Below are 176,367 nucleotides of genomic sequence, written 5' to 3'. Positions count from 1 at the left end.
CGACCGGTCCGAGCGGGTCTGCCCAGGTGGTCATCGATCTTGACGTAGAGTGCGGTCAGAAGGGTGTTCAGGTCGGTCCTCACAAACTGATCTTGAACACCCTTCGTCTGTCTCCAGACACCGCCCATGCTTAGGACTTACTCATCTAGGGCCTGTGTCGAAGGCCGGTTCGATGAGAGTCGCGCCTGAGGTGGTTCCTGGTGGTGCGGCCGGGCGGCCCGCGTACCGGTGTTGTACGTGGGCCGTCCGGCCGTGCCGCCAGGGGCCGCCTCAGGCCCGACTATCGCGGATCGGACTTCGACACAGGCCCTAGACTCAATCGGGTGAGCGACGAGCTGGTACCGGCCGACCCGAATCAGATGCGCGCCTCGGACGCGGACCGAGAACAGGTCGCCCAGGTGCTGCACAAGGCGACCGCGGAAGGTCGCCTCGACATCCACGAGCTGGACGAGCGCCTCGCCGCCGTCTACTCGGCCAAGACCTACGGCGAACTCGTTCCCATCACGGCCGACCTGGTGCTGAGCGGCCTGCCGCAGACCCCGGCCGTGCCGCAGTACCAGCCCGCGACGAACGACCGCATCGGCGGCACGCCCGGCAGCGCGGTGTCGGTGGCGTTCTGGTCCGGCGTGAACCGCAAGGGCGGCTGGGTCGTGCCGCGGATGCACAACGCCGTGGCGATCATGGGCGGCATCGAGATCGACCTGACGCACGCGAACTTCGCCGAGGCCGAGGTGACGATCAGCTGCTTCGCGTTCTGGGGCGGCATCGAGATCCGGGTGCCCGACGACATCAACGTCAAGGTCGACGGGTTCGGGTTCATGGGGGCGTTCGAGCAGAACCTGCCGAACCGCCGGCACGTCCCGGGCGCGCCCACGGTGCGGATCACCGGGCTCGCGCTCATGGGCGCGGTCGAGGTCAAGGGGCCGAAGAAGCCCAAGAAGAACGTCCTGCGCGAACTGCTCGACTGATGTTGCTGGCGGAGTTCGTCGAACGAGCCGCGGACACCGGTCTCGTGTTCATGATCAAGATGGACGGGCCGCGGCCGCGCAAGAAGTGGACCCTGCGCATCAACAAGACGCCGTTCGTCGTCGATGACTACTGGATGGGCGGCGGTGACCACGAGACCCTCGACGACCTGCTCGACCGGGCACGCAGGTCGGTGGCCGAACTGCCCGGCGACTGGTCGTGGATCGGCGAGCCGATCAGTGACGCCGACGCGTACGCCGAACTCTTCGAGGCGATCGGCGCGAAGGGCGAGTTGTTCATCGTCCAGTACAGCCTCGACACCAAGTGGGTGCTGTTCGCCGCCAAGGACAAGATCGAGGGCTTTCCCACCCTCGACGCGTGCGTTCTGGAAGGGCTCGCGAAGTTGGGCTGGTAGCCGCCTGACCTGGGCGAACCTCGTCACTTAGGACGGGCGTCCCATTCCGCTTAGACTCCCAGGCATGGCTGCTCCAACGACACTGCCGTCGGCCCTGGCTGACGCCGTGCGCGACGAATCGTCGCTGCGGCGTTTCCTGCACGGGCTCCCCGGCGTCGACCAGGTCGGCGTCGAGCAACGAGCCGCGGGCCTCGGCACGCGCAGCATCAAGAAGGCCGCCAAGCTGCACGCCATCGACCTGGCGATCAGCATGGTGGACCTGACCACCCTCGAAGGTGCCGACACCCACGGCAAGGTGCGCTCACTCGCCGCCAAGGCCAAGCGTCCCGACCCCGAACGGCCCGACGTGCCGAAGGTCGCGGCGGTCTGCGTCTACCCGGACATGGTGAAGACGGCCGCGGACGACCTCGTGGGCACCGGCATCAACGTCGCGTCCGTCGCGACCGCTTTCCCGAGCGGCCGCAGCACGATGGACATCAAGCTGGCCGACACCCGGTTCGCCGTCGAGCAGGGCGCGTCCGAGGTCGACATGGTGATCGACCGCGGTGCGTTCCTCTCCGGCCGGTACGGGCAGGTGTTCGAGGAGATCGTGAAGATCAAGGAGGCGTGCGGGGACGCGCACCTCAAGGTGATCCTCGAGACCGGCGAGCTGGTGACGTACGACAACGTGCGCCGCGCGTCGTGGCTCGCGCTGCTCGCGGGTGGTGACTTCATCAAGACGTCGACCGGCAAGGTGCAGCCCGCCGCGACGTTGCCGGTGACGCACGTGATGCTGCAGGCGGTGCGGGACTGGAAGCAGCAGACGGGTGAGCTGCGCGGGGTGAAGCCCGCCGGTGGCATCCGCACGACCAAGGACGCGATCAAGTACCTGGTGGCCGTGCACGAGGTGGCCGGGCGTGAGTGGCTCGATCCGAACCTGTTCCGGTTCGGCGCGTCGACGTTGCTCAACGACCTGCTGATGCAGCGTCGGACCCAGTTGGACGGCCACTACAGCGGCCCGGACTACGTGACGGTGGACTGAAGACATGTGGGAATACGCCCCCGCGCCCGAGTCGCGGGACATCGCGAACCTCAAGCCCAGCTACAAGATGTTCGTCGACGGCAAGTTCGTCGAGGGCACCGGCGAGCCGCTCAAGACCATCAACCCCGGCACCGAGGAGGTGCTGGCGGAGGTGTCGACGGCGAGCGAGTCCGATGTGGACACCGCGGTCAAGGCCGCGCGCAAGGCCTACGACCGCGTGTGGTCGAAGATGCCCGGCTCCGAGCGGGCCAAGTACATCTACCGGATCGCGCGGCAGATCCAGGAACGCGGCCGTGAGCTCGCGGTGCTGGAGTCGCTCGACAACGGCAAGCCGATCAAGGAGTCGCGCGACGTCGACGTCCCGACGGCCGCCTCGCACTTCTTCTACCACGCGGGCTGGGCGGACAAGCTCGGCTACGCGGGGTACGGGCCGGACCCGAAGCCGCTGGGTGTGGCGGGCCAGGTGATCCCGTGGAACTTCCCGCTGCTGATGGCCGCGTGGAAGATCGCGCCGGCGCTGGCGTGCGGCAACACGGTCGTGCTCAAGCCCGCCGAGACCACGCCGCTGACCGCGCTGGTGCTGGCCGAGATCATCCAGCAGTGCGACCTGCCGCCGGGCGTCGTCAACATCATCCCGGGCGCCGGTGACGTCGGTGCCGCGCTGGTCGGGCACGCGGACGTCGACAAGGTCGCCTTCACCGGCTCGACCGACGTCGGCAAGATCATCCAGGGGCAGCTGGCGGGCACGTCCAAGAAGCTGACGCTGGAACTGGGCGGCAAGGCCGCGAACATCGTGTTCGACGACGCCCCGCTCGACCAGGCCGTCGAGGGCATCGTCAACGGCATCTTCTTCAACCAGGGCCACGTGTGCTGCGCCGGATCGCGGTTGCTGGTGCAGGAGTCGATCGCCGAGGAGCTGATCGAGAAGCTGCACGCGCGCGTGTCCACGTTGCGCGTCGGCGACCCGCTGGACAAGAACACCGACGTCGGCGCGATCAACTCGCGCGAGCAGCTCACCAAGATCCAGGAGCTGACCGCGGCGGGCGAGGCCGAGGGCGCCACCCGCTGGACGTCGTCGTGCCCGTTGCCGGACAAGGGTTTCTACTTCGCCCCGACGGTGTTCTCCGGGGTGTCGCAGGCGATGCGCATCGCCCGTGAGGAGATCTTCGGCCCGGTGCTGTCCGTGCTGACGTTCCGCACGCCGGAGGAGGCCGTGGCCAAGGCGAACAACACGCCGTACGGCCTGTCGGCGGGTGTGTGGACCGAGAAGGGCTCGCGCATCCTCTGGATGGCACAACGGATGCGCGCCGGTGTGGTGTGGTCCAACACGTTCAACCGCTTCGACCCGACCGCGCCGTTCGGCGGGTACCAGGAGTCGGGCTTCGGCCGTGAGGGCGGCCGCACCGGTCTGGAGGCCTACCTCGATGTCTGATCGCATCACGGTCGCGAAGACCTACAAGCTCTACATCGGCGGCAAGTTCCCGCGTTCGGAGTCGGGCCGCAGCTACCCGGTCTCGGACTCGAAGGGCACCTTCCTCGCGAACGCCGCGCAGGGCTCGCGCAAGGACGCCCGCGACGCTGTTTCCGCTGCCCGCAAGGCTTTCGGCGGCTGGTCCGGCGCCACGGCCTACAACCGCGGCCAGGTCCTGTACCGGGTGGCCGAGGTGCTGGAGGGCCGCCGCGAGCAGTTCGTCACCGAGGTCGCGGCCTCCGAGGGCGTCGCGCTGAAGAAGGCGCAGACCCTCGTGGACACCGCCATCGACCGCTGGGTCTGGTACGCGGGCTGGACGGACAAGATCGCGGCCGTGCTGGGTTCCTCGAACCCGGTGGCGGGCCCGTACTTCTCGTTCTCCACGCCGGAACCGACGGGTGTGGTCGCCGTGCTGGCGCCGCAGCAGTCGTCGTTGCTGGGCCTGATCTCGGTGATCGCGCCGGTGATCGCGTCCGGCAACACCTGCGTGGTCATCACCTCGCAGGACCGGCCGCTGCCCGCGATCACGCTGTCCGAGGTGCTCGCGACGTCGGACGTGCCGGGCGGCGTCGTCAACATCGTCACCGGCCGCACGGCGGAGATCGCGCCGTGGCTCGCGTCGCACGGTGACGTGAACGCGCTCGACCTGACCGGTGCGCCGGCGGACATCCGCGCCGACCTCGAACGGTCGGCCGCAGGCACCGTGAAGCGCGTGCTGCGCAACAAGCAGAACGAGGACTTCACGGCGACGCCGGACATGTCGCGGTTGCGCGCGTACCTGGAGACGAAGACGGTCTGGCACCCGATGGGTGTTTAGGGCAGCTGATCGGCGGCGTAGGCCTTGCCCTGCGCCGCCAGCTCCTCCCCCAGGATCCGGACGGCCTTCGGGCCCACGCCGTGGATCTTCAGCAGCTCCTTCGCCGACACCTTCGTCAGCGACTCGAACGTCGGGTAGCCGTGCGCCGCGAGCTCGCGGGCCGCGACCTTGCCGATCGTGCGCGGGAACTCGGTGTCGGTCACGAGTTGACCAGCCCCGCGCGCCACGCCCACGAGGCGATCCCCACGCGGTTCTTCACGTTCAGCTTGGTCTGCACCGACGCCAGGTGCGTCTTCACCGTCGACAGCGACAGGAACAGCGACGACGCGATCTCCTGGTTCGACAGCCCGCGCGCCACCTCCCGCACGACGTCCTGCTCGCGCGCGGTGAGCAACGACAGGTCGGGCCGCTCGGCCGGGCGCGCGAAGTGCTCCAGCATCCGCACGGTCACCTGGGGCGAGATCAACGCGTTGCCGGCAGCGGCGGCCCGCACGGCCTCGACCAGCAACGCCGGACCGGCGTCCTTGGTGAGGAAGCCGGACGCGCCGTTCTCCAGCGCGGTGTGCACGTACTCGTCGAGGTCGAAGGTGGTCACCACCACGACCTTGGTGGTGGGCGACAGCTTCTTCGTCACCTCCAGGCCGTCGAGCCCCGGCATGCGGATGTCGAGCAACGCCACGTCGGGGTTGAGCTCGCGGGCCGCGGTGACGGCCGCGATGCCGTCCGCCACGTCGGCGACGACGGTGATGTCCGGCTGCTTCTCCAGGATCATCCGAAACCCGACGCGGACCATCTCCTGGTCGTCGGCGATGAGAACCGAGATCACTTGGACCCTTCCAGGGGTAGCTCGGCCAGCACCTGCCAGCCGTTCTCTCGCGGACCCGCGGAGAACAGGCCGCCCAGCAGGTCGACCCTCTCACGCATGCCGACGAGACCGTAGCCGCCCTGGTTCAACTCGCCGGGCCGTCCGTCGTCCGCGACGACCACGCGCAACGCGCCGCCGTCGGTGCGGGAGATGTCCACGTCGATCATCGTCGGGGACTTGGCGTGTTTGTGCACGTTGGTCAGCGACTCCTGGACCAGGCGCAACACCGAGCGGCCCAGTTCGGGCGCCACCTCGGCGGGCAGGTCGATGCGCAGGCGGGTCTCGATGCCGAGCTCGCGGGTGCGTTCGACGGCCGCGATGACGTCGGCGGCGAGGTCGGTGGTGGCCGCCTCGGTCTCGCCCTGGCGCAGGGTGCCGACCAGGCGCCGCATCGCCTGCAACGCCTCGGTGCCCGAGCGGACCATGCCCGGCAGCAGGCGGTGCGCGGCCTGCGGGTCGTCCTCGGAGACCTCCAGGGCGGCCTGGGCCTGCACGAGCATGCCCGTGACGTGGTGGGCGACGACGTCGTGCAGTTCGCGGGCCAGCGCGATGCGCTCTTCCTTCTGCGCGTCGGTGACGGCGGCGGCGATCAGGCGGCCGCTCTCGGTGTCGCGGGCCCGGAAGTACAGGCCGACGCCGACCGCGCCGAAGCCCAGCACGAGCGAGCCGAGCAGCTCGTTGTAGTTGCCCGACGAGAACCAGTTGCCGCGGACGATGGCGGCGAAGAAGCTCACGGCCACCAGCGCGCCGACCGACCAGGTGGCCGACCGGCGCGGTTCCTCGCGCACGACCACGGCCGTGATGACCAGGAACGCCCCGGTCTCCGCGATCGTCAGCGGGCTGAGGATCGTCGGCACGTTCACCTGGAACGTCGTGATCACGAACGACACGAGGACGGCCGACACGACCGCGACCGGGACCGTGAACGCCCGCGACTTGAACGACGTGACGGCCACGATGCAGACCGGCACCGTCAGCAGCCACACCAGCGCCCCCGCCTGGCCCGGTTCGCCCATGACGAGGAGCTCGCCCACCATCAGCAAGGCGAGGAAGGCGGCGATCGGCCATTGGCCCCGATGACTGTCCACGGAAGACAACGGTAGGACCACCCGACCCCTCCGGCCTCGGTCATCCGGCTGATCCGGTGTGTCGTCAAGGCTGAGGTTTTGTCACCCCTCACCCGGCACCTTGAGGAACATGAATTCGGTTCTGGCCGCTCGTGGCCTCGTCAAGACCTACGGCGACGTGCACGCGCTCGCCGGGGTGGACATCGACATCTCGGCCGGGGACGTGCTGGCGGTCGTCGGTCCGTCCGGCTCCGGCAAGACGACGCTCCTGCACGTGCTGTCCGGCATCCTGCGCGCCGACGGCGGCGAGGTGTTCCTCGACGGGCGCGCGATCGGCGAGCTGAACGAGGCGGGGCGCAGCGCGCTGCGGCGCACGGCGTTCGGGTTCGTGTTCCAGTCGGGCATGCTCGTCGCCGAGCTCACGGCCGAGGAGAACGCGGCGCTGCCGATGCTGCTCGCGGGCGGGTCGCGGGAGTCCTCGCTCGGGGCGGCCAGGCTGTGGCTCGCGCGGCTCGGGTTGCAGGGCCTCGAGAAGCGGCTGCCGGGCGAACTCTCCGGCGGGCAGGCACAGCGCGTCGCGATCGCCAGGGCCCTCGCGCACCAGCCGCGGGTGATCTTCGCGGACGAACCGACCGGCGCCCTGGACACCCGCACCGGCCAGGAGATGATGACCGCCCTGCTGCAGGCGGCCGAGGAGACCGGTGCCGCCGTCGTGATCGTCACGCACGACAAGGCGATCGCCGACCGGGCGTTGCGCGTCGTGGAGATCCAGGACGGCCGGATCGCCCAGAAGATCGACACGGGGGTGTCGGCGTGAGGATCGCCCTCGCGGTGCTGCGCAGGGACCGCCGCAGCCAGGTCGCGACGGTGCTGGTCGCACTCGGCGTGATGATCGCGGTGTCGCTGGTCCTCTGGCTGCTCGCCGCACCGAACGGCCTGCAGGCGCGCGCCGACCGCACGGCGTGGCGGGACTTCTGGACGAACGAGGGCGGCCGGTCCACCATCTCCGTCGCCACGACCAGGGACGTCTACCGCGGCCAGCTGATCGAACGGTTCGACGTCGCCCGCAACGAACCGGGTGACGTCCCGGTGGCCGAGGGCATCGCGCGCTACCCCGAGTCCGGCGAGGTGCTGCTCTCGCCCGCGCTCGCGAACCTGGTGCGCGAGGCCCCCGCGGAGAACCTCGGCAACCGCTTCCCCGGCCGGGTGATCGCCGAACTCGGCCCGGAAGCCCTGAAGTACGAGGGCGAACTGGTCGCGATCGTCGGCAACGACGCCGTGTCGAACGGTGACAAGACGACCGGGCTCGCGCAGGGCGGCGCCTCCTACACCGACGACTACCACGGTCTGCTGTTCCTGCTCACCCGCGTCGGACTCGTCGTGCTGGTGGTGCCGTGCCTCGTGCTGGTCGCGTCGGCGGCCAGGCTGACGGCGGCGAAGCGGGAACGACGGCTGGCGGCGTTGCGGCTCGCGGGCGCGTCGCCCCGGCAGGTCGTCGGGATGACCGCGCTGGAGACCGCGGTCGGCGCCGTCGTCGGCAGCGCGCTCGGGGTGCTGCTGGCCCAGCCGTTCAGCCACCTCACCGCGAAGATCTCCTGGGAGGGCGGCACGTGGTACCCCGGCGACTTCGTGTCCGACCCGGTGACGACCGGGGTGGTGGCCGTGCTCGCACCGGTGCTCGTCGTCCTCGCGGCGGTCATGGGGCTGCGCCGGGTGGTGAAGGAGCCCCTTGCGGCGGAACAGAAGCGCAAGGTGCGGTCGTGGCGGTTGCTCGCGATCGCGGGTGCCATCGCGGTGTTCTTCTTCGGCATCACGGTCGCGCAGACCGGCTCGGGCGGCTCCCGGTTCACCGTCGTGCTGCTCGGCCTCGGCGCGGTGGCGCTCGCGCTGGTGCTGGCGGGGCCCGTCGTCACCGCGTGGGTCGGCAGGTTCTTCGTCGGCCGGTGGCAGAAGCCCTCGACGTTGCTGGCCGGGCGCAGGCTCTCCGGTGATCCGGTGGCGGCGTTCCGCGGCTCGGCCGGGGTGGTGATCGCGGTCTTCACCGGGTCGATGGCGCTGACCATGCTGCCCGGCCTGGAGACGACGATCCCGACCAGCGACAGGACGTGGCGGGACAACGCCATCGTGGCCGAGGAGGTGGGCGTCGACGTGACGCCGTTGCGGCTCGCGACCTCGGCACCGATCGTGACGATGACCTCCGGCACCGTCGGGGACGGCTCCCGCGACCACTACGGCCCGTCCGTCCTCGTCGGCAAGTGCACGGAGGTGGCGCTTCTGATGACCGGCCTGAACTGCGGTGAGGGCCCAGCCGTCTACGCGCCGTCGACGCTGCGGTGGAGCCACTTCCGCAGCAGTTCGCGCGACGGCGAGGTCAAGGCGGAGCTGCCCGACCGGTACGAGACGCGGCCGTTCACGCCGGCCGGGTACCGCTACGAGGCGGTGATCGACCCGGAACTGCTGCCGGCGGTGCAGGGCAGGGTGTCACTGGTCGGCGTGCCGACGACGGCGGAGAACCGCGAGGCCGTGCACACCGCGTTCATGCGCGCGTTGCCGGGCGCACCGCTGACCGAACTGGCCCGCGGCGTGCGCGGTGACACCCTGACCGAGGACCTGGAACGGGCCACGATCATCGGCTTGTCCATCGCCGGCGTGCTCGGCGGCATCGGCGCGGCGGTCGCCGCGGCGGGGTCGGTGATCGACCGCAGGCGCACTTTCGGCGCGTTGATCGCGGCGGGAACGCCAATTCGTGTCCTGGCTCACGCATTGCGCCGTGAAGTGGTGCTTCCTGTGCTCGCCGCCACGATAGCGGCGTGTGCGGCGGGAATTGTGATGGGCCTCGGATTGCTCACCCTCGCGCGCGGGATGATGGGCGGCGAGGATTTGCCGCTCACTCCGTGGGTGGTGACACCCGTGGCCGTCGGGATGCTGGTCGCGCTGGTAGCGGCACTGGCGTGCGGTCCGGTACTACGCGGCATCAGCCCTCGGGATTACGCGGCGGAGTAGAACTCGGCCGGAAGTACGAGGATGGAACTGGCCCTCAGCGCGATGTGCGCGGAGGGCCTTTTTCCTACCTTTGATTCATGACGAATGCACAGCTCGCGAGCATCCAGTGGGGCGTTTTCCTGTCGGTCGTTTTCATGCTCCCGCAGCTGTTCTTCCGTCAGCTGACCCTCAAGTCCGCGGCCATCACCGGCTACGCCAGCATGCTGTTCGCGGCGACTTTCCTGCCGATGCAGACCGTGCCGCCGCGCCAGGCCGTGCAGCTGGTCCCGTTCCAGTGGGTCGCCGACACGTTCCGCGACGGCCGGATCGCGTTCGACCAGATGACGTTGAACGTGCTGCTGTTCGTGCCGCTCGGCGCGATGCTGCTGTGGTGGGGCAAGCGCACCGTCGGCCAGGCCGCGCTGATCGGCTACGGCGTCTCGCTGACGATCGAGGGCTCGCAGCTGCTGTGGGCCAACCGGATCTTCGACGTCGACGACCTGATCACCAACACCACCGGCACCGCGCTCGGCTGGCTCGGCGCACTGGCCGCCGTGAAGGTGTACGCCCGCGTGAAGGCCGCCTCGGTGCCGCGGACGCAGCGTTCACTCGCCAGCGTGAGGTAACGCGCAGGGTCGTTCCACCAGCTCGATCATGGCCTCCATGAAGTTCGTGGAGGCCTTCTCCATCCTCGTCGCCGTGGTCGGACCGCCGAAGATCCTGCTGGCGTTCCTGATGGACACCGAGGGCGCCGACGCCCGCAAGCGCTGGCGGGTGGCGCTCTCCTCGACCGCGATCGCACTTGGCGTCGGCCTGTTCGTCATCGTCGCCGGGCGGGTGCTGCTCTCGCTCTTCCACATCAGCGAGGGCGCGCTGTACCTCGCGAGCGGCGTCATCCTGTTCGTGCACGCGCTGGACCTCGTGCTGGGACGCAAGCAGGACCCGTTGCACGACGAGACCCGCGGCACCCACGAACTCGCCACCGCCTACTACGCGAACCCGGTGGCGCTGGCGTACCTGTTCCTGCTGTCGGACACGAAGTCGGTCGAGACGACGTTCGTGCTGGCGGGCGGGTTCGCGGCGGTGATCGCGCTCGACCTGGCGGCGATCGCGGTGCTGGGCATCGCGATGCGCTGGGTGAAGATGACCTACGCCTGGGTGCTCTCCCGGGTCCTCGGCGTGCTGCTCGCGGCGCTCGGCGTGGACCAGATCATCGAGGGCCTGATCACGCTCGGGATCCTCGAACGGGTCTGAGCACCGGGCCAGAAGGCCTGTCCGTGGTCGCGCCGCGTCGCGAGCGCGTTTCACGTTGCCGGAGTGCACGCGGGGAGCTTTCGTTCGCGCTGAGCGCACGCGAGGGCCCCGCGTGCGGCAGGGAAACGTGGAGGTGGGTGCGGACAAGGCCTCTGGGCAGTTGCTCAGCTGGTGCGCCAGCCGAGTTCGCCCGCGGTGTTGACCTCCGGGTGGCAGTGCCCGACCACGCTGCGCGTCTCCAGGGCCGTCGCCACCTGGTCGAACATCTCCACGATCGACGTCCACTCCGGCTTGACCATCTCGTTGCGCTCCTGGTCCCACTCGACCACGCAGCCGCGCAGCACGCCGGGCCGCAGGTCGACCGCGAGCACGTCGCCGGTGCCGTCGAACGCGATCGGCAGCCAGCCGGGGTGGAACCCGCTGGTCGGCGCGCCCGCCTCGGAGGAGTCCACCGGCTTGCTCGCGTGGGTGTCCCTGAGCACGAACGCGCGGTCGGCGTCGAGCGGTGTGTAGAAGGGCGGCAGGATCTCGGCGAACAGGCCCTCCTCGGTGCCGCCGTAGACGCTCCACCACAGCTGGAGATCGATCGGAACCCGAAGATCCGGCAGCGCGTCATACCTCGGACGCAAGACGGCTCGGGTGGCGGGAGCGTTCTCCGCCAGCCATGCCAGGATCCGGTTCCAGTGCTCGATCACACCCACCGTTCCATGATCTTGGCGGAACGTCGGGCGAGGTACCGCTCATCGGGGCAGGATCAAGGCGAACACGTCACGACCGGGGGAAGTGCTTTCAGATGGCGGAACAAGGCCTCAAGGTCGACTTCGACGCCTTGACCGGATACGCGTCCGCGGTGAGCGGTCTGGCGAGCGAGGTCGGGAACGTCGGCACCGGCACGTTGAACGGCACCACGGCGTTGCCGGGCGACTGCTTCGGCAAGCTGGGCAACGAGGTGGGGCTGAACGCCGCGTTCCAGGCCGCCGCGCAGGCCCAGCTCGACGCGCTGAAGGCCGCCTCGACCGGTCTCGCGGGTCTCGGCACCGCCGTCGGGAAGGCGCGCGACTCCTACATCGCCCAGGAGGACGCGCACAAGGCGGCGATCACCAAGGCGGCCCGGGTATGAGCGTCGAGGGACTGCTGAGCCAGTTCATCGCGCCCATGAAGGAGGACCTGGCGAAGCTCGACGGCGACACCGGCGGCGCCACGCGCGCGGGTGACGCGTTCGGGCGCGCCCAGACCGCGGTGACCGACCTCGGCACGCGGCACTCCTCGGCCTCGACGGCCGTGCTCAACACGTGGACCGGCGACAAGGCCAACGCCTTCACCGCCCGCGTCTCGACCTTCGCCTCGGCGACGACCCTGCTGGCGAACAACGCTTCGGTGCTCAAGACCGCCGCCTCGACCGGCGTCAGCGCGGTCACCGGCGGGCGCACCGCGATCCAGGGCCTCATCGACGAGTTCACCGCCAAGGCGACCCCGAAGCTCGCCGCCGCGCTGGCCGCGTCGTTGCTGGCGGGGCCCGGCGTGGTGCTCGCCGCACTGGCCGACCTCGCCGGCATGGCAGCCGGTTACCAGGGCAGGACCTCGGCCGAACTGCAGAAGGTGCGCGACCAGCTCACCCAGCTCGTCGGCCAGCTGAACGGCCTGCAGAAGCCCGACGCGGGCGCGCTCGCGAAGCTCGGCGAGCCGCTCGGCGGTGACGAGGGCACCACCTCGACGTCCGGTGCCACCGACACCCCCGCCAAGCAGGAGTCCGGTCCCGGATCGCAGTCCGGCAGCGGTTCCGGCGGCGGCAGTGGTGGCGGTGGCGGAGGCGGATCCGGTGGCGGCGGTGGCGGCGGATCGGGCGGCGGTGGAGGTGGCGGCGGCTCAGGCCCCCGGCTGCCCGTCGCGATCCCGCCGCAGCCCGGTGAGGGCGTCGGCGTGAACCTGCCCGACGGCAGCAGCGCCGAGGCCCCGAACGAGACGGCGGCCAAGGCCGTGCGCAACGCGTTGTCGGCGCTCGGCACCCCGTACGTCTGGGGTGGCGCGAACCCGCCGCAGGGCACCGACTGCTCCGGCCTCACGCAGTGGGCGTACGCGGGCGCGGGCTTCGACATCCCGCGGCCGGCGTCGTCGCAGGCGATGGGCGCCTCGGTGCCCGCCGACCAGCTGCTGCCGGGCGACCTCGTGGTGTGGGACGGCCACGTCGCGATGGTGATCGGCAACGGGCAGATGGTCGAGGCCGGTGACCCGGTGCAGGTGCAGCCGATCCGCACGACGAACAGCGGGATGTCGTTCTACGGCTTCTACCGCCCGACCGGCTGATCGGTCGTGCGGCACACTGGTCTGCGGGGTGATGCAGGTGGATGACGTCGAACGCGCCGCGCGGAAGGTGCGCGAGGTCGAGCAGGCCGTGTCCGAGCACGTCACGCGCAGTGGTCCCGTCACCGGGCGGGCGTCCTCTCCGGACGGCGCGGTGACCGTGGTCGCGACGCCCGGCGGCCCGCCGCAGCAGATCTCGGTGAGCCCCGCGGCGTTGCGGATGGGCCCGCAGGGGCTCGCCGCCGAGATCGTGCGGATCGCCGAGAAGGCCCGGCGCGACGCGAACACCCGCCTGCACCAGACGCTGGAACGCGTGGTCGACCCGCGCGAACTGACCGCGATGGGCATCGAACGCGGACCGGACGAGGACGACTTCGGGTGGCAGCGGTGAACGAGGAACGCATGCAGGCCACCGAACGCCTGCGGCGCGAGCTCGCGGCGCTGACCGCCACGGCCGAGCACCCGACCGGCGTCTGCATGGCCACGGTGACGCCGAAGGGCGAGATCAAGGCGCTGCACCTGCACCCCGCGCTGCTCACCCAGGGTGCGCAGGCCGTCGGGCAGGTGGTGACCGAGACCGTGCGGCTGGCGACCGGCGCGGCCGTGCAGGTGAGCTTCAACAAGATGGCCCTGGCGCTCGGCGACGGCATGGCGATCGACGTCGAATCGATCGCCGGCGACTCGCCGTTCCGCTCGACCTGGAACCCCGTCGTGCCGCCCAAAGCCCCAGCTGAAGAGGCGGTACCGGAACGCCGGCCGCGGGGTCCGCAGACCGAGAACCTCGACGACGACGCTTTCTTCGACAACCCCTCGTGGCTTCGGTGATCAGCACCGTTAGGCTCGACGACGGCATCGGGCAGGCGTGACCGGGAGGTCAGGATGGCGCAGGACATCGTCCCCATCGAGCTGGGGCTGACGCAGGGTGACGTCGTCACGCTGTGGGCACCTCGCTGGCGCGAGAAGGGCGAGGAGTGGGAGGCGTTCCTCGGTGACGAGGAGGACCTGTTCGTCTTCCCCGACGCCGCGCACCTCGCCGCGTTCGTGCGCACCGCCGAGGAACACGACCTGACCGACCACCCGGCGTGGCCGGTCGTGCCCTCGCTGGGCGTCGCCGACCTCTCGCCGGACGACAACCACCAGTTCGACCTGGTCGGCGTCCCCGAGCTCGTCGCGGAGGACCCGGACACCTGGACGATCGGTGAGCTCGCCGACGTCGTCGCGATCGTGCGCGCCCTCGCGGACGTCTGCGACCTGGAGAAGGTCCACGAGGTGCTGGACAGCGCCGAGGGCTTCTCCCTGCTGCCGCAGGGCACGCTGCCGTTCAGCGGCCGCGACGGCGCGAAGCTGTGGGGTGAGCTGTCCGAGGTCGTCTCCGAGAAGTGGGACGAGGTCCTCGACGCGATCGACGGCGTCGTGAACACGCCCGAGGTCCCGGAGAAGGAACTGTCGGTCGCGCAGGAGGAACTCGCCGCGCTGGAGGCCGCCACGGCCGCCGCCGCCGTCGAGGACCCGGCGGACGAGGACTCCGAGACCGAGGAGGAGGAGCCGACCGGCTTTTGGGCCGAGGTCGGCATCGACCCGATCAAGATCATCACGTCGGCCGGCGAGTTCTACACGCTGCGCACCTACCTCGGCGACGACCCGGTGTTCCTGGGCCGCCGCGGCAAGATCGAGGTCTTCACCTCGCAGCGCGCGCTCAGCCGGTTCGTCGCGGAGAACGACGAGCACGACCTGGCCGACGTCGAGACCTGGAACGACGTCAAGGTCAAGGCCACCGCGGGCGAGCTCGACGTCGACGTGGACGACGCCAACGTCTACGTGCTGACGGGCATCGCCGAGGACATGGAGGAGGGCCCCGACTCCCTCGACCCGCAGCAGCTCGACCTCGCCGTCGAGCTGTTCGAGGACGCGGGCGAGTGGGCCGAGGACGGGTCCGTGAAGGACGCGCTCGCCTCGTCCGAGTCGCTGGGCTGGCTGGTGTCGTTCGTCGTGTCGCCGGACCCGACGCGCCTCGCGCCGTCCGCGCCGTACGACGCGGAGGTGGCGGCGTTCCGCACGCTGCAGGCCGCGTTCGAGGACCGGCTGCACACCAACTGACGTCATTTCTGTGAAAGGGCCGCTCGCTTCCTGCGAGCGGCCCTTTCACGTTCCGGCGGGTTGACTCGGCTGTATGATACAGGTTTATGACAGGTTCTCGGTCGCAGCGCCTCGCTGCTGAGCTGCGGGAACGCATCACGCTCGGCGACTACGGTCCGGCCGGGGCGATCGAGAGCGAGGCCGAACTGGGCCGTCGCCACGAGGTCAGCCGCGTGACCGTGCGCCGTGCGCTGGAGCAACTGCGGGACGAAGGCCTGCTGGCGTCGCGGAAGGGCGCCGGCTGGTACGTCGTCTCGTTCGCCCAGCCGCTCGCGCTCGGCACGTTCCAGCACGCCCGGTCGGCCGTGGCCGAGGCCGGTGTGGCGTTGGTGCGCACCGTCCTCGAGTACGGCTACCGCGAGGCCCCTCCCGCGGTCGCCCCGACCTTGGGTGCGGGCGAGATGCTGCGCGTGCGCTCGGTGCGCCGCACCGGGGAGACGCCGCTGGACGTCGTGACGGAGTGGGTGCCGCTGGCGTTGGCCGCGCCCGTCAGCCGGGCCGACGCCGAGTCGCCCGGCACCTGGGAGACGTTGCGGCGCAACGGAACCCAGATCGCGGTCGTGCGGCAGAGCATCGCGGCCGTCGCGGCAGGCGAGCTCGGCGCGTTGCTCGGCGTCACGGCCGCGACGCCCGTGTTGCTGGTGCGCCGCACCGCGTTCGACGCCGAGGAACACCCGATCGCCCTGTCCGAGCACCACTACCTGGGCCACCGGTTCCAGCTGGAGGTCGAGTTCCGCGGCTGGCCCGGCGCGGAACCTCCCGGCGTCGCCGAAATCCCCGCGGAGGACTGATCATGCGCGTGCTCGTCACCGGTGCGGCCGGGTTCATCGGCTCGCACTTCACCCGCTACTGGCTGCGCGAACACCCGGCGGACGAGGTGGTCGCCCTGGACGCGCTGACCTACCGCGGCGTCCGCGCGAACCTGCCGTCCGACGTGCCGTTCGTGCACGGGGACATCGCTTCCGCCGACGTGTCCGGCGTGGACGTGGTGGTCAACTTCGCCGCCGAGTCCCACAACAGCCTCGCCGTGCTGGATCCCGCACGCTTCTTCCGCACCAACGTCCTGGGCACGCAGGCGTTGCTGGAGTCCTGCCGTCGCGCGGGCGTGCGGCGGTTCCACCACGTGTCGACGTGCGAGGTGTACGGGGATCTCGCGCTGGACGCGACCGAGGCGTTCCACGAGGAGACGCCCTACCGGCCGCGCACGCCCTACAACGCGTCGAAGGCGGGCGCTGACCACGCCGTGCGGTCGTACTTCGAGACGTTCGAGCTGCCGGTGACGATCTCCAACTGCGCCAACAACTACGGCCCCAACCAGTTCCCCGAGAACGTCCTGCCGCTGTTCACCACGCGGGCCCTGAACGGGCAGCAGCTCCCCGTCTACGCGTCGAGTTCGCACCGCCGCGAGTGGATCCACGTCCTCGACCACTGCCGGGCCATCGACGCGGTGTTGCGGGACGGCGCCGTCGGCGAGACCTACCACGTGGGCACCGGCGTCGAGGCGGACGTCGACCAGATCGCGGGGCTGGTGCTGGACGAACTGCGCCTGCCGGCGTCCCGGAAGGCGGTCGTGGCGGACCGTCCCGGCCACGACCGCCGCTACCTGCTGGACTCGTCCAGGATCGAGCGGGAGCTCGGGTGGCGCCCGGAGATCGGCTTCGAGGCCGGGGTCCGGGACACCATCCGCTGGTACGCCGCCAACCGCGCCTGGTGGGAGCCGCTGCTGGGGCGCAGCACGATCGACGAGACCGCCTGGGCGGCTACTGCGCGTTGAGCGCCGCGTAGCCCGGCTTGATCAGCTCGTTGATGATCGCGAGCCGCTCGTCGAACCCGATGAACGCCGACTTCATGGCGTTGATCGTGAACCACTGCAGGTCGGCCCAGCCGTACCCGAACGTCTCGGCCAGCGCGGCGAACTCGCTCGACAGGCTGCAGTCGCTCATCAGACGGTTGTCGGTGTTGACCGTGACGCGGAACCGGAGCTTGGCGAGCAGTCCGATGGGGTGCTCGGCGAGCGTGGGCGCGGCGCCGGTCTGCAGGTTCGACGTCGGGCACATCTCCAGCGGGATGCGCCGGTCGCGGACGTAGCCCGCCAACCGTCCCAGCTGGACGGTGCCGTCACCGGAAACCTTGATGTCGTCGACGATCCGCACGCCGTGGCCGAGCCGTTCGGCACCGCAGTGCTGGATGGCCTCCCAGATGGACGGAAGGCCGAACGCCTCACCGGCGTGGATCGTGAAGTGCGCGTTCTGCTGGCGCAGGTACTCGAACGTGTCGAGGCCCCTGGTGGGAGGGAACCCGGCCTCGGGCCCGGCGATGTCGAACCCGACGACCCCGAGGTCGCGGTAGCGGACGGCCAGCTCGGCGATGCGCAGCCAGCCCTCGTTCTGCCGCATCGCGCACAGCAGGGTTCCGACGCGGATCTTGCGCCCGGTGGCGGCGACGTTCGCGGCGCCGATCCGGAAGCCCTCCTGGACGGCCTCGACGACCTGCTCCAGGGAGAGCCCCTTCTCCGTGTTCAACTCCGGGGCGTAGCGGATCTCCGCGTACACGACCCCGTCGGCGGCGAGGTCCTCGACGGCCTCGGCTGCGACGCGGACCAGCGAGGCCTCGTCCTGCATGACACCGCAGGTGTGGGCGAAGCCTTCGAGGTAGCGCACGAGCGAGCCGGAGTTGGCGTTGTCGCGGAACCAGCCGCCGAGGACGCCCGCGTCGGTGGTGGGCAGGCCCTGGTAGCCGGTGGCATCGGCGAGTTCGATCACCGTCTGCGGGCGGAGGCCACCGTCGAGGTGGTCGTGCAGCAGCACCTTCGGCGCGCTGCGGATGGTCTCCAAGGTAAGCGGCGTGGACATTGCTACACGTTACTCCAGGCCGAACCCGCCCCCGACCTGGTGAACTGCGCCGACACGCCGTTCCCAATCAGGCCTAGATGATCTTGGAGCCGATATGATCATTTGTCGGTTGCCCGTCGTTGCAGATCCGTGATCAGCAACTTTCTGCAACCAACGCGCGGCTTGAGTCACCCCAAGGTAGGAACATCAACGGCCGCTACCACCCGCTGCCGACCCGTCACCGAGCGTTCAGAGTAGTCCGGTAGCCTGATCGGGTCAGTTGCCCGTCCGCACCCGGCCGTTCTGTGACGGGGGTGGTACAGCGACGTCCCGCGACGCGGATAGGCTCCCGTGGTCTCCCCCTCCCCTGGACGAAGGCACTCAGCCGTGACAGAGAACAACAACTCCACGATGTCCTTCGATCGGATGCGCAACATGCTCACGCGCGCCGCGGAGATCCGTGAGAGCGAGCAGCAGCAGATCTTCGACGCGCTGGACGAGATCCACGCCCGGATGTCGCCTCTGGAGTCGCTGGGTTCGGTTCGCAAGCGCCTGTCGGAGCTGCCGGACCGCACCGAGGTCAGCGTTCTCGCTGAGCGCCTGGACGAGGCCCTCGCCAAGCTGGAGGCCCAGGACAACGCCGTCGCCGACATCGGTCGCGCGGTCGACGCCCTGGTGGACAAGCTCGCCAAGCCGTTCGCGCAGCTGGACGGACGCCTCGACGGCGTCGCCGGCCGCTTCGAGGGGGTCGCGGGCCGCATGGACGGCCTGGAGGACAAGCTCGCCTCCATCCACAAGCGCATCGACGACCTCGACGGTCACATGGACAAGCAGGACGGCAAGGTCGACGCGATCCCGGGCGCCGTCACCAACCCGCTGCGCGAGCGCATCGAGGCCCTCGAAGCCGCGCTGCGCGGCCGTCTCGACGAGGTCGACGAGGGCGTGCACGAGCACCTCGACGGCACCCGCGAGGCGCTGCAGAAGATCCTCGCCGAGTCGTTCTCGAGCGTCCACGGCCGTGCCGACGAGCAGCGTGACGCCCTCGCCGCTGCCCGTGCCGAGCTGGTCACCGCCATCGCCGAGAGCCGCGGCGAGCTCGCGGGCGCCATCACCGACAGCCGCGAGAAGCTGACGGGCGCGCTCACCGACCGCCACAACCAGCTGGCCGCGTCGCTGACGGAGACCCGCTCCGAGCTGTCGGGCTCGCTGGCCGAGACCCGCACCGAGCTGTCCGGCGTCGTGGCGGAGACCCGCGACTCCCTGGCCGGTTCGCTCAACGAGACCCGCGACTCGCTCACGGGTTCGCTCAACGAGACCCGCGAGTCGCTCACGGGTTCGCTCAACGAGACCCGCGAGTCGCTCGCCGGTTCGCTGGCCGAGACCCGCGACTCGCTCGCGACCTCGCTCGCCGAGACCCGCACCGAGCTCGCGACGGCCGTCACCGACACGCAGAACGTCGTCAACGGCAAGCTCGACGAGGCCCGCACCGCCCTGTACGCCGCGATCGAGCAGTCGCGCGACCAGGTCGACGCGGCCGACCGACTCGAGTCCCTGGCCCGCCGCCTCGAGCTCGTCACCTCGCAGCTCGACAACATGACGAACCGCCTCGACAAGGTGGAGGACGGCTTCGCCGCCCGCATCTCCGAGCTCGGCGGCACCGTCGACGCGAGCCTCACCAAGGTCGCCGAGACCGTCGGCGCCCGCCCGGACACCGACTCGCTGCAGTCCCTGGTCCGCAAGTCGAACCAGGAGTCCGAACTGCGCATCGGCGGCCAGCTGGACGAGGCCATGGCCACCTTCGCCGAGCTCATCCTCGGCGGCGGCTCGCCCACGCCTCCCCCGCCGCCCACCGCCCTGCCGCGCCCGCAGCGCCGCACCCGCAAGAACGGCGGCCCGAAGCCGGCGAACGGCGGCAAGGACGTGGACGACGACGACCTGGCAGCCGAAGGCGCCTGATCGCCTGACGTTTCCTCGCGGAACGGCCCCTGGAGCAACGTCGCTCCAGGGGCCGTTCGTCGTCTGCGGCCGTGCGCTCGGTGCGGGTGGGAGACGTGCTGGTCGCGGACCCGGTTCCCGAGCTGGGCCTTCCCACGAAGTCCGCCGGCCGTTGAACCCGCCGGCCGGGTGAGACGTGACCATGAGGAGAGCGCTCACACGCCCGTGGGTAGGCTCGCCGGAATCTGGGGGCGTCCAGAAGGGATAGTCCGTGCAGCAACAGCGACTCATCGCCGACCGCTACGCACTGCTGGCCGAACTCGGCCGAGGTGCGATGGGTGTCGTGTGGCGTGCCCAGGACCAGCTGCTCGGCCGGTCGGTCGCGCTCAAGGAGCTGCACCCGCCGCAGGGCATCGCCGCCGCGGAGTTCGCCGTTCTCGAAGAGCGCATGCTCCGGGAAGCGCGGACCGCGGGCAGGCTGAACCACCCGGCGGTCGTCACCGTCTACGACGTGGTGCGGGAGAACGGGCGCACGTACCTCGCGATGGAGTTGGTGGACGCGCTCGACCTGGCGACCATCGTGGAGCGGCACGGGCCGCGGGACTCGACGTGGATGGCCGGGGTGGCGTTGCAGGTGCTGGGGGCGCTGGAGACCGCTCACCAGGCCGGCATCGTGCACCGGGACGTCAAGCCCAGCAACATCATGGTGCGGCCGGACGGGGCGGTGAAGCTCACGGACTTCGGCATCGCGCAGGCCATGGACGACCCCCGGCTCACGCACAACGGCGGCATCATCGGCTCGCCCGCGTACATGTCGCCGGACCGGCTCAGCGGGTGGGAGGCCTCGCCGGCGTCCGACCTGTGGGCGCTCGGCGTGACGATCGCGAACGCGGTGGAGGGGATCAGTCCGTTCGAGCGGACGTCCACGGCGTCCACGTTGCACGCCATCATGAACGAGCCGCCGGTGTTGAGGAACGCCTCGCCGGCGCTCGCGGAAGTCATCCGCGGTCTGCTGGTGGTCGACCCCGCCCGCCGCCTCACCGCTCCGCAGGCGCGGCAGATGCTCACGGCGATCGTGCAGGGAACGGCGGTTCCCCAGCTCCACAGCACCAGGCGGCTCGAACCGGGCGCCAAGAAGAAGCGGCTGGTCACCGTCGGCGCGATCGTGCTGGGAGTGGTGGTGCTGGCCGGTGCGGCGTTCGCCGGGTACCAGGCCTTCAAGCCCGACAACACCACCAGCGACAACGCCAACCCCAGCACCGGGCAGACGCAGGAGAACTCCAGCGAGTGGAGTGATCCGCAGGAGTTGCCGGTGGGGGCCGCGTTGCCTTCGCGGCGCATCGCCACGTTCGGGCGGGGCGGGGACGTGCCCGAGTGGAACCTGTCGGGAACGCAGTGCGCCAAGGACTTCCTGACGCAGGGGTCTCCGGTGCGGCAGGACGTGCCGTGCAGCGGGCCGCACGGGATCCAGCTGTTCTCGGCCGCGACCCCCATGTGGGACAAGCCGAAGGACATCGCGTACCCCGGCGAGAAGTGGCTGGCGGACTTCGCCAAGAACTACTGCACCGAGCAGTTCAAGGTCATCGAGCCGAAGATCAAGGAGCCGCTCGGCTTCACCGGGCTCGTGCCCACGCAGAAGGAGTGGGAGGCCTACAACGACGCCGCCGCGCCGGGCCGCCAGGAGGTCCTGTGCGTGCTGTGGAAGCAGGACAGGTCGCCCCTGGCGGGCTCGCTCGTGAACTAGCCGCGGATGGTGTCGATCACCAGCGGTGAACGCTCCGGCGCGGAATCCGTTACCTCGTAGGCACCTGCCAGGGCCTGCAAGGCACCGGTGACCGCGTCCGGGGTGTCGGTGTGGAGTTCCAGCAACGGTTGCCCGGCCTCCACGACGTCGCCCGGCTTGGCCAGGCAGAGGACGCCCGCACCGGACTGCACGGGGTCCTCCTTGCGGGCACGACCGGCACCGAGACGCCACGCCGCCACCCCGACGCCGTAAGCGTCCAAAGTGGACAGCACGCCCGAGGCGGGCGCCTCCACCACGTGCTTGTGCGACGCGACCGGCAAAGCGGCGTCCGGGTCGCCGCCCTGGGCACGGATCATCCGCGCCCACACCTCGTACGCCTCACCGGACGCCAGCACGGCGGCCGGATCGGCGGAAATCCCCGCCAGGGACAGCATTTCGGCGGCCAGGGCCACCGTCAGCTCCACCACGTCGGCGGGGCCGCCGCCGCGCAGCACGTCGACGGACTCGGCCACCTCGACCGCGTTGCCGACGGCCCGGCCCAGGGGCACGGACATGTCGGTCAGCAACGCCGAGATGCGCACGCCGTGCTCGACGCCGATGGCCACCAGCGCCTCGGCCAGGGCGCGAGCAGAGCCGAGGTCCTTCATGAACGCGCCGGAGCCGACCTTCACGTCCAGCACCAACGACTCGGCGCCCTCGGCGATCTTCTTCGACATGATCGAGGAGGCGATCAGCGGGATCGCCTCGACGGTCCCGGTGACGTCCCGCAACGCGTAGAGCTTGCGGTCAGCCGGAGCAAGTCCTTCGGTGGCAGCACAAACGACCGCACCGACCGAGGACAGCTGGTCGAGGATCTCCGAAGTGGACAGTGCGGCCCGCCACCCGGGGATCGACTCCAGCTTGTCCAGCGTCCCGCCGGTGTGGCCGAGACCGCGACCGGACAGCTGGGGAACGGCCGCACCACAGGCCGCGACGAGGGGCGCGAGCGGCAACGTGATCTTGTCGCCGACGCCGCCCGTCGAGTGCTTGTCCACGGTCGGGCGATCGACGTGCAACGACAACCGCTCGCCGGACGAGATCATCGCCTGCGTCCAGCGCGCGGTCTCCGCGGCGGTCATGCCGTTGAAGAAGATCGCCATCGCCAGCGCGGACATCTGCTCGTCCGCCACGGCACCACGCGTGTAGGCGTCGATGACCCAGTCGATCTGGTCACCGGAGAGCACAGCGCCGTCGCGCTTGGCGCGGATGACGTCCACGGCCGAGAAACTCATGGCAGGTCCTCCGGTCCGAACGCGTCCGGCAGCACCGAGGACATCGGCAGGATCCCGGACGGCGTGTCCACCAGGCAGTCGCGGCCGCCCAGCTCGTACAACACCTGACGGCACCGGCCGCACGGCATCAGCAGCTCACCGGCACCCGACCGGCAGGCGACGGCCACGAACCGGCCGCCACCCGTGAGCTGCAACTGCCCGGCCATCGCGCACTCGGCGCACAGGCCGACGCCGTACGAGGCGTTCTCGACGTTGCACCCGGTCACGATGCGGCCGTCGTCGCACAGCGCGGCGGAGCCGACCTGCAACCCCGAGTACGGGCAGTGGGCGAACGACGCCGCTTCCACCGCCCGTGCCCGCAGCAGGTCCCAGTCGACCTCAGCCACGGCGGTAGACCAGACCGTCGGCCGCCGGCATTCGCAATCGTTGCGACGCGACGGCGAGCACGGCCAACGTCACCATGTGCGGCGCGTAGGACACGAACTCGCTCGGGATCTCGTCGAGGCTGATGTACAGCAGGTACATCAACACGGCGACAACGACGGCAGCAGCCGCAGAGAACCACTTCTGCCTGATGAGCTGCCACACCACGATGACACCCAGCAGCAGCACGACGCCGTAGACCAGCGCCAGCACCGTCTCGCCACCGGACCGCAGCTGCAGGCCGTCGGCGTAGCCGAACAGCGCCGCACCACCGAGCAGACCACCGGGCCGCCAGTTGCCGAAGATCATCGCGGCGAGGCCGATGTAGCCGCGGCCGCCGGTCTGCCCCTCCAGGTAGGACAGCTGACCGGGGTTGAGCACCAGCGAGGCGCCACCCAGGCCGGCGAGGCCACCGGAGACGATCACCGCGACGTACTTGTGGAAGTACACCTTCACGCCCAGCGAGTCCGCCGCGTGCGGGTTCTCGCCGACCGAGCGCAGGCGCAGGCCGAAGCGGGTGCGCCAGAGCAGCCAGTACGACAGCGGCAGCAGCAGGATCGCCAGCATCGTCAACGGCGAGACGCCGGTGACGAGACCGCGCAGGATGCCCGCGACGTCCGAGATGAACAGGCGCTGCCCGGCTTCCAGCTCACCGAGCCAGTCACCGAGGCCCGCCACCGAGAACGTGTCGAACGGCGCCACCGGCGGCGACTGCCGCGGGTTGTTCGACAGCGGGAAGAACACCAGGGTCGACAGGTACTTCGTCAGACCGGCCCCGAGCAGGTTGATCGCCACACCGGAGACGATGTGGTTGACGCCGAACGTGACCGTCGCGATCGCGTGCAGCAGGCCGCCCAGCGAACCGAACACCACGGCGGCCACGACAGCGGCCCACGGACCCCACTGGTACCCGGCCCACGCCGCGCCCCAGGTGCCCATGATCATCATGCCTTCGAGGCCGATGTTGACCACGCCGGCGCGTTCCGCCCACAGGCCGCCGAGACCGGCCAGCAGGATCGGCAGCGCGAGCCGCACCGCCGTCTGGGTCGTGCCGGACGAGGTGAGCTGCGGGAACCCGGTCTGCATCGACGTGATCGACAGCAACGCGATCGCACCCGCGACACCGAGCATGGCGACGGCCCAGCCGGGCACCTTGCGCTTGCGAGGCGCCGCCGGGATGTGCGGCTTCTCCTCCATCGTCGAGATCACGCGGCACCTCCGACAGTTCCGAGCTCACGGCCGACGCGACGCTGTTCCGAGGCCAGCTCGAAGCGACGCACCACCTCGTAGGCGACGACGACCGACAGGACGATCGAGCCTTGCATGATGGTGACGATCTCCCTGGGCACGCCGACGTTGTCGAGCGCGAGGCCCGCCTTGTCGAGGAACGCCCAGAGCAGCGCGCCGAACGCGATGCCACCGGGGTGGTTGCGGCCGAGCAGCGCGATCGCGATGCCCGAGAAGCCGATGCCCGCGGTGAAGTTCAGGCTGAACGTGTGGTCGCGGCCGAGCAGTTCCGGCAGCGAGATCAGGCCCGCGATGGCGCCCGAGATCAGCATCGAGACCAGGACCATCTTCTTGGCGTTGACGCCACCCGCGGACGCGGCGGTCGAGGACTCGCCGGACGCGCGCAGCTCGAAGCCGAAGCGGGTCTTGTTCATCATGATCCAGTAGCCGACGCCGAGGGCGATGGCCACGAAGATGAAGCCGAACATCGTGCCGCCGCCACCGAACGAGATGCCGGGCATCCAGCCGCTCTCCGGGATCTCGGCGGTGCGGATGTTGTTGCCCCGCAGCTCACCGAAGACGTCCCGGCGGATCAGGTAGGCGGACAGGCCGATCGCCAGGCCGTTCATCATGATCGTCGAGATGACCTCGTTGACGCCCCGGGTCACCTTGAGGATCGCGGGGATCGCGGCCCAGGCGGCACCGGCGATCGCGGCCACGATGATGATCACCAGCGTGTGGATGCCGGTGGGCAGCGCGATCGAACCGCCGACCACAGCCGCCACGACGGCGGCGACGCGGTACTGGCCCTCGACACCGATGTTGAACAGGTTCATCTGGAACCCGATGGCCACCGCGAGCGCCGCGATGTAGTAGATGCCGGTCGAGTTGATGATGTCGACGAACGTCGTGCCCTTGCCGACCTGCGTCACCATCGCGCCGAACGCGCTGAACGGGTTGGCGCCCGAGATGACGAGCGCGACACCGCACAACAGCATCGAGAAGACGATCGCCAACGCGGGCGGCAGGAGTTTGCCGCGCAGGTGTCCCATCACTTCTCGCCTTCCTCGACCGCGGCGGTCTGCTGAACCGCTGCGCTGGTGCTTCCCGCACCGGTCATCGCACTGCCGAGGTCCTCGGGCGTGACGGTGTTCGGGTCGGCGTCGGCCACCAGACGGCCGCGCAGCATGACCTTGATCGTGTCCGACAGGCCGATCAGCTCGTCCAGGTCGGCGGAGATCAGCAGCACGGCGAGGCCGGCGGCACGGGCGCGCTTGATCTCGTCCCAGATCAACGCCTGTGCGCCGACGTCCACACCGCGGGTCGGGTGCGATGCGATCAGCAGCACCGGGTCGCCGGACAGCTCGCGGCCGACGACCAGCTTCTGCTGGTTGCCACCGGACAGCGCGGCCGCCGGAACGTCGATGCCGGGCGTGCGGACGTCGAAGTCCGCGACGATCCGCTCGGTGTCCTTCTTGGCGCCGTCGGTGTCGAGCCAGATGCCCTTGGCCGTGGGCTTGCGGGTCTGGTAGCCGAGGATCCGGTTGTACCAGAGGGGTTGCGTGAGCAGCAGGCCGTGGCGGTGGCGGTCCTCGGGCACGTAACCGATGCCCGCCTCGCGCCGGGACAGCGTGCCGAGCTTGGTGATGTCCTTGTCCTGCAGCGTGATCGTGCCGCTGCCGGCCTTGCGCATGCCCATGATCGTCTCGACCAGCTCGGTCTGGCCGTTGCCCTCGACGCCCGCGATGCCGACGACCTCGCCGGACCGCACGACCATGTCGACGTCGTCGAGGATCGGCCGCGAGCCGTCCGGGGTCATCAGCTTGAGGCCCTTGACGTCCAGCACGACCGTGTCGGTGACGGTGGACTCGCGGGTCTCCGGGCTGGGCAGCTCGCTGCCGACCATCATCTCGGCGAGCTGCCGGGAGCTGACGGTCTTCGGGTCGGCGCTGCCCACGGTCGTGCCGCGGCGGATCACCGTGACGGAGTCGGCGATCGCGCGGACCTCGTCGAGCTTGTGCGAGATGAACAGGAACGTGTAGCCCTGCTCCTGCATGCCGCGCACGGTGTCGAAGAGCTCGTTGACCTCCTGCGGCACCAGCACGGCGGTGGGCTCGTCGAGGATGATCACCTTGGCGCCGCGGTAGAGCACCTTGAGGATCTCGACGCGCTGGCGGTCGGCCACGCCGAGCTGCTCGACCAGGACGCCGGGGTCGACGTTCAGCCCCGTCTTGCCGGAGAGCTCGATGATGCGCGCGCGGGCCTTCTTGCCGATGCCGTGCATCGCCTCGGCGCCCAGGACGACGTTCTCCTGGACGGTGAGGTTGTCGGCGAGCATGAAGTGCTGGTGCACCATGCCGATGCCGGCCTTGATGGCGTCGGAAGGCGTGCGGAACCGCACCTGCTCGCCGTTGACCTCGATGGTGCCCTCGTCCGGCGGCTGCATGCCGTAGAGGATCTTCATGAGGGTCGACTTGCCCGCGCCGTTCTCGCCGCACAGGGCGTGGACCTCGCCGCGGCGCACGGTCAGGTGGACGTCGCTGTTGGCGACGACACCTGGGAATCGCTTGGTGATGCCTGTGAGCACCACCGCGGGGTGTACGTCCGTCCCTGCGGACGTGGAACTGCTCATCGTCGAGTGCTCCTCCTACCACGCACCAGGCCCTGCGAGGTCATTCCTCACAGGGCCCGGATGCTGCGGTTACGCGGGACTACGGCTTGTCCGCGACCTTGATCTTGCCTTCGATGATCTGCGCCTTGTAGCCCTCAAGGATGCCCTGGAGCTTCGCGTCGATCTTGCCACCCGACGTGGCGTAACCGACACCGTCCACCTTCAGGTCGAAGACCTTCGGCAGACCCGCGAGGTCGTTCTTCGCGACGGCCTGGATGTAGTCGTAGACCGCGACGTCGACGCGCTTGAGCATCGACGAGACGATGACGTCCTTGGTGTCGGCGACGGTCGCCTGGTTGTACTGGTCGGAGTCGACGCCGATGGCGAGCACGCCACCCTGCTTCGCGGCCGAGAAGATGCCCTTACCGGACGCACCCGCGGCCTGGTAGATGACGTCGGCACCCTTGTCGATCTGGCCCTTCGCGGCTTCCTGGCCCTTCGGGGCGTCCTGGAAACCGGTGAAGTCGCCGGCCGGGGTGATGTACTTCTTCTCGATCTGGATCTTCGGCGCGGCGGCCTTGGCACCCTGGAAGTAACCCGCCTCGAACTTCTGGATCAGCGGGATCTCGACGCCGCCGACGAAGCCGACGTGGCACTTCTTGCTCTGGTACGCGGCGATGACGCCGGCCAGGAAGGAGCCCTCCTGCTCGGCGAACAGCAGCGGGGTGACGTTCGCGGCACCCTCGACGGCCGAGTCGACCAGGCCGAACTTGACGTTCGGGAACTCCGCGGCGACGAGCTTCATCGACTCGGCGTAGGCGAAGCCGACACCGATGATCGGGCTGAAGCCCTCGGACGCGAGCTGGCGCAGACGGGTCTGCTTGGCGGACTCGTCCTCGTTCGGGGCGGCGGAGAGCTCGCGGGTGTTCTCCTTCTTCACGCCCATGTCCGCGATGGCCTTGTCCAGACCGGCGGCGGCGGAGTCGTTGAACGACGCGTCGCCACGGCCACCGATGTCGTAGGCCAGACCGATCTTCAGCGCGCTCGCGTCCACCTTGGCACCGTTGGCGGCGCTGGTGTTCGACGTCGCGGGCGCCGTCGGGGCCTCAGCGAACTCGCAGGCGGCACCGGTACCGGAACCCGTGTTGTTGCTGCCGCCACCCGAGTCCTTCGCGCAGGCGGCCATAGTCATCACGCTGGTCAACGCGATCGCGGCAACCGCGACACCACGCATACGACGACGCACGGCTCGTCTCCTCCCTGAGGTTCATCCCCAACGACGTTGTTGGGTCCTAGACGCGGCACCGTACCTCTTAGTAACCAACCCCGTTGCCGCCAGCACCTACAAAGACCCCTATCGGTTACGCATTCGACGCTTTGGCCGTACGAGTGGTGATCACTCGTGTTCGGCGCGTGGCGATTCGTCCTCTTGAGGCTCTTCTTCGCCCTGATCTTCGTCCGGATGGAGCAGTTCCGCTCGCCGAGGCCACCGCGACCTGCGGTTCGAGTTCGGACGAAATTTCTTGCGAACCCCGTTGAACCGTTCGCGCACCGTCACGCGTGTTGGTGGTGGCAAGTGCCCTTGCCGACGACGGCGGCCAGGACCAAGGCGGAGGTCCTGGTCGCCGTCCTCACTTTTGTCCCGGTACAAATGCCCGAAATGTGGCGTGGACCGCATCTCCGAATCGATCAAGACCGCTTGGCCGATCGACAGCGTGTCTCATCGGTCACAGAGCGGGTGCGCCTGCTGGGACGCGTCCAACGTGCGGGACTAGCATTTCCCGGTCATGGTCGGACAGAACGTGTTCACCGACCACCCACCACTGACGTTGGAGGCCTCGGCGCATGACCAGCGCAGGCGCACCCGAGCGGTCGGGCACCACCCGAGGGGGTGGGACGCTCTACCGCGGTGATCTGGGCATGTGGTCCTGGGTCGCCCACCGGATCACCGGTGTCCTCACGTTCTTCTTCCTCTTCACCCACGTGCTCGACACCGCCCTCGTGCGGGTGTCCCCGAACGCGTACGACGCGGTGATCGAGACCTACAAGAACCCGATCGTCAACCTCTTCGAGGTCGGCCTCGTCGGCGCGGTGCTCTACCACGCGCTGAACGGCATCCGGGTCATGCTGGTCGACTTCTGGGAGAAGGGCGCCAAGTACCAGCGGGTCATGCTGTGGTCCGTGCTGGTCGTGTGGGTCCTCGTGATGATCCCGGGCTTCTACTTCATGATGGAGCGCACGATCTCCGACCTGGTTGGGGGTCACTGAGCCATGTCACTCGCACTCGACAAGCCCCGCCAGCCGCGCCGCCCCGCGGCTCGTCGCGGCAACGGCGAGCTCTACAGCTGGCTGTTCATGCGCCTCTCCGGCCTGCTGCTCGTCGTCCTGGTGCTCGGCCACCTGTTCATCATGAACATCCTCGACGGCGGCGTACACAAGATCAACTTCGGTTTCGTCGCAGGCCGCTGGGCCTCGCCGTTCTGGCAGTTCTGGGACCTCGCGATGCTCTGGCTCGCGCAGATCCACGGCGGCAACGGCGTGCGGACGGTCATCAACGACTACGCCCGCAAGGACTCCACCCGGTTCTGGTTGAAGATGCTGCTCTACGTGTCGATGGTCCTGATCATCTCGCTCGGCACGTTCGTGATCTTCACCTTCGACCCGAACATCTCGAACTGACCCGCGCGGGGAGCCCACCACAATGCAGTTCCACAAGTACGACGTAGTCATCATCGGCGCTGGTGGTGCCGGAATGCGCGCGGCGATCGAGTCCGGCCAGCGTGCCCGCACCGCGGTGCTCACCAAGCTCTACCCCACGCGTTCGCACACCGGCGCGGCCCAGGGCGGCATGTGCGCCGCCCTCGCCAACGTCGAGGAGGACAACTGGGAGTGGCACACCTTCGACACGATCAAGGGCGGCGACTACCTGGTCGACCAGGACGCCGCCGAGATCATGGCGAAGGAAGCGATCGACGCCGTTCTCGACCTCGAGAAGATGGGCCTGCCGTTCAACCGGACGCCCGAGGGCAAGATCGACCAGCGCCGGTTCGGCGGCCACACGCGCAACCACGGTGAAGCCGCCGTGCGCCGCGCCTGCTACGCCGCGGACCGCACCGGTCACATGATTCTCCAGACGCTGTACCAGAACTGCGTCAAGCACGGCATCGAGTTCTTCAACGAGTTCTACGTGCTCGACATCTGCCTGACCGAGACGGAGAACGGCCCGGTCTGCACCGGCGCCGTCGCCTACGAGCTCGCGACCGGCGAGATCCACGTCTTCCAGGCCAAGTCCGTCGTGTTCGCGACCGGTGGTTTCGGCAAGGTCTTCAAGACCACGTCGAACGCCCACACGCTGACCGGCGACGGCATGGGCATCGTCTTCCGCAAGGGCCTGCCCCTGGAGGACATGGAGTTCTACCAGTTCCACCCGACCGGTCTGGCCGGTCTCGGCATCCTGCTGACCGAGGGTGCCCGCGGTGAGGGCGCGATCCTGCGCAACGCCTCGGGTGAGCGGTTCATGGAGCGCTACGCCCCGACCATCAAGGACCTGGCGCCGCGCGACATCGTGGCCCGGTCGATGGCCCTCGAAGTGCTGGAAGGCCGTGGCGCCGGTCCGAACAAGGACTACGTGCTGCTGGACTGCACGCACCTCGGTGCCGAGGTCCTCGAGACGAAGCTGCCGGACATCACCGAGTTCGCCCGCACGTACCTCGCGGTCGACCCGGTCGTCGAGCCCGTCCCGGTGTACCCGACCGCGCACTACGCGATGGGTGGCATCCCGACGAACATCCACGGCGAAGTGCTGCGGGACAACGACAACATCGTTCCCGGCCTCTACGCCGCCGGCGAGTGCGCCTGCGTGTCCGTGCACGGCGCGAACCGCCTCGGCACGAACTCGTTGCTGGACATCAACGTCTTCGGCCGCCGCGCCGGCATCGCCGCCGCGGAGTACGCCAACTCCCGCGAGACCCACGTCGACCTGCCGGAGAACCCGGCGGCCCAGGTCGAGGCGCAGGTCGCCCTGGCGTTGTCGGAGCACGGCCAGGAGCGCGTCGCGGACATCCGCACCGAGCTGCAGGCCACCATGGACGCCAACGCGTCCGTGTACCGCACCGAGGACACGCTGAAGACGGCCCTGCACGACGTCCAGGCCCTGAAGGAGCGCTACGCGCACATCCAGGTGCAGGACAAGGGCAAGCGCTTCAACACCGACCTGCTGGAGGCCGTCGAGCTCGGCTTCCTGCTGGAGCTCGCCGAGGTGCTCGTGCACGGTGCGCTGGCGCGCAAGGAGTCCCGCGGCGGTCACGCCCGCGAGGACTACCCGAACCGCGACGACACGAACTTCATGCGCCACAGCATGTTCTACAAGCAGGGTGACGGTCTCACCGCGGACATCCGCATGGACTTCAAGCCCGTGACCTTTACCCGGTACAAGCCGATGGAGCGCAAGTACTGATGACCGCCACCGCTGAAACCACTGCTGGCTCGCGCGGCTCCCAGCCGCCGGTTCCGGACGGCGCTGTCACGGTCACCGTCAAGATCCGGCGCTTCAACCCGGAGTTCGACGACGAGCCCCGCTGGGACTCGTTCGACATCCCGGCCCTGCCGTCGGACCGCGTGCTGAACCTCCTCCACTACATCAAGTGGTACGTGGACGGCACGCTGACGTTCCGCCGCTCGTGCGCGCACGGCATCTGCGGCTCGGACGCCATGCGCATCAACGGCGTCAACCGCCTCGCCTGCAAGGTCCTGCTGAAGGACCTGCTGCAGAAGGGCGACAAGCAGACCACGATCACCATCGAGCCCATCAAGGGCCTGCCGGTGCACAAGGACCTGCTCGTCGACATGGAGCCGTTCTTCGAGGCGTTCCGCGCCGTCAAGCCGTACCTCGTAACGTACGGCAACGAGCCGACGCGTGAGCGCATCCAGTCCGTCGCCGACCGTGAGCGGTTCGACGACACCACGAAGTGCATCCTGTGCGCCTGCTGCACCACGTCCTGCCCGGTCTACTGGACCGAGGGCTCGTACTTCGGCCCGGCGGCGATCGTGAACGCGCACCGGTTCATCTTCGACTCGCGCGACGAGGGCGCTGAGGAGCGGCTCGACATCCTCAACGACATCGACGGCGTGTGGCGGTGCCGCACCACCTTCAACTGCACCGACGCGTGCCCGCGCGGCATCCAGGTGACGAAGGCGATCCAGGAAGTGAAGCGCGCGCTGCTGTTCAAGCGCGTCTGAGTTCCTGCTCGTCGAAGCGCCGTGCTCCCGTCGGGGGCGCGGCGCTTCTGCGTTCGCGGGGTCAGCTCACCTCCACGACGTGCACCGGTGGGCGTGGGCGGGCCTTTGCGGCCGCGTGGGCGGCCCTCAGCTCGCGCGCCACGGCCTCCGGGTGGTCGCGCAGGCGGGTCGGCAGGGTCTGGAGCACGAGGATGCCTGCCGCGGCGTAGCGGGCGTTGCGGGCAAGGGTGCGTTCGTGGTCGCGTGGGCCCAGGTGGAACGCTCGCGAGTCGATCTCCCAGGCCAGGCCCACGTCGTCGTACCAGGCGTCCGGTCTGGCGATGACCAGGCCGTCCCGGCCCGCGATGGCGGTGTTCCAGTGCGGGGTGGTCAGGCGGATCCTGCGGCTCAGGCGGCGGGCGTCGCGTTCGGCCACGGACTCGGCTCTGCCCAGGTCCTTCAGCACGCTTCGGACGAGTTTGGTGCCGTAGCGGTTGGTGCGGGCTTCCGCGGCCAGGTCGGCGACCGTGCAGTGGTTGCGTTGGACGGCCGCGGCCATCAGGGCGGTGGCTTCGTCGGCGGTGCGGAGGAAGCGGCAGGCGTCGACGACGGCCCTCGCGGGTGAGACGACCGGAAGCCGCCCACGTCGGTGGACGGCGGGACCGGGGTGGCCCGTTCGAGGACCAGGGTGCCGCTGCCGCGCCGGGAGCCCGGGACCAGGAGGTGGATCTCGGTGCCGCGCGCCGGGAGGCCGTGGCGGCGGCAGGCTTCGGCGCCCGTGACGACGGCTCCCGGGCCTGCGCGCAGGAGGGCGGCCGTCAGGTGTTGGTCCGGGGTGGGCGGACCGTTGTGCAGCAGCACCACGCCGGGGTGCATGCGCTGCCACGGTCCGCCCGGGACGCACCTCCGCCACGGGTTGGAGACACCCAGGGACTTCAGGGTGCCGGCACTGATGACGCCGAGATCGCTGCGTTCGCGCAGGTGTTCGATTCGCACGTCACCAGTGTGGCGAGGAGCACCGACAGTTTCGGCGGTCAGCGCCGCGGCTGGCGCCTGGCGCGGTCGAGGAGCATCAGGATCGAGCCGCCGACGAGCATCAGCACGCCGAGCAGCAGCGTCCACACGGGCGACGTGCCGGTGTTGGCCAGCCGGTTGTCCTGGTGGACCGGGGGCTTGGTCGTGGCCGGCGGCGTCGTGAGCCACGGCTTGGTGGTGGTCGTGGTCACCGGGGGCGTGGTGGTGGTCGTCGAGGTCGACGGCCTGGTGGTGGTCGTGGTCGACGACGGCGGAGTGGTCGTCGTCGAGTCCGTGGTGGTGGTCGTGGAATCCGTCGTCGTGGTCGTCGACGGCGTGGTCGTCGTCGTCGAATCCGTCGTCGTGGTCGTGGAATCCGTGGTGGTGGTCGTCGACGGCGGAGTGGTCGTCGTCGAGTCCGTCGTGGTGGTCGTGTACGACGTCGTGGTGGTGGTCACCGGCGGCGTCGTCGTGGTCGTGCACGGGGTGGTGGTCGTGGTCGGCGGAGTGGTCGTCGACGACGTCGGAGGCTCTTCACCTCTCGGCGACGGCGCGCGCCATCCGGGACGTTCTTGCGGGCACCACGCAGCGGAGCACACCTGGCCATCCCCGGAGGCCTCGGCCTCCGGGGCGGCACCGTGCAGTGAGACGAGCGTCAACACTGCCCCGGCGGTGAGCACACCGATATAGGCGATACGTGACATGACACGGATGGTGGCGCGCCCGTACAACACGCCGGGGCAAAAGCACGCCCACGTCACCCACGCGTGAGCGCGACATCCCCCGATCAGGGTTCGATCAGGTCCAGAAGACGGCGATGCCCACGTTCAACACGACCAGCGACGCGGCGGTCGGCATCAACCACGACGGCGCCTTGGGCTTGTTGACGTTGATCGCCACGACCGCCGCGATGGCCACGACGACCAGCAGCTTCACGCCGATCTTGATGTGGTTGTACTGGACCGAGTCGACCAGCGGGTCGATCGCGACCAGCGCGACACCGGTCAGCAGCTGCAACGCCGCGCCGTGCAGCCAGCCCTTGTTGACCGGCGCGTCCTTGCCGGCCCGGGCCTGCAACATGATCATCGCGACGAGCATGCCCATGCCGAGCAGGTGCAGGAACACCAGCAGCAGGCGTACGAACTCCACAGCTTTTCCCTATCGACGTCGAGTGGCCAGGAAACCCCGCACGCCCAGCACCCCGATGACGGTGCCGAACACGAGCGAGGCGATCACCAGCACCAGGTGCACGGTGAAGAAGGCGGTAGGTCCGTCGCTAAACGAACGTGGGTCCTTCCAGATGTTCTTCAGGAACGTGGGCCAGATCACCCACGACCACACTCCGAAAGCCACCAGGAAGAGTGACATCGGGCGCGAGAGCTTCACAGCACCCAGTATCAGACGTGCTGCGTGCAAGCCGCTGAACGGGGGTGGATAGCCTGGGGGCGTGCCCTTCCCCAAACGGCTCATCGTCGCCCTGGTCCTAGCAACGGCCACCGCCGCGTTCGCCGCACCGACGAGCACCGCACAGCAGGCCGCCGGCTCGGCGCAGTGTGCGAACCGCGAGACCCCTCCGCCCCCGGTGGACACGTCCGAGCAGCCGGCCCCCGGCCAGAAGGCCCCGGTCCCGCTGGAAGTGCCGGAGAAGCCCATCGGCGGTGACCGGCTGGGTGAGTGCGGCCTCATCCTGCCGCCGAACTCCGCGCAGCCCCCCAGCGGCATCACCGCCGCCTCGTGGCTGCTCGCGGACATCGACAGCGGCGCGGTCCTCGCCGCGTACGACCCGCACGGCCGTCAGCGCCCCGCGAGCATCATGAAGGTGCTCCTCGCGATGGTCGTCGCCAAGGAACTGCGGGGCGACCTCGTCGTCACCGCCAGCGCGGAAGACACCCAGCAGGAGTGCACCTGCGTGGGTCTGAAGGACGGCGGCCAGTACACGGTCCGCCAGCTGCTCCACGGCCTGCTGCTGACCTCGGGCAACGACGTGGCGCACACCCTCGCCCGCCAGCTCGGCGGCGTCCCGAACGCCCTGCGCAAGATGAACGCCATGGCCAAGGAGCTCGGCGCCCTCGACACCCGCGCCGTCACCCCGTCCGGCCTCGACGGCCCCGGCACCAGCACCTCGGCCTACGACGTGGGCCTGATCTTCCGCGGCGCGATGAAGTACGACGAGTTCGCGCAGGCCATCAAGCTGCCGCAGTCGACGTTCCCGGGCCGCAACGGCGGCACGATCCCGCTGCTCAACGACAACCGCATGCTCCAGAACTACGAGGGCGCGCTGGGCGGCAAGACCGGCTTCACCGACGACTCCCAGCACACCTTCGTAGGCGCCGCGGAACGCAACGGCCGCCGCCTCGTCGTCGTCCTGCTGCGCGGCCAGCAGACCCCGACGCGCATCGACAACCAGGCGGGCAAGCTGCTCGACTACGGCTTCGCCATGGGCCCCGGCGGCGTGGGCAAGCTGGTGGACGGCGCTCCGCAGCCCAAGCAGAACGTGGTCCCGACCCAGAGCACCAACGACAGCACGGACGTGGCGGCCGGCACCGACCCCGAAACGGGACGCCCGACCCCCACCGCGTTCGGCACGGTGGGCCTGCCGATCACCGCGGCGGCCGGACTGGGCCTGGTGGCGGCCCTGCTGCTCTTCGTGCGCAACAAACGCGCCAAGGCAGCCCGAGCCCGCCGACAGGCCGCCCAGGCGGCACAAGGCTTCTGAGGGGCCCTACAGGCACCAAAGAAACGGCCCCGGCAGTGAGACCACCACTGCCGGGGCCGTTTCGCGTGCGGAGCAAACCAGCCGCAGTCGCCAACGCAAGCCGACCACCGTCTCGGCCAGGCGCGCGGTGCCAACCGGACAGCCACCAACGCACCCCAACCACCTACGAAACCTGGCCTGGCGAAGCCGAAGGCGAGCCCGAACGGGCCGATCCCCACCGCCTAGCCGGTTCCACCGCTCTGGGCGATTGGGGCTTGACCTCGAGGGGCGGGATGACAGACCGGCCGGGGCGCTTTACACCCCGGCTTTCGAGGCCGATACGCATCCCGCCAGAGGCTCGAGGTCAAGCCCCAATCGCACCCCACATCTTCGTCCCGACCCGCGCGAGCACCCTCGCAAGGCGACCGAACCCCAGGGACGCGACCAACCCCGCTGGAACAGGAACACGAAGCAGCAAAAGCCGACCCGCAGACGACCTACCGGCGCCGCCACCGCATCCCGAGCACAGCGCCCACCACAGCCCCCGCCCCGACCAACAACGACGGCGAAGGCCCGGACCGCACCGACACCACGGGAGCGATCACCGCGGGCGGCGGAGCCTTGACCACCTCGGGCTCGCGGTTCTCCCGGGCGGTAGCCGTCCAGGCCGTGATGAACAGGATGAACTGCGCCACCAGGTTCGCGAACACGAGCACACCGATCACGGACCCGAACGCGGCCGAGGTGGGCGACTTGGTCGTGAACGACAGGAAGATCGTGGCGGCCTGCTTCAGCACCTCGAACCCGATGGCCGCAGCCAACGCCCCGCGCAACGCCGAACGCCACCCCACGGGCTTGCGCGGCAGCCGAGCCAGCACCCACAGGAACACCATCCAGTTCGCCAGCAGCGACAGGATGATCGTGCCGATCCGCAGCAACACGTGCGCCCACCCGGCTTCGGCGAGCCCCATCCACTCCAGGACCTGCTCGGCGAACCCGGACCCCAAAGCGGTGATGCCGAACGACAGCACGATCGCGAGCCCCAGGCCCACCAACGCCAGCAGGTCGCGCCAGAGCGTGCCGAGGAACGGCAGTTCGCCCTTCGCCTGGCCCCACTGGGCCGTCAGGGCGTCGCGGAGGTTGCTCATCCAGCCGAGGCCGGAGTAGGCGGCGCCGAGCAGGCCGATGATGCCGACGGTGCCCTTGGACTCCAGGGCGGTGTCCACGGCCTCGTTGATCTGCGTGCGCAACTGCTGGTCCGGCACGGCCTCGGCGATGCTGCCGCGCAACGACGTCAGCAGGTCGGGCTGCGACTGGAGCACGAAACCGGCGACCGCGAAGCCGATCATCAGGATCGGTACGAGCGACAGCACGCTGAAGTACGTCACCGCAGCGGCGTGCTGAGTGCCGTATCTCTGGTCGAAGCGCTCATACGCGCGCATGATGTGGTCGAGCCATGCGTACTTCTGCCGCCACTTGTCCACGCATAAGACGCTAATGCACCTGGACTACTCGGGCAGAACAAAGCCGATCTTGTCGTACGTCCGGCGCAACGTGCCGGCCGCGACCTCGCGGGCCCGTTCGGCACCGCGCGCCAGGATCTTGTCCAGCGAGGCCACGTCGTCGAGGTACGTGCGGACGCGCTCCTGCACCGGCGTGACCCAGTCGGTGAAGACCTCGCCGAGGTCCTTCTTCAGGTCGCCGTAGCCCTTGCCGTCGTAGTCCGCGACGAGCGACTCGACCGAACGACCGGTCAGCGCCGAGTAGATCGTCAGCAGGTTCGAGACACCGGGCTTGTTCTCGACGTCGAACAGCACCTCGCGGCCCGTGTCGGTGACGGCCGAGCGGATCTTCTTGGCCGAGCGCTTCGGGTCTTCCAGCAGCTCGACGACGCCGCCGGGCACCGACTTGCTCATCTTCGACGTCGGGTCCTGCAGGTCGAAGATCTTGGCCGTGTCCTTGACGATGTACGCCTCGGGCAGCCGGAACGTCTTGCCGTAGCGCGAGTTGAAGCGCGTCGCGAGGTCGCGGGTCAGCTCCAGGTGCTGGCGCTGGTCCTCGCCGACCGGCACGTAGTGCGCCTGGTACAGCAGGATGTCCGCGGCCTGCAGGATCGGGTACGTGAACAGGCCGACGCCGACGGACTGCTCCTGGCGCGCGGACTTGTCCTTGAACTGCGTCATCCGCGCCGCCTCGCCGAAGCCGGTCATGCACTGCATGACCCAGCCGAGCTGGGCGTGCTCCGGGACGTGTGACTGCACGAACAGGGTCGCCCGGTCCGGGTCGATGCCCAGCGCGAGCAGCTGTGCCGCCGAGACGCGGGTGTTCTGCCTCAGGGTCTTCGGGTCCTGCTCCACGGTGATCGCGTGCAGGTCGACGACGCAGTAGAACGCGTCGTGCGCTTCCTGCAGGGCCACCCACTGCCGCACCGCACCCAGGTAGTTGCCGAGGTGGAACGACCCGGCCGTCGGCTGGATGCCGGACAGGACGCGAGGGCGCTTGACGGGCTCTGCGGGGGCGTTCTCCGTGGACACGGGAGAAATCTTCTCAGACCAGGGTCGATCAGTTCTGCGTGGTGTCTTGCTGACCCAGGTCGATGCGCTGGTTGGCCGCGATGACCGGGGCCGGCTTGCGCCGCTTGACCAGGCCGTACACCAGACCACCGACGCCGGCCGCGACGGCGACCAGGCCCACGGGACCGGCAGCCGTGCCGGTCATGCTGCTCTCGACCGCAGCGCTCACTACAAGACTCATGCCCTGCACTTGCCGAGCCTCCCCATGGCACAGATCCCCCCGGAACGGGTGAACCTCGCTGACTGAATGGCCGCCAAGCTACCGAACACCGGTAGCGTCTCTGCGCGCCGATTCAGACTATCGGTCACTGATGATCGGTTCGCACTCGCCCATATGTCGTAGTCCGCTGACGCGCGTTACGCCCTGCTAGTGATGCCAGGGTCTCAAGCTCACTCACAGTGCGCGCCGACCCGTGTTCGGACCCGGCCATGCGACTGATGGTCTCCTCCATCAACGTGCCGCCGATGTCGTTCGCACCGCCGTTGAGGATCTCCGCGGTGCCCTCGTCGCCGAGCTTCACCCACGAGCACTGGATGTTGTCGACGCGGCCGTGCAACGCCAGGCGTGCGAACGCGTGGACCGCCCGGTTGTCTCGACGACTCGGGCCGGGACGGGCGACGCCCGCCAGGTAGATCGGGGCGTTGCGGTGCACGAACGGCAGCGCGACGAACTCGGTGAGCCCGCCGGTGCGGTCCTGCAGCCGCGCGAGCACGCGGAAGTGCGTGAGCCAGTGGCCGGGGTGGTCGACGTGGCCGTACATCATCGTGCTGGACGAACGAATGCCCAGCTCGTGGGCGGTGCCGACGACGTCGAGCCAGGTCGCGGTCGGCAGTTTGCCCTTGGTGAGCACCCACCGGACGTCGTCGTCGAGGATCTCGGCCGCCGTGCCGGGGATCGTGTCGAGCCCGGCCTCCTTCAGCTCGGTGAGCCACTCGCGGACGCTCACGCCCGCCTTCGCGGCGGCGGAGACGATCTCCATCGGGCTGAACGCGTGCACGTGCATCCCCGGGATGCGCTTCTTGATCGCGCGCACGACGTCGGCGTAGTAGGTCACCGGCAGCTTGGGGTCGATGCCGCCCTGCATGCAGACCTCGGTGGCGCCGTCGTCCCACGCCTCCTGCGCGCGGTCGGCGACCTCCTCCGCGCTCAACCTGAAAGCGTCCGCGTCCCGTTCACGTTGGGCGAACGCGCAGAAGCGGCAGCCGACGTAGCAGACGTTGGAGAAGTTGATGTTGCGGTTGACGACGTACGTGACGTCGTCGCCCACCACCTCGCGGCGCAGGTCGTCGGCGAGCTTCACCATGGTCTCGAGCGCGTCGCCGTCGGCCGTCAGCAGCGCCATCGCGGCGTCGGTGTCGTCGAGCAACGACGCGGGGTCGTTCGCCGCGATCTTCAGTCCACGTTGGACGTCCTCGGAAAGACGTTGGGGCGCAACGGGGATCTTCAGCTCGTCCCAGTCGCCGTAGACCTCGTCGAAGTCACCGCGGCGGTCGCTCGTGCGGCCCTCGGTGTCGATCGCGGTGTTGAGATCCGCGCGCCCGTACGTGTCGAGGCCGCCGTCCGGTTCCTGCCACTCGCGCCCCTCGACGGCAGCGTCCGGGTTCGCGAGGCCGCTTTCCAGTGCCAGCGCGGAAACGTGAGCCGTGAGCCTCGTGTCGATCCACTGCCCGGCCGCCGCGCGGACGTAGCGCGGGTAGACGTTCAGCCTCTCCTGCAAGGAGAAACCGGCCTGCTCGGTGATGTCGGCGAGCTGGTCGACCTGGGGCCACGGCTTCTCGGGGTTCACGTGGTCCGGCGTGATCGGCGAGACGCCGCCCCAGTCGTCGACGCCCGCGCGCAGCATGAGGCCGAACTCGCCGCCCACGAGGTTCGGCGGCGCCTGCACGCTCACCGTCGACGGCATCACCAGGCGGGCGACGGCGATGGTCGCCGCGAGTTCGGTCAGGTCGGCGTCGGGCATGCCGCGCATCGCCGTGTCCGGCTTGGCGCGGAAGTTCTGGATGATGACTTCCTGGATGTGGCCGTACTGCTTCGCGACTTGACGCATCGCGAGCAGCGACTCGGCGCGCTCCGCGATGGTCTCCCCGATGCCGATGAGGATCCCGGTGGTGAACGGGACGTTCACGCGCCCGGCGTCGGTCAGGACGCGCAACCGGACCGCGGGGTCCTTGTCGGGGCTGCCGTAGTGCGGGCCGCCCTTCTCGCTCCACAGCCGCTCGGCCGTGGTCTCCAGCATCATGCCCATGCTGGACGCGACGGGCCGCAGCCGCGTCAGCTCCTCCCAGCTCAGCACGCCGGGGTTGAGGTGCGGCAGCAGGCCGGTCTCCTCGAGCACGGCGATGGCGCTCGCCCGCACGTAGTCCAAAGTGGACTCGTAGCCGCGCGCCTCCAGCCACTCCTTGGCGGCGGGCCAGCGGTCCTCCGGCCGGTCGCCGAGGGTGAACAGCGCTTCCTTGCAGCCCTGCGCGGCACCGGCGCGCGCGATCGCCAGCACCTCGTCGCGTTCCAGGAACGCGGCGGGCACCTTGTGCGGCACGGTCGCGAACGTGCAGTAGTGGCACCGGTCGCGGCACAGCCTGGTCAGCGGGATGAACACCGACCGGCTGTACGTGACCACCCCCGGCCGTCCCTCCGCGAGCAGGTGCGCGTCCCGCACCTTGCCCGCGGCTGTCAGCAGCGCGTCCAGGTCGTCCTCGCGAGCGTGCAACAACACGGCGGCTTCCGTCGCGTCGAGCACGGCACCGTCGGAGGCCCGGCGCAGCGCACGCCTCATGGCCGCCGCGCTCGGACGGGACTGCGGTGGGGTTAGCGAGATGTCCACTGCCACGTCAACGACCTTAGGCCGCTGAAATTCCTGATCACCGCGACCCGGGTGTGGGACATCCCACTGTCAGCGCACGGAGACCAGCAGTTCCGTGTTCCGGTCCAGCGGTGTGCCCAGGGGGTTCGTGCGCGAGTGGATGTCGTTGTAGGTGAACTCGCGGCATAGGCTGGCCAGGGCCGTGTCACTGCGGTCGTCGTAGTCGACCTGGTAAGGCGCGTCGGCTTCGAGCAAGGTCGTGAACAGCGACAACGTGCCGTCACCGTTGTCCGCGATCTCGATGACGCGGGCGTGCTGCGGGTAGTCGACGTGCGCGGCCGTGTTGATCTCCCAGAAGCCGCGGGACGGCGTGTTGTGCCGGTGCGGCGTGATGACGTTGCGGTGCGTGTGGCCGTTGACCCACGCCAGGACGTTCGGGAAGCGGTGCAGCAGGTTCACGAGCGCGTCGCCGGTCATGCGCGGGTCCAGCGGCCGCCGGCGGTCCGGCAGGACGTTGCCCATCGTGCTGCTCGTGTGGTGGCTGAACAGCACGAACAGCTCGTCCGTGACGTTCTGCCGCTGCGGCAGCCCGAGCCAGTCGTAGTAGAGCGAACTGTTGCGCTTGAGGGTCCGCTCGATCCAGTTGAGCTGGTGCAACCCGATGGAGCCCGTGGAGAAGCCTGCGAGGTTCGTGGTGTCCATGCTGATGCCCGTGACACCGGGCGCCATCCGGAACGTGTAGAAGACGTCCACGCCATCGGCGTTGGCGTCCGTGTAACCGTGACCGCCCGTCGGCAAATGCTTGCGCACGAACTCACCGGTGTTGAACAGCCGTCGCCTGCTGTCCGGCGTCACGGTGCGGACGACGCCGCCTCCGGCCAGGATGGCCATCGCTTCCGGGATGGCCGCGGGGTCGTTGAACGCCTTGGCGACCTTGGCGTTCTGCACGGGGTCGCCGAAACCGACGATCTTCTTGCCGCCGGTGTACCAGCTGTCCAGCAGCCCGTCCGGCAGCGCGCCGACGACGCTGTCGTCGTGGTTGCCGATCGTCGAGTACCACGGGATGGTCAGGCCGGGGCTCGTGAAGCTGCGGGCCGCCGCGTCCAACAGGCCGTCGAGCTGTGGGAATCCTGCGGCTTTGTAGTCGTCGGCGCCGCTCAGGCCGGGCTGCCAGAACGTGCTGATGCCCGCGTTCTGCACGCCTTCGTAGCGGCTGTCGCCGGTGTTGGGCGTGATGGTGCCGCCGTTGAGGACCGTGAGGTACCAGTCGAGCTCGACGTTCTCGTGGTTGTCGGTGTTGTCGCCGGTCGTCATGAGGAAGTCGAACGGCCTGCCGGTGAGCGGACCGTTGCGGACCGCGTTGACCCTCCGCACGAGGCTCGTCGAGCCCTGCGTCGTGAGCGCTTCCTGCGGCCGGTGCGCGCTGGACCCCATGATCGGGTGCAGGTACTCGAACCGGAGCGGGCTCTGGGCGTCGCAGATGTGCATGTCGCTGAACTGCACGAAGCTGGTCAACGCACTGCGCCGGGCCTCGCGGTTCACCTTGGCCGTGACGAGATCGTTCCGGACGACCGCCGGCCAGCCAGGCCCTGCCTGCAGTCGGCGATAACCGCTGGTGCCGATGGGTGTGGCCGTCGTGTCGAGCGTGGTGCCCGTCGTGTCCGCAAACGCTTGGCCCGGGAGCAACGGCACGCCCGCCGCGCCCACACCCATCGCCATCAGGAAAGACCGTCGCCGCAGCCCTGCCATGCCGCCCCCTCGATTCGAGTACTGAATCGTCTTCATATTCGGGGAACGGGCAGGGTGAATCGAGCCGTCAGGTGGGCGACGGGAGCGATAAAGGCTGGTCGGGCTGGATCACACGGAGTAGGTGCAACGGGCACCTCGCGGTTGACGTTGAAGCGTGGTTGCCCAACACAGGGGGTGTGTCTTGGACGATGGTTTTCTGCCCGAGCCGAACGACAGGCGCGAGTACAGGAGCCCTGAGGAGGAGTCGGACCGCAACGACCTGATCGCGATCATCGCGATCGTGGTCGGCGCGCTCGTCCTGATCCTCTGCATCCCCTTCGCCCCGAAAGCGCTCAAGGTCGCCTTCGCCGCCGGCCCGGCCGGCACATACGTGGTCGGCGACCTGCCGGAATGCTCCTCGACCCGCTGCTACACCCGCACCGGAACGTTCACCAGCGACGACGGCACGGTGAAGCGCACCGGCGTGCACGTGCGCAGCGGCATGCCGCTGGGCCTGAAGAAGGGCGACACGATCCGCGCGTTCGACATCGGCGCGCCCGGTGAGGTGTTCACGGACCAGGGACAGAACGGGTACCCGGCCGGGGTGCCGCTCATCGGCGGACTGCTGGCGCTCGGCGCGGCCGGGTTCGGGATTCAGCACCTGTGGGCGACGCGCCGCCGCCCTCAGTCGGAGTAGGTGACCGTCACGGGAGCGTGGTCCGACCAGCGTTCGGCGTAGGTCGCGGCCCGCTCCACCACCGCGGTCTGCGCACGAGCCAAGAGCCCGTCCGTCGCCACCTGGTAGTCGATGCGCCATCCGGAGTCGTTGTCGAACGCCTTGCCGCGGTACGACCACCACGAGTACGGACCGGTGACGTCGGGGTGCAGCGCGCGCATCACGTCGTGGTAGCCCGACGCGAAGACGGAGGTCATCCACTCCCGCTCGTACGGCAGGAAGCCGGACTCCTTCTGGTTCGTCTTCCAGTTCTTCAGGTCTGCCTGCTGGTGCGCGATGTTCCAGTCACCACACACGAGCACCTCACGGCCCGATACGGCCGCCTTCTCTCGCAGCGAGACGAGGTACGGGAGGAAGGCCGCCATGAAGCGGTCCTTCTCGTCCTGCTTCGCGGTGCCCACGTCGCCGGACGGCAGGTACAGGGACGCGACGACGACGCCGGGGAGTTCGATCTCCACGTAGCGGCCGCTCGACTCGAACTCGGCGGTGCCGAAGCCCACCCGCACCGAGGTCGGTTCTACGCGCGAGAGGATGCCCACGCCCGCACGGCCCTTCAGGACCGAGGGGGCGTACACGCCGTGCCAGCCGTCGGGTGAGTGGACTTCAGGAGTCAGTTCGGCCGGTTCCGCGCGGACCTCTTGGAGGCACACGACGTCCGCGGAGGAAGTCGCGAGCCACTCGAGGTAGCCCTTCTTCGCGGCGGCGCGCAGGCCGTTGACGTTGACCGTGGAGACCGTGAGCACGACGGAGGAGCCTACTTGGAGGCCAGGCCCCAGGGCTTCGGGTACTCGGCGTTGCAGCCGGCGCAGTGCGCGGTGAGGTCGAGGTAGCCGACGATGGTGGCCATCTCGTCACGCGGCAGGGCGAGTTGGCGCTGGCCGTCGATCTCCGTGTAGAGGCCCTGCCACTCCGGGTCGCACGAGCACTGGGTGACGCCCCTGCCTCTGCCCCACCGAAACACGTTCCTCAGCATGCCCGCAAGTTTGCCACACGCCACCGAAGTCGTTCACCGTTGCAAAGGCGGACTTCGGCGAGAACGAAACATCAAAGACACACCATTGATCGTGCGGGTATTGATCGGGCATGTTTTCGACGGGCCCAGAAAAACCCCGAAGCACAAAGCACCAAGGAGAAGACAATGAACGCGATCAAGGGTGTTCTCGCCGGTCTCGCCGCCACCGCCGTGCTGTTCGGTGGTGCCGCGCAGGCGTTCGCGGCTCCGGCCACCGAGGTCTCGGCCCAGGCCACCGCGGACGTGACCGGCAAGGTCGTCGCGGTCGTCCACGGCAAGTCCATCAAGGTGAAGGTCAACGCCTCCACCACGCTGGACGTGGACTACGACCTCGCCACGGCCATCTCCGGCGAGCTGAAGGTCGGCGCGAACGTCGACGTCAAGGGGATCAAGCTGGGCGGCAAGGTCATCGCGCTGGGCATCATCGTCCTCAAGTGAGTGCGCGGGAAAAGGCCGGCGCCGCCCTCACGCGCCGGCCTTTTCCAAAGCCGCGGCCAGATCTCGGCGGCCGGAGATTCCCAATTTGCGGTAGGCGCGGGTCAAATGCAGTTCGACGGCTCGCGGTGTCACGAACAGTTCGGCCGCGATCTGCCGGTTCGTCAGGCCGTACACGGCGCGGCGCACGATGTGTTCTTCCTGCGCGGTGAGCGTCGAACCCGACGGCACGCGCGCCGGACGGCCACCCGCCGCGCGCAGTTCGCGGGAGGCGAGCCCCATCAACGAGATCGCGCCGCACCGCTTCGCCACGTCGTGGCCCTGCCGCAACGCCGCCAGCGCCTCCGGCCGGCGCCCGGCGCCCCGCAGGCCCACGCCCCAGTCGACCAGCGCCCGCGCCAGTTCCAGCCGCGCCGGGGTGTCGCGCAGCACGACCACGGCCTCCTCCAGCAACTCCAGGTCGTCGGCCACCACACCGGCGACCCGCGCCGCGACGCCGACGGGTACGGCAAGCCCCCATTCGCGCGCCACTTCGAGTTCCTGGAACGCCAGGAACGAGGCTTGTTCCTTCTCCCCCAACGCCATGTGGGCCAGCGCCGCGTGCGAACGCCACGGCTGCAACGACGGATTGCGCGCGCCGCGCCGTTCCATCCGTTGCCCGCACACGAGGTGGTCGCGCAGAGCGGAAACCGGGTCGCCCAACGCCATGTGCAGGCGGCCACGTTGGTGCAGAAGCGTGTTGTAGTGCGAGTACTCGGGCAGGTCGCCGTCCAGCGACCGTTCGCGCAGCAGCGATGACGCCGACGCCGTGTCGCCCGTGTCGACCCACGCGCCGACTAGCCCCGCCACGCCGACCACCACGTTGTCGTCCTGGTGCGCCCCAAGGGAATCCAGCCGCGCCAACGACGCGAGCCCGAGCCGCTCCGCGGTCCCCAAGGACCCCAGCCGGCGCGCCACGTGACACCGCAGCCCCTGCACCAGCGCGGAACACACGCCCAGATCGCGTTCGGACGTCACCCGCAACGCCTCGTCGCACTGCCGGTCCGCCAGCTCGTACTCGTCGATCCCGACCAGCGCCACGATCATGTGCGCGAACGAGAACTGGTCGATCAGGTCGCGCCCGAGCCGCACCGGCAACGCGGCGTGCACCCGGCGGCGCGTCTCCCCTGGGTTCGCCCCGATCGTCGCGCCGCGGTAGGCGAGCACCGTGTTGAGGAACCGCGCGTTGCGCGCCGAGGTCATCCGCGACCCCACCAGCCGGGCGATCCGCGTCTCCACCTCGCCGGAGAAGAACGACTCCTCCATCCCCAGCGACAACGCGTACAGGTCCAGCCGCTGGGCCAGGTCCGGGTCCACACCGGACACCCTGGCGATCACCGACTCGACCTTCGCGACCGCGTCCCGGTACAGCCGCCGCCCGGCCAGGTCGTAGGCGAGCAGCAACGCCATCCGCCCCTCGGCCGGCACGTCCATCGACGCCCCGGCGGCCTTCGTCAGCGACGCGCGGGCGGCACCGGGATCGACCAGCGACTGCGCCTCCGACAGCTCGACCAGCACCTCGCCGCGCAGGTCGTCCGGCAACGGCTCGCGCAACAACCGGCGCAGGCAGGCGATCGCTCTGTCCGAAGTGGACCGGCGGGCCACCGACAGCAGCACGTCCCGCACCCACTCCTCGCCCAGGGGCGCAGCGCACAGCAGGTGCACAGCGATCTCTTCGGCAGAAGCCTGGTCGTGGTGCTGAAACCGCGCTGCGCGCGCGTGGATCGCCGCACGGTCCAACGCGGTCGTGCTCTGCGCAAGGGTCGACATCACCATCGGCACGCCCGCGAACCCGATGCCTCCCAGCACCCGCGACGCCTCGGCGGCCTCTTCCGGCACCAACCGCGCGGCCGCGCCCGCCAACGCCAGGTCGGCCTCGCCGAGCACCGCGAACGACCGCGCCAGCGCCACCACGTCAGGTCCGGCCGCTCCCAACCGAGCGACCAGCTCTCCGGCCCGTTCACCGAGGTCACGAGGTCTCAGTCCGAGCAGGAAGGGGTTGCCCGCGGTCGCCACCCGCCAGTCCGTGACGACGTCGTCCGGCACCTGGGCCGAGAACAACGTCCGCAGGAACCGGCCACACGAGAGCTGGTCGAGCCCGCGCAACCGAACGCGCACGGCGTCCCCGACCACCTCACGGAGCAATGGCGGCTCATCGACGAGACCGCGCGTCACCACCATCACGACCGGCAGTTCGCCAAGACGGCGCCGCAGGTAGGAGAGGAACTGCAACGACGACTCGTCGGCGAACTCGGCGTCGTCCACCGCCAGCAGCACCGGCGAGTCGGCGGAGAGCTCGCGGACCAGCCGATGCACGCGGTGCAACGCGGCCTGGTCGGCGCCCCCGGCGAGGATCTCGTCGGCCTCGCTCTCGAAGAGCTGCGCGAGCACGCCGAACCGGAACCCGGACTCGGAGCCGGAGCACTGCGCGCGGAACACCGAGAAGCCCAGCTCACGGGCCATCCGCACGGTCTCGGTCAGCACCGCGGTCTTGCCGAGGCCCACCCGGCCCTCGACGCACACGACCGCCGGGGCGTTCCCCAGCGCCTCGCGCACCACCGCGAGTTCACGTCTGCGGTCAGACACCACCGCCACGGGATACGTCCCTTCGCCGCACGCACTGCGAACACGTGGCGGCGTGTTCCGGCTGCCCGCGCTAGGCCAGCCGGATCAATCCTAAAGAGGGCCGCCCCGGACAGGAAAGGCCTTTCCGGACCGGGAAATCCCTGGAATTTTCGCTACTTGCAGGTGGAATCGCTGGTCAGCGCCGTGAAGGACTGGCTCACCCAGCGCCGGTCGCTCAGCATCCGGTAGCCGTTCTCGACGCGCCCCTGGGCGTCGGCCACGGCGTCGCGCGGCATCGTCGACACGATCGGCTGCATGTCACCGGGGCCGGAGCGGACGTTGAGGATGTCCGCGGTCACCGTGATCTTGCAGATCCCCGGCGACGTGTCGCTGCCCATCGGCTTGCCGCCGTTCACCGCGTACATCACGCCGGCGACGCCGAGCACCCCGATGACGATCATTCCCCGAACCGGCACACCGAACATCGCGAACGCCTCCACCTGACACAAGCCCTGGATCAGCAGATATAGCGGCTGCGAGACCTGTGTGGACGGCTCGGCGCGGCAACCACCCGCAAGAGGAACCGACCGGGTGATGCGCCACGAAAAAGGCCACCCCGGCGTAACCGGGGTGGCCTTCTCGCGAGAATCAGGCGATCAGAAGGACGCCATCTTCTTCTTGAGGTTCTCGTCCAGCGCGGCGAGGAAGTCCTCGGTGGTCAGCCAGGCCTGGTCCTTGCTGATCAGCAGGGCCAGGTCCTTGGTCATCTGACCGGCCTCGACGGTCTCGATGACGACCTCTTCGAGGGCCTCGGCGAAGCGGACCACCTCGGGGGTGTTGTCCAGCTTGCCGCGGTGCATGAGGCCACGGGTCCACGCGTAGATCGACGCGATGGGGTTCGTGGAGGTCGGCTTGCCGGCCTGGTGCTGGCGGAAGTGACGCGTCACGGTGCCGTGCGCGGCCTCGGCCTCGACCGTCTTGCCGTCCGGCGTCATCAGGACCGACGTCATGAGGCCGAGCGAGCCGAAGCCCTGCGCGACCGTGTCGGACTGGACGTCACCGTCGTAGTTCTTGCACGCCCAGACGTAGCCGCCCTCCCACTTCATGGCCGCGGCGACCATGTCGTCGATGAGGCGGTGCTCGTAGGTGAGGCCCTTGGCGTCGAACTCCGCCTTGAACTCCTCGTCGAACACGCGCTGGAAGATGTCCTTGAAGGCGCCGTCGTAGGCCTTCAGGATCGTGTTCTTCGTCGACATGTAGACGGGGTAGCCCCGCTGCAGGCCGTAGGAGAACGAGGCGCGGGCGAAGTCCTCGATGGACTTGTTGTAGTTGTACATGCCCATCGCCACACCGCCCTCCGCCGGGAACTCGGTGACGACGTGCTCGATCGGGTCCGAGCCGTCCTCCGGCTGGAACGTGATCGTGAGCTTGCCGGCGCCGGGCACCTTGAAGTTGGTGGCCTTGTACTGGTCACCGTGGGCGTGACGGCCGATGATGATCGGCTTCGTCCAGCCCGGGACCAGCCGCGGGACGTTGGAGATGATGATCGGCTCGCGGAAGACGACACCGCCGAGGATGTTGCGGATCGTGCCGTTCGGCGAGACCCACATCTTCTTGAGGCCGAACTCCTCGACGCGCGCCTCGTCCGGCGTGATCGTGGCGCACTTGACGCCGACGCCGTGCTTCTTGATGGCGTTCGCGGCGTCGATCGTGACCTGGTCGTCCGTGGCGTCCCGGTGCTCGATGCCCAGGTCGTAGTACTCCAGAGTGACGTCCAGGTACGGGTGGATCAGCTTGTCCTTGATGAACTGCCAGATGATCCGGGTCATCTCGTCGCCGTCGAGTTCGACGACGGTGCCCTGAACCTTGATCTTGCCCATAACCCTGGGCGCTCCTCTCGCGACGATGCAAGCAAGACAAGCGTACTGGTAAACCGTCCTCCCGCGCCTGCGACCCTGGTTACACCGATTCAGGGTTGCGGTCGGTCGACCGGCTCACGTGCTCCCACTTGTCGATTTCCGCATTCCGTGCCTGGTCTGCCAGGCGCACCATATCCACCGCGTCGCTGCCCAGCAGCAGACACAGGGGCGGCTCGTCCATGGCTACCACGTCGAGCATGACCTTCGCCGCCTTGGCTGGATCGCCGGGCATGTTGCCGTCCGCGCCGCGGACCATGCCCAGCAGTACCCCGACAGTCGGAACGTAGTCCGGTCCGTGCTCGGTCACCACCAGAGAGCTGCCGGTCCAGTCCGTCTGCATGCCGCCGAGCTCGATCAGCGTCGAGCGGACCCCGAACGGCGCGCACTCCGCGGCCAGCGTCTCGTTGAACCCGCGCAGCGCGAACTTCGACATCACGTACGGCCCGAGCCCGCCGCCGAGCGCGGTGTGGCCCGCGGTCGAACCGGCGTGCAGGAAGTGCCCGGAGCGTTGCGCGCGCAGCACCGGCAACGCGGCGCGGGTGACGTTGACCGCGCCCCACAGGTTGACCTCGAACTGGTCGCGGAAGTCCTCCTCGGAGCACTCCTCGATCGACGTCACGCGGCCCGCTCCGGCGTTGTTGAACACCACGTCGAGCCGGCCGAACTCGCGCACCGCGGTCGCCACGGCCTCCCTCGCCTGATCCGCGTTTCTCACGTCGAGTGCAACAGATCTGACCCGGTCGCCGTGTTGAGAGACGAGGTCGTCGAGATCGCGCGGGTTGCGGGCGGTGGCGACGACCTGGTGCCCGGCGGCGAGAACGGCCTCCGCGGTCTTGCGGCCGACGCCACGCGAACTGCCGGTGATGAGCCAAACCTGTGCCATGTCCGTGCTCCTTTGGAACGAGATGGTTGTCCGGACATATGGAGTTCCGGCACGGGCACCTGATACCGGCGACTACTGTTTTCACCGACGGGTGATCACTAGAAGGGGCGTAAGTGTCAACTGGGCCAACACATGCGATGAGTGGACTGCTCGCCTGGAGCGCCGTCACCGCACTCGCGTCGAGTCACCCGATCGGCCAGCTCTCGCCGCAGAGCTGGGCAGTCGGAGCAGTTCTCGCCACTGGAGCAGCACTTCTGCCCGACCTCGACCACCCCGGTTCGACCATCTCGCGCACGTTCGGAGCACTCAGCGGCGGGCTGTCCGCGGGCATCAACGCGTTGAGCAGCTTCGTTTACCGGACGACACGGCTGAAACGAGATTCCAAGCGAGACGGCGGACATCGCGGTCTCACACACACGCTCGTCTTCGCGTTGTTCGCCGCCGTCTTCACCGCCGCGGTCGTGCAGAACAGCCAGAAGTGGGCGCTGCCGGTGCTCATGTTCGTGTTCGCCGGTCTCGCGGTGCGCGGCATCATGAACGACTGGTGCCCCAAGCAGGACGCGTTGTGGATCACCGTGGTCTCGGGCGGCATCACCTGGGCGATGATCGCGTGGACCTCGCAGACCGACGCCTCCGCGGCGGCGTGCGGGATCGCGGTCGGCATCGGCTGCTTCGCGCACTACGTCGGGGACGCGATCACCGAGCAGGGCTGCCCGATCCTGTGGCCGATCCCGATCATGGGCAAGACCTGGTACCCGGTCGCGCCGCCGAAGATCATGCGGATGAAGACCGGTGGGGTCGTCGAGATGGCGGTCGTCGGTCCGATCGTGACGGTCCTCTCGATCTGGCTGGGGCTCGCGGCGTTGCAGGCGACGGGCGCGCTGCCGTTCCTGAGCTGGGTCGACCTGCTTCCGATCTAGTTCATCCGCCGTCCACCTCCGGCTCACCCGATCGCTCTAGCCTCCACGGACCCAGATCCGGTGCGTGGAGGTCAGCCGTGTCCGAAGTAGCCCGCAGGCGGTTCCTGCAGGGAGCCGGCGTGCTCGGTGTGGCGGGTGCGCTCGGCACCGGGACCGCGTCGGCTTCGAATGGGCGCTACCACTGGCTTTCCGGCGACCACCACACGCACACGCAGTACTCGTACGACGGCATGTACACCGTCGAGCAGCAGATCCGCGGCGCGTTGCGGCACGGCACGGACTGGCTCGTGGTGACCGACCACGGGCACGCGTCGCACGAGGCGCACTCCGTCGAGGCGACCGCCGCCGACCTGCGGCGCGCACGCGGGAAGTTCCCGCAACTGCTGCTGTGGCACGGCATGGAGTGGAACGTCCCCGGCGCCGAGCACGCCACGGTGTTCTTCGAGGACTGCCGGGACGAGGCCGGCGTGCTGCGCGACTTCGAGCGGCAGTTCGACTGGCGGCTCAACGGGCAGGAGGCGTCGAGCCCGGCCAACGAGCGCAAGGCGCTGGACGCGATCCGGTTCCTCCAGACCAAGATCCGCAACGGCACGATGAAGTCCGCGCTGGTGTTCGTGAACCACCCGATGCGCAACGGCCGGGTGGCGCCGCACGAGTTGCGGAGCATGCGCGACCTGGCACCCGACATCGTTGTCGGCATGGAGGGCGCGCCCGGTGCACAGGGCGACGGGGACCCGTTGCGCGGGCCCGGCGGTCATCGCGGCGGGTACGCGAACAGCCCCGGCGCGAACTCCTACGCGCCCTACCCGCCCGAGGCCTACCGGACCTACGGCGGCTTCGACTGGATGACGGCGAAGGTCGGCGGTGTGTGGGACGCGCTGCTGGCCGAGGGGCTCGGCTGGTGGATCACGTCGAACTCCGACTCGCACTTCAACTCGCGCGACACGATCGTCCGCGTGCCGGAGCCCGGCGACCAGTTCGACCTGACCGGCAAGCACCTCGATCCCGTTGCCGGTGCCGTGCCCCAGGTGTTGCCGCCGTACGTCGACTTCTTCCCGTGCGAGTTCTCGCGAACCGTCGTCGGCGCGACCCGGCGCACGCGCGGTGCCGTGATGGAGGGCCTGCGCGCCGGACGGGCGTGGGTGTCGCACGGCGGACTCGTCGATGATCTCCGGTTCGACGTTTACGCATCCGGCGGAACCGAGACTATGGGCGGCCGTCTGCGCGTGCGCCGCGGTGCGGACGTGACCGTGCTGGTCAAGGCACGTCTCGCGACCCGGCCCAACAGCGCCGGATTCATCCCCAGGTTGCGCCGTTTGGACCTCATCAAGGGCGCTGTTACCGGACGATCATCATCTGAAACGTTGGCCACGCCACATGTGAAGGTCGAGCGATCCTACGAGCCGCGCTGGCACTATGCGGTCTTCACGCACACGTTCCGCAACGTCCGGGAGCCCTTTTTCGTCCGGTTGCGCGGAACCGACGGCAACCGCGGCGCGTTCGAACCGCAGGCGGACACACCCGGAGCCGCGAACCCGTGGGAGGACCTGTGGTGCTACACCAACCCGATCTTCGTGGAGGTCAGGTGACCAGCACCTTCGTCGGCATCGACGCCGGCTACGAGAACCGCTGGGAAGCGGAGAAGATCGCGATCGAGCTGCACGACACCGTGCTGACCACGGCCCGAACGGTCGTGGTGCACGAGGTCGAGGGCCACTACGCGATGTCCTTCCTGCTGCCGGTCCCCCCGTCCGACGCAGTGGTGAACTCACTGGTCGCACAGGGTTTCGGCGTCGCCGTGCGCGGTGCGTCCTCAGCCCGTCAGGTAGGCCCGGAGACGCTGCGAGTAGGTGCCTCCACTGCTGCTGAGGCACACCAGTACCGCCGCGAGGGGCGCGCTCTTCGCTATCAGGGCCAACGGTCGTTGCGCGGCCGTCACGGCGTGTCGGACATCCTCGCGTTCACGGCCATAGAAGCCGTTCTGCCGCGCGGAACCCACACCGTCGACACGCGCGGGAACCTCACGCCGTTCTTCCGGGACGGCAAGTTGGTGCTGGTCATCGACTAAGTTCGCGGGCGTGCGTGACATCGCTGTCTTCAGTGGTTCTGCCCATCCCTCACTCGCCGCCGAGATCTGTGGTCACCTCGGCGTCGAGCTCTCCCCCAGCCGGCTGACGCGCTTCGCCAACGACTGCCTCGAGGTGCAGTTGCAGGCGAACTGCCGTGAGCGGGACGTGTTCCTGATCCAGCCGCTCGTGCCGCCGGTGCAGGAACACCTCGTCGAACTCCTGCTGATGCTCGACGCCGCCCGCGGCGCCTCCGCCGCGCGCACGACCGTCGTCCTGCCGCACTACGCGTACGCGCGGTCGGACAAGAAGGACGCGCCCCGGATCTCGATCGGCGGCCGCCTGGTCGCCGACCTGATGGTGGCCGCGGGCGCCTCGCGGGTGCTCGCGATGACGTTGCACTCGCCGCAGGTGCACGGGTTCTTCTCGGTGCCCGTCGACCACCTGCACGCGTTGCGCGAACTGGCCGCGCACTTCTCGCGGCACGACCTGTCGAACACCGTCGTGGTGTCGCCGGACCTCGGCAACGCCAAGGAGGCCGCGCACTTCGCGCGCATCCTCGGGCTGCCGGTCGCGGCCGGCGCCAAGCAGCGGTTCGCCGACGACAAGGTGCAGATCTCGACGGTCATCGGTGACGTGGCGGGACGCGACGTGATCGTGCTGGACGACGAGATCGCCAAGGGCTCGACGGTGATCGAACTGCTGGACAAGCTGCGGGAACGCGGCGCCGGGTCGATCCGGGTCGCGTGCACGCACGGGCTGTTCTCGTCCGGGGCGCTCGACCGGTTGCAGGCGTTCGACGACGTGCTGGAGATCGTCGCGACCAACACCGTGCCGATCCCCGACGAGAAGGCCGTGCCGAAGCTGAAGGTGCTGTCGATCGCGCCGGCGATGGCCGAGGCGATGCGGCGGATCAACGTCGGCGAGTCGGTGTCGACCCTGTTCGAGGCCCCGTAACTACTTGAGGTGCGCGAGTGCCCTGATCAGCCGGTCACCGACGTCGGCAGGTCCGGGCATCTTGCGCACCACGGCCCGTTGGTGCGCGAGGCCGTGCAGGCCCAGCCACAACGCCACGGCGTCGCCGTAGAGGTCGTCACTGCCGTGCGCGATGCCTTCTTCTACGCACGCGCCCAACACTTCCACCAGCAGCGTGAACGCCTCCACGCCCAACGCGTCGAGGTCGGCGTCGGTGATCGAGGTGTCCTCGGTCGACGGCGTCCACAGGCCGCCGAACATGATCCGGTAGCGCTGCGGGTGCACGCGCGCGAAGTCCAGATAGGCGTTGCAGACCGCGAACAGCCGAGCGCGCGCGCCTTGCGGTGCGTTGTCGCCGGCTTCCTTCAGTGCCGCGGTGAGCGCGTCCATCTCCTGCTGCACGACGGCCAGCATGATCGACGGCTGGTCGGCGAAGTGCGGGTAGATCGACGGGGCCGCGATGCCCGCCTTGCGCGCGACCGAGCGGAGGGTGACCGCGCGTTCGTCGCCGCCCTCGTCCAGCAGCGCGACGGCCGCCGCGATGATCTCGTCCCGCAGTTTCCCGCCCTCGCCCCGGCGGTTGCGCCTGCGTGGTTCCGTGTTCGTCACGGCCGTAACCATACACCTGAAAGTTTATGGCTGTTAGGTCTTGCGGTCGTGAACTTACGGGCGTTAGCTTATGTCCGTAAGCACAACCGGAGCCCCACCGAGGAGCCACGAGATGAACGCCACGACCGCCGCCACCCGCGCCACCGAGATCGTCCTGCCGGGCGTGGTCGGCACCGACGGCCTGCACGTCCGGACCCGCGACCTGCCGGCGCCGGGCGAGGGCCAGGTCGTCCTGCGCATGGAGGCCACCGGCGTCTCGTTCGCCGAGCAGCAGATGCGCCTGGGCAAGTACTACGACCAGCCGCCGTTCCCGTTCGTGCCCGGTTACGACCTGGTCGGCACGGTCGTCGCCGCGGGACCGGGCGTGGACCGCGACCTGCGGGGGCACCGGTTCGCCGTGGTCACCAAGATCGGCGCGTGGGCGAGCCACCTGATCGTCGAGGCCGCCGACCTGGTCCCCGTGCCGGACGGCGTGGACTCCGCCGCCGCCGAGACCGTGGCGGTCAACGGCGTCACGGCCTGGCAGATGCTGTACCGCACCGCGAAGGTCAAGCGCGGCGACACGATCGTCGTGCTCGGCGCGAACGGCGGCGTCGGCTCGACGCTGGTGCAACTCGCTCGCCACGCGGGGATCAAGGTCATCGGCACGGCGGCGGAGCGCCACCACGACGCGGTGCGCGCGCTCGGCGCCGTTCCGGTCGACTACCGCGACCCGAACATGTACGCCCGCATCCGCGAGCTGGCGCCCGAGGGCGTGGACGCCGTGTTCGACCACGTCGGCGGCCCCGGCCTGCACGAGTCGTGGCGGTTGGTGCGCCAGGGCGGCGCGCTGGTCAACTACGGCTCGGCGGCGACCAAGGACGAGGCCGGCAGCGGCACGCTGGCGGTGCTCAAGCTGTTCGGTCAGCTGATGGTCTGGAACCTGCTGCCCAACGGCAAGCGCGCGGGCTTCTACAACTTCTGGGCCGGCAAGCGTTTCCGCCGCGCCGCGTTCCGGGCTCGCCTCGCCGAGGACCTCACGCAGGTGTTGCAGCTGGTCAAGGCCGGTGTGCTGACCGCGCAGATCGCCGCGCGCATCCCGTTGTCCGAGGCGGGTTCGGCGCTCGCGCTGGCCGAGTCGCGCACGGTACTGGGCAAGGTCGTCATCGTCCCGGAGCCGTGACCGGGCCCGCCTGCCGCCAGGCGATCGTGGCGGCGGCGACCGCCCTGATCGACGCGGAGCACGCCGTGACGCTGCGGGCCGTGTCCCGCGCGGCCCGGGTGCCGACTTCCTCGATCTACCAGCAGTTCCCCGACGTTCCGGCGATCCTGCTCGCCGTCTGCGAAGAGGCCTTCCGCGACCTCGAAGCCGCCGTTCTCGGCGCACCCGACGTCTACGCCGCCGGCCTCGCCTATCTCGACTTCGCCGTCCTGCACCCCCGCCGCTACCGCGTGATGTTCGGGGCGGCCGACCTCTCCGCCGCGGCGTTGCGGCTGTTCACCAGGGTCCTCCCCGACCCGGACCGCGCCCTCACGTTCTGGCTGGGCCTGCACGGCCTCGCCGACCAGCGCGCCTCGATCCGCCGCTCGCCGCAGTTCACGGTCATCGCACCACGCCTGATCCACTCCCTCGTCTGCCAGGAGTCACCATGAACGCCACCGCTGTCCGCGCCACCACCGTCGCGTCCGCCGAGGTCGACAACCGCGTCGCCTACCTGGGTTTCGCGTTCGCCTACGTCTTCGGCCACGGCGCCGCGCTGCTGTCGAAGTCCGGCGCGGTCCTGATGCCGTCGTGGCTGCCGATCGCGTTGCTGGCCACCGGCCTGATCGCCGGCACCGCCTTCGCCATGTCGTCGTCGTTGCGAGCGCAGAAAGCCGCCACGGAGGCACGCCGACGAGCCGAGAAGCTCGTGGGCACGGCCTGGATCACCGGCTTCGCCGCGCTGGCGTTAGCGGTGACGGGCCTGAGCACGGTGTTCGACCAGCCCGAACTCCAGACCGTGCTGTGGCCCGCCGGCTCGACCATCGTCGTCGGCCTGATCTACATCGCCGAGGGCGCGATCCGCGGCAACGCCCTGCACCACAACCTGGGCACCTGGCTGATGCTGGTCGCCGCCGCGACGCTGTTCGTGCCCGGTGCCGGGTTCTTCGGGGTGCTGGCCGTGCTGGGCGGCGGCGCGTACCTCGTGGCGGCGCTGCTTGAGCGTCGACGCCTTGCCGCTTAAAGCTTCTAAAGCTGCACTCGCACCGTGACACGGCCCTTGTCGTCACGGTGCGATGTCGCGTGTCCGGTCCGTTGCGTGCCATCGAGTTCGAGCGTGAGCGGACCACCCTCGCCGTTGAAGTTGCGCCACCACGACTTCGCGTCCGGCATCATCACCTTGATGTCGACGGTGTCACCCTTGCGTTGGTAGCCAACGGGTGTGCTGAACGTGCGACCCGACTTGCGGCCCGTGTAGGACACGACGGTGATCCCCTTGCGCACGAGCCTTCCGACGAGCGGCGCGTCGCGCAGGCCGACGACCAGCTTGTTGACGCGGTTCACGATCGGGCTTCCGAAGTTCATGGCTCCGACCGTAGCCTCGTAAGTGGAGAACCCCCTCCACTTGGCCCGAAGTGAGAAGAAGTGACCGCCGAACCGTCTCAGATGCGGGCAGACGCCCGCGAGAACCGGGCACGCGTGCTGGCCGTCGCCCGCGACCTGTTCGCCGAACGCGGGCTGGAGGTGCCGATGGCCGCGATCGCCCGGCGCGCCCAGGTCGGCGTCGCGACGTTGTACCGGCGCTTTCCCACCAAGGAATCGCTGGTCATGGAGGCCTTCGCGGAGCAGTTCGCGGTGTGCCAGGCCGTCATCGACGAGGCGTTGCAGGACCCCGACCCGTGGCGGGGTTTTTCCACCGTGATCGAGAAGGTTTGTTTGTTGCAGGCGTCTGACCGTGGGTTCACCGCGGCGTTCACGGCGTCGTTCCCCGAACTGCACTCCGAGGTGCGTGACCGCACGTGGGCGGACTTCAGCGCGTTGGTGCAACGCGCGAAGGACAGCGGCTCGTTGCGCGCGGACTTCTCGCCGCACGACCTGACGCTGGTGCTGCTGGCCAACGCCGGGTTGTCCGGCGTGCCGGTGGAAACAGCGATGGCCGCGTCCCGCCGGCTGGTCGCGTACCTGCTGGAGTCGTTCCGCAGTGGCACGGACGCTCTGCCGCCGCCCGTGCCACTGAGTTTGGACCTGGTGCTCTCCTAGCCCGGATGCGCGCCGACGGTGTCGCGAATCATCGCGCCGAGGTCCGCCGAGCCCGAGCGCGCGCAGTGGGCGCAGCAGAAGAACTTGCCCTCCACCTCCACGCCGTGCCCGATCACCCGGCAGTCGCAGTGCTCGCAGCGCGGCGCGAGCCGTTGGATCGCGCACTCGAAGCTGTCGAACGTGTGCACGCCGCCGCCGACGGTGCGCACCTCGAAGGCCATCCAGTACTCGTTGCCACAGACGTCACAGGTCGCCATGCGCGGAAGACTGCGGCAGGTCAGGCGGGTCGGCAACTCGAACGTCGAGCCGCGCGACGAGCGTCTTCGGGGCGATCACCCGATAGGCGTCCTCGACGAGGTCCGCGATGACGTCCCAGTCGGTGGGCACGTCCAGGTACACGCCGAGCCAGCCGCGGTGGCCGACGTAGGGCGGGCGGAAGTAGCGGGCCGGCGCCTGGGCGACGAGGGTTTCCTGGACGCCGGGGTGTGCGGCGCACCAGAACGCGCTGCGGTCGTCGTGGTGGTGGTCGGCCAGCGTCACGAAGGTCTTCTTGCCGCGGACGAACCACGTGGGCTCGCCGTGGCTCAGGCGTTCGGTCACCTCGGGGAGGGCGAGGCAGAGGCGCCGCAGGTTCTCGAGTGCGTCCACTCCGCCATCCTGCGCCACTTCACGCGTCCACACCCCGTCCACAAAGGACGGATCGAGGGAATGCGGAAGCCCGTTTCCGAGCGGGACCGGCCGGATTCGAACCGGCGTTCTCCCTCCGTCCCGGAGGGCGCGTCGACCACTGCGCTACAGGCCCCATCGCCACCGCACCCTTCACACTAGTCGGGGAAGTCCGGGCCGTATGCCCTGCGAAAGTGTTGGACCCAATAAGGTTCACGGACCAACCTCGAACTGGACGGTGTCGTGCCAGGGATCGACTACTACGAGTTGCTCGGTGTCAACCGGGGCGCCAGCGCCTCGGAGATCAAGTCGGCCTACCGCTCTCTCGCCAAGGTCATGCACCCCGACGCGGGTGGGACGTCTGGCGGCTTCCGCCTGCTCCAGGAGGCCTACGAGACGCTGAAGGACCCGGTCCGCCGCGCCGACTACGACCGCCCGGCCAGGTCCGCGACGACGGTCGTCCGCCCCGCGACACGCCCGCGACCTCGCCGAACAGGCCACACGGGCAGGCTGCGCGACTTCGGCGACGACCCGAACTACATGGCACCGCGCCCCCGAGTCGACCTGGGCTCGATGGAGTGGTGGAACCGCATCGACCTGGGCGCACGAGTCCGCTACGTCCCCGCCACCGGCCTCGGCCACGCCCCCGCGGCGGCCGCGATCGGTGGGTGGTTCGTCCTGCTCATCCCGTTGACGCTCCCTCTGTCACCACTCCTGCTGGCCGTCTGGCTACCCCTCGTCGCGGGCGCCGGTTACGGCGCGTTCCGACTGGTGCGCCGCTACCTGGCCGTCGCGCGGGCCGAACGGGCGTTCGCCGGCGAGTACGACGGGAACACCATCTTCGGCCGTCCGGGTGAAAACAGACGCGAACGGCTGACCGCCGGATTGCTCACGGAGTACATGACGCAACTACCGGGCGTGCGCATCTTCCACGGCCTCGCCTGGCCCGGATCCGTCTTCACCGACGTCGACCACGCCCTGCTCTGCGGCCGCCGCCTGGTCCTCATCGAGTCGAAGTCGTGGCTCCCCGGCCACTACTACTGCGACGAGGACGGCGAACTGTGGCGCAACGGCCACCCGTTCCGCGGCGGCTCCTCGTCATTGCTCGACAGCGTCGAGCGCTTCGCAGAACTCCTGCCGTGGCTCGAGATCCGCGGCGCCGTGATCGTCTACCCGAGCCGCGCCGGCGAGGTCACCTGCGACGACGACCTCGACTACGAGGTGCCGCCGATGACGCCGGAGCAGTTCGTCGACGAGATGGGCGACTGGCTGGCCGACGACCCGGCGACGGTGGACCGCGAGGCGTTGCGGGTGCTGGTGCGCCAGGTGGTGTCCGAGGTGCGGGTGGCCGGGGCCTGACGTGGAACCGAGCCACCACGTGAACATTTACATCGACCCGTCCTTCACCACGTTCAGCCGAACGACAAGACCTTCCTCGCAAGAACAGTCGACTGCGGTTCGACGAATCGGTTACAGCATTGATGGAAGCGCCGCCGAAAGACTGGAGCGACACTTCCACTTCGCCAGGACCTCGGCACAGGCGCATTCCTCGCGTTGGACCTGTTAGCCATGCTGCGCCAGCACATCGCCTGACGCATAGTGGCTCATGGAGCCGTCTGACCAGCTGCGTCGAGCGCATCGGGTGACTTCCAGGATCTGAACCTCGCGGGTCTCGTTCGTTCATCGTCCACACCGAAGCGGCATGGTCATTCTACCGACTTCCCTTGAACGGCAAGGACTTCAAGTCCCACGAGAAGCAGAAGTGGGACTTCTGCGCATACCCGGGGTCCTGCCGCAGAACGAACGCCTACACCTACGTGTAGCAAGTCATCCCACCCAGAAACGAGTGCAAACCCGGACAGCTCCAACGCCCGCTGCGTCGCGCACCCGATCTTCGAAAATTTCCTGAAAGACCTGAAGCGCAGCACGATTCCGAACGGCAACCACCTTGACGGGCCGGTCATCCGCAACATCAACCCAGGCCGACCACATGTAGCGTCCGGACCGCGCGGCTACACCGGCCGAGGCTTGATTCCGAGCAGACCGCGGAGCTTCTCCAGGGCGCGATGCTGGGCGACGCGGACGGCGCCCGGCGTCGTCGACAGCAGGTCCGCCGTCTCTTTTGCGGACAGGCCGACCACCAGCCGGCACACCAAGATGTCGCGCTGACTCTCGCTCAGCGTTCCCAGCATCCCCTGAACCTTCCGCACCAACTCCGCCCGCAACGCACTCTGCTCAGGGCCGCCGCACTCGTCCTGAACATCGGGAAGTTCGGCCGCAGGCGTCGTCCGATCCCGGCCCTTCCTGCGGTAGAAGTCGGCAACCTTGCGTCCGGCGATGCCGAAGACGAAGGCGCCGAACCCGTGCCCTTCGTTCCGGTACGACGGCAGCGCGGTCAGCACCGCGAACAGGGTTTCCTGCGCTACGTCGTCGGCGGACGCATCAGTGCCGCTGCCGATGATCCGGGCCCGGCAGTAGCGGACGACGCGAGGCTGCAGACGGGCAAGCAGCTCGCTGGTCGCTTGCCGATCTCCCCGCACCGCGGCCTCGACGAAGACGCCGTAGGCCGCGTCGGAGTCGATGAGGGACGTCATCAGGAGTCCTCCAACAGGAACCCATGGTTTTGATGTTGACGCAGTCATGCAAACACATACCGATGTACACAGTCAACAACACATATGGTGTGCGCTAGGCTCACAGACATTCCTCAGGGAGGTGTGCATGCCGGAAGACACGCTGGTGACGGCTGCGGAGATCGCCCGGTTGGCGAACGTGGGCAGAGCCGCAGTGGGAAACTGGCGAAAGCGGTACTCGGACTTTCCCGAGCCGGTGACCGGCCCCGGAAGTTCTCCAGCGTTCCGCCTTGTCGAGGTCGAACGCTGGCTGCGCAGACAGCGGAAGCTGAGCGACAGCGAACCTGCGGACGCCCTGTGGCTCGCGCTGAACGCCGGTCGACACGACACGGACGCCCTGGAACTGGTCGCCGACGTGGCGACCCATCTGCGCAACCCGCTCGCGGCCGAACTGCCCAACGAGATCCGGCACCTGCTCGACGACCTGACCGAGCTGCCGCTTGACGACCTCGTGGAGTCGCTCACCGGGCGGGTCCTCGACCGGCAGCAGCGCCAGCACCTGGTAACTCCGACTGACCTGGCTCGGCTGATGGTCGAACTCACCGCCCCGGTGATCGGCACAGTGTTCGATCCGGCATGCGGCGCGGGGAACATCCTGCGAGCCGCAGGACTCTCTGGAGCAGACCGTCTGGTCGGCCAGGAGATTCACTCCACGTTGGCGAGGTTGGCCAGGGCACGGCTGGCGGAGCCGGTGCCGGCGGACATCGCGACGGGTGACGCACTGCGCGCCGACGCGTTCACGGACCTGCAGGCCGACGCCGTCGTATGCGATCCACCCTTCGGTTACAGGGACTGGGGGCACGACGAGCTGGGTATGGACCCGCGCTGGGAGTACGGGTACCCGTTGAAAGGTGAACCCGAGCTGGCGTGGGTGCAGCACTGCCTCGCCCACGTGAAGCCGGGAGGCTCGGTGGTGCTGGCACTCCCGGCTGGTGTGGCCTTCCGCCGGTCGGGACGAGTGATTCGACAAGCGCTGCTGCGCCGGGGCGTGGTCCGTGCGGTGATCGCGTTGCCTGCCGGGGTGCTGATGTCCACCGGCATTCCGATTCATCTGTGGGTGCTGCGCAAACCGGACTCCGGTGGCGTCGGCCCGGTCCTGCTCATGGACATGAGCCACCACCAGCCGTCACGGCGCGGGCAGGTGGACTGGCCCGCCCTCCGCGACGAGGTGGTGGACGCATGGCGCGAGTTCGGGAACACCGGAACGGTGAAGGAGGTCTCGGGCACGCAGCAGGTTTTCGAGCCGATTCACCTGCTCGACCAAGACGTCGACCTCACCCCCGCCCGGCACCTGCCGCAGCCGCAATCGACACTGGACCCCCGCACGCTCGAACGCACCAGACAGGACCTGGCTCGACTGCTGGAGGAGCTCGGCGGCCTGCTGCCGGAGTTCTCTGGCAGCAGACGAGGACCGCAGGCGACCACAACGATCAACGATCTCGCGCGCGCGGGCGCACTGGTGGTACGCCAGCACGTCGGGCCGCTGCCCGTGGACGAGGCCGGTTCGGGTCCGCCGGTGCTGACCGGACGTGACGTGGTGATCGGGAGCGAACCGGAGGGTCGCTTCGGTGGAACGGACGAACACGACCCCATCCACCTGATTCCCGGTGACCTGGTGGTGCCGCTGGTCGTCGTTGAACAACAACACCCGAACCGGGTGATCGACACCGACGGACTCGTCCTCGGGCCAGGCCTGACCCTCATCCGGGTAGACCCGAAGCAGTTGGACGTGCACTTCCTCGCAGCCCAGATCCGCGTCAACAGCGACGCCAGGTCGAGCAGCACGACGTCCTCGGGTTCCCGCAGGATCGACCTGCGCCGCATCGAGGTACCGGTGCTGGATCTGGACCGGCAGCGACAGCTCGGCGCAGCATTCCAGCGGCTCGACGCGTTCCAGTCGAAACTGCGCGTCGCCGCCTCGCTGGGCGCCGACCTGGCCCACCAGTTGACTGAAGGACTCGCTCGCGGAGCCGTGGAGCCACCCGAGTAGAAACGTCCTCTGTTGCCCTGACGACATGCCGGAAGTCCCCCGAACCCCAAGGGAGAATTTGTGAGCAGTACGCACACGAGGTTGGCAAGCCTCATCTGGTCGGTGGCCGACCTGTTGCGCGGCGACTACAAGCAGTCCGAGTACGGCAAGGTCATCCTGCCGTTCACGGTGTTGCGCCGACTCGACTGCGTGCTCGCGCCGACCAAGGAAGCCGTGCTGGCGCGCAAGGCCAAGCTCGCAGCTCAGGGCGTGCAGAACCTCGCGATGCTCAAACGCGCGACTGGCGGACTCAGCTTCTACAACACCTCGAAGCTCGACTTCCAGTCCGCGGTACGCGACCAGGACAACGTCGCGAACAATCTCAAGTCCTACATCGGCGCGTTCTCAGAGAACGCCCGGGAGATCTTCGAAGCGTACGAGTTCACCGCTCAGCTGAGCCGCCTCGACGGAGCCGGCCTGACCTACCAGGTCGCCTCGAAGTTCGCGGAGATCGATCTCAGGCCGATAGCGGTGGACAACCACCAGATGGGCTACGCGTTCGAGGAGCTGATTCGGCGGTTCTCGGAAATCTCGAACGAGACCGCCGGCGAGCACTTCACGCCGCGTGAGGTCATCGAACTGATGGTGAACCTCCTCCTCGCCCCGGACGAGCAGGACTTGACGACGCCCGGCGTGGTGAAGACCGTGCTGGACCCGGCGTGCGGAACAGGCGGGATGCTCACCGCTGCCGAGGAGTTCATCCTCAAACACAACCCGCAAGCCACGGTCGTACCGCATGGCCAGGAGCTCAACGCCGAGTCCTACGCCATCTGCAAGTCAGACATGATGATCAGGGGCGAGAACTCGTCGAACATCCAGCTCGGCAACTCGTTCAGCCACGACAAGCATTACGGCAAGACGTTCGACTACCTACTCGCCAACCCGCCGTTCGGGGTGGAATGGAAGAAGGTCAAGGACGACGTCGAGGCCGAAGCGAAGATCGGATACGCAGGTCGGTTCGGCGCGGGGCTACCGCGAATCAACGACGGCTCGCTGATGTTCCTCCAGCACATGATCCACCACATGAAGAAGCCGGAGCAGGGCGGCTCACGCCTCGCGATCGTCTTCAACGGCTCGCCGCTGTTCAGCGGCGCCGCCGAGTCAGGCGAGTCGAAGATCCGCCAATGGATTCTGGAGAACGACTGGCTGGAAGCAGTTGTCGCACTACCGGACCAGCTCTTCTACAACACCGGCATCTCCACGTACTTCTGGATTCTCACCAACCGCAAGGACGAGGCGCACCGAGGCAAGGTGATCCTGCTCGACGCGCGCGAGCACTGGTCGAAGATGCGCAAGTCGTTGGGCGACAAGCGCAAGTACGTCCCGGAGCAGGGCATTGCGGAGCTCACCGAGCTGTATGCGAGGGCTTTGACCGCCGCAGAGGACACCGAGCACCCGATGCACGAGAAGGTGAAGGTCTTCGCTCCCAGGGATTTCGGCTACCAGCGCATCACCGTGGAACGACCACTGAAGCTCCGCTTCGAGATCACCGAGGAAGCCCTCACCGAGCTGGAAGACGCAAAGCCACTGGCCAAGTACGAGAGCCGGGACAAGCTGGTCGAGGCCCTGCGTGGCCTGGTCGACCGACCAGCCGCGAAGCGTAAGATCGACTTCGCGAAGACGTTGAAGGAGACGCTGGCGCCGCTTGGCAAACTGCCCGTGGCCGTCGACAAGGCCATCTGGGCCGCGGTGTCGATCAGCGACCCCGACGGCGAGTTGCAGACCGACGCCAAAGGCAACCCTCTGCCCGACCCGGACCTGCGCGACAACGAGAACGTCCCAATGGATGAGGACATCGACGCGTACATGGCCCGCGAGGTCCTGCCACATGTGGCGGACGCATGGGTGGATCACACGAAGACCAAAGTGGGCTACGAGATCCCGTTCACGCGCCATTTCTACAAGTACACGCCGCCGCGGCCGCTCGACGAGATCGATACCGAATTGAAGGATCTGGAAGCGCAGATCCAGCTCCTGCTGAGCGAGGTGACGCAATGAGCCTCCGCATCCGGCACCTCGCCGAGGTCAACCCGTCCACTCCCAGATTCGACCGTCTTTCGCCGGACGAGCACGTCACCTTCATGCCGCTAGAAGCAGTCTGGGCCGACCACAGGCTGGACATGAGCCGAACGCGCCCCAAGAGTGAAGTCTCAACCGGGTACACCCGGTTCCAAGAAAATGACATAATAGTCCCGAAAGTGACTCCGACATTTCAAGCGGGTCGATCCGCGATCATGAGCGTTCTTACGAACAACGCAGGAGCCGGAAGCACTGAACTTCACATATTGAGACCAAAGCAAGGGACAGAGTCCCGCTTTCTTCGATATGTGGTGACGTCGACACCATTCCTGTCGATGGGCGTCGCCTCCTTTCAAGGAGTTGCCGGACTCCAACGAGTTCCCGAAGACTTCATACGCGACTTCCCAGTGGCCAGAATGTCAATGCAAGAACAGCGACGGATCGCCGACTTCCTCGACGCCGAAACTTCCAAAATAGATAAGGTCAAGCGCCTGCGAAGCGTTCAGCTCAGCCTGCTCGCCGAGCGTGAACGTGCAGTTATTGATCGATACATGGTGACAGAAACAGACCAGCGGGTAGCGCTGTCGCGCCTGTGCAGGATCCAAACAGGAGTCACGGTCGACAGCAGTCGCAAAACCGACAACAGCGAGCTTCGCCCCTACCTTCGAGTCGCAAACGTAAAGGCGGATGGACTCGATCTGACGGACGTCACCTCCATCCTGGTCGACCGGCCACAGGCCAAGCGCGCAGAATTGCGATTCGGCGACGTCCTCATGACGGAAGGAGGGGATATCGACAAGCTCGGACGGGGCACCTTGTGGTCAGGCGAAATTGACGGATGCCTGCATCAGAACCATGTATTCGCAGTCCGTCCCGGACCACGAATTTCCGGCCACTACCTCGCACTTCTGACCAGGACCACACTGGCTCGATCCTACTTCGAAATGACGGGGGCTAAAACGACCAATCTAGCATCAACCAGCGCCTCGAAAATCCTGGCGTTCCGCGTTCCACTTCCAAGCTTGAGTGAACAAAAAAGACGAGCTCATGCAACCACTCAGGAAATTACAAAAATTTCAGAGCTGGCGACCACCCTCAACCAGCAGATAAAGCTGCTGACTGAACGACGACAGGCGTTGATCACTGCTGCTGTCACAGGCCAACTCGACGTGACGACGGCGCGGTCCGGAGTGCATTGATTTGTAGGCAGAGGCCGCGCACGACGAGCAGAGGCGCGGCCTCTGATCGAGAGGCGGTCGAACCGGCCGATGTCTCGAGCTGCGGCAGGCCGGGCGGTTTCAACGCAGGGGTTGTTCGGGTCGAGCGCGCCGGCGTTCACCGGACAGACTTCGCCAGCACAGGTTCCATCGTCTACCACGTGCCCGCGGCGCACCAGATCCACATCATCAGACCCGGTCATTCCGTGGGGCTTCCGGACGACCGACGGTACAAGTGCATTCGCCCGCTGACACCGGGGCGAATGGTCGGTCATCACCGAGAAACACAATCACAGCGAGTTCCCTGTGTCGGTGCGACCGTTGCGGCAGGGCGCGTGAGACCAGCATCTACAGCGGATCGGTCGGTGCAGACCACCACGGATTTAGGCATCGAGCTGCTGACAGCGCAACAAGTCTCGAATGGCGTCGACCTGACGCCCACAACCAGTAACACTCGTTCGGCGGCTGACGACGTTCCGCAACATGCGGGTCACCGCCCGCCACGCCAAGGTGGCGTTGAATGATCGACGGGCCGGCAGTGTCGCCCAGTGAGAGGACGATCCGATGGCCGTGCACACGGAGCTGAAGTTCGAGGACGCCATCGAGGCGACCATGATCAAGGCTGGGTGGCAGCAGGGGCGGCGCCGCGACTACGACCCGGAACTCGGCTTGGACACCGAGCAACTGGCTGCCTTCGTCAACGCGACTCAAGCGGACGTGTGGACACAGCTGAGAGTGCACTACGGCGACAGCATCGGTGAGGCACGTCGGGCGTTCGCCCGCCACGTCGCCAAGGAGATCGACAAGCGCGGCGCGGTCGACGTGCTGCGGCACGGTGTGCGAGACCGAGGACACCTGATCCGGCTCGCATACTTCCGTCCCGCGCACACGCTCGCCGACGACGCGTTGTTCCTTTACGAGCAGAACCGGCTGTCGGTGACCCGTCAGCTCGCTTACTCCGGGCGAGACCGCGGCAAGGAGCTCGACCTGGCGCTGTTCGTCAACGGCATCCCGGTCGCCACAGCCGAGCTGAAGAATCCGCTCACCGGGCAGACCGTCGAAGATGCGAAGGAGCAATACCGGCACTGCAGGGACCCGCGAGAGCTGCTGTTCGCCAAGCGGACGCTCGTGCACTTCGCCGTCGATCCCGACCTGGTCTTCCTTACGACGCGACTCGCTCGCGAGCAGACGCGATTCCTGCCTTTCAACACCGGCTCCGCGGGTCCAGGAAGCCACGGCGGAGCGGGCAACCCGCCCGCGGAACCCGGCCGATACCGGACCTCCTACCTGTGGGAGGAGGTCTGGCAGCCCGAGGCATGGCTCGACATTCTCCGCCGCTTCGTACACATGGAGGAGGGCACGCAGCTGCGCGGTGGCCGCAAGCCAGGCCCGCACTCGAGAAACCTGATCTTCCCCCGCTACCACCAGTGGCACACGGTGCGGTCCCTGGTCGACCACGCCGCCCAACACGGCGCCGGCCAGAACTACCTGGTGGAGCACTCAGCCGGTTCCGGCAAGTCCAACACCATCGCGTGGTTGGCGCACCGCCTGTCGAACCTGCACGGGGCAGACGACCAGCAGGTCTTCGACAAGGTCGTCGTGATCACCGACCGATCGGTGCTGGACCGGCAGTTGCAGGACACCATCTACCAGTTCGAGCACCGCGCGGGTGTGGTCTCCAAGATCAGCAACAAGGCGGAGGGTTCCAAGTCGGAGCAGGTCGCCGAGAAGCTGGCAGGCGAGACGACGAAGATCCTGATCGTGACCCTCCAGACTTTCCCGTACGTGCTGGAGAAAGTGGACGGCCTGCGCGGGAAGCGGTTCGCGATCATCATCGACGAGGCCCACTCGTCGCAATCGGGCGAGTCGGCGGCCGCGCTCAAGCGGGTACTGACGAAGCTCGGCAGCGATGACATCGACGAGGACAACGACCCGCTCACCGCCGCGGCGCTGGCGCGTGGGCAACACGACAGCTTGTCCTACTTCGCGTTCACCGCCACGCCGAAACCGAAGACGCTGGAACTCTTCGGGACCCGTAGGGGCGAGACGTGGCGGCCGTTCCACGTCTACTCGATGCGCCAGGCCATCGAGGAGGGGTTCATCCTCGACGTGCTGCGCAACTACGTCACCTACAAGACGTACTGGCGGCTTGTAGGTGACGATGACCACGAGGTGGACCAGCGCAAGGCCAGCGCTGCACTGGCCAGGTTCGCCGTGCTGAGCCCGAACAGCCTGGAGCAGCGCGCCGAACTCATCGTGGAGCACTTCGTCAAGCACACCCGCGGACGGCTGGGCGGCCGGGCCAAGGCGATGGTGGTGACCCGCTCCCGCGAACACGCGGTGAAGCTCTACCGCAAGATCAAGGCCTATGCCGACATGCGCGGGTACGAGGGTTGCGGGGTGCTCGTCGCGTTCTCGGGCGAGGTGAAAGTGGACAACCTCGACTCCGACAAAGTCACCGAGCCTTCGTTGAACAGCTTCAGCGAGGCGGCGCTGCCGAAAGCGTTCGCCTACACCCGCGCCGACGACCCGAACGCGGCGACCACCCCAAGGCCGGAATACCGCATCCTCGTCGTGGCCGAGAAGTACCAGACCGGGTTCGACCAGCCGTTGCTGACAACGATGTACGTGGACAAGGCGCTCAAGGGCGTTGCCGCGGTGCAGACGCTGTCCCGACTCAACCGCACCCATCCGCGCAAAGGACAGGATGACCTGTTCGTTCTGGACCTCGCCAACGAGGCCGAGGACGTCCAGCAGGCGTTCAAGCCGTTCTTCGAAACGACGATCACCAATTCGACCGACCCGAACCTGATCTACGACGCGGAACGGGCGGTGATGGACCACCAACTGCTCGTCGAGTCGGAGATGGAGGCGTTCGCCGACGAGTACCTGCGCGCACAGCAGTTCACTGGTGAGGGGACCGAGTGGAACCACGCGCACGCCGCGCTGTACCGGCTCACCGACCCGGCGCGCGACCGGTTCGCCCAACTCCTGGAAGACGAATCGGAACAGGCCGAAGCGTTCCGCTCCGACCTACGCGATTACGTCCGCAAGTACGGGTTCCTCGCCCAGGTCGTCGGCTACCCCGACCGCACGCTGGAACGGCTCTACGTCTACGGCAAGATGCTCCTCCCGAGGCTGCCCCGTCGGCAGGACCCCGGCGTCGACCTCGGCCAGGTCGATCTCACCCACCTTCGGATCGGCAAGACCGGTGAGCACAACATGGCACTCGCTGCCGAGGGAGAGCAAGTGCTTCCGGGATTCACCGGAGAAGGCGGTGGGGCGCAGCAGGAACGCCCCGTCTCGTCTCTCGCCGAGCTGATAGCGGAGCTGAACGAACGATTCGGCAGCAACCTCGGCGAGAGCGATCTCGTGCGTGGACCGGCGGAAGCGGCGATGTCCGAACCGCAGGTGCGGGCCGCGGCGTTCGCCAACGACGAAGAGAACTTCGGGCACGTCTTCGACGAGGTGTTCGAGGACAAGCTGTACGAACGCATCGAGAACGACACCAAGGCGGTGCAGATGTTCGCCGATGACGCGCAGTTCAACTCTGAGCTGAAGAGCATCGCCCGTCGCTACGCCTACGAGTCGCTACGCCGGGACGTGACCTGATCCATGACCCCACGACGGACCCTGGCCGAGCGGTACGAGCTCACATCGCCAATCGGCCGCGGAGGAATGGGCGAGGTGTGGTCCGGCTACGACAAGCGGCTGGACCGGTCAGTCGCCGTCAAGCTGCTGCGTCCCGACGTGCTGCCGCTCGGCTCTGACCACACGACCCTGGTCAAGCGGTTCCTGCGTGAGGCACGGCTCACCGCACGCGTGGAGCACCCTGGCGTGCCAGCGGTGTTCGACGCGGGTACGGAGGGGAACGAGCTGTACCTGGTGATGCAGTTCGTCCCCGGGATCGACCTGGGTGACTTCCTCGTCCAGCACCAGCCGGTGCCCGTGGACTGGGCAACAGCCGTAGCTGCACAGGTCGCGTCGGTACTGGCCGCGGCACACGCGCAGTCCCTCGTGCACCGCGACCTCAAGCCTGGCAACGTGATGGTCAAGCCTGATGGCACGGTCACCGTGTTGGACTTCGGCGTCGCGACATTGCTGGAAGCGGATCTGACCCGGCTCACGACCACCGGCGAAGCCGTTGGCAGCCCCGCCTACATGTCTCCCGAGCAGGTTCTCGGCGGTGTCCCCAACCCGCGCAGCGACCTTTACGCACTGGGCTGCATCTTGCACGAGCTCCTCGCGGGCACGCGGCCCTTCACCGCTGAGGGAACCTATCCGGCGATGCGCCAGCACGTGGAGGAGCCACCGCCACCCTTGCGGACACAACGTGCCGACACGCCGGTCGAGATCGAGGAACTGGTCCTGCACCTGCTCGCCAAGGCACCGGAAGACCGCCCGACCGACGCACAGGAGGTCTACGAGCGACTGCTGCCCTTCCTGCCCACGCCGCAGTCGGGTGTCCGTTCCGACGCACCATCGAGCCCTTCCGATCCCACCCGCCCGTATCGGCAACCGTTCGCTCCTCATAGCCGGGGCCACTCGCATCGATCGGTGCCCGCGCCCATTCGAACGCCGAACTTCACCGGCACGCGCGACGAGGCGGCCGAACTGGTTCTGGCAGGTCGGTTCACCCAGGCAGCGGAGCTGCTGGAGAACCTCCTCGGAAATGTCAGTGCGGTCGAACTACCGCGCGCCCAACACCGAGGTATCCGGCTCCAACTGGCGAACACCCTGCTGCTCGGCGGCGACTATGCGCGCGCTCTCGCGCAGTACGAACTCCTCGTTGCTGAGATCCAGCCCGAACGGGGCGCCGAGGACGGGGACGTCCTGCACTGGCGGGTGCAGATCGCAACTTGCCACGCCGCACTCGGTGACGCATCCGAAGCCCTAGCGCACCTGGGACCAGTGCTGGAAGTGCGGCAACGACAACTTGGCCCCATCGACGACGAGATCATCGAACTGCGCCGGGAAGCGGCTAGATTGCGGGCATCGGCCGGAGACGCGCAAGAAGCCGAAGCACAGGTTCGCGCGCTGCTCGCCGACCTCGGTCCTGCACATCCGCGGAGAAGCGAACTCCGCGCAATGCTGGGCCGGCTCATGGGTTGACGCGCAGAATTGCCACGCGTGGGCAGGCGCGCGTCTCTTGATCAACATTGGCAGGGGAAGTCCGAACGGCCACGACACCCCTCTGGCACCTGAGGCCGTTCGGAGAGCGTCATACCGCGTTCTCGCTCAACCAGGCGGCTGCGCCTGTCGGGGCGGCACCGGTCCGTCCCGCATGCGATGCTCTCCCCATGACCCGCACGGTGTGCCTCGCGCAGAACCCCGACGCGGACGCACTCCTCGCGTCGGACATGTTCGCCCTGCTGACTGGAATGTTGCTGGACCAGCAGATCCCGATGGAGAAGGCCTTCTCCGGCCCCAAGGTCCTCGCCGACCGCATGGGCGGGCTGGACGTCCACCGCATCGCCGAGGCCGACCCCGAGGCCTTCGCCGCCATCATGGCCACGCCTCCCGCCGTGCACCGGTTCCCCGGCTCGATGGCCAAGCGGGTGCAGGCGATGGCGCAGTTCGTGGTCGAGACGTACGACGGGGACGTCACGAGGATCTGGGCCGACGGGGACGGGGCCGCGGTGTTCAAGCGGCTCAAGGCGCTGCCCGGGTTCGGGGACCAGAAGGCCAAGATCTTCCTCGCCCTTTTGGGCAAGCAGTTCGGGGTCACGCCGGAGGGGTGGCGGAAGGCCGCGGGGAGCTACGGGGACGAAGGAAGCCGACGTAGCGTGGCTGATGTGCGCGATTCGAAGTCGTTGCTGGAGGTGCGCGACTTCAAGAAGGCCGCGAAGGCCGCCGCGAAGAAGTAGCCGGGGAGTTCATCGTCTGGTCCACTGGTCGAACGCCGCCTGCCAGACCGGAGTGCGATCTTGAGCGCTTCGGGAGAGAAGGGGCGTTTCCGTTGCGCATCAAGACGATCGGTGTCCTCACGGTCCTCACGCTGGGGCTGACCATCAGCACCGCTGACGCCGCTACGGCGTGGCCCGGTGCTGCTGCCACGCAGACGGCTGACGGGTCGAACGTGTTCGGCAAGAACCTCAGCGGGGTGTCGTTCGAGAGCCAGGGTGTCGTGTGGGCGGTGAAGAACGGGCCCTCGACGCTGTACCGGCTGGTGCCGAGCGGGAGCACGTGGAAGGTCGAGTCCAAGCGGTCGCTGAAGTTCCGCAACGGCGGGGGTGACCCGGACGCCGAGGGTGTCGTGAGCACGCCGGACGGGTTGTTCGTGGTCAGCGAGCGGGACAACGACAACGGTGACGTCAGTTCGCCGATGGTGCTCAAGGTCGGCACCGGCAGCAACGCGACGAACGAGTGGAAGCTGCCCGGGATGCCCTCGGTGGAACCCAATGAGGGGCCCGAGGGGATCTCGTGGATTCCCGACTCGTTCCTGACGGCGCAGGGGTTCAGGGACGACGCCGGCAAGGTCTACAACCCCGCCGACTACCCGAACCACGGAACGGGGCTGGTCGCGGTCGGGCTGGAGGCGACCGGCGGGATCTTCCTCTACGCGCTGCAGGACAGCGGGGCGAAGCTGGTCGCGAAGTTCGCCAGCGGGCAGAAGGAGGTCATGGACCTCGAGTGGGAAGGTTCGAGGCTCTGGGCCACCTGCGACAACAACTGCAGCGGGCGGGCCACGACCCTGGCCATCACGAACGGCAAGTTCACGCTCAAGGCCACGTACGACCGACCCGCCAAGCTGCCGAACGTGAACCTCGAAGGCTTTGCCCTGGCGCCGACGTGCGTCAACGGCAAGAAGACGGCCCTCTGGACGGACGACGACAACACCAAGGGTCACGCCTTGCACACGGGGTCGCTGAACTGCACGGCCTAGGCGGAAAAGTGTCGGGGTGCGGAACTAAGCTGCGCCGCGTGACCGCACCCCACATTCCCGGCCTGACCGCACTGAGACCGCTGGGGGCGGGCGGGTTCGCCACGGTGTACACCGCCCACCAGGCGCAACTCGGGCGCGACGTGGCCGTGAAGATCGACAACCGGGTCCTCGTCGACGAACGGGACCGGCGGCGGTTCCTCCGCGAGGCGCAGGCCGCGGCCAAGCTCTCCGGACATCCGCACGTCGTCGGGGTGCACGACGCGAACATCACCGCGCAGGGCACGCCGTACATCGTCATGGAGCTGTGCACGGGCGGGTCGCTCGCCGACCAGCTCGACAACACCGGGCCGTTGCACCCCGATCAGGTGCGGGACCTCGGGATCAAGCTCGCGGACGCGCTGGCGGCCGCGCACCAGGCCGGGGTGCTGCACCGGGACATCAAGCCCGGCAACATCCTCGTCGACCGGTACGGGACGCCGAAGCTCGCGGACTTCGGGCTCGCGGCGTTGCTCGACGCGCAGGGCGGCAGCACGGTCACGCGGGACGCCCTGAGCCCCAGCTACGCGCCGCCCGAGGCGTTCGCGATGGCCGAGCCGACGCCGCAGGCGGACGTCTACAGCCTCGCCGCCACGCTCTACACGTTGCTCGCGGGCAAGCCGCCGCGGCCGGTGCCGTGGCCGATCACGTCGTTCGACCAGCTCGGTGAGATCCTGCGCCGGCCCGTGCCCGCGGTGCCCGGGGTGCCCGCCGCGTTGCACGAGGCACTGGCGCGGGCGCTGCACCCGGACGCCAACCTGCGCACGCCCAGCGCGGCGCAGCTGCGGGACGAACTGGTCGACCCGATGCGGATGCCGACCGTGCCGGTCCCGCAACCGCCCAAGCGCAAGATCTGGCCACTGGTCGCAGCGGCGGGAGCGGTCGTCGCGATCGTCGCGGGCGTGCTCATCTGGAACCCGTTCGGCGGGGAGCAGAAGACGAACGCGCAGGGTGCCGGGCCGTCGACCACGCAGCAGGGCGGCGCGGAGGACATCCCGCCGTACCTGAAGAAGTGCGACTCCGGGTTCTGCATCGAGACGTCGACCTGCTTCCGCGGCATCACGAACATCGGCGGCATGCCGGCGGTGGCCAGGAAGGTCAGCAGCTGCTCGGACCTGCACTACTGGGAGGCGTTCGCCGGCGGCTGGCTCTCCGGCGAGATCCCGGCGGTCGACTCGGACGAGCTGATGGCGTCGCCGGAGCTGAAGGACGTCTGCACGGCCGCGGTGATGAAGGCGAACTCGCGCCCGACCGTGGACACGACGGGCTGGGAGATGAGCGCCGTCGGGTTCAAGGACGGCACCCGCAACTACTTCCTCTGCCTCGCGTCGCAGCCGGAGGCGGGAGAGGTCGTCACCAGCGCGTTCGGCGGCTGAGGCACAGCGGCGGAAATCCACTTGCGACGGTCGCTAACGTAGACCGACGTGCGTGTTCACGCCGATTTGATCATTGCCGGCTTCCGAAGGTATTCGACCTACCGACAAGCGATGCTGGCCGGGATGACCACGAACGTGGTCTTCGGCCTGCTGCGGGTCGCCGTTCTCGTCGCCGCTCTCAAGGCTGCCGACGGCGAGATCGCCGACTACGACGTCGCTGCCGCCAACACGTACGTCTGGATCGGGCAGGGGCTGCTCGGGTTCGTCCTGTTGTGGGGAACCAACGAGCTCGCCGAGCGAGTGCGATCCGGTGACGTGGTAGTAGATCTGTACAGGCCGTGGAACCTGCAGGGCGCCCTTCTCGCGGAGGACGTCGGGCGGAGCGGGTACGCGTTCCTCACGCGCCTCGCCCCGCCGATGGTGTTCGGCATGGTGCTGTTCCCGTTCCAGTTCCCGCAGAACGCCTTCCAGTGGCCGTTGTTCGCCCTCAGCGCGCTGATCGCGCTGGTGATCAGCTTCGGCTTCCGGTTCCTCATCGACCTCAGCTCGTTCTGGTTGCTCGACAACCGGGGGCTCTACGGGTTCTGGAACATCTCGTCCGGTCTGCTGTGCGGCCTGACGGTGCCCATCTCGTTCTTCCCGGAGTGGGCGCGCGAGGTGCTCTGGCTGACGCCGTTCCCGGCGATCCTGCAGGCACCGATCGACGTGTTCCTCGGGCACGGTGACCCGGCCAAGATCCTTGCGCTGCAGGCGTTCTGGGCCGTGGTGATCATCGCGATCGGCCACTTCACGCTGAACCGCGCCGTGCGGAAGGTGGTGCTGCAGGGTGGCTGAGACCATCTACCCCAGGCTGATCGGCGCGCGTCTGAAGAGCCAGATGTCGTACCGCGTGTCGTTCGCGATGGACTTCTTGACGCAGGTGCTGGCCCAGGGCTATGAGCTGATCGTCATCCTCATCCTCTTCACCCGGATCGACGCGCTGGGCGGCTTCTCGCAGAACGAGGTGCTGCTGATGTACGCGTTCGCGGGCGCGGCGTTCGGTGTCGCGGACCTCTTCGCGGGGCAGCTCGACCACCTGCCGACCTACATCCGCACCGGCAGCTTCGACGTGCTGCTGATGCGACCGCTCCGGTTGTTGCCGCAGATCATGTGCTCCGACATCCGGCTCAGGAGGATCGGGCGCATCACCGGTGCGCTCGCGGTGATGGGCTACGCGCTCGCGCACGTCGACGTCGCGTGGTCGCCGGCCAAGGTGCTGCTCACCGTGCTCACGCCGATCGCGGGCGCGGTCATCTACAGCGCGGTGTGGGTGGTGGCCTGCTCGATCTGCTTCTGGATCGTGGAGGGCCGCGAGTTCGCCAACGCGGTCACCTACGGCAGCAACGCCTTCACGTCGTACCCGATCAACGTCTACTCCCGGCCGCTGCGCTGGGTGATGGCGTTCATCGTGCCGGGGGCGTTCGTCGCGTACTACCCGAGCCTCGCGCTGCTCGAAAAGCAAGATCCGATCGGCCTGCCGGGCTGGGTCGGCTGGACATCACCGCTCGTCGCGGCACTGGCCGCGGGCGTCGCCGCGCTGGTGTGGCGGTTCGCGGTCAGGCACTACCGGGGGACGGGATCATGATCGAGGTCAGGGAGCTCCGCAGGGAGTTCAAGGTCGCCACGTCGAAAGGCCTGCGGCGCAACTACAAGACGGTCACCGCGGTCGACGGGGTCACGTTCGACGTGCAGGCGGGCGAGGCCGTCGGGTACGTCGGGCCGAACGGCGCCGGCAAGTCCACGACGATCAAGATGCTGACCGGGATCCTGGTGCCGAGCAGCGGGCACATCAGGGTGCACGGCGTCGATCCGTCACGGCAGCGGCGCGATCTCGCCAAGCGCATCGGCGTCGTGTTCGGCCAGCGCAGCCAGCTCTGGTGGGACCTGCCGCTGAAGGACAGCTTCGACCTGCTCAGGTCCATCTACCGGGTGTCCGCGCAGGACTACCGGACGCGGCTCGACGAATGCGTCGAACTCCTCGGCCTGCAAGAGCTCCTGGTCACGCCGGTGCGACAGCTCTCGCTGGGGCAGCGGATGCGCGGCGAGATCACCGCCGCCCTGCTGCACGCCCCGGAACTGCTGGTGCTGGACGAGCCGACGATCGGCCTGGACCTCGAGTCGAAGGAACGCCTGCGGGAGTTCCTCGCGGACCTCAACGCCCGCCGCGGCACGACGTTGCTGCTCACCACGCACGACCTGGACGACATCGAACGCCTCTGCCCGCGGCTGATGGTGATCGACCGCGGCCGGGTGCTCGCCGACGGACCGCTCGACGACCTGCGCGCCGAGGTCACCCCGGAACGGGAGCTGGTCATCGACCTCAGGGAACCCGGACCTGCGCCGGACGTCCCTGGAGTAACGGCGGTGCGCAGCGAGGCGAACGGGTTGCGCCACCACCTCACGTTCAGGAGAGCGGAGACGACGGCGGCGCAGTTGATCACCCAGGTGGTGCGGCAGGTGGAGGTCCACGACCTCGCCGTCGTGGAGCCCGAAATCGACGACGTCATCCGCAAGCTCTACCAACGCCAACTCGATCAACCAGTTACTCGGTAGAGTTGTATACAACAGAACCGGACACTTCGGGCATAGGAGAGCGAATGCGCCTTGTTGGAACGCTGGCAGCGGTTGCCCTCGCGCTGGGCAGCCTCACGGCCTGCGACACGATCCAGGGCGTCAGCGACACCGCGGACAAGGTGAAGCTGTGCGCCGACGCGATCCAGCTCGTGGGGTTCTCGCCGGACATGTCCGACCCCCAGAAGGCTCTGGAGGAGACGCAGGCCAAGGCGAAGGAGCTGGAGACCCTCGCGGGCTCCGCGCCGGACGAGCAGGTGAAGAAGGCTCTCGAAGAGGCCGCGAACGGCATGCAGAACGTCAGCTCCGCGGCGGACTGGGTGCAGCAGAAGGCGGACCTCGTCGCGAAGGTGTCCTCGGCCTGCGGCGGATGAGCACTTGAGCCCTGTTGCGCACCTCCGGCGGCGGCCTAGGCTTTAGGCCTACCTCAAGCCGCACACCGGAGGTGTCGCAACCCATGCAAGCAACAGTGGGTGACAGGCTCCACGTCCACAGCCGTTCCATCGGACTCGAGGAGCGCCTCGGCGAGATCCTCGAAGTCCGCGGGAACGACGGACACCCGCCCTACCTCGTCAGGTTCAACGACGGGCACGAAGGGCTGGTGTTCCCGGGGCCCGACTGCGTTGTCGAGCCGCGGGGAACGGTCTAACCCAGCACGGTCGCGATGAGCTCCTCGGCCAGCTGAGGAGTCGCTGCCGCCACCCCTGACCACCGGTGGGTCAGGTCGGGTTCGAACGTGAACGGCCGCCCGTGCAGGTCGAGCAGCACTCCTCCCGCCGCGGGCACGGTGACCAGGGCCGTCGCGAGGTCCATGATCCGGTGTGTGTCGCTGCCGGGGTCGATGAACGCGTCGACCGTGCCCTCCGCGACGAGCATGGTCTCCAGGCAGGTCGTGCACAGCACGCGGATCCGGTCGGCCCGGTTCGCGATGCGCAGCCACGCGTCCTGAGTGCCTGTCTTGGGGCGCATCAAGCACACCGACGCGCCGTCCAACGTGGTGCGTCCGGTGGTGCGGAACGACGTCGGCACCCCTGCGCGCGCATGCCACGCACGGCCCGTGTCGAACCACGTCGTGAGGGCTTCTTTCGCGGTGCCGTCTTCGACGAGCGCACCGGCGAAGCAAGAGAGGGGAACGCCGAACGCGGCGTTCGCGGACCCGTCGACCGGGTCGATGACCAGGGTGATCGACGAGCCGTTGTCGACGAACCCCGCCTCTTCGGAGAGCAGGTTCACGCGATTGCGGTGGATGGACTCCAGGATCGCGTCCTCGACGATGCGGTCGACGCGCATCGTCGGTGTTCCGTCGGCGCCGTCCGCGACTTCCTCGCGGAGTTCGGCGCGGGTGTGCAGGGATCGGGCGCGTCCGTACGCCGCCGACGCCGCGCGGGCGGCGTCGGCGAGCGCAGGATGCACGTCATCGGTGAGCTGTGGCTGGGGCACGTCCCATTGAATGCGCACGTGCCCCACACTGCCACGAACTCAGATGAGGCCGAGGCCCTTCACGGCGTCGCGCTCCTCGACGAGCTCGGCGACCGAGGCGTCGATGCGGGCGCGGGAGAACTCGTCGATCTCCAGGCCCTGGATGATCTCGTACTCGCCGTTCGCGCACTTGACCGGGAACGACGAGATGATGCCCTCGGGCACGCCGTACGAACCGTCCGACGGGATGGCCATCGAGGTCCACTCGGTGCCGTTGACCCAGTCGTAGATGTGGTCGATGGCGGCGTTGGCGGCCGAAGCGGCCGACGAGGCGCCACGGGCCTCGATGATCGCCGCACCGCGCTTCGCGACGGTCGGGATGAAGTCGTTCTCCAGCCAGGCCTGGTCGTTCACGGCCTCGGCGGCGGTCTTGCCACCGACCTTGGCGTGGAACAGGTCCGGGTACTGGGTGGCCGAGTGGTTGCCCCAGATCGTCATGTTCTCGATGTCGGTGACCGCGACGCCGAGCTTCTTCGCGAGCTGCGAGAGGGCGCGGTTGTGGTCCAGGCGCGTCATCGCGGTGAAGCGCTCGCGCGGGACGTCCGGCGCGTGCTGCTGGGCGATGAGGGCGTTGGTGTTGGCCGGGTTGCCGACCACGAGGACCTTCACGTCGTCAGCGGCGCCGGCGTTGATCGCCTCGCCCTGCGGCTTGAAGATGCCACCGTTGGCCTCGAGCAGGTCGCCGCGCTCCATGCCCTTGGTGCGGGGGCGGGCGCCGACGAGCAGGGCCACGTTCACGCCGTCGAACGCGGTCTTCGCGTCGTCGGTGATCGTGATTCCCTTGAGCAGCGGGAAGGCGCAGTCGTCGAGCTCCATCGCGGTGCCCTCGGCGGCCTTCAGCGCCGGGGTGATCTCCAGCAGCCGCAGGTTGACCGGGGTGTCCGGGCCGAGCAGGTGGCCGGAAGCGATGCGGAAGAGCAGTGCGTAGCCGATCTGGCCGGCCGCACCGGTGACAGTGACGTTCACGGGCGTGCGGGTCATGAGCCTTCCCGAATGACGGTCCTCGTTGACGTCGGGCAGGTCGCCCGGCGTCCCGCACGTTACCAACACGCGGGTTCTGCGAGAGTGTGAGAGTGGACAACCTGGTCGAAGAGGTCGGGGAGGACTACTCCGACGCCAACCTGCCTGATCAGCAGTGGGAGAAGCGGTCCTTCACCGACTGCGACTTCACCGAAGCCGATCTCCGCTCACTGGTCACGAGCGGGTGCACGTTCACCCGCTGCGACTTCACCCGGACGGATCTCGGCGAGTCGAAGCACCACGCGACGGCGTTCCGGCAGTGCACCTTCGACCGCACCGTGCTGACGCGGTCGTCGTTCCACTCCTGCAGCCTCATGGGATCGAACTTCGTGGACTGCGTGCTGCGGCCCGTCACGTTCGTCGAGGTGGACTTCACGCTGGCGTCGTTCGTGAAGGCGCCGCTGCACGACCTGAAGCTCGGCGGTCAGCGGTTCCGGGAGACGAACCTCAGCGAGGCCGACCTGCGCAACACCGACCTGAGCGCCGCGGACCTGATGGGCGCCCGGTTGCTGGACGCCAAGCTGGACGGCGCGGACCTGCGCGGAGCGAAGATCGACGCGAACGGGCTCCGGCAAGCGAAGCTCGCCGGAGCCCTGATCGACATCGACACCGCCATCGCGTTCGCGGCGGCCTATGGACTAGTTGTCAGCTGAGATCTCCACCAGCACGCCGTCGGCGACCATCTCCTCGATCGCCTTCGGCAGCAGGTAGGCCGTGCCGCCACCGGGCTGCTCGAACCACGGCACGGCCACGCCCGTCAGCACCTCGAGCGGCCGCCGCAACCGGTACACGCGGTACGGCCGGTTGATCCACGACGGCACGAGGCTGCGTTCCGGGAACGGCGTGCCCGCCACGTAGACGAGGTTGCCGGACTGGTCGCCGTAGCGGTCGATCTCGGTGCCCGCCGGCAGTTCGAACATCTGCTTGTGGCGGAACAACGTCAGCGGCGGCTCACCGGCGAGCGGCGAGATCGGGAACTTCCGCTTCGACGGTTCCTCCTGCGCCACCGCGGCGGCGACCGGCGACGGGGCCGGGGCCTGCTGCGGTGCGGGCGGCGGCACCGGCTGCACCTGGGTCGGTGCCGCCTGCGGGGGCATCGGCGGGGCCTGCTGGACCTGCGTCGGTGCCTGGGCCTGCGGCATCGGCGGGCGCTGCGGCGGAACCGGGCGGCGCGGCTCCTCCCGGAAGCCGTTGGCCATCGGCCGCGGCGGCTGGGGTGCCCGCGGGACGGTGCGGAAGTTGCCCAGCACCAGCTTGCCGACCAGGTACGCCGAGGCGTCCTCGACCTTGTCGAACCGCACCGGGTTCTTCGGGCCGTGGTCGAACCAGCACACCTCCCAGCTGTCGCCGTCGAGGTGCAGGGTCCAGGTGCGGTCGGCGGGCTCGCCGATGCGGAACACGCCGTGCGGCACGTTCAGGTCGTCGAGCGCACGGCGGGTGCCCGCGAGTTCGCGGTCCTCCTCCGGCGTGACCTGGCGGGGCGGCCTGACCGGTTCCGGCTCGGGTTCGGGCTCCGGTTCGGGCTCGGGTTCCGGTTCGGGCTCGTGCGCGGCGACCAGGGCCGAGTCGAAGACCGTGGTCTCCTCGGACTTGGTCGGGGCCGGAACGGGCGGCAGCGGCTCGGGTTCGGGCTCCGGCTCGAAGTGCGAGTCGAGCTGCGCGTCGAAGCGCTGCTCGAACGGCTCGGGTTCCTGCTCGAACTTGGCCGCCTCGAAGGAGGTCGTGGACTCGATCTCCTCCTCGGCGAGGTCCGGTTCGTCCGCCGTCACCTCGACGGCGGGCACGACCGGGTGCTCCTCGGTGACCTCGGCCGGGCTCTCGGCCGGCTCGTCGAGGACCGGGCTCCACGCCATCGTGTCCTGCATGGCGTCGCGCGGGCGTTCCTCGGTCTCCGCGTCCAGGTGGTCGGTGAGCTCGGCCTCGCGGTGGTGCGTGAGGAGCTCGGGCTCGTCCGGGCCTGCTGTCGGGATCTCGGGTTCGGGGTCCACGTGGGGAAGTTCGTCGGCGGGGGCCGGTTCGGTTTCCTCCGGCTCCGGCTCGGCCTCGAACTTCGGCGCCTCGAAGGTGCGGTCCTCGAACTTCGCGGGCTCGGGCTTGCGCTCCTCGAACTTCGGGGCCGCGGCCTGCTTGACCTCGAACGTCCGGTCCTCGAGCGCGCGGTCCTCGAACTCGCGGGCCTCCGGCTCGGGCGCCTTCTCCTGCACGGGCTCGGCGACCGCGACCGGTTCCGGCTCGTCCGCGTGCGGCGCGAAGAGGTCCATGCCCGCGCCGTACGTGTCGCGCAACGTCCGGTCGTCGACCGTGTCCGGAACGCCGTCGGAGTCGAAGACCACCCGGTACGGCGGACCGTCGCCGGCCATCGGCGGGGAGACCGGCGCGGGCGGCACGACCGGCTTGACCGGTTCCTCGGCGGCCAGCGGCTCCGGGTAGAGGGGCTCGAAGTCGTACTCCTCCTCCGGCTCCTCCTGCTGAACCTTCGGCGGCTGCTGAGCCTTCGGCGGCTGCTCGGCCTCGAACTTCGGGGCGACGACGAACTGCGTCGCGTCCGCGGCGGCGGGCTCGGGTTCCGGCTGGGACTTCGGCTGCGGCTGCGGCTTCGGTTCCGGCTCGGCGGGCACCGGCACGACGGTGCCGGGAGGTGCGGCGGGAGCACCCAGGTTCGCCGCGGCGGCGAGCCTCGACTCCTCGCTCACCTCGGGCAGGGTGAAGCCCGCTGCCCGCGCGCGTTCGACCAGCTCGGGTTCGGGCGGCACGCCGTACTTGCGCAGGTAGTACGAGACCCCGGCGGGCCAGATCCACGCACCGTCCGTCTGGAACCCGGACGGCACGACCGGCGGCGCGTCGGGGTGCAGCACGTCGTTGTCGAAGCCACGACCGGCCACGGCGACCGGCGCGTTCGACAGGTACGCGAGCAGCGGCGCGACCTCGGGCTCCGGCACCGGCGGGCGGTTGACCGACGGACGACCGTTCGGTCCGGCGCCGTCGAACACGCGGACGGTGCGGAACACCGGCGTCGGCGGGTTCAACCGACGGCGCAACCAGTCCGGGACGTTCTCCTCGGCGCGCGGGAAGAACCGCATCTCGTCGACGTAGGCCTGCTGCGGCGGAGGCGTCTGCCAGCTCGGCTCAGCGCGGTCGAAGTCGAGGTTGTAGCTCGACGGGTGGTCGAGCTGGTACCTGGCGTTGGTCCAGCTGCCGCGACCCTCGCGGTGCATGCCGGCCCGCAGGCGCGCGAACAGCGAGGCGGCCTCCTGGGGCGCCTGCCACGAGCGCTTCGAGCCGTCCTGCAGCTTGAGCTCGGCCTCCAGTTCGAAGTACCGGCCGGTGGCGCGGTACTGCGCGATGACGCTTCGCCAGTCCTCTGGTGCGGCCCGCATCAGAGTCAGGCCGATCTGCTTCACCAGAGCGTCCTGCTCGGTAGGGTTCAACGGCTTCGGCTCGGACACGCCAACATCTTCCCCCGCAACTCGCCGGATCGCACACGTCCCCCGCCACTGCGCCGAACGGTGGAGGCCCGACCATAACGCGGCGGACGTGCATGCTTAAAGCCGATCAAGAACACGTTCGTCCGTTCTGGAGGGCTAGTGACGCGGTCCGCGCAGGTGACCGGTGGTCTGCTGGCCGCGGCCGGTGGAGTGGCCATCGCGGTCCAGGCCCGCGTCAACGGAACGCTCGCCACCGAACTCGGCAACGGACTGCTGGCGGCGTTGATCTCCTTCGGCGGCGGGTGGTTCGTGCTGCTCGCGGTGGTCCTGTCGCGACAGTCCGGGCGGAACGGCCTTCTGCGACTGCGCGACGCGCTGGCCCACCGGCGCATCCGGTGGTGGGAGTGCGTCGGCGGCATCAGCGGTGCCGTGCTGGTGGGGTCGCAGGGGCTCGCCGTCGCGACCATCGGTGTGGCGGTGTTCACGGTCGCGGTGGTGATCGGGCAGGTCGTGAGCAGCATGGTCATCGACAACCTCGGGGTCGGCCCCGGCGAACCGAAGGCGATTACGAAGACTCGTGTCGTCGGAGCGGCCGTCGGTGTTATCGCCGTCACGATCGCGGTGTCCGACCGGTTCACCTCGCCGGGTGGGCTGTGGCTCGCCGTGCTGCCGCTGGTCGCCGGCCTGCTGATGGGCTGGCAGCAGGCGGTGAACGGGCTGGTGCGCGAGGCCGCGGACAACTCGATGGCGACGATCCTGGTCAACTTCAGCGTGGGCACGGCGGCGTTGCTGCTGGTCAACGCCGTGACCTGGAGCGGCGTGCCCGGAGCGTTCCCGGACGGCTGGTGGCTCTACCTGGGCGGACTGCTCGGCATCGTCGGCGTGGGTGGCGCGATCGCGTCGGTGCGGTTCATCGGCGTGCTGATGGTCGGGTTGTGCGGGGTGAGCGGGCAGCTCGTCGGGGCCGTGCTGCTGGACGCGGTGAGCGGGCACCTGGCGCCGCCGACGGCGATCGGCGTGGTGCTGACGCTGGTGTCGGTGGGCGTGGCCGCGCTGCCCAGTGGGAGGATGAGGACGTGACTGCGACGCTGCTCAACGGCAACGAAACCCGGAACGCGCTGTTCGAGGACCTGAAGGCGCGGGTCGCCGCGCTGCCCGGCTCCGTCGGTCTCGCCACCGTGCTGGTCGGCGACGACCCCGGTTCGCACTCCTACGTCAAGGGCAAGCACCGCGCGTGCGAGAAGGTCGGGATCGCCTCGATCCGGCGCGACCTGCCCGAGGAGACCACGCAGGAGGAGCTCGAGGCCGTCATCGACGAGCTGAACGCGAACCCCGAGGTCACCGCGTACATCGTCCAGCTGCCGCTGCCGAAGCACCTCAACGCCAACGCGATCCTGGAGCGGATCGACCCGGCCAAGGACGGCGACGGCCTGCACCCGGTCAACCTCGGCAAGCTCGTGCTCGGCGAGGACGCCGCGCTGCCCGCGACCCCGCGCGGCATCGTGGAACTGCTGCGCCGCTACGACGTGCCGATCGCGGGCGCGAACGTCACGGTCGTCGGCCGCGGCGTCACCGTGGGCCGCCCGATCGGCCTGCTGCTGACCCGCCGTTCCGAGAACGCCACCGTGACGCTGTGCCACACCGGCACCAAGGACCTGGCGGCGGAGGTGCGCCGCGCGGACATCGTCATCGCGGGTGCCGGCAGCCCCGGCCTGATCACCGCGGACATGGTCAAGCCCGGCGCGGCCGTGGTCGACGTCGGCATCACCCGCACCGAGGCCGGACTCGTCGGCGACGTGGCACCCGAGGTGCGCGAGGTGGCCGGCTGGCTCGCCCCGATCCCCGGTGGCGCCGGCCCGATGACCGTCGCGATGCTGCTCACCAACACCGTCGAAGCCGCCGAGCGCGCTCATGCAGCGGTCTGACGCGCAGGCGCTCATGGGCGAGACCAGCTGGCGTTCCGGTCCTGGCAAGCACCTGCCGTTCGCGCTGGTGCTCGGGGTCGGCGCGCTCGGGCTGGTCCGGATCTTCCAGTACCACTGGCGGCAGGGCGCCGTGCTGCTCGGCGTCTCGTTGCTGGTCGCGGCCGTGCTGCGGATCCTCGTGACCGACGAGCAGGCCGGTCTGATCAAGATCCGCGGCCGCGGCATGGACGCGTTCCTGTACTCGACGCTGGGCATCGTGGTGATCGCCGTCGCGTTGACGATCACCGGCGGTCCGCTCAGCCGATAGCGCGGTCGACCAGGACCTCGACGAACTCGTCGAGGTCCACGGCCGCCGCGGCCGCGCCGGGCAGCGTCAGCCGTTCGTAGATCAACCCCGTCATCGCGAAGTACATGAGCATGACGGTCATCCGGTCGCCCGGCAGCTTCGACTGCTCGTTGAACTCGACGTTGAACTCGATGCCCTCGGCGATCGTCTTCGTGAGCGCGGCCTGCAGGTCCGGCCGGCGCGTGGCCTCCAGCCGCAGCTCCATCATCGCGAGGTAGCAGGCCTTGTCGGCGTCCGCCCGCTTGACGATGTCGTGCATGAACTTCACGCTCAGCGCCTGGTCGCGCGGCGCCCTGAGCGACTCCTCGACCGACTCGTCGGACGGCATCAGCCTGACGTGCACCTGCGTCATCACCGCCGACATCAGCTCGTCGCGGTTCGCGAAGTAGTTCGACGCCGTGCCCGGCGGGGTGCCGGCCTTCGCGTCGATCGCGCGGTAGGTCAGCCCTCGCGCGCCCTCCTCCGCCAGCACGTCGATCGCCGCGTTCAGCAGCGCCGTCCGCCTCGCCTCGTTCTTGACCACGACACCTCCTTGACAACCACTACATCCATAGTACTACGGTTGTAGTGGTTGTTTCGAACTCAGGGGGTTTCTCCATGCGAAAGCTCGTGTACTACGTCGCCGTCACGCTCGACGGTTTCATCGCGGCCGAGGACGGCACCTACGACGGCTTCATCTTCGAAGGCGACCACATGGCCGGCATCAACGCGCACTACCCGGAGACGCTGCCGACCCAGCTCCGCGAACCGTTCGGCCTCGCGGACGCGCCGAACCAGCACTTCGACACGGTGCTGATGGGCCGCCACACCTACCAGGTCCCCGGCGGCCTGGCCTCGCCGTACGCGCACCTGCGCCAGTTCGTCGTGACCTCCGCGGACCTCGACACCCCGGCGGACGTCGAGGTGGTCAAGTCGGACGTGACGGGTCGCGTACAGGCCCTGAAGGCCGAGGACGGCCTCGACGTCTGGCTGTGCGGCGGCGGCAAGCTGGCCGCGTCCCTGCTGCCGGAGATCGACCGGCTGCTGCTCAAGATCCACCCCGTGGTGTTCGGCCGCGGCATCCCGTTGTTCGACGGAAAGGCCGACATCCGCGAGTTCGCGAGGACCGGTGCGACGTTGTTCGAGAGCGGAGTTTCGTTCATGACTTACGACCGCGTTTGAGAAAATGATTGACGGGCGCCTCGTGCGCCCGCAATACTTGTGCCACACACCGAACGGGAAGGGGATAGCCATGACGGGCTTGCAGCACCGACGCCTTTCGGGCGACTGCCCCGCGCGACCGTTCGTGCGACCGTTTGCGCAGGTGAGCTCCTTGTAGTGGCGTGCAGTTCGGCCACCACCAGGAGCCGCCCGTCGGGAAACCGACAGGCGGCTCTTTTGTTGTGCATTTAATTCTCACCCTTGTAGCTCAATGGAGAGAGTGCGGCACTACGAACGCCGAGATTCAGGTTCGACTCCTGGCAGGGGTACTCGCGGATGCGAGGGAGACGGCAACCCGCCTCATTTGGGATGAGGAAACACCGCGTTCGACTCGCGGGCATCCGACTGGTTTCACCGTTAGAGCACCGTGTCCTCTGAAGTGCTGGTGGCAGCACGCCCGACTGTTACGCGGGAGGACCAGGTTCGAATCCTGGCAGGGGAACGACGAAGGGGGCGTGTCCCGCGGAACTAACCGCGGGACACGCCCCCTTCACCGTTCGCTAGCCGGAGTAGTAGTCGAACGAGTAGTAGGTGTAGGCGGACAGCGAGCCGTCAGCCTTGCGCGCGGCCACCTTGACCTGGTGGGTCCCGTAGGAGGCCGGCGCGTACGTCGTGGTCCCGACGCCTCCGGTCGCCGCGACGGTCGTGTCTCCCACCACCGCGGTCCCCCAACGACTCACCGAGTACACGTACTCCGTGACGCCGGGCACCGCCGAGGTGAAGGTGAACGTGCCGGGCCGGTTCAGCGGGCCGGTGTTGGACTGACCCGACCTGTACTCGGCCGAGGAGACCACCGGGGCGTCGCTGATCGTGAACGAGTACTGGTTGTTCCCCGAGCCCACGCCGGCGGCGGTGCGGGTCGTGGCGACCAGGTAGATCTGCCCCGCCCTGGTCGGCGTCCACTCGATCGTCGCGGTGCCGTCGGCACCGACCGGGGTCACGTGCGTCACGCCGTCGAGCGTGTAGACGAACTCGGTGGCGCGCGGCTGGTTCGCCTTGAGCTTGAACGTGCCGCTGCGCCACGCGACGGCGGGCCACGTCGGGAAGTCCGCCGAGGTGACGTCCGGGTGGTTCGTGATGCCGAACATCGCACTGCCCTCGATCGACCAGATGCCCGCCGCGTTGCGCACGCGGCCGATCACCCACTGGCCACCGAGCGCGTCCGCCGCGGTGAACGTGGCGGTCGCCCTGCCGTCCGGGCCCGCCGCGACCTTGTACCTGGTGGCGCGGTCGTAGCTCAGCCAGTACTCGTACTCGACCGGGTTCTCCATGGACGTGCTGAACGTGACGGTGCCCTGCTCCTCCGGGTGCGCGCCGCCGGTCACCGTCATGTACGGCGCCGCTCCGTCGACCGAGATCGACGTGTAGGACTCCGTCGACGTGGTCCCCGCCGCGTCCGAGCTGACCGCGTGCAACGACTTGAGCTGGTGCACGGTCGTGGTCAGGGTGGCGGTCGCGGTGCCGCCGGCACCCGCCTGCACCACCACCGGCTCGGTCTTCGTGTCGTCCCAGCGGGTGAACCAGTAGCGGTGCTCGACCGCGCCGGGCAGGCGCGACTGGAACGTCAGCGTCGTGACCGAGCCGATCCGGAAGCGGTCGAAGGTCACCCGCGGCGCGCTGTCGACCTTGAACCTGTGCTCGCGCAGGACCGACCGCTCGCCCGTCGAACTGACGCTCTGCACCTTGAGGACGTTGAAGTCGCCCTTGGCAGGCGTGAAGTTGATGCGCGCCTTGCGTTCGGCGTTCGCGGCGACGGTCTGCTCCGGGTCGTCGTTGAAGCGGTAGGCGTAGCTCACGACGTCCGGCAGGTTCGAGCTGAGGTCGAAGTCGCCGGGAACGCCGATGCCGCCCTCCCAGTTCGTGCCGTCCGCGGGGTAGCGGGCGGAGAAGACCATCGGCCTGTTCTCGAGGACGTTGAACGAGTACGAAGGCGAGTACGACGGGTGGTTCCCGGCCCGGTCGATCGCGTCGACCTGCAGGGAGTGGTAGCCGTAGTTCTGCGGCGTGAAGCTGACCGTCACCGGGCCGCCCAGCTGCGCGGGAGTCACGTACGTGTAGTCGGACGCCCCGCTGAAGCGGTACCGGTACTGCGCGACGTCCGGCGACGTCGACGCGATCGTGAAGTCACCGGGCACGCCGACGCCACCGCCCGGGGTCCAGCCCGGCGGGTAGACGGCGGACGTCACGGTCGCGGCGACCGGACGCGTGCGGTCGACGGTCAGGTGACAGGGAGCCGTCTCGGCGGAGGACGAGGTGCCGTCGTGTGCCTTCGTGGTCCACGCGTACGTGCCGTCGACCTTGTACCAGTCCGGCACCTGCGCGTAGGCGATGCCGTCCAGCAGCACCGGCACGCGCACGGACTGACGTGCGGCGGGGTCGCCCACCGGCCAGGTCGAGTACTCGACCTCGACCCCCTCGGGGTCGGCCACCTTCGCGCTGAACACGACGGCGCGGGCGTCGTTGAGCCCGTCCGGGTTCACGTAGGTGCCGGGAGAAGCCGGGTCGCAGGGCAGGGCGGGCTTGTCCCTCCGTTCGATCTTCAGGTCGGTCGGCACCGCCGGTGCGGCGGCCAGGGCGGGCGTCGTCACGACTCCGGCTGCCAGGGTGGCAGCGGTCAGGGACAGCAGCGTTCTACGCCACCAGGTCATGAAATCCCCCAGATCAGATCAGGTGTCACCGCATGATGGCACGGCTCCGGGCGTGCCTGACCGGGTTTTCCCGCGGACCGGTCAGCGGAAGTCGCGCGACTTCGACGGGATGCGCAGGTCGAGGTGCTGCAACCGGTCCGCCAGCAGGCTGATCACGCCCTCCGCCGACTCCACCACTCCCCTCACCAGCATCGCGCCGCTGCCCCGCGCCACCCGCCGGTACCGCGCCCACAACCCCGGCGAGCACACGACGTTCACCATCCCGGTCTCGTCCTCGATGTTGAGGAACGTGACGCCGCCCGCCGTCGCCGGCCGTTGGCGGTGCGTCACGGCGCCGCCGATCAGCACCCGCGTGCCGGGTTCGACGTCCGCCAGCGCGGTCACCGGCAGCGCGCCCATTCCGTCCAAAGTGGACCGCACGAACTGGGTCGGGAAGCTGTCCGGGGACAGGCCGGTGGCCCAGACGTCCGCCACCGCCAGTTCGACGTCGTCCATGCCGGGCAACGCGGGCGCGTCGACGCCGACGACGGTGCCGGGCAGGCGGTCCGGGCGGATCGCGGCCACGGCACCGGCCGCCCAGAGCGCCTCGCGGCGTTCGAGGCCGAAGCAGGAGAACGCGCCGGCGGTGGCCAGCGCCTCGACCTGGGCCGCGGTGAGCTGCACGCGGGTGCCGAAGTCCTCCATGTCGCGGAACGGTTGTGCCGCAACGATCCGCTCGGCGTCGGCGTCCCCGATGCCGCGCACGGCCGTCAACCCGATGCGCACGGCGTTGGCGCCCTCGAACGGTTCCAGGCCCGCCCACGGCAGCGAGCGGTTCACGCACGGGCCGTGCACCGTCACACCGTGGCGGCGGGCGTCGACCACCAGCGACTGCGGCGAGTAGAAGCCCATCGGCTGCGCCCGCAGCAGGGCCGCGCAGAACGCCGCCGGGTAGTAGAGCTTGAACCACGCGCTCACGAACACCAGGTGCGCGAACGACAGGGCGTGCGACTCCGGGAAGCCGAAGTTGGCGAACGCCAGCAGCTTCGCGTAGATCCGCCCGGCCAGCTCCTCGCCGATGCCCTGCGCCGCGCAGCCCTCGTAGAAGCGGTCGCGCAGGCGTTCCATCCGGGCGGTCGAGCGCTTCGCGCCCATCGCGCGGCGCAGTTCGTCGGCCTCGGCGGCGGTGAAGCCCGCGACGTCGACCGCGATCTGCATGAGCTGTTCCTGGAACAACGGCACGCCGTAGGTCTTCTTGAGGGCGTTCTCCAGCAACGGGTGGTCGTAGTCCCACTCCTCGACCTTGTTGCGGCGCCTGATGTACGGGTGCACCGAGCCGCCCTGGATCGGGCCGGGCCGGATCAGCGCGACCTCGACGACCAGGTCGTAGAACTCGCGCGGCTTGAGGCGCGGCAGCGTCGCCATCTGCGCGCGGCTCTCCACCTGGAAGACTCCCACGGAGTCGGCTTTCTGCAGCATCTCGTAGACGGCGGGGTCGGCGAGGTCGATCTCGCCCATGTCGACGTGCACGCCTTCGTGGTCGCGGACGAGGTCGATGGCGTAGTGCAGCGCCGAGAGCATGCCGAGGCCGAGCAGGTCGAACTTCACCAGGCCGATGGACGCGCAGTCGTCCTTGTCCCACTGCAGCACCGTGCGCTTGTCCATGCGCGCCTTCTCGACCGGGCACACCTCGCTGACGGCGCGGTCGCAGATCACCATGCCGCCGGAGTGGATGCCGAGGTGGCGCGGGAAGTTCTCCAGCTGCGCGGACAGCTCCAGCACGTCCCGCGGGATGTCGCAGTCGTCGGTGGTGGTGCCGAGCGGCCCCCACCGGTCTATCTGCTTGCTCCACGCGTCCTGCTGGCCCGGCGAGTGGCCGAGCGCGCGGGCCATGTCGCGCACCGCCGACCGCGCGCGGTAGGTGATGACGTTCGCGACCTGCGCCGTGTGCCTGCGGCCGTACTTGGCGTAGACGTGCTGGATGACCTCCTCGCGCCGGTCCGACTCGATGTCGACGTCGATGTCGGGAGGGCCGTCGCGGGCGGGCGCGAGGAACCGTTCGAAGAGCAGGTCGAACCGGACCGCGTCGACGTTGGTGATGCCGAGCGCGAAGCACACCGCGGAGTTCGCCGCGCTGCCCCTGCCCTGGCAGAGGATGTCGTTGCGCCGGCAGAAGTCCACGATGTCGTGCACGACGAGGAAGTAGCCGGGGAAGCCGAGCTGTTCGATGATCCGCAGCTCGTGCTCGATCTGCCGGAACGCCTTCTCGTCGCGGTCGGGATACCTGCGGTGCGCGCCCCGGTAGGTGAGTTCGCGCAGCCAGCTGATCTCCGTGTGGCCTTCTGGCACGTCGAACGGTGGCAGTTTCGGCGCGACCAGCCGCAGGTCGAACGCCAGCTGCATGCCGAGCAACGCGGCGTTGTGCACGGCACCCGGGAAACGGCGGAACCGGTGGAACATCTCCTCACCGCTGCGCAGGAACGCCGCGGGGGACGGCGGCAACCAGCCCGCCATGTCGTCGAGGCTGCTCCGCGCGCGCACGGCGGCCATCGCGGCGGCGAGCCTGCCACGACTCGGGGTGGCGTAGTGGACCGCGTTCGTCGCCACGACCGGGAGTTGCAGGTGCTGGGCCATGGCGTTGAGGAGGTCGTTGCGCCTGCTGTCCTCCGGCAGGCCGTGGTCGGTCAGCTCGACGTGCACGCGGCCCCGGCCGAACATGTCGGTGAGCCGCACGATCTCCTCGAACGCCGCTTCCGGCCCCTCTCTCGCGAGCGCTCTTCTGACGGTTCCCTTGCGGCAGCCCGTGAGCACCACGACGTCGCCCTTGGTGTCGGCGATGATCTGGTCGACGTCGTAGACCGGCTTGCCCTTCTCGGCGTTGTCGTCGAGGTGGCCGGTGGTGAGCGTGCGGCACAGCGCGTGGTAGCCCTCCTGCTTGCGCGCCAACAGGAGCAGGTGGTCACCCTCGGGGTCCGGTGCGCCGTTGGCGGGCTTGGACAGGCCGATGCTCAGTTCGGCACCGAACACCGTGTGCATGCCGAGTTCCTTGGCGGCCTCGGCGAAGCGGACCACGCCGTACATGCCGTCGTGGTCCGTGATCGCGATGGCGTCGAGCTTGAGCCGTTGCGCCTCCTCCACCAGCTCCTCCGGGTGGCTCGCGCCGTCGAGCCAGCTGAAGTTGCTGTGGCAGTGCAACTCCGCGTACGGCACGCGCTTGCGGGACGCCGCCATCTCGTCGGCGTGCAGCGCGAACCCCGGCGGTGCGGTGTAGCGGTCGCGGTGTCTTCCCCACCCCGGACCGTCACCTCCGTCGGGTTTCTGCTCGTAGGGTTTGCCCGAGAGCGCGCGTTCCAGCTCCCGCCAGCGGACCGGTGGGTTATTCCAGCCCATCGGCTTCCTTGCGCGGCAACGGGATCAGGGCCTCCAGCAGATCCCAGTACTCGTCCTTCATCAGTCGTACACCCCTTCCAGAAACCACCTCTGGTCCCTGCGGATCAGCAGGAACGCCTGGTCGTCCGTCTGCACCTGCACGCGCGCGGCCCGGTGCGGGTCCGGCGCCCACCACCGTTCGTCGACCGGCCACGGCCCCGCCCACGCGGTGATCTCCCGCGTTCTCCCTTTGACGGTCAGCGTTTTCGGTCTTGCGGTGAGTTCGAGCCGCCCGGTCACGCCGACCTCCTGGCCGGTGCCGTCCCTCAGCTGCGCGGGGTCGTCCGCGAGCGTCGCCGGGGCCCTGGTGAGCCGGCCGGGCCACGGGTGGTCCGGGTTTCTCGCGGGCGTCTTCTCGTCACCCCACGGCACCAGCCTGACCTGCTCCTCCGGCCCCCTGCCGCCGTCGATCACCGGGGTCAGCACGGCATCCGGGCCGAGCAGGCCCTGGACGTGCAGGAGCGCGCGCACCGCCCGTTCGTCGTCGTGGCCCCACAACCCGAGCTGCAACGCCGTGCCGTCGACGACCTCGACCGGTTCGAGGGTGAGCGTGCGGATGCCGGACGTGAGGCGTTCGCGGGTGAGCCAGCCGTCGAGCTGCCACCGCACCCGGTCGGCGATTCCCCTGGGCGTCAACGGTTCCGCGGCCCGCCACACCCGGTGCAGCTCCTCGTCGTTCTCGGTGCGCGCGAGGATGCCGAGCTTGGTGCACGCGAGGCTGCGGGCGGCGAGGTTCTCGTGCAGCCGCGCGGCCAGGTGCCGTGCCGCGAACGCCGCCGCGTCGATCCGCGCGATGGGTTCGTCGAAGGTCTCCTGCGCGGCGAGTTCCGGCGCGGGCCTGCGCTTGTCGAGCGGCCGCTCCGGCAACCCGCGCGCCAGCCGGTGTTGCCGGACCGCGGGCCCGCCGAACCGCGACGCCACCGCGCTCTCCGGCACCGCGGCGAACGCGCCGAGCGTCTTCAGCCCGAGCCTTCTGAGCAGGTCGACCAGCTCGGGCGCGTCGAGTTCGTGCACCCCCAACGGTTTCAGGAACTCCGCGGTGCCCTCCGGTGGCACGATCACGTTGCGGTGGGCGGCCTTCGTGGCCGCGAAGAGGCTCTCCGCCACCCCGATCTGCGCCTCGGTGCCGGTCCTGGCGGCGACGTGGTCGACGATGCGTTCGGCCGCCAGCTCCGCCGTCCCGAAGTACCCGACCGGCCCCTGCGCCGGCACCGCCACCAGCCCTGGCCGCACGACCTCGATGCCGGGCGCGAGTTCCTCCACCGCCTCCGCCACCGGCTCGAAGAACCGGGCGTCGCGCTGCGAGTCGTGCTCGAACGTCACCAGCTCAGGGCACATCGCCTCGGCCGCGCGCTTGCGCATCGCCTTGCGAATGCCTTCCTTGCGCGCCACGGCCGAGGCGGAGACGATCTCGTTGCCGTCGAGCACGGCCACCGGGACGTCGAGGGCGGTGGCCGTGGCGGTGCAGGCGGCGATGACGGGCCAGTCGGGGCACCAGACGGCGAGCAGACGGGAGTCCTTCACGCGGACGGGCTCTCGGGTGCGGACTGCTGGGCGAGCTGGACGAGGCGCTCGATGGCGGCGGCCCGGCGCGCGGTGAGTTCGTCGCTCACCGGGCCGGACGCGGTGGCCGGCGACGCGAACCGGCCCTCGGCGGCGCGACTTCCGGCCACACCGAGGTTCCCGGCCGTGCCGCGCTTCCCCGCCACGCCGCGACTTCCCGCGGTATCCGCCCGCCTAGCGGCCGGTTCGTCGGCCCGGTCCGGACCGGCATCAGCCGGCTCGTCGGAGCGGGCCGGTCCACCGGCCGCCAGCGGGAGCTCGATCTCTTCGTCGCCGAACGTCAGCAGCACGTGCCTGCCCCGGCCCGCTGCTCCCCGGCCGGCACTGCGCACGCTGATCTGTTGGTGGCGCAGGGTTTCGGCGCCGTCGTCGAGGGTGTTCCAGGTGACGGACTCCGCCGTCAGCTCCACGTCCGCCGCGGGCCAGGTGCCCCAGGCGATGAGCACGGCTCTGCGCTGGCGGGCTCGTGCGGTCAGGCGGCGGGCCAGGGAAGGAGGGAGCGGACAGGCGACGGCGACCACGTCCATGCCGTCGAGGAGGGCGGCGATGACCGGGCCAGGGTCCGTGCCCGGGCTGGGGATCAGGGCCAGGCGCTGTACCGCCACGCCCAGTTCGGCCGCGGCCAGGACGCCCAGCTGCGGCAGGCCGACCACGGCGGCCCAGCAGCCGTCCGCCGTCGCACCCGCCAGCAGGGCGAGCAGCAACGATGTCGATCCGCCCACCGACACCGTGCTGCCACGCCGCAAGCCGCCCCACGGCAGCAGGCCCGCCAGTTCCCCGCGAACCGGCAGGACCCGCCCCGTGGCGTGGTCGGTGGTGGTGCTGGTCAGCTCGCTGGCCGGGTTCACCCCGAGCGCGGCCAACGACGCCGTTGCCGACCTGGACACTCCACCCACCTCCCGTCTCGGACCGTGCGCACCCCTGTGCACGGCCGCCGCGGGAAGTTCGGCGACTTGCTTATTCGAACTCTTGTTCGAACGAACGAGATGATCGTAGCGCGTGAACGCACCCTTGTGTCAATGCCAAGACGTCACCCTTTTGGTGGACACGGCCACACGGGTCCGAAGGGTCCTCTACGGTTGCCCGATCACCGTGTGGACAAGGGGGAACCCCAGGTGAGCACACCAGAACCTGCGATCAGAACGGGCAGAACGCTGCTGTTCCTGATCCTCGGTGGCGCAGTCGTCCTGACCGCCGCCGTGCTGATCGCGGCCCAGTACCGAACGGCCCATCGCGACGGCGGTGTGGCGCAGCGCAACGACACCCTGCCCGACCTCTGCGAGATCGTCTCGCCGGAGACGCTCGTCAAGGCCCGCACCACCAACGGCGACGCCAGGTACTCCACGGCGGCAGGGGGCGGGACCTCGTGCGTGTGGGACCAGACCGCCGGGCGGGACGGGCCCGGCATGCGCACGCTGGTCGTCAACATCGACGAGCCGTACACCCCCGAGCTCGCCTTCGAGAGCCGCGTGGAGCAGCAGACCCAGGGCCAGGCGTCTCAGGTCAGCGACCTCGCCGGCGTGGGCGACGAGGCGAAGTCCGTGCTGACCGTCAAGTTCTCTGACCCGCGCGCGGTGTCCGGGCACGTCGTCCGCAAGGGCGAGCGCGTGATCGTGGTCCGGTACGTGGGCGCCGACCCCGGCCTGTTCACCGCCGAGACCACACCGGACGTGACGCAGCTCCAGGCGATGAGCCGCGCCGTCCTCGACGAGATCCTGGGGAAGTTGTGAACCAACCGCCTCCGCACGGCTGGCACCAGCACCAGGGCCACCCGCCACCGAACTGGGGTCCACCGCCCAGGAAGAGCAAGACCCCGCTGGCCATCGCCATCACCGTCGGACTGCTGGTGCTCGGCGTCGCCGTCACCGGGCTCGTGGTCCACCTCGACGTCAACAAGGACGGCGGCGACGACAAGCGCGCCGACAGGCTGCCCGCGTTGTGCGGCAACGTCTCCGAGCAGGCACTGGCCGAGGCCCGCACCACGAACCCGAACGGCCTGATGTCCCGCGAGACCAAGCTGTCCAAGGGCGTCCGCACGACCTGCTCGTGGAACCAGACCCGCGGCACCGACGGCAGCGGCCACCGCAGCACCGACGTCTCCGTCACCAACGAGCGGGAAGAGGCCGAGTCCGCCTTCAGCCGCGCCATCTCGATGTACATGGGCACCACCCAGGGCAGGCCCCTGCAGAAGCCGTTGAAAGACCTCGGCGACGAGGCGGTGGTGATCCTGGTGGAGACGAAGTCGGCCTTCACCGAGTTGACGGCGCTCGTGCGCAAGGGCGAGCTGATCGTCAGGGTCGAACACTCCGGCTGGGACGCGGGACTGTTCGCCAACACGAAGCCGGACCTGGCGGAGTTCGAGGCAGCGGCGACCCAGATCGCCCGGGAGATGGTCCAGAAGCTGTGAAAAGGGGCCGCTCCCCCGACGGAAGCGGCCCCTTCGAGCAACGAGGCTCAGTGGGCGAAGTGACGCGTGCCCGTCAGGTACAGCGTGACGCCCGCCTTCTCGGCCGCGGCGATGACCTCGGGGTCGCGCACCGAACCACCGGGCTGCACGATCGCGCGCACACCGGCCTCCAGCAGCACCTCCATGCCGTCCGGGAACGGGAAGAACGCGTCGGACGCGCCGACCGCGCCCCGGGCCCGCTCACCGGCGCGCTTCACCGCGAGGTGCGACGAGTCGACCCGGTTGACCTGGCCCATGCCGACGCCGACGGTCGCGCCGTCGTTGGCCAGCAGGATCGCGTTCGACTTCACGGCGCGGATGGCGCGCCACGCGAACTCCAGGTCCGCCAGCGTCTTCTCGTCCGCGGGCTCGCCGCAGGCGAGCGTCCAGTTGGCCGGCGAGTCGCCGGACGCGTCGATGGCGTCGCGCTGCTGCAGCAGCAGACCGCCGGACACCGGACGCATCTCGGCACCACCGCGGGCGGGCGGCTCGGCCACGAGGATGCGCACGTTCTTCTTGCGCTGCAACACCTCCACCGCACCGTCCTCATAGGACGGAGCGATGACGACCTCGGTGAAGATCTCCGAGACGAACTCGGCCATCTCCACGGTGACCTCGCGGTTCGAGGCGATGATGCCGCCGAACGCGCTGACCGGGTCGCACTCGTGCGCCTTGCGGTGCGCGTCCGCGATGCTCAGCTCGGACACCGCGATGCCGCACGGGTTGGCGTGCTTGATGATCGCGACGCACGGCAGTTCGTGGTCCCAGGCGGCCCGCCACGCGGCGTCGCCGTCGAGGAAGTTGTTGTACGACATCTCCTTGCCGTGCAACTGCTGCGCCGACGCGAGGCCCACCCCGCCGTCGCCCTGGACGTACAGAGCGGCGTTCTGGTGCGGGTTCTCGCCGTAGCGCAGCACGTTCGACCGGTTCCAGGTCGCGCCGACCCAGCCCGGGAAGCCGCTGCCCTCGTCGTCCGGCGCGAGCACGTTGCCCATCCAGGACGCGACGGCGACGTCGTAGGAAGCCGTGTGGCGGAAGGCGTCCGCGGCGAGGTGCTGCCGGTCGGCCATCGTGAAGCCGCCCTCGCGGACGTTCTCCAGCACCCAGTCGTAACGGGCCGGGTCGACGACCACGGCGACGTTCGCGTGGTTCTTCGCCGACGCGCGGACCATCGCGGGGCCGCCGATGTCGATCTGCTCGACGCAGTCGTCCGGGGACGCGCCCGACGCGACGGTCTGCGTGAACGGGTACAGGTTCACGACCAGCAGGTCGAACGGCGCGATGTCCATCTCGCGCAGCTGCTCGACGTGCGAGTCCTTGCGCAGGTCGGCCAGCAGACCGGCGTGCACGCGCGGGTGCAGCGTCTTCACGCGGCCGTCGAGGCACTCGGGGAACCCGGTGACCTGCTCGACCGGCGTCACCGGGACGCCCGCGTCGGCCAGCACCTTGGCGGTGCCGCCGGTGGACACGATCTCGACTCCGGCCGCGTGCAGGCCGGTGGCCAGTTCCAGCAGGCCGGCCTTGTCGGAGACCCCGATCAGGGCCCGGCGTACCGGTCGCCTCTCGGCAGGAGTGCTCACGGAATGCTCACCTTTCGTCCGTTCACGGTGCAGCCCTCACGGGCCAGCCTGCCGACCGTCTCGACGAGCAGCCGGCGTTCGACGACCTTGATGCGTTCGTGCAGGGTTTCCTCGGTGTCGCCGGGTTCGACGGCCACGGCCTCCTGCGCGAGGATCGGGCCCGTGTCGACGCCCGCGTCGACCAGGTGCACCGTCGCTCCGGTGACGTGCACGCCGTAGGCCATCGCGTCCCGCACGGGGTGCGCGCCGGGAAAGGCCGGCAGCAGCGCGGGGTGGGTGTTGATCATCCGGCCGCCGAAGCGGGCGAGGAAGCGCTCGCCGATGATCTTCATGAACCCGGCCGACACGACGAGGTCCGGTTCGTGCGACGCGACGGCCTCGGTGAGGGCGGCGTCCCAGGCGTCGCGGTCGGCGTGGTCGCGCAGCTTCACCGCGAAGTGGGGCACGCCCGCGCGTTCGGCGCGCTTGAGGCCCTCGATGTTCTCGCGGTCGGCGCCGACGGCGACCACCTCGGCGGGCAGGTCGGCGTCCAGCAACGCCTGCATGAGGGTTCCGGAACCGGAGACGAGGACGACGACGCGCGCCGGTGTCGGAAGCCGAAGTTCGGTGCTCAGCGTCTACTCCTGGGCGTTGCGTGGTGTTGTAGCAGCTCAGGGGCAGTTTAGGCCGTCACCGTTCGGGCTTGGCGTCCAGGTCCTCCTCGGGCTCCATGCCCAGCATCTCGTCGAACTCCGCGTCGAGGTCTTCCTCCTCCGCCTCAGCGGGTTCGTCGTCCTCGCCGAGCGGTTCTTCCTCATCCTCGGGCTCTTCTTCTTCGAACTCCTCGTCGAGTTCGTCCTCGGGCTCTTCCTCGTACTCGTCTTCGTCGTAGTAGTCGTCGTCTTCGAGGTCTTCCTCGACCTCGAACTCGTCCTCGTCCACGACCTCGAGCTGTTCGAACTGGTCGGTGAGCTCGTCGTCCTCGAACACGACGTCCTGGTCGACGGCCTCGGCGTCCTCGTCGAAGTCCGGCTCCACGAACTCGGCGGCACCGGCGGCGGCGACCGCCTTCGTGCGGTTGCCCGCGAGCCACGCCACCAGCGCACCCGGCACCAGCACCCACAGCAGCACGGCCATCGCGAGCAGCCCCGCCGGCACCGTCACCGGGTCGAACGCGCCGCCAGCGAGCTTCCCGCCGGCCGTCGCGGCGAGCACCAGGCTGCCGACCCCCGCCGTGATCGCGGCCACCAGCACGGCGCGCACCCGCGAGGTCGACCGGTCCGACACGTTGCGGCAGGTCCAGCCGACGATCAGGCCGATCAGCAGGCCGCCGACGAGCACGCCGGGGCTCCACACGACCTCGCCCTCCGGCATGGCCGCGAGCAACGGCACCGGCGGCACGTCACCGCCGACGAACTTCAGCGGCGACACCTCGACACCGCCCATCGAGAAGCCCGCGCCCACGACGTAGGAGAAGCCCGCGATGATCGCGTTCGGCAGGTAGGCCAGGCACAGCAGGAACACGCCGAGCCCGACGCCGAACGACGGCCCGGCGCCCGCGAACAGCCCGCTGGTCGTCGGCCAGGACACCGCGAGCCCGGCGGCCACCGCCAACGCACCCACGCTGACCAGCGCGAACAACGCCATGAAGCCCGCCCGCAGCCCGTGCAGCGCCACCGGGTCGAGCTTGTCGAACACCACCTCGTACAGGCCGCAGCGGCGCGCGACGCCGAGGGTGGCCGCGATCCCGGACACCGCCGCGCAGCCGAAGAACGCGACGGCCGGCGTGGCGCGCACGACCCCGTCGCCCATGATCAACGCGATCGCGCCACCGGTGACGGCGTGCGCCCCGGCGATGCTGAGCACGACGCCGCGCGCCTGCAGCGGTTCGTAGAGCCCGAGGCGGTCGGCGGTGCCCGCGGCGGTGCGGCCGACCAGCAACATCAGCAACGCGGTCGCGAGCAGCGGCAGCACCCCGAGCTGGCCCGACTCGAAGCGCAACGGCACGTGGTGCGCGGCGAGCCAGGCGGGCGCGGCGGCGCTGAGCACGCCGGACGTGGAGAACTGGGCGTAGGTGGCCGTCGCGGACACCAGCGCGAGAACGGCGGCGACCGCGGCGTACCCGACCACCACCGATCCGACCGCGGCGGCGACGAGGACGCGCATGCGTTCGGATCGAGAGAACTCCGGTGGGCGCACGGTGTTGACCTCGCGGGTCACCTCGCGTTGCAGCACGGGCACTTCTCCACTGTGTCAGGCCGCCTGAGCCATTCGGGTCAGGCACGCCGCGTCATGCGAACAGGGGTGGCGCCGGAGAACCGGCACCACCCCTGAAAGGTCGAACGGTGTGCGGACCTTACTGCTGCGGTCCGCCGAAGCCACCGGGCGGCGTGCCCGGCGAGCCGAACTGGCCCGGCTGCGGCATGAAGCTCGTCTGCTGCGGCGGCTGACCCGGCTGTGCGGGCTGCTGCGGCTGCTGGCCGAACTGCTGCTGGCCGAACGACGGCTGCTGGCCCTGCTGCTGGGGCGCCTGCTGCTGCGGGGCGGCCTGCTGCTGGCCGAACTGCTGCTGGCCCTGCTGCGGGAACGCGCCGGACTGCGGGTTCCAGCCACCGGGCTGCCCCTGCTGACCCGCGTACGGGTTCGCGGGCTTCGGCTCGAACTTCACGATGCCCTCGGCCATCAGGAACGCGAGCACGATCGCGGCCGTCTCCACCAGCGCCACGATCAGCAGCACGATGTCGAGGCCCTGGATCGACGGCGACTTGATGATGAGCTGCAGCTGCAGCAGGGTCTGCACGCCCGCGAGCACCGCGGCGACCGGCACGAAGCCCTTCGGGGTGCTCGGCAGCACGGACAGGCCGGCGAGCGCGCCCGCCGCGAGCAGGTAGACCACGTTGCCGCTGCTGACGTCGTCGGCGAACGCGACGAGGTACGCGACGAGACCGAGCCCCGCCGCCACCAGCGGGAGGATCTGGGCCAGGTTGATGTTGTTGGCGCCTGGAGCCCCGTGGCCCGCCGGCGGTGCCTGGTGCTGTGCCGGACCCGGCGGCTGCTGCTGGGGTGCGCCGTAAGGCACGGACATGTCGAGGTCTCCTCCTCAAACCAGGGTGCGTCGAGTGACGCTAGCAGTGCGACCCGCTACTAGGACGATGGACCGATCATGCCGGTTCCGCCATACGAGCGAAGGCCGGACTCCGAAGTTACTCGGAATCCGGCCTTCGCGTGGCCGTGCGTGTCTGAGATCAGGAACTCAGCAACCTCGACGAGGCTGCGTCGTCCCGGAGAGACCTCAGAGGCTCTGCATGATCTCCCGCATCAGGGCGGCGGTCTCGGACGGCGTCTTGCCGACCTTGACGCCGGCGGCCTCGAGGGCCTCCTTCTTCGCCTGCGCGGTGCCCGCCGAGCCGGAGACGATGGCGCCGGCGTGGCCCATGGTCTTGCCCTCGGGAGCGGTGAAGCCCGCGACGTAGCCGACGACCGGCTTGGTCACGTTGTCCTTGATGTACGCGGCCGCGCGCTCCTCGGCGTCGCCACCGATCTCACCGATCATCACGATCGCGACGGTCTCGTCGTCGGCCTGGAAGGCCTCGAGGGCGTCGATGTGCGTGGTGCCGATGATCGGGTCGCCACCGATGCCGATCGCGGTGGAGAAACCGAAGTCCTTGAGCTCGTGCATCATCTGGTAGGTCAGGGTGCCGGACTTCGACACCAGACCGATCTTGCCGCTGCCCGCGATGTTCGCGGGGATGATGCCGGCGTTGGACTTCCCGGGGCTGATGATGCCGGGGCAGTTCGGGCCGATGATGCGGGTCTTGTTGCCCGTCGCGACGGCGTGCGCCCAGAAGTACGCGGTGTCGTGCACCGGGATGCCCTCGGTGATGACGACCGCGAGCTCGATCTCGGCGTCGATGGCCTCGACCACGGCGGCCTTCGAGAAGGCCGGCGGGACGAAGATCACGGTCACGTTCGCGCCGGTGGCCTCCATGGCCTCCTTGACGGTGCCGAAGACCGGGAGCACGGTGCCGTCGAAGTCGACCTTCTCGCCCGCCTTGCGCGGGTTCACGCCACCGACGATGTTCGTGCCGGACGCGAGCATGCGCTTGGTGTGCTTGGTGCCTTCGGCACCGGTCATGCCCTGGACGATGACCTTGCTGTTCTCGTTGAGGAAGATAGCCATCTGACTCAGACCCCCGCAGCCGCGAGCTCGGCGGCCTTGGCGGCCGCGTTGTCCATCGTGTCGACAACGGTCACCAGCGGGTGGTTGGCCTCGGCGAGGATCGCGCGGCCCTCCTCCACGTTGTTGCCGTCCAGGCGGACGACGAGCGGCTTGGTGGCCGAGTCGCCGAGGATCTCCAGCGCCTTCACGATGCCGTTGGCCACGGCGTCGCACGCGGTGATGCCACCGAAGACGTTGACGAACACCGAGCGGACGGCCTCGTCGCCGAGGATGACGTCCAGGCCGTTGGCCATGACCTCGGCGGACGCGCCGCCACCGATGTCGAGGAAGTTCGCGGGCTTCACGCCGTACTGCTCACCGGCGTACGCGACGACGTCCAGCGTCGACATGACCAGACCGGCACCGTTTCCGATGATGCCGACCTCGCCGTCGAGCTTGACGTAGTTGAGGCCCTTCTCCTTGGCCTTCGCCTCGAGGGGGTTCTCCGCCTGCTTGTCGACCAGCTCGGCGTGGGCCGGGTGGCGGAAGTCGGCGTTCTCGTCCAGCGTGACCTTGCCGTCGAGGGCGACGATCTTGTCCTGCGGGTCGCGGACCAGCGGGTTGACCTCGACCAGCGTGGCGTCCTCGGAGACGAAGGTCTCCCAGAGCTTCACGATGGTGTCGACGACCTGGTCCTTGACCTCGGCCGGGAAGTTCGCGGCGTCCGCGATCTCACGGGCCTTGGCCTCGTCGACGCCCTTGATGGCGTCGATGGCGATCTTCGCGAGGGCCTCGGGCTTGGTGGCCGCGACCTCCTCGATGTCCATGCCGCCCTCGACGCTCGCCATGGCGAGGAAGGTGCGGTTGGCGCGGTCGAGGAGGAACGAGAAGTAGTACTCCTCCGCGATGTCGGAGGCGGGCGTCACCAGCACGCGGTGAACGATGTGCCCCTTGATGTCGAGGCCGAGGATGGCGGTCGCCTTCTCCTCGGTCTCCTCGGGGGTGGAAGCGAGCTTCACACCACCGGCCTTGCCGCGGCCGCCGGTCTTCACCTGGGCCTTGACGACGACGGCCTGGCCGAACTTCGCGGCGATGGCCTTGGCGTCGGCGGGGTTGGTAGCCACATCGCCCGGCAGTACCGGGACGCCGTGGGCGGCGAAGAGGTCCTTCGCCTGGTACTCGTACAGGTCCACTCGGGTCTCCTGCGACGTCGGTGTCGGAACACCGCGCCTGGGTGGTCCTCAAGGGGCCGTGCGAACCCACTTGACGCGGCTGGGCCCAGACACTATCGACCTGCGGGTACCGCTCGCACGTCACCACCGGTGAGGTCGGTCTCAACGGCGGTGAGGTCGATCACGCGCACGCGCGCGATATAAGGAAACGCGAGTTCTGCGACACGTTTCACCGGTTCGCGCGACTGCCCATCAAGCCGGCCGCGGCCAGGAGAGCCGCGATCGACGCGAGCGCCAGCCACGTGCCGGGGGCCACCACGGCGCCCTCGACCTGGTCGCCGGTGAGCGGCAGTTCGAGCGCCCGGACGCCCATCAGCAGCGCGAGACCCGCGAGCGACGCGGCGCCGCGAGCGGGCCTCGACCGGAACGCGGTCACGAGCGTGATGATCAGCAGCGTGAGGCAGAGCAGCATGGTCCAGGACGCGGCGGGGTCGTTGTCCGGGAGCAGCGTGGGCGACGTGTACTTGTCGCCGCGCAGGGTCGGCAGGACGAACGCGCCGGCCGCGAAGAGACCCGCGAGCAGGATCGCGCCCAGTTCGGCGACCGGCACCTGTTCCTTCTTCACCTCTCCCGCGTTCTCGCGTTCGACCGCGGCGGCGAGGCCGGTGCAGGTGAGCGCGAGCAGGCCGAGCGGGACCTCGACCACCATCAGCCAGAACCCGGCGCCGGGCTGCGCGACGCCGAGCTGACTGGCCGCCGTCACGACCTTGGTGATGCCCGCCGCGGCGAGCTGCATGGCGAGGAACGCCCCGAACAGCGCCGGGCGGACGGTCGCGGCCACCGCGGGCACGAACAGGAGCAGGCCGAGCACGCCGAACGCGAGCCCGGCCACCCACAGCAGGCTCACCGACGCGAGGTCGGGCGCGGGGCCGCCGGTGGACAGGGTGAGCTGGGGCAGGAACGCGCCGACGAGCATCGCGGTCGCGGCGAGCACGGCGAACACACCGGCCGTGACGTGCATGCGCTTCGGGGTGGGGAGTTCGGGGTCGCGCGTGGCGTCGCGCTTGCCCTGCTTCAACCGTGCGGTGCGGCCGAGCAGGGGGACGGCGGGGAGCAGGAGGGCGGCGGTGAACGCGGACACGGACCCCGCGGTGATGCCGAGGCCCTGGGCGAACGTTCCGGCTGCCAGCGGCGGGACCACGACGGCGAGCAGGGAGAGGGAGACGCCGAGCGTGCCGCCCTCGCGGGTGTCCGGGTCGGGGGAACTGGCGGCGAGCGCCGTCGCGAGGGGCACGGCGACGGCGATCAGCAGGCCGCCGACCAGTCCGACGGCGGGCAGGTCCCACGGACTGCGGTCGAGCTGGAACGGGTCGTTCGAGACGAACGGCTTGCCCAGCAGGCCCACCGCGGCGACCAGCGCGAAGAACACGGGGACGGCGACCAGGGTCGGGGGCTCCGACTCGTCGGCGGGCATGCCGGCGCGACCGGCCGAGAGCGCACCCGCCGCGATGGTGAGCAGGTGCCCGGCGATCAGCAGCCACACGCCCAGCGCCGGGGTGACGGCGACGAGCGTGACCGGGCGGAAGAGCTCGGGACGGGCGACGTCCATGGCGTCGAGGAAGACCTGCGCGTCGCTCAGCAGCCGGCCGACCGCGAAGACACCGGTGGCGGCGATCAGTCCGGCGGCCACGAACGGACGGCCGCGCATCAGCAGCACGCCGGCGACCACGGGCGGTGCGAGCGCCAGCAGGGCGAGCAGCGGCCACGACGTGAAGGCCGGTTCGGCGCCGTCGACCACGCCGAGCAGCGGGCCGAGGGCGAGCAGGAGGGCGCCTGCCGCGGCGAGGGCCCAGGACGTGCGCAGCCGGGCGGCCGCCGGGGTCTGGTTGTCGAGCTCGGTGCGAGTCATCGCGGGCGAACCTAGCAAGACCTGAGTAGCACTGCGTGTGACCTCTGCTGACGTATTAAGACGAAATTCGTTCGCGTGTGGAAAACATCCGCTGGGTACTCCTGGGTCGTGACTTCATCACTTACCGTCGCTCGTATGAGCGACACCGGCCGGTCGTGGATCACGCGTCTGACTGACGCGGCCCTGGACCGTGCCGGGTGGGGCGTGCACACGGCCCGTGATGTCGCGGAAGAGGTCAAGGTGGCGCTGCGGGCGATGGCCACGCCCGGCGGTGTGCGTGGCGTCGCGATGGAAGCGGCCTGGTTGACGGCCCACGCGGTGCTCTACCCGTGGGGTGCGATCACCGAGCAGCTCCGTCCGGAAGGGCAGTACCGGCACTACCGCACCGACGGTCTCCCGCCCCGCCAGCGCGGGCTGATGGTTTCGGCGATGGACGCGGCGGGCACCCCGATCGTGCTGGTGCACGGCATCGGGGACAACCGTTCCGCCTTCGCGGTGCTGTCGGGGGCTCTGCGAAGGCGGGGCTTCGGGGTCGTGCACGCCATCAACTACAGCGTGCTGACGGCGTTGACCGGGGACGTCCGTCGCTCCGCCGCCCTGCTGGGCGCGCACATCGAGCGGATCTGCGAGCAGACCGGATCCGATCAGGTGCACGTCGTCGGCCATTCGCTCGGCGGGCTCATCGCCAGGTACTACGTACAACGGCTGCACGGCGACTCACGCGTTCGCACACTCGTGACCTTGGGGACGCCCCACAGCGGCACGCTCGCCGCCTATCTGGTGCCGACGCCCCTGACCCGGCAGCTGCGTCCGGGTTCGGAGCTGTTGTCCGAGTTGGCCGAACCGTGCCGGCCGTGCCGGACGAAGTTCGTCGTGGTCTGGTCCGAGATGGATCAGATCATCGTGCCTCAGCGCAACGCCCGGCTGGAGCACTCGTCATTACTCGTCGAAGAGCACCAGATACGTGATTCAGGTCACCTTTCTTTGCCGGTTGACACGAGGACCCTTCACGTAGTTGTGACGGCCATCACCCGATCGGATGACTTGTCAACTCACCCCATCGCCGCTGGCGGCGAGGCGTGTCGCCCCTCCGGTTTGACCGACAGTCACAGTTGACAGTTGAAACCCGCTGGTTGCCGCCCATTCGTAGGACATAACGAACTGGGGTTTGCCCTCCGAGCCTGCCCGCCGTTACTGTCCCCGGGTCCGTTGTCACGGTCTGATCACAGAAGGACACCGAGTCAGAACCCCGAATCCTGACTCGCCGGGAATCCCCCGCCCGGTTGTCCACCCGATCAGGCTCCCCGAAGGCGGAAGGGCAAGCTTTGAGTCACCACCGCTCCCCCGGCGGCCATGAACGCAGTGCTGCGCTTGAAGAGGCAGTCGACCGCGCATCCGTGCGTCCGGTCAGCTCTCACCGGCTCCCCCCGCCACCGTCGGCGCTTCGCGGACGCATCGTCGTCGCCGCCGTCGCAGTAGGCGCGTTCGCCGCGGCAGGCGCCGGCCAACTCGGCCAGGCAGCCGCCGACGAAGGCACCGACGTCCAGCTCGCGAACCACTCCGGTGGCGCCGCGACCTTCGACGGCGTCGGCGGCGACACCGCCTCCGCCCCCCAGATCCTCGCGGTCTCCAAGACCACGTCCGAGGGCTCCGCCGAAGCCGCCAAGCTCCTGCGCAGCCAGCAGCTCACCACCGAGCGCGAGGCCGTCGAGGCCGAGAAGAAGCGCCCGAAGTTCGTCCGCCCCGCAGCCGGTGACTTCACCTCGGGCTACGGCGGCCGCTGGGGCACCATGCACCTCGGCATCGACATCGCGGGCCCCATCGGCACTCCGATCCTCTCCGCCGCCGACGGCGTCGTGATCGAGGCGGGCCCGGCCTCCGGCTTCGGCCTCTGGGTGCGCGTGCAGCACGAGGACGGCACCATCACCGTCTACGGCCACGTCGACACCTACAGCGTCAAGGAAGGCCAGCAGGTCAAGGCGGGCCAGCAGATCGCCCGCATGGGCAACCGCGGCTTCTCGACCGGGCCCCACCTGCACTTCGAGGTGTGGAACCCGGGCGGCCAGAAGATCAACCCGCTGACCTGGCTGAACGCTCGCGGCGTCACCGTCTGACGACCGGCCGACAACCGCCCGACGTTCGTTCCGGGCACTGCTTCGAGCACCGTCTGAGTCTGTTCGGGAACCTGGTTCCGGCCTGTCCGATCGTTCGACCGGTTCTGAACTACGGCTCAGTAGCTTTCTGGCGGCCGTTCTCGGCCTGGCCACCTCCTGGGGTGGGTCGGGTGGTTCTGGTCGACTCAGGGGCCTCTTGTGGCTCAGCAACCTCCGGTGGCGCTCTATTCCCGCTCTAGCGGCGGGCTGGGTCGAGCGGTCACGGATCTTGGGGCCTTTCGGGCATCGGGAGGGCTCGGGAGCCCCTTCGGGCCTTGTAGGCGGTGCGGGCCTTGTAGGCGGCGCGGACCTGGGGGGCGGTGCGGACCTGGGGGGGGCGGTGCGGACCGACGCTCCTGCGGGCTTCAAGGTCGTTGCGGAAGTCCTGGAGCCTCGTGGGATGCCAGGGCTTCGCGGACGAAGTAGGTCGCCGCTACCCGCCAGACCGAGCACATGTGCCTGCGCCAGCGTGGGCCGCAGGCCTTGCAGGCCCCGCTCTCCGTCGGTTCGTGATGGCTGAGCAGAGTGCGCCAGGCTTCGACCAGGCTGCGGGTGGCCGGGGATTCCAGCTGGTTGAGGATTGCGAACACACGTTCGTGCAGGGCGCCGGCCAGTACGTGATCCATCGTGAGCACTTCCGCTGGGGGTTCTGCCTCATGCGGAGGATTCTGCTCCGGGGGTCTGACAATTTTTGGACGCAGTGGCGGTGACCTGCGGTGATCGCTCTGCCGGCTGCCGGTGGTGGGCTCTGCGGCTGCCAGGGTTGGTCGGCTGGGCGCTTGGCGTTTTCTTGGTGCTGCGACTGGGGAACGTGCGGTGGTGTCTACAGGCGACAGCGCTGTTCGGAAGGGCAGTGCTGTTCCGAAGGCCGGGCTGCTTGCCAAGACAATGCGGCCGGACCGCTCTCCCGTTCGGTCCGGCCGCACTTCGCCGCGAAGTTAGGCCCCCGCCGTCCCTTCGCTCCCCTTCGTCTGCAGGCTGCTCGTTGTGCCTTGGACCGCCCCGAACGTTCCCCGGCTGTGCTGCTTGCGACACCCACATAGACGCACTCGGTGGGCTGTCGTTGCGCGGATTTTCCGGATTTCTGCGGATTTTCTTGGTTGGGGATGAAGTCGCTGGTCAGGCTGGTGTTGAGCGAGCTCGGGTCGCGGCTTCGCCCGGATCCCGCCGATCTGGCCAAAGGCCGGGGCCGGCGCCGTCGGCGGGTGGATGGCACGCCTGTTCGTGTTGGGCGGCTTGCTGTTGCGTGGGTGGTTGCATCGGCGGGGCGGCTTCGGCATCGCATTGCGACCAGGCGTGCCTCGATGTGCGCGCTCTGTCGGGCTTGCCTCAGGTGTGCGCAAGGCCCGCTGCCGTGCCCCTCGGGGGACTGGGCGCGGGCCTTGGCTTGTGGCTCTGCGTGGGTTTTTTAGAGCTTCGTCATCGGGACGCTGCCTATGAGCATCAGGCGGACTGTGCCTGAGCCTCCGAAGTCGATCGTGGCCGTGGCCCGCAGGCCCGCGCCGTCCACCGCCACCACTCGGCCCAGGCCGTACTTGTCGTGGGTCACTCGGTCGCCCACCTCCAGCTTCATGGCCGGGGCGTCCTTCCAGCCCGCCTTGCCAGGGGCCGGGCGGGTCAGGCCTCGGGAGGCGATGCCTCCTGAGGCTGAGCGGCCCCAGGTGGTGGCCGCTGTCGGGGCCGCGCGGGAAGGCTCTACCCGGCGCCAGTCCAGCAGGTCCTGGGGGATTTCGCCCAGGAAGCGGGACGCCGGGTTGGCTGACGGTTGGCCCCACGCCGAGCGGACCAAGGCCCTCGAGAGGTAGAGGCGGCGTTGGGCCCTGGTGATGCCCACGTAGGCGAGGCGGCGTTCTTCTGCCAGTTCCGCTGGGTCGCCCAGGGCTCGCATGTGCGGGAAGACGCCGTCTTCCCAACCCGTGCTGAAGACGACCGGGTATTCGAGGCCCTTGGCCGTGTGGATGGTCATCAGGGTGACCACGCCGTCCGAGTCCGCGTCCGGGATGGAGTCGGCGTCCGCGACCAGGGAGACACGTTCCAGGAACGCCGGCAGGGACGGGACCGGGTCCGCGCCTTCCGGGAGTTCCAGTTCGGTGAACTCGCGGGCCACGGTGACCAGTTCGTTGAGGTTCTCGATCCTCGTGTGGTCCTGCGGGTCCTCGCTGGCTTCCAACTCGGTGCGGTAGCCGGTTTTCTCGAGGACCGCTTCGAGGATGTCGGCCACGTCGTCTTCGCGCGCGACCATTTCGCCCAGCTGGTCCATCATTTCCACGAAGCCCGCGATTGCGTTGCGGGAGCGCGGGTTCAGGAGTGGGACTCGGTCCTCGACGGCGTCGCGGAGGGCTGTGGCGAAGCTGATTCGTTCGCGTTCCGCGTAGGTGGCCACGCAGGCTTCCGCTCGGTCGCCGATTCCCCGCTTCGGGACGTTGAGGATCCTGCGGAGGGAGACCGTGTCGTCCGGGTTGGCGAGGGTGCGCAGGTAGGCGAGGGCGTCGCGGACCTCGCGGCGCTCGTAGAAGCGGACGCCGCCGACCACCCGGTACGGGAGGCCCAGGCGGATGAAGATCTCCTCGAACACCCGCGACTGGTTGTTGGTGCGGTAGAAGACGGCGATTTCGGAGTTGTTGACCTCGCCGCTGTCCACGAGGTGGTCGATTTCGTTCGCGACGAACGCGGCCTCGTCGTGTTCGTTGTCGGCCACGTAGCCGACGATCTTCTCGCCCTCGCCGAGGTCCGACCACAGCGATTTGTCGCGGCGGTTCGGGTTGCGGGAGATGACGGCGTTCGCCGCCGTGAGGATGTTCTGGGTGGAGCGGTAGTTCTGCTCCAGCAGGATCGTGGTGGCGTCCGGGTAGTCGCGCTCGAACTCCACGATGTTGCGGATCGTCGCGCCGCGGAACGCGTAGATCGACTGGTCCGCGTCGCCCACCACGCAGAGCTCCGCCGGCGGGATCTCGCCGCCCGCCTTGCCCACGAGCTCGCGCACCAGGGTGTACTGCGCGTGGTTGGTGTCCTGGTACTCGTCCACCAGGACGTGGCGGAAGCGGCGGCGGTAGTGCTCGGCCACGTCCGGGAACGTCTGCAGGAGTTCGACGGTCTTCATGATCAGGTCGTCGAAGTCGAGGGAGTTCGACTCGCCCAGGCGGCGCTGGTAGACCGTGTAGACCTCGGCCACGCGGCGTTCCAGGTCGTTCGTGGCCTGGGCGGTGGCGGTCTCCGGGTCGACGAGCTCGTTCTTGAGGTTCGAGATGTGCACGGCGAGGGTGCGGGCCGCGTACTTCTTCGGGTCCAGGTCGAGGTCGCGCGCCACGAGCGTGATGAGGCGGCGGGTGTCGTCGCTGTCGTAGATCGAGAAGTTCGACGACATGCCGAGGACCTTGGCGTCGCGGCGCATCACGCGGACGCACATCGAGTGGAACGTCGACACCCACATCGAACGGGCGCGCGCGCCCACCATGTCGGCGACGCGCTCCTTCATCTCGGCGGCGGCCTTGTTCGTGAACGTGATGGCCATGATCTCGCCGGGGTGCACGCCACGTTCCGCGAGCAGGTACGCGATCCGCCGGGTGAGGACACGCGTCTTGCCGGAGCCGGCGCCCGCCACCACGAGCAGGGGCGAACCGGCGTGCTCGACGGCACGGCGCTGCGCGGGGTTCAGGTCGTCGAGCAGGTGGCCCGCGCGGGAAACGGGGGGACTTGAGGGCAAGTCGAACAAGGCGCTCATCGTCCATCCACGGTACCGGGCGGCACCGACGAATCCGGTACCGCCCGACCATGTGTTCGATGAACGGACCGGTCAGGTGCTGGTGTCGATCTTGAAGTTCTGCCCCGCGTGCACCGCGTCGTGGCCGCCTGCCTCGGCGTACACGTCGATGCTGTCCTGCGTCCAGATCGCGGCGGCCCTGGTCTCGACGGTCAGCGTCGGCCACGCCTCCTCGTGCACGATCAGGTGGTCCTGCTCGCACCGGAGGCCTTCGGCGCCGGGGCCCTCGGCCACCGAAGACGGAGAGGCCCTGCTCGTCGTGGCCCACCACGTTGGTGACGACCAGGTCGAACTTCTGCCGGGCGGTGGAGCTGCCCCCGTCGTCCAGTCGGTGACCGGGCCGAACCAGCCGGACACCCTCGTGAACTCGACGGTGGCGAAGCCGGGTTCCGCCGCAGCGGACCGAGCGACGACGACGGACAGCGCCAGGGCGGCCGCCGTCCCGAGTGCGTGCTTCCTGTGCCCCCAGGCCTTGGAACAGCTACGTCGCGGACTCCAAGCGTTGACGTCCCACCAGGTGAGCCCTTTCACCGCGCGGGCTTGGCGGCCCGGGCCCGTTCTGTGCAACACTGAATCCATGCGCGCGACGTACTTCGAGTTTTTCTACGGGAACCGGACTCCGGCTCCCGTGGTCGTCCAGCGCTGACAAAGCCACCACGAAGCCCCGGAGTCCATCGGACCCCGGGGCTTCGCTGCTTCCGGGCCAAGGACTCGAAGTTCCCCGAGAGGTCACCAATGATGGACACCACCACCGAACCCGACATCAACGAGCTGCGCGAGGAAATCGACCACCTCGACGCGGAAATCCTTCGCCTCGTGCAACGGCGCGTCGAGGTGTCGAAGATCATCGGCGCGGCCCGCATGGCCGCCGGCGGCACGAAGATCGTGCACAACCGCGAGATCGACGTCCTCGCCCGCTACAAGCCGCTCGGCCCCGAGGGCAAGGACCTCGCGATGATCCTGCTCAAGATGGGCCGCGGCCCGCTCGGCAGGTAGTTCCACCAGCGGTGGCCCGGCGTCACAGCACGCCGGGCCAAAAAGGCTGCAGGGCCGCGCGCACGCGGTCGAGGTCCGCGTCGACGAGCTGGGTGTCGTCCGGCACGTAGGCCAGCGGGTCCCCGAGCAACGGCTCCGGCAGCCCCAGCAAGCCCTCGACCAGCGCGTGCAGGCACAACGCCGAGTAGCCGCGCAGGTAGCCGCCTTCTTGCGTGAGCACGACCCGCGTCCCGAACGACGCCACCCTCCTGCCGATCTCGCGGTACCCGTCCGCCGTGAGGTTGTGGCGGCCGTTGGGGTCGAACGCTGACCCGTCGAACCCGGACGCGCACACCAGCAGGTCCGGTGCGAAGTCGCGCAGCAGTGGGAAAGCGATCTCGTCGAGCGCGCGCATGTACGCCGTGTCGCCCGCACCGAGCGACAGTTCGATGTTCACGTTCCTGCCGTTAGCGCCCACTTCTGATGGCGCACCTGTCTGCGGGTGGTTCGTGCCCCACGCGCCGTGCCGCATGTGCACCGAGATGGTCAGCACGTCCGGGCGGTCGTAGAACGTCTCCTGCGTGCCGTTGCCGTGGTGCACGTCCCAGTCCAGGACGGCGACCCGCACCCCTTGGCGCCGCGCGGTCTCCGCCACCAGTGCCGCGTTGTTCACGAAGCAGTAGCCGTCCGCCATGTCCGGCTGCGCGTGGTGTCCCGGCGGCCGCACGAGCGCGTACGCGATGGGCGCGCCGGACTCCAACGCCGCCAACGCCGTACCCGCCGCCGCAGAGGCCGCACGCCACGTTTCCGGCCCGACGACCGTGTTCACCTCCAGGGCCACACGCTCAGACACGCGCAACGAGTCCAGGTACCCAGCGGTGTGCACGCGCAGAAGCTCGTCAACGGACGCATGCCGCCCCTCGTGCCACGTCAGGTGCGGCGCCACCGGGCCGTGCGTCAGCGCGTGCCGGAACGTGCGCAGCCGCGCGGCGTTCTCCGGGTGCGGCTCGGCCACGTCCAGCCACGGCCAGGAGCCCGGCAGCTCCCAGAGACCCTCGCCGGCGTCGTGCTCGAGGCAGTCGTCGTGCCAGAACATGTCCACCCGAATCGGATATCAGGGCGATCACGGATGGTCCATCGAAAAAATCTGGGGGCACACTGGAGTCATGGGCCTCATCGCCGCACTGATCGCCATCGCCGGCCTGCTCGCCGCCTTGGCGCACGACGCTTACCTGGGCTTGCTCGGATCGGCCGCGAACAAGAAGGGCCTCTCCGGGGCTCCTGTCTCGCAGTTCGTCCGCAGCCGCTGGAAGACCGCGATCATCACGACCGCGGGCGCGGTGATCGGCCTGCTGATCACCGGCGGCGACTCGCTCGGCGCCGACGTGATCGGCGCCCTGATCGCCGGCGGCAGCGGTCTGGCCGCGCTCAACGGCGTGCAGAACACCCGCAAGCAGCTGAACAGCGGTCAAGCGCAACTCCCGCCCCGCTGAGAACTTCACACAAAAGAGTGTCACTCGTCCTGAACACCCCCTTTTGGTTGGTTGGGTACCTCCAGACGGCCCTACTCTGGTTGCGTCGCAGAGGGGTGTCGGGATGGACGAACTGCCGGGCAAACATCGACTCGACGACGGGATCGCGCCGCCGCAGCGGCCCGTCGTCGGGGGCGATCGCATCCCGCTGCCCCGCCGCCGCCAGACAGACCCGCTGCAGGACACCGACGGCCTGCGCAAGTTCAACATCGGCCTGGTGCCCGCGTCGGTCACGCCGCCACGCACCTGGAAACGCGCCGCCTGGTTCGCCGTCGTCTCCTCGGTGCTCGTGCTGGTCGGGCTGAGCGTCGCCGCGGCCAAGCTGGTCGGCGGGGGCGGCGAGGTCGAGACGGTCGGGCTGCCCGGCTACCCCTCGGACGTGCCGATCATCTCCGCGCTGCCCACCGGCGGCACCACGCCCTCGGTCGCGGGCACGAAGCCGTCGGCCGCGAACACCGGCCGGGGCGCCCCGGTGCCGGGCACGGGCACCCGCACTTCCGCCGCGAACGGCACCGGCACGGGCCCGGGTTCGGCGACCGCCCCCCAGCCCACCGGGTCGGCGCCTCCGGTCATCACGACCGTGCCGGTCACCCAGGCCCCGGTGGTGGACGGCGGCAAGATCGCCGAGCAGACCGAGCACTTCTACCGCGCGATGGCCACGAACGCCGACACCGCGCTCGCCATGACCACGGACACCGTGCGTTCGAACGCCGACGCGCTGCTCGAGGGCAGGCTCGCCGACATCTCGCTGATCGAGGTGAAGGAGATCGCCGTAGACCCCGGCAAGGGCCTCACTGTGAGCCTGCTCCAGGTGACGAAGAAGGACGGTTCGGTCAGCACCGAGAAGCGCGAGCTCAGCTTCACGCTCGGGGACCTCCCGCTCATCAACGGTGAACGGTTGAAGGTCGGAGGCTGAAGTGGCTAAAGGTCGCGGCCGGACCTACCGAACGTAGTAAGTAGCCACCGAGCGATCCCTGGGCACCGCTGGCCGCCACGATCGGATGAAGTTCGTCCGGACACTGGCGTGTTCACGCGGAGCCACGGTACGCATTCAGGCGGACACGGACAGTACGGAGGACCAGAGCAGTGCAGCGTCCCGCGGCGACGACCGGACGGCGGCACAACCGCGCCGGCTCGATCAGCGTGGCCGAGCTGATCAAGCAGCAGCCGACCTCCATCCGCATCCTCTCCAACGAGGATGCCGCCACAGACGCACTGGTCACGTCCCTGCTGGGCCCCACGGAGAACATGACGGCGACGACCGCCGTGATCCCCGTCGTCCCCGGTCGCCGCAGGCGCACCGCGACGCCGAGCAGAGCCGGCCGGGTCGCCGGACTGGTCACGGGCGCGGTCCTGCTCGTCTCGTCCATCGCGGGTGCGGCGATCCTCGCGGGCAAGCGGCCGGAGAACGTCGGCGTGCCCGTCTCGGAACGGCCCGTGGCGCTGTCCGGCTCGAGCGCGCTGCGCCCGGACGTCCTCTCGGCCCAGCTGCCGAACGACCGCCCGCCGCCGCAGACCACCGACGCCGCCGTGCCCATGCCGCAGCCGTCCGCGTTGCTGCTGGAGGACAACGCCCAGCAGGAGTCCGCGGCGCAGGCGACGTCCGAACCGGCCACGCCCGAGGTCTCGGTCGGCCCGTTGCCGCAGGTGGACGTGGTGAAGAAGTTCTACGAGCTGCTCACGACCAAGCCCGGCGCCGCGGCCAAGCTGCTCTCGCCCGAGCTGGTCGGCGGGAACCCCGCCGAGTTCGTGCAGTCCTGGGGAAAGATCAAGACGGTCAACGTCGACCAGACGTCGGTGCGGCCGGACGGATCGGTGCTCGCGGTCGTCTCCATGCAGGAGGCGGACGGCAGCTGGCTGCGGATCGAGCAGCTCTTCTGGCTCACGTCAACGACCCAGCCGCGGATCGTCGGCACCGAGGTCCTTTCGGCGCAGCGGAGTTAGGTCGCGCCCAACTGAGTTCGCCGTTCGCAGTCGAACGGTGACCGTTCGTCTCTGAAACTCTGTTTCGGACGTGAAAATTCCCCCGAAGGGGTTACATCTCGGGTCACGATTCGGTATCCATGTTCCCGCCAGTGCGCGAACGCGAACTTGGAAGGGTGAACGAGCGGTGTCGATTGAGGACCATCGTCGGCGGTTGACCGGATCTGCCGAGTCGACCGGACAGCTGTCGGTCGCCGAGCTGATCGCCCGTCGCGAGGCGGAGACCGCGGAGATCCCGGTGATCACCGACGACATCACCCCGGAGGCGTTCGAGCCGACGGTCAAGTTCAAGCCGGTCAAGGTGCCCGGCAAGCTCAAGAAGCAGCCCATGAAGGAGCTGCACATCACCGAGCTGCTGCGCCGCGAAGGCCGTGCCGACGACACCCAGCGCGGCGGGTTCACCGTCGGCAAGCTGGCCGCCGCGGCCAGCGGTGGCGTCATCATCTGCGGTTCCGTGGCGTTCGCCGCCTCCTCGTGGCTGTCCTCGCCGGACGAGCGCCCGCTCGCCGAGGTGCGGTTCGACGAGCGCGCCCAGGCCCGCGGCGCGAGCGCCGGCACCGAAGGCGTCGTGAAGCTGCCGTCGAACAAGACGCAGCAGGCCGACGCGACCGAGACGCCGCAGGCCGAGACGACGACCTCGGACCCGACGACGCGCGTCGCGCCGTACGTGCAGACGCAGCAGCAGCGTCCGACGCAGCAGCAGACCCAGCAGACGCAGGCGCCGTCCACGGAGACCCCGACCTCCACCGCGCCGTCGACGTCCACCGAGACGAGCACCCCGAGCACGCCGCCGTCCAGTGAGACGCCCGCGCCCCCGAGCTCGTCCACCACGCCGCCGAGCAACAGCACCAGCACCCCGCCCAAGTCCGAAACGCCGCTGCCGCCGACCTCCAACCCGGTCGACGTGAGCGTGGACCTCGGCCTCCTCGACCCGGTGCTCAACACCGTGGGCGACACCGTCGGCGGATTCGACTTCTTCGCCCCGGCGAACTGAGGCACGACAGGTAGCTCAGCGGCGGCCCCCGGCAGGTACCCTGTGCGGGCAATTCCGGACGACCCGTTGACTACCGCACGAGGAGCACGAGCGTGGGATCTGCTGCCGCAGCCGCAGTCACGCCTTCGAGCACCCGCGAGGTGAGCTTGTGACGACGTCCGGAACATCGGACGGCCGTCTGATCGCCGACCGCTACCGCTTCCTCGACCGCATCGGCTCCGGCGCGATGGGCATCGTCTGGCGAGCCCACGACGAACGCCTCGGCCGCGAGGTCGCCATCAAGCAGTTGCTGCTGGCGCCCGGCCTGGACGAGAAGGAACAGGACGAGGCCATCCAGCGCGCCATGCGCGAGGGTCGCATCGCCGCGAAGCTGCACCACCCGAACGCCATCGCCGTGTACGACGTCGTCGAGGAAGACGGCGTCCCGTGCCTGGTCATGGAGTACCTGCCGTCCTACAGCCTCGCCGACGCGCTGGCCGAGGGCGGGCCGATGGACCCGGTCGAGGTCGCGAGCATCGGCGCCCAGTGCGCGGCGGCCCTGGCGGCGGCGCACGCGGCGGGGATCGTGCACCGCGACGTGAAGCCCGGCAACGTGCTGATCGCCGAGAACGGCGTCGTCAAGATCACCGACTTCGGCATCTCGCGCGCGTCCGACGACATCACGGTCACCAAGACCGGCCTGATCGCCGGCACGCCCGCGTACCTCGCGCCGGAGATCGCGCGCGGCCAGGATCCGACGCCGGCCTCGGACGTCTACTCGCTCGGTTCGACGCTGTTCGCCGCGATGGAGGGCGAACCGCCCTATGGAGTGAGCGAGAACACTCTCGGTGTTCTGCACGCCGTCGCGGCGGGGCGGATCAACCCGCCGACCGTCGACCACCCGCTCGCCGACACGCTGCTGTACCTGCTCAACTTCGAGCCGGCGGACAGGCCGACCATGGCGCAGGCGCGCGACGTGCTGAACGCCGTGGGGCACGGCCGGTCGCCGTCGTTCACCGGACTGTCGGTGGTGGCCGGACCCGACCCGACGACGATCGTGGAGCCCGAACGGACCCGCGTGGTCCGCCCGGCACCCCGCACGTCGCCGCCGCGGACCGCTCCGCCGATGGCACCGACCAGGCCTCAGGAGAACAACAGGCCGCTGGTGATCGCGGCGGTGGTTCTCGCGTTGTTGCTGGTAATCGGCGGTTTGATGGTCGCGCTCGGGGTCTTCAACAAGGAACAGAACACGCCGTCGGCACCGCCCGCGAGCAGCTCGCAGACGGTGGAACCGACGTCTTCGTTGCCCGAGGTGACCACAACCACCCCCGAGGCAACGACAACGCCGCAAACGACGTCTAGCACTACGACGACCACAACCACCACAACGACGACGCCTCCACCACCGTCGTCCTCGTCGACCACTACGACGACAACAACCACCACCACTACGACGACCACTGCGGCCACGACCACAACGCCACCGCCTCCTGCGGGCTAAGCGTCGCTACGCCGTACAAATCTCGTAAGGTGGGTACCCGCACCTAATGGGGTGAGCTGAACCCGAAGGTGTGATCATCCGTTGAACAGAGAGCAAGTGACCGCACAGCGGGGAGCAACTGTGACCGATGATGGCCGATTGGTCGCTGGTCGCTACCGATTGAGCCAGCGGATCGGCAGTGGCGCCATGGGCGTCGTCTGGACGGCACACGACGAACGTCTGCACCGCACCGTCGCGGTCAAGCAGCTCCTCCTGCAGCCCGGGCTCGCCGAATCCGACACGGACGAGGCGAAGAGACGGGCCATGCGCGAGGGCCGCATCGCGGCGCGCCTGCAGCACCCGCACGCGGTTGCCGTCTACGACGTGGCCGAGGACGACAGCCAGCCGTGGCTGATCATGGAGTACCTGCCCTCGAAGAGCCTCTCCGCGGTGCTCTCGGAGCGCGGCACGCTCCCGCCGCGTGACGTGGCGTCGATCGGCATGCAGGTCGCCTCCGCGCTGGCCGCCGCGCACAACGCCGGCATCGTGCACCGCGACATCAAGCCGGGCAACGTGCTGCTCGGCGACGACGGCACCGTCAAGATCACCGACTTCGGCATCTCGCGCGCGACCGGTGACGTCACCGTCACCGCGACGGGCATGCTCGCGGGCACCCCCGCCTACCTCGCACCCGAGGTGGCGAAGGGCTACGACCCGGGCTCGCCGTCGGACGTCTTCTCGCTCGGGTCGACGCTGTACGCGGCGATCGAGGGCGAACCGCCGTTCGGGCTGAGCGAGAACACGATCGCGCTGCTGCACAAGGTCGCGTCCGGCAAGGTGAACCCGCCGCGCAACGCGGGTCCGCTGACCGCGCTGCTGATGCGCCTGCTGCGGGCGGAGCCCGAGGACCGGCCGACGATGGCCGAGGCACGGGACGCGCTCGCCGCCGTCGCGAACGGTCAGGCCGCCCCCGCGTTCACGCCCGCCGTGGTCGCCCCGACGCACCCGCCGTCGTGGCGCGGTGCGCCCGTGCAGCAGCCGCAGCAGCAGGCCGCCACGCGCGCCCTCCCGCCGCAGCAGCACGTCCAGCAGCAGTCCCCGCCGCCGAACGCGACGAGGGTGGACCTGGGCACGCCGCCGCGTCCCATGCCCACGCAGCAGGCGCCGTCGAACCACCGCCCGGCCGCCGCACCGCAGTACTCGCAGCGCCCGAAGCAGTCGCGGCCCTCCGGGCTCGCGTCGGTCTCGAAGAACAAGAAGTCGACGGTCATCACCGCGCTCGCCATCGTGGCGGCCGCGGTCATCGGAATCATGTTCGCGAGCATGATCTCCGACAAGACCGGTGGCGGCACGGACAACAACGCCGGCGCCAACACGTCGACGCAGCAGACGAACGGCAACAACCCGACCAACCCGTCGACGGAGGACAAGTCGTCTCCGCAGGCAGGCAACTGGACGGAAACGCCGACCGACGCGAACAAGAAAGACCTGCTGACGGACTACTTCAAGCTCGCGGCCACCAAGCCCGACCAGGCGTGGGCGATGGGCAACGCCAACTTCCAGGGGCAGTTCCAGGGCGGCCTCGAGGGCTTCAAGACGTTCTGGGGCGGCTACAAGTCGGCCAAGGTCACGAGCGTCGAGGAACGGCAGCCGTACTACTTCGTGGTGACCCTCGAGGTCGAGAAGAAGGACGGGTCGAAGTCGTCGATGCAGCGGCAGTGCTCGCTGGAGTGGCGTTCGCCGAACTTCATGCTGAGCTACGACAAGCCGTTCGGCAACGCCTGACGCGCTTTCAGGAGGCCCGCGCCGCCTTCTCCAGGGCTTCGGCCAGGGTGAGGACGGCCGGGTTCCAGGCGGCGTCCTCGCGGTAGACCACGTGGATGTGCCGGACGGGCTCGGGATTGCGCACCTTGCGGAGCACGACTCCGGGGTGCGCGTAGCCGAGCCCGAGCCGCGGGATGATCGTGACGCCCAGCCCGGCCGCCACGAACCCCTGCGCGGTCGCGTAGTCGTCGCTCTCCACCGCCACCTGCGGCGAGAAGCCCGCACCCGCGCACGCGTTGCGCACGAGGCTCGCGCACGGTCCCGGAGTGCCGCAGTCGGCGTCGATCCACGGTTCGTCGGCCAGTTCGGCCAGGTCCAGCACGCGCTTGCGGGCGAGGGCGTGGCCGCGCGGCAGGACGGCGTAGAACGGGTCGGCGAGCAGGTGCCGCGCCACCATCCCCTCCGGTGCCGGGGCGTCGGGTTCGAGGACGGTGATGGCGACGTCCGCGCGGCCCGCCGCCAGCTCCTCGAACGGGTCGTTCGGCTCGGTGAGCTTGAGGTCGAGTTCGACGCCCGCGCGTTCGGCGCGGAAGGTGGCCACCGCGGGCGGCACGAGCGCCGCTCCGGCCGTGGCGAAGTAGCGGACGCGCAGGGTGCCCGCGCAGCCGTTGCGCAACGCCGTCAGGGCGCTCTCGGCCTCGGCCAGCTGCTCGGCGAGGCGGGTGGCGTGCTCGGTGAGCAGACGGCCCGCGGCGGTGGGCCTGACGCCCCTGCCGACGCGTTCCAGCAACGGCAGCCCCGCCTGCTTCTCCAGGCCCGCCACCTGCTGCGACACCGCCGACGGGGTGTAGCCGAGGTTCGTGGCGGCCGCGGTGATGGAGCCCGAGCTCACGACGGCCCTGAGCACCTGCATTCGTCGCACGTCCAGCATGGTCAGACCTTACAGCGGTGCTTAAAGGTTTCCCAGAACAATTAAATTGTTTTCAGGTGTCGCAGGGCGCATGGTTGATGTGTGAACCAACGCGGAACGTTGATCAGGATGGGCGTGCTCGCCCTGCTGTGGGGATCCAGCTTCCTGTGGATGAAGCTCGCGCTCGGCTCGCTCGCGCCGTTGCAGATCTCGCTCGTGCGGACGTTCTTCGGGGCGCTCGTGCTGTTCGTCGTGCTCGCCCTGGCGAAGATGACGCTGCCGCGCGACCGGGAGATCTGGGGTCACATGCTCTTCGTGGCGCTCTTCGGCAGCGCCGTCCCGTTCACGCTGTTCGCGTTCGGCGGCCAGACCGTCGACTCGGGCGTCTCCGGCGTGCTGAACTCCACGACCCCGCTGTTCGCGCTGGCCATCGGCCTCGTGCTGGGGTCGGAGAAGATCAGCAACCTGGTCCGGATGCTCGGCCTCGGACTCGGCTTCGCCGGCGTGCTGCTGATCTTCGCGCCGTGGCAGTCGGCCAACAGCATCGCGAGCTGGGGCGCCGTGCTGTGCCTCATCGGCGCCGCGAGCTACGCGATCGGCTACTCCTACGCCGGGAAGTACCTGGTCAACACGGGTGCGACCTCGACGCAGCTGGCCGCGATGCAGCTGACCACCGCGATGGGGATGCTGATCCTCGCGCTGCCGTTCGGGGGCCTGCAGCCGCTGCACCTGCACTGGATCGGCGTGGTCGCCGTGACGGTCCTCGGCGTCTTCGGCACCGGCGTCGCGTTCATCCTCAACTACCGCGTCATCGCCGACGAGGGTGCCACCACGGCGACTACCGTCGGTTACCTTCTGCCCGTGGTTTCGGTACTCCTTGGAGCGATCTTCCTCGGAGAGCAACTCAACGCAAGGGTCGTCGTCGGCATGCTGGTGGTCCTGCTGGGCGTCGCGCTGACCCGTCGCAAGCCCGTCTCGGCTGGTCAGACCGTCTCACCAAACGAGACGCGTGACCTGGTCAAACGCTGAAGGGTGAGACGCACGTCTCCCCCAATAGGATGGTTCCGAGACGAATCGCGTCCTTATCGAGCTGGTTGGCCGTCTCCTCTTTGTGAGCGGACATGGAGACCAGTCTGGGAAGGACATCGACATGAACAACGAAAACCTGAAGGTCACCAGCCGGACGACTTTTCAGCTCCTCGCTCCCGGAGCGGCCCCGGCCCCCGTCGAGGCCGAACTCGTCTACGACCCGGAAGACCCCTACGCGGTCGCCGTCGTCTTCTTCACCGGCTCCGGCCGCGTCGAGTGGATGTTCGCCCGCGACCTGCTCGCCGACGGCCTGCTGACGCCGTCCGGTGAGGGCGACATCCTGGTCCGCCCGGCGTCCGACGACCCCGAGCGCGTCCTGGTCGAGCTGAACGCGCCCACCGGGTTCGCGATCCTCAGCGCCGTCGCCGAGGACGTGGCGGAGTTCCTGGACAACTCGTACGACGTCGTCCAGCCGGGCGAGGAGGACCTGTGGATCGACTTCGACCGCGAGCTGCAGAAGCTGGTGTCGACGATCGACTAGTGGTTCCCCGGTGGTCCTGCGAGGGCGCGGGACGAGGTGCCGGCACGCGGGGCAGCGTGGCCGACCAGCTCGTCACCTTCAGACCACCACGATGCGGTGCCGGACGCTGTGGGCAGCGGCGGAGGGCACGTCTCACCAGGTCCGGGCGAGTCAACGCAGCGAGTCCCCACCGGCGAACTCGGCTCGGAGCGATCTGCACCACCCCTTGCGCGGGGAACCAGGGATGCTCGTCTCCGCGATTGATTAGTCTCAGGGTGTGACAACCATCGGGGGCCGCTACACGCTGATCGAGCGCATCGGCAGCGGAGCGATGGGCGTCGTGTGGCGTGCACGGGACGAGGTCCTGGCTCGCGAGGTCGCCGTCAAGCAGCTCGTGACCGGCGATCACCAGCGGGCGATGCGGGAGGCGCGCAACGCCGCCCGGCTGCACCACCAGCACGCGATCGCGGTGTTCGACGTCGTGGGCAGCGACGACGAAGAGCCGTTCATCGTCATGGAGTACCTGGCCTCGCACAGCCTGTCGGCGCTGATCGCCGAACGCGGGCCGCTCAAGCCGGCGCAGGCGGCGAGCATCGGCGCCAAGGTCGCCTCTGCTCTCGCGGCGGCGCACGCGGCGGGGCTCGTTCATCGCGACATCAAGCCCGGCAACGTCCTGATCGGCCACGACGGCACGGTCAAGATCACCGACTTCGGCATCTCCAAGGCCACCGGCGACGGCACGATGACCGACACCGGCATGATCTCCGGCACTCCCGCCTACCTGGCGCCCGAGGTGGCGCGCGGTGAGCAGCCGGACGAGGCGTCCGACGTGTTCTCGCTCGGCGCCACCATCTACACCGCCATCGAGGGCGAGTCGGTGTTCGGGCCGAGCGACAACAGCTTCGGCCTCATCTACCGGGCGGCGAGCGGGCAGCTGCGCGACCCGAAGAACGCCGGTGAGCTCACGCCGTTGCTGATGCGGCTGCTCTCGCAGGAACCGAAGGACCGGCCCACGGCGCAGGAGGCGGCAGATCTGCTGGGCGCCGAGCCGCAGCCTTCGCAGCCGTTGCTGATCCCGCCGCAGCAACGCAGGCTCAAGCCTCCGAACCGGCGGATCCTGATGATCCTCGCGATCATCGGTGTGCTGGCGGTGGGCGGTGGCGCGGCCGCCGCGTACTGGAACGGCACGAATGGCGGCACGCCGACGCACCAGTCGGAGTTCCCGCCGGTGTACGACTCGCCCGTCTACTTCACGGCGGACCAGGCGAACTACTTCGTGCAGGAGCACTACCGCCTGCTGCCGGAGAACGCCGAGAAGGCCTACGAGAACCTCAGGGGCGCCGCGGCCGAGCCGAGGGGCGACTACCTCAAGCGGTGGAGCACCTACTCGGACGTCGTGGTGTCCGGCCCGGGAACGGTCCGGTCGGAGGGCGCGAACTGGATGGTCAGCATCCAGTTGAGCACCACCAAGAACGGCACGACCGAGCTCGGTACCTACGACATCGAGGTCGGCAACGTCGACAAGCAGATGAAGATCGTCAGCACCAAGCGCGTCAGCTGAGCAGCCAGAACACCCCGCCGCCGACGACCACGCCCATCACGGACCCGGCGAGCACCTGACCCGTCGTGTGGTCACCGAGCTCGACGCGCGACCACGAGACCAGCGCCGCGGGCACCGCCAGCAGCAGCCACCACGGGCCGAAGACGATCGTCAGCGTCACGACGGCGGCCCAGGCCACGGCCGCGTGCAGCGAGATCTTCCACTTCAGCCCGAACGTGATCGCCATGCTGACGATCAACGACGCGAACATGCTGCCCGCGAGCGCGAGCATGTTCCGCGGGGCGTCGCCCAGGACCATGATCACCGTGCCGGCCGCCAGCGACGCTCCGGCCGTGACCAGTGGAACCAGCCGGCCCTCGCGGTTGGTGACGTGGTGCCCGTCCCACTTGCCTTTTCGGGCTCCGCGCACGATGACGGCCATCGGGATGACGGACGCCGTCAAGGCGACGACGAACCCCCACAACAACGTCTTCCAGATGCCTTCGGTCGCATGCGCGACGGCGAACGGCAACAGGACCACCCAGACCCACGGCGCCAGCACCTCGGTGGCACCGCGGGCGACCTTTTTGATCAAAGCCCCTCAGACCAGTCTGCGATCCGTCGCCCAGCGGGAGAGCTCGTACCGGTTGGAGAGCTGGGTCTTCCGCAGGACGCTCGACACGTGCGTCTCCACCGTCTTCACGCTGATGAACAGCTCGGACGCGATCTCCTTGTAAGCGTAACCACGGGCCAGCAGCCGCAGGACGTCGCGTTCGCGCGGCGTCAGCAGGTCGAGCTCGGGGTCGCTGATCGGCGCGGCACCCGGCCGGTCGGCGAACGCGTCCAGCACGAACCCGGCGAGCCGCGGCGAGAACACCGCGTCGCCCTCCGAGACCCGCACGACGGCCTTGACCAGCTCCTGGCTGGAGATCGTCTTGGTCACGTAGCCGCGCGCACCGGCGCGGATGACGTTGATGACGTCCTCGGCGGCGTCGGAGACCGACAGCGCGAGGAACGTGACCTCGGGGATCTTGGTGCGGATCTGCCGCAGCACCTCGGCGCCGCCGCCGTCGGGCATGTGCACGTCCAGCAGCACGACGTCCGGCCTGTGGTGCGCGATGCCCGCGACCGCCTCGCCGACGCTGCCGGCCTCGCCGACGACCTCGACCTCCTCGGTGATGCTGTCGAGCTCCGCCCGCACCCCCGCGCGGAACAGGGCGTGGTCGTCCACCAGGAACACCCTCACGCTCACGTCCTGGCCTCCTGCTTCCTCGGCATCTCGAGCTGCACCTCGGTCCCCTCTCCCGGAGCCGTGCGCAGTCGCACCTCCCCGCCGTGCCTCGTCATTCTCCCCCGGATGCTCCCCGCGAGGCCATGCCGGTCCTCCGGAACGGCGTCGGGGTCGAAGCCCTTGCCGCGGTCGCGCACGAAGACCGTCACCTTGTCCGGCTCGACCTCGGCGTAGACGCTGACCTCACCCACCCCCGCGTGCTTGGCGGCGTTGACCATCGCCTCCTTCGACGCCTGGACCAGTGCGAACATCCCGTCCTCCAGCTCGCAGTCCCCGACCACGACCTGCGAGACGGCGATGGCGAAGTCGTCCTCGACCTCCGCGCACACCTGGGCGATCGCGACGCTCATCGAGTGCGGCTGCTCGCCCACCTCACGGCCGTAGAGCCAGCTGCGCAGCTCGCGTTCCTGGCTGCGGGCCAGGCGCTTCACCTCGCGTGACGACTCGGACTGCTTCTGGATCAGGGCCAGCGTCTGCAGCACCGAGTCGTGCAGGTGGGCGGCGATCTCGGCGCGTTCCTCGGTGCGGATGCGCGCCCGCCGTTCCGAATCAAGGTCGCGCACCAGGCGCATCCACAGCGGCACGGTCAGCACGGCCACGCCGACCAGCGTCGCGATCACCGAGAGGAACACGGTCGACAGGTTCTGGACGGTGTCGTTGACGACGAGGAACGCGGCGACCCCCGCCACGACCAGCGCGCCACCCGCCACCGTCCGCACGATCCCCGCCTTGCCCTGCGCGAACGCCCCGTCCTTCCAACGGCGGCGCTGCGCCTCGTCGGCCTCGCGCCACACGACCGCGGCGCCGATGAGCGCGACCGCGATCGGCCCGGTGATCCACCCGCTCCACGCTCCCCCGAGCAGGCCGGTGAACACCGCGACGCCGACACCGAGAGCGGCCAGGCCGACGGCCTGCTGCCACTCCTTGCGGTCCTTGTCGGTCTCCGGTTCCGCCACCGCCGACTGCGGGACGAACATCCACAGCAACGCGTAGGCGATGATCCCGACCCCGCTGAACGCCGCGAACACGGCGAACACCGCGCGCACCCAGAAGACGGGTGCGCCCAGGTGGTCCGCCAGTCCGCTCGCGACGCCCGCGACCACCCGGCCGGTGCGCCGGCGGCGCATCGGCTCAATCCGTGCACTCACCGACCGATCGTCACACGTCCCGGCGAGTTGTTCATCAGGGATGACCCCGGTTCCCTGAATCAGGGCTGGTCCCTGATGTGGTTTCGCGGGCCGTCGCGCAAGGTTGTCATCGTGAGCGGGACTGAGAAGGCAGTGCAGGGCGTGGCGGACACGCTCAGAGAGTTCTGGGCCCACCGTCCGGTGCGGCCCCGTGCAGGGCGCAAGCTCGGAGGCGTCGCCACCGGGATCGCCCTGCGCTTCCAGATCGACCCGGTGATCGTCCGGATCGCGTTCGTCGCGCTCGCCCTGTCGGGCGGCGTCGGCCTGCCGCTGTACCTCGCGGGCTGGCTGCTGCTGCCGGAGGAGGGCGACCAGGTGTCGCCGCTGGAGTCGTTGCTGCACAAGGGACACAGCTCCGCCTCGTCGTCGACGACGGTGTTCGTGGGCATCCTGATGTTCCCGGCGCTCGCCTACATGTTCGGGGAGAACGGCGGGTTCCAGGTCTTCGTGACGCTGGCCGCGGCGGTCGCGTGCATCTACCTGCTGCAGAAGAACCGCGGGCACCTGCAGCCGGCCGCGACCCTGCCCGACCCGGCGACCGCGCCGACGCCACCGGTGCCGGGCGCGCCGGCCTGGGACCCGCTGGGCGCCGCCCCGTTCGCCTGGGACCTGCCCGAACCGGCCCCCCGGCCGCAACCCCCGGCCCCACGTCCGCGCAAGTCGCGCATCGGCGCCACGACCCTGGGCGTGGCCGTCCTGACCGTGGCCGCGTCCGCGATCCTCGGCGCCTGGGTGCCGTGGTTCACCGTGGCGCACACCATCGGCCTCGTGCTGGCCGTGCTCGCGGCGGGCCTGCTGATCGGCTCGTTCACCGGCGGTGGCCGCAGCCTGATCTGGCTGATGATCCCGCTGTCCGTCGCCGGCTTCGCCCTGACCGCGGTCGACTTCGACGGCGAGACCCGCATCAGCAGCTTCGACGACAAGCCGCAGAGCATCACCGACGTGCGGGACCGCTACGAGACGAGCGTGGGCAGCGTCCACCTCGACCTGCGCGACCTGCCGGACACCGGTGAGGTGAAGACCGCGATCGACGTCGAACTGGGCGAGGCCGTGGTCCGGGTGCCACGCGACGCCGACGTGACGTTCAGGTGCGAGGCGTCGTCCATCGGTGAGCTCGACTGCCTCGGCAAGCGGGCGGAAGGCAGCAGCGTGGCCGTGGACGGCCGCGACCTCGGCGACAACGGCGAGGGTGGACTGAAGATCGATCTCGACGTGCGGTCGAGCGTCGGAGAGGTGCGGGTGCTCCGTGACTGAGCAGGGAATGCGGCGGCGGATCGACCCGCTGACGCTGGTCTTCGGGATCGGCGGCGGGCTGATGGCGGCCTACGTGCTGACCGGCGGGTCCTTCTGGTTCGACTTCCGGTGGGCGCTGGGAGGGACGGCCATCGTGGTCGGGCTGGTGCTGCTGACGAACTCGCTCAGGCGAAAGACCCACGAATGAGAAAAGGGCCCCGGTCACCGACCGGGGCCCTTCCTCTTACGTCTCTACTCCCACTCGATGGTGCCCGGCGGCTTCGACGTCACGTCGAGCACCACGCGGTTGACCTCGGCCACCTCGTTGGTGATCCGGGTCGAGATCCGCTCCAGCACCTCGTACGGCAGGCGCGTCCAGTCCGCGGTCATCGCGTCCTCCGACGACACCGGCCGCAGCACGATCGGGTGCCCGTAGGTGCGGCCGTCGCCCTGCACGCCCACGCTGCGCACGTCCGCGAGCAGCACGACCGGGCACTGCCAGATGGTGCGGTCGAGGCCGGCCGCGGTGAGCTCCTCGCGCGCGATGGCGTCGGCCTGGCGCAGCGTGTCGAGGCGGTCCTGGGTGACCTCGCCGATGATGCGGATGCCGAGGCCAGGGCCGGGGAACGGCTGGCGCTGCACGATGGTCTCGGGCAGGCCCAGTTCGGTGCCGACGCGGCGGACCTCGTCCTTGAACAGGGCGCGCAGCGGCTCGACCAGTTCGAACTGCAGGTCGTCCGGCAGGCCGCCGACGTTGTGGTGCGACTTGATGTTCGCGGTGCCGGTGCCGCCGCCGGACTCGACGACGTCCGGGTAGAGCGTGCCCTGGACGAGGAAGTTGTAGTCGCCCTCGGCCTTGAGGTCGCGCTCGGCCTGCTCGAAGACGCGGATGAACTCGCGGCCGATGATCTTGCGCTTCTCCTCCGGGTCCGTGACGCCGGCGAGGGCGTTGAGGAAGCGCTCGCGGGCGTCGACGGTCACCAGGCGGATGCCGGTGGCGGCCACGTAGTCGCGCTCGACCTGGGCACGCTCGCCGGACCTCAGCAGGCCGTGGTCGACGAACACGCACGTGAGGCGGTCGCCGATGGCGCGCTGGACCAGGGCCGCGGCGACGGCCGAGTCGACGCCGCCGGAGAGGCCGCAGATCGCCTTGCCGTCCCCGATCTGCTCGCGGATGCGGGTGACCTGTTCGTCCACGATGGACGACGTGGTCCACTGCGGACGGATGCCCGCGATGTCGTGCAGGAACCGCCGCAGCACCTCCTGGCCGTGCGGCGAGTGGTGCACCTCGGGGTGGTACTGGACGCCGGCGAAGCGGCGTTCGGTGTCCTCGAACGCGGCGACCGGCGCGCCCTCGCTCGTCGCGGTGACGGTGAAGCCCTCGGGTGCCTTGGTGACGGCGTCGCCGTGGCTCATCCACACCGGGTGGCTCGCCGGGAGCTCCTGGTGCAGCGCGCCGCCCTCGGTCGGGACGCTCAGGTCCGTGCGGCCGTACTCGCGGGTGCCGGTCTGCTCCACCGCACCGCCGAGTGCGCTCGCCATCGCCTGGAAGCCGTAGCAGATGCCGAAGACCGGGACGCCGGCCTCGAACAGCTTCGGGTCGACCTGCGGGGCGTTCTCCGCGTACACGCTCGACGGGCCACCGGACAGAACGATGGCCAGCGGGTTCTTGTCGAGCATCTCGCTCACGCTCGCGGTGTGCGGGACGACCTCGGAGTAGACCTGGGCCTCGCGGACGCGGCGGGCGATCAGCTGCGCGTACTGGGCGCCGAAGTCGACGACGAGAACAGGGCGGTTGCTGGTGTCGGACACGCCGCCAAGGATCTCATGCGTGAACGAGGAACTGCTGACCGGTGGCGGGCTGAACCAGGTGATCAGGGTGGGTGAGGCGGTGCGCAGGCCGGCCGGGCCGTGGGCACCGCGGGTGCACGAGTTGTTGCGGCACTTGGCACCGCTGGGGATCGCGCCGGTTCCGCTCGGGCTGGACGCTGAGCACGAACTGCTGAGCTATCTGCCGGGTGAGGTTGGCCACGTGCCCCCTCCGGATGACGCCGCGCTGGTCGCGTCGGCGCTGCTGCTGCGACGGCTGCACGACGAGACGAGCCACTTCGTCTCGGTGCGCGACGGCTGGCAGCACCCACCGCGTGAGCCCGTCGAGGTGCTGCTGCACGGTGATTTCGCGCCGTACAACATCGTGTTCGACCGGGGACTGCCCGTGGGAGTCTTCGACTGGGACTCGGCGCATCCGGGGCCGCGCTGGTGGGACGTGAGCTGGGCGCTGATCCAGTTCGTGCTGGCTCTCCCGGACGACCGTCCTCGCCGCACGCGGCTGTTCTGCGAGACCTACGGCGTCGAGTACGACCCCGAACACGTGCTGATCAGGCTCGACGACATGATCCGGACGATTCGGGAGCACCCGGCGTTCACACTTCAGCGCGCTGAAAAGCACGATGACTACTACTTGGCACTTGTCAGGTGCATAGAGGTGAAAGGGCCTAACGTGAGCCATATGGACGCGTTCACGCCGCAACCCAGGCCGTGCTGGGTCGCCGGCCGCCCCGAGCAGGGCGAGCAGGCGTTAGAGGTTCTCCACCCGTTCGACGGCACCGAGGTCGCCTCGGTCGCCGTGCCGGGCAGAGATCAGGTGGAACGTGCGATCGCCGCGGCGGCGTCCGTGGCGAAGGAGTTCCGGCGCACGCCGGCGCACGTGCGGGCCGAGGCGTTGCTCCAGGTCTCGCGGACACTCGCCGAACGCGAGGAGGAGATCGCCGAGACGATCACCGCCGAGAACGGCAAGCCCCTCAAGTGGGCCGAGATCGAGGTGCGGCGGGCGGTCAACACGTTCCGGTTCGCCGCCGAGGAGGCGCGGCGGTTCAGCGGTGGGGTGCAGCGGCTCGACACCGACGCCGGTGGCGAGGGGCGGATGGCGATCGTCCGGCACGTGCCGCGCGGGCCGGTGCTGGCGGTGGCGCCGTTCAACTTCCCGCTGAACCTGGTGGCGCACAAGGTCGCGCCGGCGCTCGCGGTGGGTGCGCCGGTGATCGTGAAGCCCGCTTCGGCGACGCCGCTGTCCGCGTTGCTGCTGGGCGAGGTCCTGGCCGAGACCGGTCTGCCGGAGGGCGCGTTCTCGATCCTTCCCGTGCGCGGCAAGGACATGGAGGTGCTGGTCACCGACGAACGGCTGCCGGTCATCTCGTTCACCGGGTCGACGAAGGTCGGCTGGTCGCTGATGGAGGCCGCGCCGCGCAAGCACGTCGTGATGGAGCTGGGGTCGAACGCGGCGGCGGTCATCTGTCCTGATTGGACGGACCTGGAGCACGCGGCGCGGCGGATCGCGACGTTCGGCAACTACCAGGCCGGGCAGTCGTGCATCGCCGTGCAGCGGGTGATCGTCGACCGGTCCGTCGCGGACGAGTTCGTGCCGAAGCTCGTGGAGGCCGTGTCGGCGCTCAAGACCGGCGACCCGCACGACCCCGAGGTCGAGGTCGGGCCGTTGATCGACGAGGACAACGCGCGCCGCGTCGAGGAGTGGGTGCACATGGCGACCGACGTCGGTGCCCGCGTCCTGGTCGGCGGCAAGCGGACCGGGGCGACCGTCGAACCGACCGTGCTCGCGGACGTGCCGAGGACCGCCAAGGTGTGGACCGAGGAGATCTTCGGACCGGTGCTCGTGGTGTCCGTCGCGGACGGCGTGCAGGACGCGTTCGCGCAGGTCAACGACTCCAAGTACGGGTTGCAGGCCGGGGTGTTCACGCGGGACGTGCAGGTGGCGTTCGAGGCGGCGGCCGAGCTCGAGGTCGGTGGCGTGATCATCGGCGACGTGCCGTCGTACCGGGCCGACCAGATGCCGTACGGCGGGGTGAAGGGGTCGGGCACCGGACGTGAGGGCGTGCGGTCGGCGATGGAGGACTTCACCGAGGAACGGGTGACGGTCCTGACGGACGTTCAGCTGTAGCCCAGGGCTTTCCTGAGCACGCGGTCGTCGCCGGCGGGTCCGGCGACGTGACCGTCGGGCCGGATCAGGCGCCCGTCCGCGACCGTGAAACCCGGTCCGGCGGCGCGTGATCCGGCCACCAGTTCACCGCCGTTCGTGGTGAGCGGCGAGTCGGCGTAGGCGAACGGCGTGAAGAGCTTGCCGGAGTCGATGCCCTCGCCGGACTCCAGAGCCTCCTCCCGGTGCGCACGCTCTTCCGGCGTGCCCGGGACGAGGAAACGCATGGTGTCGCCGGTGATGCGGAGGTTCTCGTCGGCGGCGGCCCCGCGTTCGGCGTCGTAGGACGCCAGCAGCCCCGGACCGGCCTCTCCCCTGCGATCGGCGGCGATCTTCCAGGCTGCGTTGTCGGCGTCGCAGATGCCCGAGTTCAGGCCGCGCGCGCCGAACGGGCTCATCACGTGCGCGGCGTCTCCCGCCAGCAGCACCCTGCCGTCGCGGAACCTCGACGCCCGGCGCTGCTGGAAGCGGTAGGTGGACTGCCAGACGACCTCGTACGGCCGGTCGCCGACGATCGCGCGGACGTGGGCGTCGGTGAGCTGGACGTCCTCGGGCACCTGCCAGTCGATCCGCCACACGCCGCCGGGTTGCGGGTGCAGGAGCACCTGGCGGCCGGGGTTCCAGGGCGGGTCGAAGTAGAAGCGGCGTTCGGGGGAAGCGAAGTCCAGGTCGACGCGGACGTCGGCGATGATGAACCGGTCGTCGAACGAGAAGCCCTCGAACCCGATGTCCAGGAGTTGACGCACCCGCGAGTGCACGCCGTCGGCCGCGATGCAGTGCGTGGCGCGGATTCCGTCCGGCGTGGACACTCCGGTCTCGTCCTGGGTCAGGGTTTCGAGCGGGTGGCCGTAGCGGAGTTCGATCAACGGTTCGGCGCGGACCCGCTCCTCCAGCAGCCGTTCCACGACGGTCTGCGGGGTGTTCACGAACGGCGGGAAGCCCGGCGCCTCCGGGAACGTCAGCGTCACCACCTCGCGGTCGCGGTGGTAGGTGCGGCCGGTGTACCAGGTGATCCCGGCGTCGGCGACGGCCTGGCCGACGCCGATCCGCTCGAGCACCTCCAGGACGTCGCGCTGCACGCAGATCGACCGGCTGCCGGCCCGATCGCGCTGGTCAGCGGCTTCCAGCACGATGCTGGGCACCCCCGCCCGAGCGAGGAACAACGCGGCGGTGAGGCCGACCGGTCCGGCGCCGACGACCAGGACCGTCATTGCAGGGCGTCCCAGACGGCGCGGTCGCGTTCGGCGGTCCAGATCTCCGGCCAGTCCCTGCCGTCGCACTCGTCCCAGTAGCGCTTCACGTCGAACGGCAGGCAGTGCTCGAAGATCGGCCAGCGCCCGTAGCGGCCGACGAGGGCCTCGTGGGCCTGCCGGAAGGCCTCCTTGAGCGAGCCGCCCTCGGCGTGCACGCCCCCGACCGTGCGGCGCAGTTCGTTGAGGAAGTGCCTGCTCTGCGCGATGGCGGCCTCGACCTCCATGCGGTCGCGGGCGACCTTGCCGCGCCCGCCGACCAGGACCTCGGCCCCCAGGTCCTCGATCTCGTCCAAAGTGGACGTCGCCCACTCGTCGTGGAACGCGTCCCCGGTGTAGAGCGCGGCCTGCGACTCGACCAGGTCGCCCGCGAACAGGATGCGTTGCTGCGGCAGCCACGCCACGATGTCGCCCGCCGTGTGGCCGCGGCCGAGGAACTGGAGCACGAGGTCACCGCGTTCGTCGCCGAGCGGGATCGTCATGCGGTCGGAGAACGTGAGCGTCGGCCAGGTCAGGCCGGGGATCTCCTCCGGCTGTTCGAAGAGCCGCGGCATCCGGCCGAACTCGCTCTCCCAGTCCTGCTGCCCGCGTTCGGCGATCAGCACGCGCGTCATCTCGTGCGCGACGATCTCCTGCGCCTCGAACGCGCTGGCCCCGAGCGTGCGCACGGCGTGGTAGTGGCTCAGCACGAGGTACCGCACCGGCTTCTTGGTGTGTTTGCGCAGCTGAGCGAGCCACCTTCTGGCCGCCGCGGGTGTCGCGCGTGCCTCGAAGCAGATCAGGAAGTCCTCGGCCTCGATGGCCGCGACGTTGGGATCACCTTCGGCGGTCAGGGTGTAGACGCCGTCGGCGAGTTCGACGAAGACCTCGTCCTTGGGAGCGAGGTCCGCGCTGGAGGCGAAAGGCTTTTTGGCCATGCCTCCAACTTGTCAGGAGGCCTTCACGATCGGCAACCGCAATGCGGCTGGAGCTTGATCGGGCACCGCCGGGTTCTTCGGCTTCGTCGGGTTGATCCTCTTGTACGCCTGGCCCTGGGCGGGCCGCTGGTCCTGCTCGCCCTTGTTCGGCCACAGCGAGAACGCCCGTTCGGCCTGCGCGGTGATGGTGAGGCTCGGGTTCACGCCGAGGTTGGCACTGATCGCCGAACCATCCACAACGGACAGTCCGGGGTAGTTGAAGACCCGGTGGTACGGGTCGATGACGCCGTGCTCCTCGTCCGACGCGATCGCGCAGCCGCCGATGAAGTGCGCGGTCAGCGGGATGTTGAACAGCTCGCCCCAGGTGCCACCCGCCATGCCGTCGATGTGCTTGGCGGCCAGCAGGTTCGCCTCGTGCCCGGCCGGGATGAACGCCGGGTTCGGCTCGCCGTGCCCCTGCTTGCTGGTGAGCTTGCCGCGCTTGAGGAACGTGGTGATGGAGTTGTCGAGGCTCTGCATGACCAGCAGGATCACGGTCCGCTCGCTCCACCGGTGCACGCTGAGCAGACGCAGCAGGCGCAGCGGGTGCCGGACCGCCTGCTTGACGAACTGCACCCATCGCGGCGTGCTGAGCGCACCGTCCGTCGCCAGGGTCTGCAGCATGCCCATGGCGTTGCTGCCCTTGCCGTACCGCACCGGCTCGATGTGCGTGATCTCGTCGGGGTGGATGGAACTCGTGATCGCGACGCCCTGCGTGTAGTCGGTCTTCGGGTCGACCGTGTACCGCGCGGCCCCGATGATCGACTCGGAGTTGGTGCGGGTCAGCTCACCGAGCTTGCCGGAGATCTTGGGCAACGTACCGGCCCTGGCCTTGTGCAACAACTGCTGCGTGCCCCACGTGCCGGCGGCGATGACGACCTGGTCCGCGGTGAACTGCCTGGTCGCCTTGCCACCGGTCCTCTTCGTGTCGATGGTCCAGGTGCCGTCGCGCTCCTGCAGTCGCGTCACCGTGGTCAGCGGGAAGACCTGCGCGCCGAGCTTCTCGGCCAGGTACAGGTAGTTCTTGACCAGCGTGTTCTTGGCGCCCACCCGGCACCCCGACATGCAGCTGCCGCACTCGGTGCAGCCCGTCCGCTCCGGCCCGGCACCCCCGAAGTACGGGTCCGCCGCCTTCTTCCCCGGCTCGCCGAAGAACACGCCGACGGGCGTCGGGTGGTAGCTGTCCTCGACACCCATGTCCTTCGCGACCTTCTGCATGACGACGTCGCTCGGGGTCGTCGTGGGGTTCGTGACGACCCCCAGCATCCGGCTCGCCTGGTCGTAGAACGGCTCCAGCTCGTCCTGCCAGTCGGTGATGTGCGCCCACTGCCGGTCCTCGTAGAACGGCTTGAGCGGCCGGTACAGCGTGTTCGCGTAGACGAGGCTGCCCCCGCCCACGCCCGCGCCCGCCAGCACCATCACGTTGCGCAGGGTGTGGATGCGCTGGATGCCGAAGCACCTGAGCTGGGGCGCCCACAGGTACTTGCGGAGGTCCCAGCTGGTCTTGGCGAACTCGTCGTCGGCGAACCGGCGCCCCGCCTCCAGCACGGCGACGCGGTAGCCCTTCTCGGTCAGGCGGAGCGCGGCCACGCTGCCACCGAACCCGGAGCCGACGATGACGACATCGAAGTTACCGACGAGTTCACCCATGAACCGGAGAGTAGGCGTTACTTCGGGTAACGCCTAGTCCCCTATCGGTTCAGAACGGGGAGGGGCGGTCATGAACGCGGTCCAGAGGTCGACGGCCTGCTCCAGGCTGAGCGCGGCCACCTGCTCTCGCGGCACACCTGCGGTGTGCACGAGGCGCTCCGCCAACCAGTCCGGAACCGGCTCGCGTGGCGGAGCCTGCTCCACGGTCACGTCGCCGGCGAGGCGACCCAACCGTCCGATCACGTCAGCCAGCTTGGCCAGCGTGGAATCCGCGACCGCCATCGAAGCGATCCTGGCCGAGGCCTCGGCGTAGACCTCCGCGTCCGAACGCGCGCCCGCGCACCAGATCTCGCACACCTCGACCACGCCGTCATCGGTGATCCGATAGACGATTCGCCAGTGGTTGCGCCCGACCACCAACTTGCGGAAGCCAGTCAGTTCACCACCGAGCGGGTGTCCGGCCTCCGGGCTGTCGAACAGGATCTGGATCTTCTTGAGGACCTTGGGCACGACGTCCGGCCCCAGTCGACGCAGGTCATCAATGGCAGCGTCGATGAACAGAACTTCAGCCATCGAGCGAGTCGTCGTCCTCCACCGCGGCCAGCGACTCGCGGGTATGACCGAACGCTGTCAGCACGTCGTCGAAGGAGGTGCGCCTACCGGTGTCGGCAGCCGACCGTGCGAGCACGAGCGCCAGATCACGCAGATCCGCCGCTGCTTCGTCGATCTCCGCCAGCCGGCTCACCGGGACGACTGCCGCCACCGGACGGCTGTGTCGCGTGACAACCACCGGATCGCCGTTCTCGGCGTCGGCGACCAGACCGGCGACACCACGCTTGGTCGCCTCGGTCACGGTCAGCTCGCGAGCGTCGTGAACAGCGGTCATGCGCCGAACTATACAGAAAACTACACAACAGTAGCGAGGGGTGCGTCCGGGGACGCACCCCGCCGGCTCAGAGAACCAGACCTTCGATGACCCACACCATGAACGCCACGGCCAGCGCCGTGATGACCAGCCCGCCGCAGACGAACAGGGTCAGCAGCTTCCAGCCGATGCCCCCGACGCGCTCCTCGGTCTCCTCGACCGAGTCGTCCTCGTCCTCGAACTCTTGGACCTCGGCGTCCGGGTCGATCGTGTCCACATCACTGTTCTTGCCGTCGCCGAACAAGGCATCCAATTCCACGCTCAAGTGGACGCACGGGGTAGCCGTTCGGTTGCAGGATCAGGTTTGGGCCCATGCGGCGATCGGCAGGCTGAGGTAAACGCCCACGTCAGCGAGGCCCGTGGCGTCGGAAATGGCCGAACACAGGTCGTCGACGCGGTCCTGGCGGTTCTTCGCGCGGCTCTCGAAGTACTTCGAGCGGACCTCGACAACGATGTCCATGCCCGTCGAGTCGAACGGGCCGCGCGGGCGGAAGCGCAGGTCCACGTCGCCCGGCTGGAGGTCGCCGTCGTAGGGCTCCTCCGGGCACTCGACGGCCAGGGAGACCGCGTGCGGGAGCATCGCCGCCAGGTCCTTCAGCACTGCGTGGGGGACGTGGGGTGCGTAGTTGATCTCGACGAGCGGCACGGACGCCAGCAAAGCAGAAGGGCGCGTCCCGGCCGGAACGCGCCCTTCTGCAGCAGAACTCAGCCCCGGATGGTCAGGCCGACCTTCTGGAACTCCTTGAGGTCCGAGTAGCCGGTCTTGGCCATCGCGCGCTTGAGGGCGCCGAACAGGTTCGTCACGCCGCGCGGGTCGGCGGACGGGCCGAACAGCAGCTTGCGCAGGTCCAGTTCCTGGTCGACGGCCTCGGCGACGAGGCTGCGCGGAACGGACGGGTGCGCGGAGGCCGCGGTCCAGTACAGGCCCTGGCCCGGTGCCTCGGTGGCGGCGGCGAGGGGTTCGCCGAGCATCACGGCGTCGGCGCCGCACGCGATCGACTTGGCCACGTCGCCCGAGGTGGTGACACCGCCGTCGGCGATGACGTGCACGTAGCGGCCGCCGGTCTCGTCGAGGTAGTCGCGGCGGGCCGCCGCGGCGTCGGCGATCGCGGTGGCCATCGGCACGCCGATGCCGAGGACCTGGTCGGTGGTGGTGACGCCGGGCGTGTAGCCGTAGCCGACGATCACGCCCGCCGCGCCGGTGCGCATGAGGTGCATGGCGGTGCGGTAGTCACCGACGCCGCCCGCGATCACCGGGATGTCGAGGTCCGCGATGAACGACTTCAGGTTCAGCGGCTCGCCACCGCGCGTGACGTGCTCGGCCGAGATGATCGTGCCCTGCACGACCAGGATCTCGACGCCCGCGGCCAGCAGGTCCGGGGTGAGCTCGGCGGCGCGCTGCGGGCTCACGCGGACCGCGACCGTGACGCCCGACTCGCGGACCTGCTTGACCGCCTCGGCGATCAGGTCCATCCGCAGCGGGGCGGCGTGCAGCTCCTGCAGCACCTTCACCGCGGCGGCCGGGTCCTCGTTGTCCTCGGTCGCCTGGACCAGGCGGAACAACGCCTCGTCCACGTCGCCGTGCCGCGCCCAGAGGCCCTCGGCGTTCAGCACACCGAGGCCGCCGAGCTCGCCGACCGCGACCGCCGTGCCCGGCGACACGATGGCATCGGTCGGGTGGGTGATCAGCGGGATGTCGAAGCGGTAGGCATCGATCTGCCACGTCGTGGAGACGTCCTTCGACGACCTCGTCCGACGCGACGGGATGATCTCGATGTCGTCCAGCTCGTAGGCCCGCCTCGCGGTCCGGCCCATGCCGATCTCGACCAGATCGCGCACCTGTGGTTCCTCTCCAGAGCTTTAGAGCGAGCTTGCCAGCAGCCAGAACAGCCGAGTGACTCTAACGGGTGGTGTAGTTCGGGGCCTCGACGGTCATCGTGATGTCGTGCGGGTGGGACTCCTTGAGGCCCGCCGCCGTGATCCGCACGAGCTGCGCGTCCTGCAGGTCGGCGATCGTGTGGGAACCCGTGTAGCCCATCGCCGCGCGCAGACCACCGTTGAGCTGGTGCACGACCTGCGACAGCGGACCGCGGAACGGCGTGCGCCCCTCGATGCCCTCCGGCACGAGCTTGTCCTCGTTGAGGACGTCGTCCTGGAAGTAGCGGTCCTTCGAGAACGACTTGTTCTCGCCACGCGACTGCATGGCCGCCAGGGACCCCATGCCGCGGTAGGTCTTGAACTGCTTGCCGTTGACCAGGATCAGGTCGCCGGGCGCCTCCTGGGTGCCCGCGAGCAGCGACCCGAGCATCACGGCGGACGCGCCGGCCGCGATGGCCTTCGCGATGTCGCCGGAGTACTGGATGCCGCCGTCACCGATCACCGGCACACCGGCCGGGCGGCAGGCGAGCGACGCCTCGTAGATCGCGGAGATCTGCGGCACGCCGACACCCGCGACGACGCGCGTGGTGCAGATCGAGCCGGGGCCGACGCCGACCTTCACGCCGTCCGCGCCCGCGTCGATCAACGCCTGGGCGCCCGTGCGCGTCGCGACGTTGCCGCCGACGACGTCGGTCGAGTCGCCGAGCTCCTTCTTGATGCGGGCCACCATCTCCAGCACGCCGCGCGAGTGACCGTGCGCCGTGTCGACCATCAGCACGTCGACACCGGCCTCGGCGAGCGTCATCGCGCGCACGAACGAGTCCTCGCCCACACCGACGGCGGCGGCGCACAGCAGGCGGCCGTCCGGGTCCTTGGTGGCGTTCGGGTACTGCTCGGTCTTGACGAAGTCCTTGACCGTGATCAGGCCCTTGAGCTTGCCGTCACCGTCGACGATCGGGAGCTTCTCGACCTTGTGGCGGCGCAGCAGGCCGAGCGCGGCCTCCGCGGACACGCCCACCTGGGCCGTGACGAGCGGGCCCTTGGTCATGACCTCGACGACGCGCTTGGAGTGGTCGAGCTCGAAGCGCATGTCGCGGTTCGTGATGATGCCCACGAGCTTGTTGTTCTCGTCCGTGACCGGGACGCCGGAGATGCGGTAGCGGGCGCACAGCGCGTCCACCTCGGCCAGCGTGGCCTCGGGCGAGCAGGTGACCGGGTCGGTGACCATGCCGGCCTCGGACCGCTTGACGGTCTCGGCCTGGCGGGCCTGGTCCTCGATGCTCAGGTTGCGGTGCAGCACGCCGATGCCGCCCTGCCGGGCCATCGAGATCGCCATCCGGCCCTCGGTCACCGTGTCCATCGCGGCGCTGGCCAGCGGAATCTTGAGGGTGATGTTGCGCGAGATCCTGGTGCTCGTGTCGACGCCGCTGGGGACGACGTCGGACTCGGCCGGCAGCAGGAGCACGTCGTCGAAGGTCAGCCCCAGCATCGCGAACTTGGCCGGGACTCCGTCAGCGTTGAGCTCGCTGGTCATAGCGGGTGACATGCCTTCCGTCGTGCGGTCTGCTCCCCCTCCTGCGAGCGTGGTTTCCGCAGGCGGAGGCGGTGCGACCCATGGTATCTGGACGACCGAGGGGGTACGGCGGGTACCGTGCGGGGTCGTGCCGCACGACGCGTTGCCACCAGACCCCTTCGAGGGCGACCCGGAAGATCCCGCACTCTCCCTGGGCGAGCCCCACCACGACCACCCCCCGATGGACGACGACGAACGGACGGAGCTGGTCAGCGACCTGAGCGACCTCGCCGTCTACCAGGCGTTGCTCGAACATCGCGGCGTCAGAGGCATCGTCGTCGACTGCGGCGAGTGCCAGGAACCGCACTACCACGACTGGGCGTTGTTACGAGCCTCACTGGAGCAGCTGCTCGCCGACGGCCGGATGCGGCCGCACGAGCCGGCGTTCGACCCGGACCCCGGCTCGTACGTCAGCTGGGAGTACTGCCGCGGCTACGCGGACGGCGTGACGGCGACGGAGTCCGCCCGCTGAGCCCGCCCTGCCGTTGAGAGAGATCTCACGAGCCACTCCGGTCACATTCCACCTGACGTGTGAACACCCGAGCATGTGAACGGCCCCTGACCTGGGACAGGTCAGGGGCCGTTCACACTGCGTCTCAGTTGGAGCCGGTGACCGACTGGCTGGTGGCCTCACCGTTCGTGCCGGTGCCGATGCCGGTCGAACCCGGGTTCTCGTTGGGGTCCGGCGGCGGAGGCGGCGGCGGGTTCTCCTCGCCACCGACCGAGGTCGGCGGCGGAGGCGTCTCCGACGACGGCGGCGTGGACGGCGTCGTGGTCGAAGGCTGCGTCGACGGCGTGGTCGTGGACGTCGCCGGCTGCGAGGACTCGCTCGGCTGCGTCACCGAGGGCGTCGTCGTGGTGGGCGGCGCCGTCGAGGTGTTCGTGTCGAGCTCCTTCTCGAGCTCCTTGTGCTTCTCCTCGAGCTGCGCCTTGCCGTCGGCGGTCGAGACGGAGCCGAGGCTCGCCTGCACCTTGTCCAGCTTCTCGCGGGCCTCGTTGACCTTGCCCTCGCGCAGGGCGAGGCGGGCCGCGTCGAGGTCGCCGTTGATGATGGCCGCCGCTTCGATCGACTTCGCGTGCTCGGAGTAGAGCACGCGGGTCAGGCCCCAGAGCGTGTCGCCGGGTTGCGCGTCGCGGGCCACGAGGCTCACGCCGGTGAAGGCGATGGCCAGGACCGCCGCGGCGCTCGCCAGCGGGATCAGGAAGCGGTGCCTGCTGACCGGCTGCGGACGGGCAGCCTGGATCGTCGCGATGGCGGTGTCGGTGTCGACCAGTTCGCCGAAGGGCTCGGTCTCCACCTCGTTGCGCCATGCGAGCAGCAACGCGTTGAGCTCGTCGTCGACGAGCGAGCCGGCCGCACCCGGTGTCGCGGACCCCAGTGCGTCCAGCAGCTTGTCATCGGCCTGTACCGCCGAAAGATCGTCGGCGACGGGTTCGTGCGGGGCTCTATCGTCCTGTCCGCGCACTTCCTCGTCGTCCTTCCCGTGTTCGTCGGCCACTCAGACCACCTCCTCCGCTGCCAGCGACTTGCGCAGCCGAGCCAGCGCACGGTGTTGCGCCACCCGGACCGCACCCGGAGTCGAACCGACCGCCTCGGCAGTTTCCTCGGCGGAGAGTCCGACCACCACCCTCAACAGCAGGATCTCCCGCTGCTTCTCCGGCAGGACGCGCAGCAGAACGGCCATCCGCTCGGAGAGTTCGCCCTGCATCGCCCGTTGCTCCGGACCAGCTTCGGTTTCCGGTGCGTCGGGGACTTCGGGAACCGGCTCAGAGCGGTTCCTGGCTGCGGACCGATGTGCGTCGGCGACCTTGTGCGCCGCGATCCCGTAGACGAACGCGAGGAAGGGCCGACCCTGGTCGCGGTAGCTGGGCAATGCCGTGAGCACCGCGAGACACACCTCCTGGGCCACATCGTCCGCCGAAGCGAAGCTCCGCTCCTGCCTGCCAACTCTGGCGCGGCAGTACCGCACCACAAGAGGACGAATGGATGCCAACAGGCGTTCGATCGCGGCACGGTCGCCGTCGACGGCCGCGCCCACTTCGGCGTCCAGTCCGTCCCCCAAGTTGGTCATCGCAGACAACAGCCCTGGTGTTACTTGTTGGCGTACCGACAGAGAACAGCACGAGTCACTCACAGCGACCCGTTGCAGCAGCCTCACCGTACCGGTCTTCAGGCCCCTTGTTCATCAGGGGGCTATGGACACCCCTAGTGACCAGCAGACACGCCGAACGGCTGACAGCCCGGCGACATTGTCACCGGGCTGGGCTAACTTCGCGACCCGAAGGATCACCAGTTGAACGAGTGGTCCGTCTCACGCCACCGGCCCCGCTTCCCCACATGCGGCATATGGAGACGCGGGGCCGGTGCGGCAAGAGCGACCTACTGGACGAGGCCTCGCCGGAAGCCGTGCGCGACCGCCTGAGCGCGGTCACGAACACCGAGCTTGCGGAAGAGACGACGAGCGTGCGTCTTCACCGTGTCCTCCGACAGGTAGAGCTCGCGGCCGATCTGGCCGTTGCTCTTGCCCTGGCTCATGCCTCGCAGCACCTGGAGCTCACGCTCCGTGAGCTGCACGCCGGGGTCGGAGGGCTGGCGCGGTGCCGGCACCGAAGTGCTGGCGAGCGTGTGCGCGAGGGCTGCCACAAGCTCGGGACGCGACGCGTCCCACCTCAGGTAGCCACGGGCACCGCCGGCGATCGCCGCGGCGATGCTCCCGGCGTCGTCGGGTGCGCCGAAGACGATGACGTTTGCCTGCGGGTTCGCGGAGACGAGCCGACGGGTTGCTTCCACCCCGGTCGGGACAGCGCGCTGGGTTCCCACCAGCACGACGTCGACCGGCTGCCTTGAAAAGCGAGCCAACAACTCGTCACCGTGCGCTACGCAGTCGATGCGGCTAACCCCGGGGACAGCCGACATCACGCGGGTGAGACCCTCCCGCACACTGCGCCGGTCGTCGCAAATAAGGACCGTGGTCACGGGGACTCCTTTCCTGCAGCCGAGTGACGTTCCATCTCCCCTATCGGACGCTGGCGGCCCAACCTTGACACGATCCGGTGCTTAATCCGTCAAGAAGTTCGTCTGAGGGTCTGCGTTCGGGGGTTCCCCGGAACGGAGCAGCCCACTCGGCACCCACGGGGAATCAAGGGCGACCTGTCGGCTGACGGCATCAGCTCTGCGTAACACGCAGCTCAGAGCCTCAGTCGCCCGGTCGATGGCGACTGCGCCCACCGTGGGGGCATGGCCCGCCAGGACGAGAGCGCTCGGCCAGATCAACGGTTTCAAACGTTCTGAGGCGCTGTGATTTAGCTCACACTCGACTAGTTCAAGCCCGCGGTTCAGGCCGTCGGGTGTCCCCCACACGACCAACGAGGTGCCCAGGACGAGTGCCGACTTGAGCTCGTGCCGCAGCGCCTTTCGCCCGGTCGACGTCGCGTGGGCCCGCTCGGCAGGCGCGACGGCGTGCTCCGCGCGGCCCGACGCGAGCTCGATCTCCGCGGTCACCCACCCCTGGCGGACCTCACCGCGCCACGACCGCGTCTCCACTCGCGCGAGCAACCTGCGGGCCTCGCCCAGGCGTTGGGCACCGAGCGAATCGGCGGCGAGTCCGAGCAGCGCGTCGGTCCTGGCGCCCTCGGCGTCGATCCCGTCCTCGTCCGGCGGGCCGGTGCGCGGGGCCTTGGCGAGGGCGGCGCCGTCGAGGGGGCGGGCGAGCCGGTGGGCGCCTACCTGACGGAGGTGGGACGCGCGAGTCGAGAACGCCAGCGACGCGATCACCGGGTCGGGGTCGTGACGGAGCGCGTCCAACGCGGTGGCGGCCGCGGCGTAGTGGCCCTGCCCACCCAGCACCACCGCGGCGAGCCAGCGGACGCGGGAACTGGGGGCGCCGAGGGCCCGCCAGACGTCGAGACCGGGTGAGTCACCGAAGGCGGCGCGGCGCAGGTCCTCTTCCATCACGGGAGGAGTGTGCCCGCCTGCCCGCGGACGGAGGGCGAGGTGGCCGGGCAACAGGCAGCCGAGCAACAGGCAGCCGAGCAACAGGCGGCCGGGCAACAGGCGGCCGGGCAGCGGGTGGCCGACCGGCCTGAGGAAGGCGGTGTTCGGTCAGGTGACGGCTGCCTCGACGGCGTCCACGGCGGCGGCGAGGTCCTCCACCCGTTCGGCCGGAGCGGTCACCACCCCGCGCCGCCAGCCGGGCCCGCCCACGAACACCCGCACCTGCTGCCGCGTCCTGGGCAGCGCGGCGATCACCCCGGCGTCGGCGTACCGGGGCAACTGCGCCCACAGCACCACCGCCGCCGGCGCGGTCCGGCGCACCGCCGAGGCCAGCGCGTCCACCGGCAGCGCCGCCCCCAGCTGCCGCACCACCACTCCTCTGTGGGCGAGCTCCGCGGCCAACGGATAGAGAGGAAGGTTGTGCCTCTCCTCCGGCATGCACGCGAGCAACACGGGCCGATGGTTGCGCCCGTTCGTCACGAGCGGTGTGGCACGCACGAACGCAGCGAGCACGCACTCGTTCAACAGGTGCTTGACCTCCACGCCCGCCCCGGAGAGCTGCCAGCGCGCGGCGACGGCCGTCAGCACGGGCCGGACGACCTCGTTCCAGGTGGCGATCACGCCCTCGGACGCGAGCGAGTCGGCCAGCATCTCCTGGACGGAGATCGAGTCCATCGCGACGGCGGCGCGGCCCAGTCCACGCGCCAATCGAGACGCTCCGGGCATTTTGAGACCACGTCCACCCGATGGGGCGACGGGAACCTCTCCGTGGGTCATCGACGATTTCGAGTCGAGCGCGAAACGGGCCGCCTCCGCGGAGGACGCGCCACGAAGAAGAGCGCGTTGCATCAATTCGAGTCTGGCCACATCGGGCGGGCCGTATTTCCGGTGCCGCCCAACGGTGTGGCCCGTCGGACCGAGTCCGTAGCGGCGGTCCCAGGTGCGCAGGGTGGCGGGAGCCACGCCGAGTCGCCTGGCCACCGCGGCCACTGAGAGAAGGGGCTCAGTCGTGTGACTCCCGGCAGACCTGTGCTCCGGCGGTGTCATCACGAGAGCCATGTTCCGTTCACCTCATCCGGGCGGCAACTCCGGGCGGTGAGTGATCGAACACGCGTGCCGTCACCCATCAGTTGATAAGGGTCTTCAGCCTCTTGAACAAGTTTTGACGCGGTTCTACGGTGGATCATCGTTAAGCCGAATGGAGCAGTCGTCACGGAGGCGGTCTCGATGGCGGACACCCGAAGGCTCCCCGGTCCCAACGCAGATCTGTGGGACTGGCAGATGCGCGGTTCGTGCCGGGGCATGGACAGTGCGTTCTTCTTCCACCCCGACGGCGAACGGGGTCCGGCGAGAGCACGGCGGGAAGCTCGCGCCAAGGCTGTCTGCCTCGCCTGCCCGGTGCTGGAGATGTGCCGCAAACACGCGCTGGCGGTGCAGGAACCCTACGGAATCTGGGGCGGGCTCTCGGAATCGGAGCGCGACCACATCATCAAGGCACGAAAGCGACAATTGGCAATAGTCTGAACAACAAAACCGGCTCGGCACCAAACGAATGGTGCCGAGCCGGTTTTATTTGAGCTCGAACTTCAGCGCGCCAGCGAGTTCGCTGCGCCCATTCCGTCAAGCGAGCACGCCGGCTTCCCGGCGAACTCGCCGTCCCGCCGGAGGCGGGACGGACAACTCAGTGGCCGTGACCGTGGCCGTGGCCCGCGGCAGCGGACGACAGCGGCTCCTCGGCCTTCTTCTCCACGACGGCGCTCTCGGTCGTGAGGACCATGCGCGCGATCGAGGCGGCGTTGGCGACGGCGGAACGCGTCACCTTGACCGGGTCGATGATGCCCTGCTCCAGCAGGTCGCCGAACTCGAGCTTGGCGGCGTTGATGCCGAAGCCCCACTCGCCCTCGCGGACCTTGTTCACCACGACGGCGCCTTCGAGGCCCGCGTTGGTGGCGATCCAGAACAGCGGCGCGGACAGGGCCTTCGCGACGAGCGCGACACCCGTGGCCTCGTCACCGGACAGGCCGAGGCCGCCGTCGAGCACCTTGGAGCCGTGCACGAGAGCGGAGCCACCGCCGGGGACGATGCCCTCCTCGACCGCGGCCTTGGTAGCGGCGACCGCGTCCTCGATGCGGTGCTTGCGCTCCTTGAGCTCGGTCTCGGTGGCGGCGCCGACCTTGATCACGGCGATGCCGCCGGAGAGCTTCGCGAGGCGCTCCTGCAGCTTCTCGCGGTCCCAGTCGGAGTCCGTGGCCTCGATCTCGCGGCGGAGCTGCTCCGCGCGGCCGGCGATGTCGGCCTTGGTGCCGCCACCGTCGACGATCGTGGTGTCGTCCTTGGTCACGACGACGCGGCGGGCGGAGCCCAGCTGGTCGAGCGTGGTCTCGGACAGCTTGAGGCCGATCTCCGTGGAGATCACCTCGCCGCCGGTGACGACCGCGAGGTCGTCCAGGAACGCCTTGCGGCGGTCGCCGAAGAACGGCGCCTTCACGGCGACGACCTTCAGGGTCTTGCGGACGGCGTTGACCACCAGCGTGGACAGGGCCTCGCCCTCGACGTCCTCGGCGATGATCAGCAGCGGCTTGCCGGACTCCGCGACCTTCTCGAGGATCGGGAGGACGTCGGCCAGGGCCGAGATCTTCTCGCGGTGCAGCAGGATGCGGACGTCTTCGTAGACGGCCTCCTGCGCCTCGAGGTCGGTCGAGAAGTGCGTCGACACGTAGCCCTTGTCGAACTGCACGCCCTCGGTGATCGCGAGCTCGGTCGCGAGCGTGGACGACTCCTCGACGGTGATGACACCGTCCTCGCCGACGCGCTCGATGGCCTCGCCGAGCAGGGCGCCGATGGACTCGTCACGCGACGAGACGGTGCCGACCTGCGCGATGTTCTCGCGGCCCTTGACCGGGGTGGCCTTGCCCTTGAGCGCGTCCACGACGGCGTCGGCGGCGGCCTGGATGCCACGGCCGAGCGCGGTCGGGTTGGCGCCCGCGGCGATGTTGCGCAGGCCTTCCTTGACCAGGGCCTGCGCCAGCACGGTGGCGGTGGTGGTGCCGTCGCCCGCGACGTCGTTGGTCTTGGTGGCGACCGACTTGGCGAGCTGAGCGCCGAGGTTCTCGAACGGGTCGTCCAGCTCGATCTCGCGCGCGATCGTCACACCGTCGTTGGTGACCGTCGGGCCACCGAACTTCTTGTCGAGAACGACGTGGCGCCCACGCGGGCCAAGGGTGACCTTGACCGTGTCGGCGAGCTTGTTCACGCCGCGCTCGAGCGCCCGACGAGCGTCCTCGTCGAAGCTGATCTGCTTTGCCATTACCAATCCTCAATTGAGCCGCGGGTGAGCCGCGGGAAAGCGAAACGCCCCGGAGTCCCCGGATGGGGCGCCGGGGCGTCAGGCATGACAGCCGCTGCGTCTAGTTGACGACGGCCAGCACGTCGCGCGCGGAGAGGATGAGGTACTCCTCGCCGTTGTACTTGACCTCGGTGCCGCCGTACTTCGAGTAGATGACGACGTCGCCGACAGCCACGTCCAGCGGGACGCGGTTGCCCTTGTCGTCGATGCGGCCGGGACCCACCGCGAGGACCTTGCCCTCCTGGGGCTTCTCCTTCGCGGTGTCCGGGATCACGAGGCCGGAGGCAGTGGTCGTCTCGGCCTCCGAGGCCTGGACAACGATCTTGTCCTCAAGCGGCTTGATGTTCACGCTCACCGGGATGACCTCCACGGGTCTTTGGCAGGTTCGTGTTCAACGGCTCCTGCCACCCCGCCGTCGCGGGGGTCGGGGCGGTGCTGGTGCCGTGCAGTTGGCACTCTACCCACGAGAGTGCCAAGCCTTCAACGAGACCCCCGAACCGATCACCCTCTGGGAGCCGTATTCAGGGCATGTCCCCGTTGACTCGCCGAACGCTGCTGCTCGCAGGCGTGGCCGGACTCACAGCGTTCTCGGTCACCGCGTCGGCGCGTCCCGGCGACCCGTTCACGCTCGGTGTGGCCTCGGGAGACCCGACACCCGACGGGGTGGTCCTGTGGACGCGGCTGGCCCTCGACCCGCTCGCCGACGACGGTCTGGGCGGCCTGCCGGCCCGTCCGTTCGAGGTCGAGTGGCAGGTCGCCGACGACGAACGATTCACCCGGATCGTGCAACGCGGCTCCACCACGGCTCGACCGGAGGAGGCGCACAGCGTCCACGTCGAACTGGTCGGCCTGGCACCCGGCCGCGAGTACTACTACCGGTTCAAGGCCCTCAACCACCTCTCTCGTACGGGCCGCACGCGCACAGCGCCCCCTCCGAACGTGCTGCAGGTACCGCTGACGATGGCCTTCGCATCGTGCGCGCAGTACGAGCACGGCTACTTCACGGCCTACCAGCGCATGGCCGAGGACGAGCCGGACCTGGTCCTGCACCTCGGCGACTACACCTACGAGTACGAGGCCGGCATCCACGTGGCCCCGAGCGGCAACGTCCGGCACGTCGAGGGCCCGACCACCACGACGCTCGCGGGCTACCGCCGCCGTCAGGCCCAGTACAAGACCGACCCCGACCTGCAGGCGGCGCACGCCGTGGCGCCCTGGTCGGTGATCTGGGACGACCACGAGATCGACAACAACTGGGCGGGCCTGCTGCCGGACAAGCCGCAGCCGAACTTCCCGGCGCGCAGGGCCGCCGCCATCCAGGCCTACTACGAGAACATGCCTTTGCGCAGGTCATCAAGGCTGTACCGGCGGATCCGGTGGGGTGGGCTCGCGACGTTCCACATGCTCGACACCCGCCAGTACCGCACCGACCAGGCCTGCGGGGACGGCCTCCAGCTCTGCCCGGAACGCCTCGAGCCGGACCGCACGATGCTCGGCGCGGCGCAGGAGGACTGGCTGTTCACCGGCTTGCGGGACGCGCAGGCGCGCTGGGACGTGCTCGGCCAGCAGGTGTTCTTCTCGCAGTACGACTACATCCCCGGCGAGGTCGACAAGTTCCTGCTGGACGCGTGGGACGGCTACGTCGCCGACCGCGACCGGGTGGTGGCCGGGTTCGCGGACGTGCGGAACCCGATCGTGCTGACCGGGGACGTGCACGCGGCGTGGGGCGCGGACGTCAAGGAGCGCTGGGACGACCCGTCGTCCCGGACGTTGGCGACCGAGTTGGTCACCACGTCGATCACGGCCGGTGGGGACGGGTCGGAGGAGTACGCCGAGACACCGCTGTGGCTGCGCGAGAACCCGCACGTGAAGTACTTCAACAACCGGCGCGGTTACACACTCACCCGCTTCACGCCCGATGAGCTGCGCACGGACTTCCGAGGCCTCGACTACGTGACGAGGCCCGGCTCTCCGATCTCCACGAAGGCGACGTTCGTGGTCGAGGATGGAAAACCGGGCCTCAACAAGCTGTGATCAGAAGATCTGGACCGTGTTGACCGGTAGGCCCGGGTTGGTCGAGATGTCCATCGAGGACGGCTTGGCGCCCGCCGCGACCAGGTGCGCCCCGAGTGCCGCGATCATCGCGCCGTTGTCGGTGCAGAAGCGGGGCCTCGGCACGCGCAGTTCGATGCCCGCCTCGGCACAGCGCTCGGCGGCGAGCCCGCTCAGCCGTGAGTTCGCCGCGACCCCGCCGGAGATGACCAGCGTGCCGACGTCCAGGTCCTTCGCTGCGCGGATCGCCTTGGCGGTCAGCACGTCCGCGACGGCCTCCTGGAACGACGCGGCGACGTCGGCCAGCGGGACCTCCTCGCCGGCGCGTTCGGCGCGTTCGACCCAGCGGGCGACCGAGGTCTTCAGGCCGGAGAACGAGAAGTCGTACTTCGCGTCGCGCGGGCCGGTGAGACCGCGCGGGAACGCGATCGCGCAGCCGTTGCCCTGCTTGGCGAGCTTGTCGATGGGCGGGCCGCCGGGGTACGGCAGGTCGAGCAGCCGCGCGACCTTGTCGTAGGCCTCGCCCGCCGCGTCGTCCACGGTGGAGCCGATCTCGGTGATCGAGTTGGCGAGACCGCCCTCGATCAGCAGCAGCTGCGAGTGGCCGCCGGACACCAGCAGCGCGAGGCAGCGGTCCGGCAACGCGCCGTGCTGCAACGTGTCCGCGGCGACGTGGCCCGCGAGGTGGTTCACGCCGTAGAGCGGCTTGCCGAGCGCGGCCGCGTACGCCTTCGCGGCGGACACGCCGACCAGCAACGCGCCGGCGAGGCCGGGGCCCGCGGTGACGGCGATGGAGTGGATCTGGGAGAGCTCGACCTCGGCGGTGTCGAGCGCGCGGCGCATGGTCGGGACCAGCGCTTCGAGGTGGGCGCGCGAGGCGACCTCGGGCACGACGCCACCGAAGCGGGCGTGCTCCTCGACGCTGGAGGCGACCTCGTCGGCGAGCAGTTCGAGCGAGCCGTCGTCGCCCAGGCGGACGATGCCGAAGCCCGTCTCGTCGCACGAGCTCTCGATGCCCAGGATCAGGCGATCAGACATTTTGGGCAGGCCTTCCCATCGTGTACGCGTCGGCACCCGACGGCTGGTAGTAGCGGCGGCGCAGGCCGAGGTGCTCGAAGCCGTGCGCCAGGTACATCGCGATCGCGGGCTCGTTGTCCGTGCGGACCTCGAGGAACACCGGGACGCCGAGTTCGTCGACCCGCGCGAGCAGGTCCTGCAGGAGCTTCCTGCCGACGCCCTTGCCCTGCCAGTACGTCACGACCGCGATCGTGTGAACGCTGGCCTCGTACGGGCTGGCGGCGAGCCCGGCGTACCCGATCAGCTCACCGTCGGCGTGCGCGCCGACGTAGTAGTTGCCGTTGTCGAGCTCGCTGTGGAACGACTTCTCGCTCCACGGGTCGTCACCGGGGAACAACGCCAGCTCGATCTCGTGGCACCTGGGCACGTCGGCGTGCCGCAGGGGCGCGAGCGTGACGGTGCCGGTGGTCATGCCCTGGTCACCCGCTTGCGCCCGGTGGGCTCGACGGCGTCAGGACGGCGCAGGTAGAGCGGGGTGAGCGCGGCGGGACGGGCCTGCGCGAGCACCTCGGCGGCCGCGGCGGCGACGAGGCCCTCGGGGCTCGGGTGCTTCGCGTCGAGGGTTTCGAGGCCCAGGACCTCGGCGTAGATCTCGGCCCCCTCGCCGGTCGCCTGGTGCACGCCCAGCGCGGGCAGCTTCTCGGCGAGGTCCTGCGGGCGTTCGACGTGCGGCCCGTCCGTGCGGCGGCCGGCGGCGTCGTAGGCGGCCCAGTAGACCTCCTTGCGCCGCGCGTCGGTCGCGACCAGCAGCGGGTGGCCGCTGGCGGCGTCCTTGGCGAGCGCGTCGGTGGTCGCGACCGGGTAGACCGGGCGGTTGAGGGCCTGGCCGAGCGCGGCGGCGGTGGCGAGGCCGACCCGCAGGCCGGTGAACGGACCGGGGCCCGCGCCGACGACGATCGCGTCGAGGTCGGCGTAGGTCTTGCCGGCTTCCGCCAGGGCGTCGCTGATGTGCGGGGTGAGCAGCTCGCCGTGCGCCTTGGCGTTGAGCGTCACCCGCTTCGCGAGCAGGCGCGGCGGGGAGTCTGGCGCGAGTTCGACCACACCGGCGGTGACTGCGGGGGTGGCCGTGTCGACGGCGAGCACTAGCACGATTGTCCAGGGTAGTACGTGTCCGAACCCACACTTCCGATGCGTCCTCCAGGACCTCGTACGACCCTGGGGAGATGTTCGCTGAACCGAGTGACCGCGAGGCTCTGCGCTTCGGAGACCGGTCTCTGACGTACGCCGAGCTCCACCACGCCGCGGGGACCCTGGCGGAACGGCTGCGCGACCACACGAGGGTCGCGGTGTGGGCGACCTCGACGCTGGAGACCTGCGTGGCGGTCGTCGCCGGGGTGCTGGCAGGGGTGGCGATCGTGCCGCTCAACCCCAAGCTCGGCGAACGCGAACTGGAGCACATCCTCGGCGACAGCCGGCCTGATCTGGTGCTGCGCGACGAACCGATCGTGTTCGGCGAGCCTGGAACGTTCGCGGAACCAGGTCCCGAGACGCCCGCCCTGGTCATCTACACCTCGGGCACGACCGGGCCACCCAAAGGTGTCGTGCTGCCCCGCCGCGCACTGACGTCCAACATCGACGCGCTCTCCAAGGCCTGGCAGTGGACCGCCGACGACGTGCTGGTGCACGGCCTGCCGTTGTTCCACGTGCACGGCCTGGGCATCGGGATCCTCGGACCGCTGCGGCTCGGCGGCTCGGTCCGGCACGTGAAGTTCTCGCCCGAAGCGATCGGCCACGAACTGCAGAACGGCGCCACGATGATGTTCGGCGTCCCGACGATGTACCACCGCATCGCCGAGGCCGTGGAGAACGACCATGCCCTCGCCGAGCAGTTCGGGAAGGCCCGCCTGCTGGTGTCCGGGAGCGCGGCGCTGCCCGCGAGCGACCACGCGCGGATCGCCGGGGCCACCGGGCAGGGCATCGTCGAGCGGTACGGCATGAGCGAGACGCTGATGAACGTCAGCGTGCGGTTCGACGGCGACCGCAGGCCCGGCGCGGTCGGCCTGCCGGTGGACGGCGTCGACGTGCGGGTCGTGGACGAGCAGGGCCACGAGGTCGAGCAGGGGGCGATCGGCGAGATCGAGGTGCGCGGGCCGAACCTGTTCCTGGAGTACCTCAACCGTCCTGACGCGACCGGGGCGGCGTTCCGGGACGGCTGGTTCCGGACGGGCGACATGGCGGTGCGCGATCCCGACGGGTACGTCCGCATCGTCGGGCGGAGGGCCACGGACCTGATCAAGAGCGGTGGCTACAAGATCGGTGCGGGCGAGATCGAGAACGTGCTGCTCGAGCATCCGTCGGTGGCCGAGGTGGCGGTGACGGGCGAGCCGGACGACGACCTGGGCGAGCGGATCGTGGCCTGGGTGGTTCCAGCGGGCGAAGCGCCGGAACCATCGGCACTGAGCGACCACGTCGCGAAACTGCTCTCGCCGCACAAGAGGCCGCGAGTCGTGCGTTTCCTGAAGGCGTTGCCGCGCAACGAGATGGGCAAGGTCCTCAAGAAGGAGTTGTCCTGAGAGGACTGTCAGCGGATGGCCGACGGGCTCGTTCGGCCATCCGCTGACGTCCGTCGGTCAGCCAGCCGAGTTGCCGTTGCAGGCGACGTAGGACGGCGAGTGGTCGACCGTGAAGATCTCGAGCGGGCCGTTCCACTGCCACGGCGCGACGCAGGCGTTGTTCAGCACGCTGATGCCGTGGCCGCCGGCGGCGTGGTTGTCGTTGCACGCGGCGTAGCCGGGCGCGTGACCCTCGTGCAGCAGCGAGAACGGGCCGTTCCACTGCCACGGCGCGGCGCAGAGGTTGTCGGCAACGCTGATGCCGCCGTGGCGGTCGTGCTCGCCGGCGGAAGCGGGAGCAGCGGCCGCGAGCAGCGCGCCACCGATGACTGCGGTTGCGAAGAGCGTCTTCTTGATCATGCGACTCTCATCGGCCCGTCACGCTCTGTCCTTAATGGACGTCACCCCATGCGGCAGAGAAGGTCACACAGGCAGGGGACGATCGACCCACTCGCCCTGCGGGATCAGCTGAGCTGTGCGAACGTCGTCGGTTCCGCGTTCGAGACGGATCAGCAGATGATCATCGTTCAGGCGCTCCGCGACGCCCTCGCCCCACTCCACGGCGACGACGGCGTCGACCAGGTCGGTGTCCAGGTCGAGGTCGTCGAGCTCGTCCAGGTGACCCCCGAGCCGGTACGCGTCGACGTGCACGAGCCGCACGCTCCGCCCCTCGGCCGGTTCGTGCACGCGCGCGACGACGAACGTCGGCGACGACACCCTGCCCTGCACGCCCATGCCCCGCGCGAGCCCGCGCACGAACGCCGTCTTGCCGGCGCCCAACGGCCCGGCGAGCAGCAGCAGGTCGCCCGCACGCACGAGTTCACCCAGCTTGCGGCCGAACTCCTCGGTGTCCTCCACCAACGGCAGTTCGACGGTCTTCACGCTCGGCGCCACCACTTCTTCCGACTCTCTCCGCGATCGGTCGCGCACCGTTCGACGAGCGCGACCAGGTGGTCGTTGACGAGATCAGCCTGCTCCATCATCACCATGTGCCCGGCACCGGGGGCCCGGACGAGGGTGGCGTGCGGCATCTCCTCGGCCATCCGCTCGGCGTGCGAGAACGGCGTGAGCCTGTCCGCGTCGCCGCTCAGGATCAGCACCTCGCAGTGCCGCAACCCGGCCAGCGCCTTGTAGCGGTCGTGCGTGCCGAGGGTCTCCAGGAACTCGGTGAGCACCTTCACCGTGGTCCCGTTGATCATCTGCTCCATCAGGTCCACAAGGGACGGAGCCACCCTGCGGTCGCCGAACGCCCCCATGCGGATACCGCTCCACGTGAGGCTCTTGGCGCTCTTGCGCACCCACTCGACCAGCCCCGGCTGCACACCCGCGAGCCGTCCCACGCCGAGCGTCACCGGGTTGTACCGCGACAGCACGGACTTGGGCAGCCCCGCGCCACCGACGGCACCGGCGGCCGTGCCGATCAGCGCGACGCCGCGCACCCGTTCCTCGAACAGCTCGGGGTGCTTCTCGGCCAGCGCCATGATCGTCATGCCGCCCATGGAGTGCCCGACGAGCACCAGCGGCCCGTCCGGCACCACGCTGCGGATCACCGAGTCGAGGTCCAGCGCGAGCTGCTCGATCGTGCTGTTCTCCGGCGTCGAGCGCCCGGACCGCCCGTGGCTGCGCTGGTCGTACAGCACCTGGTGCACGCGCGGGTCGATCAGCTCGGCGAGGTCGCGCCGCTGGAAGTGCCAGCACCGCCGGTCCAGCGCGAACCCGTGCACCAGCACGACCGTGATGTCCGGCTCGCCCCCGTCGTTCGGGTCGACCTCCTCGACGGAGATCGGCACCCCGTCCTCCGCGGCGACCGTCGACTCGCGATCGGGCCTGAGCTGCCCCAGCGGCTCGTCGGCGAGGCTGTCCGACGCGGTCTTGCGCTCGTGCGAGACCTTCGCGGTCTGCGCCACGGCGGCACCGGCCACGACGGCACCGACGGCGCCGCCGACCCACCCGACGACCTTCCACACCGGCTTCACGTGTAGATCCTCCGCACTCGCGGCCGGTACATCCCGCAGACGATCTCGTAGTCGATCGTCCCGGTCAGCTCCGCCCACTCCGTCGCCGTCGGCTCTCCCCGGCTCCCGTCGCCGAACAGGACGACCTCGGCACCCTCCGGCACCTCGTCGTCCTCGCAGTTCACGACGATCTGGTCCATGCAGACACGCCCGACCACCGGCCGGCGCTTCCCGTGCAGCAGCACCTCCATCCGTCCGGAGAGCGCGCGCGGGACACCGTCCGCATAGCCCGCCGGCACCAGCGCCAGCGTCGTGTCCTGCTGCGCGGTCCATGTCATCCCGTAGGAGACCGACTCGCCGGCGGGGATGCGTTTCGTGAGCGCCACGTGCGACCGGTAGCTCATCACGGGCCTGAGGTCGTGCTTGGTCGGCACCGGGTTCAGCCCGTACATCGCGATGCCGGGCCGGACCAGGTCGAAGTGCAGGTCGGGCCTCGTCAGCAGGGCCGCCGAGTTGGCGATGTGCCTCTTCGGGTCGAGCCCCGCGGCCCTCGCGACCTCGTACGCGTCGTCGAACCGCTTGGCCTGCAGGTCGATCGACGGGTCGCCGATCTCGTCGGCGGAGGCGAGGTGCGACCAGATGGCCACCACCTCGTGCTTCTTCGCCCGCTCGACCAACTCGGGCCAGTCCTGCGGCTGGCACCCGTTGCGGCTGAGGCCGGTGTCGATCTTCAGGTGCAATCGCGGCCGGGCGTCGGCCTCCGCCGCGGCCGCCTCGACCCGGCGCAGGTCGGCCAGCGAGGCCACGGACATGTCGACGTCCGCCGCGAGCCCGGCGGCCAGGTCCTCGTCGGGCGCGTCGAGCCAGGCGAGGATCGGCGCCCGGATGCCCGCGGCGCGGAGGGCGAGGGCTTCCTGCGTGCTGCACGAACCGAGCCAGGTGGCACCGGCTTCCAGTGCCGCGCGGGCGACCTGGACCGCGCCGTGGCCGTACCCGTCCGCCTTGACGACGGCCATCGTGTCCGAGGACGGCGCGAGACCGGCGAGCAGGGCGACGTTGTGCCGCAGCGCGCCTAGGTCGACGACAACTTCTGAACGAGCCATAACCTGTTCATCGTGCCATGAGGACGCAGCTCAGGAGTGTGAGCGAGCGCTCACGCAGGGGTCCCCTCCAGGGGGTCCCCTGGTTCAATTCTCCCAGACGGCACCGACAAGATCGTCCGGATCGCGTCCGGGATCGCCTCCATCAGCCCCGACGCGGGCACCGGTGCGCCGTTCGCCCCGAGTTCCGCCGCCAGCACGTGCGCGTACGCCGCGTACCCCGCCGCCAGGAACGGGTCCAGGCCGCTCGCCAGCAGCGCGCCGATGAGTCCCGACAGCACGTCGCCCGACCCGGCCGTCGCGGGCCAGGACGAGGTCGCCGAGTTCACCAGCGCCCGTCCGTCCGGGGCCGCCACCACCGTCCGGTGCCCCTTCAGCAGCACCACGGCGTTGAACCGGCGTGCGGCTTTCCGGGCGGCCGCAACGCGATCCGCGCCCACCGGGCCGGCCAGGCGTTCGAACTCGCGGTCGTGCGGGGTGAGCACCAGCGCGGCGTCGGGGTCGCGGGCGTCCCACAGGGACGGGTTCGAGGCCAGCAGCGTGATGGCGTCCGCGTCGGCGATCGTCGGCACCCCGGCGTCCAGCACGAACCTCAGCACCTCGGCCGACGACGGCCCGGTGCCCATGCCCGGCCCGACGACCCAGGCCTGGACGCGCCCGGCGTCGGTGATCGACCCCGTGCAGATCGTCTCGGGCCAGCGCGCGCGGATGGCGTCGGCGGCCGGACCCGCGTAGCGGACCATGCCCGAGGTCGCGAGGACGGCCGCGCCGGTCGACAGCACCGCGGCGCCCGGATAGGTCGAACTGCCGGCGGCCACGCCCGTGACGCCCTGGGTGTACTTGTCGTCGGACGGACCGGGCACCGGCCACGCGACGTCCGCGCGGTCCAGCAGCACGAAGTCCGGGTCGGAAGGCCGCAGCCCGATGTCGACCAGGTGCACCTCGCCGCAGTCGGCCAGGGCGTGCACGGGCTTGAGGCAGCCGAACGTGACGGTGGTGTGCGCCCGCACGTGCGGCCCGGAGATCTCACCGGTGTCCGGGTCGATGCCGGACGGCAGGTCCACGGCCAGGATCGGGGCGCGGACCGAAGCCACCAGTTCCGCCGCCGCCGGACGCAACGGGCCGCGCGCGGAGAGACCGACGATGCCGTCGATCACCAGGTCCGGGGTGCCGACCTCGGTGACGATCCGGCCGCCTGCACGCCGAAAAGCCGACAGCCCCTCGGCGTGGGCCTTCTCAGGAGACAGCAACACCGCAGACACGGAAACCCCGCGGCGGCGCAGGAAGTAGCCGGCCCACAACGCGTCGCCACCGTTGTTGCCGGCGCCGACCAGCAACGTGACGCGACGACGTCCGGAAAGCAGTCGCAGGGCGTGGGTGGCCACACCGAACGCGGCCTTGCGCATCAGCGAGCCCGGCGGAACCACCGCCATGAGCTCGGCTTCAGCGGACTTGACGCGTTCGGTGTGCCAGACGCTCCGCATCTTTCCCCTTTGCCCTGCGGGGTCAACTCACTCGACGGTAACGGACTTCGCGAGGTTGCGAGGCTTGTCGACGTCGTAGCCGCGAGCGGACGCGATCTCGGCAGCGAGGATCTGCAACGGCACCGTGGAGATGAGCGGCTGCAGCAGCGTCGGGACGGCCGGGATCTCGATCAGGTGGTCGGCGAACGGGCGGACCGTCTCGTCGCCCTCCTCGGCGATCACGATCGTGCGGGCGCCGCGGGCCTGGATCTCGCTGATGTTGGACACCAGCTTCGAGTGCAGGACGGCGCGGCCCTTCGGCGACGGCATGACCACGACGACCGGCAGGTCCTGCTCGATCAGCGCGATCGGGCCGTGCTTGAGCTCGCCCGCCGCGAAGCCCTCGGCGTGCATGTAGGCGAGTTCCTTGAGCTTCAGCGCGCCTTCCAGCGCCACCGGGTAGCCGACGTGGCGGCCGAGGAACAGCACCGCCTTCGAGTCGGCGAGCTCACGGCCGAGCGCGCGGACCTGCTCGCTCGTGGCGAGGACCCGCTGCACCGCCTCGGGCATGGCCTCCAGCTCGTGGAACTCGCGGGCGACCTCGTCCGGGTACTTGGTGCCGCGCGCCTGCGCCAGCGCCAGGCCGACGAGGTAGTTCGCGGCGATCTGGGCGAGGAACGCCTTCGTCGACGCGACACCGATCTCCGGGCCGGCGTGCGTGTAGAGCACGGCGTCGGACTCGCGCGGGATCTGCGCGCCGTTGGTGTTGCAGACGGCCAGCACGCGCGCCTTCTGGGCACGGGCGTGGCGGACGGCCTCCAGCGTGTCCGCGGTCTCGCCGGACTGCGACACGGCGACGACGAGCGTGTCGCGGTCGAGCACCGGGTCGCGGTAGCGGAACTCCGAGGCGAGCTCGACCTCGACGGGCAGGCGCGTCCAGTGCTCGATCGCGTACTTCGCGACGAGACCCGAGTGGTACGCCGAGCCGCATGCGATGACGAAGACCTTGTCGACGTCGCGCAGGTCCTGATCGGACAGCCGCTGCTCGTCGAGGACGATCCGGCCGTTCGCGAAGTGGCCGCGCAGCGTGTTCGCCAGCGCCTCCGGCTGCTCCTCGATCTCCTTGAGCATGAAGTACTCGTGGCCGCCCTTCTCGGCGGCGCTGAGGTCCCAGTTGACCGTGAACGGCTTGGCCTGCGCGGGCTCGCCCGCGAAGTCGGTGACCTCGTAGCCGGAGCGGGTGAGCACGACCATCTGGTCCTGGCCCAGCTCGACGGCTTCCTTGGTGTGCGCGATGAACGCGGCCACGTCGCTCGCGACGAAGTACTCGTTCTCGCCGACGCCGACGACCAGCGGCGAGTTGCGGCGCGCGGCGACGACCGTGTCGGGCTCGTCGGCGTGCGTGAAGACGAGCGTGAACGCACCCTCCAGGCGGTTCACGACCTTGCGCACGCTGGCGACGAAGTCACCCTTCGTGTCGCCCTCGGTGTAGGCGAACGACACGAGGTGCGCGACCGTCTCGGTGTCGGTGTCGGACGCCATCTCGACGCCGAGCCCTTCGAGTTCGGAGCGCAGCGCGAGGAAGTTCTCGATGATGCCGTTGTGCACCACGGCGACACGGTTCGTCGTGTCGCGGTGCGGGTGCGAGTTCCTGTCGATCGGCGCGCCGTGCGTCGCCCACCGGGTGTGACCCATGCCGACGGTGCCCGCGAAGTTCTCGCGACCCACCTCGTCGAGCAGCGTCTCCAGGTTCTGCAACCGCCCGGCCTTGCGTTCGACGGCGAGGTCGTCGCCCGTCACGACCGCGACGCCCGCCGAGTCGTAACCCCGGTACTCGAGGCGCCTCAGCCCGTCCAGCACGACGTCGAGCGCCGACTGGTGACCCACGTATCCCACGATTCCGCACACGGAAAACAGACTAGCTAGACCACGCCGCTAACCCTAATGAGTGAGCGGCCACTGTTTGCACTGGTCAGGGCCACATATGGTGTAGACCAATCTCGGATGTGGTGCGCGCGACAGGATCGACTACGGTTCAGCACATGGCTCGCCGCGTGATCACGCTGACCGCGAAACAGGCACTCGAGCAGCTCAGCAGGCCTGGCCCGCACCCCGTGCTGCGCGGTGACCTCGCCCTGGTGGGCCTGCCGGGCGTGATCTTCACCCCGCGCGCCGGCCTGGGCCTGCCCGCCGTCGCGTTCGGCCACGGCTGGATGCAGCCCGTACGGCGCTACCACGGCCTTTTGCGGCACCTGGCGTCCTGGGGCGTCGTCGCCGCGGCCCCCGCCGTGGAACGCGGCCCGCTGCTGTCCGCGCGCGTCCTCGCGGCCAACCTGCTGACCACTTTGGACGTCTGCACCGGCGTGCGCCTCGGCACCGGGGAGATCAGCGTCGACCCCGCCAAGCTCGCCCTGGCGGGCCACTCGATGGGCGGCGGCGCGGCGGTCCTCGCGGCCTCCGAGGCAGAGCGCGTCCGGGCCGTTGTGACTTTGGCCGCAACGGAGACGCACCCCTCGGCGCTCGACGCGGCCAGGACCGTGCGCGCGCCCGGCCTGCACCTCGCGGCGGGCGAGGACCGCATCGCACCGCCGGTCGGCCACGCCGAGGCGATCGCGTCCGCGTGGGGTGGCCCGGTGCAACTCCGGTTGCTGCCCAAGGCCTCGCACCTCGGCTTCACCGAGGGGCGGCACTGGAGCGAGCTCATGCTCGACGGGCACGGCGAGCGCGGCGCGCAGAAGCTCGGGCGGGCGTACGTGACGGCGTTCCTGCTGCGCGTGCTGACCGGTGAGCGAACCTACGACGAGCTGCTGGACAGCGATGTGAAGAACGCCGAGCTGGCCTTCCAGCGGGAGGCCCTGCCACCCGCCAGGTCGCTCGGGCAGGGCCGCGTCTGAAGGTCCGGCCGACGAGACCACGAGAAACGCCCCCGACGCCGACCGGCTTCGGGGGCGTTCCGCGTTCAGGAGAGCCAGGTCTGGCCGCTCAGGTCGTCATCGTCGTCCACTGGCGCCGGGCGACGCGGGCGGGCAGGCGGTGCCGGTGGCGGAGGCGGCGGTGCGACCGGCGGCGCCACGGGGTGCGGTGCGGGCGGAGTGGACGTCTGCGGTGCGTAGCCGCCGTCGTCGTCCTCCGGGCCGAACGCCATCTCGCCCGTGCCGCGGTCGGGGCGGTCCCACTGCGGTCGGCGCGGCTGCTGCCGTTCGCCCTGCTTTCCGAGGTTCTCCGCGCTCTCGCGAGCGGCGGCCAGGTCGCTCTTGTGCTTCTCCTCGCGCGCGGCGATGTCGGCGGCGACCTTGTCCTGGCTGGCCTTGAGGTCCGCCGACACCTCCGCGGTGGCGCGGCGGGTCCTGGCGAGGTTGTCGTCCAGCGCCGCCTGGACCTGCGGGCTGACTTCCCCGATCATCGCCACGGGTTGGCCGCCTCTCCTCGGTCTTCGCCCAGCGTGGTCTGCATGGCGCTCAACGGGTTGTTGTTGTCGTCGTCGAACAACGTGCCCGTGGTGCGCCACTGGCTGGCACCGCGCTCGGAGTCGCCGCCCTGCTGGCCGCCCGCTCCGGCACCGGCCATGCCGCCGCCCATCATCCCGCCGCCGCCCATCATCCCGCCGGACGCGGCACCGCTCGGGGCCTGGCCGTGGGCGTCCTGCAGGGTCGGCAGGCTGGCCGACCCCGGCTGCCCCGCCTCGGACGGGTTCGTGCTGAACGAACCGCCACTGCTGTCACCCGAGTTCGGGCTGGTCCACGCGCTGTCCGCGGCCGAACCGCCGAGCACGGACTCGCCGCTGCCACCCGCACCGCCGGTGAACGAGACACCGGACGTCGTGGTGCTGTCCGAGGCCTGCGCGAACTGCGGGCTCGGGGCGTCCGCCGCGATCCTGGGCTCGCCGACGCTCGGCATGATGCCGTTGTCCTCGATGAAGCTCCTGGCCATCGAGTCCTGGAAGCGCTCCGCCACGTTCGGCGCCGCCGGGGCGGTCTCGCCGGGCGCGCTCCAGACCTGGTCGCCCGCGGCGGGCGCGGGCATGGTCTGGAAGTCGCCCGCGGGGGCGGGCATCGGCTGGAAGCCCGCCTCGGCGGGCAGCGTCCTGACGTCGTCGGGGAAGTCGCCGTCCGGGGTGCGCAGGCCGTCCTCGAGCCTGCCGCCCTCGGCACCGCCACCACCGCTGCCGCGGTCCTGGGCGGCGGGGTTCTCGTCCTCGCCGAACGACACCCCGATCTCGTCGGGCGTGCCGTCGCCGTCGTCCGCGCTGATGTTGATCTCGCCGGTGTCCGCGTTCACCTCGGCGGTGAAGTTGACGCCGTCCTGCTCGATGTGGATCTTGCCGTCCTCGCCGACCTCGACGGGGATCGGGTTCGACTCCGAACCGAGCGGGCCCGCCGCCGGGGCCGCGCCGCCACCGGGCGCCGGCGTGCTGCCCGCCGCCGGGGTCTGCCCGCCCGCGGTGGGCGTCGTGGCGGTGAGCTGGTTGGCCATGTTGGTGATGGCCTGCGTGCCGTTCTGCCCCATCAGGGCCTTCGCGGCCTCGGGGTTCTTGCTGAAGTCGAGGTCGTAGGTCTTCGGCTCGCCCTTCGGCGTGTCGATCGTCATCTTCACGTGCCCGTTCGAGTCGGGCTCCGTGACCTTGATCGTGTTGTCGCCGGCCTTGACCGTGACGGTCTCCAGCTCCTCTTCCGGCTTCGGCTGGTCGGGCTTGCCGTCACCGTCGAGGTCGTCCGGCTTGCCGTCGCCGTCGGTGTCGCCGGGGACGTCGGGCTTGCCGTCGCCGTCCTTGTCGAGCGGGTTCTCCGGCTTCGGCATCTCCGGCGCGCCGCCGCCGGACGGACTTCCACCACCGGACGGACTTCCTCCGCCACCGGGCGGGGTTCCGCCGCCACCGCCGTTGTCGACGGGCTTGCGGGCCTTGCCGGCGTCGGTGAACGAGGGCGGGTCACCGACCTGCTGGAACGGGTCGCCGCCGAACGCGTCGCCCAGGCCCTGGAACATGACCCTGTAGTCACCGTCCACACCGGTCTGCACGGCCTGGCAGTAACCGTCGAACGCCTTCTTCTTCCCGTCGAACTCCTCGCAGAGCGCCTTCAGCTTCTGCTTGGCCTCGTTGATGATGTTGTCGCGGGTGTTGCCGACGAACGTGCCCCAGCCGAGCCCGATGAGCGCGCCGGGCAGACCACCGCCGCAGATCGCCCCCATGATCGCGCCCGAGATCGGACCGGGCACTCCGGCGATCCAGTCGAGGATGCCGCCGTCGTTCTCGAAGAGGTCGCCGTTGGCGTGGCGGATCGCGGTCTCGGCCTCCTCGACCGTCAGCCCGCCGCACTTCTCCGAGTACTGGTCGTGGATCTGCTGCGCGAAGTCCTTGACGTGCTTCTGCATGTTGGTCACGCCACCGGTGATCGCACCGGGACCCGTGCCCGCCTTCTGCACGAACGTCTTCGACGTCGTCGCGAACTTGTCGTGGTAGCCGCGCGCCGCTTCGGCGGCGGGGCCCTCCCACGAGCCGACGCCGTTCCAGGCGGTGCCCAGCGCGTTGTCGTGGGCCTCCGCCTTCTTCACGTTCTCGGTCATCTTGTGCGCGTCCTCGCGGAACTTCGCGAAGTCGATGTCGCGCACCTCGTCGTACACGCGGTAGATGTCGCCCTGGAGGTTCGGGGCGGCACCCTGGTGCCCGCAGGCCGGGGCGGCCTTCTGGTAGACGGGGATGAACTTCTCGAAGAACCGCAGGCCCGGCGCGCCCGCGTCGAGCAGCGTGTTGCTGTTCGGGACGTCACCCTGCTCGTTCAGGACCTTCTGGGTGGAGCCGAGCTCGCGCTCCTCCTTGGCCTTGCTGACGAGCTTGTCCGCGTCGGAGCCCTCCATGGTGAAGGCGCCGTGCTGGATCTCCTTGCGGATGTTGTTGGACTCGCTGAAGCCCAGCGTCAACGGCGAGAGGAGCGTTCCGACGACGTGGTCGCCGACACTCGGGTCGTCGGGGACGTCGACACCGTTCGCCTTGCCGTAGCGCTCGACCTCTTCCTGGGGAGCACCGGCGCCGGCGAGGGCGCGGACGAGTTCCTTCTTGGTCTCCGGCGTGACGTTCGGGTCGTCGAGGAGCTTCCTGATCTCGTTCTGGTCCGCCACGACTCGTTACCCCTTGAACTGGCTCGAGGTCTGCGCCTCGTTCGACTCGTACGTCTTGGCGACGTCCTTCAGGCGAGTGGCGATACCGGTCGCCTCCTTGCCGAACTTCTCCAGGCTCACACCGAACTGGTCGAAGAAGGTCTTGTAGGTGGCGGCGACGCCCTGGAACTTCCGGCCGACCTGCCCGGCACCCACACCCGGTGTCACCGAGGCCTTCATCTGGATCAGACCTGATCCTTCTGCCTCGTAGGCCCCCGCCACCTTGGTCAAATCGCCGGACTGCACGCCGAACCCAGACATCTCCCGCCTCCCCTTCGTCCCCGATCTGACGCAATTCGGCCTCATCGGGTTCCGCCATACAGTGCCAGTTCAGGTCGCGCGGCGACCGGAGCTCCACGATGTCGGTTGCCTTAGTAAACAGCCATTCGGAGGCTGTCGCCGATGTTCACCGCTGATCGGGTGGCGGACAGGTCACCGGCTGTTCGGCGGCGGCCGGCCACCGGGAGGCGGGTAGGCCTGGCCGGGGTGGGGCTGCGGGTGGCCGGCAGGCGGGTGCGGCGGCGGGGGCGCGCTCTGCGGCTGCCATCCCTGCGGCGCGTGACCCTGCGGCGCGTGACCCTGCGGCGGATAACCCCGGGGCGCGTGACCCTGTGGCGAATAGCCCTGCGGGACGTGGCCCTGTGGTGGGTGTGGCTGAGTCTGCAGCGGGTGCGGGGGCTCGGTGCCGTAGCCGGTCGGAGGCAGGTGCTTGCGGTTCTGCTTCTTGGCGACGACCACGACCACCACGACGATGGCCGCCACGACGAGCATGAACAGGAAGACCATCAACTGCACGGGCCCGATCCTCATCGCGGGTCACCACCGTTCCAGGGGGACGGCTGACCGGGCGGAGGCGGCGGCTGCTGCCCGTACCCCTGCGGGTAGGGCTGCTGCTGCGGATGTCCGTGCTGGTGCTGGGGGTGCTGCTGGGGATGGCCCTGCGGAACGTACCCCCGCTGGGGGAAACCCGGTGGTGGGTGAGGGGGCTGGGCCTTGCGCTTGTTCGCGAGCACCACGGCGATGACGACCGCTACCGCACCTCCCAGCAGAACCAGGAGTACGAGCAACATCAGCACGGTCATCTCCAGCCCCCGTCCGTCCTCAGTGCACCGAGGAAACCACACCCGCCAGGCGTTGCGCGGCCGACTCGGCCTGTTCGTGACTGGTGGCCTCGACCATCACCCGCACGAGCTGCTCGGTGCCGGACGGGCGCAGCAGCACGCGGCCGGTCTCGCCGAGCTCCGCCTCGACGGCGGCGACGGCCTCGCTGACCGACGTGGCCTTCGCCACGGCCGCCTTGTCGGAGACCTTCACGTTGATCAGGACCTGCGGCAGGCGGCGCATCACGGAGGCGAGGTCGGCGAGCGACTTGCCGGTCTCGGCCATGCGGGCCATCAGGCGCAGCGCCGTGAGCAGGCCGTCGCCGGTGGTGGCGTGGGCCGGGAGCACGACGTGGCCGGACTGCTCGCCCCCGAGCGAGTAGCCGCCGGCCTTGAGGTCCTGCAGCACGTAGCGGTCGCCGACGGCGGTGGTGCGCAGGTTGATCTTGGACTCGCGCATCGCGATGTGCAGGCCCAGGTTGCTCATGACCGTGGCGACGAGGGTGTCCTCGAAGAGTTCGCCGGCGTCGCGCATGGCGAGGGCGAGGACGGCGAGGATCTGGTCGCCGTCGACCGGGTTGCCGTCGGCGTCCACGGCGAGGCAGCGGTCGGCGTCGCCGTCGTGCGCGATGCCGAGGTCGGCGCCGTGCTCGCGGACGGCGGCGGCCACCACGTCGATGTGAGTGGAACCACAGGCGTCGTTGATGTTCAGGCCGTCCGGGGTCGCGTTGATCGCGATCACCTCGGCCCCGGCGCGGCGGTACGCGTCCGGTGCGGCCACCGACGCGGCACCGTTCGCGCAGTCCACCACGACCTTGAGGCCGTCGAGGCGGTGCGGCGTGACCTTGAGCAGGTGCTCGACGTACTGGGTCTCGGAGTCGGGCACGTCACGCACCCGGCCGATCGCGGCACCGGTGGGGCGGTCGAAGCCCTGGCCCATGTGCTGCTCGATCTCGTCCTCGACCGCGTCGGGCAGCTTGTGGCCGCCGGCCGCGAAGAGCTTGATCCCGTTGTCCGGCATCGCGTTGTGCGAGGCGGAGATCATCACGCCGATGTCGGCGCCGAGAGCGGCGACCAGGTACGCGACGGCCGGCGTGGGCAGCGAGCCGACGCGCAGCACGTCCGCGCCGGCCGAGGTGAGGCCCGCGGTGACGGCGGCGTCGAGCATCTCACTGCTCGCCCTGGGGTCGCGGCCGACGACGGCGACGGGACGGTGGGAGCGGTCGTGCTCGGCGAGCACGCGTGCCGCGGCGGCGGCGAGGGACATCGCGAGCTCGGGGGTGAGAGCTGCGTTGGCGAGACCGCGTACTCCGTCTGTGCCGAACAGGCGGGCCATGGAACCTCCGATGTGGACACTGCGAGGCGGCGGGGACACACCCGGAAAACCCGGAAAACACTGCGGGAGCAGCAGTTCGGAGTGAACTGCTGCTCCCGCAGGTACAGCTGGATGACGCTCGGAGTGCGGGTTTCCCCGCACTCACCGCGGAAGAGCAGTGGTCTGACGAACGCAGACACAGCCCGCCCCGCGGTGGAGCATCAACGCTTGGAGTACTGAGGCGCCTTGCGGGCCTTCTTCAGACCGTACTTCTTGCGCTCCTTGACCCGCGGGTCACGGGTGAGGAAGCCGGCCTTCTTGAGGACCGGGCGGTCCTCGGAGTCGACCGCGATCAGCGCACGCGCGATGGCGAGACGCAGCGCACCGGCCTGGCCGGTGATGCCGCCGCCACGCAGGTTCGCGATGACGTCGAACGTCTCGGGCTTCTCCGTGGTGACGAGCGGCTCACGGATGAGCTGCTGGTGCACCTTGTTCGGGAAGTACGCCTCAAGGGTCTTGCCGTTGAGGGTGAACTTGCCGGTGCCGGGCACGAGGCGGACGCGGACGACGGCCTCCTTGCGGCGGCCGACGGTCTGCGCGAGGTGCGCGGCGCCGTTCAGCGAGGGCGCGACCACCGGTGCGGAGGTCTCCTCGACCTCGGCCTCAGCGGCCTCGGCCTCAGGAGCCTCGACGACCTCGGCCTCGACAACCTCAGCCTCGACCTCGGGGGTCTCGACCTCAGGGGTCTCGTTCTCAGGGGTGGTCACAGGAACTTCCTCGGTGTACTCGTCGCTCACTGGGCGATCTTCTTGATCTCGAAGGCCTGGGGCTGCTGCGCCTCGTGCGGGTGGCTCGGGCCTGCGTAGACCTTGAGCTTGTTCGCGATCTGACGGCCGAGGCGGTTCTTGGGCAGCATGCCCTTGATCGCCTTCTCCACCAGGCGGTCCGGACGGGTGTCCAGGACCTCACCGAAGGACTGCTTGCGCAGACCGCCGGGGAAACCCGAGTGGCGGTACTGGAACTCCTGGTCCCGCTTCGAGCCGGTCAGGGCGACCTTGTCAGCGTTGATGATGACCACGAAGTCACCGGTGTCAACGTGAGGGGCGTAGGTCGGCTTGTGCTTGCCGCGCAGCAGCGTCGCGGCCTGGGTGGCGAGCCGGCCGAGCACCACGTCCTGGGCGTCGATCACGTGCCAGGTGCGGGTCACCTCACCGGGCTTCGGGCTGTACGTGCGCACGGATCTACCTCGTCGTCACTTGCGTCTGGGGTCACTGCGGCGGTTGCCCCAGACCGATCTTGGACTGGCCAAGCGGTGGTTCCGAGACAGGCGCGGCACACACGGGCGCCAGCTACCGCACAACAACGTCAGAAGATACCGGATGGGTGGTGCGGGGACCAAAACGGGTCCTCCGAAGCCACCTGCCGAGGACATACGCGAGCCCCGGACCACGTGGTTCCGGGGCTCGCGAAGGGGTCTAGCGGTTGAGGCGGCGCAGGCTTACCAGCGGCCGGCGTTCTGCTTCTCAGCGGCCTCGTAGGCCTCGCCGGCCTGGCCGACGGCGGTACCGATGGCGGCGAGCACCTTCTGCAGGTCGGCAGCGGCCTCGTCCCACTTGCGCTGCGCCTCCTCGTAACGGTCGCGGGCGTCACCGGTGTAGCCCGCGAGGGTCTTGGTGACGTCGGCCTTGAGGTCGGACAGCTGGCCGTCGATCTGCGTGGCCTGGCTGTTGATCGTGCTGGCAGCGTTCTGGATCTCGGCGAAAGTGACCCTCAGCGACATTTCATCTCCCCTAGAAGTCTTGGTTGTTCAAAGAAGTCGAGCGGTACTGCGGAGCGTGCGAGCCGGGATCAGCTGCCGCTGAGGCGACCGGCGAGACCACCGATGGAGGACTTGTTGTCCTCTTCCTGGCGGGCGTAGACGTCCGCGGAGCTCGCGATCGACTCGGCGATGGTGTTGAGGGCCTCGGACAGCTTGCGGGCGTCCTCGTGGAAGCGGCCCATCAGGTTCTGGAACGCCGTGAAGGCCTCACCAGACCACGAGGAGGAAACGGTGTCGACGGCGTTCTGCACCTGGCGGAGCGAGCCCTGCGTCTGACCATCGACGTCGATGATCTGCTTGGCCAGGGCGTCGAGCTCGGCTGCGGTAACTTCCAATGCCATTGGGAGATGCCCCCTTCAGAGAACTTCAGGTCGTACTTCTTGGTGCGTACGTCCCTTACGACGCAAGACCATGCCATGCCGGTTCCGCCGTGTCGCGACTTCTTTGGAAGTAGTTGCGCTAGTAAACGGCTCCGGGTGAAACCAGGCCTCAGTAGAGGATTCGCGACTGCGAAAAGTCCTCGTCATCGTCACTCACACGGGGAAGTTGGCCACTCGGACCGGCGACGGCGGTGGAACCCAGCGTGGCCGGCTTCTCCGTCTCAACTGGACGGGGCGCGGTCAGTTCGGCGGCCTCCGGCACCTGCTCGACGGCCAGACCGCGGTCGGAGCGGAACCCGGTGGCGGCCTCCCGGACGTCGGCCGGGGTGACCCGGGAACCGGGCTCGACCTTGCGTTCACGGGCCTGCGCCGCGAGGTCACGCGTGCGTTCCCGCAGCTTGGCATTGCGTTCACCGATCTCTCCCGACGCGCGGCGGGCGCGGGTGACGGCCGCTCCGACCTCGGCACGGAACCGGGCGAGGACCTCATTGGCGGACATCGGCGACTCCCTGGATCACTTGATGACGAGTGAGCGGACGACCTGCTCGCAGGCGGTGCGGACCTGGTCCTGAGCGGCCCGGGACGCCTGGCAGCCCACGCTCACCTGGTGTTCGCCGGAGAACTGGATGTACCACTCGACGCCGGTCTCCCCGACCGCTTCGCGATAGTGAACAACAGACTTGCCCGCGAATGTGGCGTTGTCGGCGAAGTCGGTGACCCCGTCGCCTTTGCTTTTGCGTTCCTCGTACATGTTCTTCAACTCGCTCAACGCGCGCGCACTATCCCGGTCGCTGTCGTACTCGAGAGTTTGCTCCTGCACAGCAATACGCGCGTCGGGTTGTTTGCTGTTGGAATTCGTGCGCTCGATCGGTTGCAAAAGCACCTGTCGATCAATGGCGGCGCCACCGGTCTGCTCCCAGCCGTCCGGGAGGGTGAAGCTGTAGTCGTAGACGGCGATCTGGTTGCCGGACGGGGCGGGCGGGGTCTGGGGGTCGTCCTCCCGCTTGAGCCAGAAGTAGCCGCCGATCCCGGCCGCGACGAGCACCGCGACGACCCCGATCGCCACGAACAACGGCGCCCGGCTCTTCCTGGCGGGCGCCGGGGGCCCCTGCGGGGGAAAGGCCGGGGGGAACTGCCGCGGCGGCGGCGTGATGCGGCGGGTGATCTTGCGGGTGGTCTCCTCGCCGACCCTGATGTTGTGAGTGACCTCACCCGACGGGCCGGGCTGCCGGTCGACGCCACCGGTCCGTTCGGGGTCGAGGCTCACGGCCCGCAGCGCACCGCGGGCCACCACGGTCTCCGGCTGGTCGATGCTCGTCGGCACCACCCGCAGCTGGTCGTGCACCAGCCGCGCGACGAGCGGGATCCGGCTGGACCCGCCCACCAGGAACACCCCGGCGAGCTGCTGGGGCGCGACCCCGGCGTCGCGGACGGCGGCCGCGGCGAGCGCGGCGGCCCTGCCGAGCGGCGCGGCGATCAACTGCTCGAGGTCCGACCGCGTCACGTGCGCGTCGGGGAAGGGCGGCGGCATCGGCACGTCGGTGTAGGCGTGCCGGGACAACGTCTCCTTGGCGCCGCGCACGTCCTGGCGCAGCACCCGCCGCTTGCGCCGGTCGGCCATCTCGCGTCCCTCGACGAGCTGCCGCCACGCCTCGGGGTCCTTGGCCGCGACCAGCCCGCCGACGTGCTCGAGCAACGCCTGGTCGACGTCGGCACCGCCGAAGCTGGGATCGCCCTTGGCCGACAGCACCCGGAAGCTCTTCCCGGTCCGGGCCACCACACTCGCGTCGACCGTGCCGCCACCGAGATCCAGCACGGCGAGCGCCGCCCCGTCCGGCACCGAGTGGCTCGCCGAATGGAACACGGCGGCCGCCACCGGCTCGGGCACCAGCACCAACTCGCGCCCGAGCCCGCGCGCCGCCTGCATCAGCACCCGAGTGCGCACCGTTCCCCAGTCAGCGGGGTGCGTGAGCACCAGCAGGTCCACCGGAGCGCCACCGGCGACCCGCCGCGCCTCGCCCACGGCCCGTGCCAGCACCGCGCGCACGACGTCCACGACGGGCAGCACGGTGCTGCCGAGCAGCAACTCCCCCTCGTCGACCCGGCGCTTCGGGTGGGGCTCGTACCGGGCGGGGTCCACAGCGGCCTGCCGCTCGGCCTCCTGCCCGACGAACAGGGTCCCGTCCGCGGCCGCGAACACGGCGGACGGCACCAGCGGCTGGCCGTCGAACACGACGACCTGCGGCTCCCGCCCGTGCGCGGAGATCGCGACGCAGGTGCTCGACGTGCCGAAGTCGACCGCGACGTGCAGGCTCATGCACCTTCCCCTCTTCCGCGCACATGCTTACCCGATGCGCCTGGCCTGGACGACACGGATGGCCAACCTCGCCACGAGAGTTCAACGCCGAGTGGGCGCGATCCGTCGCAGCACACGCCGGACCCATCGCAAGCCGCTCACCCACGGGTCCTGGCGTGGCGAGGCCTCACCCGAACTCACCGGTCTCCCCCGGACAGCTCGGCGATCCGCACCCGCAGCCGCTCGGCCGCCTTCACGTTGCCCCTCGCCTCCCGCAGCGCCAGGGCTTCCCGCAACGCGGTCACGGCGTCCCCGGGACGCCCGAGCCGCAGGTGGGCGTCGGCGAGGTTCTCCAGGCTGACCGTCTTGATGGCGTCCCCCAGCTGGTCCGCGGGCAACGCGAGCACCTGCCGGAACGTCGCCACGGCCTCGGCGAGCCGGCCGCGCTCCAGGTGCAGCAGGCCGCGGGTGTCCAAAGTGGATGCGACCAGCTCGGACAGCCCCGCCCGCGTGATGACGGTGTACGCCTCGTCGTTCGCGGCGAGCGCGGCGTCGAACTCCTCCAGGCCCACCAGCGTCATCGCGTAGTTGTTGAGCGCGAGGGCGAGTCCGGCCGGCACGCCCTGCTCCCTCCGCTTCGCGATGGCCCGTTCGTGCAGGGCCTTCGCCCCGGCCAGGTCGCCGCTCATCGCGTGGTTGATCGCCCACTGGTCGAGGGTGATCGCGATGCCGTGCACGTGCCCGATCTCCTCGCGCACCCGCAACGCGGCCGCGTACTCGCCGTCGGCTTCGGCGAACGAGCCGAGCGACGAGAGGGCGTTCGCGAGCGAGTGCAGGGTGATGCCCTCCGCGAACCGGTTTCCCGCCGCCCGCGCGGCCGCCCGTGCGACACGGCACAGCTCGATCCGCTCGGCCGGCCGCTGCCGCAGGGAGAGGTAGCCGAACATGACGGTCGCGAGCTGCCACGCGTGGTCGTGCAGGCCGTGCGCGCCGGCGAGCCGCACGACCGCCAGCAGGTTGTCGTGCTCGGTCTCGCACCAGGCCGCCGCGACCGCCGAGTCCTCGAACCGCGCGGGCCGCACGCCTTCCGAGAGCGGCTCCAGCTCGACTTCCGCACGGCTGTGCCGCAACAGCCGGTCGGCGCTGTCGACGGAGTGCAGGTAGAACTCCAGCAAGCGCCGCACGGCCGCGTCCCGGTCCTGCTCGGAATCCTGGTCCCGCAACGAGCACGCGTACTCGCGCAGCAGGTCGTGGGTGGTGTACCGGCCGCGCACCCGTTCGATGACGAGGTGCATGTTCGCGAGCGCCTGCAACGACCTGCGCACGTCGGCGCGGGCGCGCCCGTCCAGCGCGGTGGCGGCGTCGAGGGACATGTCGGGACCCGCCGGGAGGCCGAGCAGCCGGAAGAGCCGCGCCGTGTCGTCGTCCAGGCGCCGGCACGACGTGGCGAAGACGGCCTCGACCTGGCTCATCGGGCCGTCCGCCGAGTGCAGTTCGTCGACCAGCGCGCGGAGCGTCAGGCCGGGGTCCTCGGCCGCGCGGGAGGCGGCGACGGTGAGCGCGATGGGCAGGCCGCCGCAGAACGCGACCAGGTCGGCGACGGCGGCGGGTTCGGTGGCGACCCGCTCGGCACCGAGCCTCGCGGTGAGCAGCGCGACGGCGTCCTGCGTGCCGAGCACACCGAGCGTCACCGGCACCGCGCCCTCGCGGACGACGAGCCCGGTGAAGCGGTTGCGGCTGGTGATCACGACCAGGCAGCCCCTGCCCGCGGGCAGCAGCGGGCGGACCTGTTCGACGTCCCGCGCGTTGTCGAGCAGCACCAGCACCCGCCGTTCGGCCAGCACGCTGCGGTAGAGCGCGGCCCGTTCGGGCAGGTCGGCGGGCACCGCGCCGCCGGAGACCCTGAACGCGCCGAGGAACGCGGCCAGCACCTCGGCGGGGTCGGCCGGTTCCGCCGCCGGGTCGAACCCGCGCAGGTCGGCGTAGAGCTGCCCGTCGGGGAACCGGTCGGCGACCGCGTGCGCCCACCACACGGCCAGGGCCGTCTTGCCGATGCCCGCGGTGCCGTCGATGGCGGTGATCACGACTGCGGCCCCGCCCGTGGTGACGCCGGTCAGCTTTGCCAGTTCGGCCGCGCGCCCGGCGAAGTGCTCGGGCGCGGCGGGCAGCTGCCGCGGGGTGCCCGTCCGGTCGAACAGCCGGGCGTGCAGGTCGCGCAACGGCTGGCTGGGCTCGACGCCGAGCTCCTCGTCGAGGTGGTCGCGGATCTGCTCGTACGCGGCCAGCGCCTCGTCCTGGCGGCCCGCCTGGTGCAGCGCCTGCACGAGCTGCGCCCAGAACCCCTCGCGCAACGGGTGTGCCGCGGTCAGCTCGCGCAGTTCGCCGACCAGTTCGGCACCCCGGCCGCGCGCCAGGTCGGCCTCGACGCGCCTGCCGTGCACCACGAGTCGTTCCTCGACCAGCGGCGGCACGTCCTCGCGGTGCAGGTGCTCCGACACCACGTTCGACGCCACCTCGCCCCGCCAGTGCTCGAGCGCGGCGGCGAACTCGCCCTCGGCCGCGAGCCGCCGGAACCGGGTCAAGTCGAGGCGTTCCGGATCGACCTCGGCGAGGTAGCCGCCGGTGGCCGTGCGCACGCAGTTGGCGTCGCCCAGCGCCATCCGCACCCGCCGCACGACCATCTGCAACGTCTTGTGCGCGCGGTCGAGCGTGGGCGGCTCGCCGTCCCACAGCCGTTCCACCAGCTCGTCCACGGACACGAACCGGTTGGGCCGCAGCAGCAACGTCGTGAGCAGCACGCGCCCGCGCCCGGCGGGGACCGGAACTCCCACGCCGTCGCGCAGCACCTCCAACGGCCCGAGGACGCGGTACTCGACGTTCATGACCCCTTCACCCTGTTCGTCCACTGTGGATGCGAGAAGTGTGTGACCGATGTGTGAGCGGCACCCGGCAGAGTGGTCACCAGCCGAGGACGACAACTGCGATACATCGGCTGGGGGGCCGCTGTCGTCCGGCGCCGTCGCGGTACACCTCTTCCACCGCGGCGGCGCCTCGGCTCCACCCCGTCAACCCGCTTCCCGCCCGGCCGGCTGCTGCTCAGCCCCGCCGAGCCGGTGGTCGCGAACGTCGCGGAGAGCGCGCCGCAGCTCAGCTGCCCGGTACTCGACTCGCACAGGTCCCCCCAGGTCCAGGCCAGTTTAGACGGTGTGTGATCGCAGTGTGAGCAAAGTGTGAGCGGGGTCGGGCAAGGTGGTTCTCAGCGGTGCTGGTGGCAAAGGTTCCTGGGGGGCCACCAGCACCGCTCACTCGTTTCCGCGCTCAGTTCGAGCCGGCGAGCTTGGCCCTCACCGCCGCCTCCTCCGGGCTCTCGTGCTCCGCGTACCGGGTGGCCGCCTTCTCCCACCACGCGCGTGCCTCGGCGGGATCACCCAGTGCGTGGTGGGCGTCTCCGAGCAGGTTCTCGGCGTAGGCCATGTCGACCCAGGTGCCCATCTGCCCGAGCGCCTCCAGCGCGGCCATCAGCCTCGGCACCGCCTCGGCGGGCCTGCCGAGCCCGATGCACGCGGCGGCCAGTTCGGACTGCATGTGCCCGACGTTGTGCGGGTTCACCGGGCCGTCCTGGGCCTCCCACTCGGCCTCGAGGTCCAGCGCCTCCGCGAACCTGCCCGCGAGGACGAGGGCACCGCAGAGCTGGTGCAGGGCCAGCCGCATCCGGGCCGGCGTCCGGCACTCGTCGCCGCGCAGCAGGTCGAGCGACTTCCGCGCCACCTCGATCGCCTCGTGCGTGCGCCCGACCTCGCCGAGCACCCACGCCACGCCCGCCTGGGCCCGCACCCTCCCGGCGACCGACCCCACCTCCTGCCAGATCAGGTCGGTGGTTTCGAAGAGCTCCAGTGCCCGTTCCAGCTCGCTGAGCCGTGCGTGGCCGGCCGCCCGCAGGAAGGTCAACCTGGCCACCTGCACCTGGTCGCCGAGCCGGTCAGCCGCCCGCGTCGCCCGCTCGAAGAGGCTGATCCACTCGCGCCAGAGCCCGAACCGCTCGACCAGGTCGGCCACGAACCACACCAGCTGCCAGGTGTGCCGGTCGCGCCCGCGCTCGTCGGCCAGCGCGACGACCGCGCTGATCACCGTGCGTTCCGCCTGGAACCACACCTCGGCCTCGTCCTGCCGCGCGAACGTTTCCGGAGTCGTGCCCGGTGACGGCACGGGAGGGTCTTCGAGGACGCCGCGGTGGTCCCAGTAGTGCGCGCGGTTGAGCTCTTCGAGCGTGTGGAGGTAGTGGTCGAGCATGCGTTCGACGGCCACCGCGCGGGACGCTTCCGCTTCGTCGGCCTCCGCGCGGTCGGCGGCGTAGACGCGCAACAGGTCGTGGCAGGTGAACCGGCCGGCAGTGTGCTCGACCAGCAGGTTCGCCCTGACGAGTTCGCGCACGGCCTCCTCGGCGGGCTCGCCCGCGAGGCTGGTGGCGGCCGGGATCGTGAGGTCCGGTCCCGGATGCACGCCCACGAGCCGGAACATCCGCGCCGCCCGCGGGCTGAGCTGCTGGTAGGACCACTGGAACACGGTGCGGACGCTGGTCTCGGCGTCCCCGGTGTCGAGCGAGTCGAGCCGGGTCCGTTCGTCGGCCAGTTCGGCGGCGAACGCGGACAGCGGCAGGTGCGGGTCCTCGGCCGCCCGGGCCGCCACGATCGCGAGCGCCAGCGGCAGGCCACCGCACCACGCCACCAGCTCGTCGCC

General features: G+C 69.5%; 168 protein-coding genes, 3 tRNA genes and 3 pseudogenes (1 of these 174 cut by a window edge). 78 read left to right on the top strand and 96 right to left on the bottom strand.

The features are described from left to right. The first annotated feature begins 323 nt into the window (after window positions 1–323). The 5 genes from QSK25_RS30565 to QSK25_RS30545 all read left to right on the top strand — a co-directional run bounded on the left by QSK25_RS30565 (window position 324) and on the right by QSK25_RS30545 (window position 4,690). A complete protein-coding gene (locus QSK25_RS30565; protein ID WP_285643346.1) occupies window positions 324–968 on the top strand; it encodes a DUF1707 SHOCT-like domain-containing protein in 645 nt (214 codons plus the stop codon). After that, a complete protein-coding gene (locus QSK25_RS30560; RefSeq protein ID WP_285643345.1) occupies window positions 968–1,381 on the top strand; it encodes a hypothetical protein in 414 nt (137 codons plus the stop codon). The genes QSK25_RS30565 and QSK25_RS30560 overlap by 1 nt, the downstream gene beginning before the upstream one ends. A gap of 64 nt (window positions 1,382–1,445) precedes the next feature. Then, window positions 1,446–2,402 carry a deoxyribose-phosphate aldolase gene (gene deoC, locus QSK25_RS30555; RefSeq protein WP_285643344.1) on the top strand — a complete coding sequence of 319 codons (957 nt, stop codon included), beginning with the start codon at window positions 1,446–1,448 and terminating at the stop codon, window positions 2,400–2,402. Window positions 2,403–2,406: 4 nt separating this feature from the next. Then, window positions 2,407–3,834: an aldehyde dehydrogenase family protein gene (locus tag QSK25_RS30550; protein ID WP_285643343.1), complete on the top strand. Its 1,428-nt coding sequence runs from the start codon at window positions 2,407–2,409 to the stop codon at window positions 3,832–3,834. Next, the gene (locus tag QSK25_RS30545; RefSeq protein ID WP_285643342.1) at window positions 3,827–4,690 is read left to right on the top strand and encodes an aldehyde dehydrogenase family protein; all 864 of its coding nucleotides are present in this window, start codon (window positions 3,827–3,829) and stop codon (window positions 4,688–4,690) included. The genes QSK25_RS30550 and QSK25_RS30545 overlap by 8 nt, the downstream gene beginning before the upstream one ends. On the opposite strand, the gene QSK25_RS30540 is transcribed toward QSK25_RS30545, so the two are convergent. From QSK25_RS30540 to QSK25_RS30530, 3 genes are read right to left on the bottom strand one after another with little or no spacing between them, the layout of a single operon-like run. Then, entirely contained in the window at window positions 4,687–4,893 is a 207-nt protein-coding gene (locus QSK25_RS30540; RefSeq protein ID WP_285643341.1) for a helix-hairpin-helix domain-containing protein, read from the bottom strand. The genes QSK25_RS30545 and QSK25_RS30540 overlap by 4 nt on opposite strands. Then, entirely contained in the window at window positions 4,890–5,516 is a 627-nt protein-coding gene (locus tag QSK25_RS30535) for a response regulator transcription factor (protein WP_285643340.1), read from the bottom strand. Before QSK25_RS30535 ends, QSK25_RS30540 begins: the two co-directional genes overlap by 4 nt. Further along, entirely contained in the window at window positions 5,513–6,643 is a 1,131-nt protein-coding gene (locus tag QSK25_RS30530) for a sensor histidine kinase (RefSeq protein ID WP_285643339.1), read from the bottom strand. Before QSK25_RS30530 ends, QSK25_RS30535 begins: the two co-directional genes overlap by 4 nt. Before the next feature lie 109 nt (window positions 6,644–6,752). On the opposite strand from QSK25_RS30530, the gene QSK25_RS30525 reads away from it, so the two are divergent. The 4 genes from QSK25_RS30525 (at window position 6,753) to QSK25_RS30510 (ending at window position 10,858) form a co-directional block, all read left to right on the top strand. Beyond that, window positions 6,753–7,439, top strand: coding sequence for an ABC transporter ATP-binding protein (locus QSK25_RS30525; RefSeq protein WP_285643338.1), 687 nt, complete (start codon window positions 6,753–6,755; stop codon window positions 7,437–7,439). Further along, window positions 7,436–9,625 carry an FtsX-like permease family protein gene (locus QSK25_RS30520; protein WP_285643337.1) on the top strand — a complete coding sequence of 730 codons (2,190 nt, stop codon included), beginning with the start codon at window positions 7,436–7,438 and terminating at the stop codon, window positions 9,623–9,625. The genes QSK25_RS30525 and QSK25_RS30520 overlap by 4 nt, the downstream gene beginning before the upstream one ends. 77 nt (window positions 9,626–9,702) lie before the next feature. Beyond that, window positions 9,703–10,230 (top strand): VanZ family protein, encoded by a 528-nt coding sequence (locus tag QSK25_RS30515; RefSeq protein ID WP_285643336.1) that lies wholly within the window; start codon window positions 9,703–9,705, stop codon window positions 10,228–10,230. A 37-nt stretch (window positions 10,231–10,267) separates the two neighbouring features. Continuing rightward, window positions 10,268–10,858 carry a MarC family protein gene (locus QSK25_RS30510; RefSeq protein ID WP_285643335.1) on the top strand — a complete coding sequence of 197 codons (591 nt, stop codon included), beginning with the start codon at window positions 10,268–10,270 and terminating at the stop codon, window positions 10,856–10,858. Window positions 10,859–11,022: 164 nt separating this feature from the next. On the opposite strand, the gene QSK25_RS30505 is transcribed toward QSK25_RS30510, so the two are convergent. Further along, window positions 11,023–11,559, bottom strand: a complete 537-nt coding sequence (locus QSK25_RS30505) for an SMI1/KNR4 family protein (protein WP_285643334.1) — start codon at window positions 11,557–11,559, stop codon at window positions 11,023–11,025. A gap of 92 nt (window positions 11,560–11,651) precedes the next feature. On the opposite strand from QSK25_RS30505, the gene QSK25_RS30500 reads away from it, so the two are divergent. The 7 genes from QSK25_RS30500 to QSK25_RS30470 all read left to right on the top strand — a co-directional run bounded on the left by QSK25_RS30500 (window position 11,652) and on the right by QSK25_RS30470 (window position 17,069). Then, complete coding sequence (locus QSK25_RS30500) at window positions 11,652–11,978, top strand: hypothetical protein (protein ID WP_285643332.1); 327 nt, start codon at window positions 11,652–11,654, stop codon at window positions 11,976–11,978. Further along, on the top strand, window positions 11,975–13,162 hold the full coding sequence (locus QSK25_RS30495) for a C40 family peptidase (RefSeq protein WP_285643331.1): 1,188 nt from the start codon (window positions 11,975–11,977) through the stop codon (window positions 13,160–13,162). Before QSK25_RS30500 ends, QSK25_RS30495 begins: the two co-directional genes overlap by 4 nt. 37 nt (window positions 13,163–13,199) lie before the next feature. Next, the gene (locus QSK25_RS30490) at window positions 13,200–13,550 is read left to right on the top strand and encodes a YbaB/EbfC family nucleoid-associated protein (RefSeq protein ID WP_285643330.1); all 351 of its coding nucleotides are present in this window, start codon (window positions 13,200–13,202) and stop codon (window positions 13,548–13,550) included. Continuing rightward, window positions 13,547–13,984 carry a YbaB/EbfC family nucleoid-associated protein gene (locus tag QSK25_RS30485; RefSeq protein WP_285643328.1) on the top strand — a complete coding sequence of 146 codons (438 nt, stop codon included), beginning with the start codon at window positions 13,547–13,549 and terminating at the stop codon, window positions 13,982–13,984. Before QSK25_RS30490 ends, QSK25_RS30485 begins: the two co-directional genes overlap by 4 nt. A gap of 54 nt (window positions 13,985–14,038) precedes the next feature. Further along, the gene (locus QSK25_RS30480; RefSeq protein ID WP_285643327.1) at window positions 14,039–15,256 is read left to right on the top strand and encodes a SatS C-terminal domain-containing protein; all 1,218 of its coding nucleotides are present in this window, start codon (window positions 14,039–14,041) and stop codon (window positions 15,254–15,256) included. An 86-nt stretch (window positions 15,257–15,342) separates the two neighbouring features. Next, window positions 15,343–16,086, top strand: a complete 744-nt coding sequence (locus tag QSK25_RS30475) for a GntR family transcriptional regulator (RefSeq protein ID WP_285643326.1) — start codon at window positions 15,343–15,345, stop codon at window positions 16,084–16,086. A gap of 2 nt (window positions 16,087–16,088) precedes the next feature. Beyond that, the gene (locus QSK25_RS30470) at window positions 16,089–17,069 is read left to right on the top strand and encodes a dTDP-glucose 4,6-dehydratase (RefSeq protein WP_285643325.1); all 981 of its coding nucleotides are present in this window, start codon (window positions 16,089–16,091) and stop codon (window positions 17,067–17,069) included. On the opposite strand, the gene QSK25_RS30465 is transcribed toward QSK25_RS30470, so the two are convergent. Then, entirely contained in the window at window positions 17,056–18,147 is a 1,092-nt protein-coding gene (locus QSK25_RS30465; RefSeq protein ID WP_285643324.1) for an adenosine deaminase, read from the bottom strand. The genes QSK25_RS30470 and QSK25_RS30465 overlap by 14 nt on opposite strands. Window positions 18,148–18,537: 390 nt before the next feature. Here QSK25_RS30465 and QSK25_RS45625 point away from each other — a divergent pair. Both QSK25_RS45625 and QSK25_RS30455 read left to right on the top strand, forming a co-directional pair. After that, a pseudogene (locus QSK25_RS45625) lies at window positions 18,538–19,057 on the top strand (hypothetical protein); the annotation flags it as partial. Window positions 19,058–20,332: 1,275 nt separating this feature from the next. Further along, on the top strand, window positions 20,333–21,805 hold the full coding sequence (locus QSK25_RS30455; RefSeq protein ID WP_285643321.1) for a serine/threonine-protein kinase: 1,473 nt from the start codon (window positions 20,333–20,335) through the stop codon (window positions 21,803–21,805). On the opposite strand, the gene QSK25_RS30450 is transcribed toward QSK25_RS30455, so the two are convergent. The 6 genes from QSK25_RS30450 to QSK25_RS30425 form a co-directional block, all read right to left on the bottom strand. After that, complete coding sequence (locus tag QSK25_RS30450) at window positions 21,802–23,076, bottom strand: thymidine phosphorylase (RefSeq protein ID WP_285643320.1); 1,275 nt, start codon at window positions 23,074–23,076, stop codon at window positions 21,802–21,804. The two genes, QSK25_RS30455 and QSK25_RS30450, sit on opposite strands and share 4 nt — an antisense overlap. Next, on the bottom strand, window positions 23,073–23,462 hold the full coding sequence (locus tag QSK25_RS30445; protein WP_090067213.1) for a cytidine deaminase: 390 nt from the start codon (window positions 23,460–23,462) through the stop codon (window positions 23,073–23,075). The genes QSK25_RS30450 and QSK25_RS30445 overlap by 4 nt, the downstream gene beginning before the upstream one ends. Next, entirely contained in the window at window positions 23,455–24,696 is a 1,242-nt protein-coding gene (locus QSK25_RS30440) for an ABC transporter permease (protein WP_285643370.1), read from the bottom strand. The genes QSK25_RS30445 and QSK25_RS30440 overlap by 8 nt, the downstream gene beginning before the upstream one ends. A gap of 8 nt (window positions 24,697–24,704) precedes the next feature. Continuing rightward, the gene (locus QSK25_RS30435; RefSeq protein WP_285643315.1) at window positions 24,705–25,778 is read right to left on the bottom strand and encodes an ABC transporter permease; all 1,074 of its coding nucleotides are present in this window, start codon (window positions 25,776–25,778) and stop codon (window positions 24,705–24,707) included. Next, window positions 25,778–27,358, bottom strand: a complete 1,581-nt coding sequence (locus tag QSK25_RS30430) for an ABC transporter ATP-binding protein (RefSeq protein WP_285643314.1) — start codon at window positions 27,356–27,358, stop codon at window positions 25,778–25,780. The genes QSK25_RS30435 and QSK25_RS30430 overlap by 1 nt, the downstream gene beginning before the upstream one ends. A gap of 79 nt (window positions 27,359–27,437) precedes the next feature. Then, complete coding sequence (locus tag QSK25_RS30425) at window positions 27,438–28,571, bottom strand: BMP family lipoprotein (protein ID WP_285643368.1); 1,134 nt, start codon at window positions 28,569–28,571, stop codon at window positions 27,438–27,440. A gap of 611 nt (window positions 28,572–29,182) precedes the next feature. Between QSK25_RS30425 and sdhC the strand changes: the two genes are divergently transcribed. From sdhC to QSK25_RS30405, 4 genes are read left to right on the top strand one after another with little or no spacing between them, the layout of a single operon-like run. Continuing rightward, window positions 29,183–29,605: a succinate dehydrogenase, cytochrome b556 subunit gene (gene sdhC / locus QSK25_RS30420; protein ID WP_285643313.1), complete on the top strand. Its 423-nt coding sequence runs from the start codon at window positions 29,183–29,185 to the stop codon at window positions 29,603–29,605. Between the two features lie 3 nt (window positions 29,606–29,608). Further along, entirely contained in the window at window positions 29,609–30,016 is a 408-nt protein-coding gene (locus tag QSK25_RS30415; RefSeq protein WP_285643312.1) for a succinate dehydrogenase hydrophobic membrane anchor subunit, read from the top strand. A 22-nt stretch (window positions 30,017–30,038) separates the two neighbouring features. Further along, window positions 30,039–31,793, top strand: a complete 1,755-nt coding sequence (gene sdhA / locus QSK25_RS30410; protein ID WP_285643310.1) for a succinate dehydrogenase flavoprotein subunit — start codon at window positions 30,039–30,041, stop codon at window positions 31,791–31,793. Then, window positions 31,793–32,575: a succinate dehydrogenase iron-sulfur subunit gene (locus tag QSK25_RS30405; protein WP_285643309.1), complete on the top strand. Its 783-nt coding sequence runs from the start codon at window positions 31,793–31,795 to the stop codon at window positions 32,573–32,575. The genes sdhA and QSK25_RS30405 overlap by 1 nt, the downstream gene beginning before the upstream one ends. Window positions 32,576–32,636: 61 nt before the next feature. On the opposite strand, the gene QSK25_RS30400 is transcribed toward QSK25_RS30405, so the two are convergent. The 3 genes from QSK25_RS30400 to QSK25_RS30390 are packed head-to-tail and all read right to left on the bottom strand — an operon-like array spanning window position 32,637 to window position 33,780. Then, a complete protein-coding gene (locus QSK25_RS30400; protein ID WP_285643308.1) occupies window positions 32,637–33,113 on the bottom strand; it encodes a hypothetical protein in 477 nt (158 codons plus the stop codon). Further along, window positions 33,113–33,550: a hypothetical protein gene (locus tag QSK25_RS30395; RefSeq protein ID WP_285643307.1), complete on the bottom strand. Its 438-nt coding sequence runs from the start codon at window positions 33,548–33,550 to the stop codon at window positions 33,113–33,115. Before QSK25_RS30395 ends, QSK25_RS30400 begins: the two co-directional genes overlap by 1 nt. A 38-nt stretch (window positions 33,551–33,588) precedes the next feature. After that, window positions 33,589–33,780, bottom strand: a complete 192-nt coding sequence (locus tag QSK25_RS30390) for an LPXTG cell wall anchor domain-containing protein (protein ID WP_285643306.1) — start codon at window positions 33,778–33,780, stop codon at window positions 33,589–33,591. Between QSK25_RS30390 and QSK25_RS30385 the strand changes: the two genes are divergently transcribed. Beyond that, entirely contained in the window at window positions 33,773–34,258 is a 486-nt protein-coding gene (locus tag QSK25_RS30385; RefSeq protein WP_285643305.1) for a hypothetical protein, read from the top strand. The two genes, QSK25_RS30390 and QSK25_RS30385, sit on opposite strands and share 8 nt — an antisense overlap. A gap of 108 nt (window positions 34,259–34,366) precedes the next feature. On the opposite strand, the gene QSK25_RS30380 is transcribed toward QSK25_RS30385, so the two are convergent. After that, window positions 34,367–34,717 (bottom strand): hypothetical protein, encoded by a 351-nt coding sequence (locus QSK25_RS30380; RefSeq protein ID WP_285643303.1) that lies wholly within the window; start codon window positions 34,715–34,717, stop codon window positions 34,367–34,369. A gap of 9 nt (window positions 34,718–34,726) precedes the next feature. Continuing rightward, a complete protein-coding gene (locus QSK25_RS30375; RefSeq protein ID WP_030478462.1) occupies window positions 34,727–34,954 on the bottom strand; it encodes an SCO4848 family membrane protein in 228 nt (75 codons plus the stop codon). 61 nt (window positions 34,955–35,015) lie between these two features. Here QSK25_RS30375 and QSK25_RS30370 point away from each other — a divergent pair, with 61 nt between their 5' ends. Further along, entirely contained in the window at window positions 35,016–36,284 is a 1,269-nt protein-coding gene (locus QSK25_RS30370) for a D-alanyl-D-alanine carboxypeptidase family protein (protein ID WP_285643301.1), read from the top strand. 476 nt (window positions 36,285–36,760) lie between these two features. On the opposite strand, the gene yhjD is transcribed toward QSK25_RS30370, so the two are convergent. The 5 genes from yhjD to QSK25_RS30345 form a co-directional block, all read right to left on the bottom strand. Continuing rightward, window positions 36,761–37,747: an inner membrane protein YhjD gene (gene yhjD, locus QSK25_RS30365; protein ID WP_285643299.1), complete on the bottom strand. Its 987-nt coding sequence runs from the start codon at window positions 37,745–37,747 to the stop codon at window positions 36,761–36,763. Window positions 37,748–37,771: 24 nt separating this feature from the next. Further along, window positions 37,772–38,797: a tryptophan--tRNA ligase gene (gene trpS, locus QSK25_RS30360; protein WP_285643297.1), complete on the bottom strand. Its 1,026-nt coding sequence runs from the start codon at window positions 38,795–38,797 to the stop codon at window positions 37,772–37,774. A 28-nt stretch (window positions 38,798–38,825) separates the two neighbouring features. Further along, a complete protein-coding gene (locus QSK25_RS30355; RefSeq protein WP_285643295.1) occupies window positions 38,826–39,017 on the bottom strand; it encodes a hypothetical protein in 192 nt (63 codons plus the stop codon). 124 nt (window positions 39,018–39,141) lie between these two features. Then, entirely contained in the window at window positions 39,142–41,664 is a 2,523-nt protein-coding gene (locus QSK25_RS30350; protein ID WP_285643294.1) for a bifunctional FO biosynthesis protein CofGH, read from the bottom strand. A gap of 63 nt (window positions 41,665–41,727) precedes the next feature. After that, window positions 41,728–43,356: a TIGR03767 family metallophosphoesterase gene (locus QSK25_RS30345; RefSeq protein WP_285643292.1), complete on the bottom strand. Its 1,629-nt coding sequence runs from the start codon at window positions 43,354–43,356 to the stop codon at window positions 41,728–41,730. Window positions 43,357–43,567: 211 nt separating this feature from the next. Here QSK25_RS30345 and QSK25_RS30340 point away from each other — a divergent pair, with 211 nt between their 5' ends. Continuing rightward, window positions 43,568–44,062, top strand: coding sequence for a hypothetical protein (locus tag QSK25_RS30340; protein ID WP_285643290.1), 495 nt, complete (start codon window positions 43,568–43,570; stop codon window positions 44,060–44,062). On the opposite strand, the gene QSK25_RS30335 is transcribed toward QSK25_RS30340, so the two are convergent. Both QSK25_RS30335 and QSK25_RS30330 read right to left on the bottom strand, forming a co-directional pair. Beyond that, window positions 44,050–44,844: an exodeoxyribonuclease III gene (locus QSK25_RS30335; protein WP_285643288.1), complete on the bottom strand. Its 795-nt coding sequence runs from the start codon at window positions 44,842–44,844 to the stop codon at window positions 44,050–44,052. The two genes, QSK25_RS30340 and QSK25_RS30335, sit on opposite strands and share 13 nt — an antisense overlap. A gap of 11 nt (window positions 44,845–44,855) precedes the next feature. Further along, window positions 44,856–45,074, bottom strand: coding sequence for a hypothetical protein (locus QSK25_RS30330; RefSeq protein WP_285643286.1), 219 nt, complete (start codon window positions 45,072–45,074; stop codon window positions 44,856–44,858). Window positions 45,075–45,239: 165 nt separating this feature from the next. Here QSK25_RS30330 and QSK25_RS30325 point away from each other — a divergent pair, with 165 nt between their 5' ends. Next, window positions 45,240–45,551 (top strand): hypothetical protein, encoded by a 312-nt coding sequence (locus QSK25_RS30325; RefSeq protein WP_285643285.1) that lies wholly within the window; start codon window positions 45,240–45,242, stop codon window positions 45,549–45,551. 27 nt (window positions 45,552–45,578) lie between these two features. Here QSK25_RS30325 and QSK25_RS30320 read toward each other — a convergent pair whose 3' ends face one another. From QSK25_RS30320 to QSK25_RS30305, 4 genes are all read right to left on the bottom strand, one after another. After that, window positions 45,579–48,173 carry a helix-turn-helix transcriptional regulator gene (locus QSK25_RS30320; RefSeq protein ID WP_285643283.1) on the bottom strand — a complete coding sequence of 865 codons (2,595 nt, stop codon included), beginning with the start codon at window positions 48,171–48,173 and terminating at the stop codon, window positions 45,579–45,581. Window positions 48,174–48,325: 152 nt separating this feature from the next. Then, complete coding sequence (locus QSK25_RS30315) at window positions 48,326–48,613, bottom strand: SH3 domain-containing protein (RefSeq protein WP_285643282.1); 288 nt, start codon at window positions 48,611–48,613, stop codon at window positions 48,326–48,328. A 195-nt stretch (window positions 48,614–48,808) separates the two neighbouring features. After that, on the bottom strand, window positions 48,809–50,032 hold the full coding sequence (locus tag QSK25_RS30310; protein WP_285643281.1) for an NADP-dependent isocitrate dehydrogenase: 1,224 nt from the start codon (window positions 50,030–50,032) through the stop codon (window positions 48,809–48,811). A gap of 79 nt (window positions 50,033–50,111) precedes the next feature. Continuing rightward, the gene (locus QSK25_RS30305) at window positions 50,112–50,954 is read right to left on the bottom strand and encodes an SDR family NAD(P)-dependent oxidoreductase (protein ID WP_285643280.1); all 843 of its coding nucleotides are present in this window, start codon (window positions 50,952–50,954) and stop codon (window positions 50,112–50,114) included. 113 nt (window positions 50,955–51,067) lie between these two features. Between QSK25_RS30305 and QSK25_RS30300 the strand changes: the two genes are divergently transcribed. The 4 genes from QSK25_RS30300 (at window position 51,068) to QSK25_RS30285 (ending at window position 54,897) form a co-directional block, all read left to right on the top strand. Next, window positions 51,068–51,874, top strand: a complete 807-nt coding sequence (locus tag QSK25_RS30300; protein WP_285643278.1) for a metal-dependent hydrolase — start codon at window positions 51,068–51,070, stop codon at window positions 51,872–51,874. Between the two features lie 77 nt (window positions 51,875–51,951). After that, a complete protein-coding gene (locus QSK25_RS30295; protein WP_285643275.1) occupies window positions 51,952–53,463 on the top strand; it encodes a PHP domain-containing protein in 1,512 nt (503 codons plus the stop codon). Next, window positions 53,460–53,942: a hypothetical protein gene (locus QSK25_RS30290; RefSeq protein ID WP_285643273.1), complete on the top strand. Its 483-nt coding sequence runs from the start codon at window positions 53,460–53,462 to the stop codon at window positions 53,940–53,942. The genes QSK25_RS30295 and QSK25_RS30290 overlap by 4 nt, the downstream gene beginning before the upstream one ends. A gap of 10 nt (window positions 53,943–53,952) precedes the next feature. Further along, window positions 53,953–54,897 (top strand): ribose-phosphate diphosphokinase, encoded by a 945-nt coding sequence (locus tag QSK25_RS30285; RefSeq protein WP_285643271.1) that lies wholly within the window; start codon window positions 53,953–53,955, stop codon window positions 54,895–54,897. On the opposite strand, the gene QSK25_RS30280 is transcribed toward QSK25_RS30285, so the two are convergent. Next, complete coding sequence (locus QSK25_RS30280) at window positions 54,898–55,524, bottom strand: TetR/AcrR family transcriptional regulator (protein ID WP_285643270.1); 627 nt, start codon at window positions 55,522–55,524, stop codon at window positions 54,898–54,900. A 112-nt stretch (window positions 55,525–55,636) separates the two neighbouring features. Here QSK25_RS30280 and QSK25_RS30275 point away from each other — a divergent pair, with 112 nt between their 5' ends. From QSK25_RS30275 to QSK25_RS30265, 3 genes are read left to right on the top strand one after another with little or no spacing between them, the layout of a single operon-like run. After that, window positions 55,637–56,686, top strand: a complete 1,050-nt coding sequence (locus tag QSK25_RS30275; RefSeq protein ID WP_285643269.1) for a medium chain dehydrogenase/reductase family protein — start codon at window positions 55,637–55,639, stop codon at window positions 56,684–56,686. After that, on the top strand, window positions 56,683–57,156 hold the full coding sequence (locus QSK25_RS30270; protein ID WP_285643268.1) for a TetR/AcrR family transcriptional regulator: 474 nt from the start codon (window positions 56,683–56,685) through the stop codon (window positions 57,154–57,156). Before QSK25_RS30275 ends, QSK25_RS30270 begins: the two co-directional genes overlap by 4 nt. After that, window positions 57,153–57,728 (top strand): ABC transporter permease, encoded by a 576-nt coding sequence (locus QSK25_RS30265; RefSeq protein WP_285643267.1) that lies wholly within the window; start codon window positions 57,153–57,155, stop codon window positions 57,726–57,728. Before QSK25_RS30270 ends, QSK25_RS30265 begins: the two co-directional genes overlap by 4 nt. Before the next feature lie 5 nt (window positions 57,729–57,733). On the opposite strand, the gene QSK25_RS30260 is transcribed toward QSK25_RS30265, so the two are convergent. After that, window positions 57,734–58,069, bottom strand: a complete 336-nt coding sequence (locus QSK25_RS30260; protein ID WP_285643264.1) for a PNPOx family protein — start codon at window positions 58,067–58,069, stop codon at window positions 57,734–57,736. A gap of 60 nt (window positions 58,070–58,129) precedes the next feature. Between QSK25_RS30260 and QSK25_RS30255 the strand changes: the two genes are divergently transcribed. After that, a complete protein-coding gene (locus QSK25_RS30255) occupies window positions 58,130–58,744 on the top strand; it encodes a TetR/AcrR family transcriptional regulator (protein ID WP_285643262.1) in 615 nt (204 codons plus the stop codon). Here QSK25_RS30255 and QSK25_RS30250 read toward each other — a convergent pair. The 3 genes from QSK25_RS30250 to QSK25_RS30240 form a co-directional block, all read right to left on the bottom strand. Further along, window positions 58,741–59,001, bottom strand: a complete 261-nt coding sequence (locus QSK25_RS30250; RefSeq protein ID WP_285643261.1) for a metallothionein — start codon at window positions 58,999–59,001, stop codon at window positions 58,741–58,743. The two genes, QSK25_RS30255 and QSK25_RS30250, sit on opposite strands and share 4 nt — an antisense overlap. Continuing rightward, window positions 58,988–59,392, bottom strand: a complete 405-nt coding sequence (locus QSK25_RS30245) for an MmcQ/YjbR family DNA-binding protein (RefSeq protein WP_285643260.1) — start codon at window positions 59,390–59,392, stop codon at window positions 58,988–58,990. Before QSK25_RS30245 ends, QSK25_RS30250 begins: the two co-directional genes overlap by 14 nt. Window positions 59,393–59,473: 81 nt before the next feature. Further along, a tRNA-Pro gene (locus QSK25_RS30240) sits at window positions 59,474–59,547 on the bottom strand. 106 nt (window positions 59,548–59,653) lie between these two features. On the opposite strand from QSK25_RS30240, the gene QSK25_RS30235 reads away from it, so the two are divergent. After that, window positions 59,654–60,769: a J domain-containing protein gene (locus QSK25_RS30235; RefSeq protein WP_285643259.1), complete on the top strand. Its 1,116-nt coding sequence runs from the start codon at window positions 59,654–59,656 to the stop codon at window positions 60,767–60,769. 653 nt (window positions 60,770–61,422) lie between these two features. On the opposite strand, the gene shbA is transcribed toward QSK25_RS30235, so the two are convergent. Beyond that, the gene (gene shbA, locus QSK25_RS30230) at window positions 61,423–62,004 is read right to left on the bottom strand and encodes an RNA polymerase sigma factor ShbA (RefSeq protein ID WP_285643258.1); all 582 of its coding nucleotides are present in this window, start codon (window positions 62,002–62,004) and stop codon (window positions 61,423–61,425) included. Here shbA and QSK25_RS30225 point away from each other — a divergent pair. The 13 genes from QSK25_RS30225 to QSK25_RS30165 all read left to right on the top strand — a co-directional run bounded on the left by QSK25_RS30225 (window position 61,991) and on the right by QSK25_RS30165 (window position 78,865). Then, window positions 61,991–64,033 (top strand): N-6 DNA methylase, encoded by a 2,043-nt coding sequence (locus tag QSK25_RS30225; protein WP_285643256.1) that lies wholly within the window; start codon window positions 61,991–61,993, stop codon window positions 64,031–64,033. The genes shbA and QSK25_RS30225 overlap by 14 nt on opposite strands. 60 nt (window positions 64,034–64,093) lie before the next feature. After that, window positions 64,094–66,070: a type I restriction-modification system subunit M gene (locus QSK25_RS30220; protein ID WP_285643254.1), complete on the top strand. Its 1,977-nt coding sequence runs from the start codon at window positions 64,094–64,096 to the stop codon at window positions 66,068–66,070. Then, window positions 66,067–67,290 carry a restriction endonuclease subunit S gene (locus QSK25_RS30215; protein ID WP_285643253.1) on the top strand — a complete coding sequence of 408 codons (1,224 nt, stop codon included), beginning with the start codon at window positions 66,067–66,069 and terminating at the stop codon, window positions 67,288–67,290. Before QSK25_RS30220 ends, QSK25_RS30215 begins: the two co-directional genes overlap by 4 nt. Window positions 67,291–67,872: 582 nt before the next feature. Beyond that, window positions 67,873–70,920: a type I restriction endonuclease subunit R gene (locus QSK25_RS30210; RefSeq protein WP_285643252.1), complete on the top strand. Its 3,048-nt coding sequence runs from the start codon at window positions 67,873–67,875 to the stop codon at window positions 70,918–70,920. Between the two features lie 3 nt (window positions 70,921–70,923). Then, the gene (locus QSK25_RS30205; protein WP_285643251.1) at window positions 70,924–72,420 is read left to right on the top strand and encodes a serine/threonine-protein kinase; all 1,497 of its coding nucleotides are present in this window, start codon (window positions 70,924–70,926) and stop codon (window positions 72,418–72,420) included. A 188-nt stretch (window positions 72,421–72,608) separates the two neighbouring features. Then, window positions 72,609–73,175, top strand: a complete 567-nt coding sequence (locus QSK25_RS30200; RefSeq protein WP_285643249.1) for an HhH-GPD-type base excision DNA repair protein — start codon at window positions 72,609–72,611, stop codon at window positions 73,173–73,175. A 92-nt stretch (window positions 73,176–73,267) separates the two neighbouring features. Continuing rightward, complete coding sequence (locus QSK25_RS30195) at window positions 73,268–74,194, top strand: SdiA-regulated/phytase-like domain-containing protein (protein ID WP_285643247.1); 927 nt, start codon at window positions 73,268–73,270, stop codon at window positions 74,192–74,194. Window positions 74,195–74,232: 38 nt separating this feature from the next. After that, on the top strand, window positions 74,233–75,606 hold the full coding sequence (locus tag QSK25_RS30190; RefSeq protein WP_285643244.1) for a serine/threonine-protein kinase: 1,374 nt from the start codon (window positions 74,233–74,235) through the stop codon (window positions 75,604–75,606). A 123-nt stretch (window positions 75,607–75,729) separates the two neighbouring features. Beyond that, window positions 75,730–76,440, top strand: a complete 711-nt coding sequence (locus QSK25_RS30185) for an ABC transporter permease (protein ID WP_285643243.1) — start codon at window positions 75,730–75,732, stop codon at window positions 76,438–76,440. Beyond that, window positions 76,433–77,230, top strand: coding sequence for an ABC transporter permease (locus QSK25_RS30180; RefSeq protein ID WP_285643240.1), 798 nt, complete (start codon window positions 76,433–76,435; stop codon window positions 77,228–77,230). Before QSK25_RS30185 ends, QSK25_RS30180 begins: the two co-directional genes overlap by 8 nt. Further along, on the top strand, window positions 77,227–78,198 hold the full coding sequence (locus tag QSK25_RS30175) for an ABC transporter ATP-binding protein (RefSeq protein ID WP_285643239.1): 972 nt from the start codon (window positions 77,227–77,229) through the stop codon (window positions 78,196–78,198). The genes QSK25_RS30180 and QSK25_RS30175 overlap by 4 nt, the downstream gene beginning before the upstream one ends. 44 nt (window positions 78,199–78,242) lie before the next feature. Next, complete coding sequence (locus QSK25_RS30170; RefSeq protein WP_285643238.1) at window positions 78,243–78,590, top strand: DUF8711 family protein; 348 nt, start codon at window positions 78,243–78,245, stop codon at window positions 78,588–78,590. Window positions 78,591–78,673: 83 nt separating this feature from the next. Further along, window positions 78,674–78,865, top strand: coding sequence for a DUF1918 domain-containing protein (locus tag QSK25_RS30165; RefSeq protein ID WP_285643237.1), 192 nt, complete (start codon window positions 78,674–78,676; stop codon window positions 78,863–78,865). Here QSK25_RS30165 and QSK25_RS30160 read toward each other — a convergent pair. After that, on the bottom strand, window positions 78,862–79,674 hold the full coding sequence (locus tag QSK25_RS30160) for an inositol monophosphatase family protein (protein ID WP_285643235.1): 813 nt from the start codon (window positions 79,672–79,674) through the stop codon (window positions 78,862–78,864). The genes QSK25_RS30165 and QSK25_RS30160 overlap by 4 nt on opposite strands. 21 nt (window positions 79,675–79,695) lie before the next feature. Then, window positions 79,696–80,676 carry a malate dehydrogenase gene (locus QSK25_RS30155; protein ID WP_285643232.1) on the bottom strand — a complete coding sequence of 327 codons (981 nt, stop codon included), beginning with the start codon at window positions 80,674–80,676 and terminating at the stop codon, window positions 79,696–79,698. A 92-nt stretch (window positions 80,677–80,768) separates the two neighbouring features. Here QSK25_RS30155 and QSK25_RS30150 point away from each other — a divergent pair, with 92 nt between their 5' ends. Then, the gene (locus tag QSK25_RS30150; protein ID WP_502881906.1) at window positions 80,769–81,368 is read left to right on the top strand and encodes a pentapeptide repeat-containing protein; all 600 of its coding nucleotides are present in this window, start codon (window positions 80,769–80,771) and stop codon (window positions 81,366–81,368) included. Here QSK25_RS30150 and QSK25_RS30145 read toward each other — a convergent pair. Then, window positions 81,354–84,161: a TNT domain-containing protein gene (locus QSK25_RS30145; protein WP_285643230.1), complete on the bottom strand. Its 2,808-nt coding sequence runs from the start codon at window positions 84,159–84,161 to the stop codon at window positions 81,354–81,356. The two genes, QSK25_RS30150 and QSK25_RS30145, sit on opposite strands and share 15 nt — an antisense overlap. 138 nt (window positions 84,162–84,299) lie before the next feature. Here QSK25_RS30145 and QSK25_RS30140 point away from each other — a divergent pair, with 138 nt between their 5' ends. The 3 genes from QSK25_RS30140 to QSK25_RS30130 are packed head-to-tail and all read left to right on the top strand — an operon-like array spanning window position 84,300 to window position 86,372. Further along, entirely contained in the window at window positions 84,300–85,220 is a 921-nt protein-coding gene (locus QSK25_RS30140) for a DMT family transporter (RefSeq protein WP_285643228.1), read from the top strand. Beyond that, window positions 85,217–86,065, top strand: a complete 849-nt coding sequence (locus tag QSK25_RS30135; protein WP_285643226.1) for a bifunctional methylenetetrahydrofolate dehydrogenase/methenyltetrahydrofolate cyclohydrolase — start codon at window positions 85,217–85,219, stop codon at window positions 86,063–86,065. Before QSK25_RS30140 ends, QSK25_RS30135 begins: the two co-directional genes overlap by 4 nt. A gap of 13 nt (window positions 86,066–86,078) precedes the next feature. Then, the gene (locus QSK25_RS30130) at window positions 86,079–86,372 is read left to right on the top strand and encodes a DUF3017 domain-containing protein (protein ID WP_285643364.1); all 294 of its coding nucleotides are present in this window, start codon (window positions 86,079–86,081) and stop codon (window positions 86,370–86,372) included. Here QSK25_RS30130 and QSK25_RS30125 read toward each other — a convergent pair. Next, window positions 86,362–86,934 carry a TetR/AcrR family transcriptional regulator gene (locus QSK25_RS30125; protein ID WP_285643224.1) on the bottom strand — a complete coding sequence of 191 codons (573 nt, stop codon included), beginning with the start codon at window positions 86,932–86,934 and terminating at the stop codon, window positions 86,362–86,364. The two genes, QSK25_RS30130 and QSK25_RS30125, sit on opposite strands and share 11 nt — an antisense overlap. A 74-nt stretch (window positions 86,935–87,008) precedes the next feature. On the opposite strand from QSK25_RS30125, the gene QSK25_RS30120 reads away from it, so the two are divergent. The 3 genes from QSK25_RS30120 to QSK25_RS30110 all read left to right on the top strand — a co-directional run bounded on the left by QSK25_RS30120 (window position 87,009) and on the right by QSK25_RS30110 (window position 88,053). Beyond that, entirely contained in the window at window positions 87,009–87,572 is a 564-nt protein-coding gene (locus QSK25_RS30120) for a dihydrofolate reductase family protein (protein WP_285643222.1), read from the top strand. Between the two features lie 236 nt (window positions 87,573–87,808). Next, window positions 87,809–87,880: transfer RNA gene (locus QSK25_RS30115), tRNA-Arg, on the top strand. A gap of 101 nt (window positions 87,881–87,981) precedes the next feature. Beyond that, window positions 87,982–88,053: transfer RNA gene (locus QSK25_RS30110), tRNA-Asn, on the top strand. A gap of 58 nt (window positions 88,054–88,111) precedes the next feature. Here the strand turns inward: QSK25_RS30110 and QSK25_RS30105 are convergent. From QSK25_RS30105 to imuA', 4 genes are all read right to left on the bottom strand, one after another. Beyond that, window positions 88,112–90,259 (bottom strand): hypothetical protein, encoded by a 2,148-nt coding sequence (locus QSK25_RS30105; RefSeq protein ID WP_285643219.1) that lies wholly within the window; start codon window positions 90,257–90,259, stop codon window positions 88,112–88,114. 81 nt (window positions 90,260–90,340) lie between these two features. Continuing rightward, window positions 90,341–93,628, bottom strand: a complete 3,288-nt coding sequence (locus QSK25_RS30100; RefSeq protein WP_285643217.1) for an error-prone DNA polymerase — start codon at window positions 93,626–93,628, stop codon at window positions 90,341–90,343. A gap of 60 nt (window positions 93,629–93,688) precedes the next feature. Further along, window positions 93,689–95,191, bottom strand: coding sequence for a DNA polymerase Y family protein (locus QSK25_RS30095; RefSeq protein ID WP_285643215.1), 1,503 nt, complete (start codon window positions 95,189–95,191; stop codon window positions 93,689–93,691). Beyond that, window positions 95,188–96,117, bottom strand: a complete 930-nt coding sequence (gene imuA' / locus QSK25_RS30090; protein ID WP_285643213.1) for a DnaE2-dependent mutagenesis accessory factor ImuA' — start codon at window positions 96,115–96,117, stop codon at window positions 95,188–95,190. Before imuA' ends, QSK25_RS30095 begins: the two co-directional genes overlap by 4 nt. Before the next feature lie 228 nt (window positions 96,118–96,345). Here imuA' and QSK25_RS30085 point away from each other — a divergent pair, with 228 nt between their 5' ends. Together QSK25_RS30085 and QSK25_RS30080 are read left to right on the top strand one after the other, a co-directional pair. Continuing rightward, window positions 96,346–96,960, top strand: coding sequence for a hypothetical protein (locus QSK25_RS30085; protein WP_285643211.1), 615 nt, complete (start codon window positions 96,346–96,348; stop codon window positions 96,958–96,960). Continuing rightward, the gene (locus tag QSK25_RS30080; RefSeq protein ID WP_285643209.1) at window positions 96,957–97,637 is read left to right on the top strand and encodes a hypothetical protein; all 681 of its coding nucleotides are present in this window, start codon (window positions 96,957–96,959) and stop codon (window positions 97,635–97,637) included. The genes QSK25_RS30085 and QSK25_RS30080 overlap by 4 nt, the downstream gene beginning before the upstream one ends. A gap of 47 nt (window positions 97,638–97,684) precedes the next feature. Here the strand turns inward: QSK25_RS30080 and purH are convergent, their stop codons facing one another. The 7 genes from purH to QSK25_RS30045 form a co-directional block, all read right to left on the bottom strand. Further along, window positions 97,685–99,256 (bottom strand): bifunctional phosphoribosylaminoimidazolecarboxamide formyltransferase/IMP cyclohydrolase, encoded by a 1,572-nt coding sequence (purH, locus tag QSK25_RS30075; RefSeq protein WP_285643207.1) that lies wholly within the window; start codon window positions 99,254–99,256, stop codon window positions 97,685–97,687. After that, a complete protein-coding gene (purN, locus tag QSK25_RS30070; protein ID WP_285643362.1) occupies window positions 99,253–99,870 on the bottom strand; it encodes a phosphoribosylglycinamide formyltransferase in 618 nt (205 codons plus the stop codon). The genes purH and purN overlap by 4 nt, the downstream gene beginning before the upstream one ends. A 55-nt stretch (window positions 99,871–99,925) precedes the next feature. Beyond that, the gene (locus QSK25_RS30065) at window positions 99,926–101,476 is read right to left on the bottom strand and encodes a cell division protein PerM (protein ID WP_285643205.1); all 1,551 of its coding nucleotides are present in this window, start codon (window positions 101,474–101,476) and stop codon (window positions 99,926–99,928) included. 115 nt (window positions 101,477–101,591) lie between these two features. Continuing rightward, complete coding sequence (locus QSK25_RS30060; RefSeq protein WP_285643203.1) at window positions 101,592–102,320, bottom strand: DUF5336 domain-containing protein; 729 nt, start codon at window positions 102,318–102,320, stop codon at window positions 101,592–101,594. A 207-nt stretch (window positions 102,321–102,527) separates the two neighbouring features. Beyond that, complete coding sequence (sucD, locus tag QSK25_RS30055) at window positions 102,528–103,415, bottom strand: succinate--CoA ligase subunit alpha (protein ID WP_285643201.1); 888 nt, start codon at window positions 103,413–103,415, stop codon at window positions 102,528–102,530. A gap of 5 nt (window positions 103,416–103,420) precedes the next feature. Next, window positions 103,421–104,587: an ADP-forming succinate--CoA ligase subunit beta gene (sucC, locus tag QSK25_RS30050; protein WP_285643199.1), complete on the bottom strand. Its 1,167-nt coding sequence runs from the start codon at window positions 104,585–104,587 to the stop codon at window positions 103,421–103,423. A 208-nt stretch (window positions 104,588–104,795) separates the two neighbouring features. After that, the gene (locus QSK25_RS30045; protein ID WP_285643197.1) at window positions 104,796–106,475 is read right to left on the bottom strand and encodes a hypothetical protein; all 1,680 of its coding nucleotides are present in this window, start codon (window positions 106,473–106,475) and stop codon (window positions 104,796–104,798) included. Window positions 106,476–106,715: 240 nt separating this feature from the next. On the opposite strand from QSK25_RS30045, the gene QSK25_RS30040 reads away from it, so the two are divergent. Beyond that, window positions 106,716–107,591, top strand: a complete 876-nt coding sequence (locus tag QSK25_RS30040) for an esterase/lipase family protein (RefSeq protein WP_285643195.1) — start codon at window positions 106,716–106,718, stop codon at window positions 107,589–107,591. A 281-nt stretch (window positions 107,592–107,872) separates the two neighbouring features. Continuing rightward, entirely contained in the window at window positions 107,873–108,589 is a 717-nt protein-coding gene (locus QSK25_RS30035) for a M23 family metallopeptidase (protein ID WP_285643193.1), read from the top strand. Window positions 108,590–110,036: 1,447 nt separating this feature from the next. Here the strand turns inward: QSK25_RS30035 and pcrA are convergent. Then, a complete protein-coding gene (pcrA, locus tag QSK25_RS30030; RefSeq protein WP_285643192.1) occupies window positions 110,037–112,349 on the bottom strand; it encodes a DNA helicase PcrA in 2,313 nt (770 codons plus the stop codon). Window positions 112,350–112,421: 72 nt separating this feature from the next. Then, window positions 112,422–112,919 carry a hypothetical protein gene (locus QSK25_RS30025; protein WP_285643190.1) on the bottom strand — a complete coding sequence of 166 codons (498 nt, stop codon included), beginning with the start codon at window positions 112,917–112,919 and terminating at the stop codon, window positions 112,422–112,424. A gap of 204 nt (window positions 112,920–113,123) precedes the next feature. Here QSK25_RS30025 and QSK25_RS30020 point away from each other — a divergent pair, with 204 nt between their 5' ends. Further along, window positions 113,124–113,384 (top strand): chorismate mutase, encoded by a 261-nt coding sequence (locus QSK25_RS30020; protein WP_285643188.1) that lies wholly within the window; start codon window positions 113,124–113,126, stop codon window positions 113,382–113,384. 22 nt (window positions 113,385–113,406) lie between these two features. Here QSK25_RS30020 and QSK25_RS30015 read toward each other — a convergent pair whose 3' ends face one another. Further along, window positions 113,407–114,459, bottom strand: coding sequence for an arginase family protein (locus tag QSK25_RS30015; RefSeq protein WP_285643360.1), 1,053 nt, complete (start codon window positions 114,457–114,459; stop codon window positions 113,407–113,409). A 70-nt stretch (window positions 114,460–114,529) separates the two neighbouring features. Between QSK25_RS30015 and QSK25_RS30010 the strand changes: the two genes are divergently transcribed. The 6 genes from QSK25_RS30010 to QSK25_RS29985 all read left to right on the top strand — a co-directional run bounded on the left by QSK25_RS30010 (window position 114,530) and on the right by QSK25_RS29985 (window position 121,116). Then, window positions 114,530–114,856 carry a hypothetical protein gene (locus QSK25_RS30010; RefSeq protein ID WP_253322707.1) on the top strand — a complete coding sequence of 109 codons (327 nt, stop codon included), beginning with the start codon at window positions 114,530–114,532 and terminating at the stop codon, window positions 114,854–114,856. A 103-nt stretch (window positions 114,857–114,959) separates the two neighbouring features. Next, on the top strand, window positions 114,960–115,811 hold the full coding sequence (locus QSK25_RS30005) for a hypothetical protein (RefSeq protein ID WP_285643186.1): 852 nt from the start codon (window positions 114,960–114,962) through the stop codon (window positions 115,809–115,811). Between the two features lie 170 nt (window positions 115,812–115,981). Continuing rightward, on the top strand, window positions 115,982–116,839 hold the full coding sequence (locus QSK25_RS30000; RefSeq protein WP_285643185.1) for a hypothetical protein: 858 nt from the start codon (window positions 115,982–115,984) through the stop codon (window positions 116,837–116,839). Window positions 116,840–117,032: 193 nt separating this feature from the next. After that, entirely contained in the window at window positions 117,033–117,872 is an 840-nt protein-coding gene (locus QSK25_RS29995) for a hypothetical protein (protein WP_285643184.1), read from the top strand. A gap of 148 nt (window positions 117,873–118,020) precedes the next feature. Continuing rightward, window positions 118,021–119,352 carry a serine/threonine-protein kinase gene (locus QSK25_RS29990; protein ID WP_285643182.1) on the top strand — a complete coding sequence of 444 codons (1,332 nt, stop codon included), beginning with the start codon at window positions 118,021–118,023 and terminating at the stop codon, window positions 119,350–119,352. 120 nt (window positions 119,353–119,472) lie between these two features. Beyond that, a complete protein-coding gene (locus QSK25_RS29985) occupies window positions 119,473–121,116 on the top strand; it encodes a serine/threonine-protein kinase (RefSeq protein WP_285643180.1) in 1,644 nt (547 codons plus the stop codon). A 7-nt stretch (window positions 121,117–121,123) separates the two neighbouring features. On the opposite strand, the gene QSK25_RS29980 is transcribed toward QSK25_RS29985, so the two are convergent. Beyond that, window positions 121,124–122,026, bottom strand: a complete 903-nt coding sequence (locus tag QSK25_RS29980; RefSeq protein WP_285643179.1) for a LysR family transcriptional regulator — start codon at window positions 122,024–122,026, stop codon at window positions 121,124–121,126. An 81-nt stretch (window positions 122,027–122,107) separates the two neighbouring features. On the opposite strand from QSK25_RS29980, the gene QSK25_RS29975 reads away from it, so the two are divergent. The 3 genes from QSK25_RS29975 to QSK25_RS29965 all read left to right on the top strand — a co-directional run bounded on the left by QSK25_RS29975 (window position 122,108) and on the right by QSK25_RS29965 (window position 125,115). Next, window positions 122,108–123,034, top strand: coding sequence for a DMT family transporter (locus tag QSK25_RS29975; protein ID WP_285643178.1), 927 nt, complete (start codon window positions 122,108–122,110; stop codon window positions 123,032–123,034). Between the two features lie 121 nt (window positions 123,035–123,155). Continuing rightward, window positions 123,156–123,575, top strand: a complete 420-nt coding sequence (locus QSK25_RS29970; RefSeq protein WP_285643177.1) for an SsgA family sporulation/cell division regulator — start codon at window positions 123,156–123,158, stop codon at window positions 123,573–123,575. A gap of 256 nt (window positions 123,576–123,831) precedes the next feature. Continuing rightward, window positions 123,832–125,115 carry a serine/threonine-protein kinase gene (locus QSK25_RS29965; protein WP_285643176.1) on the top strand — a complete coding sequence of 428 codons (1,284 nt, stop codon included), beginning with the start codon at window positions 123,832–123,834 and terminating at the stop codon, window positions 125,113–125,115. On the opposite strand, the gene QSK25_RS29960 is transcribed toward QSK25_RS29965, so the two are convergent. Genes QSK25_RS29960 through QSK25_RS29950 form a run of 3 tightly spaced genes read right to left on the bottom strand, consistent with a single transcriptional unit; the run spans window position 125,108 to window position 127,512 of the window. After that, window positions 125,108–125,689, bottom strand: coding sequence for a phosphatase PAP2 family protein (locus tag QSK25_RS29960; protein ID WP_352236541.1), 582 nt, complete (start codon window positions 125,687–125,689; stop codon window positions 125,108–125,110). The genes QSK25_RS29965 and QSK25_RS29960 overlap by 8 nt on opposite strands. 6 nt (window positions 125,690–125,695) lie before the next feature. Then, a complete protein-coding gene (locus tag QSK25_RS29955; RefSeq protein WP_285643175.1) occupies window positions 125,696–126,346 on the bottom strand; it encodes a response regulator in 651 nt (216 codons plus the stop codon). Next, window positions 126,343–127,512 (bottom strand): ATP-binding protein, encoded by a 1,170-nt coding sequence (locus QSK25_RS29950; RefSeq protein ID WP_285643356.1) that lies wholly within the window; start codon window positions 127,510–127,512, stop codon window positions 126,343–126,345. The genes QSK25_RS29955 and QSK25_RS29950 overlap by 4 nt, the downstream gene beginning before the upstream one ends. A 132-nt stretch (window positions 127,513–127,644) precedes the next feature. Between QSK25_RS29950 and QSK25_RS29945 the strand changes: the two genes are divergently transcribed. After that, window positions 127,645–128,826: a PspC domain-containing protein gene (locus tag QSK25_RS29945; protein WP_285643174.1), complete on the top strand. Its 1,182-nt coding sequence runs from the start codon at window positions 127,645–127,647 to the stop codon at window positions 128,824–128,826. Beyond that, a complete protein-coding gene (locus tag QSK25_RS29940) occupies window positions 128,819–129,013 on the top strand; it encodes a hypothetical protein (protein ID WP_285643173.1) in 195 nt (64 codons plus the stop codon). Before QSK25_RS29945 ends, QSK25_RS29940 begins: the two co-directional genes overlap by 8 nt. A 44-nt stretch (window positions 129,014–129,057) precedes the next feature. Here the strand turns inward: QSK25_RS29940 and guaA are convergent, their stop codons facing one another. Beyond that, on the bottom strand, window positions 129,058–130,617 hold the full coding sequence (gene guaA / locus QSK25_RS29935) for a glutamine-hydrolyzing GMP synthase (RefSeq protein ID WP_285643172.1): 1,560 nt from the start codon (window positions 130,615–130,617) through the stop codon (window positions 129,058–129,060). Here guaA and QSK25_RS45485 point away from each other — a divergent pair. Both QSK25_RS45485 and QSK25_RS29925 read left to right on the top strand, forming a co-directional pair. After that, window positions 130,607–131,086, top strand: a pseudogene (locus tag QSK25_RS45485) (aminoglycoside phosphotransferase family protein); the annotation flags it as partial. The gene guaA and the pseudogene QSK25_RS45485 sit on opposite strands and share 11 nt — an antisense overlap. Window positions 131,087–131,314: 228 nt before the next feature. Next, on the top strand, window positions 131,315–132,760 hold the full coding sequence (locus QSK25_RS29925; protein ID WP_285643355.1) for an aldehyde dehydrogenase family protein: 1,446 nt from the start codon (window positions 131,315–131,317) through the stop codon (window positions 132,758–132,760). On the opposite strand, the gene QSK25_RS29920 is transcribed toward QSK25_RS29925, so the two are convergent. The 9 genes from QSK25_RS29920 to guaB form a co-directional block, all read right to left on the bottom strand. After that, window positions 132,751–134,007, bottom strand: a complete 1,257-nt coding sequence (locus QSK25_RS29920) for an FAD-dependent monooxygenase (RefSeq protein WP_285643170.1) — start codon at window positions 134,005–134,007, stop codon at window positions 132,751–132,753. The two genes, QSK25_RS29925 and QSK25_RS29920, sit on opposite strands and share 10 nt — an antisense overlap. Further along, complete coding sequence (locus QSK25_RS29915; RefSeq protein WP_285643168.1) at window positions 134,004–134,963, bottom strand: MBL fold metallo-hydrolase; 960 nt, start codon at window positions 134,961–134,963, stop codon at window positions 134,004–134,006. Before QSK25_RS29915 ends, QSK25_RS29920 begins: the two co-directional genes overlap by 4 nt. Before the next feature lie 12 nt (window positions 134,964–134,975). Then, on the bottom strand, window positions 134,976–136,652 hold the full coding sequence (locus tag QSK25_RS29910; protein WP_285643166.1) for an FAD-dependent oxidoreductase: 1,677 nt from the start codon (window positions 136,650–136,652) through the stop codon (window positions 134,976–134,978). Between the two features lie 33 nt (window positions 136,653–136,685). Continuing rightward, window positions 136,686–137,225 (bottom strand): type II toxin-antitoxin system RelE family toxin, encoded by a 540-nt coding sequence (locus QSK25_RS29905; protein ID WP_285643163.1) that lies wholly within the window; start codon window positions 137,223–137,225, stop codon window positions 136,686–136,688. Next, complete coding sequence (locus tag QSK25_RS29900; protein ID WP_285643162.1) at window positions 137,218–137,538, bottom strand: type II toxin-antitoxin system Phd/YefM family antitoxin; 321 nt, start codon at window positions 137,536–137,538, stop codon at window positions 137,218–137,220. Before QSK25_RS29900 ends, QSK25_RS29905 begins: the two co-directional genes overlap by 8 nt. A gap of 67 nt (window positions 137,539–137,605) precedes the next feature. Continuing rightward, a complete protein-coding gene (locus QSK25_RS29895) occupies window positions 137,606–137,836 on the bottom strand; it encodes a hypothetical protein (protein ID WP_285643161.1) in 231 nt (76 codons plus the stop codon). Between the two features lie 39 nt (window positions 137,837–137,875). Further along, window positions 137,876–138,223: a hypothetical protein gene (locus QSK25_RS29890; protein WP_285643160.1), complete on the bottom strand. Its 348-nt coding sequence runs from the start codon at window positions 138,221–138,223 to the stop codon at window positions 137,876–137,878. A 59-nt stretch (window positions 138,224–138,282) separates the two neighbouring features. Then, window positions 138,283–139,416, bottom strand: coding sequence for a GuaB3 family IMP dehydrogenase-related protein (locus QSK25_RS29885; protein ID WP_089915117.1), 1,134 nt, complete (start codon window positions 139,414–139,416; stop codon window positions 138,283–138,285). Between the two features lie 61 nt (window positions 139,417–139,477). Then, window positions 139,478–140,989: an IMP dehydrogenase gene (guaB, locus tag QSK25_RS29880; protein ID WP_285643157.1), complete on the bottom strand. Its 1,512-nt coding sequence runs from the start codon at window positions 140,987–140,989 to the stop codon at window positions 139,478–139,480. A gap of 127 nt (window positions 140,990–141,116) precedes the next feature. Here guaB and QSK25_RS29875 point away from each other — a divergent pair, with 127 nt between their 5' ends. Further along, window positions 141,117–141,500 (top strand): DUF5319 domain-containing protein, encoded by a 384-nt coding sequence (locus tag QSK25_RS29875; protein WP_285643156.1) that lies wholly within the window; start codon window positions 141,117–141,119, stop codon window positions 141,498–141,500. Between the two features lie 124 nt (window positions 141,501–141,624). Here QSK25_RS29875 and QSK25_RS29870 read toward each other — a convergent pair whose 3' ends face one another. The 6 genes and pseudogenes from QSK25_RS29870 to QSK25_RS45475 form a co-directional block, all read right to left on the bottom strand. Further along, window positions 141,625–142,527: an anti-sigma-D factor RsdA gene (locus QSK25_RS29870; protein ID WP_285643155.1), complete on the bottom strand. Its 903-nt coding sequence runs from the start codon at window positions 142,525–142,527 to the stop codon at window positions 141,625–141,627. Then, on the bottom strand, window positions 142,528–143,100 hold the full coding sequence (locus QSK25_RS29865; protein WP_285643354.1) for a sigma-70 family RNA polymerase sigma factor: 573 nt from the start codon (window positions 143,098–143,100) through the stop codon (window positions 142,528–142,530). 308 nt (window positions 143,101–143,408) lie between these two features. Continuing rightward, window positions 143,409–144,005, bottom strand: a complete 597-nt coding sequence (locus tag QSK25_RS29860) for a response regulator transcription factor (RefSeq protein ID WP_030471988.1) — start codon at window positions 144,003–144,005, stop codon at window positions 143,409–143,411. Between the two features lie 81 nt (window positions 144,006–144,086). Then, window positions 144,087–144,980: a hypothetical protein gene (locus tag QSK25_RS29855; RefSeq protein ID WP_285643353.1), complete on the bottom strand. Its 894-nt coding sequence runs from the start codon at window positions 144,978–144,980 to the stop codon at window positions 144,087–144,089. 150 nt (window positions 144,981–145,130) lie between these two features. Beyond that, window positions 145,131–145,730: a hypothetical protein gene (locus tag QSK25_RS45480; RefSeq protein ID WP_352236565.1), complete on the bottom strand. Its 600-nt coding sequence runs from the start codon at window positions 145,728–145,730 to the stop codon at window positions 145,131–145,133. Window positions 145,731–145,883: 153 nt separating this feature from the next. Beyond that, window positions 145,884–146,069, bottom strand: a pseudogene (locus QSK25_RS45475) (MerR family transcriptional regulator); the annotation flags it as partial. A gap of 180 nt (window positions 146,070–146,249) precedes the next feature. Between QSK25_RS45475 and QSK25_RS29845 the strand changes: the two are divergent. Beyond that, window positions 146,250–146,546: a WhiB family transcriptional regulator gene (locus QSK25_RS29845; protein ID WP_089915132.1), complete on the top strand. Its 297-nt coding sequence runs from the start codon at window positions 146,250–146,252 to the stop codon at window positions 146,544–146,546. Between the two features lie 157 nt (window positions 146,547–146,703). Here QSK25_RS29845 and groL read toward each other — a convergent pair whose 3' ends face one another. Continuing rightward, complete coding sequence (gene groL, locus QSK25_RS29840; RefSeq protein WP_285643151.1) at window positions 146,704–148,329, bottom strand: chaperonin GroEL; 1,626 nt, start codon at window positions 148,327–148,329, stop codon at window positions 146,704–146,706. A 100-nt stretch (window positions 148,330–148,429) separates the two neighbouring features. Next, window positions 148,430–148,723: a co-chaperone GroES gene (gene groES, locus QSK25_RS29835; RefSeq protein WP_030478362.1), complete on the bottom strand. Its 294-nt coding sequence runs from the start codon at window positions 148,721–148,723 to the stop codon at window positions 148,430–148,432. A 173-nt stretch (window positions 148,724–148,896) separates the two neighbouring features. On the opposite strand from groES, the gene QSK25_RS29830 reads away from it, so the two are divergent. Next, window positions 148,897–150,402: an alkaline phosphatase D family protein gene (locus QSK25_RS29830; protein WP_285643150.1), complete on the top strand. Its 1,506-nt coding sequence runs from the start codon at window positions 148,897–148,899 to the stop codon at window positions 150,400–150,402. On the opposite strand, the gene tsaD is transcribed toward QSK25_RS29830, so the two are convergent. The 3 genes from tsaD to tsaB are packed head-to-tail and all read right to left on the bottom strand — an operon-like array spanning window position 150,403 to window position 152,586. Beyond that, on the bottom strand, window positions 150,403–151,458 hold the full coding sequence (tsaD, locus tag QSK25_RS29825; RefSeq protein WP_285643149.1) for a tRNA (adenosine(37)-N6)-threonylcarbamoyltransferase complex transferase subunit TsaD: 1,056 nt from the start codon (window positions 151,456–151,458) through the stop codon (window positions 150,403–150,405). Further along, window positions 151,451–151,909 carry a ribosomal protein S18-alanine N-acetyltransferase gene (gene rimI / locus QSK25_RS29820; protein ID WP_285643148.1) on the bottom strand — a complete coding sequence of 153 codons (459 nt, stop codon included), beginning with the start codon at window positions 151,907–151,909 and terminating at the stop codon, window positions 151,451–151,453. Before rimI ends, tsaD begins: the two co-directional genes overlap by 8 nt. Then, complete coding sequence (gene tsaB / locus QSK25_RS29815; RefSeq protein ID WP_285643147.1) at window positions 151,906–152,586, bottom strand: tRNA (adenosine(37)-N6)-threonylcarbamoyltransferase complex dimerization subunit type 1 TsaB; 681 nt, start codon at window positions 152,584–152,586, stop codon at window positions 151,906–151,908. Before tsaB ends, rimI begins: the two co-directional genes overlap by 4 nt. 74 nt (window positions 152,587–152,660) lie before the next feature. On the opposite strand from tsaB, the gene QSK25_RS29810 reads away from it, so the two are divergent. Beyond that, a complete protein-coding gene (locus QSK25_RS29810) occupies window positions 152,661–154,010 on the top strand; it encodes an acyl-CoA synthetase (protein ID WP_285643146.1) in 1,350 nt (449 codons plus the stop codon). Window positions 154,011–154,067: 57 nt separating this feature from the next. Here the strand turns inward: QSK25_RS29810 and QSK25_RS29805 are convergent, their stop codons facing one another. The 6 genes from QSK25_RS29805 to glmS form a co-directional block, all read right to left on the bottom strand. Beyond that, window positions 154,068–154,409 carry a hypothetical protein gene (locus tag QSK25_RS29805; RefSeq protein WP_285643145.1) on the bottom strand — a complete coding sequence of 114 codons (342 nt, stop codon included), beginning with the start codon at window positions 154,407–154,409 and terminating at the stop codon, window positions 154,068–154,070. A gap of 63 nt (window positions 154,410–154,472) precedes the next feature. Beyond that, window positions 154,473–154,931 (bottom strand): tRNA (adenosine(37)-N6)-threonylcarbamoyltransferase complex ATPase subunit type 1 TsaE, encoded by a 459-nt coding sequence (gene tsaE / locus QSK25_RS29800; RefSeq protein ID WP_285643144.1) that lies wholly within the window; start codon window positions 154,929–154,931, stop codon window positions 154,473–154,475. Continuing rightward, window positions 154,928–156,025, bottom strand: a complete 1,098-nt coding sequence (locus tag QSK25_RS29795) for an alpha/beta fold hydrolase (protein WP_285643143.1) — start codon at window positions 156,023–156,025, stop codon at window positions 154,928–154,930. The genes tsaE and QSK25_RS29795 overlap by 4 nt, the downstream gene beginning before the upstream one ends. After that, entirely contained in the window at window positions 156,022–157,107 is a 1,086-nt protein-coding gene (gene alr / locus QSK25_RS29790) for an alanine racemase (RefSeq protein WP_285643142.1), read from the bottom strand. Before alr ends, QSK25_RS29795 begins: the two co-directional genes overlap by 4 nt. A 50-nt stretch (window positions 157,108–157,157) precedes the next feature. Continuing rightward, on the bottom strand, window positions 157,158–158,588 hold the full coding sequence (locus tag QSK25_RS29785; protein ID WP_285643140.1) for an NAD(P)H-hydrate dehydratase: 1,431 nt from the start codon (window positions 158,586–158,588) through the stop codon (window positions 157,158–157,160). Window positions 158,589–158,615: 27 nt separating this feature from the next. Then, window positions 158,616–160,475, bottom strand: a complete 1,860-nt coding sequence (gene glmS / locus QSK25_RS29780; protein WP_285643139.1) for a glutamine--fructose-6-phosphate transaminase (isomerizing) — start codon at window positions 160,473–160,475, stop codon at window positions 158,616–158,618. A gap of 134 nt (window positions 160,476–160,609) precedes the next feature. On the opposite strand from glmS, the gene QSK25_RS29775 reads away from it, so the two are divergent. Next, on the top strand, window positions 160,610–161,461 hold the full coding sequence (locus tag QSK25_RS29775; RefSeq protein WP_285643138.1) for a dienelactone hydrolase family protein: 852 nt from the start codon (window positions 160,610–160,612) through the stop codon (window positions 161,459–161,461). Between the two features lie 65 nt (window positions 161,462–161,526). On the opposite strand, the gene QSK25_RS29770 is transcribed toward QSK25_RS29775, so the two are convergent. The 14 genes from QSK25_RS29770 to QSK25_RS29705 form a co-directional block, all read right to left on the bottom strand. Continuing rightward, entirely contained in the window at window positions 161,527–161,970 is a 444-nt protein-coding gene (locus QSK25_RS29770; RefSeq protein WP_285643137.1) for a hypothetical protein, read from the bottom strand. After that, window positions 161,967–164,681, bottom strand: a complete 2,715-nt coding sequence (locus QSK25_RS29765) for a hypothetical protein (protein ID WP_285643135.1) — start codon at window positions 164,679–164,681, stop codon at window positions 161,967–161,969. The genes QSK25_RS29770 and QSK25_RS29765 overlap by 4 nt, the downstream gene beginning before the upstream one ends. A gap of 6 nt (window positions 164,682–164,687) precedes the next feature. After that, the gene (locus QSK25_RS29760; protein WP_285643134.1) at window positions 164,688–164,981 is read right to left on the bottom strand and encodes a hypothetical protein; all 294 of its coding nucleotides are present in this window, start codon (window positions 164,979–164,981) and stop codon (window positions 164,688–164,690) included. Between the two features lie 171 nt (window positions 164,982–165,152). Further along, on the bottom strand, window positions 165,153–165,530 hold the full coding sequence (locus tag QSK25_RS29755) for a hypothetical protein (protein ID WP_285643133.1): 378 nt from the start codon (window positions 165,528–165,530) through the stop codon (window positions 165,153–165,155). After that, a complete protein-coding gene (locus QSK25_RS29750; RefSeq protein ID WP_285643131.1) occupies window positions 165,527–165,802 on the bottom strand; it encodes a hypothetical protein in 276 nt (91 codons plus the stop codon). The genes QSK25_RS29755 and QSK25_RS29750 overlap by 4 nt, the downstream gene beginning before the upstream one ends. 19 nt (window positions 165,803–165,821) lie before the next feature. Next, window positions 165,822–167,156: a phosphoglucosamine mutase gene (glmM, locus tag QSK25_RS29745; protein ID WP_285643129.1), complete on the bottom strand. Its 1,335-nt coding sequence runs from the start codon at window positions 167,154–167,156 to the stop codon at window positions 165,822–165,824. Window positions 167,157–167,356: 200 nt separating this feature from the next. Further along, complete coding sequence (gene rpsI, locus QSK25_RS29740) at window positions 167,357–167,902, bottom strand: 30S ribosomal protein S9 (RefSeq protein WP_285643128.1); 546 nt, start codon at window positions 167,900–167,902, stop codon at window positions 167,357–167,359. A 26-nt stretch (window positions 167,903–167,928) separates the two neighbouring features. Then, entirely contained in the window at window positions 167,929–168,372 is a 444-nt protein-coding gene (rplM, locus tag QSK25_RS29735; RefSeq protein ID WP_285643126.1) for a 50S ribosomal protein L13, read from the bottom strand. Between the two features lie 261 nt (window positions 168,373–168,633). Beyond that, the gene (locus tag QSK25_RS29730) at window positions 168,634–168,915 is read right to left on the bottom strand and encodes a WXG100 family type VII secretion target (protein ID WP_285643125.1); all 282 of its coding nucleotides are present in this window, start codon (window positions 168,913–168,915) and stop codon (window positions 168,634–168,636) included. Window positions 168,916–168,983: 68 nt separating this feature from the next. After that, window positions 168,984–169,295, bottom strand: coding sequence for a WXG100 family type VII secretion target (locus QSK25_RS29725; protein ID WP_285643124.1), 312 nt, complete (start codon window positions 169,293–169,295; stop codon window positions 168,984–168,986). A 148-nt stretch (window positions 169,296–169,443) separates the two neighbouring features. After that, the gene (locus QSK25_RS29720) at window positions 169,444–169,833 is read right to left on the bottom strand and encodes a hypothetical protein (protein WP_285643123.1); all 390 of its coding nucleotides are present in this window, start codon (window positions 169,831–169,833) and stop codon (window positions 169,444–169,446) included. A 15-nt stretch (window positions 169,834–169,848) separates the two neighbouring features. Continuing rightward, window positions 169,849–171,651: a type VII secretion-associated protein gene (locus QSK25_RS29715; RefSeq protein WP_285643121.1), complete on the bottom strand. Its 1,803-nt coding sequence runs from the start codon at window positions 171,649–171,651 to the stop codon at window positions 169,849–169,851. Window positions 171,652–171,827: 176 nt separating this feature from the next. Then, window positions 171,828–174,512: an AfsR/SARP family transcriptional regulator gene (locus QSK25_RS29710; RefSeq protein WP_285643119.1), complete on the bottom strand. Its 2,685-nt coding sequence runs from the start codon at window positions 174,510–174,512 to the stop codon at window positions 171,828–171,830. A gap of 436 nt (window positions 174,513–174,948) precedes the next feature. Further along, on the bottom strand, window positions 174,949–176,367 hold the 3' portion of the coding sequence (locus tag QSK25_RS29705; protein WP_285643117.1) for a tetratricopeptide repeat protein. It continues 186 nt past the right edge of the window; the window shows 1,419 of its 1,605 coding nt (coding positions 187–1,605); its start codon lies beyond the right edge, outside the window; its stop codon occupies window positions 174,949–174,951.

This window comes from Lentzea sp. NBRC 102530 (genome assembly GCF_030269365.1).
Classification (GTDB): domain Bacteria; phylum Actinomycetota; class Actinomycetes; order Mycobacteriales; family Pseudonocardiaceae; genus Lentzea.
This window is presented reverse-complemented; position numbering and strand designations above follow the sequence as displayed.

Excerpts from the sequence above, each read along its gene's own strand:
- QSK25_RS30560 (WP_285643345.1), top strand. The coding sequence starts at position 968 with ATGTTGCTGGCGGAGTTCGTCGAACGAGCCGCGGACACCGGTCTCGTG.
- deoC (WP_285643344.1), top strand. The coding sequence starts at position 1,446 with ATGGCTGCTCCAACGACACTGCCGTCGGCCCTGGCTGACGCCGTGCGC.
- QSK25_RS30550 (WP_285643343.1), top strand. The coding sequence starts at position 2,407 with ATGTGGGAATACGCCCCCGCGCCCGAGTCGCGGGACATCGCGAACCTC.
- QSK25_RS30545 (WP_285643342.1), top strand. The coding sequence starts at position 3,827 with ATGTCTGATCGCATCACGGTCGCGAAGACCTACAAGCTCTACATCGGC.
- QSK25_RS30525 (WP_285643338.1), top strand. The coding sequence starts at position 6,753 with ATGAATTCGGTTCTGGCCGCTCGTGGCCTCGTCAAGACCTACGGCGAC.
- QSK25_RS30515 (WP_285643336.1), top strand. The coding sequence starts at position 9,703 with ATGACGAATGCACAGCTCGCGAGCATCCAGTGGGGCGTTTTCCTGTCG.
- QSK25_RS30510 (WP_285643335.1), top strand. The coding sequence starts at position 10,268 with ATGAAGTTCGTGGAGGCCTTCTCCATCCTCGTCGCCGTGGTCGGACCG.
- QSK25_RS30500 (WP_285643332.1), top strand. The coding sequence starts at position 11,652 with ATGGCGGAACAAGGCCTCAAGGTCGACTTCGACGCCTTGACCGGATAC.
- QSK25_RS30495 (WP_285643331.1), top strand. The coding sequence starts at position 11,975 with ATGAGCGTCGAGGGACTGCTGAGCCAGTTCATCGCGCCCATGAAGGAG.
- QSK25_RS30480 (WP_285643327.1), top strand. The coding sequence starts at position 14,039 with ATGGCGCAGGACATCGTCCCCATCGAGCTGGGGCTGACGCAGGGTGAC.
- QSK25_RS30475 (WP_285643326.1), top strand. The coding sequence starts at position 15,343 with ATGACAGGTTCTCGGTCGCAGCGCCTCGCTGCTGAGCTGCGGGAACGC.
- QSK25_RS30470 (WP_285643325.1), top strand. The coding sequence starts at position 16,089 with ATGCGCGTGCTCGTCACCGGTGCGGCCGGGTTCATCGGCTCGCACTTC.
- QSK25_RS30465 (WP_285643324.1), bottom strand. The coding sequence starts at position 18,147 with ATGTCCACGCCGCTTACCTTGGAGACCATCCGCAGCGCGCCGAAGGTG.
- QSK25_RS30450 (WP_285643320.1), bottom strand. The coding sequence starts at position 23,076 with ATGAGTTTCTCGGCCGTGGACGTCATCCGCGCCAAGCGCGACGGCGCT.
- QSK25_RS30440 (WP_285643370.1), bottom strand. The coding sequence starts at position 24,696 with ATGGAGGAGAAGCCGCACATCCCGGCGGCGCCTCGCAAGCGCAAGGTG.
- QSK25_RS30435 (WP_285643315.1), bottom strand. The coding sequence starts at position 25,778 with ATGGGACACCTGCGCGGCAAACTCCTGCCGCCCGCGTTGGCGATCGTC.
- QSK25_RS30430 (WP_285643314.1), bottom strand. The coding sequence starts at position 27,358 with ATGAGCAGTTCCACGTCCGCAGGGACGGACGTACACCCCGCGGTGGTG.
- QSK25_RS30425 (WP_285643368.1), bottom strand. The coding sequence starts at position 28,571 with ATGCGTGGTGTCGCGGTTGCCGCGATCGCGTTGACCAGCGTGATGACT.
- sdhC (WP_285643313.1), top strand. The coding sequence starts at position 29,183 with ATGACCAGCGCAGGCGCACCCGAGCGGTCGGGCACCACCCGAGGGGGT.
- QSK25_RS30415 (WP_285643312.1), top strand. The coding sequence starts at position 29,609 with ATGTCACTCGCACTCGACAAGCCCCGCCAGCCGCGCCGCCCCGCGGCT.
- sdhA (WP_285643310.1), top strand. The coding sequence starts at position 30,039 with ATGCAGTTCCACAAGTACGACGTAGTCATCATCGGCGCTGGTGGTGCC.
- QSK25_RS30405 (WP_285643309.1), top strand. The coding sequence starts at position 31,793 with ATGACCGCCACCGCTGAAACCACTGCTGGCTCGCGCGGCTCCCAGCCG.
- QSK25_RS30400 (WP_285643308.1), bottom strand. The coding sequence starts at position 33,113 with ATGGCCGCGGCCGTCCAACGCAACCACTGCACGGTCGCCGACCTGGCC.
- QSK25_RS30355 (WP_285643295.1), bottom strand. The coding sequence starts at position 39,017 with ATGAGTCTTGTAGTGAGCGCTGCGGTCGAGAGCAGCATGACCGGCACG.
- QSK25_RS30345 (WP_285643292.1), bottom strand. The coding sequence starts at position 43,356 with ATGGCGATGGGTGTGGGCGCGGCGGGCGTGCCGTTGCTCCCGGGCCAA.
- QSK25_RS30330 (WP_285643286.1), bottom strand. The coding sequence starts at position 45,074 with ATGCTGAGGAACGTGTTTCGGTGGGGCAGAGGCAGGGGCGTCACCCAG.
- QSK25_RS30325 (WP_285643285.1), top strand. The coding sequence starts at position 45,240 with ATGAACGCGATCAAGGGTGTTCTCGCCGGTCTCGCCGCCACCGCCGTG.
- QSK25_RS30315 (WP_285643282.1), bottom strand. The coding sequence starts at position 48,613 with ATGATCGTCATCGGGGTGCTCGGCGTCGCCGGCGTGATGTACGCGGTG.
- QSK25_RS30310 (WP_285643281.1), bottom strand. The coding sequence starts at position 50,032 with ATGGGCAAGATCAAGGTTCAGGGCACCGTCGTCGAACTCGACGGCGAC.
- QSK25_RS30305 (WP_285643280.1), bottom strand. The coding sequence starts at position 50,954 with ATGGCACAGGTTTGGCTCATCACCGGCAGTTCGCGTGGCGTCGGCCGC.
- QSK25_RS30275 (WP_285643269.1), top strand. The coding sequence starts at position 55,637 with ATGAACGCCACGACCGCCGCCACCCGCGCCACCGAGATCGTCCTGCCG.
- QSK25_RS30265 (WP_285643267.1), top strand. The coding sequence starts at position 57,153 with ATGAACGCCACCGCTGTCCGCGCCACCACCGTCGCGTCCGCCGAGGTC.
- QSK25_RS30260 (WP_285643264.1), bottom strand. The coding sequence starts at position 58,069 with ATGAACTTCGGAAGCCCGATCGTGAACCGCGTCAACAAGCTGGTCGTC.
- QSK25_RS30250 (WP_285643261.1), bottom strand. The coding sequence starts at position 59,001 with ATGGCGACCTGTGACGTCTGTGGCAACGAGTACTGGATGGCCTTCGAG.
- QSK25_RS30225 (WP_285643256.1), top strand. The coding sequence starts at position 61,991 with ATGAGGGACGTCATCAGGAGTCCTCCAACAGGAACCCATGGTTTTGAT.
- shbA (WP_285643258.1), bottom strand. The coding sequence starts at position 62,004 with ATGACGTCCCTCATCGACTCCGACGCGGCCTACGGCGTCTTCGTCGAG.
- QSK25_RS30215 (WP_285643253.1), top strand. The coding sequence starts at position 66,067 with ATGAGCCTCCGCATCCGGCACCTCGCCGAGGTCAACCCGTCCACTCCC.
- QSK25_RS30210 (WP_285643252.1), top strand. The coding sequence starts at position 67,873 with ATGGCCGTGCACACGGAGCTGAAGTTCGAGGACGCCATCGAGGCGACC.
- QSK25_RS30205 (WP_285643251.1), top strand. The coding sequence starts at position 70,924 with ATGACCCCACGACGGACCCTGGCCGAGCGGTACGAGCTCACATCGCCA.
- QSK25_RS30200 (WP_285643249.1), top strand. The coding sequence starts at position 72,609 with ATGACCCGCACGGTGTGCCTCGCGCAGAACCCCGACGCGGACGCACTC.
- QSK25_RS30185 (WP_285643243.1), top strand. The coding sequence starts at position 75,730 with ATGACCACGAACGTGGTCTTCGGCCTGCTGCGGGTCGCCGTTCTCGTC.
- QSK25_RS30175 (WP_285643239.1), top strand. The coding sequence starts at position 77,227 with ATGATCGAGGTCAGGGAGCTCCGCAGGGAGTTCAAGGTCGCCACGTCG.
- QSK25_RS30170 (WP_285643238.1), top strand. The coding sequence starts at position 78,243 with ATGCGCCTTGTTGGAACGCTGGCAGCGGTTGCCCTCGCGCTGGGCAGC.
- QSK25_RS30165 (WP_285643237.1), top strand. The coding sequence starts at position 78,674 with ATGCAAGCAACAGTGGGTGACAGGCTCCACGTCCACAGCCGTTCCATC.
- QSK25_RS30155 (WP_285643232.1), bottom strand. The coding sequence starts at position 80,676 with ATGACCCGCACGCCCGTGAACGTCACTGTCACCGGTGCGGCCGGCCAG.
- QSK25_RS30130 (WP_285643364.1), top strand. The coding sequence starts at position 86,079 with ATGGGCGAGACCAGCTGGCGTTCCGGTCCTGGCAAGCACCTGCCGTTC.
- QSK25_RS30120 (WP_285643222.1), top strand. The coding sequence starts at position 87,009 with ATGCGAAAGCTCGTGTACTACGTCGCCGTCACGCTCGACGGTTTCATC.
- QSK25_RS30105 (WP_285643219.1), bottom strand. The coding sequence starts at position 90,259 with ATGACCTGGTGGCGTAGAACGCTGCTGTCCCTGACCGCTGCCACCCTG.
- QSK25_RS30100 (WP_285643217.1), bottom strand. The coding sequence starts at position 93,628 with ATGGGCTGGAATAACCCACCGGTCCGCTGGCGGGAGCTGGAACGCGCG.
- QSK25_RS30060 (WP_285643203.1), bottom strand. The coding sequence starts at position 102,320 with ATGTCCGTGCCTTACGGCGCACCCCAGCAGCAGCCGCCGGGTCCGGCA.
- sucD (WP_285643201.1), bottom strand. The coding sequence starts at position 103,415 with ATGGCTATCTTCCTCAACGAGAACAGCAAGGTCATCGTCCAGGGCATG.
- QSK25_RS30045 (WP_285643197.1), bottom strand. The coding sequence starts at position 106,475 with ATGACTCGCACCGAGCTCGACAACCAGACCCCGGCGGCCGCCCGGCTG.
- pcrA (WP_285643192.1), bottom strand. The coding sequence starts at position 112,349 with ATGAGCGCCTTGTTCGACTTGCCCTCAAGTCCCCCCGTTTCCCGCGCG.
- QSK25_RS30020 (WP_285643188.1), top strand. The coding sequence starts at position 113,124 with ATGATGGACACCACCACCGAACCCGACATCAACGAGCTGCGCGAGGAA.
- QSK25_RS30015 (WP_285643360.1), bottom strand. The coding sequence starts at position 114,459 with ATGTTCTGGCACGACGACTGCCTCGAGCACGACGCCGGCGAGGGTCTC.
- QSK25_RS30010 (WP_253322707.1), top strand. The coding sequence starts at position 114,530 with ATGGGCCTCATCGCCGCACTGATCGCCATCGCCGGCCTGCTCGCCGCC.
- QSK25_RS30005 (WP_285643186.1), top strand. The coding sequence starts at position 114,960 with ATGGACGAACTGCCGGGCAAACATCGACTCGACGACGGGATCGCGCCG.
- QSK25_RS29980 (WP_285643179.1), bottom strand. The coding sequence starts at position 122,026 with ATGCTGGACGTGCGACGAATGCAGGTGCTCAGGGCCGTCGTGAGCTCG.
- QSK25_RS29970 (WP_285643177.1), top strand. The coding sequence starts at position 123,156 with ATGAACAACGAAAACCTGAAGGTCACCAGCCGGACGACTTTTCAGCTC.
- QSK25_RS29950 (WP_285643356.1), bottom strand. The coding sequence starts at position 127,512 with ATGCGCCGCCGGCGCACCGGCCGGGTGGTCGCGGGCGTCGCGAGCGGA.
- QSK25_RS29925 (WP_285643355.1), top strand. The coding sequence starts at position 131,315 with ATGGACGCGTTCACGCCGCAACCCAGGCCGTGCTGGGTCGCCGGCCGC.
- QSK25_RS29920 (WP_285643170.1), bottom strand. The coding sequence starts at position 134,007 with ATGACGGTCCTGGTCGTCGGCGCCGGACCGGTCGGCCTCACCGCCGCG.
- QSK25_RS29915 (WP_285643168.1), bottom strand. The coding sequence starts at position 134,963 with ATGGCCAAAAAGCCTTTCGCCTCCAGCGCGGACCTCGCTCCCAAGGAC.
- QSK25_RS29910 (WP_285643166.1), bottom strand. The coding sequence starts at position 136,652 with ATGGGTGAACTCGTCGGTAACTTCGATGTCGTCATCGTCGGCTCCGGG.
- QSK25_RS29905 (WP_285643163.1), bottom strand. The coding sequence starts at position 137,225 with ATGGCTGAAGTTCTGTTCATCGACGCTGCCATTGATGACCTGCGTCGA.
- QSK25_RS29900 (WP_285643162.1), bottom strand. The coding sequence starts at position 137,538 with ATGACCGCTGTTCACGACGCTCGCGAGCTGACCGTGACCGAGGCGACC.
- guaB (WP_285643157.1), bottom strand. The coding sequence starts at position 140,989 with ATGACCAGCGAGCTCAACGCTGACGGAGTCCCGGCCAAGTTCGCGATG.
- QSK25_RS29865 (WP_285643354.1), bottom strand. The coding sequence starts at position 143,100 with ATGACCAACTTGGGGGACGGACTGGACGCCGAAGTGGGCGCGGCCGTC.
- QSK25_RS29855 (WP_285643353.1), bottom strand. The coding sequence starts at position 144,980 with ATGGAAGAGGACCTGCGCCGCGCCGCCTTCGGTGACTCACCCGGTCTC.
- QSK25_RS29845 (WP_089915132.1), top strand. The coding sequence starts at position 146,250 with ATGGCGGACACCCGAAGGCTCCCCGGTCCCAACGCAGATCTGTGGGAC.
- groL (WP_285643151.1), bottom strand. The coding sequence starts at position 148,329 with ATGGCAAAGCAGATCAGCTTCGACGAGGACGCTCGTCGGGCGCTCGAG.
- QSK25_RS29830 (WP_285643150.1), top strand. The coding sequence starts at position 148,897 with ATGTCCCCGTTGACTCGCCGAACGCTGCTGCTCGCAGGCGTGGCCGGA.
- tsaD (WP_285643149.1), bottom strand. The coding sequence starts at position 151,458 with ATGTCTGATCGCCTGATCCTGGGCATCGAGAGCTCGTGCGACGAGACG.
- rimI (WP_285643148.1), bottom strand. The coding sequence starts at position 151,909 with ATGACCACCGGCACCGTCACGCTCGCGCCCCTGCGGCACGCCGACGTG.
- QSK25_RS29810 (WP_285643146.1), top strand. The coding sequence starts at position 152,661 with ATGTTCGCTGAACCGAGTGACCGCGAGGCTCTGCGCTTCGGAGACCGG.
- QSK25_RS29805 (WP_285643145.1), bottom strand. The coding sequence starts at position 154,409 with ATGATCAAGAAGACGCTCTTCGCAACCGCAGTCATCGGTGGCGCGCTG.
- alr (WP_285643142.1), bottom strand. The coding sequence starts at position 157,107 with ATGGCTCGTTCAGAAGTTGTCGTCGACCTAGGCGCGCTGCGGCACAAC.
- QSK25_RS29785 (WP_285643140.1), bottom strand. The coding sequence starts at position 158,588 with ATGCGGAGCGTCTGGCACACCGAACGCGTCAAGTCCGCTGAAGCCGAG.
- QSK25_RS29775 (WP_285643138.1), top strand. The coding sequence starts at position 160,610 with ATGGCTCGCCGCGTGATCACGCTGACCGCGAAACAGGCACTCGAGCAG.
- QSK25_RS29770 (WP_285643137.1), bottom strand. The coding sequence starts at position 161,970 with ATGATCGGGGAAGTCAGCCCGCAGGTCCAGGCGGCGCTGGACGACAAC.
- QSK25_RS29760 (WP_285643134.1), bottom strand. The coding sequence starts at position 164,981 with ATGTCTGGGTTCGGCGTGCAGTCCGGCGATTTGACCAAGGTGGCGGGG.
- QSK25_RS29755 (WP_285643133.1), bottom strand. The coding sequence starts at position 165,530 with ATGAGGATCGGGCCCGTGCAGTTGATGGTCTTCCTGTTCATGCTCGTC.
- QSK25_RS29750 (WP_285643131.1), bottom strand. The coding sequence starts at position 165,802 with ATGACCGTGCTGATGTTGCTCGTACTCCTGGTTCTGCTGGGAGGTGCG.
- glmM (WP_285643129.1), bottom strand. The coding sequence starts at position 167,156 with ATGGCCCGCCTGTTCGGCACAGACGGAGTACGCGGTCTCGCCAACGCA.
- QSK25_RS29730 (WP_285643125.1), bottom strand. The coding sequence starts at position 168,915 with ATGTCGCTGAGGGTCACTTTCGCCGAGATCCAGAACGCTGCCAGCACG.
- QSK25_RS29725 (WP_285643124.1), bottom strand. The coding sequence starts at position 169,295 with ATGGCATTGGAAGTTACCGCAGCCGAGCTCGACGCCCTGGCCAAGCAG.
- QSK25_RS29720 (WP_285643123.1), bottom strand. The coding sequence starts at position 169,833 with ATGTCCGCCAATGAGGTCCTCGCCCGGTTCCGTGCCGAGGTCGGAGCG.
- QSK25_RS29715 (WP_285643121.1), bottom strand. The coding sequence starts at position 171,651 with ATGAGCCTGCACGTCGCGGTCGACTTCGGCACGTCGAGCACCTGCGTC.
- QSK25_RS29710 (WP_285643119.1), bottom strand. The coding sequence starts at position 174,512 with ATGAACGTCGAGTACCGCGTCCTCGGGCCGTTGGAGGTGCTGCGCGAC.